This is a genomic window from Xanthomonas sp. LF06-19 (assembly GCF_034105425.1).
Lineage (GTDB): Bacteria > Pseudomonadota > Gammaproteobacteria > Xanthomonadales > Xanthomonadaceae > Xanthomonas_A > Xanthomonas_A sontii.
The window spans coordinates 173,015-403,700 of the sequence record NZ_JAXGGH010000003.1; the positions used below are offsets into that span (position 1 = coordinate 173,015).

The 230,686-nt window shown below is 69.5% G+C and carries 188 protein-coding genes, 1 tRNA gene, 1 other RNA gene and 1 riboswitch (2 of these 191 cut by a window edge); of the genes, 92 read left to right on the plus strand and 98 right to left on the minus strand.

The genetic code is table 11. From position 1 onward, the window contains the following. Nucleotides 1-636: the 3' portion of an L-histidine N(alpha)-methyltransferase gene (gene egtD, locus SLW55_RS07770; RefSeq protein ID WP_320744914.1), read on the plus strand. It extends 384 nt beyond the left edge of the window; 636 of the gene's 1,020 nt are visible here — the last part of the coding sequence; the start codon falls outside the window, past its left edge; its stop codon occupies nt 634-636. Between the two features lie 190 nt (nt 637-826). Here the strand turns inward: egtD and SLW55_RS07775 are convergent, their stop codons facing one another. From SLW55_RS07775 to sucC, 4 genes are all read right to left on the minus strand, one after another. Continuing rightward, nucleotides 827-2,464, minus strand: a complete 1,638-nt coding sequence (locus tag SLW55_RS07775) for an NAD+ synthase (protein WP_320744915.1) — start codon at nt 2,462-2,464, stop codon at nt 827-829. A gap of 458 nt (nt 2,465-2,922) precedes the next feature. Beyond that, nucleotides 2,923-4,980: a pyrroloquinoline quinone-dependent dehydrogenase gene (locus SLW55_RS07780; protein ID WP_320744916.1), complete on the minus strand. Its 2,058-nt coding sequence runs from the start codon at nt 4,978-4,980 to the stop codon at nt 2,923-2,925. Nucleotides 4,981-5,359: 379 nt separating this feature from the next. After that, a complete protein-coding gene (gene sucD / locus SLW55_RS07785; protein ID WP_026144653.1) occupies nt 5,360-6,235 on the minus strand; it encodes a succinate--CoA ligase subunit alpha in 876 nt (291 codons plus the stop codon). Nucleotides 6,236-6,257: 22 nt separating this feature from the next. Further along, nucleotides 6,258-7,427 (minus strand): ADP-forming succinate--CoA ligase subunit beta, encoded by a 1,170-nt coding sequence (gene sucC, locus SLW55_RS07790; RefSeq protein ID WP_010342227.1) that lies wholly within the window; start codon nt 7,425-7,427, stop codon nt 6,258-6,260. Between the two features lie 350 nt (nt 7,428-7,777). Here sucC and SLW55_RS07795 point away from each other — a divergent pair, with 350 nt between their 5' ends. Continuing rightward, on the plus strand, nt 7,778-9,391 hold the full coding sequence (locus SLW55_RS07795; protein WP_320744917.1) for an ATP-binding protein: 1,614 nt from the start codon (nt 7,778-7,780) through the stop codon (nt 9,389-9,391). An 82-nt stretch (nt 9,392-9,473) separates the two neighbouring features. Beyond that, the gene (locus SLW55_RS07800; RefSeq protein WP_017914870.1) at nt 9,474-10,862 is read left to right on the plus strand and encodes a sigma-54 dependent transcriptional regulator; all 1,389 of its coding nucleotides are present in this window, start codon (nt 9,474-9,476) and stop codon (nt 10,860-10,862) included. 230 nt (nt 10,863-11,092) lie between these two features. Here the strand turns inward: SLW55_RS07800 and pilB are convergent, their stop codons facing one another. Together pilB and SLW55_RS07810 are read right to left on the minus strand one after the other, a co-directional pair. Then, on the minus strand, nt 11,093-12,826 hold the full coding sequence (gene pilB, locus SLW55_RS07805; protein WP_267099899.1) for a type IV-A pilus assembly ATPase PilB: 1,734 nt from the start codon (nt 12,824-12,826) through the stop codon (nt 11,093-11,095). Nucleotides 12,827-13,037: 211 nt separating this feature from the next. Continuing rightward, nucleotides 13,038-13,469: a pilin gene (locus SLW55_RS07810; protein ID WP_267099900.1), complete on the minus strand. Its 432-nt coding sequence runs from the start codon at nt 13,467-13,469 to the stop codon at nt 13,038-13,040. Nucleotides 13,470-13,833: 364 nt separating this feature from the next. On the opposite strand from SLW55_RS07810, the gene SLW55_RS07815 reads away from it, so the two are divergent. The 3 genes from SLW55_RS07815 to coaE are packed head-to-tail and all read left to right on the plus strand — an operon-like array spanning nt 13,834 to nt 16,606. After that, entirely contained in the window at nt 13,834-15,093 is a 1,260-nt protein-coding gene (locus SLW55_RS07815) for a type II secretion system F family protein (protein ID WP_267099968.1), read from the plus strand. 6 nt (nt 15,094-15,099) lie between these two features. Then, nucleotides 15,100-15,963: an A24 family peptidase gene (locus SLW55_RS07820; RefSeq protein WP_017910397.1), complete on the plus strand. Its 864-nt coding sequence runs from the start codon at nt 15,100-15,102 to the stop codon at nt 15,961-15,963. Between the two features lie 13 nt (nt 15,964-15,976). Beyond that, complete coding sequence (gene coaE, locus SLW55_RS07825; protein ID WP_320744918.1) at nt 15,977-16,606, plus strand: dephospho-CoA kinase; 630 nt, start codon at nt 15,977-15,979, stop codon at nt 16,604-16,606. Nucleotides 16,607-16,716: 110 nt separating this feature from the next. Here coaE and SLW55_RS07830 read toward each other — a convergent pair whose 3' ends face one another. From SLW55_RS07830 to rimK, 4 genes are all read right to left on the minus strand, one after another. Continuing rightward, nucleotides 16,717-18,051 (minus strand): HAMP domain-containing sensor histidine kinase, encoded by a 1,335-nt coding sequence (locus SLW55_RS07830; protein ID WP_148828478.1) that lies wholly within the window; start codon nt 18,049-18,051, stop codon nt 16,717-16,719. Beyond that, nucleotides 18,044-18,721: a response regulator transcription factor gene (locus SLW55_RS07835; protein WP_145703507.1), complete on the minus strand. Its 678-nt coding sequence runs from the start codon at nt 18,719-18,721 to the stop codon at nt 18,044-18,046. The genes SLW55_RS07830 and SLW55_RS07835 overlap by 8 nt, the downstream gene beginning before the upstream one ends. Nucleotides 18,722-18,904: 183 nt before the next feature. Then, nucleotides 18,905-19,087 carry a hypothetical protein gene (locus tag SLW55_RS07840; RefSeq protein WP_267099902.1) on the minus strand — a complete coding sequence of 61 codons (183 nt, stop codon included), beginning with the start codon at nt 19,085-19,087 and terminating at the stop codon, nt 18,905-18,907. 300 nt (nt 19,088-19,387) lie between these two features. Next, the gene (gene rimK / locus SLW55_RS07845; protein WP_026143298.1) at nt 19,388-20,281 is read right to left on the minus strand and encodes a 30S ribosomal protein S6--L-glutamate ligase; all 894 of its coding nucleotides are present in this window, start codon (nt 20,279-20,281) and stop codon (nt 19,388-19,390) included. A 275-nt stretch (nt 20,282-20,556) separates the two neighbouring features. On the opposite strand from rimK, the gene SLW55_RS07850 reads away from it, so the two are divergent. Beyond that, entirely contained in the window at nt 20,557-22,866 is a 2,310-nt protein-coding gene (locus tag SLW55_RS07850; RefSeq protein WP_026143299.1) for a TonB-dependent receptor, read from the plus strand. A gap of 398 nt (nt 22,867-23,264) precedes the next feature. On the opposite strand, the gene SLW55_RS07855 is transcribed toward SLW55_RS07850, so the two are convergent. Further along, nucleotides 23,265-25,313, minus strand: coding sequence for a phospholipase C, phosphocholine-specific (locus tag SLW55_RS07855; protein WP_267099903.1), 2,049 nt, complete (start codon nt 25,311-25,313; stop codon nt 23,265-23,267). Nucleotides 25,314-25,646: 333 nt separating this feature from the next. Continuing rightward, nucleotides 25,647-29,135: an AAA domain-containing protein gene (locus SLW55_RS07860; RefSeq protein ID WP_320744919.1), complete on the minus strand. Its 3,489-nt coding sequence runs from the start codon at nt 29,133-29,135 to the stop codon at nt 25,647-25,649. 127 nt (nt 29,136-29,262) lie between these two features. On the opposite strand from SLW55_RS07860, the gene SLW55_RS07865 reads away from it, so the two are divergent. Further along, entirely contained in the window at nt 29,263-29,460 is a 198-nt protein-coding gene (locus SLW55_RS07865; RefSeq protein WP_267099905.1) for a hypothetical protein, read from the plus strand. Between the two features lie 61 nt (nt 29,461-29,521). Here the strand turns inward: SLW55_RS07865 and SLW55_RS07870 are convergent. Both SLW55_RS07870 and SLW55_RS07875 read right to left on the minus strand, forming a co-directional pair. Continuing rightward, nucleotides 29,522-29,595: transfer RNA gene (locus SLW55_RS07870), tRNA-Gly, on the minus strand. A 264-nt stretch (nt 29,596-29,859) separates the two neighbouring features. Beyond that, a complete protein-coding gene (locus SLW55_RS07875; RefSeq protein WP_017910408.1) occupies nt 29,860-31,680 on the minus strand; it encodes an autotransporter domain-containing esterase in 1,821 nt (606 codons plus the stop codon). A 172-nt stretch (nt 31,681-31,852) separates the two neighbouring features. On the opposite strand from SLW55_RS07875, the gene thiS reads away from it, so the two are divergent. The 4 genes from thiS to SLW55_RS07895 all read left to right on the plus strand — a co-directional run bounded on the left by thiS (nt 31,853) and on the right by SLW55_RS07895 (nt 35,658). Then, nucleotides 31,853-32,053: a sulfur carrier protein ThiS gene (thiS, locus tag SLW55_RS07880; RefSeq protein WP_017914741.1), complete on the plus strand. Its 201-nt coding sequence runs from the start codon at nt 31,853-31,855 to the stop codon at nt 32,051-32,053. Between the two features lie 56 nt (nt 32,054-32,109). Next, nucleotides 32,110-32,904: a thiazole synthase gene (locus tag SLW55_RS07885; RefSeq protein WP_017910410.1), complete on the plus strand. Its 795-nt coding sequence runs from the start codon at nt 32,110-32,112 to the stop codon at nt 32,902-32,904. 10 nt (nt 32,905-32,914) lie between these two features. After that, nucleotides 32,915-33,673, plus strand: coding sequence for a tRNA (guanosine(46)-N7)-methyltransferase TrmB (gene trmB / locus SLW55_RS07890; RefSeq protein ID WP_320744920.1), 759 nt, complete (start codon nt 32,915-32,917; stop codon nt 33,671-33,673). A 116-nt stretch (nt 33,674-33,789) separates the two neighbouring features. Then, a complete protein-coding gene (locus tag SLW55_RS07895) occupies nt 33,790-35,658 on the plus strand; it encodes an SLC13 family permease (protein WP_267099908.1) in 1,869 nt (622 codons plus the stop codon). A 33-nt stretch (nt 35,659-35,691) separates the two neighbouring features. Here SLW55_RS07895 and SLW55_RS07900 read toward each other — a convergent pair whose 3' ends face one another. Further along, nucleotides 35,692-36,030: a Rieske (2Fe-2S) protein gene (locus SLW55_RS07900; protein ID WP_267099909.1), complete on the minus strand. Its 339-nt coding sequence runs from the start codon at nt 36,028-36,030 to the stop codon at nt 35,692-35,694. A 202-nt stretch (nt 36,031-36,232) separates the two neighbouring features. Here SLW55_RS07900 and SLW55_RS07905 point away from each other — a divergent pair, with 202 nt between their 5' ends. From SLW55_RS07905 to SLW55_RS07925, 5 genes are all read left to right on the plus strand, one after another. Further along, on the plus strand, nt 36,233-36,505 hold the full coding sequence (locus SLW55_RS07905) for a hypothetical protein (protein ID WP_010341808.1): 273 nt from the start codon (nt 36,233-36,235) through the stop codon (nt 36,503-36,505). A 118-nt stretch (nt 36,506-36,623) separates the two neighbouring features. Further along, entirely contained in the window at nt 36,624-37,331 is a 708-nt protein-coding gene (locus SLW55_RS07910) for a fumarylacetoacetate hydrolase family protein (protein WP_267099910.1), read from the plus strand. Nucleotides 37,332-37,439: 108 nt separating this feature from the next. Next, nucleotides 37,440-37,859 carry a large-conductance mechanosensitive channel protein MscL gene (gene mscL / locus SLW55_RS07915; RefSeq protein WP_017910415.1) on the plus strand — a complete coding sequence of 140 codons (420 nt, stop codon included), beginning with the start codon at nt 37,440-37,442 and terminating at the stop codon, nt 37,857-37,859. 96 nt (nt 37,860-37,955) lie between these two features. Further along, complete coding sequence (locus SLW55_RS07920) at nt 37,956-39,371, plus strand: M28 family peptidase (protein ID WP_267099911.1); 1,416 nt, start codon at nt 37,956-37,958, stop codon at nt 39,369-39,371. Nucleotides 39,372-39,433: 62 nt separating this feature from the next. Then, entirely contained in the window at nt 39,434-40,486 is a 1,053-nt protein-coding gene (locus SLW55_RS07925) for a LacI family DNA-binding transcriptional regulator (protein ID WP_267099912.1), read from the plus strand. Between the two features lie 6 nt (nt 40,487-40,492). Here the strand turns inward: SLW55_RS07925 and SLW55_RS07930 are convergent, their stop codons facing one another. From SLW55_RS07930 to SLW55_RS07940, 3 genes are all read right to left on the minus strand, one after another. Then, entirely contained in the window at nt 40,493-41,566 is a 1,074-nt protein-coding gene (locus SLW55_RS07930) for a cytochrome P450 (protein ID WP_267099913.1), read from the minus strand. 88 nt (nt 41,567-41,654) lie between these two features. Further along, a complete protein-coding gene (locus tag SLW55_RS07935) occupies nt 41,655-41,744 on the minus strand; it encodes a tryptorubin family RiPP precursor (protein ID WP_017911958.1) in 90 nt (29 codons plus the stop codon). A gap of 197 nt (nt 41,745-41,941) precedes the next feature. Then, on the minus strand, nt 41,942-42,781 hold the full coding sequence (locus tag SLW55_RS07940; protein WP_267099914.1) for a TrmH family RNA methyltransferase: 840 nt from the start codon (nt 42,779-42,781) through the stop codon (nt 41,942-41,944). 486 nt (nt 42,782-43,267) lie between these two features. On the opposite strand from SLW55_RS07940, the gene SLW55_RS07945 reads away from it, so the two are divergent. Further along, the gene (locus tag SLW55_RS07945) at nt 43,268-44,329 is read left to right on the plus strand and encodes a hypothetical protein (RefSeq protein WP_267099915.1); all 1,062 of its coding nucleotides are present in this window, start codon (nt 43,268-43,270) and stop codon (nt 44,327-44,329) included. 42 nt (nt 44,330-44,371) lie between these two features. On the opposite strand, the gene SLW55_RS07950 is transcribed toward SLW55_RS07945, so the two are convergent. After that, nucleotides 44,372-44,929 (minus strand): GNAT family protein, encoded by a 558-nt coding sequence (locus SLW55_RS07950; protein ID WP_223875672.1) that lies wholly within the window; start codon nt 44,927-44,929, stop codon nt 44,372-44,374. 164 nt (nt 44,930-45,093) lie between these two features. On the opposite strand from SLW55_RS07950, the gene SLW55_RS07955 reads away from it, so the two are divergent. Together SLW55_RS07955 and SLW55_RS07960 are read left to right on the plus strand one after the other, a co-directional pair. After that, nucleotides 45,094-45,837, plus strand: coding sequence for a polysaccharide deacetylase family protein (locus SLW55_RS07955; RefSeq protein WP_267099916.1), 744 nt, complete (start codon nt 45,094-45,096; stop codon nt 45,835-45,837). Beyond that, a complete protein-coding gene (locus tag SLW55_RS07960) occupies nt 45,834-46,955 on the plus strand; it encodes a glycosyltransferase family 4 protein (protein WP_267099917.1) in 1,122 nt (373 codons plus the stop codon). Before SLW55_RS07955 ends, SLW55_RS07960 begins: the two co-directional genes overlap by 4 nt. A 24-nt stretch (nt 46,956-46,979) precedes the next feature. Here SLW55_RS07960 and SLW55_RS07965 read toward each other — a convergent pair whose 3' ends face one another. The 6 genes from SLW55_RS07965 to cysD form a co-directional block, all read right to left on the minus strand. Then, nucleotides 46,980-50,105, minus strand: coding sequence for an efflux RND transporter permease subunit (locus SLW55_RS07965; protein ID WP_320744921.1), 3,126 nt, complete (start codon nt 50,103-50,105; stop codon nt 46,980-46,982). After that, nucleotides 50,102-51,199, minus strand: coding sequence for an efflux RND transporter periplasmic adaptor subunit (locus tag SLW55_RS07970; protein WP_320744922.1), 1,098 nt, complete (start codon nt 51,197-51,199; stop codon nt 50,102-50,104). Before SLW55_RS07970 ends, SLW55_RS07965 begins: the two co-directional genes overlap by 4 nt. Before the next feature lie 148 nt (nt 51,200-51,347). Then, entirely contained in the window at nt 51,348-51,773 is a 426-nt protein-coding gene (locus SLW55_RS07975) for a hypothetical protein (protein ID WP_320744923.1), read from the minus strand. Nucleotides 51,774-51,892: 119 nt separating this feature from the next. Then, entirely contained in the window at nt 51,893-54,571 is a 2,679-nt protein-coding gene (locus tag SLW55_RS07980; protein ID WP_320744924.1) for a M1 family metallopeptidase, read from the minus strand. A 721-nt stretch (nt 54,572-55,292) separates the two neighbouring features. Then, entirely contained in the window at nt 55,293-57,287 is a 1,995-nt protein-coding gene (cysN, locus tag SLW55_RS07985) for a sulfate adenylyltransferase subunit CysN (RefSeq protein WP_320744925.1), read from the minus strand. Beyond that, nucleotides 57,287-58,195, minus strand: coding sequence for a sulfate adenylyltransferase subunit CysD (cysD, locus tag SLW55_RS07990; RefSeq protein WP_017910600.1), 909 nt, complete (start codon nt 58,193-58,195; stop codon nt 57,287-57,289). The genes cysN and cysD overlap by 1 nt, the downstream gene beginning before the upstream one ends. Nucleotides 58,196-58,390: 195 nt before the next feature. On the opposite strand from cysD, the gene SLW55_RS07995 reads away from it, so the two are divergent. From SLW55_RS07995 to SLW55_RS08005, 3 genes are all read left to right on the plus strand, one after another. Further along, nucleotides 58,391-60,268 carry an assimilatory sulfite reductase (NADPH) flavoprotein subunit gene (locus SLW55_RS07995; protein ID WP_320744926.1) on the plus strand — a complete coding sequence of 626 codons (1,878 nt, stop codon included), beginning with the start codon at nt 58,391-58,393 and terminating at the stop codon, nt 60,266-60,268. Nucleotides 60,269-60,386: 118 nt separating this feature from the next. Beyond that, nucleotides 60,387-62,111, plus strand: coding sequence for an assimilatory sulfite reductase (NADPH) hemoprotein subunit (gene cysI / locus SLW55_RS08000; protein WP_320744927.1), 1,725 nt, complete (start codon nt 60,387-60,389; stop codon nt 62,109-62,111). Beyond that, entirely contained in the window at nt 62,108-62,848 is a 741-nt protein-coding gene (locus SLW55_RS08005) for a phosphoadenylyl-sulfate reductase (RefSeq protein WP_010341781.1), read from the plus strand. The genes cysI and SLW55_RS08005 overlap by 4 nt, the downstream gene beginning before the upstream one ends. Before the next feature lie 292 nt (nt 62,849-63,140). Here SLW55_RS08005 and SLW55_RS08010 read toward each other — a convergent pair whose 3' ends face one another. The 3 genes from SLW55_RS08010 to SLW55_RS08020 all read right to left on the minus strand — a co-directional run bounded on the left by SLW55_RS08010 (nt 63,141) and on the right by SLW55_RS08020 (nt 67,119). Next, on the minus strand, nt 63,141-64,592 hold the full coding sequence (locus SLW55_RS08010) for a PepSY domain-containing protein (RefSeq protein WP_267083742.1): 1,452 nt from the start codon (nt 64,590-64,592) through the stop codon (nt 63,141-63,143). Further along, the gene (locus tag SLW55_RS08015) at nt 64,592-66,646 is read right to left on the minus strand and encodes a TonB-dependent receptor (protein WP_320744928.1); all 2,055 of its coding nucleotides are present in this window, start codon (nt 66,644-66,646) and stop codon (nt 64,592-64,594) included. The genes SLW55_RS08010 and SLW55_RS08015 overlap by 1 nt, the downstream gene beginning before the upstream one ends. A gap of 68 nt (nt 66,647-66,714) precedes the next feature. Beyond that, a complete protein-coding gene (locus SLW55_RS08020; RefSeq protein WP_267083744.1) occupies nt 66,715-67,119 on the minus strand; it encodes a DUF2946 family protein in 405 nt (134 codons plus the stop codon). A gap of 409 nt (nt 67,120-67,528) precedes the next feature. On the opposite strand from SLW55_RS08020, the gene arsC reads away from it, so the two are divergent. Then, on the plus strand, nt 67,529-67,954 hold the full coding sequence (arsC, locus tag SLW55_RS08025; RefSeq protein ID WP_267083745.1) for an arsenate reductase (glutaredoxin): 426 nt from the start codon (nt 67,529-67,531) through the stop codon (nt 67,952-67,954). A 133-nt stretch (nt 67,955-68,087) separates the two neighbouring features. Further along, on the plus strand, nt 68,088-69,290 hold the full coding sequence (locus SLW55_RS08030) for a GAF domain-containing sensor histidine kinase (RefSeq protein ID WP_267083746.1): 1,203 nt from the start codon (nt 68,088-68,090) through the stop codon (nt 69,288-69,290). A gap of 564 nt (nt 69,291-69,854) precedes the next feature. Here SLW55_RS08030 and SLW55_RS08035 read toward each other — a convergent pair. Both SLW55_RS08035 and SLW55_RS08040 read right to left on the minus strand, forming a co-directional pair. Continuing rightward, nucleotides 69,855-70,442: a phospholipid scramblase-related protein gene (locus SLW55_RS08035; RefSeq protein WP_017908488.1), complete on the minus strand. Its 588-nt coding sequence runs from the start codon at nt 70,440-70,442 to the stop codon at nt 69,855-69,857. A gap of 317 nt (nt 70,443-70,759) precedes the next feature. After that, nucleotides 70,760-71,743: a LysR family transcriptional regulator gene (locus SLW55_RS08040; protein ID WP_017916788.1), complete on the minus strand. Its 984-nt coding sequence runs from the start codon at nt 71,741-71,743 to the stop codon at nt 70,760-70,762. A 167-nt stretch (nt 71,744-71,910) separates the two neighbouring features. Between SLW55_RS08040 and cobA the strand changes: the two genes are divergently transcribed. Beyond that, nucleotides 71,911-73,101, plus strand: coding sequence for a uroporphyrinogen-III C-methyltransferase (cobA, locus tag SLW55_RS08045; protein WP_267083747.1), 1,191 nt, complete (start codon nt 71,911-71,913; stop codon nt 73,099-73,101). 29 nt (nt 73,102-73,130) lie between these two features. Next, a complete protein-coding gene (gene cysK / locus SLW55_RS08050) occupies nt 73,131-74,090 on the plus strand; it encodes a cysteine synthase A (RefSeq protein WP_017908608.1) in 960 nt (319 codons plus the stop codon). A 36-nt stretch (nt 74,091-74,126) separates the two neighbouring features. On the opposite strand, the gene SLW55_RS08055 is transcribed toward cysK, so the two are convergent. Beyond that, complete coding sequence (locus SLW55_RS08055; RefSeq protein ID WP_152239952.1) at nt 74,127-74,513, minus strand: tetratricopeptide repeat protein; 387 nt, start codon at nt 74,511-74,513, stop codon at nt 74,127-74,129. 119 nt (nt 74,514-74,632) lie between these two features. After that, nucleotides 74,633-75,733 (minus strand): nucleoside hydrolase, encoded by a 1,101-nt coding sequence (locus SLW55_RS08060; protein WP_320744929.1) that lies wholly within the window; start codon nt 75,731-75,733, stop codon nt 74,633-74,635. A 254-nt stretch (nt 75,734-75,987) separates the two neighbouring features. Here SLW55_RS08060 and SLW55_RS08065 point away from each other — a divergent pair, with 254 nt between their 5' ends. Then, entirely contained in the window at nt 75,988-76,503 is a 516-nt protein-coding gene (locus SLW55_RS08065) for an isoprenylcysteine carboxylmethyltransferase family protein (protein WP_267092709.1), read from the plus strand. Nucleotides 76,504-76,525: 22 nt separating this feature from the next. On the opposite strand, the gene SLW55_RS08070 is transcribed toward SLW55_RS08065, so the two are convergent. Continuing rightward, nucleotides 76,526-77,023 (minus strand): hypothetical protein, encoded by a 498-nt coding sequence (locus SLW55_RS08070; protein ID WP_320744930.1) that lies wholly within the window; start codon nt 77,021-77,023, stop codon nt 76,526-76,528. Between the two features lie 126 nt (nt 77,024-77,149). On the opposite strand from SLW55_RS08070, the gene SLW55_RS08075 reads away from it, so the two are divergent. The 3 genes from SLW55_RS08075 (at nt 77,150) to SLW55_RS08085 (ending at nt 85,600) form a co-directional block, all read left to right on the plus strand. Beyond that, entirely contained in the window at nt 77,150-77,692 is a 543-nt protein-coding gene (locus SLW55_RS08075; RefSeq protein WP_152181057.1) for an O-acetyl-ADP-ribose deacetylase, read from the plus strand. A 320-nt stretch (nt 77,693-78,012) separates the two neighbouring features. Then, nucleotides 78,013-79,662 carry a ShlB/FhaC/HecB family hemolysin secretion/activation protein gene (locus SLW55_RS08080; protein WP_320744931.1) on the plus strand — a complete coding sequence of 550 codons (1,650 nt, stop codon included), beginning with the start codon at nt 78,013-78,015 and terminating at the stop codon, nt 79,660-79,662. 13 nt (nt 79,663-79,675) lie between these two features. Continuing rightward, nucleotides 79,676-85,600, plus strand: coding sequence for an MBG domain-containing protein (locus SLW55_RS08085; RefSeq protein ID WP_320744932.1), 5,925 nt, complete (start codon nt 79,676-79,678; stop codon nt 85,598-85,600). A gap of 190 nt (nt 85,601-85,790) precedes the next feature. On the opposite strand, the gene SLW55_RS08090 is transcribed toward SLW55_RS08085, so the two are convergent. Continuing rightward, entirely contained in the window at nt 85,791-87,830 is a 2,040-nt protein-coding gene (locus tag SLW55_RS08090; RefSeq protein WP_320744933.1) for a sensor histidine kinase, read from the minus strand. Between the two features lie 94 nt (nt 87,831-87,924). On the opposite strand from SLW55_RS08090, the gene SLW55_RS08095 reads away from it, so the two are divergent. Then, a complete protein-coding gene (locus SLW55_RS08095) occupies nt 87,925-88,608 on the plus strand; it encodes a response regulator transcription factor (protein WP_267102948.1) in 684 nt (227 codons plus the stop codon). Between the two features lie 147 nt (nt 88,609-88,755). On the opposite strand, the gene SLW55_RS08100 is transcribed toward SLW55_RS08095, so the two are convergent. The 7 genes from SLW55_RS08100 to SLW55_RS08130 all read right to left on the minus strand — a co-directional run bounded on the left by SLW55_RS08100 (nt 88,756) and on the right by SLW55_RS08130 (nt 99,247). Continuing rightward, on the minus strand, nt 88,756-89,760 hold the full coding sequence (locus SLW55_RS08100; protein ID WP_010341500.1) for a class I fructose-bisphosphate aldolase: 1,005 nt from the start codon (nt 89,758-89,760) through the stop codon (nt 88,756-88,758). A gap of 118 nt (nt 89,761-89,878) precedes the next feature. Then, the gene (locus tag SLW55_RS08105) at nt 89,879-91,288 is read right to left on the minus strand and encodes an HD domain-containing phosphohydrolase (RefSeq protein WP_267083753.1); all 1,410 of its coding nucleotides are present in this window, start codon (nt 91,286-91,288) and stop codon (nt 89,879-89,881) included. 105 nt (nt 91,289-91,393) lie between these two features. Then, nucleotides 91,394-92,860 carry a pyruvate kinase gene (gene pyk, locus SLW55_RS08110; protein ID WP_010341498.1) on the minus strand — a complete coding sequence of 489 codons (1,467 nt, stop codon included), beginning with the start codon at nt 92,858-92,860 and terminating at the stop codon, nt 91,394-91,396. A 237-nt stretch (nt 92,861-93,097) separates the two neighbouring features. Beyond that, a complete protein-coding gene (locus SLW55_RS08115; RefSeq protein ID WP_320744934.1) occupies nt 93,098-93,748 on the minus strand; it encodes an HAD-IA family hydrolase in 651 nt (216 codons plus the stop codon). Next, nucleotides 93,745-94,920: a phosphoglycerate kinase gene (locus SLW55_RS08120; RefSeq protein WP_320744935.1), complete on the minus strand. Its 1,176-nt coding sequence runs from the start codon at nt 94,918-94,920 to the stop codon at nt 93,745-93,747. Before SLW55_RS08120 ends, SLW55_RS08115 begins: the two co-directional genes overlap by 4 nt. 218 nt (nt 94,921-95,138) lie before the next feature. Beyond that, a complete protein-coding gene (locus SLW55_RS08125) occupies nt 95,139-96,503 on the minus strand; it encodes a DUF3999 domain-containing protein (RefSeq protein ID WP_295914689.1) in 1,365 nt (454 codons plus the stop codon). Continuing rightward, the gene (locus SLW55_RS08130; RefSeq protein WP_320744936.1) at nt 96,500-99,247 is read right to left on the minus strand and encodes a DUF2339 domain-containing protein; all 2,748 of its coding nucleotides are present in this window, start codon (nt 99,245-99,247) and stop codon (nt 96,500-96,502) included. Before SLW55_RS08130 ends, SLW55_RS08125 begins: the two co-directional genes overlap by 4 nt. A 258-nt stretch (nt 99,248-99,505) precedes the next feature. On the opposite strand from SLW55_RS08130, the gene SLW55_RS08135 reads away from it, so the two are divergent. The 3 genes from SLW55_RS08135 (at nt 99,506) to SLW55_RS08145 (ending at nt 101,719) form a co-directional block, all read left to right on the plus strand. After that, nucleotides 99,506-100,582 carry a cache domain-containing protein gene (locus SLW55_RS08135; RefSeq protein ID WP_295935323.1) on the plus strand — a complete coding sequence of 359 codons (1,077 nt, stop codon included), beginning with the start codon at nt 99,506-99,508 and terminating at the stop codon, nt 100,580-100,582. 137 nt (nt 100,583-100,719) lie between these two features. Then, nucleotides 100,720-101,205, plus strand: coding sequence for a hypothetical protein (locus SLW55_RS08140; protein WP_152239963.1), 486 nt, complete (start codon nt 100,720-100,722; stop codon nt 101,203-101,205). Nucleotides 101,206-101,317: 112 nt separating this feature from the next. Further along, nucleotides 101,318-101,719 (plus strand): hypothetical protein, encoded by a 402-nt coding sequence (locus tag SLW55_RS08145; RefSeq protein WP_017917378.1) that lies wholly within the window; start codon nt 101,318-101,320, stop codon nt 101,717-101,719. A 94-nt stretch (nt 101,720-101,813) separates the two neighbouring features. On the opposite strand, the gene gap is transcribed toward SLW55_RS08145, so the two are convergent. Further along, nucleotides 101,814-102,815 carry a type I glyceraldehyde-3-phosphate dehydrogenase gene (gene gap / locus SLW55_RS08150; protein ID WP_017911669.1) on the minus strand — a complete coding sequence of 334 codons (1,002 nt, stop codon included), beginning with the start codon at nt 102,813-102,815 and terminating at the stop codon, nt 101,814-101,816. 160 nt (nt 102,816-102,975) lie between these two features. On the opposite strand from gap, the gene SLW55_RS08155 reads away from it, so the two are divergent. The 3 genes from SLW55_RS08155 to SLW55_RS08165 all read left to right on the plus strand — a co-directional run bounded on the left by SLW55_RS08155 (nt 102,976) and on the right by SLW55_RS08165 (nt 105,430). Beyond that, nucleotides 102,976-103,605, plus strand: a complete 630-nt coding sequence (locus SLW55_RS08155) for an OmpW family outer membrane protein (protein ID WP_267083760.1) — start codon at nt 102,976-102,978, stop codon at nt 103,603-103,605. Nucleotides 103,606-103,853: 248 nt separating this feature from the next. After that, nucleotides 103,854-104,474, plus strand: a complete 621-nt coding sequence (locus SLW55_RS08160) for an OmpW family outer membrane protein (RefSeq protein WP_267099937.1) — start codon at nt 103,854-103,856, stop codon at nt 104,472-104,474. A 143-nt stretch (nt 104,475-104,617) separates the two neighbouring features. Next, on the plus strand, nt 104,618-105,430 hold the full coding sequence (locus SLW55_RS08165; RefSeq protein WP_267099938.1) for a S1/P1 nuclease: 813 nt from the start codon (nt 104,618-104,620) through the stop codon (nt 105,428-105,430). Nucleotides 105,431-105,517: 87 nt separating this feature from the next. On the opposite strand, the gene trxC is transcribed toward SLW55_RS08165, so the two are convergent. After that, nucleotides 105,518-105,961, minus strand: coding sequence for a thioredoxin TrxC (gene trxC / locus SLW55_RS08170; protein WP_267099939.1), 444 nt, complete (start codon nt 105,959-105,961; stop codon nt 105,518-105,520). Then, entirely contained in the window at nt 105,958-106,437 is a 480-nt protein-coding gene (locus tag SLW55_RS08175; RefSeq protein WP_019801935.1) for an OsmC family protein, read from the minus strand. Before SLW55_RS08175 ends, trxC begins: the two co-directional genes overlap by 4 nt. 192 nt (nt 106,438-106,629) lie before the next feature. Between SLW55_RS08175 and SLW55_RS08180 the strand changes: the two genes are divergently transcribed. From SLW55_RS08180 to SLW55_RS08210, 7 genes are all read left to right on the plus strand, one after another. Next, nucleotides 106,630-107,001, plus strand: coding sequence for a rhodanese-like domain-containing protein (locus tag SLW55_RS08180; protein WP_267099940.1), 372 nt, complete (start codon nt 106,630-106,632; stop codon nt 106,999-107,001). Next, nucleotides 107,002-107,352 (plus strand): metalloregulator ArsR/SmtB family transcription factor, encoded by a 351-nt coding sequence (locus SLW55_RS08185; RefSeq protein WP_267099941.1) that lies wholly within the window; start codon nt 107,002-107,004, stop codon nt 107,350-107,352. Next, entirely contained in the window at nt 107,349-108,179 is an 831-nt protein-coding gene (locus SLW55_RS08190; RefSeq protein WP_267099942.1) for an MBL fold metallo-hydrolase, read from the plus strand. Before SLW55_RS08185 ends, SLW55_RS08190 begins: the two co-directional genes overlap by 4 nt. Before the next feature lie 116 nt (nt 108,180-108,295). Beyond that, the gene (gene modA / locus SLW55_RS08195; RefSeq protein ID WP_017917367.1) at nt 108,296-109,075 is read left to right on the plus strand and encodes a molybdate ABC transporter substrate-binding protein; all 780 of its coding nucleotides are present in this window, start codon (nt 108,296-108,298) and stop codon (nt 109,073-109,075) included. 9 nt (nt 109,076-109,084) lie between these two features. Then, nucleotides 109,085-109,780 (plus strand): molybdate ABC transporter permease subunit, encoded by a 696-nt coding sequence (modB, locus tag SLW55_RS08200; protein ID WP_295914656.1) that lies wholly within the window; start codon nt 109,085-109,087, stop codon nt 109,778-109,780. Between the two features lie 28 nt (nt 109,781-109,808). Beyond that, nucleotides 109,809-110,426, plus strand: a complete 618-nt coding sequence (locus SLW55_RS08205) for an ATP-binding cassette domain-containing protein (RefSeq protein WP_320744995.1) — start codon at nt 109,809-109,811, stop codon at nt 110,424-110,426. Nucleotides 110,427-110,486: 60 nt separating this feature from the next. Further along, nucleotides 110,487-111,044, plus strand: coding sequence for a flavin reductase family protein (locus tag SLW55_RS08210; protein WP_267082963.1), 558 nt, complete (start codon nt 110,487-110,489; stop codon nt 111,042-111,044). 45 nt (nt 111,045-111,089) lie between these two features. Here the strand turns inward: SLW55_RS08210 and SLW55_RS08215 are convergent, their stop codons facing one another. Genes SLW55_RS08215 through SLW55_RS08225 form a run of 3 tightly spaced genes read right to left on the minus strand, consistent with a single transcriptional unit; the run spans nt 111,090 to nt 113,474 of the window. Continuing rightward, nucleotides 111,090-111,686, minus strand: coding sequence for a hypothetical protein (locus SLW55_RS08215; RefSeq protein ID WP_320744937.1), 597 nt, complete (start codon nt 111,684-111,686; stop codon nt 111,090-111,092). Continuing rightward, nucleotides 111,683-113,116, minus strand: a complete 1,434-nt coding sequence (locus SLW55_RS08220) for a TonB family protein (RefSeq protein ID WP_267083770.1) — start codon at nt 113,114-113,116, stop codon at nt 111,683-111,685. The genes SLW55_RS08215 and SLW55_RS08220 overlap by 4 nt, the downstream gene beginning before the upstream one ends. Further along, on the minus strand, nt 113,106-113,474 hold the full coding sequence (locus SLW55_RS08225; RefSeq protein ID WP_010340889.1) for a BlaI/MecI/CopY family transcriptional regulator: 369 nt from the start codon (nt 113,472-113,474) through the stop codon (nt 113,106-113,108). The genes SLW55_RS08220 and SLW55_RS08225 overlap by 11 nt, the downstream gene beginning before the upstream one ends. Before the next feature lie 201 nt (nt 113,475-113,675). Here SLW55_RS08225 and SLW55_RS08230 point away from each other — a divergent pair, with 201 nt between their 5' ends. From SLW55_RS08230 to SLW55_RS08265, 8 genes are all read left to right on the plus strand, one after another. Beyond that, the gene (locus SLW55_RS08230; protein ID WP_320744938.1) at nt 113,676-115,631 is read left to right on the plus strand and encodes an acetyl-CoA hydrolase/transferase C-terminal domain-containing protein; all 1,956 of its coding nucleotides are present in this window, start codon (nt 113,676-113,678) and stop codon (nt 115,629-115,631) included. Between the two features lie 364 nt (nt 115,632-115,995). Beyond that, nucleotides 115,996-117,117 carry a phosphatidylinositol-specific phospholipase C1-like protein gene (locus SLW55_RS08235; RefSeq protein ID WP_152236138.1) on the plus strand — a complete coding sequence of 374 codons (1,122 nt, stop codon included), beginning with the start codon at nt 115,996-115,998 and terminating at the stop codon, nt 117,115-117,117. 133 nt (nt 117,118-117,250) lie between these two features. Next, on the plus strand, nt 117,251-119,980 hold the full coding sequence (locus tag SLW55_RS08240) for a TonB-dependent receptor (RefSeq protein ID WP_320744939.1): 2,730 nt from the start codon (nt 117,251-117,253) through the stop codon (nt 119,978-119,980). A 300-nt stretch (nt 119,981-120,280) separates the two neighbouring features. Continuing rightward, nucleotides 120,281-120,715 carry a hypothetical protein gene (locus SLW55_RS08245; RefSeq protein WP_320744940.1) on the plus strand — a complete coding sequence of 145 codons (435 nt, stop codon included), beginning with the start codon at nt 120,281-120,283 and terminating at the stop codon, nt 120,713-120,715. 126 nt (nt 120,716-120,841) lie between these two features. Beyond that, on the plus strand, nt 120,842-121,573 hold the full coding sequence (locus tag SLW55_RS08250) for a DUF3348 domain-containing protein (RefSeq protein ID WP_295958441.1): 732 nt from the start codon (nt 120,842-120,844) through the stop codon (nt 121,571-121,573). A 10-nt stretch (nt 121,574-121,583) separates the two neighbouring features. Beyond that, entirely contained in the window at nt 121,584-124,040 is a 2,457-nt protein-coding gene (locus SLW55_RS08255; RefSeq protein ID WP_320744941.1) for a DUF802 domain-containing protein, read from the plus strand. Further along, nucleotides 124,037-124,687, plus strand: a complete 651-nt coding sequence (locus tag SLW55_RS08260) for an OmpA family protein (RefSeq protein ID WP_320744942.1) — start codon at nt 124,037-124,039, stop codon at nt 124,685-124,687. Before SLW55_RS08255 ends, SLW55_RS08260 begins: the two co-directional genes overlap by 4 nt. Further along, on the plus strand, nt 124,677-125,414 hold the full coding sequence (locus tag SLW55_RS08265; RefSeq protein ID WP_320744943.1) for a DUF2894 domain-containing protein: 738 nt from the start codon (nt 124,677-124,679) through the stop codon (nt 125,412-125,414). Before SLW55_RS08260 ends, SLW55_RS08265 begins: the two co-directional genes overlap by 11 nt. A 214-nt stretch (nt 125,415-125,628) precedes the next feature. Here the strand turns inward: SLW55_RS08265 and tkt are convergent, their stop codons facing one another. The 14 genes from tkt to SLW55_RS08335 all read right to left on the minus strand — a co-directional run bounded on the left by tkt (nt 125,629) and on the right by SLW55_RS08335 (nt 142,553). Continuing rightward, on the minus strand, nt 125,629-127,629 hold the full coding sequence (tkt, locus tag SLW55_RS08270; RefSeq protein WP_267099954.1) for a transketolase: 2,001 nt from the start codon (nt 127,627-127,629) through the stop codon (nt 125,629-125,631). Nucleotides 127,630-127,839: 210 nt separating this feature from the next. Continuing rightward, nucleotides 127,840-129,150: a dicarboxylate/amino acid:cation symporter gene (locus tag SLW55_RS08275; protein ID WP_295967826.1), complete on the minus strand. Its 1,311-nt coding sequence runs from the start codon at nt 129,148-129,150 to the stop codon at nt 127,840-127,842. Nucleotides 129,151-129,410: 260 nt separating this feature from the next. Then, on the minus strand, nt 129,411-130,181 hold the full coding sequence (locus SLW55_RS08280; RefSeq protein ID WP_320744944.1) for a hypothetical protein: 771 nt from the start codon (nt 130,179-130,181) through the stop codon (nt 129,411-129,413). Nucleotides 130,182-130,326: 145 nt separating this feature from the next. Next, nucleotides 130,327-132,033: a BatD family protein gene (locus tag SLW55_RS08285; protein WP_320744996.1), complete on the minus strand. Its 1,707-nt coding sequence runs from the start codon at nt 132,031-132,033 to the stop codon at nt 130,327-130,329. Between the two features lie 47 nt (nt 132,034-132,080). Further along, nucleotides 132,081-133,928, minus strand: a complete 1,848-nt coding sequence (locus tag SLW55_RS08290; protein WP_295944025.1) for a tetratricopeptide repeat protein — start codon at nt 133,926-133,928, stop codon at nt 132,081-132,083. Continuing rightward, a complete protein-coding gene (locus SLW55_RS08295; RefSeq protein WP_017917350.1) occupies nt 133,925-134,947 on the minus strand; it encodes a VWA domain-containing protein in 1,023 nt (340 codons plus the stop codon). The genes SLW55_RS08290 and SLW55_RS08295 overlap by 4 nt, the downstream gene beginning before the upstream one ends. Continuing rightward, nucleotides 134,944-135,414 (minus strand): DUF4381 family protein, encoded by a 471-nt coding sequence (locus SLW55_RS08300; protein ID WP_320744945.1) that lies wholly within the window; start codon nt 135,412-135,414, stop codon nt 134,944-134,946. The genes SLW55_RS08295 and SLW55_RS08300 overlap by 4 nt, the downstream gene beginning before the upstream one ends. Continuing rightward, nucleotides 135,411-136,349 (minus strand): DUF58 domain-containing protein, encoded by a 939-nt coding sequence (locus SLW55_RS08305; protein WP_267098061.1) that lies wholly within the window; start codon nt 136,347-136,349, stop codon nt 135,411-135,413. Before SLW55_RS08305 ends, SLW55_RS08300 begins: the two co-directional genes overlap by 4 nt. Before the next feature lie 58 nt (nt 136,350-136,407). Further along, nucleotides 136,408-137,427, minus strand: coding sequence for a MoxR family ATPase (locus SLW55_RS08310; protein WP_017914104.1), 1,020 nt, complete (start codon nt 137,425-137,427; stop codon nt 136,408-136,410). A gap of 153 nt (nt 137,428-137,580) precedes the next feature. Beyond that, on the minus strand, nt 137,581-139,476 hold the full coding sequence (locus SLW55_RS08315; RefSeq protein WP_320744946.1) for a type IV pilus secretin PilQ family protein: 1,896 nt from the start codon (nt 139,474-139,476) through the stop codon (nt 137,581-137,583). Between the two features lie 20 nt (nt 139,477-139,496). Continuing rightward, the gene (locus SLW55_RS08320; protein WP_026143551.1) at nt 139,497-140,036 is read right to left on the minus strand and encodes a pilus assembly protein PilP; all 540 of its coding nucleotides are present in this window, start codon (nt 140,034-140,036) and stop codon (nt 139,497-139,499) included. Continuing rightward, the gene (locus SLW55_RS08325; protein WP_017914107.1) at nt 140,033-140,707 is read right to left on the minus strand and encodes a type 4a pilus biogenesis protein PilO; all 675 of its coding nucleotides are present in this window, start codon (nt 140,705-140,707) and stop codon (nt 140,033-140,035) included. The genes SLW55_RS08320 and SLW55_RS08325 overlap by 4 nt, the downstream gene beginning before the upstream one ends. After that, on the minus strand, nt 140,704-141,495 hold the full coding sequence (locus SLW55_RS08330; protein WP_148830005.1) for a PilN domain-containing protein: 792 nt from the start codon (nt 141,493-141,495) through the stop codon (nt 140,704-140,706). Before SLW55_RS08330 ends, SLW55_RS08325 begins: the two co-directional genes overlap by 4 nt. Further along, nucleotides 141,495-142,553 (minus strand): pilus assembly protein PilM, encoded by a 1,059-nt coding sequence (locus SLW55_RS08335; RefSeq protein WP_017908825.1) that lies wholly within the window; start codon nt 142,551-142,553, stop codon nt 141,495-141,497. The genes SLW55_RS08330 and SLW55_RS08335 overlap by 1 nt, the downstream gene beginning before the upstream one ends. Before the next feature lie 218 nt (nt 142,554-142,771). On the opposite strand from SLW55_RS08335, the gene SLW55_RS08340 reads away from it, so the two are divergent. Both SLW55_RS08340 and SLW55_RS08345 read left to right on the plus strand, forming a co-directional pair. Then, nucleotides 142,772-145,198: a penicillin-binding protein 1A gene (locus SLW55_RS08340; protein ID WP_148830004.1), complete on the plus strand. Its 2,427-nt coding sequence runs from the start codon at nt 142,772-142,774 to the stop codon at nt 145,196-145,198. A gap of 153 nt (nt 145,199-145,351) precedes the next feature. Then, entirely contained in the window at nt 145,352-145,996 is a 645-nt protein-coding gene (locus tag SLW55_RS08345; RefSeq protein WP_017909856.1) for a hypothetical protein, read from the plus strand. A gap of 173 nt (nt 145,997-146,169) precedes the next feature. Here the strand turns inward: SLW55_RS08345 and SLW55_RS08350 are convergent, their stop codons facing one another. The 9 genes from SLW55_RS08350 to SLW55_RS08390 all read right to left on the minus strand — a co-directional run bounded on the left by SLW55_RS08350 (nt 146,170) and on the right by SLW55_RS08390 (nt 156,441). Next, a complete protein-coding gene (locus SLW55_RS08350) occupies nt 146,170-147,459 on the minus strand; it encodes a citrate synthase (RefSeq protein ID WP_152236123.1) in 1,290 nt (429 codons plus the stop codon). A gap of 285 nt (nt 147,460-147,744) precedes the next feature. Continuing rightward, complete coding sequence (locus SLW55_RS08355) at nt 147,745-147,987, minus strand: type B 50S ribosomal protein L31 (RefSeq protein WP_010341537.1); 243 nt, start codon at nt 147,985-147,987, stop codon at nt 147,745-147,747. Nucleotides 147,988-148,138: 151 nt separating this feature from the next. Beyond that, entirely contained in the window at nt 148,139-149,077 is a 939-nt protein-coding gene (locus SLW55_RS08360; RefSeq protein ID WP_152236122.1) for a nucleoside hydrolase, read from the minus strand. A 223-nt stretch (nt 149,078-149,300) separates the two neighbouring features. Beyond that, on the minus strand, nt 149,301-151,451 hold the full coding sequence (gene recG / locus SLW55_RS08365; RefSeq protein ID WP_267099960.1) for an ATP-dependent DNA helicase RecG: 2,151 nt from the start codon (nt 151,449-151,451) through the stop codon (nt 149,301-149,303). Between the two features lie 9 nt (nt 151,452-151,460). Next, on the minus strand, nt 151,461-151,844 hold the full coding sequence (locus tag SLW55_RS08370) for a RidA family protein (RefSeq protein ID WP_010341827.1): 384 nt from the start codon (nt 151,842-151,844) through the stop codon (nt 151,461-151,463). Between the two features lie 315 nt (nt 151,845-152,159). After that, the gene (locus SLW55_RS08375) at nt 152,160-154,331 is read right to left on the minus strand and encodes a bifunctional (p)ppGpp synthetase/guanosine-3',5'-bis(diphosphate) 3'-pyrophosphohydrolase (protein ID WP_017909851.1); all 2,172 of its coding nucleotides are present in this window, start codon (nt 154,329-154,331) and stop codon (nt 152,160-152,162) included. 100 nt (nt 154,332-154,431) lie between these two features. Next, nucleotides 154,432-154,731 (minus strand): DNA-directed RNA polymerase subunit omega, encoded by a 300-nt coding sequence (rpoZ, locus tag SLW55_RS08380; protein ID WP_010343101.1) that lies wholly within the window; start codon nt 154,729-154,731, stop codon nt 154,432-154,434. Between the two features lie 112 nt (nt 154,732-154,843). Beyond that, on the minus strand, nt 154,844-155,470 hold the full coding sequence (gene gmk, locus SLW55_RS08385; RefSeq protein ID WP_017909850.1) for a guanylate kinase: 627 nt from the start codon (nt 155,468-155,470) through the stop codon (nt 154,844-154,846). 110 nt (nt 155,471-155,580) lie between these two features. Then, a complete protein-coding gene (locus SLW55_RS08390) occupies nt 155,581-156,441 on the minus strand; it encodes a YicC/YloC family endoribonuclease (protein ID WP_043094881.1) in 861 nt (286 codons plus the stop codon). Between the two features lie 107 nt (nt 156,442-156,548). Between SLW55_RS08390 and rph the strand changes: the two genes are divergently transcribed. From rph to pepQ, 7 genes are all read left to right on the plus strand, one after another. Further along, nucleotides 156,549-157,274 carry a ribonuclease PH gene (gene rph / locus SLW55_RS08395; protein ID WP_010343098.1) on the plus strand — a complete coding sequence of 242 codons (726 nt, stop codon included), beginning with the start codon at nt 156,549-156,551 and terminating at the stop codon, nt 157,272-157,274. Continuing rightward, nucleotides 157,271-157,660: a VOC family protein gene (locus SLW55_RS08400; protein ID WP_267092741.1), complete on the plus strand. Its 390-nt coding sequence runs from the start codon at nt 157,271-157,273 to the stop codon at nt 157,658-157,660. Before rph ends, SLW55_RS08400 begins: the two co-directional genes overlap by 4 nt. Then, complete coding sequence (gene rdgB, locus SLW55_RS08405; RefSeq protein ID WP_267099961.1) at nt 157,657-158,268, plus strand: RdgB/HAM1 family non-canonical purine NTP pyrophosphatase; 612 nt, start codon at nt 157,657-157,659, stop codon at nt 158,266-158,268. Before SLW55_RS08400 ends, rdgB begins: the two co-directional genes overlap by 4 nt. 132 nt (nt 158,269-158,400) lie before the next feature. Then, nucleotides 158,401-159,630, plus strand: a complete 1,230-nt coding sequence (gene hemW, locus SLW55_RS08410) for a radical SAM family heme chaperone HemW (protein WP_267099962.1) — start codon at nt 158,401-158,403, stop codon at nt 159,628-159,630. A gap of 75 nt (nt 159,631-159,705) precedes the next feature. After that, nucleotides 159,706-162,087, plus strand: a complete 2,382-nt coding sequence (locus SLW55_RS08415; RefSeq protein ID WP_320744947.1) for a DUF1631 domain-containing protein — start codon at nt 159,706-159,708, stop codon at nt 162,085-162,087. Then, a complete protein-coding gene (locus SLW55_RS08420; RefSeq protein WP_026143711.1) occupies nt 162,084-162,425 on the plus strand; it encodes a PilZ domain-containing protein in 342 nt (113 codons plus the stop codon). Before SLW55_RS08415 ends, SLW55_RS08420 begins: the two co-directional genes overlap by 4 nt. A gap of 288 nt (nt 162,426-162,713) precedes the next feature. Then, complete coding sequence (gene pepQ, locus SLW55_RS08425; protein WP_267099636.1) at nt 162,714-164,036, plus strand: Xaa-Pro dipeptidase; 1,323 nt, start codon at nt 162,714-162,716, stop codon at nt 164,034-164,036. A gap of 15 nt (nt 164,037-164,051) precedes the next feature. Here pepQ and SLW55_RS08430 read toward each other — a convergent pair whose 3' ends face one another. From SLW55_RS08430 to SLW55_RS08440, 3 genes are all read right to left on the minus strand, one after another. Further along, the gene (locus tag SLW55_RS08430; RefSeq protein WP_267099637.1) at nt 164,052-165,053 is read right to left on the minus strand and encodes a hypothetical protein; all 1,002 of its coding nucleotides are present in this window, start codon (nt 165,051-165,053) and stop codon (nt 164,052-164,054) included. Nucleotides 165,054-165,261: 208 nt separating this feature from the next. After that, on the minus strand, nt 165,262-166,593 hold the full coding sequence (locus SLW55_RS08435; protein ID WP_026143559.1) for an aminopeptidase P N-terminal domain-containing protein: 1,332 nt from the start codon (nt 166,591-166,593) through the stop codon (nt 165,262-165,264). Next, nucleotides 166,593-167,138 (minus strand): YecA family protein, encoded by a 546-nt coding sequence (locus tag SLW55_RS08440; protein ID WP_043094872.1) that lies wholly within the window; start codon nt 167,136-167,138, stop codon nt 166,593-166,595. The genes SLW55_RS08435 and SLW55_RS08440 overlap by 1 nt, the downstream gene beginning before the upstream one ends. 209 nt (nt 167,139-167,347) lie before the next feature. Between SLW55_RS08440 and SLW55_RS08445 the strand changes: the two genes are divergently transcribed. From SLW55_RS08445 to SLW55_RS08490, 10 genes are all read left to right on the plus strand, one after another. Beyond that, nucleotides 167,348-169,531: an EAL domain-containing protein gene (locus SLW55_RS08445; protein ID WP_320744948.1), complete on the plus strand. Its 2,184-nt coding sequence runs from the start codon at nt 167,348-167,350 to the stop codon at nt 169,529-169,531. Nucleotides 169,532-169,598: 67 nt separating this feature from the next. Then, nucleotides 169,599-169,820, plus strand: coding sequence for a TIGR02449 family protein (locus tag SLW55_RS08450; RefSeq protein ID WP_017910437.1), 222 nt, complete (start codon nt 169,599-169,601; stop codon nt 169,818-169,820). Next, nucleotides 169,817-170,110 carry a cell division protein ZapA gene (locus SLW55_RS08455; protein ID WP_152235826.1) on the plus strand — a complete coding sequence of 98 codons (294 nt, stop codon included), beginning with the start codon at nt 169,817-169,819 and terminating at the stop codon, nt 170,108-170,110. Before SLW55_RS08450 ends, SLW55_RS08455 begins: the two co-directional genes overlap by 4 nt. A 98-nt stretch (nt 170,111-170,208) precedes the next feature. Continuing rightward, a non-coding RNA gene (gene ssrS / locus SLW55_RS08460) (6S RNA) lies at nt 170,209-170,393 on the plus strand. A 159-nt stretch (nt 170,394-170,552) separates the two neighbouring features. Next, nucleotides 170,553-171,332 (plus strand): thioesterase family protein, encoded by a 780-nt coding sequence (locus tag SLW55_RS08465; RefSeq protein WP_320744949.1) that lies wholly within the window; start codon nt 170,553-170,555, stop codon nt 171,330-171,332. A gap of 79 nt (nt 171,333-171,411) precedes the next feature. Further along, on the plus strand, nt 171,412-172,005 hold the full coding sequence (locus SLW55_RS08470; RefSeq protein WP_320744950.1) for a 5-formyltetrahydrofolate cyclo-ligase: 594 nt from the start codon (nt 171,412-171,414) through the stop codon (nt 172,003-172,005). Next, nucleotides 172,002-172,472: an EVE domain-containing protein gene (locus SLW55_RS08475; protein WP_017910441.1), complete on the plus strand. Its 471-nt coding sequence runs from the start codon at nt 172,002-172,004 to the stop codon at nt 172,470-172,472. Before SLW55_RS08470 ends, SLW55_RS08475 begins: the two co-directional genes overlap by 4 nt. Before the next feature lie 100 nt (nt 172,473-172,572). Continuing rightward, nucleotides 172,573-173,220, plus strand: coding sequence for a ribose-5-phosphate isomerase RpiA (gene rpiA, locus SLW55_RS08480; protein ID WP_152240005.1), 648 nt, complete (start codon nt 172,573-172,575; stop codon nt 173,218-173,220). Nucleotides 173,221-173,385: 165 nt separating this feature from the next. Then, the gene (locus tag SLW55_RS08485) at nt 173,386-173,838 is read left to right on the plus strand and encodes a DUF192 domain-containing protein (RefSeq protein WP_152240006.1); all 453 of its coding nucleotides are present in this window, start codon (nt 173,386-173,388) and stop codon (nt 173,836-173,838) included. Nucleotides 173,839-173,956: 118 nt separating this feature from the next. Then, a complete protein-coding gene (locus SLW55_RS08490) occupies nt 173,957-174,802 on the plus strand; it encodes a SirB1 family protein (protein WP_152181006.1) in 846 nt (281 codons plus the stop codon). A 272-nt stretch (nt 174,803-175,074) separates the two neighbouring features. Here SLW55_RS08490 and SLW55_RS08495 read toward each other — a convergent pair whose 3' ends face one another. Continuing rightward, nucleotides 175,075-175,320, minus strand: coding sequence for a rubredoxin (locus tag SLW55_RS08495; protein WP_223875626.1), 246 nt, complete (start codon nt 175,318-175,320; stop codon nt 175,075-175,077). 14 nt (nt 175,321-175,334) lie between these two features. Between SLW55_RS08495 and thiE the strand changes: the two genes are divergently transcribed. Further along, nucleotides 175,335-175,958 (plus strand): thiamine phosphate synthase, encoded by a 624-nt coding sequence (gene thiE, locus SLW55_RS08500; protein ID WP_320744951.1) that lies wholly within the window; start codon nt 175,335-175,337, stop codon nt 175,956-175,958. 785 nt (nt 175,959-176,743) lie between these two features. Then, nucleotides 176,744-178,036: a glutamate-1-semialdehyde 2,1-aminomutase gene (gene hemL, locus SLW55_RS08505; RefSeq protein ID WP_320744952.1), complete on the plus strand. Its 1,293-nt coding sequence runs from the start codon at nt 176,744-176,746 to the stop codon at nt 178,034-178,036. A gap of 73 nt (nt 178,037-178,109) precedes the next feature. Here hemL and azu read toward each other — a convergent pair whose 3' ends face one another. Continuing rightward, complete coding sequence (gene azu / locus SLW55_RS08510) at nt 178,110-178,565, minus strand: azurin (protein ID WP_152246108.1); 456 nt, start codon at nt 178,563-178,565, stop codon at nt 178,110-178,112. Between the two features lie 227 nt (nt 178,566-178,792). Here azu and SLW55_RS08515 point away from each other — a divergent pair, with 227 nt between their 5' ends. Further along, complete coding sequence (locus SLW55_RS08515; RefSeq protein WP_267122516.1) at nt 178,793-179,410, plus strand: HAD-IA family hydrolase; 618 nt, start codon at nt 178,793-178,795, stop codon at nt 179,408-179,410. A gap of 9 nt (nt 179,411-179,419) precedes the next feature. Here SLW55_RS08515 and SLW55_RS08520 read toward each other — a convergent pair whose 3' ends face one another. Beyond that, on the minus strand, nt 179,420-180,652 hold the full coding sequence (locus SLW55_RS08520) for an acetylornithine transaminase (RefSeq protein ID WP_043094856.1): 1,233 nt from the start codon (nt 180,650-180,652) through the stop codon (nt 179,420-179,422). Between the two features lie 321 nt (nt 180,653-180,973). On the opposite strand from SLW55_RS08520, the gene SLW55_RS08525 reads away from it, so the two are divergent. Then, nucleotides 180,974-181,843 carry an ion transporter gene (locus SLW55_RS08525; protein WP_017913432.1) on the plus strand — a complete coding sequence of 290 codons (870 nt, stop codon included), beginning with the start codon at nt 180,974-180,976 and terminating at the stop codon, nt 181,841-181,843. 4 nt (nt 181,844-181,847) lie between these two features. On the opposite strand, the gene SLW55_RS08530 is transcribed toward SLW55_RS08525, so the two are convergent. From SLW55_RS08530 to SLW55_RS08545, 4 genes are all read right to left on the minus strand, one after another. Beyond that, nucleotides 181,848-182,270 (minus strand): VOC family protein, encoded by a 423-nt coding sequence (locus tag SLW55_RS08530; protein WP_017910492.1) that lies wholly within the window; start codon nt 182,268-182,270, stop codon nt 181,848-181,850. A gap of 117 nt (nt 182,271-182,387) precedes the next feature. Beyond that, a complete protein-coding gene (locus SLW55_RS08535; protein WP_193312543.1) occupies nt 182,388-183,548 on the minus strand; it encodes an ROK family transcriptional regulator in 1,161 nt (386 codons plus the stop codon). 199 nt (nt 183,549-183,747) lie between these two features. Next, nucleotides 183,748-184,563, minus strand: coding sequence for an NAD(P)-dependent oxidoreductase (locus tag SLW55_RS08540; protein ID WP_295910214.1), 816 nt, complete (start codon nt 184,561-184,563; stop codon nt 183,748-183,750). A gap of 133 nt (nt 184,564-184,696) precedes the next feature. After that, complete coding sequence (locus SLW55_RS08545) at nt 184,697-185,359, minus strand: serine/threonine-protein kinase (protein ID WP_017913428.1); 663 nt, start codon at nt 185,357-185,359, stop codon at nt 184,697-184,699. Between the two features lie 329 nt (nt 185,360-185,688). Between SLW55_RS08545 and SLW55_RS08550 the strand changes: the two genes are divergently transcribed. Then, nucleotides 185,689-187,701, plus strand: coding sequence for a bifunctional DedA family/phosphatase PAP2 family protein (locus SLW55_RS08550; protein ID WP_017910496.1), 2,013 nt, complete (start codon nt 185,689-185,691; stop codon nt 187,699-187,701). 94 nt (nt 187,702-187,795) lie between these two features. On the opposite strand, the gene SLW55_RS08555 is transcribed toward SLW55_RS08550, so the two are convergent. The 4 genes from SLW55_RS08555 to SLW55_RS08570 form a co-directional block, all read right to left on the minus strand. Next, complete coding sequence (locus tag SLW55_RS08555; RefSeq protein ID WP_295910212.1) at nt 187,796-188,272, minus strand: protease inhibitor I42 family protein; 477 nt, start codon at nt 188,270-188,272, stop codon at nt 187,796-187,798. Between the two features lie 277 nt (nt 188,273-188,549). Then, a complete protein-coding gene (locus SLW55_RS08560) occupies nt 188,550-189,131 on the minus strand; it encodes an LON peptidase substrate-binding domain-containing protein (protein WP_295910211.1) in 582 nt (193 codons plus the stop codon). Between the two features lie 28 nt (nt 189,132-189,159). After that, nucleotides 189,160-190,599 carry a UDP-N-acetylmuramate:L-alanyl-gamma-D-glutamyl-meso-diaminopimelate ligase gene (gene mpl / locus SLW55_RS08565; RefSeq protein ID WP_295910210.1) on the minus strand — a complete coding sequence of 480 codons (1,440 nt, stop codon included), beginning with the start codon at nt 190,597-190,599 and terminating at the stop codon, nt 189,160-189,162. Between the two features lie 547 nt (nt 190,600-191,146). Continuing rightward, nucleotides 191,147-191,710: an adenylate kinase gene (locus SLW55_RS08570; RefSeq protein WP_010343370.1), complete on the minus strand. Its 564-nt coding sequence runs from the start codon at nt 191,708-191,710 to the stop codon at nt 191,147-191,149. A 145-nt stretch (nt 191,711-191,855) separates the two neighbouring features. Here SLW55_RS08570 and SLW55_RS08575 point away from each other — a divergent pair, with 145 nt between their 5' ends. Both SLW55_RS08575 and SLW55_RS08580 read left to right on the plus strand, forming a co-directional pair. Further along, nucleotides 191,856-193,112, plus strand: a complete 1,257-nt coding sequence (locus tag SLW55_RS08575; protein ID WP_017917489.1) for a 6-phosphofructokinase — start codon at nt 191,856-191,858, stop codon at nt 193,110-193,112. A 191-nt stretch (nt 193,113-193,303) separates the two neighbouring features. Beyond that, nucleotides 193,304-193,567 (plus strand): DUF6434 domain-containing protein, encoded by a 264-nt coding sequence (locus SLW55_RS08580; RefSeq protein WP_267099646.1) that lies wholly within the window; start codon nt 193,304-193,306, stop codon nt 193,565-193,567. A gap of 242 nt (nt 193,568-193,809) precedes the next feature. Here the strand turns inward: SLW55_RS08580 and SLW55_RS08585 are convergent, their stop codons facing one another. After that, complete coding sequence (locus tag SLW55_RS08585) at nt 193,810-194,349, minus strand: hypothetical protein (protein ID WP_148829579.1); 540 nt, start codon at nt 194,347-194,349, stop codon at nt 193,810-193,812. 257 nt (nt 194,350-194,606) lie between these two features. Between SLW55_RS08585 and SLW55_RS08590 the strand changes: the two genes are divergently transcribed. Continuing rightward, nucleotides 194,607-196,634 (plus strand): sodium-translocating pyrophosphatase, encoded by a 2,028-nt coding sequence (locus SLW55_RS08590; RefSeq protein ID WP_017910504.1) that lies wholly within the window; start codon nt 194,607-194,609, stop codon nt 196,632-196,634. A 56-nt stretch (nt 196,635-196,690) separates the two neighbouring features. On the opposite strand, the gene SLW55_RS08595 is transcribed toward SLW55_RS08590, so the two are convergent. After that, on the minus strand, nt 196,691-197,179 hold the full coding sequence (locus tag SLW55_RS08595) for a hypothetical protein (protein ID WP_295841098.1): 489 nt from the start codon (nt 197,177-197,179) through the stop codon (nt 196,691-196,693). A gap of 198 nt (nt 197,180-197,377) precedes the next feature. On the opposite strand from SLW55_RS08595, the gene ppa reads away from it, so the two are divergent. Beyond that, nucleotides 197,378-197,911, plus strand: coding sequence for an inorganic diphosphatase (gene ppa / locus SLW55_RS08600; protein WP_017917485.1), 534 nt, complete (start codon nt 197,378-197,380; stop codon nt 197,909-197,911). Between the two features lie 158 nt (nt 197,912-198,069). Further along, nucleotides 198,070-199,185 carry an HDOD domain-containing protein gene (locus tag SLW55_RS08605; protein WP_017910507.1) on the plus strand — a complete coding sequence of 372 codons (1,116 nt, stop codon included), beginning with the start codon at nt 198,070-198,072 and terminating at the stop codon, nt 199,183-199,185. A gap of 511 nt (nt 199,186-199,696) precedes the next feature. Here SLW55_RS08605 and SLW55_RS08610 read toward each other — a convergent pair. From SLW55_RS08610 to SLW55_RS08635, 6 genes are all read right to left on the minus strand, one after another. After that, the gene (locus SLW55_RS08610) at nt 199,697-202,552 is read right to left on the minus strand and encodes a TonB-dependent receptor (protein ID WP_320744953.1); all 2,856 of its coding nucleotides are present in this window, start codon (nt 202,550-202,552) and stop codon (nt 199,697-199,699) included. 49 nt (nt 202,553-202,601) lie between these two features. After that, a complete protein-coding gene (locus SLW55_RS08615) occupies nt 202,602-203,498 on the minus strand; it encodes a helix-turn-helix transcriptional regulator (protein WP_026144680.1) in 897 nt (298 codons plus the stop codon). A gap of 120 nt (nt 203,499-203,618) precedes the next feature. After that, entirely contained in the window at nt 203,619-205,934 is a 2,316-nt protein-coding gene (locus tag SLW55_RS08620) for a winged helix-turn-helix domain-containing protein (protein ID WP_320744954.1), read from the minus strand. A 262-nt stretch (nt 205,935-206,196) separates the two neighbouring features. After that, nucleotides 206,197-206,862, minus strand: coding sequence for an ion channel (locus SLW55_RS08625; protein ID WP_017910513.1), 666 nt, complete (start codon nt 206,860-206,862; stop codon nt 206,197-206,199). A gap of 149 nt (nt 206,863-207,011) precedes the next feature. Further along, on the minus strand, nt 207,012-208,889 hold the full coding sequence (thiC, locus tag SLW55_RS08630; protein ID WP_320744955.1) for a phosphomethylpyrimidine synthase ThiC: 1,878 nt from the start codon (nt 208,887-208,889) through the stop codon (nt 207,012-207,014). A 111-nt stretch (nt 208,890-209,000) separates the two neighbouring features. Beyond that, nucleotides 209,001-209,101, minus strand: a riboswitch (TPP riboswitch). Nucleotides 209,102-209,313: 212 nt separating this feature from the next. Beyond that, a complete protein-coding gene (locus tag SLW55_RS08635) occupies nt 209,314-211,170 on the minus strand; it encodes a methyl-accepting chemotaxis protein (protein WP_320744997.1) in 1,857 nt (618 codons plus the stop codon). Between the two features lie 367 nt (nt 211,171-211,537). On the opposite strand from SLW55_RS08635, the gene SLW55_RS08640 reads away from it, so the two are divergent. Further along, entirely contained in the window at nt 211,538-213,109 is a 1,572-nt protein-coding gene (locus SLW55_RS08640) for a BCCT family transporter (protein ID WP_320744956.1), read from the plus strand. Between the two features lie 22 nt (nt 213,110-213,131). On the opposite strand, the gene ggt is transcribed toward SLW55_RS08640, so the two are convergent. Then, the gene (gene ggt, locus SLW55_RS08645) at nt 213,132-214,853 is read right to left on the minus strand and encodes a gamma-glutamyltransferase (RefSeq protein WP_017910517.1); all 1,722 of its coding nucleotides are present in this window, start codon (nt 214,851-214,853) and stop codon (nt 213,132-213,134) included. Between the two features lie 490 nt (nt 214,854-215,343). Here ggt and ilvC point away from each other — a divergent pair, with 490 nt between their 5' ends. The 9 genes from ilvC (at nt 215,344) to leuB (ending at nt 224,487) form a co-directional block, all read left to right on the plus strand. Next, nucleotides 215,344-216,351 carry a ketol-acid reductoisomerase gene (gene ilvC, locus SLW55_RS08650; RefSeq protein ID WP_010343386.1) on the plus strand — a complete coding sequence of 336 codons (1,008 nt, stop codon included), beginning with the start codon at nt 215,344-215,346 and terminating at the stop codon, nt 216,349-216,351. 43 nt (nt 216,352-216,394) lie between these two features. Continuing rightward, a complete protein-coding gene (gene ilvG / locus SLW55_RS08655; RefSeq protein WP_267122059.1) occupies nt 216,395-218,116 on the plus strand; it encodes an acetolactate synthase 2 catalytic subunit in 1,722 nt (573 codons plus the stop codon). Next, nucleotides 218,100-218,348: an ACT domain-containing protein gene (locus SLW55_RS08660; protein ID WP_017910519.1), complete on the plus strand. Its 249-nt coding sequence runs from the start codon at nt 218,100-218,102 to the stop codon at nt 218,346-218,348. Before ilvG ends, SLW55_RS08660 begins: the two co-directional genes overlap by 17 nt. Nucleotides 218,349-218,525: 177 nt before the next feature. Further along, on the plus strand, nt 218,526-219,626 hold the full coding sequence (locus SLW55_RS08665; RefSeq protein ID WP_017910520.1) for a threonine dehydratase: 1,101 nt from the start codon (nt 218,526-218,528) through the stop codon (nt 219,624-219,626). Further along, on the plus strand, nt 219,623-221,179 hold the full coding sequence (locus SLW55_RS08670; RefSeq protein WP_026144683.1) for a 2-isopropylmalate synthase: 1,557 nt from the start codon (nt 219,623-219,625) through the stop codon (nt 221,177-221,179). The genes SLW55_RS08665 and SLW55_RS08670 overlap by 4 nt, the downstream gene beginning before the upstream one ends. 84 nt (nt 221,180-221,263) lie before the next feature. Beyond that, entirely contained in the window at nt 221,264-222,679 is a 1,416-nt protein-coding gene (gene leuC, locus SLW55_RS08675; protein ID WP_320744957.1) for a 3-isopropylmalate dehydratase large subunit, read from the plus strand. Continuing rightward, on the plus strand, nt 222,679-222,858 hold the full coding sequence (locus SLW55_RS08680) for a hypothetical protein (RefSeq protein ID WP_043094828.1): 180 nt from the start codon (nt 222,679-222,681) through the stop codon (nt 222,856-222,858). Before leuC ends, SLW55_RS08680 begins: the two co-directional genes overlap by 1 nt. After that, nucleotides 222,858-223,436 (plus strand): 3-isopropylmalate dehydratase small subunit, encoded by a 579-nt coding sequence (gene leuD / locus SLW55_RS08685; RefSeq protein ID WP_152239328.1) that lies wholly within the window; start codon nt 222,858-222,860, stop codon nt 223,434-223,436. Before SLW55_RS08680 ends, leuD begins: the two co-directional genes overlap by 1 nt. After that, a complete protein-coding gene (gene leuB, locus SLW55_RS08690; protein ID WP_284468378.1) occupies nt 223,426-224,487 on the plus strand; it encodes a 3-isopropylmalate dehydrogenase in 1,062 nt (353 codons plus the stop codon). Before leuD ends, leuB begins: the two co-directional genes overlap by 11 nt. Before the next feature lie 178 nt (nt 224,488-224,665). On the opposite strand, the gene SLW55_RS08695 is transcribed toward leuB, so the two are convergent. The 5 genes from SLW55_RS08695 to SLW55_RS08715 form a co-directional block, all read right to left on the minus strand. Beyond that, entirely contained in the window at nt 224,666-227,671 is a 3,006-nt protein-coding gene (locus tag SLW55_RS08695; RefSeq protein ID WP_152180984.1) for a ligand-binding sensor domain-containing diguanylate cyclase, read from the minus strand. A gap of 114 nt (nt 227,672-227,785) precedes the next feature. After that, entirely contained in the window at nt 227,786-229,183 is a 1,398-nt protein-coding gene (locus tag SLW55_RS08700) for an ATP-binding protein (RefSeq protein ID WP_232764321.1), read from the minus strand. Next, the gene (locus SLW55_RS08705; RefSeq protein ID WP_010344484.1) at nt 229,180-229,857 is read right to left on the minus strand and encodes a response regulator transcription factor; all 678 of its coding nucleotides are present in this window, start codon (nt 229,855-229,857) and stop codon (nt 229,180-229,182) included. Before SLW55_RS08705 ends, SLW55_RS08700 begins: the two co-directional genes overlap by 4 nt. Before the next feature lie 21 nt (nt 229,858-229,878). Next, on the minus strand, nt 229,879-230,535 hold the full coding sequence (locus tag SLW55_RS08710) for a tetratricopeptide repeat protein (RefSeq protein ID WP_267122055.1): 657 nt from the start codon (nt 230,533-230,535) through the stop codon (nt 229,879-229,881). After that, on the minus strand, nt 230,532-230,686 hold the 3' end of the coding sequence (locus SLW55_RS08715) for an SDR family oxidoreductase (RefSeq protein WP_017917188.1). 664 nt of this gene lie beyond the right edge of the window; the window shows 155 of its 819 coding nt (coding positions 665-819); the start codon falls outside the window, past its right edge; it ends in the stop codon at nt 230,532-230,534. The genes SLW55_RS08710 and SLW55_RS08715 overlap by 4 nt, the downstream gene beginning before the upstream one ends.

A 230,686-nucleotide genomic window follows, 5' to 3' on the forward strand; every position in this document is an offset into this window, starting at 1 on the left:
CGGCTGGCCGAGCGCTTCCCGCACATCCAGATGCTGCCGGTGTGCGCCGACTTCACCGCGCCGGTGGCGCTGCCGGCACCGCAGCGCGGCGCGCGCCGCACCCTGGTGTTCTTCCCCGGCTCGACCCTGGGCAACTTCACCCGCGAGGACGGCATCGCCCTGCTGCGCTCGATGCGCCAGACCATGGGCGCGGACGGCTGCGCCCTGGTCGGCATCGACCTGGTGAAGGACACGGCACTGCTGGAGGCGGCCTACAACGACGCCGCCGGGGTCACGGCCGAATTCACCCTGAACCTGCTGCGCCGGCTCAACCGCGAGATCGGCAGCAACTTCGACCTGGCGCAGTTCCGCCATCATGCCGTTTATTCGGAAGCGCGCGAGCGCATCGAGACCTTCCTGGTCAGCCAGTGCGCGCAGCAGGTGACGGTGGCCGGGCGCCGCTTCGATTTTGCCGAAGGCGAAGCGATGCAGGTCGAGTACAGCCACAAGTACACCGACCAGAGCTTTGCGGCGATGGCCGCCGAGGCCGGCCTGCGCGTCAGCCACGGCTGGAATGCGCAGGACGATGCGTTTGGGTTGCGGTTGTTGCAGAGCGGGGACCCAGGGCCCGGGGGCCGGGACCCGGAAAAGCCGTAATCCTCCAAGATGCGGCACGCCATGATGGTGTCCGCGGCAAAATCGCTATCAAGCGATTTTTTGGGGGAGGGGCTTCAGCCCCGACAGGCTTTCCCGGTAAAGCCCGTCGGGACTGAAGTCCCTCACACGGTGCAATCGCAACCGCCTTGCACTCGCGGAAAAATCGCGGGTCCCGACTTTCCCGAGTCCATCAACCCTGGTAGCCATTGCTGATCGGATAGCGCCGCTCGCGCCCGAACGCGCGGCGCGACACCTTCGGTCCCGGTGCGGCCTGGTGGCGCTTCCATTCGCTGATGCGCACCAGCCGCACCACCCGGTCGACCACCTCGGCGGCATAGCCGGCGGCGACGATCTCGTCGCGCGATTCCTCCTGGTCGACATAGCGGTACAGGATGCCGTCGAGCACGTCGTACGGCGGCAGCGAATCCTGGTCGGTCTGGTTGGCGCGCAGTTCCGCCGAGGGCGGCCGCGCGATCACCGCCGGCGGGATCACCGGCGCACCGCCCACCGTGTTGCGCCACTTCGCCAGGCCGAACACCTCGGTCTTGTACAGGTCCTTCAGCGGCGCGTAGCCGCCGCACATGTCGCCGTAGATGGTGGCGTAGCCCACCGCGTACTCACTCTTGTTGCCGGTGGTCAGCAGCAGGCCGCCGAACTTGTTGGCCAGCGCCATCAGGATCACGCCGCGGCTGCGCGACTGCAGGTTCTCCTCGGTGACGTCGGGCTCGGTGCCGGCGAACAGCGGGCCGAGCGCGCTCAGCAGGCCCTCGAACGCCGGCTCGATCGCCACCGTCTCCAGCTTCACGCCCAAGGTGCGGCATTGATCCGCGGCCAGGTCGTTGGACAGGTCGGCGGTGTAGCGCGACGGCAGCCGCACCGCGGTGACGTTGTCCGCGCCAAGCGCGTCCACCGCCATCGCCAGCACCAGCGCCGAATCGATGCCGCCGGACAGGCCCAGCCACACCTTGGAAAAGCGATTCTTTGCGCAGTAGTCCCGCAGCCCGCGTACCACCGCGCGCCAGGCCAGCGCATCCATGCTTTCGTCGCCGTCGTCGGTCCAGCGCAGCGGCGCGAAGCGGCGCGCGGCGGTGTCGTACTCGACCACCAGCCACTGGTCGGTGAAGGCGGCCGCGGCCGGATGCACGGTGCCGTCGCCGTCGGCCACCACCGAGGCGCCGTCGAACACCAGCGCGTCCTGGCCGCCGACCACGTTGAGATAGGCCAGCGCCGCGCCGCTCTCGCGGCTGCGCTCGGCCAGCAGCGCGTCGCGCTGCGCATGCTTGCCGCGTTCGTAGGGCGAAGCATTGGGCACCAGCACCAGTTCCGCACCCGCCCGCACGGTCGCCGCCAGCGGCTCCGGGAACCACAGGTCCTCGCAGATCACCAGGCCGACCGGCGTGCCCTTGACCTCGAACACGCAGTTCTCGCCGTCCGGGTCGACATCGAAGTAGCGGCGCTCGTCGAACACCGCGTAGTTGGGCAGTTCGCGCTTGCGGTAGGTGCGCTCGATGCGGCCGCCGCGCAGCACGCTGGCGGCGTTGTAGACCACGCTGCCGGCGCTCTGCGGCCAGCCGACCACCGCGACGATGCCGTGCACCTGTGCGGCGATGCGCTGCACCGCGCGCTCGCAGTCGGCCAGGAAGCCCGGCCGCAATAGCAGGTCTTCCGGCGGATAGCCGCTGACCGCCAGTTCCGGGAACAGCACCACGTCGGCGCCGTACTCGTCGCGCGCCTCCTCGATCAACGCGATGATGCGGTCGGTGTTCTGGGCGACGGCACCAACCGGGAAGTCGAACTGGGCCATGGCGAGACGGAGGGAAGCGGACATAGGCGACCTTGCAGGAACGAATGGAAGACCGTCAGGCGCCACACGAGCGCATCGCACCTGCCGCGGCGCCGTTGCATCGCACGGCGCCATGCGCAGTGTAGCGCTGTGCCGGGTTGCGGCCGATGATGCGCGTGCCGCCACGTTGGAGTGTGAGCATGGAGTCCGTGCAGGCCGCATCTTGGTGCGCACATGGCGGCAGCCGCGGCGATGCCATAGGCCGCTCTCTCCGCTGCGCGCGCCCGAGAAAGGCGCTTGGCCAAGCACCCGCGTCGCGACTGAAGTCGCCCCCACAATCGAGCAACATGCACGACCAATAGAAATCGCTGGTGCATGCGCCGCGCGTCGCCGCCGAAGCCGCGCTCACTCCAGGGACAGCACGTGCCGAGGCGTCACTGTGGGAGGGACTTCAGTCCCGACTGCATCACCCCCGAAACGCCGACCAGCCACCGCGCTCCGCTTCAGCGTGCCCCACCACCAGCCCGCGCACGGCGCCGCCGGCGCCAACGCCGCAGCAACACCACCACTCCCGCACACGAACTCAGCGCAGCGAGGCCCAGTACCGCCATGCGCACGCCGACGCCGTGCTGGAACACCACGTCCTTGCCCTCGCCGTCGAGCGTGTAGGCGACCACGTAGTCGCCCATCGTGCCCATGCCTTCGCGCCCGCCGGCCGCGATCACCACGTACTGCTTGCCGCCCACCGCATAGACCGATGGCGTGGCCTGGCCGCCGGCCGGCAGCTTGGCCTCCCACAGGGTCCTGCCGGTGGCGCTGTCGAGCGCGCGCAGGCGTGCATCGGCCGCCGCGGCGATGAAGGTCAGGCCGCTGGCGGTGGTCACCGCGCCGCCGAGCAGCGGCGTGCCCACCTCCAGCGGCAGCCACGGCAGCTTCTCTTCCAGGGTGCCGAGCGGGCGCTCCCAGGCGATCTTGCGCGTGCGCAGATCCACTGCCACCAGTCGCCCCCACGGTGGCTTGACGCAGGGAATGCCGCCGGAGGAGCTCAGCATGCCGCGGCGCATGTAGTACGGCGTGCCTTCCATGTCGTTGAACTGCTGGTCCGGATGGCGCGCATGCTCGGCCTTGCTGAACTGCTCGCGCGGGATCAGCGCCACCTGCATCGGCAGGTCCGACACCGGCAGGATCGCCAGCTGGCGCTGTGGATCCACCGCGATGCCGCCCCAGTTCACGCCGCCGGCCCAACCCGGCAGCGCGATCGTGCCACGCACGCTGGGCGGGGTGAACAGGCCTTCCGAGCGCAGCCCGGCGATCAGCGCTGCGCATTCGCGGCGCGCGCCGGGCGTCGCCCCCCAGGCGTCGGCGGCAGTCAGCGGCGTGTGCCGCGCCAGGCGCAGCCCCGGTTCGGGCATCGGCTGGGTCGGCGAGGCGCGTTCGCCCGGCACGTCGGAAGCCGGCACCGGCACCTCGCTGATCGGGAACAGCGGCGTGCCGTCGCGGCGATCGAAGGCGAACAGGAAGCCGGTCTTGGTCGCCTGCAGCACCGCCGCGCGCGGTCCCTGCGCAGTCTGCACCGTGGTCAGCACCGGCTGCGAGGCCAGGTCGTAGTCCCACAGATCGTGATGCACCAGTTGCTGCGCCCACACCCGGCGCCCGCTGTGCAGGTCCAGCGCCACCAGCGAGTCGGTGTCGCGGTTGTCGCCCAGGCGCTCGCCGCCGTAATAGTCGGGGCTGGCCGAGCCGGTCGGTACGTAGACCAGACCCAGCGCCGGATCCACCGACAGCGGCGCCCAGGCATTGCCGCCGCCGACCGTGGCCGCCTGCTCCGGCCGCCAGCCGGCGGCGGTGGCCTTGGCCGGATCGCGCGGCACCGGATCCCAGCGCCACAGTTCGCGGCCGCTGCGCGCGTCGTAGCCACGCACCACGCCCTGCTCCAGCGCATGCCCGCGGTTGTCGCCGATTGAGCTGCCGACCACCAGCACGTCGCCGGCCACCACCGGCGGCGAGGTCACCGCATAGTTGGCCCAGGCATCGCTGGCGTTGTCGTGCACATCGATGCCGGCATGCAGGTCGATCGTGCCGTCCTTGCCGAACCCGGCGCAGGGCTTGCCGTCGGCGGCATCCAGCGCGATCAGCCGCGCATCCAGGGTGCCGTACACGATGCGCTCGCGGCACGCGCCGGCCGTCGCCTGGGTGTCGCGCCAGAAACTCACCCCGCGCGAGGCCGGGTCGCTGTAGTGCTTGTTGCGCGGCACCTTGGCATCGAAGGACCACCGTTCGCGGCCGCTCGCCGCATCCAGCGCGAAGGCGATGCCGGTCCCGGTGGTGAGGTACATGCGCCCACCCAGCACCAGCGGATTGGCCTCGAAGCGGCGCCGCTCCGGATCGGGCAGGCCCGCGCCGAGTTCGCCGGTGCGGAACGACCAGGCGATACGCAGCCGGCCGATGTTGTCCGGGGTGATCTGGGTCAGCGGCGAGTACTGCCCGCCGCCGGGCGCGCCGGCATAACTGGCCCAGTCGCCTGGCGCCGCCGCGCAGATACCACCGATACCCATCGCCATGCCCGCCCCGCATACCGCTGCCCGCCATCGCCTGATCACGCATCCGCTCCTGTCGCCGCCGAAGAAAGTGGCGCCAGTGTCGGCACAGTGCCGGACCGTGTCGGCAACGCAGGGACGGCACCACCCGGCCAAGGGACCAATGGCGGGGCCGCAGGGACGAATGGCGACCAAGGGGATGGCGCAACTGCTTGATTGCGCAGACGTTGGCGGGGCAGCAGTGCGTGCCCGCCCCATCCGCCTCGTCGCGCCAGGGACACTGCGGCAGTGCCGCGTACCGAATCCTCTAAACGGAAAAGGCCTCGCTCGCGCGAGGCCCTTGCGGACAGCGGCGGCGACAACGACGCACCCGAAGGCGGGTCGCTGCCGCAGCGCTGACGGCTTACTTCACCAGCGAGGCGATCGCCGCACCCAGGTCGCCCGGCGAGCGGACGGTCTTGACGCCTGCGGCTTCCATCGCCGCGAACTTGCCCTCGGCCGTGCCCTTGCCGCCCGAGGCGATCGCACCGGCGTGGCCCATGCGCTTGCCGGCCGGGGCCGAAGCACCGGCAATGAAGCCGACGACCGGCTTCTTGACGTGCTTGGCGATGTACTCGGCACCGGCTTCCTCGGCGTCGCCGCCGATTTCGCCGACCATGATGATGCCTTCGGTCTGCGGATCTTCGTTGAACAGCTTGAGGCAGTCGACGAAGTTCAGGCCGTTGATCGGGTCGCCGCCGATGCCGATGCAGGTGGACTGGCCCAGACCGACTTCGGTGGTCTGCTTGACCGCTTCATAGGTCAGCGTGCCCGAACGCGAGACGATGCCGATCTTGCCCGGCTTGTGGATGTGGCCCGGCATGATGCCGATCTTGCACTCGCCCGGGGTGATCACGCCGGGGCAGTTCGGCCCGATCAGCACGGTCTCCGGGAAGGAGCGGGTCAGCACGTTCTTGACGCGCAGCATGTCCAGCACCGGGATGCCTTCGGTGATGCAGACGATGACCTTGATGCCGGCCGCGGCCGCTTCCAGGATCGCGTCGGCCGCGAACGGCGGCGGCACGTAGATCACCGAAGCGTCGGCGCCGGTGCTCTGCACGGCATCGGCCACGGTGTTGAACACCGGCAGGTCGATGTGGGTGGTGCCGCCCTTGCCCGGCGTGACGCCGCCGACGACCTGGGTGCCGTACTCGATCATCTGAGTGGCGTGGAAGGTGCCCTGCTGGCCGGTGAAGCCCTGCACGATCACCTTGGTGTTCTTGTTGATCAAAACAGACATTGGAGTTCCTTGGTGTCGTGGATCAGGCAGCGTTCTTGACAGCTTCAACGACCTTCTTGGCGCCGTCGTTGATGTTGTCGGCCGGGATGATGGCCATGCCGCTGTCGCGCAGCAGTTGCTTGCCCTCTTCCACGTTGGTGCCTTCCAGGCGCACCACGACCGGAACCTTGACGCCCACTTCCTTGACCGCCGCGATGATGCCCTCGGCGATCATGTCGCAGCGGACGATGCCGCCGAAGATGTTGACGAAGATGCCTTCGACCTTGTCCGAGGACAGGATCAGCTTGAACGCCTCGATCACGCGCTGTTTGTTGGCGCCGCCGCCCACGTCCAGGAAGTTCGCCGGCTCGCCGCCGTTGAGCTTGATCACGTCCATGGTCGCCATGGCCAGACCGGCACCGTTGACCATGCAGCCGATGTTGCCGTCCATGGTGACGTAGTTGATGTCCAGCTCCGAAGCGGTCACTTCGGTCTCGTCTTCCTGGGACTTGTCGCGCATGGCGACCAGTTCCTTGTGGCGGAAGTTGGCGTTGTCGTCGCTGTTGAACTTGCCGTCCAGCGCGTAGAGGTTGCCGTCGTCGAGGATGGCCAGCGGATTGATCTCCACCAGCGCCAGATCCTTCTCGTTGAAGATGCGGTACAGGTTGACCATGATGCTGGCGAACTGGCCGGCCTGCTTGGCGGTCAGGCCCATCTTGAAGCCGATGTCGCGGCCGTGGTAACCCTGCACGCCCTCGACGAAGTCGACGTTGAGGGTGTGGATCTTGTCCGGGGTCTCGGCGGCGACCTGTTCGATCTCCATGCCGCCTTCGCTCGATGCGATGTAGCTGATGGTGCGGGTGCCGCGGTCGACCAGCACCGACAGGTACAGCTCCTTGACGATCTCACCAGCGGTGGTCACCAGCACCAGGTTGATCGGCAGCTCGACGCCGGCGGTCTGGTAGGTGGCCATCTTGGTGCCGAGCAGCTTCTCAGCAACGGCCTTCACATCGTCGGTGGTCTTGCAGAACTTGACGCCGCCGGCCTTGCCGCGGCCACCTGCGTGGATCTGCGCCTTGACCATCCAAGGGCCAGCGCCAAGCGACTTGGCGGCTTCAACCGCTTCTTCCGGAGTCGCCGCGACCTTGCCGGCCGGGACCGGGATGCCGTACTCGGCAAGCAGTTGTTTTGCCTGATATTCGTGGAAATTCATGCGTCACCGTGGGAAAAGGAACGGCCGTCCCGCAGCGATCCGGGCCCTGAGTGGCGGCCGGGAGCGGTACGGACGGGACGCCTATTGTCGCCGACCCAGGGCGGCGGCGCAAAAGCGCCGACGCTCCGACCCGGCCGAGGACGCCGGGGAGGTCCGCTGCGGCACCATCGGCTGGCGCAGGCACCGGGCCGTCCCCGCCCTGCCGCACTCACCCGTCCCTCCTCTTGCCCCGACCGGCACCGGACCACCACCGGCGAAGGCCCGGCGAGGCCGCCGCCGCCCTGGCCGCCATCCGCGCAGACGGCACCACCCCTATACTCGCGCCGTCCGCTGTCCGCCCGGAGTCCGGCTTGCCCACCAGCGCCTCGCTCATCGATCGCATCGAGTCCATTCCGCGCCGCGAGCTGTACTTCTTCGCGCTGTACCGGGTGCTGGTGGCCGGGCTGATCGCCGCCCTGGTGTTCAGCCCGCTCGGCGTGCTGGTGGGCGAACCGCGCTACCCGCAACTGGCCGCCACCTTGTCCACCGCCTACCTGGCGGTGGCGCTGGCGCTGCTGATGTGGGGGCGCAACGAGGCGCACCTGGCGCCGATCGTCGGTTTCAGCGCCTTGGCCGACATCGTCGCCGCGACCCTGGCCGCGCATGCCTTGCCCTCGGCCAGCGCCGGCATCGCGATGATGCTGCTGTTCAACGTCGCAGCCGCGGCAATGCTGCTGCGCCTGCGCGGCGGCATCGCCATCGCCCTGACCGCCTCGGCGGCGACGCTGGCCGAATACGTCTGGAGCGTGCTGGACGGCGCCGACAACACCCGCAGCCTGGCCGAACTGGCGATGTTCGCCACCAGCTACCTGGCGGTGGCCTACATCTGCAACCGCATCGGCCAGCGTGCGCGCACCAGCCAGCACCTGGCCGAGCGCCGTGGCGCCGAGGTGGCCAATCTCTACGAAATCAACGAACTGATCATCCGCCGCATGCGCACCGGGGTGCTGGTGGTGGACGCGCAGAACCGGGTGACGCTGGCCAACGAGGCCGCGTCGGCCCTGCTCGGCGATACCGACGGCAACAGCGGCAGCGGCCGGCTGGATCTGGCCAGCGCCGCGCCGGAACTGGCCCGACGCCTGCAGCGCTGGCGCAACGGCTGGAACCAGGACGAAAGCCCGCTGCAGCTGTCGCCGGACCAGCCGGAGGTGCAGCCGCGCTTCGCCCGGCTGCTGGCCGAAGGCGACCTGACCCTGGTGTTCCTCGACGACGCCACGGTGGTCTCGCGGCGCGCCGAATCGCTGACGCTGTCGGCGCTGGGCCGCTTCTCGGCGAGCCTGGCCCACGAGATCCGCAACCCGCTGGCCGCGATCAACTACGCCTCGCAGCTGCTGGAGGAATCGCCGGCGATCGGCGATGCCGACCGCCGCCTGCTGCAGATCATCCACCAGCAGTGCCAGCGCACCAACGGCATCGTCGAGAGCGTGCTCGGCCTGGCCCGGCGCGAGCGCTCCAATCCGGAGAACCTGGACCTGGGCGCGTTCGTGCGCCGCTTCGTCCTGGAGTACCGGCAGACCCTGTCGATCGAGACCGACAGCCTCGAAGCGATCCTCGCCCCGCAGCCGGTGCACGCGCTGGTCGACCCCAAACACCTGCACCAGATCCTCAGCGCGCTGGTGCACAACGCGCTCAAGTACGGGCGGGTGATGGAGGAGCCGGCGCGGGTGCGCCTGCGCGTGGCGCTGCAGGAGCGCAGCGCCATCGTCGACGTGATGGACCGCGGCCCCGGCATTCCCGAGGCGGTGGCGGCGCAGCTGTTCCGGCCGTTCTTCACCACCTCCGAGCACGGCACCGGGCTGGGCCTGTACATCGCCCGCGAGCTGTGCCGGGCCAACCAGGCGCGGCTGGAGTACGTGCCGGTACCGGCCGGCGGCGCCTGCTTCCGCGTCGCCCTGCCCGGCCCGCACGCCATGCTCAGCGGCTGACAGGTGAGAATCGCTCCGCCAGCGCGCGACCGGCGCCGGTAAATTGGCGCATGCCCCGGTTCCTACGCTATCTTCCCTGCACATGAACGAAACCCGAAGCGCCCTGGTCGTCGACGACGAGCGCGACATCCGCGAGTTGCTGGTCCTGACCCTGGGCCGGATGGGGCTGCGCATCAGCACCGCCGCCAACCTCGCCGAAGCGCGCGAACTGCTGGCGAGCAATCCCTACGATCTGTGCATCACCGACATGCGCCTGCCCGACGGCAACGGCATCGAGCTGGTCAGCGAGATCGCCAAGCACTACCCGCGCACGCCGGTGGCGATGATCACCGCCTTCGGCAGCATGGACCTGGCGGTGGAAGCGCTGAAGGCCGGCGCCTTCGACTTCGTCAGCAAGCCGGTGGACATCCAGGTGCTGCGCGGCCTGGTCAAGCATGCACTGGAACTCAACAGCGAGAGCCGCGCCGCGCCGCCACAGCCGGCCCCGGAACAGGCCAGCCGCCTGCTCGGCGCCTCGGCGGCGATGGACGCCCTGCGCAGCACCATCGCCAAGGTCGCGCGCAACCAGGCGCCGGTCTACATCCTCGGCGAATCCGGCGTGGGCAAGGAACTGGTCGCGCGCACCATCCACGAACAGGGCGCCCGCTCCGCCGGCCCCTTCGTTCCGGTGAACTGCGGCGCGATCCCGGCCGAACTGATGGAAAGCGAGTTCTTCGGCCACAAGAAGGGCAGCTTCACCGGCGCCCACGCCGACCAGGCCGGCCTGTTCCAGGCCGCGCACGGCGGCACCCTGTTCCTCGACGAGGTCGCCGAACTGCCGCTGCCGATGCAGGTCAAGCTGCTGCGCGCGATCCAGGAAAAATCGGTCCGCCCGGTCGGCGCCGCCACCGAGGTGCCGGTGGACGTGCGCATCCTCTCGGCCACCCACAAGGACCTGGCCGACCTGGTCGCCGAGGGCCGCTTCCGCCACGACCTGTACTACCGCATCAACGTGATCGAACTGCGCGTGCCGCCGCTGCGCGAGCGCGGCGGCGACCTGCCGCAACTGGCCGCAGCGATCCTGGCACGGCTGGCCAAGAGCCACGGCCGCCCCACCCCGCTGCTGTCGCCCTCCGCCCTGGACGCACTGAGCAGCTACGCCTTCCCCGGCAACGTGCGCGAACTGGAAAACATCCTCGAGCGCGCCCTGGCAATGGCCGAGGACGACCAGATCAGCGCCACCGACCTGCGCCTGCCGCAACCCGGCAACCACGCCCGCAGCGCCGCCGAAGCCGCCCCGGCCCTGCCGCGCGGCGTGGTCGACATCGACCCGAGCTCCTCCGCCCTGCCGTCCTACATCGAGCAACTCGAACGCGCCGCGATCCAGAAAGCGCTGGAAGAGAACCGCTGGAACAAGACCCGCACCGCCGCGCAGTTGGGCATCACCTTTCGCGCGCTGCGCTACAAGCTGAAGAAGCTGGGGATGGAGTAGTGAAGCCGGGAATGGGGAATCGGGATTGGGGAATGGGAAAAGCCGATCTCCCGGCTGCTCTTAGCCCTTCGCCCAATTGAGCGGGGTAATGCGGTTGGGCGCAGCCGGCATTGTCCGCCCGCGCCAAGCGTCGAGAAGCCCGGGAACAATGCTTGGACTACCGGGAGATCAACAGGGACGGAAAAGCCGCTTTTCCGATTCCCCACTCCCGATTCCCCATTCCCGGCTCTTCAATCCTTCGTCACCCGATTGATCTCGGCCAGGCTGGTGATGCCGTTGCGGGCCTTGAGCAGGGCCGACTGGCGCAGGTCCTTGACGCCGATCTTCTGCGCGGCACTGGCGATGTCCATAGCGTTACCGCCCTGCAGCACGATCGCCGCGATCTCGTCGTTCATCGGCATCACTTGGTAGATGCCGGTGCGGCCCTTGTAGCCCTCGGTGCACTCGTCGCAGCCGACCGCTTCGTACAGTTGGACGCCGGCGGCGATCTCCGCCTCGGTGAAGCCTTCGGCCAGCAAGGCCTTTTCCGGCAACTGGACCGGGCGCTTGCAGTTGTTGCACAGGCGCCGCGCCAGGCGCTGGGCGATGACCAGGGTCACCGAACTGGTGATGTTGTAGGGCGCGATGCCCATGTTCATCAGGCGCGCAATGGTCTGCGGCGCGTCGTTGGTGTGCAGGGTGGACAGCACCATGTGACCGGTCTGCGCGGCCTTGATCGCGATCTCGGCGGTCTCCAGGTCGCGGATTTCGCCGACCATGATGATGTCCGGATCCTGGCGCAGGAACGAGCGCAGCGCCGCCGCGAAGGTCATGCCGCGCTTGTTGTTCTGCTGCACCTGGTTGACCCCGGGCAGGCGGATTTCGACCGGATCCTCGGCGGTGGAGATGTTGCGGGTATCGTCGTTGAGGATGCCCAGCGCGGTGTACAGCGACACCGTCTTGCCCGAGCCGGTGGGGCCGGTGACCAGGACCATGCCGTACGGCTTGTGGATCGCGTCCAGGAACAGCTTTTGCTGCTCCGGCTCGTAGCCGAGCTTGTCGATACCCAGCTTGGCCGCGCTGCCGTCGAGGATACGCAGCACGATCTTCTCGCCGAACAGCGTGGGCAGGGTGCTGACGCGGAAATCGATCTGCTTGTTCTTGGACAGATTGAGCTTGATGCGGCCGTCCTGCGGGACCCGCTTCTCGGCGATGTCCAGCTGCGCCATCACCTTCAGGCGCGCGGCGATGCGCTGGTTGAGCTTGACCGGCGCCTTGGCCACGCTCTTGAGCAGGCCGTCGATGCGCAGGCGTACCCGGTAGTCGTCCTCGTAGGGCTCGAAGTGGATGTCGGACGCGCCGCGGCGGATCGCATCCACCAGCACCTTGTTCACGAACTTGACGACCGGGGTGTCCTCCCCTTTGGCATCGATGCCGGTGTCGCCACCGCCGCCCATGTCCTCGTCGCCGCCGCCGACATCGAGGTTGTCCATGCCCTCGTCGTCGCCCAGCGCGCTGCCGAGGGAATCGTTGCTGGCCTGCCACTGCTCCAGGGTCCGGCGGATCTGGTCCTCGTCGACCAGGATCGGCTCCACCGTCAGATTGGTGTGGAACTTGATGTCGTCCAGCGCCCGGGTCTGGGTCGGGTTGCTGATGCCGACGAACAGGCGGCCGCCGCGCTTGAACAGCGGCAGCACCTGGTACTTCTGCAGCAACTCCTCGCTGACCAGCTTCATCGCGTTCTGGCTGGCATCGAAGACCGAGACATCCATCAACGGCATGCCAAATTCCACCGCATTGGCGGCGGCCAGCTGCGCGGCGGTGACCAGCTTCTTCTCGGAGAACCACTGCGGCAGCGGCACCTTGGCCTCGCCCGCCTGGGCCATCGCGGCCCGCGCTGCGGCTTCCTCCAGCGCCCCGTCCTGGACGAGGCGGCGGGCGATGCCGGTGATGCCGACAAGGTTGACAGATATCGCTGTATTCATATCACCATCACCGAGGAAGCCAACAGAGGTAAGAATGCATTCAACCGTATCCTTTTGCTCATGGCTAGCAGCAGAAGCGGACTGCTCCTACACCTAACATCGCGCTCAATCATCTACCGAGCATCGATACTAAAATCGCTCAAGCTCCAATAGAAAAGGCCCCGCAAGCGGGGCCTCGATATAGCAAAAACAATCGCATTTGGAAAAATGCTTAGCCAGCAGTACAACCCTGAGGCAGGTACTTGGCATCTGCGTCACTAGTGCACTTCCAAGCCCCATTTGTATCACGGGTAAGAGTCACTTTCTTACCGTTGACTTTGGGGCTGCTATTGCCAATCGTGCAGGCAATAGACCCTTCTGCGCTAGTAGCAGAAAAAGTCGCCAGCGCGACGGTTGTGCAGCGAGGGGTCGGGCTCTGGACGCCAACGAAGCCCGCATTCGTCGGATCGAGACTCGGAGCAACCCCTCGATTGAGAGTCTCTTCGATTCCCGTCTTAGCGCCCGTGATGTCGGCCAGTGCGGTCGTTACCTGCGACTTAGCGACATAGTTCTGATATGCGGGAATCGCGATGGCGGCCAGGATGGCGATGATCGCGACCACGATCATCAGTTCGATCAGGGTAAAGCCCTGCTGCTTCTTCATTGTGAACCCCTAGAGATGGAATGAGGTGGTGGTAGGCACTCGCCCGCGGATCCTACTCCCCGAGCGCCGCGGCGAAGCGCCACGTGCGAGGTGATAGAAGCAGACGGCGTGCCAACTTCTCACACCGCCCGGCCCTATGCCTCGTGGCGCATCATGCCCTAGCAGGCAAGGCAGGAGGCAGATAGATCGGCAATTTGCGACGGAATGGGCCATCTGCCAAATTTCGGCAAAAAGTGACGCGGGAGGTCACGCCAATGGACAAGGGACCTTGCCGACGCGGCACCTACGGATGTCAGACGCCCAGGAAACCGATACCATGCTTGGCATGTCCGCCCGGGGATGGCCGGACGGGGGAGACGACCTGATGTCCGCAACTCGCAGCGCAGTCAAGAAAGAGCCGGTCTCGCGCAGTACCAGCCAGCAGGTGCCCTTTGTCTGGGAAGGAACAGACAAACGCGGCGTCAAGATGAAGGGCGAGCAAGTCGCCAAAAATGCCAACCTGCTGCGTGCCGAGTTGCGCCGCCAGGGCATCACCCCGTCAGTGGTCAAACCCAAGCCGAAGCCATTGTTCGGGGCGGCTGGAAGCAAAGTTACCCCCAAGGACATCGCCTTTTTCAGCCGCCAGATGGCGACCATGATGAAGTCCGGCGTCCCGATCGTGGGTTCGTTGGAGATCATCGCCAGCGGACACAAGAACCCGCGCATGAAGAAGATGGTGGATCAGATCCGCACCGATATCGAGGGCGGCTCATCCCTGTACGAGGCGATCAGCAAGCACCCGGTGCAGTTCGATGAACTGTACCGCAACTTGGTCAAAGCGGGCGAAGGCGCCGGCGTACTCGAAACCGTTCTGGAAACTGTAGCAACCTACAAGGAAAACATCGAGGCGCTCAAGGGCAAGATCAAAAAGGCCTTGTTCTATCCCGCGACAGTGATGGCGGTCGCACTGATAGTCAGCTCCATTCTCCTGGTCTGGGTAGTGCCGCAGTTCGAGGACGTATTCAAAAGCTTCGGCGCAGAGCTGCCCGCCTTCACCCAGATGATCGTGGCCGCATCTCGCTTCATGGTGGCGTACTGGTGGATGCTGCTGTTGTTGTTGATCGGCAGCATCGTTGGCTTCATCTTTGCCTACAAGCGATCTCCGTCCATGCAACACGGCATGGATCGGCTGATCCTGAAGGTGCCGATCATCGGTCAGATCATGCACAACAGCTCGGTGGCCCGTTTTTCCCGAACGCTGGCCGTGACCTTCCGCGCCGGCGTGCCACTGGTGGAGGCGCTGGACATCGTTGCCGGTGCCACCGGCAACAGCGTCTATGAAAAATCGGTGTTGCGCATGCGCGACGACGTTGCGGTCGGTTACCCGGTCAATGTGGCGATGAAGCAGACCAATCTGTTTCCGCACATGGTCATCCAGATGACCGCGATCGGCGAAGAGGCCGGCGCGCTGGATGCAATGCTGTTCAAGGTGGCCGAGTACTTCGAGCAGGAAGTCAACAACGCGGTCGATGCATTAAGCAGCTTGCTGGAACCGCTGATCATGGTGTTCATCGGCACCATCGTCGGCGGCATGGTCATCGGCATGTACCTGCCGATCTTCAAGCTGGCCTCCGTCGTTGGATAAGCATTAATGGCATTTCTCGATCAACACCCCGGCCTCGGCTTCCCGGCCGCGGCCGGGCTCGGCCTGCTGGTGGGCAGCTTCCTCAACGTGGTCATCCTGCGCATGCCCAGGCGCATGGAATGGCAGTGGAAGCGCGATTCGCGCGAGATCCTGGAGCTGCCGGACATCTACGATCCGCCGCCGCCCGGCATCGTGGTGGAGCCGTCGCACTGCCCGCACTGCAAGCACAAGCTGGCCTGGTTCGAAAACATCCCGCTGTTCAGCTGGCTGGCGCTGCGCGGCAAGTGCCGCTACTGCCATGCGCCGATCTCGCCGCAGTACCCGCTGGTGGAACTGCTCACCAGCCTGCTGGTGGTCGCCAGCGTGTGGCGCTTCGGCTTCGGCTGGCAGGGCTTCGGCGCGATCGTGTTCAGTTGTTTCCTGGTGGCATTGTCCGGCATCGACCTGCGCACCCGCCTGCTGCCGGACCAGTTGACCCTGCCGCTGATGTGGCTCGGCCTGATCGGCAGCATGGATAACCTGTACATGCCGGCCAAGCCCGCCCTGCTCGGCGCTGCGGTCGGCTACTTCTCGCTGTGGTCGGTGTGGTGGCTGTTCAAGCAGATCACCGGCAAGGAAGGCATGGGCCATGGCGATTTCAAGCTGCTGGCCGCGATCGGCGCCTGGTGCGGCTTGAAGGGCATCCTGCCGACCATCCTGATCTCCTCCCTGGTCGGTGCGATCCTGGGTTCGCTGTGGCTGGCGGCCAAGGGCCGCGACCGCGCCACGCCGATCCCGTTTGGCCCCTATCTGGCGATCGCCGGCTGGATCACCTTCTTCTGGGGCACGGAGATCGTGGAGACCTACATGCGCTGGTCGGGACTGCGCTGACGGAGCCCAAGGCTTGACTGATTTCGTCGTCGGCTTGACCGGAGGCGTGGCCTCCGGCAAGAGCGAACTGAGCCGCCGCTTCGAGGCCAAGGGCATCGCCGTCGCCGATGCCGACCTCGCCGCGCGTGCGGTGGTCGCGCCCGGCCACCCGGCCCTGGCACAGATCGTGGCCCGGTTCGGGCCGCAGATCCTGCAGGACGATGGGCAACTCGACCGCGCCGCCTTGCGCCAGCGGATCTTCGAGGACGCAACGGCACGCCGCGACCTGGAAGCGATCACCCATCCGGCCATTCGCCGGTTGCTGCAGGAACAGTGTCGCGCGGCCGCCGGACCATACGCGATCGCGGCCATCCCCTTGTTGACCGAGGTCGGTGCACGCACCGTCTATCCCTGGCTCGACCGGATCCTGGTGATCGACGCCCCGGAGGCGCTGCAGCACGCACGCCTGATGCAACGCGACGGCATCACCGCCGACCTGGCGCAGCGCATGCTGGCGGCCCAGGCCACCCGCGTCGCGCGTCTGGCCATTGCCGACGACTTGCTGGTCAACGACGGCGCCGCAACGGCACTGCAGGAAGCGGTGGAGAAGCTGGACGAGCAGTACCGTGCGCTGGCTGCGGCCAAGGCGTCAGCGTCTTTGTAGGTAGTCGCCCTTGTTCCCACTGGGATCAGCCGCGATCAATCCTTACCGGGGGAACGCCCGGTCGCGGCTGAAGCCGCTCCTACGCGATGGACGAAGCCTCGTCGTCAGCCTCAGGCCGGCTTGAACCACAGTGTCGCCACCACGCCCTTGGTGGCGCCCGGACGCACGTTGACCTGCCAACCATAGAGATCGCAGAGGCGACTGACGATCGATAGGCCGATGCCGCCGCCCTGCGAATGGCCGGCGTGGGTGCCGCGGTAGCCGCGCTGGAACAGCTTGGCCGCGTCCTCCTCGCTCAGACCCGGGCCGGAATCGATCACCTGCACCGCGTCGCTCAGCACGCGCACCACCACCTGCCCTTCCTGGGTGTACTTGACGGCATTGCCGATCAGATTGCCCAGCGCCACCGACAGCGCCGCTTCCGGTGCATCGATGGTGAGGTTGCGCTCGCCTTCCAGCAGCAACTGCAGCGGCTTGCCGCCCAGTTGCGCGCGATGCGACTCGATCAACTGCTCGGCCACCTTGGCGACGTTGCTGTGTCCCTGCCCGCGCTCGTTGCGCGACAGCAGCAGCAGCGACCCGATCAAGTCGCTGCACTGCTGTTCGGCGCGCTGGATGCGCTGCAGGCGCTGCAGCACTTTCTCGTCGAGATTGGGCCGGGTCAGCAGCAGCTCGGTGGCGCCGCGGATCACTGCCAGCGGCGTGCGCAGTTCATGGCTGACGTCGGCATTGAACTCGCGGTCGCGCTGCACCACTTCGGTCAGGCGCGCCGAATAGTCGTCCAGCGCCTCGGCCAGCTGGCCGACCTCGTCGTCGGGGAAGTGCGGCGCCAGCGGCTTGGGGTCGCTGCTGCCGCGATAGGCGCGCAGGCGTGCGGCCAGGTCCGACACCGGCCGCATCACCCGCGACGCCGACCACCAGCCGATCACCAGCGACAACGCGCTGAACACCAGCACCGACAGGATCAGGGTGCGCTTGAGCTGCACCTCGCCCTGCATGGTCTGGGTCATGTCATAGGCGAGGAAGAACCAGACGTTCGGGGTCTTGCGCACCGCCACCTTGTAGGAGAACGGCTTGCCGGTTTCGTCGCGACCGGACACGTTGTGGATGCCGTCGGAGAAGTTGTACCACTCCGGCTGCTCCCGCCGCAGCGCCTCGAAGCGGTCGCTCTTGACCACCCGGCCGACCATCTGCTGCACCGGCAGGTCCGGGTTCTTCGACGGATCGGAGAAGAACCGGTGCGAGTATTCGTCGATGTTGCGGTTCAGCACCACCTCGACCAGCTGGTTCTCCACGCGTGCACGCGCCCAGTTGGTGGCGAACGCGAACAGTGCGGTCAGGCCGAAGCCCAACAGCACGAACGAGAGGATGATGCGGCTGCGGAGGCGGCGGCGGTAGCGTCCGCGCCGCCGCACCACACGCGGCAACGCAGGCGCTTCAGGCATCGGGGGCGGCGATGCGGTAGCCGATGCCGTGGCGGGTCTGGATCATCGGCACGTCGAAGGGCTTGTCCACCACCGCGCGCAGGCCATGGATATGCACGCGCAGGGAATCGGAATCGGGCAGTTCCTCGCCCCAGACGCGGGTTTCCAGTTCCTGCCGGGTCACCACCGCCGGCGAGGCTTCCATCAGCGCCTGCAGGATCTTCAGCGCGGTGGGATTGAGCTGCAGCAGCTTGCCCTGGCGACGCACTTCCAGCGTATCCAGGTTGTATTCCAGATCGCCGGTCTCCAGCACCCGGGTGTGCACGCCCTTGCCGCGGCGCGACAGCGCGTTGAGCCGCACTTCCACTTCCTGCAGCGCGAACGGCTTGATCAGGTAGTCGTCGGCGCCGGAGTCGAAGCCGGCGAGCTTGTTGTCCAACGAATCGCGCGCCGTGAGCATCAGTACCGGCGTCTGCTTGCGCGCTTCGTTGCGCAGCTTGCGGCAGACCTCGATGCCGTCCATGCCGGGCAGATTGAGATCGAGCACGATCGCATCGAACTCATGCACCACCGCCAGGTGCAGACCGGTGACGCCATCGGCGGCGAAATCGACGGTATGACCGCGATCCTCGAGGTAGTCGCCGAGATTGGCAGCGATGTCGCTGTTGTCTTCGATCACTAGAATTCGCACCAACATGTACCCCGTCAGTCGTACTACGTATCAGTAGAGTGCGCCGCGGATGCCGCGCCTCCTCGTCGTCCACGGCGGCACGCCGCCATGGTATTTGCAATGCGTTCCGATGAATGCCCAGGCGAACTTTCGCCCTCGCGATCCACCTGACGATTCGCTGCCTTTGACAGCGCGTCGCCTCGATCAGTTCTCGCTCCAGCCGATCCGCTCGCGAGCTACGGCGCTCGCAAACGGCGCGGCCTGCCATTCGTTCTTCGGCAACGCCTGCGCCAAGTCAGGCTCGCTTCCTTCTTGAACACGTTCACCCGACTCAGATCGCTGCCGAATTGTACTGAGTTGCCGTGCGAACACTTTCTTCACGTTCATGGGCGCCTCACCTTGGCGCAATGACCGATCAGGGCTTCCTGCATTCCGCAGCCCCCCCATTCCTTCGCAATGTAGCCGCCGCGCAAACATGCCCGCAAGCGCGACCCCGGCGTCGGCCGGGGGCTGCGATCGCCAACAAATCGCCCAAGAAAAAGACCCAGGCAGCGGGGCTGCCTGGGCCGAAAGTTTTTCTATCCCGATTACCGTTCCTGCTGAGGAGGGCAGAGCTGCGGTCCGAGGAAGCTTACGCAGGGCGGAATTAAACCGGTGTTAAGCCAGAACGCACGGCCAGTAATGCGACTAAGCCCCTGATTTCTTTCGTTTCAGGCAAGCTTCGAGGTGCTCGATGACCTTGCCGGCGATATCCAGTCCGCAGACCGTCTCGATGCCTTCCAGGCCCGGGGTGGAGTTGACCTCCAGCACCAGCGGCCCGCGCTTGGAGCGAATCAGATCGACGCCGGCCACGCCCAGGCCCAGCGCCTTGGCCGAGCGTACTGCGACCTCCTGCTCGCCACGGCTGGCCGCGGTCTTCTCGGCGGTGCCGCCCAGATGCAGGTTGGAGCGGAAGTCGCCCTCCGGCGCGGTGCGGCGCATCGCCGCCACCACCTGGTTGCCGACCACGAAGCAGCGCAGGTCGGCGCCCTCGGCCTCGCCGATGAACTCCTGCACCAGGAAATTGGCATACAGCCCGCGCAGCGCCTCGACCACGCCGCGCGAGGCGCTGGCCTTCTCGGTCAGGATCACCCCGGTGCCCTGGGTGCCCTCGTTCAACTTCACCACGTGCGGCGGCGGGCCGAGCATGGACAGCAGATCGCCGGTGTCGTCCGGGTTGTCGCCGAACACGGTCATCGGCATGTCGATGCCCTTGGCCGCCAGCAGTTGGTGCGCGCGCAGCTTGTCGCGGGCGCGCAGGATCGCGTCGGACGGGTTGGGCGTGCAGACGCCCATCATCTCCAATTGCCGCAGCACCGCGGTGCCGTAGCGGGTCACCGAGTTGCCGATGCGCGGGATCACCGCGTCGTAGCCGGTGATCGGCTTGCCCTTGTAATGCATGGTGAAAGCGCCGGCGGCGATGCGCATGTAGCAGCGCAGCGGGTCGAGCACGCGCACCGTGTGCCCGCGTTCGCGGCCGGCCTCGACCAGGCGCCGGGTCGAGTACAGCTTGGTATTGCGGGACAGGATGGCGAGCTTCATCGAAGGCGGCGGCGGTGACTGGCCCGGCATCATACGTCGCGCCACCGGCGCCGCGATGCCGCGCGTCGCCGCCGCCAGCGCAGCAAGGCCGGGATCGGCGGTGATCGCCATCACCCACGTTCCGCGTGCTGTCCCACAGCCGACATCGGACCGCCCCGAAACGTTCACAAAACCGTTGCATCGTGGCGGGCGGGCCGCGTACCGGCCCGGTGCCGGCTGCCCGCGCCCCGCGCGGCAGGACCGGAACGTCTCCCCCTCTTGATTGGTGACTTTCGATGACCCCCACTTCCAGATCCTTGCGCCCGCACGCGCTGGTGCTCGCCATCGTGTCCGCCCTGCCGGCCTTCGCCGCGCTGGCCGAGACCGCGCCGGCCGCCGCCACCGCAACCGCCGATGCGGCGGCCAGTGCGAGCGGCAACGATGCCACCATGCTCGACGCGATCACCGTCGTGTCCAGCGGCACCACCCGCCAGGTGCAGCGCATCACCCGTGAGGACATCGGAATCGCCGCCCCCGGCACCAGCGCGCTGAAGGTCCTGGACAAGCTGCCCGGCGTGCAGTTCCAGTCGGCCGACCCGTTCGGCGCCTACGAATGGTCCACCGCGATCAGCCTGCACGGGTTCGACCAGAGCCGCCTCGGCTTCACCCTGGACGGCGTGCCGCTGGGCAACATGAGCTACGGCGTCACCGATGGCCTGCAGGTGACCCGCGCGATCATTTCCGAGAACGTGGCCTCGGTGGAGCTGGCGCAGGGCGCCGGCGGCCTGGGCACGCCGTCGAGCAGCAACCTCGGCGGCACCGTGCGCTACTACTCCGCCGATCCGGATGCCGACGCCGGCTTCCGCTTCAGCCAGACCCTCGGCTCCGACAGCACCCGCCGCACCTACCTGCGCGGCGACACCGGCGACATCCACGGCTTCTCGCTGTACACCTCGCTGGTGCACGGCGAAATGGACAAGTGGAAGGGCTACGGCAACAACGAGTACAACCAGGCCAACGCCAAGGCGCTATACCAGTGGGGCGATGGCAACCGGGTCAGCCTGTACCTGGACAGCTCGCACCGCAAGGAATACGACATCATGGACCTGTCGCTGACCTCGCAGCGGGTCCTCGGCTGGGATTGGGACTACCTGATGCCGGACTGGAACAGCGCGGTGCAGATCGCCAACGCGCTCAACGGCAAGGGCAGCTACCCGGCCAGCCTCAACGGCCTGCCGGCCGACTACGACAAGGCCGACGCGTCCTACTACTCCGGCGCCGGCCTGCGCCGCGACAACTTGGCCGCGCTCAGCGGCACGTTCAACCTCGGCGGCAGCGCCACGCTGAACCTGACCGGCTACTACCACGACAACAACGGCGAAGGCCAGTGGACCACGCCGTACGTCGCGTCCTCGCCCAGCGTGCCGCTGTCGATGCGCACCACCGACTACCGCCTCAACCGCCATGGCGTCACCGGCTCGCTGAACTTCACCGTGGCAGGCAACGAGATCGAGATCGGCGGCTGGTACCAGAACGCCAAGACCGTGCAGGAGCGCAACTACTTCCTGCTCGACGGCCCGTTCACCGATCTGTACTACTTCAACAAGAACGGCACCCTGTTCGCGCGCGGCTTCGCCCAGCACTACGATACCGACACGACCATGGTCTACGCGCAGGACACGCTGCGCCTGATGGACGAGCGCCTGACCCTGAACTTCGGCGCCAAGAAGTTGATCGTCGACACCACCGCGCAGTCGCAGGTGCCGTCCGCGTCCAATGCCGCCGGCGAGATCAAGGCCGACTCGGACCTGCTGCCGCAGGTCGGCATCAACTACAAGATCGACGATCACCAGGAGGTCTACGCCTCCTACAACAAGAACATGGCCGGCTTCGGCTTCACCCCGTTCCAGGAATCGCAGGCCGCGTTCAATGCGATCAAGGGCTCGCTGGAGCCGGAGACGGCCCAGACCTACGAACTGGGTTACCGCGTGCGCGGCGCCGGCGTGGAAGCGTCGCTGGCGCTGTACCACACCACCTTCGACGACCGCCTGCTGGTGACCTCGCCGTGCAGCGCGATCCAGACCTGCTCGGCCACCCTCAACAACGTCGGCTCGGTGCGCAGCCAGGGCGCCGACCTGGCGGTGATCTGGCGTCCGATCGAACAGCTGCGCTGGCTGAACTCGCTGTCCTACGACGACTCGACCTACCAGGACGACTACCTCAACGGCGGCGTGGTGGCGACCTCCGGCAAGCGCGTGGTCGGCATCCCCGAGTGGATGTTCTCCAGCAGCCTGGCCTACGAAAACGCCGGCTGGCACGCATCGCTGGACGGCAAGTACACCGGCCGCCGCTACATCAGCTACCTCAACGACTCGTCGGTGCCCAGCTACTGGCGCTTCGACCTCAGCGCCGGCTACGACTTCGGCCAGGTCGGCATGTTCCAGAACCTGGGCCTGAGCGCGAACGTCACCAACCTGTTCGACAAGCGCTACTTCGCCACCGTCGGCACCAACGGCTACGTCGTCTCCGACCCCAACGGCTACAACCAGACGCTGATGGCCGGTGCGCCGCGCCAGTTCTTCGTCACCTTCAGCGGCAAGTTCTGAGCCGACGCGACACTGCCAGGGAAGGCATCACGCGCCGCCGCTGCTCTTGCAGCGGCGGCGTTTGCGTTTTGGGCGAACATACAGGCGCGGGGATGGCCATGCAGCATTGGCCATCGTTTCAGAGTCGCATGCGCTCGAAAGGATCGCGACTGGATCTGCCGCCACCGCCGGCGCATCGCGAGGTGTCATGCGCAGCCGCTGGCGGCGACGTCGAAACCCATCCTCCTTGCGGGAGGGACTTCAATCCCGACTGCAGCAGGGTCAAAGCGCCAATGGCCTCGCTTAGTGAACCCGGATCACAGTGACTTCTACAGCGGCCACATTACCTATGGGACCTGCTCAAGCAGTGTCCGTGCTCAGCCAGAAACTGGCCACGCATCGGAGCGCCATTGCAGCCACTACGCGTCGACCGCGCGGCCGATCGCCGGATCGCTCATGCTCGGCCGGCCGGTCTCGATGTGCCCGGCCAGGCGCCGCCGCCACTGCGGCAAAGTCGCGCTGTCGATGGTCAGGTCATACCAGTGGTGCTGCGCCTGCAACGGCAGACGCAGGACGGTGCGATCACCGGCAGCCAGCGTGATCGCCTGCTCGCCACCATCGCCGCGATACCCGTCGCGCACGCGCAGCGCGCAGGGCTGCTCACCGGCATTGACCAGCGTCAGCAGCAAGCATTGCGCGGCAGCATCGTAGTCGGCCTCCGCCTGCAGCCCGGCATCGCCGATCCCGTCGCCATGGAACTCGCGCAGGAAACCGTTGGGGCCATGCACGCGAAGCGCGTAGCCGGCATCGGCGGCAGCGCCGCGCCAGGGGCGCGCATCCTGCAGCTCGCTGCCGGCGGCCAGCGTGTAGAACCAGGGCCCGGCCACACCCTCGTCGGCATAGGCATTGAGCGCAACGCCGGCCGTGCCGCGGTTGCGCATGCGCAACACGCGCGCATCCGCCTGCACCTCTAGCCGCACATCGAAATCGTAGGGCAGCGCGCGTGCCGGGCGCTGCCCGGGTTCCTGCACCGGCAGCGCCTGCTGGGCAGGGCGCTGTGGCGGCGGCAGCGTCGCGGTGGCATCGATGCGCGCGATGTAGTCGCGGGTGTCCGGCAAGGCCACCGGCGCCGGATCGTGGCCGACGAAGTCCAGCGTGGAGGTCAGATCGCCGGCAACCGCGCGGCGCCAGGGATTGATGTTCGGCTCCATCACGCCGAAACGCTGCTCCAGGAAGCGCAGCACCGAGGTGTGGTCGAACACCTGCGAGTTCACCCAGCCGCCGCGGCTCCACGGCGACACCACCAGCATCGGCACCCGCGGCCCCAGCCCGACCGGCACGCCGTGATAGTCCTCGCCATGCAGATCCACGTTGCTGGCGCCCAGCTCCGGCCGGATCGCCGGCAACGCCGGCGGCACGTGGTCGAAGAAGCCGTCGTTCTCGTCGTAGTTGATCAGGAACACCGTCTTCGACCAGACCTCCGGCGAAGCGGCCAGCACCTCCAGCAGCCGCGCGCTCAAGGATTCGCCATAGGCCGGGGTGGCCTCGGGATGCTCACTGAGCAGGTACGGCGCGACGATCCACGACACCTGCGGCAGCGTGCCGGCGCGCACGTCGCGCTCGAACGCGGCCACCAGGTGTTCGCCGCGCGAGGCCTTGGCGTTGTCGGCGGTGGAGCCAGGCACGATGGCGCGGCCGCGGCGGTACAACGGCGACGCGCGGTCCAGCTTGCGAAAGTTGGCGAAGTACGGATGGCTGTTGTCGCCGTAGTTGTCGAACTCCTGATAGACCTGCCAACTAATGCCGGCCTGCTGCAGGCGCTCGGAGTAGGTGCTCCAGGTGTAGCCGGGAAAGCGCGGATTGTCGCGCGCCATGTCCGCGGTCCAGTTGCCGTCGTCGCGGTTGTTCACCGCCTGCTCGCCGTCGTTGCCGACGCTCAGGCCGCTGGTGCCGGTGAACATGTACATGCGATTGGGATTGGTCGGGCCGAACAGCGAGGCGTGGTAGCCGTCGCAAAGGGTGAAGGCATCGGCCAGCGCGTAGTAGAACGGCAGGTCCTCGCGTTGGAAGTGGCCCATGCTCATCGCGCTCTTCTGCGCGATCCAGGCATCGTGGTGCTTCCAGGTCTCGTGCGAGCCCTTCCAGTCGTGGTTGAGATCCTTCATCCACTGCGCGCTGCTGGTCTGGCTGTTGAGCCGGAACGGCAATACATAGCGGTCGCTGCCCTTGCGCTCGGGCTGGTACCAGACCGGCTTGCCGCTGGGCAGCCGCAGCGGCCGCGGATCGCCATAGCCGCGCACCCCGCGCAGGCAGCCGAAGTAATGATCGAAGGAGCGGTTCTCCTGCATCAGGATCACCACATGCTGCACGTCCTGCAGCGTGCCGGTGACCCGCGCCGGCGGCACCGCCAGCGCACTGCGGATGACGCCCGGCAACAGCGGCATGGCCGCGCCGGCCCCGAGGACCATGGACGTGCGGGTGAGAAAACGACGACGGCTGTGATCGACCACGAGAAGCAACACCGGCAACGAGCGAACGCTCAGGCGTTTGCCAGCCTAGCGCTGGTCGATGAAGCGGGTTTGACAAAGGCTGCGGCGGGCACCGGCAATGGACCTCCAATCCTCCTACACTCGCAGGCGGGCGCACGCGGGGATAAGCAGCGGATGCAAGCGATGGATGGCGTACATGGGGCGCATCTCGGCAGATGCCTCATGTGACGCCGGTGTCGGCCCGCTCGCTTTTTGCCGACCGAAATATGCGCCTTCCAGCGTGCCGATACCTGGCATCGCCTGGCCAGCCAATCACTGTACCGCTAAGACGTCCGCAAGATCACGTAGCGATCTGGAGACCATTTCGAAGGCCTCGTTGCCGTCGTAACGCAGTGAGGACTCGTAACGAACCATTTGACTCTCCGCGCGTCGAACCGCGGACAACCAGTTGAAAGAGCCGACCACCAGCCACGATCGATCGACCAGCAGCATCTTGCTATGCACGCCCTTCGTAGTAGCCAGACGTACCTGAGCCCCTGCATCTTCCAAACGTAAGATGCAGCGCTCGAAGGCAACCTTATCCTTGTTCAAATGGGGATCGGAGATGATCCGAACCTTTACCCCGCGCCTTACCGCCGCACGAATCCCGGTCTCGATGGCATCGGCAGCGATAGCTGCTTCGGTCAGGAACGGCGACACGATCACCACATGCCGCTTCGCCGTCTCCAGCGCATCCCTCAAGACGGCGCGGTGATCTTCTAGGCTAGCAATCAGACGCCCAGGACCAATATCCGGCCCCGGCACCAGCAGAACGGGATCCACGCCGGATATCTCATTAGCACCATCATTGAACAGCATCCGGCCAATCACCGCGCAAGGGTGCTGGCCGACAGGCTGAAACAGGTGCATATTGCCGAAGATCAGGAATGCGTCTTTCGCCCTGGATATCGCCACGTTCAACATCGATCGATTGCGATCCAGGAAAGTATTGCCCGGCTCAGCTGCGAGGCCGTATGTCGGTGAAAAGATCACCACACGTCTCTCGGCACCCTGCAGTGCGTGCACAGTGCCGACGGTGATGCTATGACCTGCGCCGAGCGCGTCGTCCAGCGAGGACCTCACCCGTCGGCTCTGCGCAGCAAAAGGAGTGACTACGGCGACCAGCCGACCTATGCTTTCGCCAGGATATGCTGCCTCGATCTCTCCCCTCCGCAATGCAAGCCATCGGGCGATGGCGGTGGCCTCGGCAGGGTTGTCACGGCTGCCGCCTCTGGACCGGTCATTGCCAGGGATATGGACATAGCCGACGGAAGGAACGATCTTCCGCTCTCCGTTATCTTTCCGACAGGGCTGCAATCTCCCGCCGTAGACGAGCACATTGCACATGCGGATGATTTCCGGCCAGCACCTGCGATGCTCGGACAGGAACAAACCACGTCCCCGCTCCGGGTACTTGGCGTAGGGAGTTGCCCGCTGCGCCATGCGCATCAGGCTTCCATTGGATGCAGCAATGCCCGATTCGCGGAAGCCTTGCAACTGCTTTTCTCCATCCACTAGCCCGCTATGCAGGGCATTGGCGGCGTCGACGTGCCCCGGGATCGACCAGATTGGCTCGATCTGGTCTACGTCCCCCACCACCAGCCCGTGCTTAGCCAGAGCGAAGCTCGGCGCACCGATTTCGGGCGGAACCTGCCCCGCTTCATCGACAATCAACAAGTCGATCTCATTGAAAAGGGCGACCGACTCTGTTGGACTGGGATAAGCGATGAACTTATCCGGCAGCGTGTACAGGGTAGCCACAAAACACGGGTGAAGCTTGGCGAGCCTGCGGTACTGTCCCAGCAGACGGGTCGGCGACTTGCTGTCCTGCATCGCGTCCTTGTTGCGAAAATGCTCCTGCAACTGGAGCAGGTAGCGCGCTTCCCAGTAATGCGTCGCCAGTTTGAAAGCAGTGTAGCGATGCCCTACGTCCAGCGCCTGCTGTACCGATTCGACATTGAGAGCCTTACCGCCCAGCAACGTCTGCAGGGCATCCAATGCATTTTGAAGTTGGTCGATTTTCTTCTCGGTCTCTTGAGCGCGCCACCCCGCCTGTACGAGTGCTTCCTGCTCCGCGCTGACCAGAGTCCGCATCGCCCGGTCAATGTCCAAGCGTTGCGCCGATTCGATCAAGCTCTCCTCAAAGAACTGAGGGTGAGATAGAACCGCTTCGGCACAGAAAGCTCGATCACGACGAATCCGCGGACTTACCAGACCGACCGCCGCCAGCAGGGATAGCCACCAAGGCTCCGAACTTACATGCGACATCCAGTTGGCACGAAGCCACTGTTTCGCTTGAAGCCGGCGCTCTATAGTTTCCACATCGCATGCGCACCTGGTTCGGGCCTCGCCAAGTTCTTCCCGATACCTGCCGACCGCAGCATCCGACACCTCCCCGCTGCCGATAAGCACAACGAGCGTTTTGAGGGCATCGATCGCCTCCCTCGTACCCAGGACTTCTTCCCCGAGGCGCGCGTGCAAGAATCTCACCGCCTGGGCCAGGTCGACGTTGCTGTCAGTCTCGAATGCTTGCTTGAAGCGAGTCAGGAATTCTCCTCGGGCCTCATCGAGCGCGACCTTGTTCTCGAATCGCTGCGCATCGAATATGGCATCCCCTCCCATTCCCCGCATCTCATGCACGGGGAAACCGAAGATCTCCTTTTTTCGTGTTTTGGCAGGCAGGTACAAGCCATAGCTCTGCATACCTGACAACCATCGCCCAGACCACGACCCTTCGGCTTCTTTTACTTCTGCAAAAGCGCGCAGGATATTCGTCACCGCCTGGTTGTTGGTGGATGCCGCGACGATGATCGGAGGCTCGCCATCCTCCAGCGCATGTTTTACCCATGACGTGGCGATCACACTCAGCAGTAGCGTGGTTTTTCCGGTACCTGGAGGTCCATCCACCGCCATGACGGCAGGACAGGCCTGACCATCAAGGTGATGCGCCAGTGCCTCTCGCTGGGAGACCGAAAGGCCGTAGTCGCACTCCATCTGCCCCAAATGGCCCATGGATAGATCGAGCTGCCGTTGCGCATCAAGCAGATCCCAGCTATCGGCCTCGGCAAGCAAGGCTTCGAATAGTGGCGTGTCAGGCTGGCTCTTTGCGCGCAGCAGGTCGACGAGTCTCAGGATTGAATGCGTCGATGAGGAAATACCCGACACGAGGATGTAACCCGCATCGAGCCGCTCATAGCCTTCGATCCCGAACTCCTCGTGCGGCCTGCCACAGACTTGCTCGAGAATCCCGATGCCCCTGCGCATCAATTCCGACCAACTCTCTGCACGACCCTTCTGCTTCGCGTAGACGACATCCGCGTCTTCAGCGCTTCCAATGCTGACGTCAAGGCGATTGGGCTCAAGCAGGTCGCGCGGCAGGATCGCCTGACGATCGCCCGCATCCTCGGGCATCAGACTTCCGTCCTTGCCCAGCTTGGCGAACAGCATCAGCGGCACGACCTTCTCAGGCAGTCGCCTCGTGGGCTTTCCGCGCTCGGGGCGCAATCCGTAGACATCCGGCATGATGACCACATCAATCGGCCACAACCGCTCCTCGTCCTGCTTGCTCCCGGACCCGCGCGCTAGAGACCTCTTCGCCCATGCGAACAACTGCGTTCTTGCATGCTCGCCGACCACGCCTCGCTCCAGCTCGTCGCGCGTGACCTCCACAACGCTATCGCCTGCCAGTGAAGGCGTAAGACGAGCGGCATCAGCCAGCGACAGATGGATGTATCGCAGATACTTCGCGGACCACGCTTCCATACGCACCATTTGCTGACTTGAACGAACCGAATTCAAGCACATTCAAAACCCAAACCCCACGTCTTTCATCACGCAGCGAGCTTGGATCCATAAGCTGGGGATAACACGCGGTTTCGAGCGCAACGGAATGTCCACCATCATGGGCATGATTTTCAGCGCCGGCATCAGCCTGGCCGCCAGCGCTCCTTTGGCCCATGCGGAGTTTCGTACATCCGCGAGCGGGCGCTGGACGGCTGCTCGCATAGAACGCGACGTCGTCCTCGGAAGCCACGGTGGATCAACGCCGCGGCTTACGCTGACCCCGATGCGTCCGAACGATGCCTAATGGAAAGCCACGTCGTGGCACTAACTGCGAAGCAGCGGAACTTAAAGCGCATGCGACGGGATGGAGCGGGCGATGGGAATCGAACCCACGTCAGTAGCTTGGGAAGCTACAGCTCTACCATTGAGCTACGCCCGCGTTGCCGGTGCAGTCTATGCGCTGGGCCGGGGGTTGCGCAAGAAATCGGCGCGATGCGGCTGCAGCGCGCCATGTTCCCGAAGCGGCCGGCGATGATGGCCCGGCAAATGCGAAAGGGGCTTCAGTCCCGACGGCTCGCATTCCGAGGCGTCGGGGCTGAAGCCCCTCCCACAACTGGCATCCAATCCCATTGGTTTACGTCACCCCATCTGCCCCACCCTGCCCGGCACACAGCCGGGCAAGGCAGGCAACGTCGGGCAGTGCTTAGAAGCTGCCGCCGAAGTTCACAAACAGCGAGGTGTCGTGCGCGCGCGACTGGCCGGTGGTGGTGGCGAGGCCGACGTTGCTCTCGAAGCCCCACAGCTTGGTCCGCGCGCCCAGAACCACCGACGCGTAGTTGCGGTCGAAGTTGATGCCCGGCACCGCGTACTCGCCCAGGTCGGACATGGTCTGCAGCCACGCGGTGGCTTCCTGGTTCTTCTTGAACTCGTGGTCGTAGGTGGCCTGCAGGTACGGCTTCACCGTGCCGGCATCGATGCTGGCCTTCCAGCCGATGCGGCCGACCATCGACTCGACGTCGCGGTCGCTGTAGCCCAGCGCGCTGGAGTTCGGGTTGCTCTCGGTGTAGCCGTCGAGCTTGACCTTCTGCCAGATCGCCGCGGCCACCGGGCCGTGCTTGAAGCTGCCTTCGCCGAACTCGTAGCCGCCCTGCAGCGCCGCGGTCAGGTTGCTGCCGTCCGGCGAGCCCTTGTGCTCGATGGTGGCCGGGCCGAGGTTGACCTTGCGGGTGACGTCGTAGCTCAGCCAGGTGTAGCTGACCTGGGCGTTGACCCAGGCATGCTCGCCGTACCAGCCGGCGAAGCCGCCGAGGGTGCTGTCGTCCTGGGTGTAGTCGCCGCCGCGGTTGCCGAAGTCGGCATCGGTGCGACCGAAGCCGCCGAAGCCGCCGAACACCCACTCGCCACGCGACCAGTCCACGCCGAACAGACCGGCCGGGGCCATGCCGTCGTACAGGTCGCCGTGCTGGTAGCGCTGCATGTCGCCGCGCAGGTTGCCCCACCAGCGCACGCCATCCGCTTCCGGGCGGCCGTCGACGTGCCAGGCGACCTGGTCGGCGCGCGAGCGGCCGACCATCTGCGCCGAGTGCGTCAGGATCTGCTGGGTGCGCGGGCCTTCCAGGATCGACAGCGCGTACTGCGCCAGCAGTTCGTGGGTGCGGCCGGTCGGGTGCACGCCGTCGGCGAACACGTAGGTGTCGGCGGCATCGGCGCTGACGTAGCTGGTCGGGTTGCAGGTCAGCGACTGCGCGGTGATCTGCGGCTGGCAGGCGGTGCCGGTGACGTTGGTGAAGCCGTAGGCGCCCGGGTTGGCCACCACTTCCTGCAGCAGGTGGAAGGTATCGACCGGGATCACCCGCAGGCCAGCGCTCTTGAGGCCGGAGAACAGCGCGGTGTTGTAGGCGGTGGCGAGCGCGGTGCCCTGCGCCATCGCCGCGGCGCCGCCAGCGCGGAAGCGCGGGGTGATGCCGACGTCGGGCAGGTTGTTGACCATGACGTAGCGCGCACCGGCGTTCTGCAGGCTGGCGACGATGCCCACTTCAGCGGTCACGGCATTGCCGATGGTGGCCTGCACCGGCGCACCGCCGGCGATGGCGAACAGGTCGTTGGCACCGCCCCACACCGAGTACAGCGCATTCGGGTCGGCCTTGCCGCCGTTGGCAGCCAGGTAGTTGCTGGCCTGGGTCGCAAGCGACGGCGCCACGCCCAGCGCGCTCGGGTTGGCCACGCCGACACGGGCATTGCCGGCGGCATAGTCGTCGCCGATCTGGCCGTTGCCGTTGGCGGCGGCGTTGGTGCCGTAGTACTCGGCCACGTACTGCGCCCAGACGAAGTCGGGGTTGGTGGTGAACTGGCCGGTCACCGCACGCACCGAGGCCGGCAGCAGCGGACGGTAGTAGCCCGCGTCGGTCAGGCTGTCGCCGAAGAACACGGTGCGGCTGTAGGTGGACTGCGCGAACGCAGGCGCGGCGGCGAGCACGATCGCGGCGGCGAGCAGCGAACGGAGCGGACGGATGGACGAAGTCATGGAAGCCCTCCCGGGCAGAAATGGAACACGAGAAATGCAGCGAAACTGGGGAGCGGCCGCACCATACGTAGCCGCATGGCCGACATCATTCCACCTCTGCCGGACACGCTCACGTTGCACTGCCGCAAGATTGCGACTCGCACGCCCACGGCGCGCATTGCACAATGATGGCATGAACATCGAATTGAACGGCAGACAATGCACGCTGGCGCCGGCCACCACCGTGGCCGCGCTGCTGCAGGCCGAAGGGCTGGGCCAGCGGCGCGTGGCGGTCGAGGTCAACGGCGAGATCGTGCCGCGCGGCGCGCATGCCGAGCACGAACTGCACGCCGGCGACCGGGTCGAGATCGTGCACGCGCTGGGCGGCGGCTGAATCTCACCGCCGTGCGCGGGCTCGGCAGGGCCGGTGCGATGGGCGATAATCCGCCGATGAACGCTCCCGCCCCCCACGATGCGCTGGTGATCGCCGGCAAACCCTACCGTTCGCGCCTGCTCACCGGCACCGGCAAGTTCGCCGATCTCGAACAGACCCGCCTGGCCACCGAGGCCGCCGCCGCGCAGATCGTCACCGTGGCGATCCGCCGCAGCAACATCGGCCAGAATCCGGGCGAGCCCAACCTGCTCGACGTGCTGCCGCCGGAGCAGTACACCATCCTGCCCAACACCGCCGGCTGCTACACCGCCGAGGACGCGGTGCGCACCTGCCGGCTGGCGCGCGAACTGCTCGACGGCCACAACCTGACCAAGCTGGAAGTGCTGGGCGACCAGCGCACCCTGTTCCCGGACGTGGTGCAGACCCTCAAGGCCGCGGAAATCCTGGTCGCCGACGGCTTCGAGGTGATGGTCTATACCAGCGACGACCCGATCCTGGCCAAGCGCCTGGAAGAGATCGGCTGCGTGGCGGTGATGCCGCTGGCCGCGCCGATCGGCTCCGGCCTGGGCATCCAGAACCGCTACAACCTGCTGGAGATCATCGACAACGCCAAGGTGCCGATCATCGTCGACGCCGGCGTCGGCACCGCCTCGGACGCGGCGATCGCGATGGAGCTCGGCTGCGACGGCGTGCTGATGAATACCGCCATCGCCGGCGCGCGCAACCCCGTGCTGATGGCCAGCGCCATGCGCAAGGCGGTGGAGGCCGGCCGCGAGGCGTTCCTGGCCGGGCGCATCCCGCGCAAGCGCTACGCCAGCGCCTCCTCGCCGGTCGACGGACTGATCGGGTGAGGCCGCAGGCATGACCGATCCGTTCTCCAGTGCCGGCGCCAAGACCCCGCCGAAACCCTTCACCGTCGAGGAAGGCCATCGCCAGGTGCGCAGCTTCGTGCTGCGCCAGGGGCGCTTCACGCCGGCGCAGCAGCGCGCGTTCGACGCGCTGTGGCCGCGCTTCGGCCTGGACTACAGCGGCCAGCCGCGCGATCTGGACGCCACTTTCGGCCGCACCGCGCCCAAGGTGCTGGAGATCGGCTTCGGCAACGGCGCCGCGCTGCGCCATGCCGCGCAGCACGATCCGGGCCGCGACTACATCGGCATCGAGGTGCACGCGCCGGGCGTGGGCCGCCTGCTCAACGCCCTGGCCGAGGACGGCGCCGATCACGTGCGCCTGTACCACCACGATGCGGTGGAGGTGCTGCAGCACGAGATCGCCGACGGCAGCCTGGACGAAGTGCGCATCTACTTCCCCGACCCCTGGCACAAGAAGCGCCACAACAAGCGCCGCCTGCTGCAGCCGGCCTTCGCCGCGCTGCTGGTGCGCAAGCTGCGCGCCGGCGGCCGCCTGCACTGCGCCACCGACTGGACCGATTACGCCGAGCAGATGTGGGACGTGCTCGACGCCACCCCCGGCCTGGTCAACCGCGCCGGCCCGCGCGGCCACGTGCCGCGACCGGACTGGCGCCCGCAGACCCACTTCGAGACCCGCGGCCAGAATCTGGGGCATGGGGTGTGGGATTTGTTGTACGACAAGCCGGGATTGGGGAGTGGGGATTCGGGATGAAGAGCGAATCCCCCACGTTCCGGACACAATGCATCCGCGGCATGCCATTACCGCGGCCGGTGCCGGTTAGCGCCGTTAGCTAATCCCGAATCTCCAATCCCCAATCCCGGCCCCCAATGGATACCGCGCTGACGCTGACCACCGATATGAAGCTCGTGCTCGGGCTGGTCGGCTTCACCATGGCGATGTTCGTGTTCGAGCGGATCCGTGCCGACGTGGTGGCGCTGGTGGTGCTGGTGGTGCTCGGGGTGACCGGTCTGATCGCGCCGGAGGAGCTGTTCAGCGGCTTCTCCGGTAACGCGGTGATGAGCATCATCGCCACCACCATCCTCGGCGCCGGGCTGGAGCGCACCGGCGCGCTGAACCGGCTGGCGTCGTGGCTGCTGCGCCGCGCACGCGGGGTGGAGGAGCGGCTGATGCTGCTGACCACCGCCATCGCCGGGCTCAATTCCTCGTTCATGCAGAACCCCTCGGTGATGGCGCTGTACCTGCCGGTGGCCTCGCGCCTGGCCGGGCGCACCGGGCTGACCCTGCAGCGGCTGCTGCTGCCGATCGCCGCGGCCATCGTGATGGGCGGTGCGCTGACCATGGTCGGCAACTCGCCGCTGATCCTGCTCAACGACCTGCTGCAGTCGGCCAACAACAACCTGCCCTCGGGCATGGCCACCATCGAGCCGCTGCGCATGTTCGCGCCGCTGCCGATCGGCGTGGCGCTGCTGGCGGCCTCGCTGATCTACTTCCGCGTGCGCGGCGACAAGGCGCTGGCCGAAGAAGAGCGGCTGATCAACGACGGCGTCACCCCGGCGCGCACCGAGAGCTATTTCGCCCGCACCTACGGCATCGAAGGCGACGTGTTCGAGCTGATCGTCAGCGCCGACAGCCCACTGGTCGGCATGACCCTGGGCGAGGCCGAGACCGTGCACAACGCGCCGCTGCTGCTCGCCCTGAAGACCGGCAACGACACCCGCCTGGCGCCGCCGGCGGACATGCGCATCTGGGTCGGCAGCGTGCTCGGGGTGATGGGCGCGCGCCAGCAGGTCGCCGATTTCGCGCAGAACCAGTTCCTGCGCCTGTCCTCGCGCCTGCGCAATCTCGGCGATCTGTTCAACCCCAGCCGCGCCGGCATCTCCGAGGCGGTGATCCCGCCGACCTCGCGCTTCATCGGCAAGAGCGCGGCAGAACTGCGCCTGCGCAAGCAGGCCGGGATCAGCCTGCTGGCGATCAACCGCGACAAGCAGGTGATCCGCGAGGACGTGCGCAAGGTGCCGCTGCGCGCCGGCGACATGCTGGTGTTCCACAGCATCTGGCAGGACCTGGCGCAGGCCTCGGAAAGCCGCGACTTCGTGGTGGTCACCGACTACCCCAAGGGCGAGCACCGCCCGCACAAGTTCAAGATCGCGATGACGATCTTCGCCCTGACCATCCTGATCGCGCTGACCTCCAGGCTGCCGGTGGCGCTGACCTTGATGACCGGTGTGGCCGGCATGCTTCTGACCGGCGTGCTGCGCATGGACGAGGCCTACGCGGCGATCAACTGGAAGACCGTGTTCCTGATGGCCGGGCTGATCCCGCTGGGCTGGGCGATGGACAGCAGCGGCGCCGCCGCCTGGGTCGCCGGCCATACCATCGCGCGCTTGCCCGAGGGCATCCCGGTGTGGGCGCTGGAGATCGCGCTGGGCCTGCTGACCACCGCGTTCTCGCTGGTGATCAGCCATGTCGGCGCGACCATCGTGATGGTGCCGATCGCGGTCAACCTGGCGCTGGCGGCCGGCGGCAATCCCACCGCGTTCGCGCTGATCGTGGCGCTGTCGGCGTCCAACAACCTGATGACCGCGTCCAATCCGGTGATCTCGATGATCACCGGCCCGGCCAACTACCAGCCGCGCGAACTGTGGCGCGTCGGCGGCCCGCTGTCGCTGGTCTACACCCTGGTGGTGGTGCTGATGGTCAACCTGATGTCGATGGGCTGGTGGCACGCGCTGTAGCGTGGGTCGCACCGCAAGCGCGCGTGCTGCGCGCTAGACCAGCACCACCTGCCCTGCCCGCACCTCCACCGGCACCGCATGCAGGCTCTGGCCGCGGCAGGGGCCGGACACGCACTCGCCGCCCTGCAGTTCGAACGCGGCGCCATGCGCGGCGCACACCACGTGGCCCTCGCGGCTCTTCAGGAACTGGCCCGGCGCCCAGTCCAGGCGGCGCCCGGCATGCGGGCACACGTTCAACCACGCACGCACGCGATCGCCCTCGCGGTACAGCAGCAGCGATTCGGGCTCGCCGCCGATCAGCGCCTCGGCCTCGGCCAGCTCGCCGGAAACCAGGTCGTGCAGCGGCGCCAGCACGGCAGATGATTCGGTCATGAAACGCAGCGCGGGCAGCAAGGGGTGGTCATTCTGGCATGGGCGATCGGAACCCGTGACGCCGCACACCCTTCACCCGGCGAGCACATGCAAGCCCCTGACCGCAAAGTGTTAATTTTTCGCTTAACGAAGTTTTCACTCCGTCACATAAAACAGCGCCGATACTGCGCCCCTTCGGTTCAAACTGAAACAGAGTTCTGCCATGCGCGCTCGCCTCTTCAATTTCGACCAATTCCGGCACCTGTTCGCGCCGCGCAAGCCGCGCCATCCGCTGGTCAAGCTGGCCGTGGGCCTGCTCGGCCTGGCGATCCTGGCCGGGCTGGTGTTCGTCAGCGTGTTCGTGGGCGCGGCGATGATCCTGGGCGGCATCGCCATGAAGCTGCTGAGCCAGCGCGGCAAGCGCCCGGCCACCGCGCGCCGGCATGTGGTCGATGGCGAGTATCGGGTGGTGCGCAAGCCGGCCTTGCCGCTTTAGAGCTGGGAATGGGGAATCGGGATTGGGGAATCGCGAGAGCGACATCCGCTTCCCTGTTGGAATCGGGTTGAACCCGACCCGCTAAACTGCTGCATCCCCTCTCGTTGGATGCATGCTCATGAAAGATCTGTTCGCCGCTGCCGAGGCTCCGCGCGTTCCCGTGCGTGGGCAGGGCCTGTTTCCGGTGCATCGCATCTACTGCGTGGGCCGCAACTTCGCCGACCACGCGCGTGAGATGGGCGCCAGTGCGCCGACCTCGAAGGCCGAGCGCGGCCAGCCGACCTTCTTCATGAAACCGGCCGATGCGCTGGTGATCGGCGACGAGGCCATCCCCTACCCGTCCGCGACCCAGGACCTGCACCACGAGGTGGAACTGGTGGTGGCGCTGGGCCAGGACGCGCCGGCCGGCGTACTGCCGGTAGAAGGCGCCGAGGCGCTGATCGTGGCCTATGGCGTGGGCCTGGACCTGACCCGTCGCGACCTGCAGGCCACGGCCAAGGCCAAGGGCCTGCCGTGGGACATCGCCAAGGGCTTCGACGCCTCCGCGCCGATCAGCGAGCTGATCCCGGCCGGCGAGGTCGGGGCGCTGGAGGCCTTGAACCTCTCGCTGGAAGTCAACGGCGAGGTGCGTCAGCAGTCGCTGCTGGAGCAGATGATCTGGAACGTGCCGGAGATCCTGCACGAGCTGTCCAAGCTGTTCGCGCTGCGCGCCGGCGACCTGGTGTTCATGGGCACGCCGGCCGGCGTGGCCGCGCTGCGTCCGGGCGACCGCTTCAGCGCGCGCCTGGAGAACGTGGCCGAGCGGCACGGCCGCATCGTCGGCTGAGGACGCGCCTGTCGCGCGACATACGCGCGCCTGTGATTCGACCACCACGGCGACTGCGCTAGGCTAGCGCCGCGGCGACAGGCCCGCACTGACAAGAGAGGAGTCCCGATGAGCATGATCCGCGAATTCAAGGAATTCGCCATGCGCGGCAACGTGCTGGACCTGGCGGTCGGCGTGGTGCTCGGCGCCGCGTTCGGCAAGATCGTCACCGCGCTGGTCGAGAAGATCATCATGCCGCCGATCGGGCTGCTCGTCGGCGGCGTGGATTTTTCGCGCTGGGCATGGACGCTGAAGGCGGCGACGGTGGACGCCGCCGGCAAGCCGGTACCGGCCGTGGTGATCGGCATCGGCGATTTCCTCAACACCATCATCCAGTTCGTGATCGTGGCCTTCGCCATCTTCATGCTGGTCAAGGCGATCAACCGCATCGCCCGCAAGGAACCGCCGGCGCCGAAGGCCCCGACCGAGGAAGTGCTGCTGCTGCGCGAGATCCGCGATTCGCTCAAACACGAGCCGCGCCCGGAGTAAGCGCGACGGCACACGCGGCTTCCGCCATGGAGGCCGCGTCGTGCACGGCGGTGAGGCACTGCTAAGCTCGCGGTTCCTGTGTCCGCGGAGTTTTCCATGCGTCGTCTTGCCGTCGTCATCGCTGCTGTGCTGAGTCTGTCCTCTCCTGCGGTTGCCGCCGAGGCCACGCGCATCCCGGAGGCGGCACTCCGCGACGCGGCGGCCTTGCGCGAGCGGGCACTGGCCGACGACACCGGCTGGAAGGTGGTCGAGTCGCTGACCACCGAGATCGGCCCGCGGATGGCGGGCAGCGAGGCCGATGCACGCGCGGTGGCCTGGGCCACGGCGACATTCAAGGCACTGGGCTTCGACAAGGTGTGGACCGAGCCGGTGACGTTCCCGAAATGGGAGCGGCGCAGCGAACACGCGCAGGTGCTCGGCGCGCATGCGCAACCGCTCACTGTCACCGCGCTGGGCGGCAGCCCAGGCGGCACGGTCGAGGCCGAGGTGGTGCGCTTCGCCGACCTGGCCGCGTTGCAGGCGGCGCCGGCCGATGCGCTGCGCGGCAAGATCGCCTTCGTCGATTACCAGATGCTGCGCACCCGCGATGGCAAGGACTACGGCAACGGCGGCGCGGTGCGCAGCAAGGGGCCGTCCGAAGCGATCCGCAAGGGCGCGATCGGTTTCGTGATGCGCTCGGCCGGCACCGATTCGCACCGTGTGCCGCATACCGGCATCACCCGCTTCGACGAAGGACTGACGCCGGTGCCGGCGGCGGCGCTGTCGGTGCCCGACGCCAACCAGCTGGCGCGCCTGCTCGCGCGCGGCCCGGTACGCCTGCGCCTGGCGCTGGACTGCGGCTGGGACGGCACCGCCACCTCCTACAACGTGATCGGGCAGATCACCGGGCGCACGCTGCCGAACGAGGTAGTGCTGATCGGCGGGCACCTGGATTCCTGGGACCTGGGCACCGGCGCGATCGACGACGGCGCCGGCGTCGCCATCAGCATGGCCGCCGGGCATCTGATCGGCCAGCTCAAGCAGGCGCCCAAGCGCAGCATCCGCGTGGTCGCCTTCGCCAACGAGGAGCAGGGCCTGTACGGCGGCAAGGCCTATGCGCAGGCGCATGCCAAGGACGTGGCGCGGCACCAGATCGCTGCCGAGAGCGACTTCGGCGCCGGCCGCATCTATGCCTTCAACACCGGCTCCGGCGACGCCGCCGGCTCGCGCGCGGCGACCCGGCAGATCGCCGAGGCGCTGGCACCGCTCGGCATCGCCTATGCGCCGGACGCCGGCGGCCCCGGCCCGGACGTCGGGCCGCTCGCCGCCAAGGGCGGCGCCTGGGCCTGGCTGGCGCAGGACGGCAGCGATTACTTCGATCTGCATCACACCGCCGACGACACCCTGGACAAGATCGACCCGAAGGCGCTGGCGCAGAACGTCGCCGCGCATGCGGTGTTCGCATATCTGGCGGCGCAGGCCGACGGCGGTTTCGGCAGCCAGGCCAAGACAGTGGAACCGCCCAGGGAGTAAAGTAAACCGGACCTGCGCAGGACGCGCGCAGGGGCTTCCCCTCCGCAGCAGCGCCAGGACCTTTGATGGGCATACGGCAACGTCGCGCGGGCTCAGCGGTGACGTTGCTGGATGTAGCCCGCCATGCGGGCGTGTCGCCGATGACTGCTTCGCGCGTGATCAATCGCCACCCGCGCGTGAGCGCTACCATGCGCGAGCGCGTCGAAGCGTCGATCAAGGCGCTCGGCTACCGCCCCAACCTCGCCGGCCGCTCGCTGCGCACCGCAGGACTGGCGCGCATCGGCGTTCTCTACAGCAATCCCAGCGCGGCCTACCTCAACCAGTTCATGCTCGGCATGCTCGAGCAGAGCAGCCTGGAAGGCTGCCAGGTGCTGGTGGAAAAGAGCGACGACAGCGACAGCCAGCGCGCCGCCACCGAACGCCTGCTTGAGGCCGGTGCCGATGGCCTGATCCTGCCGCCGCCGCTGTGCGATGCGCGGCAGACCATCGCCGAACTGGATGCGCGCGGCATTCCGCTGGTGGCGGTCGCCACCGGCGCACCGATGCCCGGAGTCAGCTCGGTGCGCATCGACGACTACCAGGCGGCGTGCGCGCTCACCCGGCACCTGCTCGACCTGGGCCACCGCGACATCGGCTTCGTCAGCGGCGATCCCGGGCACACGCCCAGCGCGCTGCGCAGCCGCGCGTTCTTCGACACCATGGCCGGGGCCGGGCTGACGGTGGCGCCGGAGCGCGTGGCCGAAGGCCTGTTCACCTACCGCTCCGGCCTGCTCGCGGCCACTGCGTTGCTGCAGGTCACCCCGCGTCCCAGCGCGATCCTGTGCAGCAACGACGACATGGCCGCGGCAGCGCTGGCGATCGCGCATGGACTGCGCCTGCGCGTGCCCGAAGATCTGTCGATCGCCGGTTTCGACGACACGCCGGTGGCCACCACGATCTGGCCGGAGCTGACCACCATCCACCAGCCGGTCGCGGCGATGGGCAGGGCCGCGGTGACGCTGCTGCTCGGCGAAATTCGCCAACGCCGCGACGGACTGCCCAGCCGCGGTACCCATCAGGTGCTGGACTACACCCTGGTCACGCGCGGGTCCACCGCGCCGCCCGCACCGCGCTGAGCGCCGTCACCGCGTGCGGCAGGCAACGCCTCGAGCGCGCGTGTGCCGGATCACGTCGACCTGGGCCACACCGAGCAGCCCGGTCAACGGCACAGTGGCGCGACGCTGCTGCGGGTCCGCAACCAGGTTCTGACCGCGCAGCAGGTCCAGTAGCCGCTCCGCCAGCGGCATGACCATGTGCCGGCCCCAGCAGCGCTCGGAGGCATGGCCGAACGGCAGGTAGCCGGGCAACGCATCGGGATCCACGCCGTCCCAGCGCTCGGGCCGGAACGCCTCCGGCTCCTCCCACAGCGCCGGATCGCGATGGCTGAGCAAGGGCAGCACCAGCACGTCGTCGGCGGCGCCGATACGCGGATCCAGCGCACCGTACTCGGGCGAGGCATTGCGCAGGATGTTCCAGGACGGCGGCAGCAGGCGCAGGGTTTCGTAGAGGATGTTGCGGTTGCAGACGCGCGCGTCGAACGGCGCCCCCAGCCACAGCGCGTTGGCGACCAGCGTGGAAATGGTGAAGCACACCGGCGCGGCGGTGCGCCGGTACAGGCCCATCGCATCGCGGCGCGCGCGGTAGCCATCGGCCGCGGACAGCAGCGTGGCCAACGCCGAGGCCTCCGCGCCCGGCGCCAGCGATGCGAGCGCGCCGGCGGCGATCACCGCCCAGGTCAGGCGCGGCGTCAGTTCCAGGGTTCGGTCCATCAGCAGGCGCAGCCGCCACGGGTCGCCGCCGAGCAGCAGGTCGCGCAGATAGACATGGCCGATGTGCGGCCATGGACCGGACAGGTCGAGGGTGGGCGGCGGCGGACGCTTCAGCGCCTCGCGCACGTCGCGGCCGATCGCCTGCATCAGTTTCGCCGCTTCGCTGCGCGCGATCGAGCGGCCGTGCAACGGCTTGAAGGTCGGCCGTTCGTGTTCGGTGGCCGGCCGGGCCGCGAGCAGGCGGTCGCTCAGCGCGGCGCCGGCGACACCGACCGTGTCGGCATCCAGGCGGAACGCGTCCTGCCCCACATGCGCGCGCAGCAACGCCTGCAGACGCGGCGCGAAGACCGTGGCGCGCGCATCGCGGTCGACCATGGTGGCGGACATCGCCAGTCTCCTGGAGGAACGACGCCCGGCGCAGCGCATCCGCCGGGCACCGGCCGCACGGCATGCCGCGCGGCATCGCACACGGCGCTCAATACCAGATGTACCAGGCGTACGACTTCAGCGGCTTCTTCGACGACAGCAGGTGCTTGATGGAGAACAGCAGCTTCATGAGCGACATCTCCGCAGGAGTGACGATGGCCCTTTCGGGCGGGGGACTGCGCGGTTTCGCCGACGCCAGCGCGCGTGGCGCGATCGCATCGGCGAGGCGCGCCTGCACGCTACGCCGCCGGCAGGCCCCTCGCAAACCCGAAACCGGCCGGCGCGCACACTATTGCGTAGCCAAATGCAGCCGCATCTCAGCGCGTGACGCCGTGCTCAGCGCGCCGCACGCCCGTGCGGATGCCGGCTGCGCCAGGTGCCCAGCAACACCGCGGTGGCGGCGGCGACGTTGAGGCTTTCCACCGCGCCGCTGCCGGGGATGGACAGGCGCAGATCGCAGGCCTGCGCGAAGTCGCGGTCCATCCCGTCGCTCTCGGCGCCCATCACGTAGACCAGGCGCTGCGGCAAGGCAGTGGCGAACAGATCGTCGCCGCCGTCCACCAGCGTCGCCGCGAGGGCGAAGCCCGCGCCGCGCAATTGCGCCTGCGCCTGCATCGTGGGCGGCAGCCGCACCAGCGGCACCGCCTCGGCGCCGCCCTCGGCCACGCGCGCGGCAGCACCGGACAGCGCCAGTGCGGCCTGCTCCGGCAACAGGATCGCGCCCACGCCGAAGTGCGCCGCCGAGCGCAGGATCGCGCCGAAATTGTGCGGATTGCCCACGCCATCCAGCCACAGCGCCAGCGCCGGACCCGGCGCCAGCGCCTGCAGCCAGTCGGCCAGGGCCAGCGGCGCGACGCGCAGCACGTCGGCGACCACGCCCTCGTGGTGGCTGCTGGCGGCGAGCTTGTGCAGATCGGCCTCGTCCACCACGCGGTAGCCGACCCGGTTGGCCACGCACCACTTCAGCAGCGGCTGCAATGCCGGAATCCGCGCCTCGCTCAGGTACAGCTTGCGGATCGCCTCCGGCCGCCGCGCGTACACCGCGCGCACCGCGTTGAGGCCGTAGAGGCGCAGTTCGTTGCGGTTGGTCGCCGCCGCACCCTCACCCCCGGCCCCTCTCCCGGGGGGAGAGGGAGGATTCCCACCGCGCGGGCGGTTGCCCCAGGGCGAGGTCATCGGCGCACGCCCGCGGCGCAGGCGCACCGCGCCGACGCGGCACAGCGGGAACGAAGGGCATGACGCATGGGACTCTCCTGAAAAACGCACGGGGCGCGCGCCCGGGACGGCGCGCTGCGGGGATTTTCGCTCATCCGCGCCCCACTGGCTGCCCCGGCATGACGCAGCGCGGCCCCGAGACTTGTCTACGTCATGCGCCGCAAAGCGCAACTCGCATTCCGGCCGCACCGTGAAGTGGTTCGCTCCCGCCTTCCACCGTGCGGAATTCGCGGCAGCGCATGCGCAAATCCGACAAGCCTGGCGTGCGCATCGGGTCCATTGTCGCCGCTCCTTCCGCCGCCACACAGGCGCCATCGACCCACCATCACCGTGCCATTCGCTTCGCAGACGGGATACCTGCGATGGCCTGCGCCGCCGCATCGCGCAGCGCCGTGCTCCGCGGGCTCCCGAGAACGCACTCCGCATTCTCACGACAAGGCGATTCCCATGCACTCCGACATCCGTCCGTTTTCCTCGTCCGCACGCCGCTGCGTGCACGCCGCCCTGCTGCTGATGCTGCCCCTGCTCGGCCTGAGCGCCAGCGCACTGGCCCGGACCGCCGCGCCCGACGCCCGCCTGGCGCGGGTCGGTGCCCTGCCCGCCGCGCACAAGCCCACCAACGTCCCCGACGACTACATCCAGACGCCGTTCGGCTACTTCGCGCCGGCCTGCGTGCGCCAGGTCCATAGCAGCGACCGCGTGCTCGCCGACGGCGCCCTGCAGCATGCCGATGGCGCGCGCGAACAGGCGCAGGCCTGCACCCAGGACAACTTCACCCCCAACGGCACCCGCGTCCACCCCGACGGACGTGGCCTGGACGGCCAGCCGATCCGCGCTGGCGCGGCGCTGCGGGCAACACGCGCGCGCGGCGCGGTGCCGCCACCGATCACCCACGACTGGGTGCAGTCGGCCATCGACGTGACCGGCAACAAGATGGGGCGCATCGTGGCCAGCTGGACGGTGCCGCAGAACCCGACCAACGTGGCGCAGCAGACGGTGTACTTCTTCCCAGGGATGCAGAGCGACGATCCCACGATCCTGCAACCGGTGCTCGGCTACCGCGGCTACAACGACAGCTGGGACCTGAGCAGTTGGAACTGCTGCCAGGACGGCATGGTGTGGCACAGCGACTTCATCGCGGCCAGGGCCGGCGACCGGATCGTCGGCGACACCTACGCGACCTGCAACAACGGCCTGCCCTGCACGAACTGGAACGTGGACACGCGCAACGTCACCACCGGCCAGAGCGTGCGGCTCAGCACCACCTACGACATCAACTCCCGGACGCACCTGGTGGTGGGCGGCGCGCTGGAAGTCTATGCGGTGGACAGCTGCGACCAGTATCCGCCGGACGGGAGCATCACCTTCGATGCGATCGGCGTCTACGACTACCGCATGCAGAAGGTGGCGTCGCCGGCGTGGGTGTCGTACAGCGACAGCTCGGGCCTGGACGTGCAATGCAACTACGCGGTGGACACCACCGCGACCTCGGCCACCATTTCCTACTGAAGCGGTAACCCGCGCGCGTCGCTCGCACGGGCGACGCGCGACTCAGGCCGCCGCCCCGGTCCGCGCGAACAGGCGCAAATCGCGCGGCTGTCCATCGCGCAACGACAGTTCGCGGCGCGTGCCGATCTCAACGAAGCCGTTCTTCTGCAGCACGCGCGCCGAGCCATGGTTGTCTGGTAGCGTCAACGCCTCGATCCGCTGCAGGCGCAACGCCGGCACCGCCCAGTCCAGGTAGGCGGCGACGATGCGGGTCATCCGGCCCTGGCCCCAGTGCGCGCGGCCAAGCCAGTAGCCGAGCTCGGCCCGCTCCGGCGCCGGCTGCGCCGCTGCATGCAGGCCGATCCCGCCACAGGCCTCGCCGCCGATTTCGATCGCCAGCACCGGGTCGTTCAGGTCGATCACCTGCCCGCCCAGGAAGGCCTCGCCGTCGGCGCGCGTGTAGGGATGCGGAAAGCGCCGGCTGAGCCCGCGCGCCACCTGTGCGTCGTCGGCGTGGCGGACCAGCGCATCCAGGTCCTCGGCACGCCATCGCCGCAGCACGATGCCGTCCAGATGCAGTTGCAGATCGCGCCAGGGGGCGGCAGCGGCGGTCTCGGACATCGGCGGCTCCTGCGGCAACGGAAGCGCAGCATAGCCGCCGGCCGCGGCCTGCACGGCGGCGCGATCGTCTACGGCTGAGGGTTTTACCCGACAGACCAGCGAAAGCCAGGCCCGGTAGACTCTCGCGCCGCACCTCGCCCTTCCGTCCAAAGAGCCGTTCCCCGATGCCCTCCGACACCGCCACCACGGCCCGCATTCCGATTTTCATGTACCACAACGTGGCCGAGGCGCCGCGGCACCTGCAGGTGTACCGCAGCCTGTACGTGAGCCCGGGCCGCTTCGCCCGGCAGATGCGCCTGCTGCAGCGGCTGGGCTACCGCGGCGTGTCCATGTCCGATGCCATGCCGTACCTGCGCGGCGAACGCCAGGGCAAGGTCGCGGTGGTCACCCTGGACGACGGCTACCTGGACAACCTGCACGCGGCGCTGCCGGTGCTGCAGCGGCTGGGTTTCACCGCCACGGTGTACATGGTCAGCGGCTGCATCGGCCGCCACAACGTGTGGGATGCGCAGAAGCTGGGCATCGAGAAGCCGCTGATGAACCTCGCCGAGCTGCGCCAGTGGCGCGCCGGCGGCATGGAGATCGGCGCGCACACCCGCTCGCACCCGCACCTGACCGGCTGCAGCGATGCGGCGCTGCGCGAGGAGATCGGCGGCTGCAAGCGCGAGTTGGAGGACCTGCTCGGCGAGGCGGTGCCGCAGTTCTGCTACCCCTATGGCGATGTGGACGACCGTGTCGCCGACGTGGTGCGCGAGGCCGGCTACACCGCCGCCACCAGCACCCGCCGCGGCCGCGCCCCGGCCGGCTCGGACCCGATGCGCTACCCGCGCATCCAGGTCGCGCGCCACCACCTGCTGCCGCAGTTCGCGCTGCGCGCCTTCACCGCCTACGAGGACCGGCGCGGATGAAATTCCTGTTCGTCGGCACCAATCCCGAAAACACCGGCGCGGCCACCCATTTCGTGGCGCTGGCGCAGGCGCTGGCCGGCGTCGGTCATCAGGTCGAGGTCATCGCCTGCGAGGGCGGCCTGATCGCCGACGAATTGCGCCGCAGCGGCATCACCGTGCACGTCGGACACTTCCGCAACGTGCTGGACCCGGACGGCTACCGGCCGCTGCTGCGCGTGGCGCGGCGCAGCCGGCCGGATTGGCTGGTCGGCAACTTCGGCAAGGAATACTGGCCGCTGCTGCTGGCCGGACGCGTGCTGGGCATCCCGGTCACGCTGTTCCGCCACCGCACGCCGGCGATGAGTGCGCTGTCCGGCTATGCGATCCCGCGCCTGGCGGCGCGCTTCTTCGCGGTGTCGCACTACGCGCGCCAGGCCTACCTGGAGCGCGGCGTGCCGGAGGCGCTGGTGCAGGTGCTGTACAACCCGGTGACCATGGAGCGGCTGCGCCCGGATCCGGAGCGCGGCCGCGCCATCCGCGCCGCCCAGGGCCTGCCCGAGGATGCGATCGTGCTCGGCTACAGCGGGCGCATGCATGCCGGCAAGGGCATCTTCCCGCTGCTGGAAGCCGCTGGGGCGGCGATGGCGGAGGAGCCGCGGCTGCACTGCCTGTGGCTGGGCGACGGCCCGGACGCGGCGCAGTTGCAGGCGCAGGCTGCGGCCCAGCCGCACGGCCAGCGCCACCGCTTCGTCGGCTGGGTCAACGACACCACGCCCTACTACAACGCGATGTCGATGCTGGCGTTCCCGTCGCTGGCGCCGGAAACCTTCGGCCGGGTCTCGGTGGAGGCGCAGGCCAGCGGCGTGCCGGTGCTGGCCAGCCACGTCGGCGGTACCGCGGAGACGCTGGACCCCGGGGTCAGCGGCGAACTGCTCACGCCCGGCGACATCGATCGCTGGCGCGACGCGATCCTGCGCCTATGCGACGGCGAACGGCGCCAGCGCATGGGCCAGGCCGGGCGCGACTTCGTGCAGCGCCATTTCGGTGGCGCGGTGATCGCCGCGCAGTTCGTGCACCTGCTGCAGCAGCCGCGCTGCGCGCCGCAGCCGCTGGCGCCGTCGCGCGTCGATCCGGCCTGAGCGCGGCTGCCTGAGCGGCCCGGCTCAGGCGTGGCCGCCGACCGACGGCGTCTGCGCTTCCAGTTGCTGCAGGCGCTGCTGCACCGCGTCCGGCGAGCGCGTGTACGGCGCCAGCAGCGCATAGAAGGCCGGCACCACGAACAGCGACAGCAGCGTGGACACCGACACGCCGAAGATCACCACGATGCCGATGGTGGCGCGGCTGGCCGATCCGGGGCCGCCGGCGACCACCAGCGGGATCGCGCCGACCACGGTGGCCAGCGAGGTCATCAGGATCGGCCGCAGGCGCACCGCCGAGGCTTCTACAATCGCATCGCGCACGCTGCGCCCGGCATCGCGCAACTGGTTGGCGAACTCGACGATCAGGATGCCGTTCTTGGCCGCCAGCCCGACCAGCATCACGATGCCGATCTGACTGAACAGGTTGAGCGTACCGCCGCTGATCGCCAGGCCGATCAGCGCGCCGAGCACGCCCAGCGGTACGGTCAGCATGATCACCAGCGGGTGGATGAAGCTCTCGAACTGCGCCGCCAGCACCAGGTACACGATCAGCAAGGCCAGGGCGAAGGTCAGCAGCACCGCGCCGCCGGCCTTCTGGTACTCGCGCGATTCGCCCTTCCAGTCGAGCTGCGCGTAATCGGGCAGTTCCTCGCGCGCCACCTGCTGCGCCCAGGCGATCGCCTCGCCGAGCGGATAGCCCGGGGCCAGGCCGGCGTTGATGGTGATGGCACGCAGGCGATTGAAGCGGTGCAGGTTGCCCGGCTCGGCGACTTCGCGCAGGGTCACCAGGTTGGACAGCGGGATCAGCTGGCCGCTGTCGGCGCGTACCCGGATCGCCGCCAGGTCGGCCGGATCGGCGCGGCCGTCGCGACTGGCCTGCAGCATCACGTCGTACTCCTCGCCGTTGTCGACGAAGGTGGTGACCTGGCGCGCGCCCATCAGCGTCTCCAGCGCGCGGCCGATCTCGGTCACCGGCACGCCGAGGTCGGCTGCCCGCTGACGGTCGATCTCCACGCGCATCTGCGGCCGGGTTTCCTTGTAGTCCGAGTCCGCCCCGACCAGCCCGGGGTTGTCGGCGATGCGCGCGAGCAGGCGGTCGCGCCATTGCGCGATCTCGGCGTAGTCGGGGCCGCCGAGCACGATCTGGAACGGCTGCCCGCGGCTATTGACCAGGCCGCCGCCGACCTGGGTGCGCGCACGCACGCCGGGCAAGGCGCGCAGTTCCTCCTGCAGCGTCGCGGCGACGTCGGCGGTGGCCACGTCGCGCTCGCTCCAGTCGCGCAGGAACACGCTGACCCGGCCGGTGTGCATCTCCTCGCTGGCGCCGAAACTGCCGGGCACGCGCGGATTGGCGCGTGCGATCGGCTGGCCGTCGCCGCGGTGGCGGTCGAGGATGGTCTCGACCTGGTGCATCTGCCCCACCGTGTAGTCGAAGCCGGCGCCTTCCGGCGCATCGATCATCACCTGGAACGAGCCGCGGTCCTCGGCCGGCGCCAGCTCCGAGGGAATCACCCGCGCCAGCAGCGCGCTGGCCGCCAGCGCCGCCAGCATCAGCGCGCCGAACACCCAGGCGCGGCCGACGTGGCGCTCGAGCACGCGCCGGTAGCGCGCGCTCAGCCCCTGCAGCCGCGCCTCGACCCAGCCATGCACGCGGTTGGGCTGCTCGCGCGCGTGCGCCTTGAGCAGCTTGGACGACATCATCGGGGTCAGGGTCAGCGCGACGAAGGCGGAAATCGCCACCGCCGCGGCCAGCGCCACCGCCAGTTCGCGGAACAGGCGCCCGGTGTTGCCTTCGAGGAAGCCGACCGGCAGGAACACCGCCACCAGCACCGCGGTGGTGGCGATCACCGCGAAGGCGACCTGCGCGGTGCCGCGCCGCGCCGCCACCAGCGCCGGTTCGCCCAGGTCGACGCGACGCTGGATGTTCTCCACCACCACGATCGCATCGTCCACCACCAGGCCGATGCACAGCACCAGGGCGAGCAGGGTCAGCAGGTTGATCGAGAAGCCGAACGCATACAGCGCGATGAACGCGGCCACCAGGCACACCGGCACCGTCACCGCCGGGATCAGCGCCGCGCGCACGCTGCCCAGGAACAGCCAGATCACCACCAGCACCAGCACCACCGCCTCGATCAGGGTGTGGTAGACGCGTTCCACCGAGGCATCGATGAACACGGTGGAATCGAAGGCGACGAAGATCTGCGTGCCCTTGGGCAGGGTCTGCTGGATCTGCTCCGCGGCCGCGCGCGCGGCGCGGGCCACATCCAGGCTGTTGGCGGTGGAGGTCTTGACGATGCCCAGGCCGACGTTGGGCACGCCGTTGCTGCGGAAGTAGGCGCGGCGCTCGGCCGAGGCCAGTTCCACCTTGGCCACGTCGCCCAGCCGCACCACGTAGCCGTCGCGGCCCTTGCCGAGCGGGATCGTGGCGAAATCCGCCGGCGCGCGGTAGCTGCGCTCCACGCGCAGGGTGAAGTCGCGGTCGGCCGACTCCAGGCGGCCGGCCGGCAGTTCGACGTTCTCGCGGGCCAGCGCGTTCTCCACGTCGGCCACGGTGAGATCGCGCGCGGCCAACTGGTCGCGGTCCAGCCAGATCCGCATCGCATAGCGCTGGCGCCCGCCCAGGCGCACCTGGGCCACGCCTTCGATGCTGGACAGGCGATCCACCACGTAGCGTTCGGCGTAGTCGGACAGCTTCAGCGCATCCATCGTGCTGGAGCTCATGTTGAGCCACAGGATGGCGTCGGCATCGGCCTCGACCTTGGCGATCTCCGGCGCGTCGGCCTCGTCGGGCAGGCGGTCGAGCACGCGGCTGACCGCGTCGCGCACGTCGTTGGCGGCGGCCTCGATGTCGCGGGTGGCGCGGAACTCGATGCTGATGTCGGCCACGCCGTTGGAACTGCGCGCCTGGATCGTCTCGATGCCTTCGATGCCGGCCAGCGCGTCCTCCAGCACCTGGGTGATGCGGCTCTCCACCACCGCCGCCGAGGCGCCGGGGTAACGCACCTCCACCGACACGATCGGCGGATCGATCGCCGGCAACTCGCGCAGGGTCAGCCGGCTGTACGCCATCACCCCCAACACCACCAGCAACAGGCTCATCACCGCGGCGAACACCGGCCGGGTGATGGAGACGTCGGACAGCTTCATCGCGCCAGGTCCGCCGCGGCGCTGCCGCTGCGCGCGCCGCCGCCGTTCATGCCGGCGGCGGCATCGACCACGGCCACGCCCGGACGCAGCTTGCCGGTGCCCTCGACCACGATGCGCTGGCCGGACTGCAGGCCGTCGACGATCTCGACCAGGCCGTCGCGGCGCGCGCCGGTGCGCACGTCGGTGCGCGCCACGGTGGCGTCGACGCCGACGCGATAGACGAAAGCGTCACGCCCCACCTGCACCACCGCGATCTCCGGGATCACCAGCGCCTGCCGGGCGGGCCGATACAGGCGCACGTCCATCAGCATGCCCGGGCGCAGCGCGCGGTCGGCGTTGTCGAACGCGGCACGCACGGTGACCGCGCGGGTGGCGCTATCCACGCGCGCATCCACGGTGGCGACCTTGCCGTCGAAGGCGCGCCCCGGATAGGCCACGCTGCGGCCGCCGACGGCATCGCCCGCCTTCACCGTCGACAGCGCCGCCTCCGGCACCTGGAAATCCACGTAGACCTGGGCCACGTCGTCGAGCGTGGCGATGGTCGCGTCGGGCGTCAGCAGCGCGCCGGGGCTGACCTGGCGCAGGCCGAGCACGCCGGCGAACGGCGCGCGCACGCTGCGGTCGCCGATCTCCGCGCGCATCTGCAGCACCCGCGCCTGCGCGGCATCGCGCAGCGCGCGTTGCGTGTCCAGTTGCGCGCGCGACACCAGTTGCCGCCCGACAAGTTCGCTCTGCCGCCGATACAGTTGCTCGGCCTCGGTGTAGGTAGCCTCCGCCTCGCGCAACGCCGCCTGCTGGCCCTGCCCGCGCAGCGTCACCAGCGGCGCGCCGGCCGCCACTTCCTGGCCACTCTCGAAATGCACGCGCTCCACGATCTCGCTGACCTTGGCGGTCAGCGTCACCGACTCGCGGGCCTTGACCGTGCCCAGCGCGGCCAGGCTGTCGTTCCACTCACGGGGCTGCACCGTCTGCAGCGTCACCGGAATCGCGGCACTCGCTGCGGCCGGCGCCGGGGCCTTGCCGCAACCGGCGAGCGCGAGCGAGGACAACAGAAGGCACACCAGGCGGACGCCGGCGCGTGGTCGGTGCGGCATGGAGATCCCGGACGCGTGGAGTTCGACCCAGTCTAACGGCCTGGCGTGACGGGCGTTGACACGTCGCGACCATGACCGACGACCCTTGCCGGCCAACGCATGCGCTGCGCGATGAGACGCAGCGCACGCGTGGCACGGCTTGGGCCGCTCAATCAGTCTTGCCGGTACGACGCCGGGTGAAGTACGGATAGGCCACCACGAAGGCAAGCGCCGATGCAGTCCCAAGCAGCATGCGCACCGCCTGCCCCAGGCTGTGCGGCACATACAGGGCATGCGCCGACGCGTCATACCAGATCGCGTGCAGCATCATCAATCCGAACGAGGCCATCGGCAGTCCGAACACCAGCCAGCCGAAAAAGCGCAGCGCCGGCGACGTACGCCCCTCGGCTAATTTGCCGACGACCTCTGTGCTGGCCAGGTGGTACTGGAACGGATCGGAGGTGGCGTATCTGGGGGGCGGCGGCGGCGCTGGCTCGGGCTGCACCGGCTGATGCGTCACCTGTTCGGCGCACGCCGGTTGGACCAGTTCGGCCACATTGGTTCTGGTCAACACGTCATGCAGCTTCGGATCCATGCGTTCCCCCTGAACGTTGCCCGGCAGCGTCGTCCGCCACCGAATCCGCCATCCCTACGCCTGCCGCGCGAGTGCGCGCCGCATAGCATGCGGGCGGCGCAGGGGCCTGGCAACTGCGATCAGTGCGGCGGAAACGCGGCGCGCTGCCGCGCTTGCAGCGCACTGCACAGGCGAATCGTTTCGGCGGTCTGCGCAAGGCCGCGGTCGGCGCCGCTGAGTGCCTTCAGGCGCGGCGTGAAGAACGCCTCCAGCCGGTCCGCTTCGGCGGCATCGCAGCCACCGCTGGCCGCCAGCGCCGGCAAGCGACCGCCGTCGAAGGAACCGGAGCGCGCCACGATGCGATCGAAGTGCGCGGTGTACCAGGGCCACATCGAGGCGTGCGTGGCCGGCTCGGCATGCGCGCCCATCAGCAGGCTGTTCATCTCGCCGACCTTGATCGCATCGGTCAGGGCGAAATCGCGCACCTTCTGCACCTGCTGCGGATCCTGCACGGCGCCGAGCGCTTCGATCATCGCGTTGCGCTGGGCCGGTTCGCCGTGACCGCGCAGGGCCGCGATCAATGCGTCCACCGCGGGCGCGCCACGCGCCTGCACCGCCACCGTCAGCGCTGCGCCAAGCAGATCCGGGTTGGCGGCGGCGAAATCCAGCGCACCGCCCTTGCCGGCCAGCACCGCATCGCCCTGGGCCAGCAGCGCCTGCCGCACCGCCGGCACGCCCATGGTCACCCCGAGCAGTTCGGCCAGGGTGGAGCGCAGCGCCACGTCGTCATCGCTGTCGCCGGCGCGGCGCCGATCGCCCAGCGCCCGCAGGCGTGCGCCGAACGCGGCGTCGGTGGCCTGGCGCAGCATGGCGCGCTGCGCCTCGTCGCGCGCCAGCACCCGCCAGATCCAGGCGATGCGGTCGTTCATCGCGGTGGCCACCGCCGTGGCCTTGGCCGGCGCCAGTTGCTGCATCGCCGCGATCACGTCCGCGGTATCGGCCTCGCCGGTGCGGAACGCGCTGTCGATGGCATCGGCATAGGCCAGCTTCTCGGCATCGTCGAGCGCATCGAGATGGCGACCGAGCGCGGCCAGCTGCGGCTTGGGCAGGGCGAAGCGGTAGTAGCCGGTGCCGCCGGCATTCGGCATCACCCAGCTGTCGGCATCGGCACCAGCGAGCGCGAGGCGGCCGTCGCCGGAAGACAGCATCTGGCAGGCGCGGCGCACGCCCTGGCGCGTGCCGTACTTGACGCACACCGGCACGCCCCAGGTCTGTGCGGCGTTGCCGCGCGAGCCCAGCGGCAGGAAGCGCTGCTGGTGCAGTTGCAGCACCGCGCCGCCCGCCTCGGGCTGCAGCTGCGCTTGCAGATAGGGCACGCCGGGCTGGTCGAGGAAGCTGCGGAACGCGGCCTTGAACTCCTCATCCTTGCCGGCCGCGGCGGCGATGGCATCGACCAGGTCGTCGGCAGTGGCGTTGCCGAAGCGGTGCGCGCGAATGTAGCTGCGCATGCCGCTGCGGAAGGTATCCTCGCCGACGAACTGCTCGAACATGCCCAGCACCGCGGCGCCCTTGCGGTAGGTGATGCTGTCGAAGGCGGTCTCGATGTCGCCGTTGCCGGTGATCGGCTGGCGGATCTTGCGCGCGCTGACCAGGCTGTCGTTGTTCATCGCGTCATGCGCGGCACTGATGCGGTCCAGGTCGGCGCGGTACTGCGGCCGCAGGCGCATGGTGATCTTCTGCTGCATCCAGGTGGCGAAGGCCTCGTTGAGCCACAGGTCGTCCCACCAGGCCATGGTCACCGTGTCGCCGGTCCATTGGTGCGCCAGCTCGTGCGCGGTGACGTTGAACGAGCCCTCGACGTTGTGCCGCGGCGAATGGTCGTCCAGCAACAGCAGCCAGTCGCGGAAGGTGACGAAACCGGGATTCTCCATCGCGCCGGCAGAGAAGTCCGGCGCGGCCACCAGATCCAGCTTGTCGAACGGATAGCCGAAGTCGTAGTAGTCCTCCAGCGCGGTGATGATCTCCGGCGTCTGCTGCAGCGCGCGCCGGATGCGCGGGCCCTGTCCTTGTGCAGCGACGCCGCGCAAGGGGGTGGACTGCGGGCGCTGCGGCGTGGCCGGCAATGCCGGTCCGTCGACCACGTCCCACGGCCCGACCGCGTAAGCCACCAGGTAGGTCGGCAGCGGCACGGTCTCGGCGAAGCGCACGGTCTTCCAGCCCTTGCCCGCCGGCTCGGTGGACTCGGCGCGGGTATTGGCCAGCGCCTGCTCGCCCTCGGGCACGGTCAGACGCAGCGCGAACGGCGTCTTCAGCGCCGGCTCGTCGAAGCCGGGGAAGGCGTAGCGCGCACTGATCGGCTCCATCTGCGTCAAGGCGTAGGCATGCCCCTGCGCCTTGACCTGGTAGAGCCCCTGCAACTGCTGATTGAACGGCGCGCTGTAGACGATGGTCAGGGTCAGCTCCTGCGGCTGCAGGGTGCGCCCGAAAGCGATGCGGGCCACGCCGGCCTGCGCGTCGGCCTGGGTGTAGCGAACCGGGAACGACGCACCATCGGCGGTGCGCAGCGTGGCCTTGCTCACCCGCAACTCCTTGCCGTGCAGCCACAGATGGTCGGAGGCGCGCTCCAGGCGCACGCGCAGGGTGGCGGTGCCGTCGAAGTGGGTGCGCTCCGGATCGATCTTCAAGTCCAGCGCATAGTGCTCCGGCACCGCCCAATTCGGCAGGCGTCCGGTCGGCACCGCATCGGGGGCCTGCGCACAGGCCGCGCCGCAGCACAGCGCGAGGACGGAGAACAGCACGCGACGGGACAGAGCTGGCATGGACGGGCCTTCGCCGATGAGGAGGGCGACGACTTAAGCATGCGCGGCCGCGGCTGTCACGTGTTGACCGCCCGTGATTTAGCCCGCGGGCACCGCGGAGGCTCTTCACGTCCGGCCCCTACATCTCAAGCAACAGCCAGGGCTTTCGCCTTGCGGCGAGTCACTTTGATCAGCCTTCGGCTGTGGTCAAGCACACCCTGCCTTGCGCCCTCCGCGCTGACGCGCTCCGGGTCCGCGTCCATCCCGGGGATTCGCGGAAGGAGCATCCTGCCCCTGCCGCGAACGGCGCACATCCATGTGCGCCGCCCCTGCGGGGTTTTTCCCCGCGATGGCCGCCGCTGCGGAAGGGAACCCGTTCAATCAAAAGCCAGAGCAACATCAACAGCAAAGGCCGAAGCAACTGCGACTGCTGCGCACGCCTGGGTCATTGCCGTGTCCGCCAACAAATGCGCTGCGCGTGGTGGCGCTCATTGCCTGTCGATCCTGATGGACACACAACAACGCTGATTTCGGCAACAGCGAGCGCTATTCGCGTGTGACGGAACAGCTCCTGCCGAGCCTTACGACACGTTGGCTGGGTGCACTGTGGGAGGGACTTCAGTCCCGACGCCTCAAGGTCGGGTGCCTGGCGGGCGCCCTTCGGCGCGAGTGCATGACAGTGACTTCTACAGTGCGGCGGCATCGGGAAGGCGATCGAGCCTCGCAACGCCCCGCCCCCGCCTCAGTCCTGCAACCCCAGCGCCGCCAGCACCTGCGCGGCCAGCGCTTCGACGTTGTCGCCATCGGCGTGCAGGTGCAGTTCCGGCCGCTCCGGCGCCTCGTACGGGGAGTCGATGCCGGTGAAGTTGGGAATCAGGCCAGCGCGCGCCTTGGCGTACAGGCCCTTGACGTCGCGCGCCTCGACCACCGGCAACGGCACGTCGACGAACACTTCGAGGAACTCGCCCTCGCCGAAGCGCTCGCGCGCCAGTTGCCGCTCGGCGCGGAACGGCGAGATGAAGCTGACCAGCACGATCAGGCCGGCATCGGTCATCAGCCTGGCCACCTCGGCGACGCGGCGGATGTTCTCCACGCGATCCTCGTCGGTGAAGCCCAGATCGCGGTTCAGGCCATGGCGCACGTTGTCGCCATCGAGGATGAAGGTGTGGTAGCCCAGTGCGTGCAGGCGCTTGTCGACCAGGTTGGCGATGGTCGACTTGCCGGCGCCGGACAGGCCGGTGAACCACAGCACCTTCGGTGTCTGTCCCTTGATCCGCGCGCGCGCGGCCTTGTCCACGTCCAGGTGCTGCCAATGCACGTTGCCGGCGCGGCGCAGCGCGAAATCCAGGGTCCCGGCGGCGACGGTGGCGTTGCTGTGGCGGTCGATCAGGATGAAGCCGCCGAGCGCACGGTCCTGCGCGTACGGGGCGAAGGCGATCGGCTGGTCCAGCGCCAGGTTGCAGTAACCGACCTCGTTGAGTTCCAGGCGCTTGGCCGCCAGCCGCTCCTGCGTGTTGACGTCGATGCGGTGCTTGATCTCGGTGACACTGGCGGCCACGGTGCGCGCACCGATCTTCAGCCAGTACGGGCGACCCGGCAGCAGCGCGGCATCATCCATCCACAGCACGTGCGCGGCGAACTGGTCGGCCACCTCCGGCGGATCGCCGGCAGCGGCGATCACATCGCCACGGCTGACGTCGATCTCCTCGGTCAGGGTCAGGGTCACTGCCTGCCCGGCGACCGCGCGCGGCACCGGCTCGGCGCCGATCAGCACCTGCGCGACCTGCGCGCGCCGCGCCGACGGCAACACCACCACCGCATCGCCAGGCTGCACCGCGCCGGCCGCCACGGTGCCCGCGAAGCCGCGGAACTGCGCGTGCGGCCGGTTGACCCACTGCACCGGCAGGCGCAGGCCGCCGTCGCCGCCGCGCGCGTCCAGTTGCACGCCTTCCAGATGTTCGAGCAGTGCCGGGCCGGCATACCAGGGCATGCGCGCCGAACGCTGCGACAGGTTGTCGCCCTCCAGCGCCGACAGCGGAATGCACTGCACGTCGGCGATGCCCAACTGCGCGGCGAGCGCGCGGTACTCAGCGGCGATCGCGTCGAACGTCGCCTGCGCGAAGCCGACCAGGTCCATCTTGTTGACCGCCAGCACCACGTGACGGATGCCCAGCAGCGCGACGATGTAGCTGTGCCGGCGGGTCTGGGTCAGCACGCCCTTGGACGCATCGACCAGCACCACCGCCACATCGGCGGTGGAGGCGCCGGTGGCCATGTTGCGGGTGTACTGCGCATGCCCGGGGCAGTCGGCGACGATGAACTTGCGCCGGTCGGTATCGAAGTAACGGTAGGCCACGTCGATGGTGATGCCCTGCTCGCGCTCGGCGGCCAGGCCGTCCAGCAGCAGGGCATAGTCGATGGCTCCCCCGCGGGTGCCGTGGCGCTTGCTGTCGACACCGAGCGCAGCCAGTTGGTCGTCGAACAGCCGCTTGCTGTCGTACAGCAAGCGACCGATCAGCGTGCTCTTGCCGTCGTCGACGCTGCCGCAGGTGATGAAGCGCAGCAGCGGCTTGTGTTCGTGTTGCTGCAGGTAGGCGGCGACTGCGTCGCCGCCTACGGGAATAGGGAATGGGGAATGGGGAATGGAAACAGCGGTCTCCTGCGACGCGCCAGATGGCGGCGATGCTTGCTTTTGCACTTGCGATTCCCGATTCCCTGTTCCCGATTCCCGGCCCATCAGAAATACCCCTCCACCTTCTTCTGCTCCATCGAGGCGCCCGGATCCTGGTCGATGATCCGGCCCTGGCGTTCGGAGGTGGTGGCCTGCAGCATCTCGGCGATGATCTTCTCCAGGGTGTCGGCCTGCGACTCGATCGCGCCGGTCAACGGGTAGCAGCCGAGGGTGCGGAAGCGCACGCGGCGCAGTTGCGGGGTTTCGCCGGGACGCAACGGCAGGCGTGCGTCGTCGACCATGATCAGCGCGCCGTCGCGCTCCACCACCGGGCGCTCGGCGGCGAAGTACAGCGGCACCACCGGAATCGCTTCGCGGTAGATGTACAGCCAGATGTCCAGCTCGGTCCAGTTGGACAGCGGGAACACGCGCACGCTCTCGCCGGGATGGATGCGCGGGTTGTACAGATTCCACAACTCCGGACGCTGCTGCTTGGGATCCCAGCGGTGGTGCGCGTTGCGGAACGAGAACACGCGCTCCTTGGCGCGCGCCTTCTCCTCGTCGCGGCGCGCGCCGCCGATGGCGGCATCGAACTTCCACAGGTCCAGCGCCTGCTTGAGCGCCTGGGTCTTCATCACGTCGGTATGCACGCTGGCGCCGTGGCTGAACGGGCCGACGTCCTGGGCGACGCCGTCGGGATTGATGTGCACGCGCAGCTCCACGCCGGTCTCGGCGGCGCGGCGGTCGCGGAAGGCGATCATCTCGCGGAACTTCCAGCGCGTGTCCACGTGCAGCAGCGGGATCGGCGGCGGCGCCGGCGCGAACGCCTTGAGCAGCAGGTGCAGCAGAACCGAGCTGTCCTTGCCCACCGAATACAGCAGCACCGGGTTGCGGAACTCGGCAGCGACCTCGCGCAGGATGTGGATGCTCTCGGCCTCGAGGCGGTCGAGGTGGGACAGGGGGAACGCACTCATCGAGACGGCGGCGGCAGGCAGTAGGAGACCGGACCGAAGCGTAGCAGCGGTCGTGGCAGTCGGGGCGGCAGTGTGCGTCGCGCCGGCCGCCCGGCAGAAATAAGCCCCGGGCATGAGCCGATAACCCCTGTTCCTTTCTGCACCGCGCAACGCTTCCCTAACATCGGTCATCCCTTCCCAACACCCGGACCGGCCATGACCGCCGCCTCGCCCGCGTTGCCGCCCAGCCCCTTGCCCGAGGAGCGCAAGGCACTGCTGGCGCGGACCGTGGAGGGCCTGGACGCGGCCGGCCTGTGGTGGCTGTCCGGCTACGCCGCCGGCCTGGCCCAGGCGCAGGGGCCGACAACGCCGGCGCTGGCCGTGGTCGCCGGTGCCGCCGCGTCACCCTCGCCCGCGCCGCAGTTGAGCATCGTCTACGGCAGCCAGACCGGCAACGCGCGCCGCGCCGCCGAACAGGTGGCCGCCGAGGCCGAAGCCGCCGGGCTGGCGGTGCGCCTGCTGCGCGCCGACGTCTATCCCACCCGCGAACTGGGCAACGAACGCCTGCTGTACGTGGTCATCAGCACCCAGGGCGAGGGCGACCCGCCGGACGATGCGATCGGCTTCGTCGAGTTCCTGCAGAGCCGGCGCGCGCCAAAGCTGCCGCAGCTGCAGTACGCCGTGCTCGGCCTGGGCGATTCCAGCTACGCCGATTTCTGCGGCATCGCCCGGCGCCTGGATGCGCGCCTGGCCGAACTCGGCGCGCAGCGGCTGCTGCCGCTGGGCGAGGCCGACCTGGAGATCGAGACGGTCGCGGCGCCATGGCGCGTGCAGGCGCTGGCGCAGGCACGCGACGTACTGGGCCGCCACACGCCCGCGGCGCCGTCGGCCACGGTGACCCCGCTGCGCGGCACCGCGGCGACGGCTTGGAGCCGCACCCAGCCGTTCGCCGCCGAAGTGCTGGCCAACCAGCCGATCAGCGGCCGCGACTTCAAGGGCCCGCGCTACGCCGCGCACGGCCCGGCCGACAAGGACGTACGCCACCTGGAGCTGTCGCTGGCCGGCAGCGGCCTGCACTACGAACCCGGCGATGCCCTGGGCGTGCGCCATCGCAACCCGCCTGCGCTGGTCGAGGCGGTGTTGACCGCGACGCGACTGGACGGTCACGCCGAACTCACCGCCGATGGGCAGACACTGTCCCTGCACGAGTGGCTCAGCGGCCACCGCGAACTGACCCGGGCCTCGCGCCCGTTGCTCAGCGCGGTCGCCGAACGCGCCGGCGCGACCGCGCTGACCGAGCTGCTCGACCCCACCCAGACCGCCGGCCTGGCGGCGCTGCTCGCCGATCACCAAGTGATCGACGTGCTGCGCCGCTGGCCGGCGGATTGGGACCACGCCGCGCTGCTGCAGGCGCTGCGGCCGATGGTCCCGCGCTTGTACTCGATCGCCTCCAGCCGCAAGCGGGTCGGCGACGAAGCCCACCTCACCGTCGACGTGCTGGCCTACGACGCGCACGGCCATGCGCACGGTGGCGCCGCCAGCGGCTATTTGGCTGCCCTGGCCGAAGGCGACAGCGCGCCGGTGTACATCGAACCCAACGAACGCTTCCGGGTGCCGGCCGACGCCAGCCGCGACATCCTGATGATCGGCCCCGGCACCGGCGTGGCGCCGTTCCGCGGCTTCGTGCAGGAGCGCGCCGAGAGCGGCGCCAGCGGCCGCAACTGGCTGTTCTTCGGCGCCCGCCACTTCAACCACGACTTCCTCTACCAGGCCGAATGGCAGCAGGCGCTGCGCAGCGGCGAACTGCACCGGCTGGACCTGGCGTTCTCGCGCGACGTGCAACCGCTGCGCGGGAACACCGCTCCTTCCAAGGTCTACGTGCAGCAGCGCCTGCGCGAACACGGCCGTGCCGTCTACGACTGGCTGCAGAACGGCGCGCACCTGTACGTGTGCGGCGCCATCGCCATGGGCAAGGACGTGCACGCCACCCTGCTGGAGCTCGTCGCCGAACACGGCGCCCACAGCCCCGAGGACGCCGCCGCCTACCTCAGCCAACTGCAGCGAGAGGGGCGGTATGCGCGTGATGTCTATTGAGGCGGGGAATCGGGAAACGGGAATGGGGAATGGGCAACAGCCGGCCTCGACGGGCTTTCCGTAATCCGACGCACCCGCTCTTGCAATTCCCTATTCCCTATTCTCGATTCCCTGCCCAATGTCCCACTCCGTCGAAGACATCAAGCACCACAGCCAGCGCTTGCGCGGGTCGCTGCTGCAGAGCCTGGCCGATCCGGTCACCGGGGCGCTGCGCGAGGACGATCAGACCCTGATCAAGTATCACGGCAGCTACCAGCAGGACGACCGCGATCTGCGCGAGGAGCGGCGCCGGCAGAAGCTGGAGCCGGCCTACCAGTTCATGATCCGCACGCGCACCCCGGGCGGGGTGGTCGATCCGGCGCAGTGGCTCAAGCTCGACGCCATCGCCACCACCTACGGCAACCACTCGCTGCGCGTCACCACGCGCCAGGCGTTTCAGTTCCACGGGGTGATCAAGCGCGAACTGAAGGCGACCATGCAGGCGATCAACGCCGCGCTGATCGACACCCTGGCCGCCTGTGGCGACGTCAACCGCAACGTGCAGGTCGCCGCCAATCCGCTGGCCTCGCAGGCGCACGCCACGCTCTACGCCGACGCCGCGCGCGTGTCCGAACACCTGCTGCCCAATACCCGCGCCTACTACGAGATCTGGCTGGACGAGGAGCAGGTCGCCGGCAGCGGCCAGGAGGACGAGCCGATCTACGGCAACGCCTACCTGCCGCGCAAGTTCAAGATCGGTTTCGCGCTGCCCCCGATCAACGACGTGGACGTGTTCGCCAACGATCTGGGCTTCATCGGCGTGCTCGGCGCCGACGGCACGCTGGCCGGCTACAACGTCAGCCTCGGCGGCGGCATGGGCGCCAGCCATGGCGATGCGGAGACCTACCCGCGCGTGGCCAACGTGGTCGGCTTCATCGACCGCGCGCAGTTGCTCGACGTCGCCACCGCGGTGGTCACCACCCAGCGCGACCTGGGCAACCGCACCGTGCGCAAGCGCGCGCGCTTCAAGTACACCATCGACGACCACGGCCTGGACACGGTGCTGGCGGAGATCGAGCGGCGTGCCGGCGTGCGCCTGCAGCCCACGCGCGACTTCGCCTTCGAGCACAACGGCGACCGCGCCGGCTGGCAGACCGGCGAGGACGGCCGCTGGCACCTGACCCTGTCGCTGCCGGCCGGGCGCATCGCCGACCACGCCGACGGCGCACAGTACCTCAGCGGCCTGCGCGTGATCGCCGCGCAGCTGCGCAACACTGGCGACGGCGCGCACTTCCGCATGACCGCGAACCAGAACCTGGTGATCGCCGGCGTTCCCGCGGCGCAACGCGAGGCGATCGACGCGCTGGTGCGCGCGCATGCGCTGGACGCCGGCAACCGCGCGCCCACCGCGCTGGCACGCGCGGCCATGGCCTGCGTGGCCCTGCCCACCTGCGGCCTGGCGATGGCCGAGGCCGAGCGCTACCTGCCGGCCTTCGCCGCACAGCTGCAGCCGCTGCTGGCGCGCCACGGCCTGCAGGACGCGCCGATCCTGCTGCGCCTCTCCGGCTGCCCGAACGGCTGCTCGCGGCCCTACCTGGCCGAGATCGCCCTGGTCGGAAAGGCGCCGGGCCGCTACAACCTGATGCTCGGCGGCGACCACCGCGGCCAGCGCCTCAACACCCTGTACCGCGAGAACATCGCCGAGCCGGAGATCCTCGCCGCGCTGGAACCGCTGTTCGCGCGCTATGCCAACGAGCGGCATGAGGACGAGCGCTTCGGCGATTTCCTGCACCGCACTGGCGTGGTCGAGTTGCCCGCCTATCCCACCCACCGTCACCTGATTCCGTCGGAACTGCACGCATGAGCGCTCTGCCCGCCGCCTCCCAAGACGCCTCCGCCAACGCACCGGTGCCGGCCCTGGATCTCGATGCCGCCAATGCGCTGCTGGCGACGCTGTCCGCGCCCGAGCGCGTGGCCTGGGCGTTGCAGCACGGCCCGGCCGAAGCGGCGCTGTCGTCCAGCTTCGGCGCGCAATCGGCCGCCACCCTGCACCTGCTGACCCGGCAGCGCCCGGACATCCCGGTGATCCTGATCGACACCGGCTACCTGTTCGCCGAGACCTACCGCTTCGCCGACGCGCTGACCGAGCGGCTCAAGCTCAACCTCAAGATCTATCGCCCGCTGGTCAGCCGCGCCTGGATGGAAGCGCGCCACGGCCGCCTGTGGGAACAGGGCATGGTCGGCATCGAGCAGTACAACAACCTGCGCAAGGTCGAGCCGATGCGCCGCGCCCTGGACGAACTGAAGGTCGGTACCTGGTTCACCGGCCTGCGTCGCAGCCAGTCCGACAGCCGCGCGCAGACACCGTTCGTGCAGAAGCGCGGCGAGCGCTACAAGATCAACCCGATCGCCGACTGGAGCGACCGCGACCTGTGGCAATACATGCAGCAGCACGACCTGCCCTATCACCCGCTGTGGGAACAGGGCTACGTCTCCATCGGCGATTTCCACACCACCCGCCGCTGGGAACCGGGCATGCGCGAGGAAGACACCCGCTTCTTCGGCCTCAAGCGCGAATGCGGGATCCACGAGGATCTGTGAGACGTGCCAGCACACGTTCGGGCTCTTTGTAGGCGCGGCGTCAACTGCGACGGGCGTTACCGGCCACACCGCGTCTTTCCCTTAGGAGCGGCTTCAGCCGCGACCGGGTTTCATGGGAACGCCCGGCCGCGGCTGAAGCTGCTTCTACGGCTCATAATCCCGGTCTCCTGCGGGTGCTGACAGTACTGGCTGCGCCTTGTGGGAGGGACTTCAGTCCCGACTGCACAAGGTGGGATGCGCCGGTGGCGTCGCTTGTCGCAGCGGAATCACCGTAGCTTCCGACCTCGACCCGCTAAGCCCCCACCACCGGCTCCCGCCGCAGCACCAGCACCCAGTCCAGCCCCAGCATCAGCAGCAAGGACACACCCACCAGCGGAAACAGCATCCCGCCCAGCACCAGCAGCGCCACCACGCCGCGCAGCGTGCGCCGGTCCGCGGGCAGCGGCGGCACCCCGAGCCCGCCCTGTGGGCGCCGCTTCCACCACATCACCGCCGCGCTCACGCACAGCAGCACGATGCCCAGGCAGGCCACGATCAGCACGATCTGGTTGAGCGCACCGTACTCCTGGCCCAGATGCACGTTGATGCCCCACTCCAGCGTCTTGGCCAGCGGGCCGTAGTCTGCATAGCGCATATCCAGCAGCACCTGGCCGCTGTACTGGTCCAGATGGATCACCCGTTGCTGTGCCAGGTCCGGCGGATACACCGAGGCGGTATAGACCCCGCGCACGCCGCGCGGCAGCGCCACGCTGTAGCCCGGTGCGATGCCGCGCGACTGGAACCGCGCCACCGCCGCATCCAGGCCGATCGCGCCCGCCGCCGGCATGGCGTCCGGCATGTCGGCCATGCCGCCATGTTCGCCATGTTCGCCATGCTCCTCGTGTCCGCCATGCGCGCCGTGCGCCGCGTGCGGGTCCGCGGCCGGCGGCGACGACTGCGGCAGGCGCGCCTGGCGTAGCGACCACGCCGGCACCTCGCTGTCGCTCAGCCGCTGCGTCGACATCGGCAGGTCCACCCGCAGCCCGGACGGATAGCCGTAGTGATGACCATTGGCCAGGCGGTTGACCTGTGCGCCCCAGAACCACGACCACGGCATCCCGGTCAGCGCCAGGAACAGCAGCAGCACCCCGACCACGCTGCCGGTAAGCGCATGCAGATCGCGCCAGAACAGCCGCTGCGCCGGCCGCCCGCGCACCGTGGTCACGCCGCCGCGGCGCCCGCGCGGCCACCACAGGTACACGCCGGTGAACACCAGCAGGATCGCCCAGCCGGCCGCCACCTCGATCAGCGCGTTGGCGAACCAGCCGACATAGTCGAGGCTGTGCAGGCGGCGGATCGTCCAGGCCACGGTGCCGTGCTCGGGCAACTGCCCCAGCACCCGCGCCCGGTACGGGTCCACGTACACGACCTCGCGGCGGCCATCGGCGGTGGCGATGGTCACTTCCGCCGAGGCATCGCGCCGCGGCGGCGTGGTGTAGCGCAGTGCCTGGCCGGGTTGCGCGGCCAGCGCCGCGTCCAGCAGCCGCTGCGGCGCCAGTGCCTGCGCGTGGGCGGCTACCGGCACGGTCTTCAGCGCGCGGTGGAAGTAGCCGTCGATCGGCTGCTGATAGACGAAGGCCGCACCGGTCAGCGCCAGCCAGACCAGCAGCGGCAGTACCAGCAGGCCGGCATAGAAATGCCAGCGCCACACGGCGCGGTAGAAGCGTGCCGGCGCCACAGCGGACGCGGCAGAGTGCGTCGCCATCACCAGCCCCAGCTCAGCGTGGCGTACAGCGCGCGGCCGTCGCCGGGCGAGTAGCCGGAGGACCCGCTGTCGTACCAGGCGTAGACGTAGTGCCGGTCGGTCAGGTTCTTCAGTTGCAGCGACACCTCGCGCTGTGCACGCCAGCGCCAGGTCGCGCCGAGATTGGCCAGTGCGTAGCCGCCGTAGCGGCCGAGGGTGTTGCTGCGCTCCACGTAGTAATCGCCCTGTGCGTTGCCCCAGGCCGACAGTGTCAGCCGCGGCGTGGCCTGCCAGTCGATGCCGGCGTTGGCCAGGTAGTGCGGCACGCTCTCGATTTCCTTGCCGCGTGTGGCCGGCGCGCTCGGGTCGGGGGTGACGATGACCGCGCGCTGCCGCGAATACGCCAGCCACAGCGTCCAGCGCTCGTCCGGACGCAGGTTCAGTTGCGCATCCCAGCCGCGGCGCAGGGTCTTGCCGACGTTGCCGACCTCGCCGGTGCCGACGCTGCCGTTCACGCCCAGGATCGTGGCCACTTCGTCGGACGCACGCTGCTCCCAGTAAGCCACGCGTGCGTCCCAGCGCTGCTGCGCACCGGCGAACTTCAGGCCGGTCTCCCAGCCATCGTTGTAGGACGGTGCCAGGTTGCGCGCCTGGGTACGGTAGGCGCCGTTGCCGCTGCCGATCTGGAAGGTGCGGCCGATGTTGGCGTACAGGCTGGCCTGCGCGGTCAGCGCGTACACCGCGCTGAACTTGGGTTGGCGGATCGTGCCGTAGGCGTAGGCCGGATAGCGCGCGCCGCTGGCGAGGTCGCGGAACTGCCCGCCGACGCGATCCACCCGATAGCCCGGCACCAGTTGCAGGCGTTCGGTCGGGCGCAGCACCGCCTGCACGTAGGCGCCTTCGGTATGCAGATCGAAGTCCCAGTCGCGCAACGGCGCGGTGCGCACGCGTGCAACCGTGCGATAACGCTGCGAGAGGTTGTCCTGCCACTGCGCATCGACCCCACCCTCCAGCGCGAAAGCGTCGGCACGCGCCAGCGCCGGGCGCCAGCTGAACCTGGCCAGCATGCCGCGCTGGCGCTCGTCGGTGTCGCGTTCCTGCTGCGCGCCGGCCGCGGTGAAGCGCACCCAGCGCTGGTTGTCGTAGCGGTTCCAGTACGCCTTGGCGCTGCCCTGCACGGTCTCGGCCAGGCGCGCATCCAGGTGCAGCGACACCTGCGTGGTGTGGCGCTGGCTGCGGTCGTCGCGCGCGTAGTCGGGCGAACTGCGTGGCGCGCGCTGCGCGGTGGCGTAGTCCAGATACCCCGCCTCCAGCGCCGTGTTGCGGTAGTCGCGCGCGCTGAGTCCGGCACGCCAGCGCCCGTCCGGATCGGTGTAGAACCACTTGCCGGCGAACGCATGCTTGCGCGCGTCGGCATGGTCGCGGTAGCCGTCGCTGTCGCGCCAGGCGGCGAAATAGTTCTGGCTCCAGGCGCCGCGCTCGATGCCCTGCGTCGCCTGCACCTCGCGGGTGCCGAAGCTGCCGACGGTGACGCTGGCGCGGCCGTCGTTGCCGCCGCTGCGGGTCAGCACGTCGACGCTGCCGGCGATCGCGTTCAGGCCGTAGCGCGGGTCGTTGGTACCGCGCACGATCTCGATCGCGGCGATGTCCAGCGGGAACACCGCATCCAGGTACGGCATGGCGCCGGCATTGTCGTTGCTGGGCACGCCGTCGATCAGCAACTTGACCGCATTGATCCGGCCTTCGCCGTTGAAGCCGCGGAAGGAGAAGCGCCCGGCGTCGGTGCCCATCTTGAACTGGGTCACCTGCACGCCGGGCGCGCGCATCAGCAACTCCCAGCTGTAGTCCACATGCTGGTCCTGCAGCAGATCGCCGCCGAGGATGTCGACGGAACTGAACACGCTGCGCGCGCTGGAACCGGCGGCGAGCGGCGAGGTGGCCTGGACCTTGCCCAGGGTCAGCACGGAATCGCCGGCGGCGCCGGGCGGCGCGTCGGCGGCATGGGCGGGCGCGGCCGCGGCGAGACACACACAACAGCACGCCACCACCGGTGGCATGGCAGGAAAACGGAACATGGCGAAAACTCCATCGGCACGAGGGCGTGCCGCAGCGGCGCCGCGGCACGGGAACGGCAACCCGTGGATCAGGAGAACAGCGGTGGTCCGCGCGGCGGGTGTGCGCGGCGTGCGGCGGCCGTGACGACAAGGCTGTGCCGCGCCGCCACCGGCACTGGCGGGCAGCGCCAGGGCAGCAACGCCAGCAACAGGACTACCCAGGGCAGCAGCCGCGCGGCAAGCAGGCAGTAATCGCAGGCTGGCGCGTGCGCCAGGCCGGCATCGTCGTGGTGGCCGCCATGCGCCGCCGAGACGGCTCCCGCCAGCGCGGCCAGACGCAGGCCGCTACTGGTGCACAGCGCCTGGTCCTGCAACGCCGCCGCCTCGGCCTGCGCCTGCCGCCACTGGCTGATCGGCGGCGCCAGCAGCAGCAGGCCGAGCGCCAGCGCGGCGAGCGCGGCCCAACACGACGGCAGCTGACGGAGACGGACCATCGGCGCATTCTAGAGGGTGCGACGGCCATTGAAACGCGTGCGATGCCGTGTGCGGCGAAGTGACGCATGCACGTCGTGGCGGTGCCGGACCGGCAGCGTCCTCGGTCGGTAGACCGAAGCCCCGGCGGCCGCTACCGCCCCCGGAGCACGGCCGCATCGCCATCGTCCTGCCGCCGCCCAGGCGCCCGGCAAGGTGGTCCGTCCGTTGCCTGGCCGGACCATGCGCTCTCTGCAGATCGAGGACGGGCCGGCGTTTCCGACGCGGCGGCGACCATCGCGGGCGCCGCGCACCGCCGTGTCCGGCGAGCGCGGCGCTTGCATGGCGCCGCGATTGCGGCACCATCGGCCGCGGCCGCGTGCAGGATTCCGGCACGGCCGCCCCTGTTCCGTCCCACTCAGCGAGCCGCCCATGCCCACGATCACGATCTACCACAACCCCGCCTGCGGCACCTCGCGCAATGTGCTCGGGCTGATCCGCAACAGCGGCGTCGAGCCGACCGTGATCGAATACCTGAAGACCCCGCCCGACCGCGCCACCCTGCAGACGCTGGCGGCGGCCAGCGGGCTGCCGCTGCGCGACCTGATGCGGCAGAAGGGCACGCCCTATGCCGAGCTGGGGCTGGACGACCCGACGCTGGACGATGGCGCGCTGCTGGAGGCCATCCTGCAGCACCCGATCCTGCTGAACCGGCCGATCGTGGTCAGCCCGCTGGGCACGCGCCTGTGCCGGCCGTCGGAGACCGTGCTGGAGATCCTGCCGTCGCCGCAGCGCGGCGCCTTCGCCAAGGAGGACGGGACGCCGCTGGTCGATGCGCAGGGCCGCTGGGTGGGCTGACCAGGCGACACCGCCGGCGCGGCCGATTCGCTAAGCGCAGGTACAGCGCACGCGAGCACAATGTGAACGCCGCGTCGGCAAAAACCGTGACAGGTACCATAGACTGCGTGCCTTTCCGCCCGAGTCGCGCCGCATGTCTCCCGTCGAACCCGCCGCCGACCCGGTCTATTGCGCGGCCAAGCCCCGCAACGAAGCGCTGCGGCTGGACGCCTTGCACAGCTACGCGATCCTGGACACCCCGCGCGAGCCGGCGTTCGACGACATCACCCGGCTGGCCGGGCTGATCTGCCAGGCGCCGATCGCGGTGGTCAACCTGATCGACAGCGAGCGCCAGTGGTTCAAGAGCGAGATCGGGCTGGGCACGCGCGAAACGCCGCTGGCGACCTCGCTGTGCGCGCACGCCCTGCTCGAGGACGACCTGCTGCTGGTGCCGGATACCCGCGAGGACCCGCGCTTCGCCTGCAATCCGCTGGTCACCGGCGAGATGCGCCTGCACTTCTATGCCGGCGCGCTGCTGAAGACCTCCGACGGCCTGGCCCTGGGCACCGTCTGCGTGCTGGACCGGCGCCCGCGCCAGCTCAGCTACGAGCAGATCGAAGCGCTGCGCGCGCTGGCGCGGCAGGCGATGGGCCAACTGGAACTGCGCAAGGCGCTGCATCTGGCGCAGGAATCCAACCATTACCGCAGTCGCCTGATGGCCATCGCCGGCCACGACCTGAAGACCCCGCTGCGCACCGCGTCGTACGCGCTGAGCAAGCTGCAGCGCCAGCAGGACGCGGCGCAGGATGGTTCGCTGGAGACCGCACGTACCGCCTTGAACCAGGTCGCCAGCGGGCTCGACCAGCTCGCCACCAACGCCGCCGCCGGCGAGCTGCGCCTGCCGGCGCTGCAGACCCTGGCCCTGGCCGACGTGCTGGCACCGATCCTGGCCACCTGGCAGCCGCAGGCCGCGGCCAAGGGCGTGCAGCTGCGCAGCGTGCCGACGTCCTTGCGCGTGCGCAGCAGCGCGGCCTTGCTGTCCACGTTGCTCGGCAACCTGCTCGGTAACGCGGTCAAGTACACCGCGCAGGGCAAGGTACTGATCGGCTGCCGGCGCCGCGGCGACCAGGTGGCGGTGGAGATCATCGACCGCGGCATCGGCATGGACGAAGACGGCCTGCGCACGCTGTTCCAGGCCTTCCGCCAGGCCGACCCGCGCAGCGACGGCCTCGGCCTGGGCCTGTGGATCGTGCGCCGCGCCGCCGAGACCCTGGGCTGCACGGTGGAAGTGCGCAGCCAGCCGGGCCACGGTAGCCGCTTCACTGTGCTGCTGCCGGCGGCGAGCACGGACGCTTGACGCCCGAGCCACGCTGGCGCAGGTGTATTTGTGCTGGCACCAGTACCCTCATCCGCCCCTTCTGGGCACCTTCTCCCGGGGGGAGAAGGAAGATGTCAAGCGCAGCCGCGCAGCGTTGAGTGACCAGGGCTCGGCAGGGACCAGTGAGGTACCAAGGTCTTCCGGCAGCCTGCAGTCGGGACTGAAGTCCCTCCCACAATGGCCACGGCCGCTCAGTGTGAGACGCCTGAACTGCGCTGCGCTGCGCTGCGCTGGGCTGAGCGCGGGTACTGGCACTGGCGCCCGTACCCTCATCCGCCCCTTCGGGGCACCTTCTCCCGGGGGAGAAGGAAGATGTCAAGCGCAGCCGCGCAGCGTTGAGTCGCTAAGGCTTGGCAGGGAACAGTGAGGTACTGAGGTCTTCCGGCAGCCTGCAGTCGGGACTGAAGTCCCTCCCACAATGGCCACGGCCGCTCAGTGTGAGGGGCCGGGGAGCCGCCGCCGCGGGAATCCCGCTTTTGCGATTCCCCACTCCCGATTCCCCATTCCCGGCTTCACCGCGATTCCCCAATCCCGGCTTCAAAGTCACTCCTTCAACACCATATCGATGCACAGCACCGCCGCCATGATCAGGATCCGCCGCGGATCCTCGGCCGGCAGGCTCTCGGCGATCGACAGCATGTAGTTGTCGGCGCTGGTGAACAGTTCCTTGCCCAGCCCGGCCCACTTCTTCGAGACCTGGGCCAGTTCGCGCTCGCCCTGCACGAAGCGGAAATCCCAGCTGGTCCACTTGCCGCGCAGGGTGCACACCGGCGCGCCCTGGGCATCGAGCACGTCGAACTTGCCGCCGATGGAGAAGAACTTCTGGCTGAAGGAACCGACCAGCCGATCGCGCTCGTCCAGCACCTCGACCTTGGACAGGAACAGCGAGAAGCCGCGCTTGACCGTCAGCACCTTCTGCCCATCCGGAGTACGCACTTCCACCTGGAACGGGGTCATGCGCTTGTAGTCGGTGAACCGGAAGATCTTGGTGAACACGCCCAGGTTCGGCTCGCGGCATTCCAGCAGCTTGCGGTTGCTGTGCGGATCGAACACGTCGTAGTTGTTGGCGGCCTTGAACATGCCGACCTGTTCCTTGACGAAGAACAGGTTGTGCTGAAGAACAGGATGCATCGGGCGTCCTTGCGTTGGGAAAGTCGACGCGCCCTGGGCGGCGGCCGCACAGCGGCGGCGTGGTACCGACAGCCGCCGGCACGCCCAGGGTCGCGGTCTGCCGGGTGGCAGAAGGGGCCGCATGATAGGCGGCGGCTCGCGCTGCGGCAACGCGCACGGCAGGCAGCCACGCCGGTGCGGGGTCTTCATTCCAGTGCAGGCCGCGACGCCGTTGCCCTTACTTCTTTTGCCCAGACGTCTGTCCGAAGCCAATCGCCGTATCGATCAAAGGACGCCGCTGTCGCGATTCCCCAGTCCCGATTCCCCATTCCCGGCTTCTAGCTGGTAATGGTCTGAGTCAGATCTTCCCAGCTCGGCGGCGCCGGCCAATCCGGCTGCTGGTTGCCTTCCATCACCCGGCGCAGGTCGCGGGTGTCGATCTGCGGCGCCAGCACGTGCACCAGCTCCAGCGCGTAGTCGCGCAGCACGCGGTCGCGCGGCAGCACCGCCCAGGCGATGCAGTCGGGAATCTCCGGCGGCGCCGGCCACGCGCGCAGATCGGTGTCGTTGGCGCTCACCGCCATCTCCGCCAGCAACCCCACACCGAGACCGGTGCGCACGTAGGTCTTGATCAGGTCCGCGTCGAGCGCGGTCAACGCGATCCGCGGCTCCAGTCCGAGCCGGCCGAAGGCGCGCTGCAGCGAAGAGCCGGCGCGGGTCGAGGATTCGTAGCTGATCAGCGGCTGCGCCGCCAACGCGGCCATGTCCGGCACCCGCCTGGGCACGTCCAACGCATGCCCGCGCGGCACCAGCACCAGCCGCCGCCAGCGGTACAGCGGTACCGCGATGCCCGCCGCCGGCGCGCTACCGGCGGTGCTGACGATGGCGATGTCGGCGTCGCCCTGGCTGAGCAGGTCCAGCGCCGCGCTCTCGGCGGCCTGCTGCAGATGCACGCTGACCTGCGGATAGGCCTGTTTGATCTGCGCCACCGCCGGCGGCAGCACGAAGCGCGCCTGGGTGTGGGTGGTGGTGAGGGTCAGCTGGCCCTGGCTCTCGCGGCGCTGGTTGGCGGCGTAGGTGCGGATGTTGTTGGCCTCGGCCAGCACCGCGCGCGCGCGCTCGATCACCTCGCGCCCGGCCGGAGTCACCGTCTCCAGACTGCGGCCCTTGCGAACGAACAACAGGAAGCCCAGTTCGTCCTCCAGTTGCTTGAGCTGCTTGGACAGCCCCGGCTGGGTGGCGTGCACGCGCGCCGCCGCCAGGGTGATGTTCAGATCGGCATCGGCAATGGCGACGAGGTAGCGGAGTTGGGTCAGCGTCATCGGGACGAGGGCGAGGCGCCGCCAGGCGGGACGCTCGACTGTAGTGGAATTCGGCCTTTCACCTTATAACCGAAAGCTATCTGCCTTGGGCATGAAGTCATTTCCTGGGGCTATGAGCCGGCGCTACGGTCGTCGCTCCCGCCTGCCATGCGTTGCGAGCCGTCCCTGTGAGCCCTGCCCCGATTGCCCTGTATCCGGACCTGCGCGACCGGGCCGTGCTGGTGATCGGCGGCGGCGCGGCCGCCGAGCGCCAGCTGCAGGCACTGCTCGCCGCCGGCGCCCTGCCACGGGTGGCCGCGCCGACCCTGACCCCGGGCTTGCATGCGCTGGCCGCGCAGGGACGGCTGGTCTGGCTGCAAGGCGCCTTCGACAGCGCCTGGCTGAACAGCGTCTGGTACCTGATCGCCGCAAGCGAGGACACCATGGCCAACCGCCAGGCGCTGCAGGCCGCGGCCGCACGGCGGGTGCTGGCGCAAGCCGTGCCGGCCGAGCCGGCATCCGCGGCCAATGCCGCTGCCGCCGAGACCGCCGCACAGCAGACGCTGCCGCTGCGCCCGGGCAGCGTGACCCTGGTCGGCGCCGGGCCCGGCGATCCCGGCCTGCTCACCGGCCACGCGCTGCACGCCCTGCGCCAGGCCGACGTGGTCCTGCACGACCGCCTGGTCAGCGCCGCGATCCTGCAGCTCGTGCCGGCCGGCACCGAGCGCATCGCCGTCGGCAAATCGGCCGACGGCCATAGCGTGGCGCAGGAGCAGATCCATGCCTTGCTGCTGGAACACGCGCGGCGCGGACGCCGGGTGGTGCGGCTGAAGGGCGGCGACCCGTTCGTGTTCGGCCGCGGTGGCGAGGAACTGGAATACCTGCGCGCGCACGGCGTGGACTACGCGGTGGTGCCCGGCATCACCGCCGCGCTGGCCTGCGCCGCCTATGCCGGCATCCCGCTGACCCATCGCGACCACGCACAATCGCTGCGCCTGGTCACCGCACACTGCAAGGCCTCGCTGGACACCCTGGACTGGGCCGCGCTGGCGCAGGAGCGGCAGACCCTGGCGGTGTACATGGGCGTGGCCGGCCTGGACACGGTGCGCACGCGCCTGCTCGCCGCCGGCCGCGCCGCCGGCACGCCGTTTGCGCTGGTGGAAAACGGCTCGCGTGCCGAGCAGCGGGTGGTGCGCGGCACCCTCGCCGACCTGCCCGATACCGCCCGCGCGCATGCGGTGCGTGCGCCGGCGCTGCTGATCCTCGGCGAGGTGGCAGCGCTGGCCGACACCCTGCACTGGTTCGGCGCCGCACCGCTGCACGCGCTGCCCTCACCTTCCCCGAAGCAGGCGGCGCCTACCCTGGCCCACGCCGCCTGACCCGCCCCCCATTCCCGGAGACCTTGCCCATGGCCATCTACGACAACATCCTCGACACCATCGGCCACACCCCGATCGTCAAGCTGCAGCGGCTGGCGCCGGCGCACGTGGACCTGTACGTCAAGGTCGAAGCCTTCAATCCCGGCGGCTCGGTCAAGGACCGCCTGGCCCTGGCGATCGTGCTCGACGCCGAGGCGCGCGGCCTGCTCAAGCCCGGCGACACCATCGTCGAAGCGACCTCCGGCAATACCGGCGTGGCCCTGGCGATGGTCGCCGCCGCGCGCGGCTACAAGTTCGTGGCGACAATGGTGGAGACCTTCTCGATCGAGCGCCGCAAGCTGATGCGCGCCTACGGCGCCAAGGTGATCCTGACCCCCGCCGCCGAGCGCGGCAGCGGCATGGTGCGCAAGGCCGAGGAACTGGCCAGGCAGCACGGCTGGTTCCTGGCCCGGCAGTTCGCCAACCCGGCCAATCCGGCCTACCACCGCAGCACCACCGCCGCGGAAATCCTGCGCGACTTCGCAGGCCGCCGGCTCGACCATTTCGTCAGCGGCTGGGGCACTGGCGGCACCCTCACCGGCGTCGGCGAAGTGCTGCGGCTCGCGCGTCCGGAAGTACACATCACCGCCACCGAACCGGCCGGCGCGGCCCTGCTGCAGGGCCAGGAGTGGAAGCCGCACAAGATCCAGGGCTGGACGCCGGATTTCGTGCCCGAGGTCCTCAACCGCGAGGTCTACGACGAGGTGCTGAGCGTGGAAGACACCGACGCCATCACGGTGTCGCGCCGCCTCGCCGCCGAGGAAGGCATCTTCACCGGCATCTCCGGCGGTGGCACGGTGGCCACCGCGCTGCGCGTGGCCGAGACCGCGGCGCCCGGCGCGGTGATCCTGGCGATGCTGCCGGATACCGGCGAGCGCTACTTCTCCACGCCGCTGTTCGCCGACATCAACGAAGGCAGCGACGACGACTGGCTGGCCGGCCTGCCGTAAGCGCGCAGCTGGCAATGCCGCACCGGCGCGGCATCGCTATTGTGCGTGCGGATCGAAGTACGCCGTCCACGATATCGGCGCGGCGCGCAGGCTGGCCGCGTGCCGGAACGCGGCCATGGCTTCGGCCTGCTGGCCCACGTTGAGCAAGGCCACGCCCAGATTGAAGTAGGTACTGCGATCGTCGGACTGCAAGCGCACGGCGCGGCGCAGTGCCGCCGCTGCCCGCCGGTAGTGCCCGCGATCGCACAGCACCGCGCCCAGACAGGTGAGTGGGCGTGGATCGGCGGGTGCCGCTCTGGCCGCGGCGCGCACAAGTGTCTCGGCCTCGGCCAGCAGCGCATCGGCACGCTGCGGCTCCCGGAACGCTGCCATGACCAAGGCCTTCGCCTGCGCGAGGCGGTCGTCGGGCACGGATGCGCTCATGCCGGCACACCGCAGGCCGGCGTCCCGCCTGCCCCGCACGCGAGCGGCAGGACGACGAGCCCGCTGCGCACCAGGACGACGTGGCGTGCAGCGGACTGCAGGTCCGCGTGCGCCATGCCTCAACCCGGCAGCGGCGCGCCCAGCGCCGGCGGCTGCGGCGCGGTCAGGCGCTCCACCAGCAACTGCTCGATGGCGGCCACGTCGACCTCGCGCACCACCTGCTGCGCCTGCTCGCCCAGGCCCGGCTGATAGCCCGGCGCCCACGACAGGATGTCGCCATAGCCGGCGCCGAACTCGGTGTTGGTGTCCACGTACAGCGTCTCGCTGACGGTGGCCAGTTCCGGGCGCAGCCACACCGCGGTGGCCAGTTCGTCCCACATCGGGAAGCCCGGCTCGCGCCGGCGCAGCGCATGGCCGATCGGCGTGTCGGCGGCGCCCATCCGCGCCAGCAGCTGCGGGGTCAGTTCGGTGGCGGTGGACGGATCCACCGGCACCATCACCATGCGCCGCCACGGCGCGCGCATCACGATGCTGGCCGCCTCCGGATCCCAACGGATGTTGAATTCGCGCCGCGGCGAATTGACGAACTCGCGCGCGAACTGCGCCGCCGAGACGCTGTCGCGGCGCTGCCGCGGATTGAGGCTGCCGCCCATGTACACCAGTTCCTTGGCCAGGCTTGCGAATTCGGGGTCCAGCCGCTGCGCCAGGGCCAGGTTGGTCAACGGCCCGGTGGCGACGATGCTGACCTCGCCGGGGAACTCGCGCACCTTGCGGATCATGAACAGCGCCGCCGGCTCGCTGGCCGCCTGCACCACGGTGGGATTGCCCAGCGGCAGGTCCGGGACCACGTCGTGCGCGTGGTAGCGCGGCGCGCTCTGCACGGTGTCGTGCTCGACCCACTGCCGGGTCCAGGCGCCCTTCCACAGCAACTTGCCGTACAGCGCTTCCCAGCGTTCGGTGGCGACCTCGCTGTTGAGCAGCGGGAACACCGGGCCGGGCAGCACCGGCACTTCGCCACGCCCGGCGATCTCGAGCAGGCGCCGGGTATGCGCCAGCGCTTCGTCGCGCCAGATGTTGCCGCTGACCACCGAGATGCCCAGCACCTCCACCTCGGGCGATTGCAGCAGCAACAGCTGCGCAGGAGTGAAGCCGTCGATGTCGTCTTCGAGGATGACCCGGCGGCGCGGGGCGGCGGTGCTGCTGGCGGAAGCGATTGGCATGAGGCGGGACAATGGTGGCGGAAGGGGAACGACCGGCGCGTCGGGTGCGATCGACGCGGAACGACGCGACACGTCGAACGCAAGCGTCTGCGACGTGCCGCACGGGCGCTAGGGTAATCGGGTTTGCGCGCACTGCCACGCACGACGAGGCACTGCCGGGTCGCGCCCGTGCCCATTCGTGACGCGTGCGCGCGCGGACGCCGTGGGCAGCCGCGTAAACTTGCGCGGCCGCAACCGAACCAGGGAAGGACTGCATGCACGACCGAACCGACCGCACCGATCCACCGCCCGCACGTGCGCAGGTGCGCGTGCCGTTGCTGGTGCGCACGACCTCGCCGGTGCATTTCCTGCTGGCGCTGCTGCTCGGCGCCAGCCTGCAGCACGCGCTGCCGTTGCCGTTGCCGCAGGGCGCTGCACTGGCCTGGCTGCAACTGGGCGGCGGCGCCGTCGCGCTCGCCGGCCTGCTGCTGGCGTGCTGGTGCTTCGTGCTGTTCGCGCGCGACCGCACCACCCTACTGCCCGAGCGCGCGCCCTCGCACCTGGTCTGCCACGGGCCCTACCGGCTGACCCGCAACCCGATGTACGTCAGCCTGACCCTGAGTTACCTCGGCCTGAGCGTGCAGATCGGCTGGCCGTGGTCGGCGCTGTTGCTGCCCTTGCCGCTGCTGGCCTTGCAGTGGGTGGTGATCCCCTACGAGGAAGCGCGCCTGCGCGAGCGCTTCGGCAGCGCCTATGCGCGCTACTGCGCGCAGGTCGCGCGCTGGCTGTAGCCACTGGCCGCGTCGGCATGCCTCAGCGCGCCAGCCACCAGGCCGCCGCCGCAGCCAGCAACAGCGCCAGCAGCACCCAACGCCAGGTCCCGCCACGGTCGCCGGCGGCCACGGTCGAGGCAGCCCCCAGCGTCGGCGCCAAGCGCAGATGCCGCTGCACCATCTCCAGCGCCTCGCGCAGCGACATGTCCGGATAGTGCTCGAACACCAGCTTGGCGGCCGTGCGCCGCTCGCCGCGACGCAGCGCCAGTTCCGCCGCCGGCGGCAGGCGCCGTTCCTCGGTCGCTACCGGCGCCTGCGCCCCGGTCGCCGACGTCGCCCCCGCTGCCGCACCGGAGGCGTGGCGGTCGAGCATCTCCGTCACCGTGCGCGCCGCGCCGGCCAGCAGCCAGGCATCGACCTGCTCCTTCGCACTGCGCAGGTCCATGCCACTGTGCGCGCGCAGCAGCTTGATCGCCTTGATGATCTGGCCCTGCGCGAGGGCATCGGCGACCTGTGGCGGCGGCGGGTTCGGGTTCATGTCGCAGGTGCTGAGATGGGGGCGCGTCAGTCTTGCCGCTGGCCGGTTAAGCGGCCGTGGCAGCGCGCGGCGGCGGGTGGCGACACCCTCACGCATCCATCATTCGGCTCCCCTAAAGATCGGCGCATGAAGATCGAAATCTGGCAAGGCGACATCACCCAGCTCGACGTGGACGCGATCGTCAACGCCGCCAACGAGTCCCTGCTCGGTGGTGGCGGCGTGGACGGCGCCATCCACCGTGCCGCCGGCCCGGAATTGCTGGAAGAATGCCGGCGCCTGCCGGAACTCAAGCCGGGCGTACGCTGCCCGGTCGGCGAGGTGCGCGCCACTGCGGGCCACCAGCTCAAGGCGCGGCATGTGCTGCATACCGTCGGTCCGGTGTGGCGCGACGGCGCCCACAACGAACCGGCCCTGCTGGCCAACTGCTACTGGCGCGCCCTGCGCATGGCCGAACAGATGGGCCTGCACTCGGTGGCGTTCCCGGCGATCAGCTGCGGCGTCTACGGCTACCCGCTGCACCAGGCCGCGCGTATCGCGGTGGCCGAGACCGACGCATGGCAGCGCGCGCATGCGGTGCCCAAGCGGATCATCCTGGTGGCCTACAACGACGCCACCGCCAAGGCGTACCGGCAGGCACTGCGCGACGCGCAGTGCGCCACTGCAGCCTGAGCGGCCGACCCGGACGCTGGCAGCCCCGGCGGATATACCCGCGACGAATCACCACAGGGCCTACGCTCCACCCGGGCGCAGGCACGCCCTGATTCACTGAGATGGCGGCCGCCCAGCGCCCGGCGCTGGCACAGCGTGCTGTGGGGATTATCCCGACACCGTGTCAGGGGACCGCGCAAAGAGTGATCGCGCGCTCAGATTCGCTCAGATTGATCGGCGGTGGGAAGGCTACATTGCGCGAGCCTCAACCCTAACGCCACCTTAACATCATGACGATTTCTTGCCGTCCGCGTCCGAGTACGCTGGCGAATGCTCTGTTCGTGCTTCCGTGGGCCGCCGGCCTGGCCTTGACGCTGACCTGCGCGACGGCACTGGCCCAGGAGGCCGCCCCGGCCACCGGCACCGGCACCACCGACGCCGCGGCGCCGATCGAGGTACAGGCGATCCGCGTCACCGGGGTCGGCGACCATCCGCGCGAGCAGATCGATCCGGCGCGCCTGCAGGCGCTGGCCGACGCGCGCCTGCGCGCACTCGGCGGCGGCACGCTGCCGGCCCAGCTCAGCTTCGCGCAACTGCAGCAGATCGCCGACACGCTGACCCAGGCCTACCGCCAGGCCGGCTTCCTGGTCGCCCGGGCATATCTGCCGGTGCAGACCCTGGGGCTGGACCAGGTGGTCGAGATCCGCGTGGTCGAAGGCCGGGTCGGCAAGATCACCGTCGAGGGCACGCGCCGCTACGACGACCGCCTGATCGCCAGCCCTGCCCTGGCCCTGCAGGGCCAGATCCTGCGCCAGCAGGATCTGCAGTCGGCGCTGCTGTACACCCGCGACCTGCCGGGCGTGTCCGCCACCTCCGTGCTCAAGCCCGGCGCCAACCCCGGCGAGACCGACGTGGTGATCCAGGCCAGCGAGGAGCGCCCGCTGCAGGTCAGCGTCGGCGCCAGCAACTACGGCACCCCGAGCATCGGCCGCTACCGCGCGCAGCTCGGCGTGGACTGGAACAACCCGCTCGGTCTGGGCGACCACCTGTCGGCCAGCTATGCCTATGCGCTGGATCCGGCCAATACCTGGCAGGGCAGCCTCGCCTACCAGGTGCCGATCGCCGGCGTCGACGGCCTCAGCGCCAGCGCGTCCTACACGCGCAGCGTGGTCAACCTCGACAACGGCGCGTTCGCCGCGCTCGATATCCAGGGCCCGACCCAGCAGAGCGCGCTGGGCCTGGACTGGAAGTTCGTCAATTCCGATGCCTGGCGCGTGCAGAGCTGGCTGCACCTGGTCAAGGAAAGCTCGCGCCTGCAGGGCCTGGGCGTGCTGCTGTCCAAGCAGAAATTCGACGTGGCCGAACTCGGCACCAGCGTGCGCCACGACGACCGCCGGCTCCACGCCATCGACCTGCTGCAGCTCAGCGTGCGCGGCGCGCTCGACGACGATTCGCCGCAGACCGATTACCTGTACGCCCGCCACGACCGCCACTTCACCGTCGCGCGCCTGAGCTACACCCGGCTGCAGGGGCTGACCGCCACGCAGCGCCTGCAGTTGCGGGTCAACGGCCAGTACAGCGACGACACCCTGACCCCGCTGGAGCAGTTCTCGCTGGGCGGACCGACCAGCGTGCGCGCCTTCCCGCTCGGCGCCGCGCTCGGCGACCGCGGCTTCGACTCCGGCCTGGAGTACCAGGTGGACGCACCAGGCTTCGCCAGCGCCGCCTCGCCGTTCGGCGGCCGCGCCTGGGGTCAGCTGCTGACCGCCAGCGTGTTCTACGACTACGGCCGGGTCTACCCGAACGGCGCCAACCGCGCGGTGTACGACAGCGTCACCACCTTCGAGGGCGCCGGCGTCGGCCTCAGCTTCCGGCTGCCCGACTGGCACGGACTCTCGTTCGATCTGGCCGCGGCCAAGCCCACCGGCACCACCAAGCCGGGCGACGGCAAGGATGTGCGCTACTGGGCGCGCTTCGGCCTGACCTTCTGACCTGGGGATCTCCATGAACCGCATCTACCGCCTCGTCTTCAACCGCCACCTCGGCGTGCTCCAGGTCGCCTCCGAAGTCGCCACCGGCCACGCCGGCGCCACCGGCACCGGCGCGGCGCGCCTGGCCGCGCCGCTGCTGCCCTTCGCCCTGGCCTGTGCGTTGGCCGCGCCGGCCCACGCCAGCGGCGTGCCGTCGCTGTCCAGCGCCACCGGCGCCACCGTGTCGCAGAACGGCGGCACGCTGCAGATCGACCAGAACGCGGCCAAGGCGGTGCTGAACTGGAACAGCTTCAATGTCGGCAAGGACGCCAGCGTGGTGTTCGTGCAGCCGTCCAGCTCGGCGGTGGCGCTCAACCTGATCGACGCCAGCCGCGGCGCCAGCGTCATCGACGGCAGCCTGCGCGCCAACGGCAATGTGTTCCTGATCAACTCCGCCGGCATCCTGTTCGGCAACCACGCGCAGGTGAACGTCGGCGGCCTGGTCGCCAGTTCGCTGGGCATGGCCGGCGACGACGACAACGGCTACCTGCTCGCGCGGGGCGACCATGGCGCCGCCAGCGTGGTCAACCAGGGCAGCATCCGCGCCGGCAACGGCGGCTCGGTCAATCTCGTCGGCAACCATGTCGCCAACCGCGGCAGCATCAGCGCCGACGGCGGCGCCATCCGCCTGCTCTCCGCCGATCAGGTCAAGGTGACCATGGACGCGGCCGGCGCGATCGGCATGCAGATGGTCGCGGCGGCCAGCCAGTCGATGGACGGCGCGGCGGCGGCGGTGGAGAACAGCGGCACGCTGCGCGCCAATGGCGGGCAGATCCTGCTGCAGGCCGGCAGCACCGGGCTGTCGCAGTTGCTGGTCAACAACACCGGCGCGCTCGAAGCCACCGGCATCGACACCTCCGGCGGCAGCGTGCGCCTGGTCGGCAGCGGCGGCGACGTGGCCAGCAGCGGCCGCATCGATGTCTCCGGCACCCACGGCGGCAGCGTGCAGCTGCTGTCCGATGGCGCGGTGAACGTCGCTGGCCGCATCGACGCCAGCGGCACCGCGGCCGGCGGCAGCGTGCGCATCGGCGGCGGCTACCAGGGCGGCGAACAGTTGCAACACGCCAGTGCGGCCACGGTCGCCGACGGCGCGCTGCTCGATGCCAGCGCGACCGGCCAGGGCAACGGCGGCTCCATCGTGGTCTGGTCCGACGGCCACACCGCGGTGCATGGCGCGCTGCGCGCCAACGCGGCCGGCAGCGGCAGCGGCGGCCTGCTCGAAACCAGCGGCCACACCGTCGACTTCTCCGGCATCACGGTCGGCGCCAAGGGCGCCGGCCCCGGCAGCGCCGGCACCTGGCTGGTCGACCCGGAAGACCTGACCGTGGACAGCGCGGCCGCCAGCACCATCAGCGGCGCGTTGAACGGCGGCACCAACGTCACCCTGCTCACCTCCAGCACCAACGCCAGCGGCCCGGGCACCGTGAGCAACGGCAGCGGCGACATCAACGTCAATGCGGCGATCGGCTGGAGCGGCAACTCCACGCTGACCCTGGACGCCTACCACAGCATCTATCTCAATGCCGCCGTCACCGCCACCGGCAACACGGCCGGCCTGGTGCTGAACTACGGCGGCTACACCGACAACGGCACCGTCGGCGGCACGGGCGACTACTACGTCAACACCCCCGTCTCGCTCGGCGGCGCGCACGCCAGCCTGGCGATCAACGGGCAGGCGTACACGCTGATCCACTCGCTGGCCGACGCGGCCACCTATTTCAACAGCCCCGGCGCCTATGCGTTGGCCCAGGACATCGACCTGGCCGGCGTCACCCGCAGCAGCGCCCTGGTCTCCTCCTTCCAGAGCAAGCTGGCCGGCCTGGGCCACAGCATCAACAACCTGACCATCTCCGGCGCCAGCGGCTACGTCGGCCTGTTCGGCACCACCAGCAGCAACAGCCTCATCCGCGATGTGCATCTGGGCAACGTCTCCATCTCCGGCGGCTATTACGTCGGTGGCCTGGTCGGCTACGGCCAGGGCGCGATCAAGAACGTCACCGTCGACGGCAGTGTGACCGGGAGCTCCGGCGGCGTCGGCGGATTGGCCGGCTACAACCTGGGCTTGATCGACAACAGCGCGTTCGCCGGCAGCGTCAACGGGCAGAGCGCCGTCGGCGGCGTGGCGGGCAACAACGTCAGCGGCACGATCCGCAACACCCACAGCACCGGCAGCGTGACCGGCAGTTCCTCCAACACCGGCGGCCTGGTCGGCTACAACGACGGCGGCAGCCTGACCAACACGTATTCCACCAGCAACGTGAGCGGCACCGACTATGTCGGCGGCCTGGTCGGAACCAACCAGAACGCCGGCTCGATCAAGAACAGCTACGCCAGCGGCAGCGTGATCGGCACCAGCTCCACGGTCGGCGGGCTGGTCGGCATGAACTACCAGAGCACCATCGCCAACACCTACGCCACCGGCAGCGTCACCGCAACGGCCTCGGTGGGCGGGCTCGTGGGCGTCAATAACGCGGGTGGTGCCAGCGTCAGCTCCAGCAGCGTCAGCAACAGCTACGCCACGGGTGCCGTCATCAGCACCAACAACAACAACGTGGGCGGACTGATCGGCGCCAATTCGGGCAGCGTCAGCAATGCGTCGTGGGACGTCGACAGCACCGGCCAGGCCAATGCCATCAGCAGCGGGGGCGGCGGCAGCGCCACCAATCTGACCAGCTTCGGCAGCAACAACCGTTACAGCCACAGCACCTACGGCAATCTCGGTACCTGGGCGTTGCTCGCCGGCACCAGCAACGTCTACGTCGCCAGCGATGGCGTCGGCAGTCCGGCCTGGATCATGATCGAGGGGCAGACGCGCCCGTTCCTGGCCAGCGAGTACAGCACCACCATCGGCAACGCACACCAGTTGCAACTGATGGCGTACAACCTGGCGGCCAACTACAGCCTGTCGGCCGACATCGACGCCAGCCAGACCGCCGGCAGCAACGCCAGCGGCATGTGGAGCAGCGCCGGCTTCAGCCCGGTCGGCGACAGCAACAACGCCTTCACCGGCAGCCTCGACGGCGCGAGCCGCGCGATCTCCGGGCTGACCATCGCCCGCGGCGGCACGTCCTACGTCGGCCTGTTCGGCAACACCGGCGCTGCCAGCCGGATCGTCAACCTCGCCCTGACCGGCGCCACCGTCACCGGCACTGCCTACGTGGGCGGCGTCGCCGGCTTCAATGCCGGCACGCTCAGCGGCATCCGCGTCACCGGCACCATGAACGGCACCGGCAACTTCATCGGCGGCCTCACCGGCTACAACAACGCCGGGACGATCACCGGCGCGCAGACCAGCGGCAGCGTGGTCGGCAGCGGCGGCCCCTACAGCGGCAACTACGTCGGCGGACTGATCGGCAGCAACGCTGGCGGCACGATCAACGCGTCGTCCTCGTCGAGCACGGTCTCCGGCGGCAGCAGTGTCGGCGGCCTGGTCGGCAACGACTACCAGGGCAACTACAGCAACGTGCAGGCCAGCGGCAGCGCGACCAGCACCAGCACCGCCAGCGGCGACCATGTCGGCGGGCTGATCGGCAACGCCAATCAGAGCCAGATCCAGAACGCCTCGGCCAGCGGCAACGTCACCGCGACCACCACGCATGCGGGCGGTCTGCTAGGCCAGGCGTCCACCGCTACCCTCACCAATGTGCAGGCCAGCGGGAGCGTCTCCGGCTCGAACTACGTCGGCGGGCTGATCGGAGTGGCGAACAGGGGGACCATCACGAACGCGCACGCGACCGGTGGCGCATCGGGAGTCAACTATGTCGGCGGACTGGTCGGTAACCTCTTCAGCACAAGCCTCAGCGACGCTTACGCCGTCGGCGATGTTTCCGGCACGTCGTACATCGGCGGGCTGGTCGGGTACAACTCACGAGGCAGCCTGGCCCGTGTCTATGCCACTGGTTTCATCGCCGCCACCGAGTATGCGGGCGGCCTGGTCGGTTACAACCTGACCGGCACCATCAACGCGGCCTATGCCGGCGGCCGTGGCGTGATCGGCACCGAGTATCTCGGCGGTCTGGTCGGCTATAACGATGGCGGCATCATCAACGCCAGCTACGCCATCGGCGACATAGGCGGCAGCAACGCCGTCGGCGGCCTGGTCGGCACCAACAGTGGCACGATCAACGCCAGCTTCTTCGCCACCGACATCGGCGGTAATCCGATCAACGCCGGCCTGCGCTTGGCGGGCAGCAACACCGGCAGCATCGATGCGATCAGCGGCGGCAGGTCCTGGAGCGCGTTGAACACGCTGTCCACCTTCACCGATGCCGGCTGGGCGATCGACAACCGCGGCGGCACCGGCCAGACCTGGCGCCTGTACGAACACATGGGCACGCCGCTGCTGCGCAGCTTCCTGACCCCGTTGACGATCAGCACCAGCCTCTCCGGGCTCGACAAGACCTACGACGGCAACGGTGTCAGCGGCACGATCTCGTCCTACACGGCCGGCGGCGCCTTCAACCCCAGCCTGCTGTTCGGATCGTCGCTGCGCTACGCGACCGCAGGCAATGGCGTCGGCAGCTACACCACCGGCAACGGCATGCTGCAGATCGGTGGCCTGGCGTCCTCGCAGCAGGGCTACGACATCGGCTACATGGTCTCCGGCGGCATCGCCATCACCCCGGCGACGCTGACGGTGACGGCGACCTCGGGCTCCAAGACCTACGGCAGCACCCTCAACCTCAGCGGCTACCGCGTTTCCGGTCTGATCGGCAGCGACAGCGTCTCCGCGGTCGCGCTGAGCAGCGCGGGCGCCGGTAGCGGCGCCGCAGTGGGCAACTATGCCGTCACCGCCTCCGGGGCGACCGGCGCCGGGCTGTCCAACTACGTCGTCAACTACGTCGACGGCAGCCTGCGCGTCGATCCGGCGACGCTGCGCATCGTCGCCAACGACGCCAACAAGACCTACGGCGGCACCGTCAACCTCAGCGGCTACAGCGTTTCGGGCCTGCTCAACGGCGACACCGTCTCCGGCGTCGCCCTGGGCAGCGCCGGCGCCGGTGCCGGCGCCGCGGTCGGCAACTACGCCATCACCGCCTCCGGCGCGACCGGCGCCGGGCTGTCCAATTACGTCGTGACCTATGTCGATGGCAGCCTCCGCGTCGATCCGGCCACCCTGCGCATCGTCGCCAACGACGCCAACAAGATCTATGGCGGCACCGTCAACCTCAGCGGCTACAGCGTTTCGGGCCTGCTCAACGGCGACACCGTCTCCGGCGTCGCCCTGGGTAGCGCCGGCGCCGGTGCCGGCGCCGCGGTCGGCAACTACGCCATCACCGCCTCCGGCGCGACCGGCGCAGGGCTGTCCAATTACGTCGTCAACTACGTCGACGGCAGCCTGCGCGTCGATCCGGCCACCTTGCGCATCGTCGCCAGCGATGCCAGCAAGACCGTCGGCAGCACCGCCACCCTCACCGGCTACCGTGTCTCCGGCCTGCTCAACCGCGACACCGTCTCCGGCGTCGCCCTGAACAGTGCCGGTGCAGGCAGCGGCGCTGCGGTCGGCAACTACGCCATCACCGCATCCGGCGCCACCGGCGCAGGGCTGTCCAACTACACCATCAGCTACGTCGATGGCCTGTTGAACGTGGTCGCCGGCAGCGGCGATGGCGGCGGCGCCGCTGTCCAGTTGCCCACCACCACCGTGCAGGCGATCAACACCTCGGTCGCCGCCGCCACGGTGACCAGCGATGCCGGCAGCACGACAGAGACCAGTCCGCAAAAGGCCGACGAGACGGCCAGGCAACTGGCGGCCGCGGCACACGGCGGCAGCAGCGGCACCGTGACGGCCGCCACCGACTCGATCCTGATCGTCGACGGCGGCATCCGCGCCCCGGCGGTCGCCTGCAGCCCGGGCGCGTCCAACGCCTCCGCGGACAGCTGCATCATCCGGCAGTAGCCGGGAATGACCTGACGACACCGCGCGGCGGTGTCGTCGGGTCATGGCACCGCTTTCGTCACGGCCCTCGCCGGCACACGAATCGGCACCGGGCTCTCTGCACGAACGCGCGGCGATCGGTCGCCGCCGCGCCCGATTGTTTTTGCTGTTGGCGCAGAGCGTGCGTCGGGATACGCACAGCCGCCTGCGATCAGGCCTCCGTCGCCGGCGGCACGCGCGACACTGCGAGCTGTGCATCCGGGCGGCGCGGCAGCAGCAATACGAAGCAGACCGACTCGTCGGGTGCCTGCCTGGCCAGGCCGACCCATCCCCCGAGACGCTCGGCGATGCGCCGGACCAAGTACAGACCGAGCCCCGCGCCCGGCGCATGCCGCGCGCTTTCGCCGCGGTAGTACTTCTGGAACAGCCGCTCGCGTTCGGCAGGCGCGATGCGTTCGCCCGGATTGGCGACCTCCAGCCGCAGCCCTCCGGCACTGCCGCGGACCCGCACGCGGATGGCCATGCCCGCCGGGCAATGGCGGTCGGCATTGGCGAGCAGGTTGCGCACGGCCACCCGCAGCAGTCCGGTGTCGGTGAGCAGACCGTCGTCGTCGGTGAGAACCTCGCAGACCACGCGCTGCGGCGGGAAGTCACCGCACAGGTCGTCGAGCAGGACGCGCAGGGCGCACGGCTGCAGCCGCAGTTCCGAGGCCGCCTCGCCCATGCGGTCGTCGGCGAGATACTCGTCCACCAGCGCCAGCAGCCGTTGCGCCGCGTCGCGGATGTTGCCGCAGCGCACGCGATTGCGTTCCGGTGGCGCATCCAGCTTGCGCGCCAGCTGTTGCGCCGAGGTCATGATGACGGCCAGCGGCGTGCGGAACTCGTGCGACACCATCGCCACGAAATCGCGTTGCTCCTGCATGACCTTGCGCTCGGTCTGCAGCAAGCCGCGCAGGTCGTTCTCCAGCGCCTGCCGCCTGCCGATTTCGTTGCGCAGCTCTGCGGTGCGCAAGGCCACGTCACGCTCCAGCGCCAGACCGTGCCTGCGCGCGAGTGCCACCGCGGCCTCGGCATGCCGCCGTTCGCGCAATCGGCGCTGCCGCTCGTAACGACCGATGAGGAACACGCTCAGCAGCGTCATGTGCAGCATGGTGCCGAACGTGGTGGCGTACTGGGTCCACGCATTGACCGGGACGAATCCGAGATTGCGCAGGAAGCCCAGCATCACCCCCAGATAGAACGGAAAGAACGCGAGCACGAAGAACAGCGCCGGCCGATAGCGGCGCCACAGCAGGTGCAGCCCCAGCCCCGCCAGCAGCAGGATCTCCAGCAGACCCAGCGACTGCACCGGCTGCATGCCCCAGGCGTAGTGGCCGGCGAGCACGAACACGGCGCACCCCAACGCGACCGCCCACAGCAGACGTGTGCCCCAGCGCACCAGCCGCGGATGAAAGGCGCGCAGGTTCAGTTGCCGGCTGGCGACCTGGAATCCCACCGGCAGACTGCAGGCGATGCTGATGCCCAACAGCGTGTCGCTCCACGCCATCGGCATGCCGGTGACCTGCTGCACCAGGCCGATGGACATCGCTTCGTTGAACACGCAGCCGCCGAGATAGGCCACGAACAGGCCACTCATGCGCGCGCGCGTGGCGAGCCAGAACAGCACGTGCAGGCACAGCAGCAACAGGTAGAAGCCGAAATACAGGCCGAACTGCAGCCCCTCGCGCCGCGAGTGGTTATCGAAGGGCAGCCGTTGCCAGACGTCCAGACGGGTGACCATCGCGTTCTTGCTGCGCAACCGCAGCAGCACCTCGTAATCGCCCGCATGCGTTGGCGCGAACTGGAAGACCGGGCTGCGGTAGTCCACCGGCCAATCGCGCCGCGGCACGCGCTCGCCGCTGTCCCCCAGCGCGCGCCAGGCACCGCCCTCGGGCCGCACGTAGGCCTGCACGTCGTCGAGCAAGGCATTGCTCAATCGCACCATCCAGCCGCCGGGCGGTACACTCTGGACATGAACAGGCAGGCGCAGCCACACGGCACCGTCGGCGAATCCCGCGTTGAGGCCGTCGGGCAGCCGGGTCCAGCCGGTCGCGGCGGCGGCCTGCACCACGTCCAGTCGGCCGTGCGGATCGTCCAGGCGCTGCAGATACCCGCTCGCATCCTGGTGCGCGCTGGTCAGCGGCAGCGCCGCGACCGCGGATGGCGCCGCGTCGGCGGCCACGGCCACGCCCACCACGAGCCATGCGCCCACCAGCCAGCGCCACCATTGCGCCATCATTCGCCATACCGCACCCTTGCCAGCCGATGACGTTACAGCAAACCGCACTGCGCGAGGACGCGACTCCATGTCCGAGGTGATCCTGCTCGAGGACGAGCCGGTGCTGTGCGAGGAACTCGGCGAGTTCCTGCAGGATCTGGGCTACGTCGTCCTCTGCGTGGACAGCATCGCCGGCTTCCGGACGCGGTTCGATCCGGCGCGCCACACCATGGCCGTGATCGACGTCGGTCTTCCCGACGGCAGCGGCCTGGAACTGGTCAGTGAACTGCGGCGTGCCGGCCATCGGCTGGGCATCGTGGTGTTCAGCGCGCGCAACACCGCCAGCGACCGCATCGCGGGACTGGAACTCGGCGCGGACCACTACCTGGGCAAGGGCGTCGATCTGGACGAACTCGCTGCCACCCTGGCGTCGCTGGGCCGGCGCCTGGCCCTGCCGCCACCGGCGGCGCGCTGGGTCCTGGAACTGGCCGCCGCACGCCTGAACGTTCCCAACGCGCCGCCGGTGCCGCTGTCGCGCCAGGATCTGCTGGTGCTGGCCTGCCTGATGCGCCATGCCGGCGAGAGCGTGGGCCACCGCGAGATCGCCGAGGCGCTGGGGGTGAACTTCCTCGAGTACGACCGGCGGCGGCTGGACACGCAGATGTACCGCCTGCGGCGCCGCGTGGAGGAGATCAGCGGACGCCCGCTGCCGGTGAAGACCTTGCGCAACAGCGGCTATCGCTTCCACGCGCCAGCGGCGATCGCCCCCTGAGCGCCGCGGCGTGCCTCGCCGACGCGCCCTGCGGCCTGGCCACCAGTGCGCAAGCTCCGCTGCCGGCTCCCGCAACACGATGGCCCCGAAACGAAAAACGCCGGCGATGCCGGCGTTTTTCTTTCCTCGCAGGCATTGCGGGGCCGATCAGCCCTGCCACTTGCCCAGCGCGGCCAGGCCGTTTTCCTTGGCGCGCTCGTACACCACCTGCTGCGCCTTGGCGAAATTGCCCTTCATGTCCTGCGCCCACAGCTTCAGCGCGGCCTGCTGCATGGCGCGGCCGTAGGAGAAGCTCAGCGGCCACGGCAGGTTGCCGAGCTGGTTCATCGCGTTGAGGTGCGCGGTGGACTGCTCGTCGGTCTGACCGCCGGACAGGAACACGATGCCCGGCAGGATCGCCGGCACAGTGCTCTTGAGGCACATCACGGTGGACTCGGCCACTTCCTCGACACTGGCCTGCTCGTCGCAGTCCTTGCCGGCAATGACCATCGAGGCCTTGAGGATGGTGCCTTCCAGGACCACGTTCTGCTCGTACAGCGCGCCGAACAGCGAACGCAACGTGGCTTCGGTGACCTCGTAGCAGGTCTCGATGTCGTGGTCGCCGTCCATCAGCACTTCCGGCTCCACCATCGGCACCAGGCCCTGCTCCTGGCACAGCGCGGCATAACGGGCCAGCGCATGCGCATTGGTCTCGATGCACACGCCCGACGGGATGTCCTCGCCGATGGTGATGACCGCACGCCACTTGGCGAAGCGCGCGCCGAGCTTGTAGTACTCCTCCAGGCGCGCGCGCAGACCGTCCAGGCCTTCGGTGATCAGCTCGCCCGGCATGCCGGCCAGCGGATGCGTGCCCTTGTCGACCTTGATGCCGGGGATGATGCCGTGCTCGGCCATGTACTTGGCGAACGGCACGCCGTCCTTGGTCTTCTGGCGGATCGTCTCGTCGTACAGGATCGCGCCGGAGATGTGGTCGCTCAGCTTGGGCGTGGTCAGCAGCAGCTCGCGGTAGGCACGGCGATTCTCTTCGACATTCTCGATGCCCACGCCGGCGAAGCGCTTGGCGATGGTGCTGGTGGATTCGTCGATCGCGATGATGCCCTTGCCCGGGGCGACCATTGCCTGTGCGGTTTCGGCAAGCTGTTCGATGCTCATACGGTTCCTGATGGCTGCAGCGGGGGAACGCCCATTATACCGGGCCGGCCTGCATGCATTCCGTTACCGCGGGGATTGCAAGCGGTTACAGGCGTAGACCGTGCATGTTCCCGGCACTTCAGCCAAATGCATCCGTCATTGCGTCACACTGCGCCTCTTGTTCGGCCTGCGCGGTCTGCAGCGGCGCAGTGTCCAGGGCCGGCACCGGCGCAGGCGCGCCCTGCGCTGTCGGCAAGGCGATGTCGAGCGCATCGAGCAAGGGCTGCCAGTCGTCGGCACTGCGCGCGCGGCGGTGCGCCAGCAACGCGGCGTGGTGGCGCAGCCCCGGCAGCTGCCAGCGCAGTTCGCAGCAGACGCGATCGACTTCCTCGGCCGCTTCCGGCGCGGCGATCAGCCACGGCAGTTGCTCGACCATCTTGCCGGCGCCGGAATCGTGGATGGCCATGATGTAGCCCACGATCAACAGCAGCAGATGCTGCAAGGCCGCGCGCTCGTCCTCGCGCAGGTCGCCGCCGCGCTGCAGCCGCAACGCCTCGTCGCGCGCCCGCTCCAGGCCGTCGAGCAAGGCCGCCACCACCTCGCGCAGGTGCTGCGGATCGTGCGCCGGCGCCTGTTCCAGCGCGCAGTCGCGCAGGCGCTCGGTCAGCAGGTCGACCACGTCGCGCGGGAACTGTCCGGGCACCACGCGCAGCGCGATGCGCATCCGCGCCAGCGCCTGCGCATGGCCCTGCTCGCGTTCGAACAACCCATCCAGCGCTTCGGCACAGGAGATCAACCGGCCCAGCGGCGACAGCGCCGACGCGCCGACCGGATAGCCGGAGCCGTCGATGCGTTCGTGGTGCTCGCGTGCGGCCGCGGCCTGCTGCGCCGAGTACACGCCGGATTCGCCCAGCAGCGCGGCGCTGATCACCGGGTGCACGCAGCGCATGCGCCACTGCGCGAAGTCCTGCTGCGCCTCGGGAATCTCCAGCACCACCGGATCCACGTACATCTCGCCGAGATCGTGCAGCAGGCCGACTTCCGCGGCCTCGCGCATCGCCGCATCCGAGCGCGACAGCAGCGCCGCCAGCCAGGACACCAGCATCGCCACCCGCACCGCGTGCGAGAACGCGGCCGGCCGGGTCTGGCCGAGGGTGGTCAGCAAGGTGCCCGGCGCGCCCAGCGTGCGGGCGCGGGCCAGCATGGCCATCACCGGCTGCGCCTGCTCGCCCAGCAACTGCCGCAGGTGCGGGTGTTCGTCCAGTTCGCGCTGCGCGGCCAGCTGCACTTCGCTCGGGCGCAGTTCCTCGCAGAACGCCAGCGAGGATTCCAGCGGACGCAGCAGGCGCCGCGCGATCAGGCGCTCGCGCAGGCCGGCGTTGATGCGCTGGCCCTTGGCGACGAGCAGGATGCCGCGGCGGTCGCGGATATCCTCGGTGACCACCAGCTCGCGCGTGGCCGAGGCCTGGATCAGGTGTTCAAGGCAATGCGTGCCGGGGCGCTCGGGCAGGTCCAGCCCGAGTTCGGCGTGCGCGCTTGGGGACGTCATGGGGGTGTCGCACGATCAGGGAACGGGAGGGCGCCGCGCCGTTCCATGCGCGATCGAACAGGTATTGCCGACGGCGCGGCGGCCGGAGCCGCCGCGCCGCGTCCTTCAGAGTTCGCCCAGGCCGCTGGCACGGCCGTCCGGGCCGACCTCGAGCAGGCGCAGGGTGTTGGTCGCGCCGTGGGTTTCCATGTGCTCGCCGCTGGTGAACACCACGCGGTCGCCCGGCGCCAGCAGGCCGGCTTCGACCAGCACGCGGATCGCGCCGCGCGCGGCCTCGCGCGGGGTCAGGCCGCGACTGTCGAAGTTGATCGGGAACACGTCGCGCATCATCGCCATGTGCCGGCGCGCGCCGTCGTGGCGGGTCACCGCGAAGATCGGCGCCTTGGCGCGGAAGCGCGACAGGTAACGCGGGGTGCCGCCGGATTCGGTCATCGCCACGATCGCGCGCACGCCCACATGCTGGGACAGGAACATCGTGGCCATGGCGATGGCCTGGTCGGCGCGCTCGAGGTTGCGCGGGGCCATGCCGAAGTCGGTCTCGGTCTCGAACTGGCGCTCGGCGCCCAGGCAGATGCGCGCCATCGCCTCGACCGCGCGGATCGGATAGGCGCCGGCGGCGCTCTCGGCCGACAGCATCACCGCGTCGGTGCCGTCGATCACCGAGTTGGCCACGTCCAGCACTTCGGCGCGGGTCGGGATCGGGCTTTCCACCATCGACTGCAGCATCTGCGTGGCGGTGATCACCACTTTGTTCTGCGCCAGCGATTCCTTGATGATCTTCTTCTGCAGGCCCGGCAGCTCGGCGTCGCCGATCTCCACGCCCAGGTCGCCGCGCGCGACCATCACCACGTCCGAGGCCTCGACGATCTCGCTCAGGTTCTCGATCGCCTCGGTGCGCTCGATCTTGGACACCAGCGCCGCGTCGCAGCCGTGCGCGCGGGCGATGCGCCGCGCCTCGTTCATGTCCTCGGCGTTGCGGCAGAACGACACCGCGATGAAGTCCACGCCGATCTTGGCGACGATGCCGATCAGTTCCTTGTCGCGCTCGGTCAGTGCGCCCAGCGACAGGCCGCCACCCTGCTTGTTGAGTCCCTTGCGGTCGGACAGCACGCCATCGTTGAGCACGCTGGTGACGATGCGCTCGCCCTGCACCTCGACCACCTTCAGCTGCATCAGGCCATCGTCCAGCAGCAGCACGTCGCCCGGGGCCACGTCCTGCGGCAGGCCCAGGTAGCTGACGCCGACCTGGCTGGCGTCGCCCGGCGCGGCATTGGGGTCGGCGATGAGGTCGAAGCGGTCGCCGAGCTTGAGCGAGACCTTGCCCTGGGCGAAGCGCTCGATGCGGATCTTCGGACCGGGCAGGTCGGCGAGGATGCCGATCTCGGCGCCGACGCGGGCCGCGGCGGCGCGCACTTCGGCGGCGCGCTTGGCCTGGCCGGACGGATCGCCGTGGCTGAAGTTCAACCGCACCACGTTGACGCCGGCGCGGAACAGATCCTCGAGCACGCCGGGCGGGTCGGTGGCCGGACCGAGGGTGGCGAGAATCTTGGTGCGGCGCTGGCGTTCGATCATGATGGCATCCTTGGAAAAAGCGCTCAAAGCTAGCACACGCGCCCATCACACAGCATGGCATTTCGGCATAGACGCACGCGCGGCCCGGCATAGCGAGCGGACAATGCGGGACAGTATGTGGTCATGCCACGCCAACAGCCGCCGGCCCGCAGACACCGCGCGGGCAGGCTCACGCCAGGCGACGCAGCATGCGCAGCCAGCGCCCTGTGCGCCGGACGCACCGGCGCACGTGCCCATTCAGGCCGCGACGAGCGCCGGCAACTGCGCCGGCGACTGCGCCAGCACATCGGCGCCGGCCTGGCGCAGTTCCTCGGCATCGCCGAAGCCCCACAGCACGCCGATGCTGCGCATGCCGTGATGGCGCGCGCCGTCGATGTCCATGCGCCGGTCGCCGATCATGCGGCACTGCGCCGGCACGACAGAGAGCCGGCGCAGCGCCTCGGCGATCAGGTCCGGCTTGGCCCGCCGCGCGCCATCGTCGCTGGCACCGACGATCTCCTCGAAGCGAGCGCCGAACGGCAACTGCTCGACGATGCGCCGCGCGAAACGTTCGTTCTTCGAGGTCACCACCGCCAAGCGGTGACCGGCCGCAGCCACCGCTTCCACCGCCGCGCCGATGTCCGGAAACACCGTGTGCTCGCGCCAGCCGTGGCTGCCGTAGCGGCTGCGGTACAGCGTCAAGGCCTGCTCCACCAACGCCGCATCGCCGCCGAAGTGCTGCTGGAAGCTGTCGCGCAGCGGCGGGCCGATCCAGGCGCGCAACTGCGCCGGGGTCGGCAGCGGCTGGCCCAGTTCGGCGAAGGCATGACGCAGGCTGCCGACGATGCCGGCCTCCGAATCGACCAGGGTGCCGTCCAAGTCGAAGAACAGGACGTCGGCGGCGCTCACTCGCCGCGCGCCTGCAGTGCGGCCACCGCCGGCAGGGTCTTGCCTTCCAGGAACTCCAGGAACGCGCCGCCGCCGGTGGAGATGTAGCTGACCTGCTCGGCGATGCCGTACTTGTCGACCGCGGCCAGGGTGTCGCCGCCGCCGGCGATGGAGAACGCCGACGAGGCGGCGATCGCCCGCGCCAGGGTCTCGGTGCCCTTGCCGAAGGCGTCGAACTCGAACACGCCGACCGGGCCGTTCCAGACCACGGTGCCGGCCTTGGCGATCAGCTCGGCGTAGTGCGCGGCGGTCTGCGGCCCGATGTCCAGGATCAGGTCGTCGTCGGCGACATCGGTGACCGCCTTTACCGTGGCCTCGGCGTCGGGCATGAACTGCTTGGCCACCACCACGTCGCTGGGCAGCGGGATCGCCGCGCCGCGCGCATTGGCGTCGGCCACGATCTTGCGCGCGGTGTCGAGCAGGTCCGGCTCGCACAACGACTTGCCGACCGCATGCCCGGCCGCGGCGATGAAGGTGTTGGCGATGCCGCCGCCGACGATCAGCTGATCGACCTTGTCCACCAGGTTGGACAGCAACTCCAGCTTGGTCGAGACCTTGCTGCCGGCGACGATCGCCAGCAGCGGCTTGGCCGGTTGCTCCAGCGCCTTGGCCAGCGCATCCAGCTCCGCCATCAGCAGCGGGCCGCCGGCGGCGACCGGGGCGAACCTGATCACGCCATGGGTGGACGCCTGCGCACGGTGCGCGGTACCGAACGCGTCCATCACGAACACGTCGCACAGCGCCGCATACTTCTTCGCCAGGGCCTCGTCGTCCTTGCCCTCGCCGACGTTCATGCGGCAGTTCTCCAGCAGCACGATCTGCCCGGGCTGCACGTCCACGCCATCGACCCAGTCGCGGATCAGCGGCACGTCGACGCCGAGCAGCGCAGCCAGGCGGATGGCCACCGGCTCCAGCGAATCCTCCTGGGTCCACACGCCTTCCTTGGGCCGGCCCAGATGCGAGGTCACCATCACCGCCGCGCCCTGTTCCAGCGCGTGCTTGAGCGTCGGCACCGAGGCCAGGATGCGCTGCTCGGAGGTGATCAGGCCATTGTCGATCGGCACATTCAGATCTTGCCGGATCAGCACGCGCTTGCCGGACAGGTCGAGATCGGTCATTCGCAGGATGGACATGTGATTGCTCGCTTTCGTGGGGTTGCAAAGGGAAAACCGCGCCATCGGTGCAGTATCGGCGTCGGCATCGGAACGTCGGGTGCACGCCGTTCGGCCGATCGCCGCGCAGCGGCGAAACCACCATTGTCCGGCGTCGGCCGCACAGCGGCAAATCGGTGGGTGACGGTGCGCTGCCCCGCGCGCGCGGCGCGGCGTGCGCGCCGCCGCCGCGGGATCGATCAGCCCGTGCCCTCGCCGGCGCCGGGTTTGCGCAGCAGGCTGAGCGCGAAACCGACCACCAGCAGCGCACCGCCGACCAGCAGCGCCCACAGCAGCCAGGTCTTCCAGTCGCGCGGCGGCGGTGGCGCCTGCAGCGCCGCGGCACCGGCCAGTGGCTGCGCCGCGCCGAGGCTGGCAGTGGCCGGCGCCCATTGCGGCCCACGCTGGGTGTGCAAGGCCTGCAACGCCGCGGCCAGCGGCGCCTGCGCACGCTGGGTGCGCGCACTGCCGGCGGCCAGCGCATAAGGCGGCGCGCCCTGCGCGAGGAACACCAGCGTCTCCGGCTGGTAGCCCAGGCGCAGCGCCGGCCGCTGGCGGCCCGGGTCCTGCGCCGCCAGCAACCGCCAGTAGCGGTCGCGCACCGGCGCGGTCAGCGCCTGCGGCGGCGAGCGGCTGCCGCCGCCCACCTGGTAGGCCAGCCATGGACCGGCGCGGTCCTGCCACGGCGCCTCGGCGCTGTCGCGGCTCTGCACGCGCCATTCGATGGCGTTGTTGCCGGGCAAGGCGATGTCGACGCGCGTCACCGGGTAGCGCCCCGGCGACACGAAGGCATAGCCGTGCTGCGCGGGATCGGTGCTCGCCGCGTCCAGTTGTTGCCAATGCCAATCGGCGACGACCGGCGTCGGTGCCAGTTCGGCCTCCACCCCGGTCAGCGGCGGCGCGCCGGCACCGGCCAGCGGCAGCAGGCGCAGATAGCGCACTTCGCGGCCGATGGGGATGCGCAGTTGCTGCAGCCGGTGCCCCTGGTTGCTGAGGTCGACCAGGGTCGCATCGGCCACCAGCACCTCCCAGTCGCGCAGATCGTCGCTGCCCTCGACACGGTAGCGCGCCTGCTGTGGCTGCGCAGCGGCGGCCCATTGCAGCGACAGTGCGCGCAGCGGCGCATGCAGCGCACTGGCATCGACCAGCCAGCCGGCAGCGCCCGCGTCGGAGCCAGCGCCGGCCACGCGGGTCTGGATGCGGCGCACACTGCCGTCGCTGTCGCGCTCGGCGATCAGCTCCAGATCCGGGGTCCGCCCGTCGGGCGCCGCCGGCAGCGGAAACCACGGCAACGGCTGCCGGCGCGGCGCCGTCTCGGCCTGTTCGGCGGCGAACAGGGCCGCCGGCAGCGGGTCGCCCGCCGCGTTGAACACCTCCACGTCGCCCAGCGAGGCGCGCTGCGCGCTGCGGTAGACCGCATCGTCGAGCTGCACGCGATAGGCGCCGGCATCGGCGTCCTGCAGGGTCAGCGGCCACTGCTGGGCGTAATCGTCGCGCTGGCTGGCGGCGAACGCGCACAGCGGCAACCCGGCCAGCAACAACGGAAACAGCGCACGTCGGATCATGGGGTGGCCTCCTCGGCCGGTTCGGCAGCGCGCGGCGGCGCCGGCGCCAGATAGCCGACCACCGTACACAACAACCCGTACGCGATGAACGAGGCGATGCCGGCGACGTTGCCGAGGTTGCCGCGGTCCACCAGCAGCAGCTTGCCCAGCACCACCGCCATCAATACCGCGCCGGCCAGCCACAGGCCGCGCTGGCCGCGCCGCGAGCCCAGCACCCAGCCAAGCACGCCCAGCACGCTCCAGACCACGGTCAGGCTGGTCTGCGCCACGCCATTGCCGAGCACGCCGGGCCACGACACCGCCGCCCAGTAATGCACCGCATGCAGGGTGACGCTGGTGATCCACAGGAAGCCGGCACCGGCCAACAGCTGGGTGCGCCAGGGCCGCAGCAGCGCCGGCAGCTCCGCGGTGCGGGTCCAGCGCACGCCCAGGACCAGCAGCGCCAGCTGGGTCAGTTCCAGCGGATTGAGCACCGGCACCCAGGGCAGCGGCGCGCTGCTGCCGGGCAGGCTCAGGCTGTACAGCCAGGCCACCGCCAGCAGACCGAAGTAGGTGCTCTGCAGCGCGCTGCGGCACGGCGCGAATGCCGCACCCAGCGGAGCCGCCAGCCAGTTCCAGCGCCACAGCGACAGCGCCGTCGCCAGCAACCAGGGCGCCAGCAACAGCATCCAGCGCCAGCCGGCGGCGAGCTCGCTGTGCAGCGCGATCCAGGTGCACAGCAGCCCGACCACGCTGGGCCACACCAGCCACCACACGAACTGCGCCGCACGCGCGACGCCGCCACCGCTGTCGCGCAGGCACAGCAGGCTGCGCACGCCGAGCACCGCGAACAGCGCCCAGGCCCAGGCGCCATGCCCGGCGAACGGCTGCCCGTGCACATCGGCCTGCCAGACCGCCAGCGGCAAGGCCAGGGCCAGGCCACCCAGCGTGGTCGCGGCCAGCGCCAGTGCCGGCCAGCGCCGCTGCGCCTCGGCGGCGAGCCAGCCGCTGACCGCGACCCAGGCGAGCAGCACGTCGGCACGCGCGTCGGCGTCGACGAATCGCACGATCTCGGTGACGCCGATCCCGCACCACCAGAACAGCCCCCACACGTAGTAGCCCAGGGCCGGCACGGCGGCCCGCCCACGGCGGTAGCACCAGGCGCTGGCGAAGCCGGCCAGCGCCAGCAGCAGCCCACTCATGAAGGTGGCGTTGGCCACCGCCTGGGTGTCCTGGGCGATGTCCTCCACGCCCACCAGGAAACCGAACGACGCCGCCAGTTGCAGGCCGGCGCCGCTGAACTGCGGCAGCCAGCGCCGCTGGCGCAGGCCCAGCCACGCCAACGCCGCACCCTCCAGTGCGAACACGCTGGCGGTCGCGCGCGCGGACAGCGCCAGCGGCACCGCCAACGTGGCGAACCCCACCGCCAGCACCGCATACGCCTGCCCCAGCACCGCGAAGCTCGCGCGCCGGATCAGCGCCGCCGCCAGCAGGGCATAGATCGCCGCCAGTCCCAGCGCACACAGCGCCAACGGCAGGCCGTCGCCGCGCAGCAGCCCCGCCTGCAGCGAAAACGCGATCAGCGGCGTGCCGAACACCAGGCTGCCGTCGATCAGCGTGCTGCGCGCTGCCTGGCGCCGCGCGTACAGAATCGGGATCACCAGATAGAAGGCGAAGAACAGCAGCAGGAACGGCTCGGTGCTGGCGAACTTCTCGGGCCGGTACTGCAACACGCCCCACAGCGTGCCGATGCCGAAGGTGAAGCCGAACCCGAGCAGGTTCAGCACCCGCCACGGCCGGTACCAGGCGATCGCGAACACCGCCGCATTGAGCAGCGCGTAGTAGGAGAACAACGCGACGTGGTTGCCGCTGCCGGTGGACAGCCATAGCGGCGCGAGGAAGCCAGCCAGCGTGCCCAGCACCGCCAGCGTGCGCGATTCCTGCGCCACCGCCAGCACGCACATGCCCGCGACCAGGGCGACGCTCAGCGCCAGCGCCGCGCCGGCGGGGATCAGCCCGGACAGCTTGAAGGCGGCGAACACGGTCAGCAGCAGCACACCGATCGCCCCGCCCTGCAGCGCCAGCGCAAAGCTGCGCTTGCGCGTGCGTTGGCGCCAACCGAAGGCCAGGCCGGCCAGCGACGCGGCGGCGATGCCGGCGTAACGCAGCTCGATCGGCATGCGCAGCCAGCCCTGGTCGCCGGCGTACTTCAGCAGCGCGGCGACGCCGGCCAGCAGCACCAGCATGCCGATCTTGACCGGGACATTGCCCTCGGTGAACCAGCGTTTGATCCCGCCCAACAGCCGTTCGATCGGATCCGGCCCACGCGGCGCGGCGGGCTGGGCCGTCGCGGCGGTACGCGCCTGGGCTTGCTGCTGCTCGGCGCGTTCGACCGCGGCGGCCAGCGTCGCGAAATCCTCGCCCCTGGGAGGCACCGGCAAGGGCGGCGGCAGCGGCGGCGGCGCCGCGGCGCGCTCGGCGAACGGGTCTGGACGCGGAAGGTCGAGGCCTGCAGCGAACGGCATGTCCTCCGCCTCGACCTCGGACTCGGCGACGGCGGCCTGGCCCTCTGCGACAGCGGCCGCGGAATCGGCGCGATCCGTTGCGGCGGCAGGCGTGGCGGCGGCCATCCGCGCCACCTGCGCCTCCAGTGCGGCGAGCCGCTGGCGCAGGCGCGACTGCCCGACCAAGGCCACGATCGACAGCAGTGGCAGCGCCAGCACCACCAGCGCCGCAAACACCACCAGCACGACCAACTTGTCCATTCGTCTCACATCTCCAAAGGCGGTGGTGCGGCGCCCGTGGCGCGCACCGGGAGCCCGGCGGCGCCGGACCTGGCGCAGATGGTAGACGAGTTCGGCGCCGACATCGGCCCACGGACGGGGCCGCAGCCCAGTCAGCGCAAGGCCCGGCGTTCCGACAAACGGTCTTCACACCGCCCTCAAGTCCCGTGCACCGGCGGCCGCTACACCCCTTATCGCGTCGTCCGTCTGCTGTTTTCTCCCACCCCACCGGCAGCATGAATGAACCTACCCGCCCACCCCGCCGACGCGGGGATCGATGACCATATTCGCGCCGTCGTCGGCTTGTCCGACCAGTTGCTCGGCCAGTTGCGCCGCTCGCTGCAGGGGATCGATGCGATCAACCGCACCACCCACATGATCTCCATGAACGCGCGCATCGAGTCGGCGCGGATCGGCGCCGCCGGACGCGGCTTCAGCGTGATCGCGCAGGAAATGGACGGGCTGTCGCGACGCGTGGCCGAGGCCACCCAGGACCTGGACAAGGTCGCCGCGCGCACCAGCGCGGAGATGCGGCAGACACTGGGCCGCCTGCAGGACGACGTGCGTCGCACGCGGCTCAGCGAGCTGGCCCTGAGCAACATCGACCTGATCGACCGCAACCTCTACGAGCGCAGTTGCGACGTGCGCTGGTGGGCCACCGACGCGGCGGTGGTCGCCGCGTCGCGTGCCGACAGCGATGCCGAGGCGCTGGCCTACGCCTCGCGGCGCATGGGCCAGATCCTGGATTCGTACACGGTCTACTTCGACCTGATCCTGGCCGGAAGCGATGGCCGCATCCGCGCCAACGGCCGGCCGCGGCAGTTCGGCTCGGTCGGCAGCGACGTCTCCGCGCAGCCATGGTTCGAACACGCGATGCGCACGCGCAGCGGCGAGGAATTCGGCTTTCAGGACGTGCATGCCAGTGCGCTGGCCGACGGCGAGCGCGTGCTGGTGTACGCATGCACGGTGCGCGACGGCGGTCGCGTCGATGGCCGCGTGCTGGGCGTGCTGGGCATCGTGTTCCGCTGGGACGCGCTGGCGCAGACGATCGTGCAGCGCACGCCGCTGTCCGAATCCGAATGGGGCCGCAGCCGCGTCTGCATCGTCGATGCGCAGGGCCGGGTGCTGGCCGACTCGGCCGGGCGCATGCTGCAGGACCGGATCGACTTCGACGGCCGCGACGCCTTGTTCAAGCAGCCGCGCGGCGCCGTGCTGATCGATCTCGACGGCCGGCCGCACTGCATCGCGCACGCCGCCTCTCCCGGCTACGAAACCTACCGCACCGGCTGGCACTCGCTGATCCTGCAGGCGCTGTAGGAAATATTATTGGAAGGTCAGCCAAGGAAGCATCCAAGGGCGCTTGTCGGCGTCACCTGAGCGTGATAGAAATCGCGCAATCGCGCTCGATACGCTCGTCCATGGATCCAGCACCACTAGAGCAAGGATGTACCGCAATGCACAGGTTTCGTCGCTCCTGCGTTATGCGCTTGCTGTGCGCTTTTGCGTTATTAGGCGTGTCGCCACTCTCTTCTGCCGACATGTTCGGCAAACCCGAAGATATCGCCCGCAGCTGGGTCGGTCACGACGCCGGCGAATTGATGATGCAGTGGCCGGTAGACCGTGGCCTGTACACCTCTGAAAACCCCGAGACTCACGAAACCGCCTATACATACAACTTCGGTGTCGATGCGCACTACCGCACCGACTACTGGACCACGCAGGGCGCAGTCGTCGGCATGACCCCGGGCGGCGGGGGCATGGCGCCCACACCGATCTTCGAACAGAACGAGCACAGCCAGCAGGTGTATGTGCCGGCCGAACATCACTGCGAAGTCACCTTCATCGCAAATGCCGAGGGCATCATCACCCGCTACGACTTCGCCGGCAGCAAGTGCGATCCTTACTTCCGAAGCTGGGGCCGGCCAAAGAAAAGCAAGTAAGCACAGCGCAGGTAAGCCAGCGCTTCATCATACCTACAGGGGCAGATCAATGACCGCAAAGAAACCGCTCGTCCGCTTCGCTTGGTCGGCTATCGCATTGACACTACTGGCGATGGCCGCATCCGCGATGGCCTCAGAAGTACGGCACGGCGAGATCGTGGCGCTGGAGCCGATCGAGAACAAGAATACGGACGTGCCTGAGCGCACTAAGAAGATCACGGATGTCGCGTCCAAGCTCGGCGGCATGGCTGGCAGCATTTTGGGTTTGAAAGCCAGCAATGCCAACGTCGGCGCAACGGCAGTGGCCGCTGGCGCCGGCGAAGCCGCAGGCAAGACCGTCGGCGCCAAGATCGCCGGCAATGGCCCGGCGGCGCACTATATGGTTAAAGTCCGCTTCGACAACAAGACGCAAGTGGTGGTCTCCAAGCCCAGTGCCGAGGTGTCCGGGCTGGCGGTCGGCAGCCGGGTCAAAGTGACCGGTAGCGGAGAGGACATGCGCATCGAAGCCGAGTAAGCGCAGCGCCAACGGCAGCCGGTTCACAACGGCGATAGGACAGACACAAAAAAAGCGCCGCAAGGCGCTTTCTTTGTGGACGACGCCAGGCGGCTTACTTCGCCACCACCTTGACCATTTCCAGGCACTTGTTGGAGTAGCCCCACTCGTTGTCGTACCAGGACACCAGCTTGACGAAGGTGCCGTCCAGGGCGATGCCGGCATCGGCATCGAAGATCGAGGTGCGCGCGTCGCCGCGGAAATCGGTGGCCACCACCTTGTCCTCGGTGTAGCCGAGGATGCCCTTCAGCGCGCCTTCGCTCTGCGCCTTCACCTCGGCGCAGATCTCGGCGTAGGTGGCCGGCTTTTCCAGTTCCACGGTCAGGTCGACCACCGACACGTCCGAGGTCGGCACGCGGAAGCTCATGCCGGTGAGCTTCTTGTTCAACTCCGGGATCACCACGCCGACCGCCTTGGCCGCACCGGTGCTGGACGGAATGATGTTCTCCAGGATGCCGCGGCCGCCGCGCCAATCCTTGTTGCTCGGGCCGTCCACGGTCTTCTGGGTGGCGGTGGCCGCGTGCACGGTGGTCATCAGGCCGCGCTTGATGCCCCACTTGTCGTTGATCACCTTGGCCAGCGGCGCCAGGCAGTTGGTGGTGCAGCTGGCGTTGGAGACGATGGCCTGGCCGGCGTAGGTGCTGTCGTTGACGCCATACACGAACATCGGCGTGTCGTCCTTCGACGGCGCCGACAGGATCACCTTCTTGGCGCCGGCGTCCAGGTGCTTCTGCGCGGTTTCCTTGGTCAGGAACAGGCCGGTGGACTCGATCACCACGTCCACGCCGACCTCGCCCCACTTCAGCGCCGCCGGATCGCGTTCCTGAGTCAGGCGGATCTTCTTGCCGTTGACCAGCAGATGATTGCCGTCGACCGACACCTCCGCCTGGAAGCGGCCGTGCACGGAGTCGTACTGCAGCATGTAAGCCAGATAATCCGGCTCGAGCAGGTCGTTGATGGCGACGATCTCGATGTCGCTGCCGAAATTCTGCACCGCCGAGCGCAGCACGTTGCGCCCGATGCGACCGAAACCGTTGATGCCGACCTTGATTGCCATTTCAGTAGCTCCTGCGGCCGCGCCTGGCGCGGCGGATGGAAGGGGAAATCCCATTCTAGCAGGCCGGCCGCGCCACGCCGGACACGCCGGTTTGATCAGGATCAAGGCGGCATGGGGCGGCGCGCCGGACACTGCGTCCACACCCAACCGAGACTCCACCATGCGCACCACCTCCCCCCTCCTGCTCGCCGGCCTGGCCGCCGCCCTGACCCTGTGCGCCCTGCCGGCGCTGGCGCAGTCGCAAGGCGACTGGACCATCGGCATCGGCGCCCACCAGGTCAACCCGAAGTCCGACAACGGCACGCTCGCCGGCGGCACCCTGCCGCTGCGCATCGACAGCAACATCCGGCCGACGGTGACCTTCGAGTACTTCGTGCACCAGAACCTGGGCGTGGAAGTGCTGGCTGCGCTGCCGTTCGAGCACGACATCAGCGTCAAGGGCGTGGGCAAGGTCGGCAGCACCAAGCACCTGCCGCCGGTCGTGTCGCTGCAGTACCACTTCAACAGCGCCGGCAAGGTCTCGCCGTTCGTCGGCGCCGGCCTCAACTACACCACCTTCTTCAGCGAGAAGACCACCGGCGCGCTGGCCGGCAGCAAGCTCAAGCTGGACGACTCCTGGGGCCTGGCCGCGCATGCCGGCGTGGACATCGCGCTCACCGACAAGTCGGCGCTGCGCGTGGACATGCGCTGGATCGACATTGACAGCAAGGTCAAGGTCAACGGCAGCGACCTGGGCACCGCGCACATCGATCCGCTGGTGTACGGCCTGGCCTACGTGATGAAGTTCTGAGACGGGCGCCGGCGCCGCTGCGACCTGCGGCGCCGGCGGCAACAGGATCGGCGCCGCTCGCGGCAGCGGCGCCATTCCGGAGCATGGCCGTACCGGATCGACGCGCGGGCCGCACACACGGCCTCGCCGGAGCGCAGCGCGTCCGCCCCGCTTCTCTGGCAGACTACGCGCCACACGGATGTGGATCGGTGCCCGCCGGGCCGACACGGGGTTCGCATCCGCCCACTCGTCGTCCACCGGGGTCTCCCATGCCGCCACGCCTGTTCCGTCGCCTTGCCGTCGCCGCCCTCGCCAGCATCGCCCTGCCCGCCGCGGCGCAGTCGGCCGGCCACTTCACCACCAGCTACGGCCTGCACGGCATGGTGCCGGGGTCGTCCAACGGCACGCTGCGCGGCAGCGATCAGCGCTTCGACGCCGACGTCGCGCCGGCCGTGTCGTTCACCTACGAATACTTCTTCCGCGGCAACTTGGGCGTGGAGATCCAGGGCCTGGTCGGCCAGCAGAAGATCGGCGTGGACCGCGGCGGCGACATCGGCAGCGCCTGGATGCTGTCGCCGACCATCTCGCTGCAGTACCACTTCAACGGCAACGGCGACATCTCCCCGTTCGTCGGCGCCGGCCTCAACTACACTGCCTTCCTCGGCAGCGACGGCAAGGGCGCGTTCGCGTCCAACGACGTGAAGTTCAAGGACAGCATTGGCCCGGCGCTGCATGCCGGCGTGGATTTCGCGGTCGGCGAACGCAGCGCGATCCGCGTGGATGCGCGCTGGACCGGCATGCGCAGCGACGTGAAAGTGGACGGCAGCACGCTCGGCAAGGCCAAGCTCGATCCGGTCACCTACGGCGTCGCGTACCTGATGTATTTCTGAGCCTGCAGCCGGGTCGTGTCCTCGGACGCGGCTCGGCGCGGTCGGCGACGCCGTCTGGCACCGGCGTCCGCCGTGCTGAGCGGCAACGCAACAGACCTGACGCGCGTCATGGCCGCGTCGTCGGCGCCGGCTAGAATCGGCGCATGAAAATCTCTCCCTTCGTTTGCACCGCGCTCGCCGCGGCCCTCGCCGCCGCACCGTCCGCCGCCTTCGCCTGGGGCCCGCTGGGTCACCGCCTGGTCGCCGATCTCGCCGACACCCAGCTCACCCCGCAAGCCCGCGCGCAGGTCCGCACTCTGCTGCAGGGCGAACCCGACCCGACCCTGGCCGGCGTCGCCAACTGGGCCGACCAGCTCCGCGAACACGATCCCGACTTGGGCAAGCGCAGCGCGCGCTGGCACTACGTCAACCTGGCCGAGAACGACTGCCACTACGAGCAGACCCGCGACTGTCCGGACGGCAACTGCGCGGTCGAGGCACTGCGCCGCCAGGCCGCGATCCTCGCCGACCGCAGCCAGCCGCAGGCCGCGCGCGCGCAGGCGCTGAAGTTCGTCGTGCATTTCGCCGGCGACGTGCAGCAGCCGCTGCATGCCGGCTACGCCCGCGACAAGGGCGCCAACACCGTGCAGATCCAGTTCGAGGGCAAGGGCAGCAATCTGCATTCGCTGTGGGACAGCGGCCTGCTGCGCAGCCGCGGGCTGGACGAGCAGGCCTACCTGGCCGAGCTGGAAAAGCAGCCGTTGCCGGCGCCCTCGCCGGCGGGCAGCGCGCTGCCGCCACCGGCCGCGGCGTGGGCCGAGGCCTCCTGCAGGATCATGCTGCGTCCGGGCTTCTATCCGCCCGGCGCCACGCTGCCGGCCGATTACGTGACGACCTGGCGCCCGGTCGCCGAGGCGCAACTGCGCCAGGCCGGTGCGGATCTGGCGGCCACGTTGAACGCAGCGCTGGGCAAGTAAGCCCGGCGCACCGTATAGGAGCGGCTTCAGCCGCGATGGGCTTGCCTGGGCAAACCCATCGCGGCTGAAGCCGCTGCTACGAGAGCGTTACGCAGAATTCAACTGTGCAAGCGTCCAGCGCACGATCTCGGCGGTGCCGATGGCGCCGCTGTGTCGGCCGAGCTCGCGGCCCTGGCGCAGCAGGAGCAGCGTCGGGATGCTGCGGATGCCGAAGCGCCGGGCCAACGCCGGCTGCGCGTCGCTGTCCAGCTTGCCCAGGCGCAGCCGCGGCTCGAGCTGCGCGGCCGCGGCCGCGAAGTGCGGGGCCATGGTCCGGCACGGGCCGCACCACGGCGCCCACACGTCCACCAGCAACGGCAGCTCGCTGCGCTCGGCGTGCGCGGCAAACGTCTCGGCGGTCAGTGTGACCGGTGTGGCGTCGAACAAGCCGCGATGGCAGCGTCCGCATTGCGGCGCGTCCGCCAGTTTCGCCTCCGGCACCCGGTTGAGCGCGGCGCAGTGCGGGCAGGCGACATGCAGCGGCGTGGTCATGCGCCGGCCTCGATGCTCTTGTCGCCCAGCAGCACGGTGCCTTGCGCATCCTTGACCGTGACCTGCACGTCGATGCCCTGGCGCACGCTCTGGGTGACCACGCAGAACTGCTCGAACTGCGCCAGGATCCGTTCCAGCTGCGCATAGTCCTGGTTGGCGCCGGGCAGTTGCAGTTCCACCGACGCCTGCGGAATGCGCCAGAACCCTTCCGGATTGCGCATCGGCGTGGCGGTGATGTGCGCGACCACCCCGGCCGGATCGTTCTTGTACTTGCGCATCGCGAACAGCAGGCTGGCGGCCAGGCAATTGGCGATGCCGGCCAGCAGGATGCGCGTGGGATTGGGGCCGCGCTCCTGGCCTAGTGGCGCGGTTTCGTCGCTCAGCCAGGGCTCCAGCGCGGTTTCGTCGAAGCGAATGCGGAACGCGAAGTCCGTGTCCTGCTCCAGGGTGACGCGGATCGGATCGCCGATGGGCATCGTGTACTCCATTCCAGTGACTCCGCCGACTCTACGCCCGCGCCAGCAACGCCATGTCGACACAGCGACTGCGTCACACGCACCTAGCGCAGGCCGAACGTGACGCGGCGCTGTCCGGGCCATGCATGCGGCTGCGCGCATATTAGCGTCGGCTGATATGATGCACCGCACCATTTCCCTTCGAGCGCTTCCATGCCCGGCTCCTCCGCCCACGCCCTGGTCGATCGCGCGCGCGCGCAGATCCACGAAACCCCTGTCCACACCGATGCCGCCGCCAAGCCGCTGCCCGGCGAATGGATCATCGACGTGCGCGAACCCGGCGAGTTCGCCATGGGCCATCTGCCCAACGCCATCAACATTCCGCGCGGCATCCTCGAGTTCCGCCTCGATGCCGATCAGGCGCTGACCCGGCGCGATCAGCCGATCCTGCTGTACTGCGCCAGCGGCGGCCGTTCCACCCTTGCGGCGCTGAGCCTGCAGCACCTCGGTTACACCGCGGTACGTTCGCTGACCGGCGGTTTCCTCGGCTGGGCCGCGTCCGGTGGCCCGGTCGATTTCGACTAGATGTTGCGCCCCATCGCGTACGCGCCGGATGCCGCCGCCGTCGGCGCGCACGCCGGCGACGCCGCGCGCCTGCTGAAGCGGCTCGGCAACGAGAAACGACTGCTGCTGTTGTGCCTGCTCACCGAGCGCGAACACTCGGTCGGCGAACTCAACGCGCGCGTGGCGCTGAGCCAGTCGGCGCTGTCGCAACACCTGGCGCTGCTGCGCGAGGATGGACTGGTGCAGACCCGCCGCGAGGGTCAGACCATCTATTATTCGCTGGTGCCCGGCCCGGTGCAGCGCATCCTCGAGGTGTTGCACGGCATCTACTGCAGCGCCGCGCCACCTGCCGCCACCCGGAGCGATCGATGAGCCAGCATCCGCACGTCCACGCCTTCCACCATGCTGGTTCCGGCACCTGGAGCTACGTGGTCGAGGATGGCCACGACGCCGCGGTGATCGACCCGGTGGTGGGCTACGACCCGCAGACCGGCGCACTGGACGACGCGCCGGCGCAGGCGTTGGCCGCGTGCCTGGACGCGCGCGGACTGCACCTGCGCTGGATCCTCGAGACCCACGCCCACGCCGATCATGTCTCCGCCGCGCAGTGGTTCAAGCAGCGATGGCCGCAGGCGACGCTGGCGATCGGCGACGGCATCCGCGAGGTGCGCGCCCGTTTCGCGCCGCAGTTCGGCCTGGACGCGGACGCGCAGGCGCGCTGCGGCTTCGATCACCTGCTCGCCGATGGCGAGCGCTTCGCGATCGGTGATGTGCAGGCGCAGGTGATCGCCGTGCCAGGCCACACCGGCGACAGCGTCGCCTACCTGATCGGCGATGCGCTGTTCCCGGGCGATTCGCTGTTCATGCCCGACAGCGGCACCGCGCGCTGCGATTTCCCCGGCGGCGACGCGGCCACGCTGTACCGTTCGATCCAGCGGCTGTACGCGCTGCCGGAGGCGACGCGCGTGTTCGTGTGCCACGACTATGGCGCCGGCGGCCGCGCGGTGGCCTGCCAGACCAGCATCGGCGAACAGCGCCGCAGCAACATCCATGTGCGCGATGGCATCGACGAAGCGGCCTTCGTGGCCTTGCGCCAGGCGCGCGATGCGACGCTGGCCGAGCCGCGGCTGATGCAGCCGTCGGTGCGCGCCAACATCCAGGCCGGCCGCACCGACGACCTGGCGCCGCCGGCGGCGTGAGCAGGCAGCGCGCCGCCGGCGCGCTAGGATGCGGAGTTGCGACAGCGCTGCGCGACCGTACGCGCGCGCCGCCGCGCCCTGCCGCATCGCCTACCTGCCCGCCGCTGGAGTGACCCATGACCCGACCGCTGCGCCGCCTGCTGTGCCTGTGCACCTTGATCGTCGCCACCGCGATCGCGCCGGTCTCGGCGCAGACGCCGCTGACCGTGTTCGCCGCCGCCAGCCTCAAGGAATCGCTGGACGAGGCCGCCAGCGCCTACCAGCGCGCCAGCGGCACCCCCGTGCAGGTGTCCTACGCCGCCAGCTCCACGCTGGCCCGGCAGGTGGAACAGGGCGCGCCGGCGGACGTGTTCGTCTCCGCCGACCAGGAGTGGATGGACTACCTGCAGCAGCGCAAGTTGATCGATCCGGCACTGCGCCGCGACCTGCTCGGCAACACCCTGGTGCTGGTGGCGCCGGCCGCCAGCAAGGCCCAGGTCGACCTGCGCAAACCCGGCGCGCTGCTCGCCGCGCTCGGCGCGCAGGGGCGCCTGGCGGTCGGCCAGACCGCCAGTGTGCCGGCCGGCAAGTACGCGCGCGCCGCACTGCAGGCGCTGGGTCAGTGGGACAGCGTGCAGCCGCGCCTGGCCGAGAGCGAGAGCGTGCGCAGCGCGCTGATGCTGGTGGCGCGCGGCGAAGCGCCGCTGGGCATCGTCTACGGGTCCGACGCCCAGGCCGAGCCCAAGGTGCGGGTGGTGGCGACCTTCCCCGCCGACAGCCACGCGCCGATCGTGTATCCGGTGGCGCCGCTGCGTGCGAGCCCGCAAGCCAAGGCCGCCGCCGAGTTCGTGCGCTGGCTGGGCACGCCACCGGCACAGGCGATCTTCCGTCGCCACGGTTTCTCGCTCGCCCGTTGAGGCCTGGCGTTGTTCGATTTCACCGCGCAGGAACTGACCGCGATCGCGCTGAGCGTCAAGGTCGCGCTGGTCGCGGCGCTGGCCAGCCTGCCGTTCGCCGTGGCCTGCGGCTGGTTGCTGGCGCGGCGCCGCTTCTTCGGCAAATCGTTGCTGGACGCGCTGCTGCACCTGCCGCTGGTGATGCCGCCGATCGTCACCGGCTACGCGCTGCTACAACTGTTCGGCCTGCAGGGGCCGATCGGCGGCTGGCTGTTCGAGCACCTGGGCGTGCAGTTCGCGTTCCGCTGGACCGGCGCGGCGCTGGCCAGCGCGGTGATGGGCTTTCCGCTGATGGTGCGGGCGATCCGCCTGGCAGTGGAGTCCACCGACCGTCGCCTGGAAGCGGCGGCCGCCACGCTGGGCGCCGGCCCATGGCGGGTGTTCTTCACCATCACCCTGCCCCTGGCATGGCCCGGCGTGGTCGCCGGCGGCGTACTCGGCTTCGCCAAGGCGCTGGGCGAGTTCGGCGCCACCATCACCTTCGTCTCCAATATCCCCGGACAGACCCAGACCCTGGCCTCGGCGATCTACAGCCTGCTGCAGGTGCCCGGCGCCGAAGCCGGCATCTGGCGGCTGGCGGCGGTGGCGCTGGCGATCTCGCTGGGCGCCTTGCTGGCCTCCGAATGGCTGGTCCGGCGCCAGCGCGGCGCGGAGGCGGATGCATGAGCCGCGCATGCACTCGGAGCCTGCACCGATGCTGAGCATCGACCTGCAGTTGCAGCGCGGCCGTTTCGCCCGCCACGTGCGCATCGAGGAACAGGCGCGCGTGGTCGCGCTGGTCGGTCCGTCCGGTGCGGGCAAGACCAGCCTGCTCAACGCCATCGCCGGCGTGCTGCCGCCGCGCAGCGGGCGCATCGCCATCGATGGCCGGGTGCTGTACGACAGCGCTGCCGGCATCGACCTGCCGGCGCATCGCCGCGGCATCGGCTACGTGTTCCAGGACGCGCGCCTGTTCCCGCACATGGACGTGCGCCGCAACCTCGGCTATGGCCGCCACGGCCGCGGCCGGCCGGCGCGCTTCGCACTGGATGCGGTGGTCGACCTGCTCGGTATCGGCGCCCTGCTCGGGCGGCGCCCCGACACGCTCTCCGGCGGCGAAGCGCAACGCGTGGCGATCGGCCGCGCACTGCTGTCGCAGCCGTCGCTGCTGCTGTTCGACGAACCGCTGTCGGCGCTGGACGCCGACCGCCGCAGCGAACTGATCCCCTACCTGCAGCGCGTGCGCGACGACGTGCGCCTGCCGATGCTCTACGTCAGCCACCAGGCCGAGGAAGTAGCGCGCATCGCCGACGCGGTGCATCGGCTGGACTGACGCAGACGTCGCGTTCACCCGGGCCGGCGAGACTGAAGGCCCCGCCACGGCAGACTGCGCATGCGCCGCTACCGCAAGCTCGACTTCCCCACGCAGGACGTGCGCCGCTTCCTCGAGCCGGGCCCGGTGGTGCTGGTCAGTTCGGCCTGGAAGCAGCAGCGCGACGTGATGACCCTGGGCTGGCACATGGTGCTGGAGTTCTCGCCCTCGCTGCTCGCCTGCTGCATCTCCAGCGCCAACCACAGCTTCGCGCTGCTCCGGCGCAGCAAGCAATGCGTGATCAACCTTCCCACCGCCGACCTGGTCGACACTGTGGTCGGCATCGGCAATACCAGTGGTGCGGACCTGGACAAGTTCGCGCACTTCGGCCTCACCGCGGTGCCCGCCACGCACGTGGCGGCGCCGCTGATCGCCGAGTGCTACGCCAGCTTCGAATGCCGCCTGCACGACGGCAGCCAGATCGGCAAACATGGCCTGTTCGTATGGGAGGTGGTCAAGGCGCACGTCGCCGCCTCGCCCAAGCGGCCGCGCACCCTGCACTACCGGGGCGACGGCCGCTTCATGCTGTCAGGCGCGGAGATCTCGCGGCGGCGCCTGTTCAAGCCGGAGATGCTGTAGTTCCCGGCAACGGGCAAGGCAGACCGCACGCGGCGATCGCGGCGCTCAGCGCGCGCCGCCGACGCGCCCCGACTGCACGCTGGCCTTGCCCTGTCGGACCTCGAAGGTGAACGCGTAGGCCAGCGTCACCGGCACCTCCTGCACCGACTGCGCATCGTCGCAGCGTCCCTCCTGCGCCGGCCGCTGCACCGGATCGGCATAGGTACAGATCGCCGCCGGCACGAAGCGCCACTGCGCGACCGTCTCCTGCACCACCTGCAGCAGATCGGCCATCTCCGGCTGCGCACCCGCGCTGCAGTCCGGGCGATCGTTCAACAGGGCGCTGCGCTCCACCGTGCCTTGCGCGGACAGGATCACCCGCACGCAGACCGCGGTCGGGGCCAGCGTGCGGCGCGGCGACTCGCTCGGCAACTGCGGCGTCGGCGCCTGCAGCGGTTGCGGCATGCGGAACACTTCCTGCGGCTGCATCCGATACGACTGCACCGCCGCCGCACCGGGCGCCGCGCCGAATCCTGTTTCCAGCATGCGCTGATCCACCGAGTCGATGCGCTGGGTCGGTTGCGGCGCGTCTTTCGGCACGTGGCTGGCGCAGCCGGAAAGGACCAGAGCCAGCAGCATGCCGGCCCGCAAGTGCGCACTCATCGCACGGTCCGCGCCATGCCGCACAGCGGCGCGGCGCCGCTGGTACCCGCGAACGTCTTGTCGCACAGGCTCGCCACCGCATCGCCGGCGCCCTCGTCCAGGCGGTACCAACGGTAGTCCGCAGCCTCGGCGACGCCCGCCGGTGCCGCCACGGGATCCATTTCCACGTCGAACGCCACCGGTATCTTCATGCGGCTGGGCACCGGCCGGCCGTGTTCGGTCGCCGGAGAGAAGCGCCACTTCCAGGCGGCGGACACCGCCGCCGCATCCAATACCGCACTACCGCTGCCATGGTCGAGCACGCGCACATCGCTCGGCCTCCCGTGTGCGTCAAGTTCGACCAGCAGCATCACCTTCCCTGAGATGCCAGCACGCACTGCCTCCTCTGGATACTTCGGCGGGGTCAGGTCGATCATCTTGGCCGGCCGCGTCGCCCGCGCGTTGGCAGCTCCGCGCTGCGGCGCGGGCGCACTCTCCATCTCGCTCGCCACCAAGTCGCGCGCCATCCCGCCGACCGGCGCAGCGGTTGGCAGCGCCAAGACCACCGCACTCCCGCTCAACGCGGCCAGCGTCACCGCCGCGAGGCCCAGACGACGCCGCCAACCACGCACCGCCGGGCGCCGCAGCAAGGCAATGCGCTGGCACAGAACGCTGCCCGCCTGCCAATGGCACCCCACCGGCAAGGCAAGCGCGTCCAACTGGGTCTGCAGCATCGCCTCGGCGTAATGCCGGCGCGTGCCGGGATGGCGAACCAGCACCGCGGCATCGCAAGCCAGTTCCTGATCCAGGCGGAAGCGCGTGGCCGCCCAGTGCAGCAGCGGATTGAACCAGTACACGCAGCGCAGCACGGCGAGCAGCAGATTGCTGCGGGTGTCGCCGCGGGCGATATGCATGCGTTCGTGCGCCAGCACCAGTTGCGCCTGCGGCGGCGGATAGCGCGCGGCGAAGTCCATCGGCACCACCACCTGCGGCCGCCACGCGCCCAGCACCAGCGGCCCATGCAGCGCATGCTCGGCGACCAGCACGCCATCCTCGCCAGGCTGCAAGCGACCCAGGCTGCGCCGGTAGCGGCGCTGCTGCCGCCACAGCACGGCCGCCGAGGCCAGCGCACCCGCCAGCCACAACGACAACAACCAGACCGTGGCCTGTCCGCTCGCCGACACGCCGTCGCCTACCGACATCTGCGCCCGTGTCACGCCGACCAGCACCGCCGGCATGTCCAGCGCCAAGCCCGCCGGCAACGCTGGACGCCAACCGCTCGGCAACAGTGCCGCCAGCAGCGCCAATGGCACCGCGATCCATAGCGCGTAGGCGATGCCGGCGCCGAACGCGCGCCGCATCGGCACGCGCAATGCCAGCACCGCCGCGATGGCCACGCTGACGACCAGCGCGGTACTCTCGAGGTCCCTCACGATCCCGTCAATGCTCATCGTCCAGCTCCTGGATCAGTCGTTTGAGTTCGGCGATATCGGCATCGCTGAGCTTGCCGCGTTCGCTGAAGTGCGCCACCAACGGCGCGATACGGCCGCCGAACAGGCGGTCGAGCAGGCCTTCGCTCTGTTGCTGCACCCACTGCGCGCGCTGCAGCAGGGGCGTGTACAGATAGCGGCGGCCTTGTTTGTCGGCGCGGATCGCGCCCTTGTTGAGCAAGCGGTTGAGCAGGGTCTTGACCGTGGGTTCGGCCCAGCCGCCATGCCCGGACAAGGCGGCGAACACCTCTTCGGCGCTGAGCGGGTGCCGCTCCCACAGCACCTCCATGACCACGGCTTCCGCGTCGCTGATCGACATTGCGTTTACGCCCGTAAATTTTTATTGATTACGCGCGTAAACAAAACGCATGTCAAGCGCTTTTTTGCGCAGCGTCGGATGTCCTGGTGATCGGCATGCCACCACGCCCGGGGGTCGTCGCTGCCAATCGCGTACGCCGCGGCACCCCGCGCATCGCGCGCGCACCACGATCCACGCAATCGCCGGCGCACCCTCTAAGCTATGCCGATGACCGATCACCTCGACGACCTCGACGCCGCTGCCGACCTGATCCTGCAGCGCATCGCCGGCCCGCTGCGCGTGGGCGCACCGCTGGGCCTGGGCAAGCCGCATCGCCTGCTCAACGCGCTGTACGAGCGCATCGAACACGATCCGACGCGGCCGCTGCAGATCTACACCGCACTCTCGCTCAATCCGCCGGCGCCCGGCGGCGGGCTGCAGGGCCGTTTCGCGCGGCCGTTCGTGCAGCGCCACTTCGGCGAGGACTTCCCGCGCCTGCGTTACGTGCAGGCGATGCAGCGCGATGCGCTGCCGGCGCACATCCAGGTCGAAGAGTTCTACATGCAGTCCGGCGCGCTGCTGCGCTCGACCCAGGCGCAGCGCAGCTACACCAGCCTCAACTACACGCATGCCGCCGACGCGGTGGCGCAGCGCGCGCCGAACCTGATCGTGCAGAAGGTGGCGCGCGAACCCGACGGCACCCGGCTGTCGTTCTCGTGCAACAACGACATCACCCAGGACACCCTGGCCGCGGTGCAGCGGCGCGGCCTGCCGCGGCCGCTGCTGGTGGCCGAAGTCGATCCGCAGTTGCCGTGGATCGGCGGCTGCGCGGCGGTGGAGCCGAGCTTCTTCGACGTGGTGGTGACGCCGCCGGGGCCGTATCCGCGCCTGTTCGGGCTGCCGCGGCAGCCGGTCGCCGACGCCGATTACGCCATCGGCCTGTACGCCAGCACGCTGGTGCGCGACGGCGGCACCCTGCAGATCGGCATCGGCACCCTGGCCGATGCGCTGTGCCATGCGCTGGTGCTGCGGCATACCGACAACGCGCGCTACCGGCAGGTGCTGGCGGCGCTGGATCCGGAACTGGAGCGGCATCCGGCGGTACGCGAATGCGGCGGCCTGGAGCCGTTCGCGGTCGGCCTGTTCGGCTGCAGCGAGATGCTCAACGAGGGCTTCCGGCAACTGGTCCAGTGCGGGGTAATCCGGCGCAAGGTGCTCGACGACGCGCCGCTGCTGCAGCGCGTGGCCGACGGCACTGCCGATGCGCAGGACCTGCAGCGTCTGGAGCGCGAGGGCGAATACCTGCAAGGCGCGTTCTACCTGGGTTCGCCGGAGTTCTACGCCTGGCTGCGCGACATGGATCCGCAGGCGCGCGCGGCGATCGGCATGCGCCGCATCAGCGAGATCAACCAGCTCTACGGCGGCGAGGCGCTGCGCCGGGTACAGCGGCGCGAGGCGCGCTTCTTCAACTCGTGCATGATGGCCACCGCGCTAGGCGCGGCGGTGTCCGATGCATTGGACGATGGCCGCGTGGTGTCCGGCGTCGGCGGCCAGTACAACTTCGTGTCCATGGCGCACGCGCTGGACGACGCGCGCAGCGTGCTGATGTTCCGCGCCGTCCGCAGCGATGCCGGCGCAACGCAGTCGAACGTGCGCTGGAACTACGGCCACACCACCATCCCGCGGCACCTGCGCGACCTCTACGTCAACGAGTACGGTATCGCCGACCTGCGCGGTCTGACCGACGAGGACTGCATCGCGGCGATGGTCGGGATCGCCGACGTGCAGGCGCAACTTGCGTTGCTGGAGACGGCGAAGGCCAACGGCAAGCTGGCCGCCGACTTCGCAGCACCCACGCACTGGCAACGCAATCAGGCTGCGCGCGTGCGCGACGCGCTGGCGCCGTTCCGCCGCGACGGCACCCTGCCCGACTATCCGCTGGGCAGCGATTTCACCGAGGTCGAGCAGCGCCTGCTGCGCGCCCTGTCCTGGCTTCAGCAGCACACTGCCAGCACCGGCGCCAAGCTGAAGACGGTGGCCAGCGCGGTGCTGGCGCGTCCCGCGGCGGATGCCGCCTGCATGCAGCGCATGGGGCTGGACGCGCCGCGCAGCCTCGGCGAACGGCTGGACGCGACGTTGCTGGCATTCGCCCTGCAGCGCACGCGCACGCCGCAATGACGCACGCACAGCAATGGCAGGGAGCCACCCGGCGACGCAGGGTTTACGTGTAGAAGCAGCTCGACGTGACCTGGGCCTACAGCCGCAACGCGCGCGATCGGGAATGCCGGTCGCGGCCAAGTCGCTCTCGCAACAACGACAACACTTCGCACTGAGTTGCGGCAAAAGCGCATCGCCGGCGGTGCTTGTCCAAACCAGCCGCGACAACGTGACGACGGTCATGCGTGCATAGGACACCGCACACGATCGTGGCACAGCGCGGACCATGACACGATTTGGCAACACCCGCGTCAACTCCACTCGGGATGCTGTCGAGATATCGTTACCAAGCGTGGCCACGATGCTCCCCCAACGTTCTGTCCCGATGTCGTCGAAACTCCGCAACGCGCCAGCTGCGCTGCGCGCCCTGCTGGCGGTGTTGGCGCTGTTGCCATCTGCGCTGTGCGCCGCACCCAGGCTTAGCGACCTGCAGTACATCGGCAGCCACAACAGCTACCACGCCGGCTTCGCGCCCAGCGAAGCGGCGCTGTGGAAACGCCTGGATCCAGCGACGTTCGCGGTGCTGGACTACCGGCATCCGCCATTGACGCAGCAACTGGACGACGGCGTGCGCCAGATCGAACTGGACATCTACGCCGACGCCAAGGGCGGACGCTACGCGCACCCAGCGATGATCGACCAGCTCGCCAAGGCCGGGCTGCCGTCGGCTCCGCCGACCGCCGCGCCGGGCGTGATGCAGCGGCCGGGCTTCAAGGTCATGCACATCCAGGACCTCGACCAGCGCAGCACCTGCCAGCCGCTGCTGGCCTGCCTGCGAGAGGTCCGGGCGTGGTCGCAACGGCACCCCGGGCATCTGCCGATCTTCATCCTGCTGGAAACCAAGCAATCCACCGTGCCGGCGGCCTTTCCCACGGTGCAGCCGGAGCCGTTCGACGGCAAGGCGCTGGACGCGCTGGACGCCGAACTGCGCTCGGTGTTCGCCGCGAACGACTACATCAGCCCCGACCAGGTACGCGGCAGCGCGGCCACGCTCAACGCCGCCGTGCTCGCGCAGGGCTGGCCTGCGCTCTCCGCGGCGCGCGGCAAGGTGGTGTTCCTGCTCGACCAGCGTTCGATCGGCCCGGCCTACCTGGCCGGCCATCCGTCCTTGCGCGGCCGCGTGTGCTTCACCAATGCCGATCCCGGCACAGACGACGCCGCCTTCGTCGAACGCAACGACGGCAGCGCCGACGAGATCGCGACGCTGGTGAAGGCCGGCTACCTGGTGCGCACCCGCACCGACGCGGACCTCAAGGAAGCCCTGCGCAACGACACTGCGCGACGCGACGCCATGCTCGCCAGCGGCGCGCAACTGCTCAGCACCGACTTTCCCGATCACGAGCCTGCCGCCTCCGGCTACGTGGTGCGCTTCCCCGGCGACGCCGTCGCCCGCTGCAATCCGCAGCGTCCGCAGGCCGACTGCCACGGCGTCGACCTGCGCCACTGAACGCCATTGGCCGCGCGACGTCGCGGCCACGCCCCACACGTACGCAATGGAAGGCCTGGGCGATCCGCGCGCCGGCATCGGCGTGTCCGGACTTCGGATCGCAACCGCTGTTTCCCCCCAACGAGCCACCCCCATGCTCCCGTTCCATCGCCCCTGCCCCCTGTGCTGTGCCATCGCCCTCGCGCTTGCGCTCTCGCCAACCGCCCGCGCCAACGACCCCGCTGACGCCAGCGCGCGCACCACCACCCTGGATTCGGTGAACGTCCAGGCCACGCAGGCCACCGCTCCGGGTTCGCTGGACGAACAGCGCCTGTCCAACGGCGTCAACAGCGTGATGAGCAAGCAGCAGATCGACGCGATTCCCTCGGCCGGCATCGCCGACGTGGTCGCGCACCTGCCCGGCCTGTCGGCCTACAGCGACATGCACCTGGGCCAGGCCACCACCGGCGAAAATGCCTACGTCAGCATCCGCGGCCTGGATGCCAGCTACAACAGCTACCGTCTCAACGGCTTCGGCATGCCCGAGACCGATTCGTCCACGCGTGCGATCTCGCTGAACATGCTCGCGCCGTTCGGCATCCAGTCGGTCAAGGTCTCCAAGTCGCCGACCCCGGACCTGCCGGGCGACGCGATCGGCGGCGCGATCGACATGCGCACGCCCAGCGCGTTCGACTTCGACGGCGACTTCTACGGCAAGACCACCACGCAAGGCGAATTCAACGCGCTCGCTTCCGACCTCGGCGGCAAGCACACCGGCGGCACGGTGCAACAGGAGCTGGCCTGGAAGTTCGGCGACGACCACGCGTTCGGCGTCTATGCCTCGGCCTACTACGGCAAGAACAACAACATGGCGCAGGCGCCGGCGCCCAACAGCGCGTACTTCCCGGCGGATCCGGCGCAGGCCAAGGCAGTGGATCTGCGCGATGTCGGCCCGCTGCTCAGCGCCCGCTACAAGTACAGCGTCTACACCAGCCAGATCGAGCGCTACGGCGGCAACCTCGCCTTCGACTGGCAGGGCGAGCACACCACCCTTTTCGCGCGCGCCATCTACGGCAGCTACAACGTCATCGGCCAGCAGGACCAATCCAGCGCACGCCTGGAAACCGTCAACAGTCAGCCGACCGCGGTGCGTGGCGGCTACTTCAACACCCACGACATCAAGGAAACCCTGGCCACGCTGCAACTGGGCGGGCAGACCACGCTGGATCGTCTGCGCTTCGATTACGGCAGTTCCTTCGGACGCGGCACGCGCAGCCGTCCGGACTACGTCGCCGCAAGCCTGTACGGCTTCACCCCTGGCAGCTTCGCGTTCGACCTGAGCGACCCGACCTATCCGAGCATCGGCCCGAGCTCGCCGGCCCTGAAGAATTTCTTCTACAGCCTGGATTCGGCGCTGTTCTGGAAGACCCAGGGCCACGATGCCGGCAGCCACGACAACCGCGCCAGCGCGCATGCCGACATCAGCTACCGCGTGGACGGCGACGTGCTCGACGAGGTCAAGACCGGCCTGTCGCTCGACCACGCCGACCGCGGCTCCTACGATCATCCGTTCTTCCACAAGGACGGCAATTTCGTCTACAACGGCCCGTATTTCGGCGGCAGCAACTACGTGTTCCCCAACGCCGGCGGCCCGCCGCTGAGCGCCCTGCCCGGCCGCCTCACCTATGCGGCCTTCGATGGCCATTACGCCGGCCCGTTCAAGATCCTCGACCGCGACTGGGTGCGCGCGCAGGCGTTGCCGTACAAGTACGTCAACGATCCCAACGGGGCTGGCGTCTACACCGCCAACGACTACAACGCCAACACCACCTCCAGTACCGAGGCGATCTACGCCGGCTACGCGATGGCCACGCTGCATGTCGGCGCGGTCACCGTGCTGCCCGGGGTGCGCTACGAACTGACCCGCTACTCCGCCGATGCCTGGCAATCGAACGGCGACGGCATCAACGGCCGTTTCGTCGGCAGCGGCCGCACCTATGGCGAAGTATTGCCGGGCATCAGCCTCAACTACCGCCCGGACGAGCTGACCGTCTACCGCGCCTCGCTGCGGCGCAGCTTCAGCCGCCCGGCGTTCGGGCTGATCTCCGGCGAGACCGTGTACACGGTCGACCCCACCCAGAAGGTCATCGGCATCTCCAAACCCAATCCCGACCTGCAGCCGAGCAAGGCCGACAACGCCGACCTGTCCGCGGAGTTCTACGACCGCAACGGCGGCGTGCTCAGCGCCTCGACCTACTACAAGCGCATCACCGGCTTCATCTACACCTCGCAGTCGGCGACCAGCAACGACAACACGCTCGGCGGCCTGGTCCCGACCGGCACCACCTTCGAGGACGGCGTGCCGGTGACCATGCCGCAGAACGGCGGCACCGCGACGCTGTACGGCGTGGAACTGGCCGGCAGCAAGCGCCTGCAGGATCTGCCTGGGTTCTGGAGCAACTTCGGTATCGCCGCCAACCTGACCCTGCAACACAGTTCCGCCGACAGCAAGCGCGCCGACCAGCCCGAAAAGACCTGGCTGCCGCGTGCGCCCGAGCGCATCTACAACCTGGACCTGTTCTACGACGACAGCCGCCTGCGCGCCGACCTGAGCTACAACTACACCGGCCTGCAACTGCTCGGCCTGACCAGCGACCGGCTCAACTACTACCTGCAGCCGGTCAAGTCGCTGGACTTCACCGCCACCTACCACCTGCCGCACGGCATCGACGTCGGCATCGCTGCCAAGAACCTGCTGAATTCGGCCACGTTCTACGAGACCCAGGGCAAGTCCACCCGCTACATGGCCTACGACCCCGGTGCCGACGGCGCCTACGTGGAAACCGGGCGCGTGTACATGCTCACGCTGAGCTATACCTACTGACGCTGCCCTGCCTCCGCCGCTGCGGCGAGTGCCTTGCGTGCAAACTGCACGCTAGGCACTGGGCAGGATGCACCAGCGCCGCGACCCGCCCTCAGAAGCCACTCCTGGCGCCGAAGCATCGAGGGGTGCGGCAATCCTCCGCAAGCTGCATCGCGCTTCCTCGGGCTGAAGGCCCGGGCATCTAGGGACATTTCCCGATCCCGCACATATCGGCACGCAGCGACAGTGGCTGCGCGACGACCATGTCTGCATGGCGCGCAAGCCAACCATCCATCCCATTGCGACCAAGGATTCCCTTCGATGAACATGCGCCCATCGTTCCGCGCTCTTCTGCTCGTGCTGTCGACACTCCTGCCCTTTGCTGCGCTGGCCGCTCCGCCCGCCACCGTCGCCAGTTGCGCGGGCATCGCCGCTGCCTATCCGACGGACCTCGGTCCGCGTTGCAACAGCAACTACGCGAAGATCAATCACCAACCGCAAGACGCCGCACAGCGCCTGCAGACCTACTATGCGCGCGTTGAAGTACTGAAGATCTTCAGGAAAGCCCTGCTGTGCAATGGCCTGTATGGCGCCAAGGCTTCGGAACAGCAGCGTTTCGGCAGCGGCGAAGACGGCCATCTGCAGGCACTGGCCAATCTCTACCAGAACATGCAGAACGACCCGAACCGCCCCGCGGCGCCGTATACCGCTGCCGATCTGAAAGACATCAAGATGAACAAGCCGCAGTGCAAATGAGGCAACGCATTCGCACCGAACGCCAGGCGCGCTGAGGTCGCTGGCGTCCCCTTGCGGGTCGGCATCGGCCGCCTCCGGGCAGCCGATGTCATTCGCGTGTAAAATTGCGGGTTTTTGACCACTCACATGGCGAAAGCCCCTCCACGGGCGCCCGTCCCGGGCCCGGCCTTCATTCGCCTGCTGGCGCGCCTGAGCGATGCGTCGATGCCCGCGTCCAGCCCTGCGCTGGCCGACCGGCTCGGCCAATGGATCGACTGGAACCGCGCGGTGGCGGTGTCGCGGGCGCTGGACGGCAAACTGCCCGAGCCTGCCGAGGACGCCCCCGAGGCGCCGGAACCGTCGGCCCTGGAGGCCGAATGCGGCCGCGTGCGCGCTGCACTGGAAGAGAGCATCGCCCTGGACATCGCCAAGGAAACCGGCAAGCCCGTGGGCAAGCGCCAGCACGACCCCGACGCACCGATCGACTACGCGCCGTTCCGCCAGCGCTACCAGGCGCTGCAGCGCGCGATGCTGACCGCGACCGGGCGCCTGCGCGGCCTGCTGCGCGATGCCCTGGTCCCGCTCTCGCCGGAGATGGCGCGGCTGGCCGAGGTCGATGCGGTGATGGAACTGACCCTGAGCCCGCGCGAGCAGACCCTGCTGGCGACGGTGCCCAACCTGCTGGAAGCGCATTTCCAGCGCCTGCGCGCGGCCGCCGCGCCCGCCCCCGATCCATCCCTCACCGACGTTCCGCCGGCGCCTGCCGACACGGCCTGGCTGGACCTGTTCCGCCAGGACCTGCACAGCGTGTTGCGCGCCGAGCTGGACGTCCGTTTCCATCCCATCGAAGCGCTGCTCGCCGCGCTTCGCAGCCGTTGATTCGACCCTCATGCCCAAGACCCTGCTCCATTCCGTCCTGTTCCTTGCCGGCCTCGCCGTGGTCTGCTGGATCGGCGTCGGCTATCTCGGCTCCAACCCGCTGGGCGCCAGCTTCGCCGCGCTGATCGGCCTGTGCTACCTGGCCGGCATCGCCGAGCTGTACCGCTATCGCCAAGCCACGGCGACGTTGCAGACCGCGCTGATCGAGGCCGAGTCCGCGCGCGACGACCTGGGCGGCTGGCTGCAACGGCTGCACCCGAGCCTGCGCAACGCGGTGCGCCTGCGCATCGAAGGCGAGCGCGCGGCCCTGCCGGTGCCGGCGCTGACCCCGTACCTGGTCGGCCTGCTGGTGCTGCTGGGCATGCTCGGCACCTTCCTGGGCATGATGGCCACCCTGCGCGGCACCGGCCTGGCACTGGACAGCGCCACCGATCTGAATGCCATCCGCGCCTCGCTGGCGGCGCCGCTGAAGGGCCTGGGCTTCGCCTTCGGCACCTCCATCGCCGGCGTCGCCGCCTCGGCGATGCTCGGCCTGCTCGCCGCGCTGTGCCGGCGCGAGCGCCTGCAGGCGGTGCAGCACCTGGACCTGCACGCCGCGACCGCGCTGCGCACGCATTCGCTGGCCTACCAGCGCAACGAGGCCTTCAAGCTGCTGCAGACCCAGGCCACGCTGATGCCCGGCCTGATCGAGCGCATGCAGACGATGATGGCGGCGCTGGAACAGCACAGCGCGGTCAGCGGCGAACGCCTGGCCAGCAGCCAGGACGCCTTCCACAGCCGCACCGAGGCCGCCTACACGCGCCTGGCCGGCGCGGTCGAACACGCCCTGCAGGCCGGCGTGGCCGCGCATGCGCGGGCGTTCGGCGACGCGCTGGAACCGGTGGTGCAACGCACGCTCGACGGCGTGGCGCGCGAGACCGCCGCGCTGCAGGACAGCGTCGGCCAGGCGGTGCAGCGGCAACTGGACGGCCTGGCCAGCGGCTTCGCCCAGGCCGCCGAGCAGGCCACGCAGCGCTGGGACAGCGCGCTGGCCGAGCAGCAACGCGTCAATGGCGCGCTGCTGCAGGAACTGGGCGGCGCGCTGCAACGCGCCGGCGACGGTCTGGAGCAACGTGCCACCACGCTGGTCGAAGCGACAGCGGCACGCCTGCAAGCCGCCAGCGACGACGCCAGGCAGGCTTGGACCGAGGCGATGGCGCAGCAACGCGAAGCGAACGACGGCCTCGCCGCGCGCCAGGCACAGGCACTGGACGCAGTGGCCAGCCGCCTGGATGCCACCGCCGAAGCTGCCCAGCAAGCCTGGAGCACGGCACTGGAACAGCAGCGCGAGGCCAACGCGGCACTGGTCGCACGCAACGCGCAGGCACTGGACACCGTGGCGACGCGCCTGGACGCCACCGCCGAGGCCGCACAGCAGGGCTGGGACGCTGCGATGGCACAGCAGCGCGCGATCAACGACACCCTCGCCACGCACACGACGCAGGCGCTGGAGACCGTGGCGACCCGCCTGGACGCCACCGTCGAGGCCGTGCAACAGGCATGGAGCGCGGCGCTGGCGCAGCAACGCGAGGTCAACGAGGCCCTGGCCACGCGCAACGCGCAAGCGTTGGACACCGCCGCGGCCAGCCTGGAACAGCGCGCCGCCGCCCTCGCCGAAACGCTGCAGCAGGCCCATGCCGACCTGCAGGAGGCACTGGAAGCGCGCGACCAGGCGCGTCTGCGTGCCTGGACCGACAGCTTCGCCAGCATGGCCGCGACCCTCGGCGGACAGTGGGAGCACCATGGCGAGCGCATCGCACAGCGCCAGCAGGATATCTGCAGCACCCTGCAGGAGACCGCCGCGGCCATGTCGGAACAGAGCCAGGCGCAGGCGCGCGACACCATCGCCGAGATCGAACGGCTGGTGCAGGTGGCCTCGGAAGCGCCGAAGGCCGCGGCCGACGTGGTCGCGGAATTGCGCCAGAAGCTTTCCGACAGCATGGTCCGCGACACTGCCATGCTCGACGAGCGCAATCGCCTGCTGGCCACGCTGCAGACCCTGCTGGAGGCGGTCAACCACGCGTCCACCGAACAGCGCAGCGCGGTGGACGCCCTGGTCGCGACGTCGGCCGATCTGCTGGAGCGCGTCGGCAGCCGCTTCACTGAGCAGATCGACGCGCAGACCGGCAAGCTCGACGACGCTGCCGCGCAGGTCGTCGCCGGCGCCACCGAGGTAGCCAGCCTGGGCGACGCGTTCTCCGGCGCGGTGCAGGCCTTCGGCGAATCCAACGCCGCCCTGCTGGAACGCCTGCAGGGCATCGAGCAGGTGCTGGACAAGTCGCTGGCGCGCAGCGACGAACAACTGGCCTACTACGTGGCGCAGGCGCGTGAGGTGATCGACCTGAGCATGCTCTCGCAGCAGCAGATCACCGAGGAGCTGCGCCAGCTCGCCGCGCGCCAGGCGCCCGACCAGGCCGACGCACCATGAGCGACGAACTGGAACTGGACGCCGACAGCGGCGCGCCGGTCTGGGCGGTGTTCGGCGACCTGATGTCGGTACTGCTCGGCGCCTTCGTGCTGATCCTGATCGGGGTGATCGGCGTGCAACTGCAGCTGTCGAATAAGCTGGATGCGGAGATGCGCCAGCGCCAGCTTGAAGCGCAGCAGCGCAAGACCCTGGAACAGGCGCTGGCGGCACCGCTGGCAGCCGGCCGGGTGACCCTGGTCGACGGCCGCATCGGTATCCGCGGCAACGTGCTGTTCGCGCTGAACTCCGACCAATTGCAGCCGGAAGGCCGCGACCTGCTGAAGAGCCTGGCCGCGCCGCTGGCCGGCTACCTCAAGGCGCGCGACGAGATCCTGATGGTCAGCGGCTTCACCGACGATCGCCAGGTACGCGAGAGCAATCGCCAGTTCGCCGACAACTGGGAACTGTCGGCCGAACGCGCGTTGACCGTGACCCGCGCGCTGATCGAGGCCGGCGTACCGGCCGATGCGGTCTTCGCCGCCGCCTTCGGCGCGCAGCAACCGGTGGCGCCGAACAGCGACGAGGCCGGGCGCGCCAGCAACCGCCGCGTGGAGATGGCGCCGCTGCCGCGCATGCGCAAGAGTGCCGCGTCACCGCATGCGCCCTGATCGGATCGCCGCCACCGATCGCCTCGCCGCCTGGCGTGCTGAGCATGCCGAGCGGCTGGACCCGCTGCGCTTCCGCTTCCTCGAAGCGCTGGCGCGCCGCACCGAGGCGCAGCAGGGCAAGGCGCGGGAACTGCTGGAGCAGAAGCTGTCCGCGTTGCTCGACGCGTACGCCGCGGCGCTGGCCGCGGCACCGCAAAGCGCTGGCGATGCCGAGGCCGCAGTGCGGGCGATGCAACCCGGCCCGCTCGGCGCCTTGCTGGCGCAGTCCCGCCACGCGGCCGTTGCGATCCGCGCCGGCAACGACCACGGCGCCAACCTGGAGGCCAACGGCGAAGCCTCCACGGCGACCGATGCCATCGACACGGAACTCCCCGCACCATCGCCCTTGCCCACCGCAGCGGCGCGACTCACCGCACCGCAACTGCCCGCGGTCGAAGACGCGCGCCGGCTGTGGACAGAACTGCGCAGCCGCAGCCAATTGCGGCAGTCGCTGCAACCGGCCCCCGCCGACGCCGGCCCGCTCAACTCCGGCGTGCTGGTGCATCGCGCATTGGCGCTGATGCGCACGCTCTCGCCCGGCTACCTGCAGCACTTCCTGTCCTACGTCGATGCACTGTCCTGGCTGCAGCAACTGCACGACGGCGGCGCACTGGCGAAGCCGCAGCACCCCGGCAGCGCCGCAGGCAAACCGACGACATCCCGCAGCAAGCCGCGCAAGCGCGGTTGATCGCATCGCCAATGCACGTGACGCCGACACCGTCGTTGTAGGAGCGGCTCTTGTCCCCTTTTCGGGGATCAGCCGCGAATGGCGTTACACGGAACCTCGGTCGCGGCTGAAGCCGCTCCTCCGAGATGCGCGTTCTCTCATACGGCACACGCCATCCAGGCAAGAAAAAGGCCGGCATGCGCCGGCCTTTTTCGTCACCATCGTGGCTCTCGGCTTACAGCGCCTTCGCCGCCGCCACCACGTGCTCGGCGGTGATCTGGAAGTGCTTGTACAGCACGTTCGCCGGCGCCGAGGCGCCGAAGCTGTCGATGCCGACCACGGCGCCATCCAGGCCCACGTAGGCGCGCCAGAACGCGGTGACCCCGGCTTCCACCGCCACGCGCTTGCGCACCGCCGACGGCAGCACCGACTCGCGGTAGGCGGCGTCCTGGCGATCGAACACGTCGGTGCAGGGCATCGACACCACGCGGGTCTTCAGGCCCGCGGCATCCAGCGCCTGCTTGGCTTCCACCGCCAGGCCCACCTCCGAACCGGTGCCGATCAGGATCACGTCGGGCGTGCCGCCCTCGGCATCGGCCAGCACGTAACCGCCGCGCTCGATCAGCTTGATCTGCGCCTCAGTGCGAGCCTGGAACGGCAGGTTCTGGCGGCTGAACACCAGGCAGCTCGGGCCGTCCTTGCGGGTGATCGCGGCCTTCCAGCTCACCGCCGACTCCACCGTGTCGCAGGGGCGCCACACGTCGTTGTTGGGGATGTAGCGCAGCGACGCCAGATGCTCCACCGGCTGATGGGTCGGGCCGTCCTCGCCCAGGCCGATCGAGTCGTGGGTGTAGACGTGGATCGCATGCGCCGGGATCAGCGCGCTCATGCGCACGCCGTTGCGCGCATAGTCGCTGAACACCAGGAAGGTGGCGTCGAACGGAATGAAGCCGCCATGCAGCGCCAGACCGTTGGCGATGGCGGTCATGCCGAACTCGCGCACGCCGTAGTACACGTAGTTGGCGTTCGGGTCGTCGCTAGCGACCGACTTGCTGGCCTTCCACAGGGTCAGGTTGGAATGCGCCAGGTCGGCCGACCCGCCGACCAGTTCCGGCAGCAGCGGCGCGAACGCCTCGATCGCCATCTGCGAGGCCTTGCGCGAGGCGATGGTCTGGCCTTCGGCGGCCTGCTTGGCGATGTAAGCGTCGGCCTGGGCGAGGAAGTCTTCCGGCAGCTCGCCATGCGAGCGGCGGGTCAGTTCCGCGGCTTCGGCCGGGTACTGCTTGGCGTACTTGTCGAAGGCCTGCTCCCACTCGGCCTGGCGCAGCGTGCCGGCACCACCGGCGCGCCAGCCGTCGTAGATCGCCTGCGGGATCTCGAACGGCGCGTACGGCCAGTTCAGCGCCTTGCGCGCGCCTTCCAGCTCTTCCTTGCCCAGCGCGGCGCCATGCGAGGATTCCTTGCCGGCCTTGGTCGGCGCACCGAAGCCGATGGTGGTGCGGCAGCAGATCAGGGTCGGCTTCTCGCTCTCGGCGATCGCCGCCTCGATCGCGGCCTTGACCGCATCGGCATCCTGGCCGTCGACATCGCGGATCACGTGCCAGTGATAGGCCTCGAACCGGGCGGGGGTGTTGTCGCTGAACCAGCCGGCGGTGTTGCCGTCGATGGAGATATGGTTGTTGTCCCAGAACGCCACCAGCTTGCCCAGGCCCCAGGTGCCGGCCAGCGACGCGGCTTCGTGGGACACGCCTTCCATCATGCAGCCGTCGCCCATGAACACCCAGGTACGGTGGTCGACGATCTGGTGCTCGGGGCGGTTGTAGCGCTGCGCCAGCAGCTTTTCGGCCAGTGCGAAACCGACCGCGTTGGCGAAGCCTTGGCCGAGCGGACCGGTGGTGGTCTCCACCCCGGGGGTCTCGCTGCGCTCCGGGTGGCCGGCGGTCTTGCTGTGCAGCTGACGAAAGCGCTTGAGCTCCTCGATCGGCAGGTCGTAGCCGGACAGGTGCAGCAGCGCGTACTGCAGCATCGAACCATGGCCATTGGACAGCACGAAGCGGTCGCGGTTGAACCAGTGCGGGTTGTTCGGGTTGTGGCTGAGGAAGTCGTTCCACAGCACTTCGGCGATGTCGGCCATGCCCATCGGCATGCCGGGATGGCCGGAATTGGCGGCCTCGACCGCGTCGGCGGCAAGGAAACGGATCGCGTTGGCGAGTTCGCGGCGGGTAGGCGTCGTCATGAGGGATCTGTCGGAAGCGGGCGCGTGGCGTCGGGCCCACTATTGTCCCACAGGCGGGGATTGGGGATTGGGGATTGGTAGCGTCACCGGCTGGACGCCTGAGATGGCGCAGGAGCGGCTTCAGCCGCGACTGGCGTTCACCGCAAGGCCCATCGCGGCTGAGGCCGCTCTCACGCGCGGCCGGTTCAGGCCGCGACGCTGCCACCTTCATCAATCCCGAATCCCGACTCCCGAATCCCCGCCATCCTCCCCCTTGGCCACCATTGTGGTCAGGGCCAGGTCGCCGGTCACGTTCAGCGCGGTACGGCACATGTCCAGGAAATGGTTGACGCCCAGGATCATGCCGATGCCGACCGGGTCCACCCCGACCATCGCGCAGATCAGCGCCACCACCGGCAGCGAGCCGGACGGGACGCCCGCGGTGCCGATGCCGCCGAGAATACAGACCAGCATCACCATGCACTGCTGCGCGATGCTCAGCTCCACGCCGAAGAACTGGGCCAGGAAGATCACCGTCACGCCCTCGAACAGCGCGGTGCCGTTCTGGTTGGCGGTGGCGCCGACGGTGAGCACGAAACGCGAGACCTTGTGCGGCAGCCCCATCTGGTCGGCCACGCGCAGCGCGGTCGGCAGGGTGGCGTTGCTGGACGCGGTGGAAAACGCCATCACCGTCGCCTCGCGGGTGGCGCGGAAGAACCACAGCGGCGAGCGCCCGGCCAGGCGCACCGCCACGCCGTAACTCACCACCATGTGCAGGCCCAGCGCCAGCACCACCACGCCCACGTAGGCGCCCAGCCGCACCAGCAGCTCGAAGCCGAACAATGCCGCCAGGTTGAACATGAAGCAGGCCACCGCATACGGCGCCAGGCGGATCACCAGCCCGATCAGGGTCATCGAGATCTCGAACACGCCCTCGATGCCGCGGCGCAGCGTCGCCACCTTGGCGTCTTCGCTGAGCACCATGCCCACGCCGAACATCACCGCGAAGAACATCAGCGACAGGATCGCGCCATTGCTGGACGCGGCTTCGACCACGTTGTCGGGCACGATCGACAGCAGCATGTCCATGCCGTGCGGCTGGTGCTTGCTCTGGTCGACGATCTGCGCGGTGCGCTCCACGTTCTGCTGCAGCAGTTGCTGCGCCAGCTCGCGATCCACGCCGATGCCCGGCTTGAGCACGTTCACCAGCACCAGACCCAGCAGCACCGCCACACCCGACAGCACCACCGTGTAGCCCAGCGTCTTCCAGCCGATCCGGCCGAGCGCGCGGATGTCGCCCATCTCCGAAATGCCCATCACCAGCGCCGAGAACAGCAGCGGCACGATCAGCATGAAGATCAGGTTGAGGAACAGCTTGGAGAACGGCGTGGTGAGGTACTTGGTCAGCGCCTGCACCCAGGCCGCATCGCCGCCTACGCTCATGTGCACCACCAGCCCCAGCACCAGCCCCAGGACGAAGCCGATCGCCATTTTCCAATGCAACGGCATGCCGGTTTCGGCCTTCACGGGGGTATGGGTCATGGTGTGCGCCTTGCAAGGAGGAACTCCCAGCTTAACAAACCATGAGCAAGCATCGAACAAACGGGCCTAGTGCGATTGCATGGCAAGGCCGCCTTCTATCGGCGCCGTCGCGACAACAGGCTTAGCAACCACGCTCCGCCAGCCACAGCTGCGCTCGCACACAAACGCAGGTAGTTGCGAAGCGGCTCCCCACGCTCACTGAAGACGCGAATGGCGCGAAGCTGGGTCACGCCATTCGCATCATTCACGTTATCGAGGCCTTACTGGGACTGTGCCTGCATCAATGCATCCCTACCTGCCGAGGTCAGCGTACTTCCATAGCCCACGACCGCCCGCCCCGTATTTGAGCAGGTGAAAGTGACCTCAAAGATGACGCCATTGAGGCGGATCGAACCAGATGTCGTGCGGCATACGCGCTTGACTGATGCCGCCAACTCGGCGAAGCCCCTGGCATTTTGGGCCGCTTCCGTTGAAGTAGATCCAATGCCACTGATCGTATCCGACCTTCCCAACCCACCACCCGTATTCGGGTAAGCACACGAGAAATCGGTAATGAACCCACCATTCAACAGCTGGATTTGCGCGGACGAACATTGGTAGCCCGATGAGGCCGCATACAACTTCGCAAAGTCCAGCACGTTATTCCCAGCGTCGGTTGCCGTGGTACCGATACCAGTAATCTGCCCCGATCTCCCGAGCCCTCCACCGGCATTTTTCAGGGAACAGTTGAAGTTGGTATTGAATGCACCTGGAGTGGCCTGAAAACTCCCGTATGAACAACTCAATCCTTGATCCAGCAACTTCGAGAACTCATTAACATTGCTTACGGCGTCGTCCAGCGTCGTCCCGAAGCCGCTTATGTTCGAACCATCACATGTGCGATTGACAACGTACCCACCTGCGAACACTTGGCTGCTAATTCCTCCGCACGTTGCCAGGGGACCGATCGAAGAGTTGGCGGCCCTTACCTCCGACGGCGCGGCACCTAAACAGCAGGCAGTCAATACAGCCAATGTGAAAACCCTTTTCATGTTGCGATCCTCCTAAGTGGCGCTGCTTCCGGCAGCGCCACCAAATCTATCGCGCTTCACTGGACCAGGCACGACAGCGATCACACCACGACGTTTTCGTCACACTGCATCGCTGCAAGTGCTCGCAGAAGGCACAACGATGGATTCAGGCGTCGCGCGGATACAGCGGCGGCAGCTCGTCCTTGTCTTGCTTGCGCGACGTAGCGCGCCAGCGCGGTCCGGCCCAGAACGCCTGACGCAACGCGGCGCGCGCACCGGTCACATCGCCGCCACCGCCCCAGCGTGCGTGCTGCATGCGCAGCACCGCATCGCGCTGCGCCGGATCGTCCAGACGCTGCACCACCGTATCCAGGTCGGCGACGCCGGCCTGCGCGCACAGGATCGCCGCGACCTCGTCCAGACCGCCGCTGTCCAGGGCCTTGCGCAATTCCGGCAATGCGGCGCGCGCCGTCGCGGGTGCCGATGTCGCACCCGGCGCAGCGTTGGCTGCCGAGCCCGGCAGCGCTGCAACGCCGCGTGCACGGCGCAAGCGGCGCCAGGCCCAGACCAGGGTCGCCAGCCACAGCACCGCGAAGCCCGCGGCAAGCGCCATCCACAGCGGCGACGACGCGAGCCACCCGCGCAGGGTATGCGTCGGCGCCACCGCGGTGTCAGCGGGAACCACGCTCAGCGTCGGCGCCGCGGGGGTGACCGGGGCGGGGGCCGGCGCGGGCACGCCCTGTCCGGGCTGCACCTGCAGGGTCAGGTCCGGCAGGCTGGCCTCGCGCGCGGCGCCGGCGCCCACGTCCCACCACGGCATGCGCACGCCGCGCACCAGCAACGGGCCGGCCGCCTGCGGCACGATCGAGTAGCGACGGGTGACGGTCACCTGCGGCCCGCCATCGACGAAGCGTTCCTGCACCTGCGGCGGCTCGGCGAACACCTGCGCGCCATCGACACTGGGCGTGGGCAGTTCGGGGAACTGCGCCTGGGTCGCGCCGCGTGCCGTGGCCTCGACCACGATGTCGGCAGCCTCGCCGGCCTTGGCACGCTGCGGCGTGGCGGTGTAGCGCAGGCGCAGTTCGTGCAGCGGCAGCCACGGCTGCGGCGCATTGGCCGGCTGCGCGCGCACCTGCAGGGTCTGCGCGGTACCGCGCGCATTGAGTTCGCCGCCGCGGCCGAAGTAGTCGTCGAAGAAGCCGGTGGGGCCGCGGCCGCTGAAGCGCGCGCCCGGCAACAGCAGCGAGCCGCTGCGCTCGGGCACCAGCAGGTAGTGCCGCTCGACCACCGTGTACATGCGCCCGTCCATCTGACGGCGGTTCTGGATGTCGTCGCCGACGCGCTGCAGCGACGCGCCGGCCGGCGCGTCCAGGTCCAGTTCGCCCGAGCTCAGCGGCACGCCGAGATACAGCCGCACCACCACGCCCACGCTCTGCTGCACGTAGGGCCGCGCGTCGTCGACGACGGTCTGCACGAATACGTCGGCGTTGCCCACCTGCGCGGGCACGTCGGCATTGGCGGTGGCCGGCACCGCGGCGCTGGCCGCGGCCACCTCCAGCCGCAAGGGCGCGGTGCGTTCGTTGCCGACCTGCAGCGACGGAATCTCCAGCGTGCCGGTGCTGCGCGGCGTCAGCATCACCCCGAACAAGGACTTCGACGAGACCGCGCCGTTGACGATCTGCATCTGCCGGCTCTTGACCTCGTTGCTGAGCGCGAAATCCGCGCGCAGCGGCGCGTAGTCCGGCGTGGCCGCCGCCTGGTCGGTCTCGATGTTGAGGGTCACGCCCTCGCCGGCGCCGACGTTGTCGCGATCCAGCCACGCGCGCGTGGCGGCAGCCGCCGGCAGCGCCAGCAGCAGCGCGGCCAACACCATCAGCACCGCGCAGGCGCGGGCCCCCTGGCCGAGTCGCTTGAAGTGGATCATGGTTCTTGTTCCCGCTGCCTGCGTTCGTGTTCCAGCCTGAATTTGGCGCGCAGCAGATTGCCCGGATCGTCCGGCACCCGCCGTAGCCACGCCTCGACCGCCTGACGCTGCTCGCGTTGCTGCGGCGTCTCGTTCGCGGCGGCAGCGGCGCGCTCGGCGGCCTGTTTGTCGGTGCCGCCCTGCTGTGCCATCGCCTGCTGCATCTGCTGGCGCTGCGCCGCATCGGCCTGCTGTTGCGCCTGTGCATCGCCCGGCTTCGGCGGCGCCTGCCGCGCGTCCTTGGCGCCATCGCGTCCCTGCTGGCCGTCGCGCTGCTGGCCGTTTTGCTGCTGGTTCTTCTGCTGCGGGTTCTGCTGGGCGCCGTTCTGCTGCTGACCCGCCTGCTGTTGACCGTTTTGCTGTTGACCGTTCTGTTGCTGGCCGTTCTGCGACTGCCCGCTCTTCTGCTGCTTGCCGTCCTTGCCCTGCTGGCCGGACTTGGAGTCCTGCGACGACTGGCGCTTGCGCGCGGCCTCCACCGCGGCGCGGTTGGCGATCGCATCGGCCATCTGCGGATGCAGTTTCAGCGCCTTGTCGTAGGCGTCGATCGCCTCGTCGTAACGGCCCTGCCGTGCCAGCGCATTGCCGAGGTTGTACCAGCCGGCGTCGCTGTCGATGCCTTCGAACTGCTGTTGCGCGGCGGCGAAATCGCCCTTGCGGTAGGCCTGCACGCCTGCATCGAGCCGTTGCTGGCGGACCTGGTCGGCACGTTCCCACCACCCGCCTGCGACAGGACCGAGTGTCGGCGTCTGTGCTGGCGCTGGCGCCTGAGCCTGCGCATGCACCGGTAGCGGCATCGCCAGCGGCGCCAACACCAGCAACAGCACCGCGGCGCCACCGCGACGGCGGAACGCGAGCAAGGCCAGCAGCATCAGCGGCGGCAGCAACCAATAGCCTTGATCGAGCCACACGCGGCCATGGCTTTCGTCGGCCGCCGTGGCGTCCGCTTCCTGCGGCCGCAGCACGCCCAGCGCGCGCAGATCCGTATCGTCTGGCGTCAACGCCGCGTAGCGGCCCGCGCCCGCTTCCGCCAGCGCGCGCAGCGCCCCCGCATCCAGTTGCGCGTGCGACAGCCGGCCCTGGTCGTCGCGGTAGGCGGCGCCCTGCGCCGTGCCCAGCCCCAGCGCGGACACGTGATAGCCCTGCCTGGCCGCGCGCGCCGCGGCCTGCTGCGCCTGCGCGTCGGCCTGGTCGCTGAGCACCAGGATGTCGCCGCGGGAGAAGCCGGCCTGGCGCAGCAACTGCGCCGCCCAATCGATCGCCAGGTCGGTGCGCTGCCCCGCCACCGGCATCACCTGCGGCGACAGCGCGTCGAGGAACAGGCCCACGTTCGCCGCATCGTCGGTCAGCGGCGCCACCGTGTACGGCTCGCCAGCGTAGGCCACCAGCGCCACTTCGCCGCCGGCGCGTTCGTGCAGCAGCCGCGCCAGCTTGGCCCGCGCCTGCAGCAGCCGCGACGGCGGCAGGTCGCGCGCGTCGATCTGCGCGGACAGGTCCAGCGCGATCACCAACGGCGTGCGCGCCTGCCACAGCGGCTGCTGTTCCTGGCGCCAGCTCGGTCCAGCCAGCGCCAGCACCGCCAGCGCATAGCCCAGCGCGCCCAGCAACAGGCCAGCACTGCCCTTGGCATCGCCACGCGCGAGCAGATGCGGCAACAGATGCGGGTCCACCGTGCGCCGCCAGATGTCATGGCGCCGCCGTCGGCGCCACCAGCTCCAGCCGAGCAACGGCAGCAACAGCAGCGCCCACAGCCATTCGGGGCGCAACAGGTGCAATGCCTGGAGGAACTCCATCGCGCGGGTCATTGCCGCCTCCAGGGCCAGATGAAGGACAGCAACGCCAGCGCCAGCGCCGCCGCCAGCGGCCAGGCGTAGCGCTCGATCCGCGGCCGCACCGCAGGACCGGCCGAACGCACCGGCTCGAGCCGGTCCAGTTCGGCGTAGATCGACGCCAGCTCGGCGGTATCACGGGCGCGGAAGAAGCGCCCACCGGTGTCCTGCGCGATCTTGCGCAGCGTGTCCTCGTCGACCTGGTCGTCGCCGCCGCTGCCGGGGATCGGCAGACCGAACAGCGACATGCCGCCATCGCCACCGAAGGCGATGGTGTACACGCGCACGTGTTCGGCCTTGGCCAGTTCGGCGGCCTTCAGCGGGTCGAGCACGCCGGCGGTGTTGACGCCGTCGGTGAGCACGATCAGCACCCGCTCGCCCTGCTTCTGCTCGCGCAGGCGCTTGACCGCCAGCGCGATCGCGTCGCCCAGCGCGGTCTCGCGCCCGGCCAGGCCGACCACGCTGTCGCGCAACTGGTCGCGCACCGTGGCCAGATCCGCAGTCAACGGAGTCAGCGCATACGCCTGCTGGCCGAACACCAGCAGGCCGATGCGGTCGCCATCGCGGCGATCGAGAAAGTCGGCCAGCACCGCCTTGGCCGCGGTCAGACGATCGACCACGCGCCCTCCCAGGGTCATGTCGGGCTCGCTCATGCTGCCGGACAGATCCACCGCCAGCATCAGCTGCCGCGCCTGCTGCGGTGGCGCGATGGGTTCGCCCAGTTGCAGCGGCCGCGCCGCCGCCGCGCACAGGCAGAACCAGGCCAGCCACGCCAGCCACACGCTGGCGCGCCACAGCCCGCCGCGTGCCGGCGCGGCGGCCACGGCCTGCAGGCGCTCGCCATAGGGCACGCGCAAGGCCGGCGCATTGCCGCGCCGTGCCGGCAGCAGCAGATTGGCCAGCAGGGGCAGCGGCATCGCCAGCCACATCCACGGCCAGGCGAAGCCGGCCAGCAGGTCGCTGAGGCTCTGCCACGACGACGACAGCAGGCTCATCGCCGTCCTCCACGCCGCGCCGCCGCCATCAGCGCCAGGAACCGGCGCCGCGCCAGCGGCAGCAATGTCTGCACCTGCGCCGGGTCGAGGCTGGGGCGGTAGCCACCGTCGAGCAACACGCGGCCGGGGCCGGCGGAGAACGCCTGGTGTTTGTCGCCGCCATCAAGGAACCGCAACCAGTCTTCGCCCTGCAGCGCCGCAGCGGCCGGATCGCGACGTTGTGCCGCGCGCCGGAGCAGCTCCGAGACCGCGGCCACCTGCGCCGGCGGTTCGCCCGTACGCGTCGCCGCATCGAACTGACGCTGCCAGCGCTGCTCGCGCCGGCGCCGGCGCATCCATACCAACAGTGCCACGCCGAGCGTCAGCAGCAGCACTGCCGCCAGCATCCACCAGCCCGGTGCGGGCGGCCACCAAGCCGGTGCCGGCGGCAGATGCACATCGCGCAGGGGCAATTGCTGCGGGCTCATGCCGACGCCCCCCGTTGCACCGGCAGCAACCACGACTCGCTGGGTGCGTCGCTCAGCAACACCCGCACCTGCACGCCGCGGCCCGGCAGTTCCGCCGCCAGGGTTTCCAAAGGCTGCACGAATTGCGCACGCCAGCGCTGTTGCGCGGTGCTCGCCAGCAGATCCACCTCCACGCGGCGGCCGCTTGCCCAGAACGGCAGGGCGGCACGTGGCGGATGCACTTCCAGCGGATCGGCGAGCAGCAGCAACTCCACTTCGTTGTGCAGCGCCAGCCCGGCCCAGCGCGCGGCGGGCACGGCCTGCGCACTGGCCGGATCGGCCAGCACGGTCAGGCGCGATCCCGGGCGCAGCAGCTTGGCCGCGTGATCCAGCGCCATGCTCAGGCCGGCATCGTCCTGCGGCGGCTGCGCATACCAGCGCGCCAGCGCATCGAGCACGCGCAGCACGCCGCGCGGCCCGGCGGCGGGCGGCACCGGCGCTTCGCTGCGGCTGCCGCGCAAGGCGGCCAGGCGATCGCCCTGGCGCTGCGCCGCCCACGCTGCCACCGCCCCGGCACGCGCCGCCTGCACCGACTTGAAGCGCACGCGCGTGCCGAAGTACAGCGACGGCGCGGTGTCGGCGACGATCAGACTGAGCCGTTCGCGCTCGGCCTGGAACAATTTGGTGTGGGTGCGGCCGCTGCGCGCAGTGAGCCGCCAGTCGATGTGCCGCACGTCGTCGCCGGCCACGTACTCGCGCGACTCGGCGTACTCCATGCCGCGCCCGCGCATCGGCGACGGGGCGGCGCCACTGAGGCCATGGCGGCCTCGGCGCGGCGGCGGCATGCGTGCGACGGCGGCGCGCAGGGCGACCAGCTCGGCCAGGCTGGGACGGATCCCCGCCTCGGCCGGCGCGGCGGCCTGCGGCATGCCCGGCGCAGTCGGCTGCGGTGCCATCGTCGTTACTCCGCGCGGAGGCGGGCGGCGGGCAACAGCCGTACCTGGCGGCGTCCGGTCACGGCGGCGGCACCTTGTCCAGCAGGGCGGCGACCAGACGATCGCCGTCCCAGCCTTCGGCGGTCGCTTCGTAGCTGGGCAGCACGCGGTGGCGCAGTACATCGGCGGCGACCGCGCGCACGTCGTCGGGCGTGACGAAGTCGCGTCCGGCCAGCCAGGCGCGGGCGCGGGCGCACCGCTCCAATGCGATCGAACCGCGCGGACTCGCTCCCCAGGCGATGCGCCGCGCCAATGCGGCGTCGTAGCCGCTGGCATCGCGCGAGGCCAGCACCAGTTCGATCAGATAGCGCTCCAGCGGCGGTGCCATGTGCAGCGCCAGCACCGCGCGGCGCGCCGCGAACACGTCTTCCAGCGGCATGCGCGGCGGCGGCGCCTCGCCGGCCTCCAGCGTCTCGCGGGCGCGCTCGCGCGCCAGGCGCAGGATCTCCGCTTCCGCAGCCGCCTCCGGATAGCCGATCCGCACATGCATCAGAAAGCGGTCCAACTGCGCCTCCGGCAGCGGGAAGGTGCCTTCCTGCTCGATCGGATTCTGCGTCGCCATCACCAGGAACAGCTTCGGCAGCGCATAGGTGTGCCGGCCGACGGTGACCTGGCGCTCGCCCATCGCCTCGAGCAGGGCCGATTGAACCTTGGCCGGCGCACGGTTGATTTCGTCGGCGAGCAGGATCGGATGGAAGATCGGCCCAGGCAGGAACTCGAAGCGACTCTCCTGCGGGCGCCACACCTCGGTGCCGGTAAGGTCGGCCGGGAGCAGGTCGGGGGTGAACTGGACGCGGGCGAAATCCGCTTCCAGGCGCGAGGCCAGGGCGCGGATCGCGGTGGTCTTGGCCAGGCCGGGCGCGCCTTCGACCAGCAGATGGCCATCGGCGAGCAGCGCGATCAGCAGGCGCTCCACCAGCGCCGACTGGCCGACGATGGTCTGGGACAGGCCGTCGCGCAGGGCGACGAACGCGGCGTGCAGGCGCTGCTGCTCGGGCGCGGCCGGCGGGGAATCGAGGGTCGGGGATGGAGTGTTCATTTGTGCAGTCTGACCGATCGCCGGTGAAAATGGTTCCGCGCACGGCGGACGCCGCGTGCTGCGAATTCAGGATTTCCTCATTGATGGGCATAAACGCCGACGGGAGAGGCTTGCGCCTCTCCCGTCGAAGGTTTCCCGCCTTGCCCGCGGCATTTAGGCCGGCGGACGCTTGGCCACGTGCATCACCTTCGGGGTCACGAAAATCAGCAATTCGGCCTTGGTCTTGTTGCGGCCACGCTTCTTGAACAGATTGCCCAGGAACGGCACGTCGCCCAGGAACGGCACCTTGGAGATGCTGCTGCGGTCGTTGAACTCGTAGACACCGCCGATCACCACCGTCTGCCCATCGTCGACCAGCACCGCGGTATTGATCTCGCGGCGGTTGATTTCCGGTACGGTGCCGTAGTTCTGCAAGACCACGTAGCGTTCGACTTCGTCCTTCTTGACGTTCATGTTCAAGAACACACGATTATCGTCGGTGATTGTCGGGGTGACCTTCAGCTCCAGCAGCACTTCCTTGAACTGTACGTTGGGCGTCGCCGCAGTTCCGGCGGTTCCACCGGTAATGGTGACATAGCCGATTTCCTTACCTTGCCGAATCACGGCCTCGCGCTGGTTGGAGGTCACGATGCGCGGATTGGAAATGACTTCGCCCCGCCCTTCTTCCTGCAATGCCGACAGCTGCAGATCCAGATTGAAGTTCTTGCCGAGCAGGGTGTAGGCAAGACTGGGCAGGGTCTGCGCGCTGGTGAAGGTCGGACCGCTCAGATCGACGTTGAGACCACGCGTATTGACGCCGCCGCCAGCCGCGTTGCTTCCGACCGTAGCGACATTGTCCCCATAGGTGCGCGTCGCGCCGACACCGAACTTGGCACCCAGATCGCGTGCGAAGGTATCGGTGGCGATGACGATGCGGCCCTCGATCAGCACCTGGTCGACCGGGCGGTCGATCACGTTGATCAGCTCGCGCATCTGCGCGACCTTCTTCGGGATGTCGCTGATCATCAGCGTGTTGGTGCGCTCGTCGGCGACGAGGCGCCCGCGCGGCGACAGGAAGCCATTGTCGTTCTGGCTGTTGCCGCTGCCACCACCACTTCCGCCGCCACCACCACCGCTGCCGCCGATGCCCTTGGCCTCGGTCAGCGCCTTGAAGATCGCCGTGGCGCTGTGATAGTTGATCTGCACGTAGTCGGTAATCAGGTCCTCGCGGTTCTCGATCGCTATGCGCGCGTCTTCCTTGTCCTGCTCGAACTTGGCCAGTTCCTGCTGCGGCGCGACCCAGATCACCTTGCCGTCGCGGCGCTTGTCCAGACCCTTGGCGCGCAGCACGATGTCCAGTGCCTGGTCCCACGGCACATTGACCAGGCGCAGGGTGACGCTGCCCTGCACGGTATCGGAGGCGACGATATTGAGATTGGACTCCTCGGCGATCAACTGCAGCACCGTGCGCACCGGCACGTCCTGGAAGTTGAAGGTCACCGGCTTGCCGCTGTAGCCGCGGGCCGCCACCTGCGCGGCGGCCTGGCTGACCGTGGTCGCGGTGACCGCGCCCACCGCCGGCGCGGCTGCGCGCGGGGTGATCTCGACCACGTACTCGTTGCCGGACTGGTAGGCCAGCGATTCGAACGCGCCATTGGTGTTCAGCACCAGCTCGGCGCCGCCCGCATAGGGCTTGGCATCGATGCGCTGCACCGGCGTGGCGAAGTCGGTGACGTTGAGCGGGCGCTGCAACTCCGGCGGCAGCGTGGCGTTGCCGACATCGACCACCACGCTGTTGCCCTGGGTGCGCAGGTCCGGGCTGGCGCCGGTGCCGTTGAAGGACAGGATCAGCCGCCCCGCACCGCCGTCGCCGCGCTTGAAGTCGATCTTCGACACCGTGAGCTTGGCCGGCGCCGTCGCGGATGCGGCAGGCACGACAGCAGGCGCGGCGGCCGGTGCCGCGCTGGCGACGACCGCGTTCCCGAGCAGTGCCGCCAACCCCAACGCGCATAGCCGCATCGTCGCGTGGCGCCGGATGGGGCGCAGGCTCAGGGCTTTGGAAAAAGTCATCGTGCTATCCCCATAATCAATCATTGATCGTCCAGCGCGACGGAGGCGGGACGTTCCAGCCAGCCGCCGGCGCCATCCGGCACCAGTTCAATCAAATCGATGCGATCCTCGTGCACCCCGGTCACGCGGCCATCGCTCTGCCCCATGTACACGCCCGGACGCACGCGGTAGGTCACCTTGTCCGGCGCCATCACCAGCGCCACCTGGCCCGCGCCGCTGCCCAGCGTGCCGACCATGTTGAGGCTGTCCAGCGGGAACTGTTCCAGCGGTTCCTTGCGGCGGTTCGGATCCGGGCGCAGGCCGCTGCTGCCGTCGGGACTGGCCCAGGCATCGCTGAACGGATCGCGCAGGCCCTGCGCCGCATACTCGAAGGTTTCGAACTGCTGCATCACCGGCAACGGCTCCAGCGGCTGCGCCGGTCGCGCGCGCACTTCCTTCACCCAGTTCTCCAGATTCGGCGCATCGCCCGGCGTGCTGGTGATGGTGCGGCCGCAAGCGCCAAGCACCAGCGCCAGCGCGCCCGCAACGAGAATCCTGACCACCCGATGCTGCCGGCTCATGCGCCACCGCCTTGCTTGCCGGCCTTCTTCGCGGCCGCCGCGGCCTGTTCCTGGTCGGCCATTTCCTTGTCGTCCAGGTAGCGATAGGTCTTGACCGTACCGGACAGCTCCAGCTCGCCGCGCGCGGTGATGCCGTTGCTCTTGTCGCGCGGCTTCAGGTTGATGTCGTGCATGGTCAGGATCACCACCCGCGGCAGCGAGGCCACGCCACTGACGAAGGCGCCGAACTGGTGGTAGCTGCCGACCATGCGCAGGGCGATCGGCTTCTCCGCGTAGAACTCCTTCGGCGACTCCGGGCCCGGCTGGAACAACTCGTTGGTCAGGCCGCTGGACAGCGCGGTCTGCGAGATGTCGATGATCAGATCGGGCATCTCGGTCTTGCTCGGCAGCTGCCGCAGCATCTGCTGCAGCACCTGCTCCATCTGCACCAGTTGCTGCTTCAGCGGCTGCAGGTTCACCGCACGGCTCTGCTCCTTCTCGAAGGAGGCGCGCAGTTCGGTTTCCTTCTGCTCCAGCGCCTGCAACTCGTCGCTCTTGCTGCTGATCAGCAGGAACCAGGACAGGGTTAGGATGAACAGGGTCACCAGCACGCAGAACACGATCTTGGCCTGCTGTGGCCAATTGCCGATGTTGTTGAAATCCAGCTCTTTGATGTTGAATTTCTTGCTCATGACGCCGGTCCCTGTTTCGCTGGCGTGGCGGCGGGTGCCGGCGCGGTGGCCGGCGCCGGTGCGGCAGGGCTGCCCGCGGCAGGTGCAGGCGCAGGAGCGCCCGGAGCCTGCGCAGGCGGCGTGCCAGGCGCGCCGCCCGCGGGCGCTGCGCCAGGTGTTCCGGGCGCAGCGGAACCCGCAGGTGCCGTCCCGGCGGCGGCCGGATCGGTGCTCTCGCCCGGCACCGGCAGCTTGACCCGCAGCGTGAACACGTACGGCAGCGCCTTGGTATCGACGATCGGACCCTTGGCTTCCTTCTCCTGGGCCTTGGCCTCGATCACCGTCAGCTCCGGATTGGTCATCCAGCCCGAGCCCTCGAGGTTGCGCATGTAGGTACTGACCCGCGCGTTGGACTGCGAGCGGCCCTCCAGGGTCAGCATGTCGCCTTCCTGCTTCACCGAGGTCAGCACCACGCCGTCGGGAATGGTCCGCACCAGCGAGTCGAACAGGTGCACCATCTGCGAACGCTTGGCCTGCAGTTCCTCGATCACCTGCTTGCGCGCCAGCAGGCGGCGCTTCTTCTCGTCGAGGGTGTCGATTTCCTTGTTCTGCGCCTGGACCTTCTCGATCTCGGCCTGCAGATACGCGTTGCGTTCGTTCTGGCCGCTGATCTGCAGGTCGTAGTAGAACCAGATCAGTCCCGCCAGCAGCACCCCGGCGAACGCGGCCAGGCCAAGCATCGAATAGAACTCGCGTTCGCGCTGCTTGCGCCGTTCCGCCCGCCAGGGCAGCAGATTGATCTTCGCCATCAGTCGAAGCTCCTCAGCGCCAGGCCGGTGGCGATCATCAGCGCCGGCGCGTCCTGGGCCAGCGCATGCGCCTGCACCTTCGGCCCCAGGGTCATCTGCGCCAACGGGTTGGCGACCACCGTGGCCACGCCCAGTTGCTCCTCCACCATCTCCGGCAATCCGGCCAGGGCGGCGCAGCCGCCGGCCAGCACGATATGGTCGACGCGGTTGAATTCGCTGCCGGCATAGAAGAACTGCAGCAGGCGGCTGATCTGCTGCACCGTGGCTTCCTTGAACGGCTCCAGCACCTCGACCTCGTAGCTTTCCGGCAGCCCGCCCTGGCGCTTGGCCATGCCGGCTTCCTCGTAGGTCAGGCCGTAGCGGCGCATCACTTCGTCGGTCAGCTGCTTGCCGCCGAACACCTGCTCGCGGCTGTACAGGCTGCGCCCGCCACGCAGGACATTGAGGGTGGTCATGGTGGCGCCGATGTCAACCAGGGCGACGATGCCGTCGGCGGCCACCGGCAGCTCGCTGGCCACCAGCGCGAAGGCGTTCTCGACCGCGAAGGCCTCCACGTCCATCACCTTGGCCACCAGCCCGCCCAGCTCCAGGGCCGACTGGCGCAGTTCCACGTTCTCCGAGCGCGAGGCGGCCAGCAGTACCTGCACCATCTCGGGGTTGTTGGGGATGACGCCCAGCACCTCGAAATCCAGGTTCACTTCGTCGATCGGGTACGGGATGTAGTTCACCGCTTCCAGCTCGACCTGGGCTTCCAGCTCGCTCTCGTCCAGCTCGGCCGGCATCGGGATCACCTTGGTGATCACCGCCGAACCGGCCACGGCGGCCGCGGCATGCTTGGCGCGGGTACCGGACCGGGTCACGGCGCGGCGGATCGCCTCGCCCACCGCCTCGACCTCGACGATGTTCTTTTCGACCACGGCATTGGGCGGCAAGGGTTCGACGGCGTAATGCTCGACCCGGAACCGGTTGCCGTTACGCGAAAGCTGCAGCAGCTTGACCGCGGTCGAGCTGATGTCGATGCCGATCAGCGGCTGCTGACTCTTTGGGATAAGCCCCACGGATTTTCCCCTGCCGGCGGGCACTTGGACGCCAATGTTGCGCCAGCGCATTAATAACAAATTTTTTGCAATTGGCAACCGCCCGGTTGCATGTCGCGATCCGTGTCACGGCATGACCTGCGGCAGCAAACCCGTCGCATCCCCGGAACCGGCCCCAGCCGTTCCCCGGCGTACTCTATACTCTGCGCCCAAGAAATCTGCAATCGGAATCTCTCGCGATGCCCCGTTTTCGTCGTTGGCTGCGCTGGGCGCTGGTCTTGTTCGTCCTCCTTGGCCTGGTCGGCGCCGCCGTGGCAGGCGGGCTGTACTACGTCGTCTCCTCCAAGCTCCCGGACGTGCAGACCCTGCGCAAGGTCGAACTGCAGGAGCCGATGTACGTCTACTCCAGCGACGGCAAGCTGATGGCGCTGTTCGGCGAGACCCGGCGCTACCCCATCACCATGAAGGACGTGCCGGAGCGGCTGAAGCAGGCCTTCCTGGCCACCGAGGACGCCCGGTTCTACGAGCATGGCGGGGTCGACTACAAGGGCATCGCCCGCGCGGTGTGGCTGCTGGCCACCACCAACGACAAGCGCGTGCCGGGCGGCTCCACCATCACCCAGCAGGTGGCCCGCCAGTTCTTCCTGAGCTCGGAATACAGCTATACCCGCAAGCTGGCGGAGATCCTTCTGGCGCGCAAGATCGAGGCCGAACTGACCAAGGACGAGATCTTCGAGCTGTATCTCAACAAGAGCTTCTTCGGCAACCGCGCCTACGGCGTCGCCGCCGCCGCCGAGTACTACTACGGCAAGAAGCTCAACGAGCTGAGCCTGGACGAGATGGCCTCGCTGGCCGGCATCCCCAAGTTCCCCTCCAGCGGCAACCCGATCAGCAACCCCGAGCGCGCCAAGCAGCGCCGCGACAACTATGTGCTCAGCCGCATGGCCGCGCTGGGCTTCATCACCCCGGCCGAGGCCGAGGCGGCCAAGGCGGTGCCGATGCACGCCGCGCCGCACGAGCGCCCGGTCGAGGTCGAGGCCCCCTACGTGGCCGAGCTGGTGCGCCAGGAGATGATCGCGCGCTTCGGCGGCGACGTGCTGGACAAGGGCTACCACGTCTACACCAGCATCGATGCGACCCTGCAGGCCGCCGCCAACCATGCGGTGCGCCAGGGCCTGGTCGTCTACGATCGTCGCCATGGCTGGCATGGCGTCGAGAAGCACTTCGACGTCCCCGCCACTGCCGATGCGGCGGCGCTGGCCAGCCATCTGAGCGGCGTATACGCGCAGGGCGGGATGCTGCCCAGCATCGTCGCCGGCACCGGCAGCGACGGCAGCGCCACCGTGGTGCTCGCCAACAAGACCGAGCTGGTGCTGCCGGTGGCCGCCAGCCGCTGGACCGGGCGCAGCCCCGCCACCCTGCTCAAGCGCGGCGACCTGGTGCGCATCCAGGAAGGCGACAAGCCGGGCGAATGGGAGATCACCCAGATCCCGCGCGGCCAGGCCGCGCTGGTGTCGCTGGACGCCAACAACGGCGCGCTGCGCGCCATGGTCGGCGGCTTCAGCTATGCCGGCAACAAGTTCAACCGCGCCACCCAGGCGCGCCGCCAGCCCGGCTCCAGCTTCAAGCCGTTCCTGTACGCGGCCTCGTTCGAGAAGGGCTTCAACCCGGCCTCGATCGTGCTCGACGCACCGGTGGTGTTCCGCGACCGCCGCGGCAAGACCTGGTCGCCGCAGAACGACGGCGGCGGCTTCCGCGGCCCGATGCGCCTGCGCGAGGCGCTGGTGCAGTCGCGCAACCTGGTCTCGGTGCGCCTGCTAGACGCCATCGGCGTGGACTTCGCGCGCAAGTACATCAGCCAGTTCGGCTTCCAGGAAGCCGAGTTGCCGCCGAACCTGTCGATGTCGCTGGGCACCGCCTCGCTGACCCCGCTGTCGGTGGCGCGCGGGTACACCGTGTTCGCCAACGGCGGCTCGCTGGTCAACACCTGGATCATCGACAAGGTCACCGACCGCGACGGCAATGTCCTGTTCCAGGAGCATCCGCTGACCGCCTGCCGCAGCTGCGGCAGCGTCGGCGGCAACGCCGCGCCGGTCAGCCAGGTGGTGGACGGCTTCAACTTCGGCGCGGCCACGCCGCCGCCGGCGGCCAAGCCGGCAGAGCCCGCGGCCACGGCGGCTGCAGCCGAGAAGCCCGCCGACCCCGAAGCCAAGGTGGCGCCGCGCGCGATCGACGAGCGCACCGCCTATCAATTGGTGTCGATGATGCGCGACGTGGTCCAGCGCGGCACCGGCACCGCGGCCAAGGTGCTCGGCCGCGAGGACGTGGGCGGCAAGACCGGCTCGACCAACGACCATCGCGACGCCTGGTTCTCCGGCTTCGGCGGCCCGTACGTGACCACGGTGTGGGTCGGTCGCGACGACTACCGCTCGCTCGGCTACCGCGAATACGGCGGCAAGGCGGCGCTGCCGATCTGGATCGACTACATGCGGGTCGCGCTGAAGGATCAGCCGATCGCCCGCAACGATCCGCCGGGCGGTATGGTCCAGGTCAGCCTCAACGGCGCCACGGAATGGGTCAAGACCGAGGACATGGACCGCATCCAGCAGTTCGACGAAAGCCTGCAGGACCAGAAGACCGACGACGCGGCATTCGACATCTTCTGATCGCGTCGCGTTCCCCCGCCCCGACGCTCGCCGGGGCAGCTCCCGCCGGGCGTGCCTCGCCCGGCGGACGCCGCCTCAGGCAGGGAGGGCTGCTACACCCGAATTTCGCAAGGCTGCGGTACAGTCGGGGCAGGCTTTGAGGGGAGGCGCACCATGCACCACGCTCGGCAACACGCCCGGACCCGCACGCACGAACGCCGCCGCCGGCTGGCGCACGAAGCCGCCCGGCTGATGGCCGAAGGCGGCATCCGCGATTTCCACCAGGCCAAACTCAAGGCCGCCGACCGGCTCGGCATCCACGACGACGCCTCGCTGCCGCGCAACAGCGAGATCGAGGACGCCCTGCGCGAATACCAGCGGCTGTTCGCCGGCCCCGACCATGCCGGCGAACTGCGCCGGCGCCGCGAGGCGGCGCTGCGCGCGATGGACTTCCTGCACGCCTTCGCGCCACGCCTGGCCGGACCGGTGCACGACGGTACCGCCGACGCCAACAGTCCGGTGCAACTGCACCTGCACAGCGACGACACCGAGGCGGTGGCACGTTTTCTCGAAGAACACCGGATCCCGGCCGAACTGCGCAGCCGCCGCCTGCGCCTGGACCGCGAGCGCAGCGAGGACTTCCCGGTGTGGCTGTTCACCGCCGAGGAGCTGACCTTCGACCTGACCGTGCTGCCCTACGACGCGCTGCGCCAGGCGCCGCTGTCGCAGGTGGACGAAAAGCCGATGCGGCGCGCCTCGATGCCGCAACTGCGGCAACTGCTGACCGAGCAGGACATCGCCGACTACCAGTCCGGCTGAGCGGACCACCGCGTCAGGATGCCGCGGGCGCCGCACAGCTGGCTGGCGCCCCGTGTCGCGGCCTGCAGTGGCGCGACAGGCTACTACCAATCGTCCTCCCCGCTTCGGCCCCCGCCACAAACGAAAAACGCCCCGCGAGGCGGGGCGTTCCGGACAGCCTTTACGGCGATCGATCAGCGCTTGTCGGCGCTGGTGTAGTCGCGCTTGTCGTAGCCGGTGTAGATCTGGCGCGGACGGCCGATCTTCATTTCCGGGTCGACCTGCTGCTCCAGCCAATGCGAGACCCAGCCGGCGGTACGGGCAATGGCGAACATCACGGTGAACATCTCCACCGGAATGTTCAGCGCCTTGTAGATGATGCCCGAGTAGAAGTCGACGTTCGGGTACAGCTTGCGCTGCACGAAGTAGTCGTCCTTCAGCGCGGCCTCTTCCAGCTTCAGCGCCACTTCCAGCAGCGGGTCGTTGACGCCCAGCTCGCCCAGCACCTTGTGGGTCATCTCGCGGATGATCTTCGCGCGCGGGTCGAAGTTCTTGTACACGCGGTGGCCGAAGCCCATCAGGCGGAAGCTCGAGTTCTTGTCCTTGGCCTTGGCCACGGCGCTCTCGACATTGTCGGCGGTGCCGATCTCTTCCAGCATCTTCAGCACGGCTTCGTTGGCGCCGCCATGCGCCGGGCCCCACAGCGCGGTGATGCCGGCGGCGACCGAGGCGTACGGGTTGGCGCCGGTGGAACCGACCAGACGCACGGTCGAGGTCGAGGCGTTCTGCTCGTGGTCGGCGTGCAGGATGAACAGCAGGTCCAGGGCCTTGGCCACGACCGGATTCATCTGCAGTTGCTCGCTCGGCACCTCGAACATCATGTGCAGGAAGCGCTCGACGTAGCCGAGGTTGTTGCGCGGGTAACGGATCGGCCAACCGATGGAGTAGCGGTAGGCGGCGGCGGCGATGGTCGGCACCTTGGCGATCAGACGGATCGCGGCCAGGCGGCGCTGCTCCGGATCGTTGAGGTCGAGGGTGTCGTGGTAGAACGCCGACAGCGAGGCCACGCTACCGGCCAGCATCGCCATCGGGTGCGCGTCGTGGCGGAAGCCGCCGAGGAAGTTCTTCAGCGACTCGTGCATCATCGTGTGATGCGTCACTTCGTGGTCGAACTTCTTGAATTCGTCGGCGGTGGGCAGCTCGCCGTTCATCAGCAGATAGGCCACTTCGAGGAAGTTGGACTTCTCGGCCAACTGCTCGATCGGGTAGCCGCGATACAGCAGCACGCCGTTGTCGCCGTCGATGTAGGTGATCGCCGACTTGCAGCTGGCGGTCGCGGTGAAGCCCGAGTCGTAGGTGAAGAGACCGGTCTCCTTGGTCAACTTGGAGATGTCGACGCAATCGTTGCCCAGGGTGGGCTTGAGTACCGGAAGAACGACCGACTTGTCGCCGGCGTTCAACGTGACCTGATCAAGATCGGACACAGTGTGCGCTCCTCGATGGAAGGCGCCTGTCCGATTACGTTGCGAACAGACGCGTGAAGGAAGTCCACGGCAATCGCCACGGATCGCGCCATTATCGCACAGCAGCATTTGCGTCGTCGCTCACCACCCACGTTGCACGATGGCGGCAGGAAAGCGACACAGCGTTGCATCCTCGCCGCACTTTCACGGAAGGATGACACCGGCGCGTCAACGCCGGGAGAGGAAAGCAGATAGCAGAACGGCCGCGCAAGCGGCCGTCGCTTTACATCCGTTCGACGGTTCCGATCAGCGCGCGTAGCGCTTCTGGAACTTGTCGATGCGGCCGCTGGTGTCGATGACCTTGTGCTTGCCCGTGTAGAACGGGTGCGAAGCCGAGGAGATTTCGACCTTGATCAGCGGATACTCTTCGCCGTCCTCCCACTTGACCGTCTCTTTCGAGGACATGGTCGAACGGGTCAGGATCTTGAAATCGGAGGTGACATCGTGGAACACGACGTCGCGGTACTGGGGATGGATGTCGGCCTTCATGGGCTCGCACCGTAGGTGGCTGCTGGACAAGAGGGAAACTATAACAGCCCTGCCGCCCTGCACGCAACGTTTACGTGATGGCAAGTGAGGTGACGGCTCGCGGCTGTTCTACCACTGGGGTCCCGCCCGGAACCGGGCGGGACCGCCAGGCTCAGCCGGCGCCGACCGCCGCGCGGGCCAGGCCCAGGAAGCGGGCGTGGTCGTAGCGGATGAGCATGGTCGCGTTGTCCGGCAGGCCCAGCTGGCGGTTCCAGTCGACCAGGGTGGCGCCGCGGGTGTGCACCCCGGACAGCTCGATCTGCATCGGCCGCGACTGCACCTCCTGGGCGCCGTCGGGCTGCAGCGCCCAGGCCATCGCCAGCGCGTCGGCGGCATACCAGTGCTCGCCGCGGGCGTCTTCCGACCACAGCCGGGTCTTGCGCGAGATCAGTTCGTAGAAGCGCGCCTTGGGCGCATCCACCGCCAGCCACTGCTCGACCTCGCGGTGCGGCAGGCCGTGCGCAACGGTCGCCTCCCAATCCGCCACTTCGATGTGCGGGAACGCCTTGAACACGATGTGCGCGGCTTCCGGGTCGAAGGCGATGTTGAACTCGGCGGCCGGGGTGATGTTGCCGTGGCAGGTGATCGCCCCGCCCATCACCAGGAAGCGGCCGACGCGCTGCGGCAGGGTCGGGTCCAGCTTCAGCGCCAGCGCGATGTTGGTCAGCGGCCCCAGCGCGACCAGCAGCAGGCGCCCGGCGTACTGGTGCGACAGGCGCAGGATCGCCAGCGCGGCATGCTCGGCCTCGGCGCCGCGCGCGGCCGGCGGCAGGTCGACGTCGCCGAAACCGTCCTGACCGTGCACGTGCCCGGCGTCCACCGACGGGTGCAGCAGCGGATCGGCGCAGCCGGCGAACACCGGCACATCCTCGCGCCCGGCCACTTCGCACAGCTTCAGCGCATTGCGCACGGTGTGGCGCAGCCCGACGTTGCCGGCGGCGATGGTCAGCCCGACCACCTCGTGGCGCGGATCGGCGAACGCCATCAGCAGCGCCAGCGCGTCGTCCACGCCGGGGTCGGTATCGATCAACAGGGGAATCTTGTCGCTCATGCGTCGCTTCGCTCGTCCATTCGGCCGCCGAGTCTGGCACTGCGGCGCAGGCATGGGAAGAAGACGGGATTGGGGAGTCGGGATGACCAGCCATTCGGCTGTTGAAAGCAGGGATTCGCAAAAGCAACGCCACCGCTGTTTGTCGTAGGGGCGGCCGCTTTTTACGAATCCCCGCTTTCAACAGCCGAATGGCTGGTCATCCCCAATGCCGAATCCCAGCCTCTCACGCCCCGGCGAACCGCACCGCCCCACCGACCCAGCGCGCGACGATGCGGTCGGCCAGGACCGGCGCTTCCTCCAGCAGCCGGTCGGCCAGCGCGTGCACGCGCGGCAGCAGGCCGGCGTCGCGGGCCAGGTCGGCCACGCGGAACGCGGCCAGGCCGGTCTGGCGGGTGCCGAGCAGTTCGCCGGGACCGCGCAGTTCCAGATCCTTCTCGGCGATGACGAAGCCGTCGTTGGTCTGGCGCATGGTTTCCAGGCGCTGCCGCGCCATCGCCGACAGCGGCGCCTGGTACATCAGCACGCAGCTCGACGCCGCCGCGCCGCGCCCGACCCGCCCGCGCAACTGGTGCAGCTGCGCCAGGCCCAGGCGTTCGGCATTCTCGATGATCATCAGCGAGGCGTTGGGCACGTCCACGCCGACCTCGATGACCGTGGTGGCGACCAGCAGGTCGATCTCGCCCTGCTTGAACGCGCGCATCGCCGCCTGCTTCTCCGCCGGCTTCATGCGTCCGTGGACCAGGCCCACGCGCAGTTCCGGCAACTGCGCCGACAACGCTTCGAAGGTGGCCTGCGCGGCGCTGGCCTCGAGCCGGTTGCCGGCACCGCCACCCTGCGCGGATTTCTCGTTGTCCTCGGCCTCTTCGATCAGGGTGCAGACCCAGTAGGCCTGGCGACCTTCGGCGCAGGCCACGCGGATGCGCTGCACCAGCTCGGGACGGCGCTCGGCGTTGAGCACGATGGTCTGCACCGGGGTGCGCCCCGGCGGCAGTTCGTCGATCGAGGAGACGTCCAGATCGGCATAGGCGGCCATCGCCAGGGTGCGCGGGATCGGCGTGGCGGTCATCACCAGTTGATGCGGCACGCCCGCGCCGGAAGCGCCCTTGTCGCGCAACGCCAGGCGCTGGTGCACGCCGAAGCGGTGCTGCTCGTCGACGATGGCCAGGGCCAGGTCGTGGAAGCGCACCGCCTCCTGCATCAGCGCGTGCGTGCCGACCACCACCTGCGCCTCGCCCGAGGCGATCTGCGCCAGGGTCGCGCTGCGCGCCTTGCCGGTGACCTTGCCGGCCAGCCAGGCCACGCGCACGCCCAGCGGCTCCAGCCAACCGCGCAGGTTGGCCAGATGCTGTTCGGCGAGCAGTTCCGTGGGCGCGGCCAGCGCCGCCTGCTTGCGCTTGTCCACCGCCAGCATCGCCGCCAGCGCGGCGACCACGGTCTTGCCGCTGCCGACGTCGCCCTGCACCAGCCGCAGCATCGGCGCCGGCCGCTCCAGGTCGGCGCGGATCTGCGCGAACACACGCTGCTGCGCACCGGTCAGTTGGAACGGCAGCGACTGCTGCAGGCGCTTGGCCAGCAGCCCGCGGCCGCGCAGCGACGGCGCCGGCTGGCACTGCATGGCGATGCGCTGGCGGCGCAGGCTCAGGTGATGCGCGAGCAGTTCCTCCAGCGCCAGGCGCTGCTGCGCCGGATGCAGGCCGGCGGCGAGCGCGGCCAGGTCGGCCTGCGGCGGCGGCCGGTGCGCGACCAGCAACGCACTGCGCAGCGACGGCAGGCCGAGTTCGGCCAGCAGCGACGCCGGCAGCAGTTCCAGTGTCGCCTCCTCCGGCAGCCGATCCAGCGCCTGGCCGATCAACCGGCGCACGGTCGCCGGACCGACGCCCTCCACCGCCGGGTACACCGGATCCAGGCGATCGCCCAGCGCCGCATCGTCGCCCTCGCCGAGGATCTGGTAGCTGGGATGCACGAACTCCAGCCCGTGCTGGCCCGGCTTGGGCGTGCCGAAGGCGCGCAAGCGCGCGCCGACCGCGAACTGCGCCGCCTGCGCGCCACGGAACTGGAAGAAGCGCAGCACCAGGGTGCCGCGCGACTCGTCGGCGACCGCCACGCGCAGCATCGGCCGGTAGCGGAAGCCGCGATCCACCGCCTGCACCCGCCCCTCGATCTGGGCGGGCACGCCCGGCTGCAGCGCCGCCACCGTGGTCAGGCGGGTGCGGTCCTCATAGCGCAGCGGCAGGTGCAACCACAGGTCCTGCAGGGTGGACAGGCCGCGCGCGGCGAATTTCTCCGCCAGCTTGGGACCGACGCCGGGCAGCGTGGTCAGCGGCGCCTCGCCTGCCGCCGACAGCGCCGGCGCCGGAACCTGCACGCGCGGCACGGCGGGGGATCAGTCCAGCACCATCACCGCGTCCACTTCGAAGCCCGCGCCCTTGGGCAGCGCCGAGACTTCGATGGTGGAGCGCGCGGGGAACGGCGCCTGGAAGTAGTCCTGCATCACCGCATTGACCTGCGCGAACTGCGCCAGATCGGTGAGGTACAGCCCCAGGCGCACGATGCGGTCCAGCGAGCCGCCGGCCGCCTCGGCCACCGCCTGCAGGTTGTCGAACGCGCGGCGCGCCTGCGCGGCGATGTCGCCGGCGACGATCTCGCCGGTGGCCGGATCCAGCGGGATCTGCCCGGAGAAGTAAACAGTGTTGCCGGCGCGCACGGCCTGCGAATACGGGCCGATCGCGGCCGGTGCACGGTCGGTATGGATGATCTGGCGGGACATGGCGACTCCGTTGGAAGAATGTCCGCCTAGTTTAGCTGGCGTGCGCGGCTGGGGATTGGGGATTGGGGATTGGGGAGCATGACCGTGACAGGATCGCGACCAAGCGTTCTTTCGCAGGCGTCGACCGTCATGCAGCCGCGTTGGCAGGCGGCGCGGACGATGCCCGATCACGTGCACTGGCACGAAGCCCCAGTCCATTCCTTGTGGGAGCGGCTTCAGCCACGACGAGTGAAGCAGAAAGCCGCCTGACACCATCACGCGTCGGGACTGAAGTCCCTCCCACAAGAACTCCCGACCCATTCCGCCCAGCACCGCCTACTGGCGGCGCACGCTCTGCACCGCATTCAAGCGCCGCAGCCGGCGCATCACTTCGGCCAGGTGGTTACGGTCGCGCACCTGGATGTTGAAGCGCAGCACCGCGGCGTTGAAGTCGCGGTCCAGGTAGTCGACGCGCTCGATGTTGGACTGGCTCTGCGCGATCGCCGCGGCCAGCTGCGCCAGCACGCCGGTGCGGTTCTCCACGTCCACCACCAGCGCGGTGTCGTAGTCGCCGATGACGCTGGTATCCCAGCCGATCGGCACCCAGCGCTCGGGCGACTTGCGCAGTTCGGCCAGGTTCGGACAGTCCAGGCGATGCACCACGATGCCCTTGCCGGCGGTGTGGTAGCCCATGATCTCGTCGCCGGGAATCGGCTGGCAGCAATTGGCGAAGCTGACCACGCCGCGCTCGGTGCCGTTGATCAGGATCTTTTCCTGCGAGTGCTTGGAATGCCCGCCGCCGCGCAGTTCGGCATACGCCATCAGCGCCTGCGCGGCCTGGTTGGGCATCCAGTTGCCCAGCGCCACGTCGGCCAGCAACGCCTCCAGGCGCGGGTAGCGGTGCTCGCTGAGGAACGAATCCAGGCGCCCCTTGGGCAGCCGCTCCAGCGAGCTGTCCATCGCCTCCAGTGCGCGATCGAGCATGCGATGACCGAGCTGCACCGCGTCCTCGTGTTCGAGCTGCTTGAGCTGGTGGCGGATCGCGGTGCGCGCCTTGCTGCTGACCACGAACTCCAGCCACTGCGGCTTGGGCGTGGCCGAGCGCGCGGTGATCACTTCCACCGTCTGTCCGCTGACCAGCTTGGTGCGCAGCGGCACCAGCTTCTTGTCCACGCGCGAGGCCACCGCGCGGTTGCCGACGTCGGTGTGCACCGCATAGGCGAAGTCCAGCGCGGTGGAATTGCGCGGCAGCGCCAGGATCTTGCCCTTGGGCGTGAACAGGTAGACCTCGTCCGGGAACAGGTCGACCTTGACGTTGTCCAGGAACTCCAGCGACGAGCCGGCGGCGCGCTGCGATTCGATCAGTTCGACGATCCACGCATGCGCGCGGCTCTGCGCGCTGTTAGGCGAATCGCCGCCGAACTTGTAGGTCCAATGCGCGGCGACGCCGCGTTCGGCGATCAGGTCCATTTCCTCGGTGCGGATCTGCACCTCGATCGGCGAGCCGTAGGGCCCGAACAGCACCGTGTGCAGCGACTGGTAGCCGTTGGCCTTGGGAATGGCGATGAAGTCGCGGAAGCGCGCGTCCAGCGGCTTGAAGGTGGCGTGCACCGCGCCGAGGGCGTGGTAGCAGTCGGGCACGCCGCGCACCACCAGACGGAAGCCGAACACATCCATCACCTGGTCGAAGGATTTGTTCTCGTCGCGCATCTTGTTGTAGATGCTCCACGGCGTCTTGATCCGGCTCACCAGCCGGTGCTCCAGTCCTTCCTTGGCCAGACGCTGCGACAACTGCACTTCCACCTGCGCCATCGACTCGCGGCGCACCACCGGCTGGCTGCGGATGTGTTTTTCGATGATCGCGTGCCGCCACGGATGCAGCGCGCGGAAGCCGAGGTTCTGCAGCTCGGACTTCATCAGGCTCATGCCCAGGCGCTGGGCGATCGGCGCGTAGATCTCCAGGGTCTCGCGGGCGATGCGGCTGCGCGCCTCGGCGCTCTGCGCGCCCAGCGTGCGCATGTTGTGCAGGCGGTCGGCGAGCTTGATCATGATCACGCGCAGGTCGCGCGACATCGCCAGCAGCATCTTGCGGAAGCTCTCGGCGGCCGCTTCCTGACGGTCGCGGAACTTGAGCTTGTCCAGCTTGGTGACGCCGTCGACCAGTTCCGCCACCGCCTCGCCGAACTCGGCGGCCAGCTCGGCGCGGGTCAGCGGCGTGTCTTCGATGGTGTCGTGCAGGATCGCGGCGATCAGTGCCTCCACGTCCAGGCCCAGTTCGGCCAGCACCCCGGCCACCGCCACCGGATGGGTGATGTAGGGCTCGCCGGACTTGCGGGTCTGCCCCGCGTGCGCGGCCGCACCGACCTCCCAGGCGCGGCGCAGCAGCGGGATCTGCTCGGGCGGCAGATAGCTGGCGCTGCGTTCGAGCTGCAGGACGTAGTCGGGGACCGCCTCGTCGGCCGACGATGGCGCGGCGTGGGCGACCTGGGCAGAAGGGCCTGGGTTCATGCGGAAAGACTATGCCAGCGGCGCGTGGACGGCAAACCCGCAAAACGAAACAGCCCGCGGATGCGGGCTGTTCGCAGGACGATCGCGACGCGGGACGCGATCAGTCGTCGTTCTTGGACATGTCCTCGTCGGCCACCACTTCGGCCGCGGCCCATTCCAGGGCTTCGCGCTCGGCGCGCTCGCGCTCGGCCTTCTCGACCTCGTCGATCAGCGCGTTGTCGATCTTGCGCGCAGCGATCTCGCGCAGCGCCAGCACGGTCGGCTTGTCGGCGGACTCGGTGTTGTCGAGGGTAGCCTGCACGCCGTTGGCGAGCTGGCGGGCGCGCTTGGACGCCATCATGACCAGTTCGAAACGGTTGTTAACGACTTCCAGGCAATCTTCTACGGTGATGCGGGCCATGCGGGCTCCCGGCGGGCCGGCGGCGGCCACGCGTTCGAATGAGGGAAAGGGCGGGGATTGTAGGGCGGCAGCCGCCCGAGATCAACCCCACCCCATTCAGTTCCCTTTGGAATCAGCCAGTTGGCTGTTCCTGCAGGAGGGTGTCGATCAACGCGGCATGGCGCTGCTGCTGCTGCGGCCGGCGCAGGCGGCTGGCGACGAAGATCGCGCACATCTCGTCCACCGCGGTGTCGAAATGCTCGTTGACGATCACGTAGTCGAAGTCGGCGTAGTGCGACATCTCCTCGCGCGCGGCGGCCAGCCGCTGCGCGATCACCGCCTCGCTGTCCTGGCCGCGCTTGCGCATGCGCTGTTCCAGGGCCTCGCGCGACGGCGGCAGGATGAACACGCTGACCGCATCCGGCACCTTGGCCCGCACCTGGCGCGCGCCCTGCCAGTCGATCTCCAGCAGCACGTCGTGGCCGGCGGCCAGCTGCGGCTCCACCGACTGCCGCGCGGTGCCTTTCCAGTCGCCGTGCACGCGGGCGTACTCGAAGAAGTCGCCGGCATCGATCATCCGCTGGAACTCGTCGGCGGAGACGAAATGGTAGTGCTCCGCATGGCGTTCGCCCGGCCGCGGCGCGCGCGAGGTGAACGAGATCGACAGCGCGATCTGCGGATCGCGCGCCAAGGTGGCGTTGACGATGCTGCTCTTGCCGGCGCCGGAAGGGGCCGCCACGATGTAGAGAGTGCCGCGCATGTTCTTGGGAATGGGGAGTCGGGAATGGGGAATGGGAACAGCGCCGAGCCGGGCTGGGGGTGAATCGTACCCGCTTTGACGATTCCCCATTCCCGATCGCCCATTCCCGGCTACTCGAGGTTCTGCACCTGCTCGCGGATCTGGTCGATCAGCACCTTCAGCTCCACCGCGGCGTTGGAGGTGCGGCTGTCCACCGACTTCGAGCCCAGGGTGTTGGCCTCGCGGTTGAACTCCTGCAGCAGGAAGTCCAGGCGCCGGCCGGCCGGTTCCGGCTGGCGCAGGACGCGGCGCAGTTCCTTGATGTGGCTGCCGAGCCGGTCCAGTTCCTCGTCCACATCGAGCTTCTGCAGCCACAGCACCAGTTCCTGCTCGGCACGGCCGGGATCGACCGGATGCGGCAGGTCGGCCAGGCGCGCCGCCAGCTTGGCGCGCTGGCCGTCGCGGATGGCCGGGATCAGCGTGCGCACCTCGCCGGCGATGCGTTCCACCGCATCGACGCGCTCGACGATGGCCGCGGCCAGCTTGCCGCCCTCGCGCTCGCGCGCGGCGACGAACTCGGCCAGCACCTCGTCCAGCAATTCCAGCGCCTGCGCCTGCAGCGCCGCCGGATCGGCCGTCTGCCCCTGCAGCACGCCGGGCAGCTGCAGCAGGTCGACGAACTGCACCTGCATCTGCGGGAAACGCACTCCCAGCCGTTGCGCAAGCACACCCAGTTGCTCGACCAGGGCCTCGTTCACCGCCAGGGTCTGCGCTGCCTCCGGCGCGCGCAGGCGCAGCATCAGGTCGAGCTTGCCGCGACTGATCCGCGCGGCCACGCGCTCGCGCAGTTGCGGCTCCAGCGCGCGCAGTTCTTCCGGCAGGCGGACGCCGACTTCCAGGAAACGGTGGTTGACCGAGCGCAGCTCGCATCCCAGCGTGCCCCAGGGAGTGATGCGCTCGGCGCCGGCATAGGCGGTCATGCTGCGGATCATGCGGTGTTCCGGTGCGGACAGGGGGCGAATGTTAACCTAGCGCCCTTTCCTGCCTCACCGACGCGGTCACAGGCCGCGCACGGCCCCGCCCTTCCCGGAACCCCTGCATGTCCTTCTCCCGTCCCAGCGGCCGCACGGCCGATCAGTTGCGCCCGGTCCGCATCGAACGCGCCTTCACCCGCCATGCCGAAGGTTCGGTCCTGGTCAGCTTCGGCGACACCCGCGTGCTGTGCAACGCCAGCGTCGAGAACCGCGTGCCGGGCTTTTTGCGCGGCAAGGGCGAAGGCTGGGTCACCGCCGAATACGGCATGCTGCCGCGCGCCACCCACTCGCGTTCCGATCGCGAAGCCGCGCGCGGCAAGCAGGGCGGACGCACGCTGGAGATCCAGCGTCTGATCGGCCGCGCGCTGCGCGCCTGCGTCGACCGCACGGCGCTGGGCGAGCGCACCATCACCCTGGACTGCGACGTGCTGCAGGCGGACGGCGGTACCCGCACCGCCGCCATCACCGGCGCCTACGTGGCCCTGGTGGATGCGGTGAACTGGCTGCAGAAGCGCGGCGACCTGAAGAAGCCGGTGGTGCTGGGCGCGGTCGCCGCGGTCTCGGTCGGCGTCTACCGCGGCGTGCCGGTGCTGGACCTGGACTACGCCGAGGACAGCGACTGCGATACCGACATGAACGTGGTGATGAACGATGGCGGCGGCTTCATCGAGCTGCAGGGCACCGCCGAGGGCCACGCCTTCCGCCGCGACGAACTGGACGCGCTGCTCGGCCTGGCCGAGCGCGGCATCGGCGAACTGCTGGCGGCACAGCGCGCCGCTCTGGCGCAATGAACCGGCACCTGGCCCTGGTCACCCTGGTAGTGGCCGACTACGACGAGGCCATCGCCTGGTACACCGGCAAGCTGGGCTTCCAGGTGCTGGAGGACGTGGACCAGGGCCACAAGCGCTGGGTCGTGGTCGGGCCCGGCGATGCGCGCGGCGCGGCGCTGCTGCTGGCGCGCGCCAGCGACGACGCGCAGCGCAGCCGCATCGGCGACCAGACCGGCGGCCGCGTCGGCTTCTTCCTGCACACCGACGACTTCCAGCGCGACCATGCGGCGATGCTGGCCGCCGGTGTGGAATTCCTGGAAGCCCCTCGCCACGAACCCTACGCCACTGTCGCGGTGTTCCGCGATCTGTACGGCAACACCTGGGATCTGCTGGAGCCCATCGCATGAAACTGGTCCTGGCCAGCAGCAACGCCGGCAAGCTCGAAGAACTGAACGCCTTGCTCGACGACGTGGGGGTCGAGTTGATCGCGCAATCCACGCTCGGCGTCAGCGATGCCGACGAGACCGGCCTGACCTTCGTCGAGAACGCGCTGCTCAAGGCGCGCCACGCCGCCCGCGTCACCGGCCTGCCGGCGCTGGCCGACGACTCCGGCATCTGCGTGGACGCACTGCACGGCGCGCCGGGGTTGTACTCGGCGCGCTACGCCGGCGAACACGGCAATGCGCAGGCCAACATCGACAAGCTGCTGGACGCGCTGCGCGATGTCCCCGATGCGCAGCGCGGCGCGCATTTCTACTGCGTGCTGGTGCTGCTGCGGCATGCCGAGGATCCGCAGCCGCTGCTGGTGGAAGGCCGCTGGCGCGGCCGCATCGCGCATGCGCGTGCCGGCACCGGCGGGCATGGCTACGACCCGGTGTTCCTGGATCCGGACCACGGCCAGACCGCCGCCGAGATGCCGCTGGCGCTGAAGAACCGCATCAGCCACCGCGCCCTCGCCCTGCAACAGCTCAAGCAGCGCCTGGCGGACCATCTTGCGGCGCATCCCGCCGAGTGACCGCACCGCGCGCAGGCACCGGGCCAGTCAGGACACCGCGGCGCGCGCAGACTGCCCTGCGCCGCTGCGCCAAGCCCTGAACCCTCCGGCGCCCGCACCGCCCGCATCTCCGTTTCCAGATTCCCGCCCGCCATGCCGCACGCCCACGACCATTGCCAGCATCCGCCCGGCACCGCCTGCCCGGATCCGTCCGCGCACGCCGACACCCCGACGCTGGTGCCGCCACCGCTGTCGCTCTACGTGCACCTGCCCTGGTGCGTGCGCAAATGCCCGTACTGCGATTTCAATTCGCACGCGGCCAAGGGCGCGCTGCCGTTCGACGCCTACGTGGATGCGCTGATCCGCGACCTGGACCAGGACCTGCCGCTGGTCTGGGGCCGCGTGGTCAACAGCGTGTTCTTCGGCGGCGGCACGCCCAGCCTGTTCCCGCCCGAGGCGATCGATCGTTTCCTGCAGGCGGCCAGCGCCCGGCTGCGCTTCGCGCCCGGCCTGGAGATCACCCTGGAGACCAACCCCGGCACCGCCGAGCATGGCCGCTTCGATCGCTACCTGGCGGCCGGGGTCAATCGCCTCAGCTTCGGCATCCAGAGCTTCGACGACGCTGCCCTGCAGCGGCTGGGCCGCATCCACGACGGCGCCGAGGCCGAGCGTGCGGTGAAGCTGGCGCAGGACGCCGGCTATATCAATTTCAACCTGGACCTGATGTACGCGCTGCCGCAACAGACCCTGGCCGAGGCCGAGCGCGACATCGCGCGGGCGCTGGCGCTGCAGCCGACCCACATGAGCCACTACCAGCTCACCCTGGAGCCGAACACCGTGTTCGCCGCGCGGCCGCCGCAGGGCATGCCCGAGGACGACGACGCCTGGGACATGCAGGAGCGCTGCCAGGCGCTGCTGGCCGAGGCCGGCTTCGCACAGTACGAAGTCAGCGCCTACGCCCGCGCCGGTTACCGCTGCGCGCACAACCTCAACTACTGGACCTTCGGCGACTATCTCGGCATCGGTGCCGGCGCGCACGGCAAGATCAGTTCCGGCGCCGAACAGAACATCCTGCGGCGCTGGAAGCACAAGCATCCGCAGGCGTTCCTGGACGCGGCGGGGACGCCGTCGGCGATCGGCGGCGACGAGTGGATCGCGCCGGAGCGGCGCCCGTTCGAGTACATGCTCAACGCCCTGCGCCTCAACGACGGCTTCGCGCTGCGCGACTTCAGCGCCCGCACCGGCCTGCCGCTGCAGGCGATCGCCTCGGCCCTGGCCACCGCGCAGGCCCGCGACTGGTTGCGGGTGGACGCCGGCCACGCCGTCCCGACCGAGCTGGGACGGCGGTTCACCAACGACGTGATCGCCCTGTTCCTGCCCTGAGCCGCGCCGCCCGCCTTGGTTGCGGCGGCGGATCGTGCTACATACCGCGCAGAAAAGTATAACGGCGATCACAGGATGCCCCTGTCTGCGACCATGTCGGCCCCGCCAGCGACGCTTGCCAGCGCCGCCCTGCCGGCGCGCGTGCGCGACATCCTGCAGGCCTTGAACAGCCTGCTGTGGCAGGCCCTGGAACTGCCGCTGCAGGCGACCCTGAACGAGCTGGAGCAGGACCTGCTCGAGCAGGCCGGGCGCGCCCGCAATGGCCAGGTGCAACAGGACCTGTTCCAGGAGGCGCAACGCGTGCGCGCGCAGCGCGGGCGCCTGGCGCCGTTCTACCAGGCGCAGCTGGAAGCCGGGCTGGCCGGAATCCGCAGCCCCTTGGCAACGGCCGCTGCGCCGCGAGTAGCCAAGGCAGGTGCCGGGCAGATGCTGACCCTGGTCGCCGATGTGGATATCGACCGCGACATCGTGCTGCACGAGATCGCCCGCCGCGAGGCGATCCGCTGCAATATCCCGCTGCAGTTGCTCGGCCAGCGCTTCGGCGTGCTGGCGGCGCGGCCCGCCTTCGAGATCGAGCAACTGCCGCTGGGACCGCACGCGCTGTGCCGGCTGCTGCGCACCGCCGGCGAAGCGTTGGGCCTTGGCCTGGACACGCAATTGGCGCTGTATCGCGCCTTCGAACGGCAGGTGCTGGCGCGCTACGGCGAGATGGTGGAACGGGCCAATGTCCTGCTGACCCACGCCGGGGTGCTGCCCGGCCTGATCTATCTGCCCTACGTGGCGCGCAGCACCAATGTCGACCCGGGCACGCGGCGCGCGGCGCGCATGCCCGGCGCCGCGGCGCCGCCCGCTGCCGGCAGCGGCCCCCGCGGGAACGCCAGCGCTCCTGGTCAAGCCGCACCCGCCATGGGCGTGCCGCCGGGGCCGGCCGCGACGGCACCGCTGCCGCCAGCGGGCGCGGCAGCCGGCGCCGCGGAATCGGCCGCCAACGGCCCGGACCTGGCCACCCTGCGCCAGTTGCTGACCGCGGCGCGCGCCAAGGCCGTGCCCGCCGCGGCGGCGCCCACGACTGAGACCGCCGGTGCCGCCGCGCTCCCGGCGCGGCCGGCGAGCGCCGCCGGTGCGGCCCCGGTGCCGACCGCCAGCCTGTTGGAGGCCCTGGGCGAACTGCAGGCGCAACCGCCGGCCCACAGCACCCTGGGCGGGCTGCGCGGACGCCGCCACCTGCGCGACGTGCAGACCGCCTTGTTGCAGGCGCTGCGCGCCACCCACGGCGCGCAGGCGACCCTGGCAGCGCAGCAGGCCGACACCTTCGACCTGCTCGGCCTGCTGTACGGCGAGATCGAGCGCGAGGTACGCCCCGACGCGCCGGCCGCGGCGCTGCTGGAACGCCTGCAGGTGCCGCTGGTGCGCGCCGCGCTGCAGGATCCGGCGTTCTTCGCGCGCAGCCGGCACCCGGCGCGGGAACTGCTCAATGCCGTCGCCGAATCCGGCGCCACCTGGCTGGGCGAAGAGGACAGCGATCCGACGCTGCTGCTCAAGCTCAACCAGGCCGTGGACCGCGTGATCGAGGAGTACGAAGGCGACGAGACCGTCTTCGAGCAGGCCCACCAGGAGATCCAGGCGCAGCAGCGCAGCCTGGCGCACAAGGCCGAGATCGCCGAGCGCCGGCACGTCGAGGCCGCGCGCGGCAAGGAACGGCTGGAGCTGGCCAAGCAGACCGCGACCGCCACCCTGGAGGCGCTGTGCAGCGCCCGGCAACCGCCGGGTTTCGTGCAGACCCTGCTGCAGCAGGCCTGGTCCGACGTGCTGGTGCTGACCCTGCTGCGTCAGGGCGAGGACTCGGAGACCTGGCGCGAGCGCATCGGCCTGGCCGAGCGCATCGCCGAGGTCACCTGCCGCAGCGAGGGCGCCTCCGATGCCGCCCTGGCCGAGCGCGTGGGCCAGGCGCTGCTGCAGGTGGGCTACCACCAGCAGGAAGCCGAGGCCATCGCTCGTCGCCTGTCCACGCCCGGCGGCACCGACGCCACCACCTCGCGCACCGAACTCAGCGTGCGGCTGAAGGCGCGCACCCGCCTCGGCGAGCAGGGCGAGGACGGCGAGCGCCCCTCGCTGCCGCCGCGCAACGAGGCCGAACAGGCCGCGTATGCGCGGTTGCGCACGCTGCCGTTCGGCACCTGGTTCGAATTCGTCGTCAACCAACAAGGCGACCTGAAGCGGCAACGCCTGTCCTGGTACAGCCCGATCACCGAGCGTGCGTTGTTCGTCAACCAGCGCGGGCAGAAGGCCGCCGAACACACGCTCGACGGATTGGCGCGGCTGCTGGCGCAGGCACAGGCGCGCATCGTCAGCGAGGACCGCGCCCGCCTGATCGACCGCGCCTGGCAGGCCGCGGTGCGCGCGCTGCGCACCCTGGCCGGCGTTCCAGCCGCCGACGACGCCATGGAGGGCGCATGAGCGCAGACGCTCGCCGATCGCCGCGCCTCCAGGTTCCGGACATGGTGCCGGTGCTGGACCTGATGGAAGACGCCGTGGTCGGCCGCCTCGGCAACGTCTCCGAACACGGCATGCTGCTGCTCGCCTCGGCACCGCTGCACGAGGACGCGCTGTACCAGTTGCGCTTCGCGATACCGCACGCCGACCGCGACGTGCAGATCGATATCGGCGCGCACCTGTTGTGGAGCGAACCCTCGCACGCACCGGGCCAGGCCTGGGCCGGCTTCCGCTTCCTGACCATTTCCCCCGCGCATCGCGACCTGCTGCGGCAGTGGATCAACGCTGCGACCGGCGGCTAGCGGCATCAACCTCGCAGGTGCGGCTACTGATCCCTGTGACCGGATCAGCCGCGACCGGCATTCCCGGGAACGCCTCGGTCGCGGCCGAAGCCGCTCCTGCGGCGGCCATCCGCGACCGTTGCGCGATCGGCCGCAAAGAGTCTCCGGCAGATCGACAAAGCCCCGCATCGCCGGCGTAGCTTCGGCATCGCATGCCATGCATAGGCCGTCCGTGCGCGTCCACACGCCTGCACCGTTTCCGGCACACTTGGCGCCCCCGTTTCCGCATCGCCGAACGAGTCCGCCGCCATGCCCCAGCACGATCCAAGCGCCCTGTATCCCGACCACCTGCGCACCCTGACCCGACGCGCCGACGAAGCGCTGGCGCGCGGTGGCTTCGACCACCTGGTGGTCCCGAGCGGCACCCTGCACTACCAGGTGTTCGACGATCGCGACTATCCGTTCGCGGTGAACCCGCAGTTCAAGGCCTGGCTGCCGCTGACGCGGGTGCCGCACAGTTGGCTGGTGTACACGCCGGGGCGCCGCCCGCAGGTGATCTTCCACCAGCCGCGCGACTACTGGCACGTGGTGCCGGATGCGCCCAGCGGCTGGTGGGTGGAGCACTGCGACATCCATCTGATCCGCACCCCGGACGAAGCGCTGGCGCTGCTGCCGGATGCCGCGCGCAGCGCGATCCTCGGCGAGCCGCAGAGCGCGCTGCGCGCCTACGTGCCGAACAACCCGCCGGCGGTGCTGGACTACCTGGAATACCACCGCGCCTACAAGACGCCGTACGAGCTGGCACTGATGCGCCAGGCGCAGCACTCGGCGGTGCGCGGCCATCGCGCCGCCGAGGCCGCGTTCCGCGACGGCCGCAGCGAGTTCGAGATCCACATGGCCTACTGCGCCGCGGTCGGCCAGGACGCGAACGAACTGCCGTACGGCAACATCGTGGCATTGAACGAACACGGCGCCGTGCTGCACTACACCGAACTGCAGCGGCAGGCGCCGACGCCGCTGCGCAGCTTCCTGATCGACGCCGGCGCCTCGGCACACGGCTACGCCAGCGACATCACCCGCACCTACGCCGCCGATCGCGACAGCGAGTTCCAGGCGCTGATCGACGCGGTGGACGCCGCGCAGCAGCGCATGGGCCAGCACGTGCGCGCCGGCGTCGACTACCGGCAACTGCACCTGGACGCGCACCTGGCGTTGATGGGCGTGCTGAAGGACGCCGGCGTGCTCACCGTGTCGCCGGAAACCGCGGTGGCCACCGGCGTCAGCGCCGCATTCTTCCCGCACGGCCTGGGCCACCCGATCGGCCTGCAGGTGCACGACGTCGCCGGTTTCGCCGCCAGCGACCGCGGCGGCCGCATCGAACGCCCCGACGGCCATCCCTACCTGCGCATGACCCGCACCCTGGAACCTGGCATGGTGGTGACGATCGAGCCGGGCCTGTACTTCATCGACATGCTGCTCGACGACCTCAAGCAGGCCGGCCATGGCGGCAGCGTCGACTGGGCGCGGGTGGCGCAGTTCAAGCCCTACGGCGGCATCCGCATCGAGGACGAAGTGGCGTGCACCGAGGACGCACCCGAGAACCTGACGCGGCCGGTGTTTGCGGCGGCCTGATGGCCGCCGCCACGGTCACTTGCCGGTCAGCGCGTACGGGCCGCGATTGAAGCTCATCGGGATCAGGTCGTAGCGGCGCTGCCCGGCGGCGGCCGGATACGGCGCGGTCTTGAAATCGCGTGCCAGCGCTTCGAGTCCACGTGCCGCGTTCGGCGAAGGCAGCGCCTCCAGCACCAGGGCGGACTCGGGGCGTCCGCCCTGCGGATCGCCGCGCATCAGGAACAGGCTCAACGCCGGCGTGACCGGCAGGTCCATCGGGCTGTCCAGCACGGTCTTGCGCCGTTGATTCTCGGCACGCGCAGTCAGCCCGCCAGCCTCCTCGCCATCCTGCGCCTGCAGCGCATCGAGCTGCGCGAACAGCATCCGGTCCAGGACACGGCCCCACTGCACGCGGAACGCGTTGAACCAGGCCAGGCCGATCGCGTCGCGGTCGCCGCTCGGCATCGCCGCATAGCAGCGCTCCAGGAGGTAGGCATGGTAGGCGGTATCGCGATTGCGCTGACTGGGCCGCACACGGCGGCCTTCGATCTCGCGCGCCCGCGTGGTGAACTCGCGATCCAGCGCCACCCAGCCCTGCGCCCATTGCAGCGCCGGCTTGGCATTGCCGGCGGACAACTCCAGCTCGGCCAGCGACGCCAACGCGAGCAGCGGGCAGCGCGGCATGCCCAGGCAGCGCTCCAGCCAGTAGCGGGCCGTGTCCAGATCGCGCGGCACCAGATGCGCCGGATGCGCCTCGCCATTGCGGTAGAGCACGCCCAACACGTACGCCGAGGCGCCATCGCCCTTACCCGCCAGCGCGACGACCTGCGCCAGCATCTGCGCGCGGGCCTCCGGCGCAGCGCGCAGCGACAGCAACGTCTCTAGATCGTCCAGCGCCAGCGTGGGCACCGCAGCAGGCACAGGCGCCTGCGTCGCCGCGGGCGCAGCATCGGCTGGCGCCGCCGGCGTGGCCGCCTGCTGCGCGCGCGCCTGCGCTGCGACGGCCACGCACAGTCCTGCCACCAGCAGGCATCGCATCCACATCTTCATGAATCCCCCTTGTTCAGCCTGTCACTGTGCGCAACCGGCCGCAGGCACGCAAGGGGGCGGCGTCAGTCTGCCGCGGCGGCCTGACGGCCGCCGCCGGGATTGGGGAATCGGGATTGGGGATTCGCAACGGCAAACGCGCCAGGTCTGCTAGCTGACCTTTCCGCGCGCGGCGACCGCTTTTCCCATTCCCGTTTCCCTATTCCCCATTCCCAGCCATCCACGCCTCGATCTCCTCGGCGCTGCGCGCCAGGGCATCGGTGAGCACGCGATGGCCGTCGTCGGTGATCAGCACGTCGTCCTCGGTGCGGATGCCGATGCCCCGCCACTTCGGGTCGACGTCCTTGTCGTCCGGCGACACGTACAGGCCGGGTTCGATGGTGAACACCATGCCCGGCTCGAGCAGGCGCGATTCGCCGGCCAGCCGGTAGTCGCCGACATCGTGCACGTCCAGGCCCAGCCAGTGCCCGGTCTTGTGCCGGTAGAAGCGCCGGTAGTCGCCGCTGGCCAGGTTCTGCTCGACGCTGCCCTTGAGCAGGCCCAGCCGCAGCAGGCCTTCGGTCAGGGTCTGCACCGCGGCCAGGTGTCCGGCCTCGTAGGCCACGCCCGGGCGCGCCTGCGCCAGCGCGGCAGCATGCGCGGCACCGACCAGGTCGTGCAGCGCGCGTTGTTCGGCGCTGAAGCGGCCGTTGGCCGGGAAGGTGCGGGTGATGTCGGCGGCATAACCGCGGTATTCGGCGCCCGCATCGACCAGCACCAGGTCGCCGTCGCGCAGGCGCGCGGCGTTGGCGCGGTAATGCAGCACGCAGGCGTTGTGGCCGCTGCCGACGATGCTGCCGTAGGCCGGCCAGGCGTCACCGGCGCGGAATTCGCGCTCGATCTCGGCCTGCAGTTGGTATTCGTGCACGCCCGGCCGCGCCAGCCGCATCGCCGCGCGGTGCCCGGCCACGCTGAGGTCGGCGGCCACCTGCATCAGCGCGATCTCGTCGCGCGACTTGAACAGGCGCTGCTCGTGCAGCAGATGGCCGAGCTCCAGGAATTCGTGCGGCGGCTGCGCGCCGTGCCGCACCTGCTCGCGCACGCGCTTGACCCAGCCGATCAGCTTCAGGTCGAAATCGACGTCGCGGCCGAAGTGGTAATACACCCGCGAGCGGCCTTCCAGCAGCCCGGGCAGGATCTCGTCGAGGTCGTCGATCGGATAGGCATCGTCCATGCCATAGCGCTCGACAGCGCCTTCCTGGCCCGCCCGCGGGCCGTCCCAGGCTTCGCGCTCGGGGTCGCGTTCGCGACAGAACAACAGCGCCTCGCCATGGCGGCGACCGGGCACCAGCACCAGCACCGCGTCCGGCTCGGCGAACCCGCACAGATACCAGAAGTCCGAATCCTGCCGGTACGGGTAGTGCGTGTCGTGGCTGCGCACCCGCTCCGGTGCGCTGGGCAGCACCAGGATGGCCTGCTCGCCGGCCATGTCCATCAAATGACGGCGCCGGCGCACGTACTCGCCGGAGGAAATCCCGGTGAGGCGCTTCATCAGTTCAGGCGCTGCCGGTGGCGCGGGCCGAGCACGCAGTCGCTGTGCAGCAGCAGCACCGCCACGCGCACGAACTCCTCGATCTCGGCCAGCGCGTCCTCGTCCTCGTCGCCGCTGTCGAAATCGTCGGCGCTGGCCTGGGCCAGGCGCGCCACGTCCTGCAGCGCCTCCTGCCCTTCCTCGGACAGTGGCGGCGCAGCCCCTGCGGCCAGGCCGAAGCCGCCGAGGAAGCCGCGGCACCAGTCGAACAGCGCGTCGGCGCGCTCGGGCAGCGGCGCGCCGGCATCGGCCAGCACCAGGTCGAAGCCGAAATCGCGGTCGTTCAGTTGCGCAGTCGTGGCCTCGCGCAGGCGGTCCAGCGCATCGCCGGGGCGCGGCGCGGCGAGGCTGGCGTCGGCGAGCACGGCCGCCGGCCATGCCGGCAATTCGGCGCCGCCGCCGGCCAGCCAGCCGCACAGGCCGCCGTGCAGTTCGGCTGCCGACGCAGCCAGGCCAAGCGTCCGGCTGGCATCGGCGATCTGGTCGGCAGTGGGAAGTTCGGTCATGGAGCAAGCCTGTCGGGCGCTGGCCGCGGGCCTGTCGAGGCCTGCGGCGGAATCGGGACTGCGCAGTGTAGCAACCGCGTGTGCGCCGCCGCTTGTGGTGGCTTCCGGCACGCGCCTACACTCCACCACCCGTTCTTTGACAGAAGTCACTTTCCGCCATGCCATTGGAGCACGTTGCTGCAGGAGCTGCGGAAAGAACCGGCCTCGCCTTGTTCGGCGAGACCTTGCTGACCGCATGGCCGCTGGTCGCGCTCGCCGCGCTGGCGGCCGGCGGGGTGGCGGCGCTGTTCGCGCTGCGTTCGCGTCGGCGCCTGCGCGAGCAACTGCAACGGCACGCGCAACTGCAACAGCGCGACCAGCACCTGAAGCTGGCGCTGTGGGCCTCGGGCGAACACTTCTGGGATTACGACCTGCAACAGCGCAGGTTGCGGCTGATGCGCGCCGACGAGGCCACGCCGCACGCGCAGGACATCGGCCTGGTGATCCGCGAGAACGAGCCGCTGCGAATCCATCCCGACGACGTGCAGCAGGCGCGGCAGGTGCTGCAGGAACACCTGCAGGGCCTGACCGCGATCTACACCGCCGAGTACCGGGTGGACCTGGCCGGCGACGGGGTCTGGCACTGGGCGCGGGTGCGCGGCCGCGTGGTCGACTACGACGCCAGCGGCGCGCCGCGCCGCCTCGCCGGCACCGCACGCGACATCACCTCGCACCGCCAGGCCGACCTGGAACGGCGCATCGCCGCCGAAGTGCTGCGCAGCATGGGCGAGGCGGTCGCCGTGCTCGACGAGGACCGCCGCTTCATCTCGGTCAACCCGGCCTTCACCCGCATCACCGGCTACAGCGAGCGCGAGGTACTAGGCCAGCCGATGGCGCTGATCGACCACGCGCCGGAAACGCCGGCGGCCCCGGTGGCCGACCACGGCCGGCACTGGCGCGGCGAGGCCTGGAAGCGGCGCAAGGACGGCCAGGAGATCCTCTGCCACCTGCGCCGCAATACCGTGGTCGACGCCGACGGCCGCCAGAGCTTCCAGGTGGTGGTACTGGAAGACATCACCGAGCAGAAGCGCGCCGAGCAGGAACTGCGCTATCTGGCCAACTACGACACGCTGACCAGCCTGCCCAACCGTGCGCTGCTGTCCGAACGCCTGGCGCGGGCGATCGTGCGGGCGCGGCGCCAGGCCGGCTCGGTCGCGGTGCTGTTCCTGGATCTGGACCGCTTCAAGGACATCAACGATTCGCTCGGCCACGCGGTCGGCGATCGCGTGCTGCGCGCAGTGGCCGAACGCCTGCAGCAGGCGGTGGGACCGCAGCACACGGTGGCGCGCCTGGCCGGCGACGAATTCACCGTGGTGGTCGAGGACATCGTCAGCCAGGGCGAGGCCGAGGCGGTGGCCGCCCGCGTGCTGGCCGCGTTCGAGGCGCCGCTGCGGCTGGACGAACGCCGCGAGGTCGCGGTCTCCACCTCCATCGGCATCTCCCTGTTCCCGCAGCACGCGCTGCTGCCGAGCGAGTTGCTCAAGCACGCCGATACCGCGATGTACCAGGCCAAGGCCGCCGGGCGCCGCAACGCGCAGGTGTACTCGGCGCGCATGGACGAGGCCACCCGTCACCGCGCCACCCTGGCCAGCACGCTGCGCAAGATCCCGCTGGATCAGGAACTGAAGCTGGTCTACCAACCGCGCTACTCGCTGCGCACGCAGCGGGTGGTCGGCGTGGAAGCGCTGCTGCGCTGGCACAGCGCCGATTTCGGGCCGGTCTCGCCCAGCCAGTTCATCCCGCTGGCCGAGGAGACCGGGTTGATCCTGGAGATCGGCGAGTGGGTGCTGCGCCAGGCCTGCGGCGCGTTGCGCGACTGGCGGCGGATGGGGCTGACCGATCTGTGCATGTCGGTGAACGTCTCGGCGATCCAGCTCGAGCGCGGCAACCTGCCGGAACTGATGGCCGGGATCCTCGCCGAAACCGGCGTGCCGGCGGCCAACATCGAACTGGAACTGACCGAGAGCGTGGTGATGTCGCAGGTCGGCAAGAACGCCGCGCTGCTGCGCGCCTGCCGCGAGCTGGGGCTGACCCTGGCCATCGACGACTTCGGCACCGGCTATTCGTCGCTGGCCTATCTGAAGCGGCTGCCGATCAACACCCTGAAGATCGACCAGGAATTCATCGGCGACCTCACCCGCGACCCGGACGACGAGGCGATCACCAGCACCATCATCGCGATGGGCCACTCGCTGGCGCTGAAGGTGGTGGCCGAGGGCGTCGAGGACGCCGGGCAGCTGGCGTTCCTGCGCGCGCACGGCTGCGACGAGATCCAGGGCCACCTGGTGGCGCCGGCGCTGGAGCCGGACGCCTGCCTGCGCCTGCTGCAGCAACCGCTGCGGCTGCCTGCCTGAGCGCCGGCCATGGCGCCGCCGCGCGGCGTCTTGACCGCCCCTCGGGCGCATGCCTATCGTGAGCGCCATGGACAGCCCTGACGCCCTCGCCGAGCTTCGCGCCCTTGCCGCACGCGTGGAAACGCTGGTCGAGCGCTGCCAGCGCCTGTCCGACGAGAACCGCAGCCTGCGCCAGCAGCAGGAACACCTGATCGGCGAGCGCTCGCAGTTGCTGACCAAGAACGAACAGGCGCGTTCGCGCGTGGAAGCGATGATCGCCCGGCTGAAGTCCCTGGAGCAGCACACGTGAGCGAGCCGGTCAGCGTCCGCATCCTCGACCGCGAATACACCGTCGGCGTCGAGGCCGAAGAACGCGACGGCCTGCTCGCCGCCGCACGCCTGCTCGACGCGAAGATGCGCGAGGTGCGCGGCAGCAACCGCATGGCCGCGGTGGACCGCGTCGCCGTCCTCGCGGCACTGAACTTGGCGCACGAGTTGCAGCAACTGCGCGACGAACAGGTCAAGCACGAACGCGAGATGGCGCGCACACTCGCCGATCTCAATCGGCGCCTGGACAGCGTGGTCGATACGACGCGCTGATCCGCACGTGGCGCTGCGATCATCAACGTGAATTGCAACGTACCGAACGACCGACGAACGGACTAGCCAAGCGCGATCACGGCGCTATACTCCACTTGCGTTCTCTGCTGTGAACGACAGCGTGTGCAAACATTCGCCTTGTCCCTTAATGACGACCACGGGGTGGCGACGGAATCGGGAGTGCAGGTCCGCCTCGTAGCGGGAAGCCCGATGATTCTCCAGCCATCCCACTTGAACCCCGGGTTCAAGGTCGTTTCGCACGCATCGTCACGGCGGAGAATGCAATTTTTCCAGGGAGCGGCGCCGCAAGGCGCCGTTTCCTTTTGTGCGTCCCCAACGTGCGCCTTCACCACGCCGTCGCCGCCGGCGCATTGCAGGTGCCACGCGTTCTCGCACCGACCGAAACCCGGGATACTGGTCTCCCCATCACGGAGATCCCGGATTGCCGACGCTCGCCCAGATCCTCGACCGCTTCGACCCCGCCGCGGGATTCGACGTCCCCGCCAGTTGGAGACAAGGCCGCACCGCCTTCGGCGGCCTGTCCGCGGCGCTGGCGCTGCAGGCCGCGCTGCGCACGGCGCCGTCCGCGTTGCCGCCGCTGAAGTCGGCGCACATCGGCTTCGTCGGTCCGGCCGACGGCAGCCTGCGCTTCGATGCGCAGGTGCTGCGCCAGGGCAAGTCCGCCACCTCCGTGGGCGTCGATTGTCTGGCCGACGGGCAGGTCGCCCTGCGCGCGGCCTTGCTGTTCGCGCAGCCGCGCGCCAGCCGCATCGCCCACGACTTCCTGCCGGCACGGCCGGCGGTGGTCGGTCCCGACGAAGCGACGCCGATCGCCGACAGCGCGGCGACGCCGGCCTTCGTCGCCAACTTCGACATGCGCCTGGCCGGCGGCGCGCTGCCGCTGTCCGCCGCGGCCGATCCGGAGTTGCTGGTCTGGGCGCGCCATCGCGACGCCGCCGGCGTGGACCCAAGCGTGGCTCTGGTCGCGCTGGGCGACTGCCTGCCGCCGGCCGCGATGACCTGCTTCACCGCACCCGCACCGGTCAGCTCGATGACCTGGACCCTGGACTTCCCGCAGCCGGCCAGCGCCGGCGACTGGTTCCTGCTGCGCTCGGCCAGCCTGCATGCCGAGGACGGCTACTCGCTGCAGGACATGCAGATCTGGGACAGCGCCGGGCGGCTGGTGCTGTGGGGCCGGCAGACGGTGGCGCTCTACGCGTGATCGCGGCAGCGGCGCGCGCCTGCTGGTCAGTGCGCGCGCCGACGCCGACAATAGCGCCCTCTCTCGCCACCGCTGCCAGATGACCGCCGACGACCGCGACTCCCTGCGCCAGGACCTGCGCGCGCGCCGCCGCGCGCTCACCGCGCCCGTGCGCCTGGCCGCCGCCGATGCCTTGGCACAGCGACTGCTGGACCTGCCGTTCGCGCCGCAGCACGGCCATGTCGGCGGCTACTGGGCGATGGACGGGGAGATCGCCCTGCACCGCTGGCAACTGTCGCTGCCGGAGGCGGTGCAGTACTGCCTGCCTATGCTCAGCGGCGACACCCTGCGCTTCGCGCCGTGGCGCCCCGGGCAACCGCTGCGCGCCAACCGCTACGGCATTCCCGAGCCCGACGTCGACCCGACCACGACCCTGGCGCCGGCGCAGATGGCGCTGGTGGTGACGCCACTGGTCGGCTTCGACACTGCCGGCGGCCGCCTGGGCATGGGAGGCGGCTGGTATGATCGCAGCTTCGCTTTCCGCCAGCGGCAGGCTCCGCCGCCCTGGCTGGTCGGGGCCGCCTTCGACGCGCAACAGGTCGCGGCTTTGCCGCTGGCGGCCTGGGACGTGGCGCTGGACGCGGTCTGCACCGAATCCCTCACCCTGTCGACCGCGCCCGATTCCCCCGCATGACCGCACGCACCCGCTATTGGCTGATGAAGTCCGAACCGGACGCCTTCTCGATCGACGACCTGCAGCGGGTCGGCACCGAACCCTGGAACGGCGTGCGCAACTACCAGGCGCGCAACTTCATGCGCGACGGCATGAAGGTCGGCGACGGCATCCTGTTCTACCACTCCAACTGCAAGGTGCCGGGCATCGTCGGCGTGGCGCGCGTGGCCAGCCAGGCCTATCCCGACGCCACCCAGTTCGACCCGTCCTCCGACTACCACGACCCCAAGGCCACCCAGGAGCAGCCGCGCTGGTACCTGGTGGACGTGGCGTTCGAACGCAAGCTGGCGCGCACCATCGCCCTGGACGAGATCAAGCAGCACGCCGATGCGCTGGGCGAGGGCTTCCCGCTGGTCGCCCGCGGCAACCGCCTGTCGGTGTTCCCGGTCAGCGCCGCGCAGTGGAAGCTGCTGCTTTCGCTCGAATAGCCGGGATTCGGGAGTGGGGATTGGGGATTCGCCCGGCCCCATCCGCCGACCCGCTTTTCACGAATCCCCAATCCCGAATCCCCACTCCCGAGCTCTCCAAATGTCAGAAGCCAAGCGTCTTGCCGCCGAGAAAGCCATCGACTACGTCCAGGACGGGATGATCGTCGGCGTCGGCACCGGTTCCACCGTCGCCTATTTCATCGACGCGCTCGGCCGCATCGGCCACCGCATCAAGGGCGCGGTGTCCAGTTCCGAGCAGAGCACCGCGCGCCTGCGCCAGCACGGCATCGAGGTGCTGGAGCTGAACCACACCGGCAACCTGTCGCTGTACGTGGACGGTGCCGACGAGTGCGATCCGAACAAGTGTCTGATCAAGGGCGGCGGCGCCGCGCTGACCCGCGAGAAGATCATCGCCGAGGCCAGCGAGCGCTTCATCTGCATCATCGACCCGAGCAAGCAGGTGCAGACCCTGGGCGCGTTCCCGCTGCCGATCGAAGTGATCCCGATGGCGCGCAGCCTGGTCGCCCGCGAGATCCTGGCGCGCACCGGCGGCCAGCCGGTCTGGCGCGACGGCGTGATCACCGACAACGGCAACGTGGTGCTGGACGTGCACCACCTGTCGATCACCGACCCGGTGGCGCTGGAGCGCGAACTGAACCAGATCCCGGGCGTGGTCTGCGTCGGCCTGTTCGCACGCCGCCCGGCCGACGTGGTGATCGTCGGTGGCGAGCCGCCGCGCGTCTTTTGACGCGCGCTGGCGCGCGCGCGGGATTGGGGATTCGTGATTGGGGATTCGTAAAAGCGAGAATCCTGGCTCTTGCGAATCCCCAATCCCGAATCCCCAATCCCCGCTCTTGACGCCACACGCACCATGCAACAAGGTGCGCGCTGTCCTCCCTGCCCTGGTCCGCCCATGTCCCTCTTCCGCGCGCTCTGCGTCCTTCTCCTGCTTGCCCTCAGCGGTTGCGCCAGCGCCGGTGGCGACCATTGGGTGGAACTGGGCGGACATCGCTACGAAGTGGAACTGGCGCAGAACGATGCGACGCGCGCGCGCGGGCTGATGTTCCGCGACCAGATGGAAGCCGACCACGGCATGCTGTTCATCCACGACCGCGAGGAACCGCAGGCGTACTGGATGAAGAACACCAAGATCCCGCTGGACATCCTGTACTTCGACAACCAGCGCAAGCTGGTGGCGCAGCAGCGCGACGTGCCGCCGTGCTCGGCCGGCGACGCCTGCCCGCCCTACCCGAGCAACGCGCCGGCGCGCTACGTGCTCGAACTCAACGCCGGCCAGGCCGAGCAGTTGAAGCTGCAGGACGGCACCGAACTGCGTTTCGGCCCGGGAATTCCGCAGGGCCACTGATCCGTCAACGGTGCCGGCGGCGTCGGGAAAAGGCCCCGCGACCACGGCGCTGAACCCGACACCGCTGTCGGGAACGGCCGGACTTGATCGGACCCGGCTTTGCCGCCAGTCTTGGGCCATGGCCGCCCCATTGACATTGCCGAGCTGGAATACCCTGGCCGCACTAGATGACGATGCCCTGCCGCTGCTGGCGACCGCCCTGCTGATCGCCCGCGACGAGTATCCGGAGCTGGACGCCACCCATTACGACACCCTGGCGCAGAGTCATGCCGACCACCTGCGGCACGAGGTGGCGATGATCGAGCAGTGGCCGCTGAAGATGGCGGCGATCAATCGCCACCTGTTCGAAGAACTGGGCTATAGCGGCAACCACGACGAGTATTACGACCCGCGCAACAGCTACATGAACCAGGTGTTCGAGCGGCGCCTGGGCAACCCGATCTCGCTGGCGCTGGTGCAGATGGACGTGGCGCGGCGCCTGGACATCCCGCTCGACGGCGTGTCCTTCCCGGGGCATTTCCTGGTGCGCCTGCCGGTGGACGACGGCCTGCTGGTGATGGACCCGTTCAACGGCGGGCGTCCGCTGGCGGTGGAGGAACTGCGCGAGCGCGCGCGGCCGCACATGGGCGGCGAAAGCCCGGACGACCGCGCGCTGCTGCAGATCCTGGACCCGGCGCCGCACCGCGCGATCCTCGCCCGGGTCCTGCGCAACCTGCATGGCCTATACGCCGAACGCGACGAGTGGGACCGCGCCGCACGCAGCGCCGACCGCGTGCTCAAGCTGATGCCGGACCAGCCCGAAGCCCTGCGCGACCGCGGCATGGCCTACCTGCAGATGGATTACGTCCCCGGCGCGCGCCGCGACTTGGGCCGCTATCTGCAATTGAACCCCGAAGCCTCCGACGCCTTGCCGATCCGCGAGCGCCTGGTGGAACTGAGCGCGCGCGCGCAGCGGATGCATTGACGCTGGGAATGGGGAGAGGGGAATCGGGAATGGGAAAAGCGCATGCCCTGAGGCTCAGAGGTTGCTGACCTGATCAAGCCGTCATGGATAACCGACCGAATCGATCATCGAACGTCGGCGGACATGCGGCTCTCCCGAGTATCGGCCTTGCGATCCGACAACCCGGCCTCGCGATGTCTGCCTGCCAGCCCTGAAACTGGCCGCCGCGTGAAGCCTACAAGGCACGGGAGTCGCTGTCCCACTCCCGATTCCCCATTCTCCAATCCCAGCCGTCAATCCATCTCCACCATCTCGAAATCGTCCTTGGTCACGCCGCAGTCCGGGCAGGTCCAGGTGTCGGGCACGTCGTCCCAGCGGGTGCCGGGGGCGATGCCTTCTTCCGGCAGGCCGTCGGCCTCGTTGTAGATGAACCCGCAGACGACGCACATCCAGGTGCGATAGGTGGTGGCGCTGGCGTCGCTCATTGGATAATCGCAGGTCACAGTCGGAACGGCATTGTCCCATCGCCGCCGACGCATCGGAAGGCTTGGCCATGAACGCATCCCCGGCGCCGCGCGGCGTGTACCTGATCACCCCCGACGAGGCCGACGGCGCGCATCTGCTGGCACGGGTGGCGCCGCTGCTGGACCAGGGCGTGACCTGGCTGCAATACCGCAACAAGCGCGCCGACGCGGCGCAACGGCGCGAGCAGGCCGCGGCGCTGCAAACGCTGTGCGCACAGGCCGGCGTGCCGCTGATCGTCAACGACGACGTCGCGCTGGCGCAGGCGGTGGGCGCGGCCGGCGTGCACCTGGGCGAGGACGACGGCGATCTGGCCGCCGCGCGCGCCGCGCTCGGGCCGCAGGCATTGATCGGCGCCTCCTGTTACGACGATCTGACCCTGGCCCGCAACGCCGCGGCGGCTGGCGCCAGCTATGTCGCCTTCGGCGCCTTCTTCCCCACCCGCAGCAAGGTCACCACGCGCCGCGCCACGCCCGACCTGCTGCGCGGTGCGGCAGCGCTGGGCCTGCCGCGCGTGGCGATCGGCGGCCTCACGCCGGACAACGCGCGGCCGCTGGTGGCGGCCGGCGCCGATCTGCTGGCGGTGATCAGCGGCGTGTTCGATGCGCCCGATCCGCGCGCGGCACTGGCCGCGTACCGCGCCTGTTTCGACTGAGGCAAGCGCTTCACCCCAACCCCTCTCCCTGTGGGAGAGGGGCTTAACGCTGTTCCTTCTCCCTGCGGGAGAAGGTGCCCCGAAGGGGCGGATGAGGGTACGAGCGCAGCCTCATGCACCCAAACACCGCGCGTCGCTCCGCGCCGGACCCTCACCCCAACCCCTCTCTCGACGGGAGAGGGGCTAGCGTTGTTCCTTATCCCTGTGGGAGAAGGTGCCCCGAAGGGGCGGATGAGGGTGCGAGCGCAGCCTCGTACACCCAAACATCGCGCGTCGCTCCGCGCCGGACCCTCACCCCAACCCCTCTCCCGGTGGGAGAGGGGCTTTGGCCTCTTCCTTCTTCCTCCGGGACCATGGCCCCCTTTTCGGGGGAAGGTGCCCCGCAGGAGCGGATGAGGGTACGTGCGCAGCCTCATGCACCCAAACATCGCGCGTCGCTGCGCGCCGGACCCTCACCCCAACCCCTCTCCCGATGGGAGAGGGGCTTTGGCCTCTTCCTTCTCCCTCCGGGACCATGGCCCCCTTTTCGGGGGAAGGTGCCCCGCAGGGGCGGCTGAGGGTACGGGCGCAGCCTCGTGCACCCAAAACATCGCGCGTCGCTGCGCGCCGGCCCCTCACCCCAACCCCTCTCCCGGTGGGAGAGGGGCTTGAAGCAAATCCACGGCGTGGCGCCGGCTGCGGCAGGATCGACGACATGGCGTACACCGGCGGCAGCCGCGACAATAGACGGCCTCGCTCCGCGCCCGGCCGGTCGGCCTGGCCAGCATCGCCAAGGATTTCCGCTCATGACCCATTCCCGCTCGCACGCCCTGTTCGCCCAAGCGCAGTCGCTGATTCCCGGCGGCGTCAATTCGCCGGTGCGCGCCTTCAAGTCGGTGGGCGGCGAGCCGTTCTTCGTGCAGCGCGCCGATGGCCCGTACCTGTACGACGTCGACGGCAACCACTACATCGACTACGTGGGCTCGTGGGGGCCGATGATCGCCGGGCACAACCATCCGGCGGTGCGTGAGGCGGTGCAGCGTGCGATCGGCGATGGGCTGTCGTTCGGCGCGCCATGCCCGGCCGAGGTGACGATGGCGCAGACCATCACCCGGCTGGTGCCGTCCTGCGAGATGGTGCGCATGGTCAACTCCGGCACCGAAGCCACGCTGTCGGCGGTGCGCCTGGCGCGCGGCGCCACCGGGCGCAACCGCATCGTCAAGTTCGAAGGCTGCTACCACGGCCACGGCGATTCGTTCCTGGTCAAGGCCGGCAGCGGCATGCTGACCCTGGGCGTGCCGACCTCGCCGGGCGTGCCGGCCGGCCTGAGCGAACTCACCGCCACCCTGGCCTACAACGACGCCGAGGGCGCCACTGCGCTGTTCGAGGAGATCGGCCACGAGATCGCCGCGGTCATCATCGAGCCCGTGGTCGGCAACGCCAACTGCATCCCGCCGCGTCCGGGCTATCTGCAGCACCTGCGCGACCTGTGCACGCAGCACGGCGCGCTGCTGATCTTCGACGAGGTGATGACCGGGTTCCGCGTCGCCCTGGGCGGCGCGCAGGCGCACTACGGAGTCACGCCGGACCTGACCACCTTCGGCAAGATCATCGGTGGCGGCATGCCGGTGGGCGCCTATGGCGGGCGCGCCGACCTGATGCGGCAGGTGGCGCCGTCCGGGCCGATCTACCAGGCCGGCACGCTCAGCGGCAATCCGGTGGCGATGGCCGCCGGGCTGGCGATGCTGGAACTGATCCAGGAACCGGGCTTCCACCAGCGCCTGGACGCGGCCACCGCGCAGCTGTGCGCCGGCCTGGAAGCCGCTGCGGCGGCGGCCGGCGTGGCGGTCACCACCAACCAGGTCGGCGCGATGTTCGGGCTGTTCTTCACCACCGAGAAGGTGGAGACCTATGCGCAGGCCACTGCCTGCGACACCGCCGCGTTCAACCGCTTCTTCCACGCGATGCTGGAGCGCGGTGTGTTCCTGGCACCGTCGGCCTACGAGGCCGGCTTCGTCTCCAGTGCGCACGACCAGGACGTGCTGGAGGCCACCCTGGCCGCGGCGCGCGAGGCGTTCGCGGTGGTCGCCGCCGGCTGAGATGCCGGTGCCACGACCCTGGCATGACGACAACGCGCGGCGCCGATGGCCGGCGCCGCGCCGCTGCGCTGGATCAGCCGAACACGAACTTGCCCTTCATCACCGCCCAGTGTCCCGGGAACGAGCAGAAGAAGGTGTAGTCCCCGCCCTTGCTGAGCTTGGCGGTGGAGAACTTGACCGTGTCCGACTGCCCGGCGCCGATCACCTTGGTGTGGGCGATGATCCGCGGATCGTTCTTGGGCAGGTAGTTGTCGGCCAGGCTGGAACTGGTGCCGGCATTGGCCACCGCCTGGAAATCCGGGGTCTTGGTCAGCACCCAGTTGTGGCCCATCACCGCGGCGGCGAGCTTGCCGCTGTGCTTGAGCGTCACCGCCACCTCGGTGCAATCGGCCGCGACCTTGATCTGGGTCTGGTCGTAGGACATCTGGTCGGTGCCGGTGATGGTCACCGCGCAGGTCTTGGCCCAGGCGGCAGGCGCGAACGCGAGGCCGGCAAGGACGAGCAGCAGGGATGGAAGCTTGGTGTTCAAGGCGGGTTCCTCGGCAAGAAAGACAACACTGCGCCACGGCAGGTCGCGCGCGTGGCGGCGTGCCCCGACTGTCCGCCGGCCCGCGATGGCTTGTCAACGACAAGCGATGGCGCATTGCATCATCGGCACGCGCGGCGGCACGCGGCGGCGACCCCGCAGAGCGGCGTGAGCTTCGCTGCTCCCGCGCCACGCCAGCCGCCACTCACCCAGGTCTCCTCATGTCCGCAATGACCCGCGCGCGGCCGGCGTTGCTGCTGCTCGATTTCGACGGCGTGCTGGCGCGCTACACGCGTGCCGACCGCATCGCCGCGCTGGCCGCGCACTGCCGCTGCGAGGCCGCACAGGTGCGCGAGGTCCTGTTCGGTTCCGGATTGGAGACCGCCTACGACGGCGGCGAACTCGACACCGCCGCCTACCTGCAGCGATTGAGCGCGGGCCTGGGCGCCGCCGTGGACGCGGATGCGTGGATCGCCGCGCGGGTGGCGGCCAGCCGCGCCGACGCCGGTGTGGTCGCGCAGGTGCTGGCACTGGCCGAGCGCGTGGCCATCGGCGTGCTGACCAACAACGGTGCGCTGATGGCGCAGGCGATGCCGCAGATCGTGCCCGCGCTGTTCCCGCTGCTGCACGGGCGCGTGCTGTGCAGCGGCCGCCTGGGCGGGCGCAAGCCGGAGGCAACGGTATATCGGCACGCGCTGGCGCACTTCGATGTCGCCCCGCGGCAGGCGCTGTTCATCGACGACCTGTTCGTCAACGTGCGCGGCGCCCGCGCGATCGGCATGGCCGCGGAAACCGCCAGCGGCGCGCGCGCCCTGCGCCGCGCGCTGGCGCGGCACGGCCTGGGCTGAGTCGCCGACTCAGCGCGCGGCGAGGTAGGCGCGCAGCGCGCTGCGCAACCGCGCCAGGCCTTCGCCCAGTTCGGCATCGGTGAGGTTGAGCGCAGGCACGAAGCGCAGCACGTCCGGGCCCGCCTGCAGGGTCAGCAAACCGTGCGCGGCGGCGTGGTCGAGGATGGCGCCGGCCTGTCCGGCATGCGCCGGCGCCAGCACCGCACCCAGCATCAGCCCGCGGCCGCGAACCTGCGAGAACAACGCGAACTCGTCGTTGAGCGCCGCCAGGCCGGCACGCAGCGCCGCCGATTGCCGCGACACGTTGGCGGCGATCGCCGTCGAGGCCAGCTTGCGCAGCGCCACCCGCGCCACCGCCGCGGCCAGCGGGTTGCCGCCGAAGGTGGTGCCGTGCGCGCCGAACTGCATGGTCTCGGCGACCTTCGGCCCGGCCAGCAGCGCGCCGATCGGGAAGCCGCCGCCCAGCGCCTTGGCCAGGGTCACGATGTCGGGGACGACCTGGTCCTGCCAGTGCGCGAACAGGGTACCGGTGCGGCCCATGCCGCACTGGATCTCGTCCAGCACCAGCAGCGCGCCGTGGTGGTCGCACAGGGCCCGCACCTGCGCCAGGAAGCCCGGCGCCGCCGGCATCACCCCGCCCTCGCCCTGCACCGGCTCCAGCATCACCGCGGCCACGTCGCCGGCGGCCATCGCCGTTTCCAGCTGCACGATGTCGTTGAAGTCGACGTAGCGGAAACCGCCGGGCAGCGGCTCGTAGCCTTCCTGGTACTTGGGCTGCGCGGTGGCGGTCACCGCGGCCAGGGTGCGGCCATGGAAGCTGCCGCGGAAGGTGACGATCACCCGCCGCTGCGGCGGACGGCCCTGGGCGGTGGCCCACTTGCGCACCAGCTTGATCGCCGCCTCGTTGGCCTCGGCGCCGGAATTGCACAGGTAGGCCTTCTCCGCGAAGCGCGAGGCCACCACCAGTTCCTCGACCAGGCGCAGCGGCGGCTCGCTGTAGAACACGTTGCTGGTGTGCCACAGCTTGCCGGCCTGTTCGAGGAGCGCCGCCTGCAGGTCCGGATCGTTGTGGCCGAGCCCGCACACGGCGATGCCGGCGGACAGGTCGATGTAGTCGCGCCCCTCGCTGTCCCACACCCGCGCGCCCTGGCCGCGCTCCAGCACCAGTTGGCGCGGACGGTAGATCGGCAGCGCGTAGCGTTGGCCGAGGGCGATCAGCTCCGCGGCGGAAGAAGCGGTCATCGAGGCAGTCCTGCGGGGAAAACGCCGATTATAAGACCGCCGGCAGCGCACGGCCGGGGACTGCCGGCCGCCGCCTGGACCGACGGGGCGGCAGGCTGCTGTGCCACACCGCCGCCGCCCGCGCGCGTGCCGCAGCAACCCCACCACGCCGTTGCTCGACATGTGGGAGGGATTTCAGTCCCGACGCGTCAGCGCTACGGCGTCGGGGCGGAAGCCCCTCCCACAGGGGGCTCTCCAGCAGCCGCGTCGCATCCGATCAGGACGCCGCCTGCCGCGGCGCGCGCGCCCGCGACCGCAAGGCGGCTCGGGTAGCATGGGCGCATGCGATTTTTCCTCGATTCCCCGCTCGCCCCGGCGACCGAGCACGGCTGGCGGCGCCGCTGGTTCGACATCATCTATCGGCACGACACCACGCCTTCGCGCAACTTCGACCTGTTGCTGGTCGCGGCGATCCTGGCCAGCGTCGCGGTGATCCTGGTCGACAGCGTGCCGGCGCTGCACAGCCGTTACGCCGGCGCGCTGTACGTGCTGGAGTGGGGCTTCACCGTGCTGTTCACCGCCGAGTACGCCTTGCGCCTGGCCACGGTGCAGCGGCCGCTGCGCTATGCGCTGAGCTTCTGGGGCGTGATCGACCTGTTGTCGATCCTGCCCACCTACATCTCGTTTCTGCTGCCCGGCGCGCAGACGCTACTGGTGGTGCGCGTGCTGCGGGTGCTGCGGCTGTTCCGCATCCTCAAGCTGACCCGCTACGTCGAGGAAAGCAGCCTGCTGGTCGATGCGTTGTGGCGCAGCCGGCGCAAGGTGTTCGTGTTCCTGTTCACGGTGATCACACTGGTAGTGATCTTCGGCGCGTTGATGTACGTGGTCGAAGGCCCGGCCAACGGCTTCACCAGCATCCCCACCGCGATGTACTGGGCGGTGGTGACGATGGCCACGGTCGGCTTCGGCGACATCGCCCCGCTCACCCCGCTGGGCCGCGCCATCACCTCGGTGCTGATCCTGATCGGCTACAGCATCATCGCCGTGCCCACCGGCATCTACACCGCGGAACTGGCCAACAGCCTGCGCGATGCCGACCGCAGCCGCGCGCCGGATCGGCGCACCTGCGCGCACTGCGGCCTGCACGGCCACGACCGCAACGCCGGCTATTGCCGGGGCTGCGGCCAGGCGTTGCCCGAGACGGTGCCCTGAGCCCTTACCAGACGCCCGTGTTCGGCATCGACGCCCACGGCTCGGCCGGCGCCAGCGCCTCGCCCTTCTGCAGCAGCTCGATCGAGATCAGGTCCGGGCTGCGCACGAAGGCCATGCGCCCGTCGCGAGGCGGACGGTTGATGGTCACGCCGAGCGACTGCAGGTGCGCGCAGAGGGCGTAGATGTCGTCGACCTCGAAGGCCAGGTGGCCGAAGTTGCGGGCGCTGCCGTAGTCCTCGTCCGAGCCCCAGTTGTAGGTCAGTTCGACCTCGGCTTCCGGGTTCTCCGGCGCGCCGAAATACACCAGGGTGAACTTGCCGGCTTCGTTCTCGATGCGGCGGGTTTCGTGCAGGCCCAGACCTTCGGTGAAGAACGTGCTGGTCTTCTCCAGGTCGTGGACGCGGATCATGGCGTGCAGGTATTTCATCGTGACAACTCCGAGGGTGGGGGATGGGACGCGCGCCGTACCGCAATGGCGCGCGGAAAGGGCGCATAGGGTAGCGCCGGCGGCGTGCAGGCATGGCGACGCCGCAGCGGGACCGGTTCAGCGGAAATAGCAGGCCTTCAACGGCAGCGCCGCCGCGCCCACCGCGCTGGCATCGGCGGTGGCGGCGGCCGGCAGCAGCCGCGGCAACGGCCGCGCCTGGCCGCGGCGCGGCTGGTTGTCGATGCGCACGTGCGGAATCAGCCGCGTCGCCAGCTCGCGCGGCATGCGCCCGCCGAACACCACCGCCTGCGGATCGAAGATCGCCACGATCGCCGACACGATCAGCGACAGGCCCGGCGCCACCCGCGCGATCCAGCGCTCGATCGCGGGCCACGCCGGATCGTAGGCGGCCAGCAGCGCGCGGATGTCGGGCAGCGCGATGCCGTCCTCGGCCAGCAGTTGCCGCAACAGTTCCAGCGTGCCGCGCTCCAGCCCCTGCTGCGGCAGCATGCCGGCGAATTCGCCGGCGTTGCCGTGCGCGCCGCGCAGGCAGGTGCCGTCGATCACCACGCCACCGCCCAGGCCGTAATTGAAGTGCAGATAGGCGAAGTCGCGGTATTGGCGGCCGATGCCGAGCAGGCTCTCGCCCGCCGCCGCCACCGTGCCGTCGTTGTCCACCCACACCGGCAGGCCCAGCGCCTCGGCCAGCCAGTCGCCGATCGACAGCTCGCCCAGCGCGCGCAGCGGCTCGGGCGGATTCATGTGCACACCGTCCTCGACGAAGAAGCCGGTCATCGCCACCCCCGCGCCCAGGCGCGGACCCAGCCCGGCGCCGGCCGCCGCGGTCAGCGCCGCATCGGCCTCGCGCAGTTGCGCCAGCAGTGCGGCCGGCTCGGTCGAGCGCAGCGCATGTTCGGCGGTGCCGCGGATCTGCCCGCTGAAATCCAGCAATGCCAGCGACAGCGCATCCGTCGCGATCGCATAGCCGACGGTATGGCCGTAGCCGGGATTGAGCGCGATGCCCGCGCCCGGCTTGCCGCGGCCCGCGTGCGCCAGCGAGGCACCGATCGCGACTAGGCCGCGCTCGGCCAGCGCGTCGACCAGGCGCACCGCCGACTGCACGGTCAGCCCGGTGCTGCGGCTGAGATCGGCGCGGGTGGCGGTGCCGGCCAGGCGCAGGCGATCGAGCATGTGCCGCTCGTTGTCGCTGAGATCGGCGTGGATGGCGTGGCGGGACTCGGGAAGACGCGGCAGGGCGACGGCGACTGGAGCGGGCATGGGCGGCGGTGGCATCAAGACCCGGGCAGCATAGCCGCGCCGCGCGTGGTCATCGCGGCAGCGAACGCGATCGGATGGAACAGAGCGTTTTTGCAACGCGTCGCCGCGCGTAGCGATCATGGCCTCGCAACGCCCGCAACGCCCGCAACGCCCGCAACGCGCGGCCGCGGCACACCCGGCACCACGGCCACGCCGGGTCTCAGTCTAGGAACAGATCCGGCAGCATCGGCTGCGACGGATCCAGCGCGTAGCCGGACAGGTCGTGCACGCCCGCCTCGGCCAGCACCGCGTCGTCGATCAGGAACTGGCCATAGAAACCGGCCGCCGGCCGGGTCAGCACGGCGTGCGCGGCGTCGGCCATGATCTCCGGGCGGCGGCCGTTGCCGGCCTCGACGCCAGGGATCATGTTCAGCGCCTCGGTGGCGATCAACGTGCGCGGCCACAGCGCATTGACGGCAACGCCCTGCGGGCCGAACTCGCCGGCCAGGCCGAGGGTGACGAAGCTCATGCCCATCTTCGCCAGCGTGTAGCCGGTATGCGGCGCCCACCACTTCGGGTCCAGCGACGGCGGCGGCGCCAGGGTCAGGATGTGCGGGTTGGCGCTGCGCAGCAGGTGCGGCAGGCAGGCCTGCGCGCACAGGAAACTGCCGCGCGCGTTGACCTGCTGCATCAGGTCGAAGCGCTTCATCGGCGTCTCCAGCACACCGCGCAGCCAGATCGCGCTGGCGTTGTTGACCAGGATGTCGATGCCGCCGAAGGCCTCCACCGTCGCCGCCACCGTCGCACGCACCTGCTCCTCCTCGCGGATGTCGCACTTCAGCGCCAGCGCGCGCCCACCGGCCGCCTCCACCGCCGCCGCGGCGGTGTGGATGGTGCCGGGCAGCTTGGGATTGGGCACCGCCGATTTCGCCGCGATCGCCACATTGGCGCCATCGCGCGCCGCCCGCAGCGCGATCGCCAGCCCGATGCCGCGCGAGGCGCCGGTGATTAGGAGGGTTTTGCCTTTCAGGGTCATTTGAGTGGGAATGGGGAATAGAGAATCGGGAATGGGAAAAGCTTAGCGCCTTATCGCCGCGTGCCCGTCAGACCAGACGCACGCGGATTCCGTTTTTTCCATTCCCCATTCTCCATTCCCCAATCCCGGCCCCTCAGGGCTTCGGCCCCTGCCCCTCGTTGTCTTCCCACTTGAGCAGGCGCCGGGTGACGAAGCGGTACACCGGCTTGCCGCTGGCGAACCACAGTTCGCGCACCCAGGAATGGCGCTTGAGCAGGCGCCGCTCGACCGGGGTCAGCGCGTGCGCGCAGTACATGCGCTTGTGCTTGAGCAGATGGCGCAGGTCTTCACGCGCCAGCAGGCGCATCCAGCGCGAACGCGGCGCGCCGCGCACGGCCAGCTGGAAGTCGATCAGCGCCGGGCTGCCGTCGGCCAGCACCAGCCAGTTGGCCTCCTTGGCCAGGTCGTTGTGCGCCACCCCGCGCCGGTGCACCTGCTGCAGCAGGCGCCGCGCAGCGCGGAAATAGGCCAGGTCGCCGCGCGGCGGCCGCTGGTACATCGCCGCGCCGTCCAGATAACTGCGATCCAGGAAGGTGCCGTCCCAGCCGCGCAGCTGCGGCGTCGCCGCCATGCCGTTCAGCTGCCGCAAGGCGAGCGCCTCGCGCCGCGCCAGCCACCATGCGGGCAGCCGCAGCCACCACGGCGAGGCGGTGAGGTCGCGGCGGACGAAGCGCGCCTCGCCCTCGCCCAGCAGCAGGATGCGGCCGAAGCTGTCGGCCTTGAGGATCTGGACGGTGCGGGAAGCGGGGGCAGGCATCCGGCCAGTGTAGAGCGTGCGACGCGGTTTGACGGGTCTGCACGGTCGCCCGTCACTCCAGGCAGGCACCTGGTCCGGTGCTGCTCACCTGGGCGTCGTGCCAGGCGCCAGCGCACGCCGCGCGTGCGTGACGCCGCCGCCCTGCGAAGCGACGGCGTCACGCACCGGCCCCGGCGCGGCGGCGCTGCCATCCCCGGCACGGGACGGCGACAACGACGCGCCCGACGGCGGACCAGGTCTGCCGGGCGGCCCGGTTGCGCAAGGCCGGTCGCCCGACACGGCACCCCGGCGCTAACGGACCGTCATCGTGCTCCCTCTATACTTGCCCGATGAATGCCTCATGGACCGATGCCACGCTGGAGTGGATCGCAGCACACCCCATCCTGGCCGGCGCGGTCATCTTCGCCATCGCGTTCTGCGATGCGGTCATCATCCTCGGCACCCTGGTGCCGGCGCTGCCGCTGCTGTTCGCGATCGGCGTGCTGATCGGCCTGGGCCAGATCTCCGGCCCGTACGCGGTGGTCAGCGCCGCGCTCGGCGCGCTGATCGGCGATGCGCTCAGCTACTGGGTCGGCTATCGCTGGGGCCATCAGCTGCGCAACTACTGGCCGTTCAAGCGCTATCCGCAGTTGCTCGACCGCGGCGAGGCGATGTTCCGCCGCAATGCCTTCAAGAGCATCCTGGTGGCGCGCTATGTCGGTGCCATCCGTCCGTTCGTGCCGGCAGTGGCGGGCATGATGAAGATGCCGCTGCGGCGCTATCTGCTCCCAAGCAGCGTGGCCGCGGTGACCTGGTCGCTGCTGTTCCTGGGACCGGGCTGGCTGCTGGGCCAGGCCTACGACGCGGTGGCCGCGGTCGCCGGGCGCCTGTTCCTGGTGCTGGGCCTGCTGGCGCTGGCGCTAGGCCTGGTGTGGGCCATCGTGCTGTACGGCTACCGCTGGTCGGCCGGGCACATGGACGCACTGCTGGCGCGTGGCCTGGACTGGTCGCGCCGGCACCCGGTGCTGGGCCGCTACTCGATCGCGGTGTTCGACCCGCAGCGCCGCGAATCGGTGCCGCTGGCGATGCTGGCGGTGATGCTGCTGGCGCTGGGCTGGGGCTGGTTCGCGCTGCTGATGGTGGTGGTGGCGCACGGCGAGCCGCTGCGCCTGGACCTGGCCGTGCACGACCTGATGCTGGCCCTGCGCAACCCGCTGGCCGACTATCCGATGACCGCACTGGCCTCGCTCGGCGACTGGCAGGTGCTGCTGCCGCCGACCGCGCTGGGCCTGCTCTACCTGGCCTGGCGCCGACGCTGGATGGCCGCGGCGCACTGGCTGGCGGCGCTGGCGTTCGGCCTGGCCCTGACCAAGCTGCTCGGCACCACCGTGCACGTGGTACGGCCGCCGGCGGCCAGCAGCGGTTTCGGCTTCCCTTCGGTGGCGGTGACCATGGCCACCATCAGCTTCGGCTTCTTCGCGGTGCTGATCGCGCGCGAGTTGCCCGGGCGCTCGCGGGTGTGGCCGTACCTGCTGTCTGGCGCGGTGGTGACCCTGATCGGCTTCGCCCGCCTGTACCTGGGCGCGCACTGGCTCAGCGACGTGGTCGGCGGCATGCTGTTCGGCATCTTCTGGCTGCTGGTGCTGGGCATCGCCTACCGCCGCCGCTTCAACCGCGGGTTCTGGATGAAGCCGCTGGCCTGGCTGTTCTACGGCGGCTTCGCGATCGCCGCGCTGTGGTACGCGCCGCGCCAGCTGGAACGCAAGCTGGCCAAGTTCGAACCGCCGCCGCCGCAGGTCACGCAACTGGCGGACGCGGCCTGGTGGCAGCACGACTGGCGCACCCTGCCGTCGCGGCGCAACGAGTTCGACGACGACCAACGCTGGCCGTTGGACATCCAGGTGGCCGGGCCGCTGGCGCCGCTGCAGCGCCAGCTCGAAGCGGCAGGCTGGCGCGTGCAGCCGCAGGCCGGCTGGCAGCAGGCGCTGCAGTTGCTCGACTACAAGGCCACGCCGGCGCAGGTGCCGGTGCTGCCGGCGACGCTGGACACGCGGGTCGAATCGCTGCTGATGCTGCGCCCCGGTCCGAATCCGGACGAGCTGTACGCGCTGCGCCTGTGGCCGGCGCCGGCGCGCCTGCAGCCGGGCAACGTGCCGCTGTGGCTGGGCAGCGCGCAGAGCCTGCGCTACGAGCGCCACTTCAACCTGATCGGCCTGTGGCGACCGCTGCGCGGCGCAGATCCGGCGCTCAACGCCGTGACCGAGGCGCTGCACGCGCTGCCCACGCGCAAGGACATGCACCGCCGCAGCGAAATCCCGGTGCTGCTGGTACGCAGCGAAGGCGAAGCGCCGCCGTCGCCCTGAGCGGCGGCGGCGTTACGCCTCAACCCCTCTCGAACCGATCGGTGCCACACCGGCGCTGCGCTGCTCTGCAGGCGCCGGCGGCGGGCGATGGCGGCTACTTCACCTCGACCCGGATCGAACGCGAGTCGGTGGCACGGCCCTCCCAATGCCGCGAGTAGACGAGTTCGATCGCGCCGCTGCCGTGATCGGTGGCCTTGAAGGTGTAGGTAACAGTGCTGGGGCAACCCATGCGACCGGTGGCGCAGGCCGTGCCGGGTGCATGCTCGATGTCGAGCAGCGCCAGCGGCGCGGGCAAGCTGCGCAAGGCCCAGGCGCTGCCGGTCGACCCGTTTTCGGAGAGGGTGACCGCGAACAGTTGCCCGCGCTGCAGCGCGAACGGCTTCATCGACGGCGCCAGGCAGGTCTTGGGCGACACCTGATCGGCATTGCCGGTGACCAGGGCGATGGAACCGCGCGGGCAGTCGGCCTGGCCGGCTGCGGCTGCGGGCGCGGGGACCGTCTCGGCGGCGATGGCGGGCAGGCTCGGACCGCCGCCGGCGGACAGCAACAACAGCAGGAAGGAACGCCTCATACGAAGTCCTCGATCGTGCGTGGATAGGACGTCAGGCCGCCAGGGCGGGATGCCGTTGCCGGCGGCCGGGCGCGGCCGCCGATCGCTGCCAAGCGTGGCCCGCGCCTGCTAGCGGCGCGCTGAATGCCGGCTGCGGCGCGCACGTGGCCCGCCTGTGGCATGACCCATCGAGAACAACGCGCGGCGATCGTGGCGATGATGGCGCAGCGCCGCACGGATGCCGGCCGCCGCGCTCCACGTCAGGCCAGGACGGCGACACCGCCCTCGTCTGCCTCGCTCAGGGAATCCAGGCCAGCAACTGGTCCAGCCGCGCGTGCGGGTCGTCTTCCTGCAGCAGCGACAGGCGCTGGCGCTCGTCCAGCGGCAGCAGTTCGGCCATGCGCCAGCCGACCCAGGCGGCCTGGTCGAGTTGGCGCGGGCCGGCCAGCGGATACACCGCGGCGGCCTGGTCGAGGATGCTGTCGAGCACGGTCGCCAACAGCGCATGCTGCGGACGCAGCTCGTCGTCGCCATCGGCCTCGCGCCATTCCACGTCGCCGACCACCAGGCCGTTGTCGCGGACCCGGCTGCGCAGCACATGGAAGCGCCGCGCGCCGCGCAGGCTCAGCACCAGCACGCCATCGGCGCCGACATCGAAATCGACGATGCGCGCCTCGGTGCCGAACGCCGCCGGCACCGCCGGGGCGCCGGTCTCGCTGCCGTCCAGGATCAGGCAGACGCCGAAGCCGCTGTCGGTACGCCCGCATTCGCGGACCAGATCCAGGTAGCGGCGCTCGAACACCCGCAGCTTGATCGAGGCGCCGGGCAGCAGCACCGCGTGCAGCGGGAACAGCGGCAGCGTGCTCCGCTGCGGACTCACGCGCCGGCTCCGCCGTGCCCGGCAGCGCTCATTGCAGCGCGGCCAGGAAGCGGCGCGGTGCGCCGTCGAAGCCGCCGTTGGACATGAACACCACATGGTCGCCGGCGCGCGCCTGCGCCTGCAGCGCGGCCAGCAGGGCATCCACGTCGGCCGCCGCGCAGGCATCGCCGCGCACCGCGGCGATCACCTTGCCCGCGTCCCAGGCCAGTTCCGGCCGCTGCAGGAACACCACCGCGTCGGCGGCCTCCAGCGACGGCGCCAGCGCCTCGGCATGCGCGCCCAGCCGCATCGAATTGCTGCGCGGCTCCATCGCCACCACGATGCGCGCGGCGCCGACCTTGGCGCGCAGGCCTTCGAGCGTGGTGCGGATGGCGGTGGGATGGTGGGCGAAGTCGTCGTACACGGTGATGCCCTGCGCCTGGCCGAGCACTTCCAGGCGCCGCTTGACGCTGCGGAAGCGCGCCAGCGCCGGCATCACCTGCGCCGGCGCCACGCCCACCGCATGGGCGGCGGCCAGCGCGGCCAGCGCGTTCATCACGTTGTGGCGGCCGAGCAGCGGCCATTCCACCTCGCCCAGTTCGCGGCCCTGGTGCAGCACCGCGAAGCGGCTGCCGTCGGCGGCGATCAGGCGCGCGCTCCAGTCGAAGCCGGGATCGAAGCCGAAGCGCTCGACCGGGGTCCAGCAGCCCATCGCCAGCACCTCGCGCAGGTGCGCGTCCTCGCCGTTGACGATCAGCCGGCCGCGGCGCGGCACGGTCCGCACCAGATGGTGGAACTGGCGCTGGATCGCGGCGACGTCGGGGAAGATGTCGGCGTGGTCGTACTCGAGGTTGTTGAGGATCGCCACCAGCGGCCGGTAGTGCACGAACTTGCTGCGCTTGTCGAAGAACGCGGTGTCGTACTCATCGGCCTCGACGACGAACAGCGGCCGCTCCGCCAGCTCGGCCCCCTGCTCCCCTTCTCCCCCCGGGAGACACTGGCGCGCAGCGCCGGATGAGGGTTGGGCGACCGGCAACCCCAGCCGCGCGGACACGCCGAAATCCTCGGCCACCCCGCCAATCAGGAAGCCCGGTTCGCGCCCCGCCGCCTGCAGCAGCCAGGTCAGGATGCTGGTGGTGGTGGTCTTGCCGTGGGTGCCGGCCACCGCCAGGGTGTCGCGTCCCGGCAGCACCTGCTCGCTCAACCATTGCGCACCCGAGGTGTAGGCGCGCCCGGCGTCGAGCACCGCCTCCACCGCCGCGTTGCCGCGCGACAGCGCGTTGCCGACGATCACCTGGTCGCAGTCCGCGGCGATGTGCTCGGGCAGGTAGCCCTGCTTCAGCGCGATGCCCAGGTGTTCCAGTTGTGTGGACATCGGCGGGTAGATCGCCTGGTCGCTGCCTTCGACCGCATGGCCGAGTTCGCGCGCCAGCGCGGCGACACCGCCCATGAACGTACCGGCGATGCCGAGAATATGGATCTTGCTCATGGCCCGATTGTCGCCGATCCCCCGGCGCACGCAAACCGGCGCAGGTGCGGCCGTTGGCCGTGGCAGGCAGGCCGTGGGACCGATCCGGGGCAATCGTGGCGCGGCGCCGTCAAGTAGGGAATCCCCCACATCCGCTGAGGAAAGTCCCCGATAGGCAAGTCGGGAGCCGACGCCGAGAATGAACGGGCCAGCCTCGACACCCTGTGGTTCTACTCCCCAAGAGACCATCCCCAAGGGAGCTCATGTCGTGGGGCTCTGAGCAAGCCCGTTCGCTGGCACCTTCTTTCCCCGATCCCTGCCCTCCATTGGCAGGCGGGATGCGCGCCCACGGTGGCCACTCGCTGTGCGCAGCGCAGCAGGACATGTCCTTACGTCGCTTTACCGCCGCAGGAGCGGTTTCAGCCGCGGCGTGCCTTACCGGGTATGCGTGTCGGGAAACCGCTCGTACGGGCGGGCGTTGCGCGTGGTGACGGGAGGCGCACCGCCACCGGTACGGCGCCGTCTGCACGACCGGCACCCGCGGCGGGCGCCGGCGTGCCGTGCCGCCTCAGCGGCCGATCGCCGCCAGGATGCGGGCGAGCACCTCGTCCAGCGAGCCGACGCCATCGACCCGCGCCAGCGTGCCGCGCTTGTCGTAGAAGCCGATCACCGGCGCGGTCGAATCGGTGTAGACCTGCAGGCGCTTGCGCACCGACTCGGGATTGTCGTCCTCGCGGCCTTCGGCCTTGGCGCGGCCGGCGATGCGCTCGACCAGCAGTTCGTTGGCCACGTCCAGCTGCACCACCGCGTCCAGCGGCTGGCCGAGCTTGGCCAGCAGTTCGTCCAGCGCGCCGGCCTGGGCCAGGTTGCGCGGGTAGCCGTCGAGGATGAAGCCGTTGCGCACGTCGTCGCGGCCGAGGCGCGATTCGAGCATGCCGAGCAGGATGTCGTCGGAGACCAGGTCGCCGCGCGCCATCACTTCCTTGGCCTGCACGCCCAGCGGGGTGCCGGCGGCGACTTCGGCGCGCAGCAGATCGCCGGTGGAAATGTGCGGGATCTGCAGCTTGTCCTTTAGGCGGGCCGCCTGCGTGCCCTTGCCCGATCCGGGCGGTCCCAACAGAACCAATCGCATCAACCTGACTCCTCGAGGAAAGTACCGTGCGCGGCCGGCGGCGTTAGACTCGGGGGCCACGCCTGCGCTGCACCGCTAGAGCCCCAGCTTACCGCATCCAGGCAATGTCCCGGCAATGTCCCCACCCCAGGAGCGAACCCCGACCATGGCCCAAGGCACCCTGCTGTACGCCCAGTCCGGCGGCGTCACCGCCGTCATCAACGCCAGCGCCGCCGCCGTCATCGGCGAAGCGCGGGCGCGCAAGGTCAAGGTGCTGGCCGCGCGCAACGGCATCCTCGGCGCGCTGCGCGAGGACCTGATCGACACCTCCAAGGAGTCGGCGGCGGCGATCGCCGCGCTGGCCCATACGCCCGGCGGCGCGTTCGGCTCGTGCCGCTACAAGCTCAAGTCGCTGGAAGCCGACCGCGCCAAGTACGAGCGCCTGCTGCAGGTACTGCAGGCGCACGACGTGCGCTACTTCCTCTACAACGGCGGCAACGATTCGGCCGACACCGCGTGGAAGGTGTCGCAGCTGGCGCAGGCGTTCGGCTACCCGCTGCACTGCATCGGCGTGCCCAAGACCATCGACAACGACCTGGCGGTCACCGACACCTGCCCGGGCTTCGGCTCGGCGGCCAAGTACACCGCGGTGTCGGTGCGCGAGGCGGCGCTGGACGTGGCGGCGATGGCGGAGACCTCGACCAAGGTATTTGTCTACGAGGCCATGGGCCGCCATGCCGGCTGGCTGGCCGCCGCGGCCGGACTGGCCGCGCAATCGCCGGACGACGCGCCGCAGATCATCCTGTTCCCCGAACGCGCCTACGACGAGGCCGCCTTCCTGGCGCAGGTGCGCAAGGTGGTGGACAAGGTCGGCTGGTGCGTGGTGGTGGCCAGCGAAGGCATCCAGACCGCCGACGGCCGCTTCGTCGCCGATGCCGGCGGCGGCACCGATGCGTTCGGACACAGCCAGCTCGGCGGCGTGGCGTCCTACCTGGCCGGCAAGGTCAAGGCCGAACTCGGCTACAAGGTGCACTGGACCCTGCCCGACTACCTGCAGCGTTCGGCCCGCCACCTCGCCTCGCGCACCGACTGGGAGCAGGCGCAGGCGGTCGGCAAGGCCGCGGTGCAGTTCGCGCTGAAGGGCATGAACGCGGTGATGCCGGCGATCGTGCGCAGCAGCGATGCGCCGTACCGCTGGAAGATCGAGGCGGCACCACTGCACAAGGTCGCCAACCACGAGAAGAAGATGCCCGCCGGTTTCCTGCGCAAGGACGGCTTCGGCATCACCGACAAGGCGCGCCGCTACCTGCAGCCGCTGATCCGCGGCGAGGCGCCGCTGCCCTACGGCACGGACGGCCTGCCCAAGTACGTGGCGCTGAAGAACGTGGCGGTGAAGAAGAAGCTGCCGGCCTGGGAGGGCTGACAGCGCGGGCGCACGATCGGCATGACGTCATCGGTGCATGCCGTAGCGCGCGGGATGTCGCCGTTGGCGCCAGCCTCTGCAGGCGCTGCGCCGGACCGATCGGGGGACGCGACAGGACGCTGCAGGGGTCCTGGCGCATCCACCACGGATGTCGGATTGCCTGCAGCTTGAGAGAAGACGAAGCCACCAGGATGCGCGACACGCACGAAGACCCAAGCAGCGCGTGCGGCCACGTGCGCTTCGATTGGCACAGCGACCCCATCACGCGTGCGACGCCGGTGGACGAGCACTATCGCAACACGCAGAACATGCGCCGCTTCCTCGTGACCATGTGCGGCGACGGCTTCGCGTTCGACCGGGCGTTCATGGCCTGGATCAGGAATGGCGTCGCCAAGACCATGGGCGACGTCGCCGACGAATGGCGGCGACGGCACACCAGCAACGTGCCGACCTGAGGCTCCGCGCGCCGCATGCGACGGATCGGCGACGGTCAAGAAGTGCGACAGCAACGCAAAGCGCAAAGCCGCCAAGCCTGTCCTGGATCCTGCTTTACGCAGGCATCGAGGGATCGCATGCGCCGTGCCTGTGCGGCCTCACGACAGCCACGTTACCGTGGCGCATACGCAGCGCCGGTCGCGGCCGCCCTGCCTGCGCGATGCAGGGCGTGACGGCCGAGGCGGCTCGGCAATCCTCCCGCTCAGCGGCAGGCCTTGCCTTCCACCGTCATCTGCGCGGTGAACTGCGGCACCTGCGGGACCTTGCCGGCGGCCGCCTGCTGCTTGGCCTCTTCCAGATAGATCCGCGACTGGCCCTGACCATCGCGCTCGGTGTTCAGCGCCACCGGCTTGCGCCACACCCGCACCACCGCCTGCTGCGACGGACAGGCGGCGCTGGGCACGCGGATCAGATCGTTGAACTTCCAACCGGTGGCCTCGCTGGGCTTGGCCTGGTCGAACTCGACCAACCTGGCGCGCGGCTGGCAGGTCGGGCTGCTGCGCACCGCGGAGAAGCGGTAGGGCTGCGCCGCATCGCCGGTGTACTCGCCCTCGAAGCGCACGCAGGCCTCGGGGATCTGGCGGATGGTATGCACCACGCCCACCGCCTGCGGCGCGCTGGCCGGGCGCTGCAGTTCCGGGGTCGGGTCGGCGGCTGCAGCGGCCAGCGGCGCCAGCGCACACAGGCCGAGGGCCAGGATCGAGGCGCGTGCGCGCAGCCTTGGGGAAATCGTCGATTGCATCGGAGGGCTCCTGGGAAGCGATGCGCCACGCTGCCACGCACAGACTGAACCGCACGCCAAAAGTGAGACGCCCTGCCTGGTCGCTGGCGGCATCACGGAGGCAGGCGCATACTCGCCCACGTTCAGGCCAGATGACATTGCGATACGCACCAGCGGCGCGCGTTGTGGCCGCGGAGTCGTTGCATGCTTCAGCTCCTACGGTGTGATCCCCCGGTATGTCCAGCGCTTGGGCGCCATCCACATCCTTGGGAGGGGTCATGCTGGAACGATATGCGGTCACCGTGGCACTGGCGTGCGCGGCTCTGGCGGTGCTCTACGGCATCGTCTCCACGCGCTGGATCCTGGCGCAGCCCGCCGGCAACGAACGCATGCGGCAGATCGCCGATGCGATCCAGGAAGGCGCCCGCGCCTACCTCAACCGACAGTACTTGACCATCGCCATCGCCGGCGCGGTCCTGCTGGTGCTGGTCGGGGTGTTCCTGAGCTGGTACACCGCCGGCGGCTTCGCGATCGGCGCGGTGCTGTCCGGGGTCGCCGGCTACATCGGCATGAACCTGTCGGTGCGCGCCAACGTGCGTACCGCCGAAGCGGCGCGGCGCGGGCTGGCGCCGGCGATGGCGGTCGCGTTCCGCGGCGGCGCGATCACCGGGATGCTGGTGGTCGGGCTGGGCCTGATCGGCGTGGCCGGCTACTACGGCCTGCTGCAATGGCTGGGACACAGCGTGGGCGACAGCCTGCATGCGCTGGTCGGCCTGGCCTTCGGCAGTTCGCTGATCTCGATCTTCGCGCGCCTGGGCGGTGGCATCTTCACCAAGGGTGCCGACGTCGGCGCGGACCTGGTCGGCAAGGTCGAGGCCGGCATTCCCGAGGACGACCCGCGCAACCCGGCGGTGATCGCCGACAACGTCGGCGACAACGTCGGCGACTGCGCCGGCATGGCCGCCGACCTGTTCGAGACCTACGCGGTCACGGTGATCGCGACGATGCTGCTGGGCGGGTTGATGGCCGCCGAGGCCGGACGCAACGCGGTGCTGTATCCGCTGGTGCTGGGCGGGGTGTCGATCGTCGCCTCGATCGTCGGCACCTTCTTCGTGCGCGTGCGCCCGGGCGGCTCGATCATGGGCGCGCTGTACAAGGGCGTGGTGGTCTCGGCGGTGCTGGCGGCGCTGGCGTTCTGGCCGGTGACCCAGCAACTGATGGGCGACACCGCCGCCGGTGCCGGCAAGCTCTACGGCTGCGCGCTGATCGGCCTGGCGCTGACCGGGCTGATCGTGTGGATCACCGAGTACTACACCGGCACCCAGTACAAGCCGGTGCAGCACGTGGCGCAGGCCTCGACCACCGGCCATGGCACCAACATCATCGCCGGCCTCGGCATCTCGATGAAGTCCACTGCGCTGCCGGTGATCGCGGTGTGCGCCGCGATCTGGGGCGCGTTCGCGCTGTCGGGCCTGTACGGCATCGCCATCGCCGCCACCGCGATGCTGTCGATGGCCGGCATGATCGTGGCGCTGGATGCGTACGGTCCGATCACCGACAACGCCGGCGGCATCGCCGAGATGGCGGAACTGCCGCCGGAGGTACGCGCGGTCACCGACCCGCTGGACGCGGTCGGCAACACCACCAAGGCCGTGACCAAGGGTTATGCGATCGGCTCGGCGGCGCTGGCGGCGCTGGTGCTGTTCGCCGACTACACCCACAACCTGCGCGCCGCGCACCCCACCGAAACCTTCGCCTTCGACCTGTCCGACCACACGGTGATCATCGGCCTGCTGATCGGCGGCCTGATTCCCTACCTGTTCGGCGCGATGGCGATGGAAGCGGTGGGCCGCGCCGCCGGTGCGGTGGTGGAGGAAGTGCGGCGGCAGTTCCGCGAGATCGCCGGCATCATGCAGGGCACCGGCAAGCCGCAGTACGACCGCGCGGTGGACATGCTGACCCGCTCGGCGATCCGCGAAATGATCGTGCCCTCGTTGCTGCCGGTGGCGGTGCCGATCGTGGTCGGCCTGTTGCTGGGCCCGCGCGCGCTCGGCGGCCTGCTGATCGGCACCATCGTCACCGGGCTGTTCGTGGCCATCTCCATGACCACCGGCGGCGGCGCCTGGGACAACGCCAAGAAGTACATCGAGGACGGCCATTTCGGCGGCAAGGGCAGCGAGGCGCACAAGGCCGCGGTCACCGGCGACACCGTCGGCGACCCGTACAAGGACACCGCCGGCCCGGCGATCAATCCGCTGATCAAGATCATCAACATCGTGGCGTTGCTGCTGGTGCCGCTGCTGTAGCCACACGCGCAGCGGGCATCGGCGACATGCCGGTGCCTGCTGCGCGTCCTTTGCCGCTACAGGCAGTCGATCAGACCGTCGTTGATGCTGTGCTCGCTGTGCGGCAGCGGCGCGAACAGCGGCCGCTCGCCCGACAGCGCCGCATACAGCGCGTGCAGCCGGGTCTGCGGCTGCAGCGGGGTCCGGCAGTGCCACAGCCGCGCATCGACCACGACCCGGCCGGTGTCCGCATCGATACTGGCCTCGCTGGCGCCGAAGCTCCAGATACACTCCCCGATCACCCCGTCGCGCTGGCGCACCGAGCAGCGATAGCGCAGCGGCCGGTAGTCGCTGTAGTCGCCTTCGCAGAAGGTGTCGCCGCAGAGCTGGTCGAAGTCGTGCGCCAACCGTTGCTCCAGGTCGGAGAACGCCTCCCAGCCCTCGCCCGGGGCGGGATAGTCCATCGCATCCACGTAGGCCGGTTGCGCCTGCTGCGCCTGCGCACCGCCGCAGGCCAGGACCAGCACCGCCAGCAGCGGCAGCATCGATTGCCGGATTCCGTTCATCGTCTTGCTCCTTGGGTGGGGACAGTGGCCACAGGATCGCCGCCACCCGATTCCGGCACCATCGGAATGCGCCCCATGCGGGCCGGTATGGAGTCCGAAACCGCTGTAGGAATCCTCCGAACCGCCGTGCGCTGCATTGCAACAGCCAACCGACTAGAATGCCTGCCTCTTTAGAAGCCACTCCACTGGAGCTAGCGCATGGGTCTGGAACTGGTCACCTCCGGCAAGAACCTGCCGGAAGAAATCAACGTCGTCATCGAAATCCCGAAGGATTCCGAGCCGGTCAAGTACGAAGTGGACAAGGCCAGCGGCGCCATCTTCGTCGACCGCATCCTCTCCACCCCGATGCGCTACCCGTGCAACTACGGCTACGTGCCCAACACCCTGTGCGGCGACGGCGACCCGGCCGACGTGCTGGTGGTGCTGCCGCTGCCGCTGGTGCCCGGCTGCGTGGTGCGCTGCCGCCCGGTCGGCGTGCTGAAGATGAGCGACGAGGCCGGCAGCGACGAGAAGATCCTGGCGGTGCCGGTGGCCAAGGTGTTCCAGGGCTATGCGCACATCGAGGACATCACCCAGGTGTCCGGCCACTGGATGGAGCGCATCGGCCACTTCTTCGAGCACTACAAGGACCTGGAGAAGGGCAAGTGGGTCAAGCTCGACGGCTGGGGCAACGCCGAGGAAGCCAAGCGCATCCTGCGCGAGTCCGTGACCCGCTTCGAAGCCGGCGCCTGAGCCGCCGCCACGGCGGGGCGCCGCCGCCCCGCCGTGGCTGATCCGTTTCACGTTTTGCCGTTGCCGGGGCGCCGCCCTTCGGGGTTTGCGGTACATTGCGCCATGGCATCACCGAGCCCGGTCCGTCCGCGATCCGGCTCTTCTTAGGGGACAGTCTCTTGCGCATCCTGTTCGTCGGCGACGAAGCCAGCCTTCCGTCCGAAGTCACTGAATACATTCGCGATCTTGGCGACGACTGGCAGGTCCAGAGCGTTGCCGACGGCAATGCCGCGATCGCCGCGGCGGCCACGGTGCGCCTGGATGCGGTGATCGCCGCGCCGACGCTGCCGGACCTGACCACCGCCACCCTGCTCGGCCAGATCCGCACGCTGAGCCCGGAAACCATCCGCATCGCGCTGATCGAGGCCGAACAGAGCAATCGCGCGCCGCCGGCGCGGATCATCGGCGTGGCCCACCGGTTCCTGCCGCTGCCGCTGTCCCCGGAAATGCTGCTGGAAGCGGTCACCAGCCTGGAGGAACTGCAGGAACTGCTGGGCAACCCGCGCCTGCGTTCCAGCATCGGCCGCATCGAGAAGCTGCCCTCGCCGCCGCATCTGTACCTGAGCCTGATGCACGCGCTGGAGCAGGACGAGGGCAGCAACGCCGCCGACCTGGCCAAGCTGGTCTCGGCCGACCCGGCGATCGCGGCCAAGGTGCTGCAGCTGTGCAATTCGGCGTTCTTCTCCAACGGCCGCACCATTTCCGACCTGCGCACCGCGGTGACCCGGCTCGGCACCGCCACCCTGCGTGATCTGGTCCTGGCCAGCGAAGTGTTCTCGGTGCAGGCGCTGTCCAACGCCGAGCGCAACGCGCTGCAGCAGCGCTCGCTGCTGGCGTCCAAGCTGGCCGCGAAGATGCTGCCGGCCTCCAGCGTCGAACTCGGTTCGACCGCGGCGCTGCTGGCCGACATCGGCCTGCTGCTGCCGGGCGTGCGCGACGAGCGCGAGCCGCCCACCGATGCCAACGACACCCGGCCGGGCCACGCCGAAGCCGGCGCCTACCTGCTGGGCCTGTGGGGCCTGCCGATGCCGATCATCGAGGCGGTGGCCTTCCATCGCCAGCCGCAGCGTTCCAGCACCCGCAGCTTCTGGGTCACCGGCGCGGTGCACGTGGCGATGGCGCTGGCCAGCGGCTCGGAGGTCGACGAGGAGTACCTCTCCAAGACCGGCATGCTCAACAAGCTGCCGAGCTGGCGCGAGCATGCCGAGAACCTGATGGGGCTGACCTCGGCCTGAGCCCGACCGTGGCGCGCGCGGCCTGCCGCCGCGTGAGCCGGATGGTGCCTTCTGCACTTCGCCGGCGTCCTCGCTGCCGTTGGCACACGTCTTTCGGCGCCTCTCGCGCCGCCATCGCGGCTCGCCAGCCGCCCAATCCGCACGACGGTCCGCCGCGCGCCCCTGCAGTGGTGCAACGCCTGCGCCATCCCGCGTCACGGTGAGAGCCGCTTCCCCGCGAGCGCGCAGTGGCCACGAGAGGAACCGCGTCACGACGCGAAGCTCGCTGTCGCAGGAGCGGCTGCGTTCGGCCACAGCGAGTTCATGGCGCCGACACGCGATGCCAAGTCGCTTTGCGTCGCATCGCCACCGGTCGCCGGACCACTGGCAGCGGGAAGCACCGGCCATCATGCGCCACGCCCCAGCTCGCCAACCACCTGTCCGCTGCCCGACACGCCACGTCACACACGCCGCGCAGGCACAAAAAAAGACGGGCCTTGCGGCCCGTCTTCGTGTCACGCAAACAGCTCGATCAGAAGCGCTGGGTGTACTTCATGTACACGTAGCGACCGATGTCGAAGCCGCCGTAGTAGGCGAAGCTGCTGTCCGGGGCCGAGTACATCAGCGGACCGCGGTGGTCGAACACGTTGTTCGCACCAATGGCGATCGTCGCGTCCCACGGCGCCCTCCAGTTGACCTGCAGGTCGTGGAAGGTGTTGGCACCGGTGTGACGCAGCGGATCGGCTTCGCCATTGGCAAAGTGGTCCGGCGCATCGCAGTAGTCAGCGGCGCGCGAGATGCACTTTTCCTTCATGCCGGAGTAGTAGCGCAGGGTGTAGTTCACACCGAAGTCGCCCATCGTCCAGTTCACGCCCAGGTTGGAACGCACGCGGAAGATGCCCGGAGTACCGACACTGCCGATGGTGATGTTGTCGCCCGCGGCGTTCTGGCCGGCTTCGTCGTACTTGCTGACGTAGCTGGTCTGCCAGTCGATCATGATCTTGCCGAACGCCATTTCCGGCAGACGGTAGCGGATGCCCAGATCGTAGCCTTCGGTCTCCATCTGGCCGAGGTTGGCCACACCGTAGGTCATTGCCGAGATGTGGCCGTCGGCGGCGCGGGTCACGCCGGCGCAGCGCTCGGCATTGCCCAGCACGTAGCAGTCGCGCAGGATGCGGTCGACGCTATCGGCGATGATCATGTCCTTGATCTCGTAGCGGTACCAATCCAGCGAGATGTCCAGGCCCTGCACCCAGCGCGGGCTCCACACCAGACCGGCGGTCTTGCTGGTGGAGGTCTCCGGACGCAGGTTCGGGTTGGAGCCGCTGATGAACTCGTCCGGGGTCTGGCAAGGAAGGGTCGAACACGGCACGTAGCCCTGGCCCAGCTGGGTGTAGCCGACCGGCACGCCGGCCGCGCTGCACGCCGCATTGCCGTTGACGCTGTTCGGCGCACCCACGCCGCACGGATCGATGTACGACTCGAAGCTGCTGTTCAGGCCGCCGTACAGATCGCTGATCGTCGGGGCGCGGAAGCCCTCGGCGTAGGTGCCGCGGACCAGCAACTCGTCGATCGGCTTCCAGGTGAAGCCGAACTTGGAGTTCACCGTGTCGCCGAAGTTGCTGTAGTCGGAGTAGCGGCTGGCCAGGTTCAGGGTCAGCTGCTTGGCGAACGCCATGTCGGCCAGGATCGGCACGTTCAACTCGAGGTAGAACTCGTCCAGATCGTAGTTGCCGGAGGTGGTCTTGGCGCCCAGGCCGGTGCTCTCACCCGACTGCGCGAAGGCGTCCGGCGAGAAGCGGCCTTCTTCCTTGCGGTGCTCGTAGCCGACCGCGATGCCGAGGTCGCCCGCCGGCAGCGTCGCCAGCGTGCCGCTCAGGTTGGCGGTGTAGCTGGTGGTCTTGGTCAGGCCGGTATCGGTGAAGTACGGGAACAGGAAGGCCTGGGTGTCCGCATCGGCCAGCGAACCCGGGCCAGCCACGCCGTACGGCAGCAGCGGGTTCCACGGGCGGCAGGCGCTCAGCGGGACCGGCGCGGCGGCGGTACCGCACTGGGCGACGCCATTGGCGTTGATGAAGGACGAACCCAGCGCCTGGCGCGAGGCGATCAGGCTCATGTCGCCGTGACCGGTCTTGGTGCTCTCGTTGCGGTTCCACAGCGCACCGACGTCCCAGTCCCAGGTCTTGTCGGCGAACTCGAAGGAGCCGCTGATGGTCGGCGCGAAGCGCGTGGTCTTCAGCTTGCTCTCGGTGGTGCGCGGCACTTCCCACAGGCGGCGGCGGAAATCGATGTCCTGGCCGATCGGGTTGAACGCGCTGTCGGCGGCCAGCGGGGTGCCGAACGCGGCGGACTGGTACGGATAGCCGGCGATCTGCTGATCGGTGGTGCGCTCGTTGTAGAGAATGTCGGCGTTGAAGACGATGGAGTCGGTCAGGTCGTAGTTGGCGTTGGCGAACACCGACTTACGCTCGATGCCGGTCTGCACCATCATCTGCTGGTTGGAGTTGGCACGCTCGGCCGCCGTCAGCGGGTGGTAGTCGGCCGGATTGTTCGGGTTGCCGCCCTGGTTCAGCGTCTGCCACACAGCGACTTCCGGATCCGAGCAATCCACGGTCAGCGGGTTGCACCAGCTGCCGTTCTGGCTGATCGGACTCCAGCCGCTCGGCGTCGAGTTCGGGCCACGGCTGCCGTCGCGGCTGAACCAACGGTTCTTGGCGAACACCGGATCCTGCTTGGAATACTCGGCGGTCAGCGCCACGCCACCGCGCTCGCCCTGGGTGCCGATGGTGAAGGAGTACTGCGAGGTCTTGCCGTCGCCTTCGCCGAACTGGCCGAACTCGGCCGAGACTTCGGCGCCGTCGAAGCGCTTGCGGGTGATGACGTTGACCACGCCGGCAATGGCGTCGGAGCCGTAGATCGACGAGGCGCCGTCCTTCAGCACTTCGATGCGCTCGATCGCCGCCATCGGGACCTGGCTCAGGTCCTGCAGGCCGGAGGTGGTCGCGCCCAGGCGCTTGCCGTTCAGCAGCACCAGGGTGCGCGCGGCACCGAGGTTGCGCAGGTCGACGTAGTAGCCGCCGACGTTTTCGCCGGAGGCCAGCGCATCGGCGCGCGAGATCGCCGGGGAACCGGCCGAGGTCAGGTTCTGCAGCACGTCGGCGACCGAGGTGTAGCCCTGGCGCTCCAGCGCCTGGCGGTCCAGGGTCAGGATCGGCTGCTGGGTTTCGACGTCGGCGCTACGGATGCGCGAACCGGTGATTTCGATCCGGTCCAGCGTGGTGGTGGACGAGGCGGCGGCTTCTTGCGCGCCGGCAATCGCCGGCGTCAACGCGATCGCGATGCTGGCGGGCAGCAAGCCCAGCCGCACTGCGGGAGTGCGAAGGTTCATCAATCTCTCCAGGGTAACGTTAGGGGCGTGTTAAGACGCCCTCGGCACGTTACGTTCCGGTGAGCGCGGCTGCTTTGCCGCTGTCGCCTGCAGACTTTGCCGATTCTGGCGGCACGGTGCTGCCATGGCGATATTGCGAGGCGGAGACACCGAAGCGTGCGCGGAACGCCCGCGCGAAGCTGCAGCAGTTGTCGAATCCGCTGGCGGCGGCCACCTCGCCGATCATCATGGTGGTGTCGCGCAACAGGTCCGCCGCGCGCTCCAGGCGCAGGCGCGCCGACAACGCCTGCGGGCTTTCCTCGTACAGGCTCTGGAACGTCTTGGACAGGTACCAGCCGGAGAAGTTGGTCAGCTCGGCCAGTTCGCTGATCCGCACCACGCGGTCGCGATGGCCGTCCAGATACAGCCGCGCACGCTGCATGCGCCCGAACACCTGGCGCTTGCGCATCCGCGAGCGCCCGGGACAACGCTGCACGCGGCGCGACAACTCGCCCTGCATGGAGGCCAGATGCAGCAGCACCGGCCGCATCGCCAACGCATCGCCGGGCCGCGCCGCCGCCTGTCGCCACAGGCGCAAGGCGGTCCGCGTCTCGCGCAGCGACAACTCGCCGCGCCCCGCATACAAGGTCTCGTCGGCCATCCGGCCCAAGGCCTTCAGCGCCTCGCCATCCAGGCTCAGACCGATGCACAGGCCGTCGCGGTCGGTCTGCAGCATCGGCCGCGAGTCGCGTTCGAAGGCCAGCCACTGGCCGCGGCGCAGGGCGAAACGCCCCTCCTTGGCCTCGATCCAGGCGCTGCCACGCAACTGCAGCCAGACCGTGAAGGCATTCGCCGAGGCCTGCACGCTGGCCAGGCGCGCCGCGCCCAGGCAGGCCGGACCCGCCGGCGCGTCGTCGGCGTCCAGCACCAGTTGTTGTCCATGATCGACCAGGAAAGATTGCCGCATCCGAGCACCTGCTTGACGTAAACCGGTGCGCAGTCTTTGCCGAATGTGGCGGCAGGTCAGGACGTCTTGGCGATAGTTGTCCGAAATCGCCACGACGCCCTTACGAACAACTTACGAAGCCTATTTTTCCTTCCGGATCAGCCAGTTGTGCGAGATGGTCGAGAACCATTCCGGCTGCTCGTGCAGGCGCATGAAGCCGATCTCGCTGCCATCCTCGACCGCCAGTGCCACATAGGCGTCGCCACTGCGCGGATCGATGCTGAAGCCGTTGACCGCACTGAAGTGGTCGCGGTCCAGGCACACGCTTGCAGCGAGGCCACCGTCGATCCGTGCCATGCGGCTGGCGCATTCGCCGGTCTGGAACAGGTAATGCACCGCACCCTCGGGGCCCAGCGCCCAGCTGCGGTAGCGCCACAGCGACGGCAGACTGTCGTCCACGACACGCACGCTGGCCAGGTCCAGGCTGGCATCGACACGCCACAGGCCGCTGCGCGCGAGCCGGGTGAACAGGATCTCCCCAGTGGCAGGATCGGCACGGACCTGGGAAACATCCGGCAAGGTCGCCAAGGGCCGCCAGGGCACCGCGCGCCGGTCGTACAACTGCAGGCGGGTGCGGCCGTTCTCGCCCAGCAGGACCAGCAGTTGACCGGGTTCGGCGGTGTACAACGCCTGCAGCGGCTCGCCGGCCGGCACCGGCAAGGCCGCCACACTGCCGGATTGCGGCCGGATCTCATAGATCGCCGAATGCCCCTGCGCATCGCGGCCGCTGACCAGCAACGCCTGGCTGTCGGCCGACCACGCCAGCGGCTGCCGGGTCTCCGGCCGCACGCCCTCGATCAGCCGCAACGAGGTCGGCTGGCGCACATCGCCCCACCACAGCGCGTAGCTGCCGTCGCGATCGGAGGTGAAGGCGAGTTGGCGCCCGTCGGGCGCGATGCTCGGCTGGCCGTCACGGCCGGTGGACGCGAACAGCCGCTGGCGCTCGCGCGGCACATCCGCCGCTCCCGACCGGATGCGGTACACGGCGAACTGCGGACGCCGGTGCACGAACGCCAGGCTGCCGCCGTCGCGCGCCAGCCGCGGCGCCTGCGCATCGCTCAGGCCCAGGTCGCGCAGGCGCCGGGTCTGCGTGTCCAGCCGGTACAGCCGGGTCTCGCCATCGACGCGGCGCCCGAACACGATGCCCTGCCCGTCGCGCGCCCAGTCCCAGCCGCGGATCTCGGCGAATTCGTGGGTCAACGGCTCGGCGGTGCCGCCGGCCGCCGGCATCCGCCACAGCCCGCCCATCTGCGGATTACGCACGAAGGCGATCCATTTGCCGTCCGGCGAGTAACGCGGCGCGTAATCGAAATCGCCGGCGGCGACCGGATAATCCAGCGCCGTCCAGCGCCCGCTGCCCAGATCCAGCACGCGGATGCCGCGCGCCGGCTGACGCCCGTTCATGCTGCCGAACACCAGGCCGCGGCCATCCGGCGTCCAGTCGAAGCTGAGCAATTCGCTGTCGTCGCAGCGCGCGACCTCGCGCGCGGGCGTGCGCCCGTCGGCCTGCACCAGCATCACCCGGCACTGGCGGTCGGCACCGAGTCGGGCGAAGGCGATGTGCGCGCCGTCGGGCGACCAGGCGGGCAGGCGGTCGGAGGCGCCGCGGGCCGGGACGCCCAGCGAGCGCGGGGGCGTACTGCCGGCGGCACCGCTGGTCGGCTGGATGAGCAGTTGGGTGCCATCGCTGCCGGTGGCGCGTGCGGCATAGGCCACCTGCGCGCCATCCGGAGACAGCGCCGGCTCCAGCTTGAACCCGGACATGGCGGTGATCAGCCGGTACGGCCGCTTGGGGCTGCCCAGCACGCGTTCCTGCTCGGCGCTGTCGGCGGGCACGGCCTCGGGGCGCGCGAACCACCACCAGCAGGCCAGCGCCAGCACCAGCATCGACGCCGCACCGGCGGCAGCGGCGAGCCATGACGGCGCGCGCCGCCGCGCCGCAGGGGCGATGGCGGGAACACGCGCCGCAGCCGTCTCCGTGGCGGCGTCCGTGTCCAGCGATGGAGCCGCCGCCGCGCCCGCCTCGGCCTCGACATCCGGCAAGGCCTGTACCGGTGCCACCAGGCGGTAGCCGGTCTTGGCCAGGGTCTCGATGTACACCGGCGCCTCGCCGCGCACGCCGGCCGCGAACGCCTTGCGCAATTGGGTGATGGCCTGCGTCACCACATCGTTGGTCGGTTGCGTGTCCGGCCAGACCTGCGCCAACAGCGCCTCGCGCTCCACCACCTGACCCGGTTGCGCCAGCAACACCCGCAGCACACCCATCGCCTTGGGCGTGAGCCGTTGCGGCCGGCGCGCGCGCGGGGCGTGCACCTCGCGCAAGGACAGCAGCACCAGGCAATCGCCCACCTGCATCCGTTGCGGAAGCGTCGGTGTGGAGAACGATGAGGAAACCATGTTGGACAACGAAGAACGCCGTGAGGGAGGTGCCGCGAATGCGGCGGCTGCGCGACCACGCGTGGCCCCGTGACAGAGGCCAACGAGCAAACTCGGCAAAACGAGGCAGCGGATGCCGCCAAGCGCGGCTTGTCACTCAATTCTACTCTAGTCATCGCCGCCGCCAACCGCGACGACGCATTCAGGCTCTCTCTCCGCCGACGAAATTCACATAATCGCTCCATGACTGCGCGCCCCTGGGCGCGCTTTTTTTACGCCACGTTCACGTCTTCATGTGGCGTGTGACGCTGAGCCCAATCAGTCGCGACACCACCAAGGCGATGTACATCACGCCGGCGAACTGTTCGATCATCACCAGCGCGCGGGCGAACGGCTGCACTGGCACGACATCGCTCAGGCCCACGCCCGAGAGCACGCTGAAGCTCAGATACAGCAATTCCATCCAGGTCCGCGGCGAGGCCGCGTCCACGGCCGCGGTGAAGCTGCCCGGCAGCCATTGCTGGCACACCGCGAAGACGAACGCGAAGGCCCAGGCCAGCAGCGTGAAGGTGGCGCCGGCCGCATAGAGCTCGTCGCGAGTGACCACGTGGTCCTGCAGCATGTAGGCGATCAGGCTGCCGGCGGTATAGAAGTACAGCAGGCTTTCCAGCAATTGCGCCCAGGCGGTCATCGCCGGATTGCCGAGCAGCGCCGCGGCGATCGACAGCGCCACCGACGGCAGCGCCAGGCAACAGGCGATCCACAGCGCCGAGGGTCCGCGGTTGACCACCCACAACGCCAGCGCCAGCACCACGATGCCGAAGGCGCCGAACAGCGCGCGCCCGGCCGCGGTGTCCTCCATCCAGGGATACAGCAGCACGCCCAGCAGTTGCACCGCGAGCAACAGCGCGGACGGATGGCGACGCAGCGCGAACGCATAGCGCAGCATGGGACATTCCCTGTGGCGACCAGCGCGCATCATAGACGCGCGCGATCATGACGCCGTCGTCATGATCGCGGCGCACGCCGCACACCCACGCACGGCCAGGTTCATGTCGGCAGTGGCGGCGGCGCCCTGCGGCGCCGACCGCCGTGCGCTCACTCGGCGCGGTACACCTGCGCGCCAGCCGCCAGGAACTGCGCCGACTTTTCGGCCATGCCGGCCTGCAGCGCCGCTTCCGCGTCGACCCCGTGCTCGGCGGCGTAGTCGCGCACGTCCTGAGTGATCTTCATCGAACAGAAGTGCGGTCCGCACATCGAACAGAAATGCGCCAGCTTGTGCGCGTCCTTGGGCAGGGTCTCGTCGTGGAACTCGCGCGCCTTCTCCGGATCCAGGCCGAGATGGAACTGGTCGTCCCAGCGGAACTCGAAGCGCGCCTTGGACAAGGCGTTGTCGCGCACCTGCGCGCCGGGGTGGCCCTTGGCCAGGTCCGCGGCGTGCGCGGCGATCTTGTAGGCCATGATGCCGTCGCGCACGTCGGCGCGGTTGGGCAGGCCCAGATGCTCCTTCGGCGTGACGTAGCACAGCATCGCGGTGCCGAACCAGCCGATCATCGCCGCGCCGATCGCCGAGGTGATGTGGTCGTAGCCGGGCGCGATGTCGGTGGTCAGCGGCCCCAGCGTGTAGAACGGCGCCTCGCCGCACTCGCGCAGTTGCTTGTCCATGTTCTCCTTGATCAATTGCATCGGCACATGGCCGGGGCCCTCGATCATGGTCTGCACGTCGTGCTTCCAGGCGAGCCTGGTCAGTTCGCCCAGCGTTTCCAGTTCGCCGAACTGGGCGGCGTCGTTGGCGTCGGCGATGCAACCCGGGCGCAAGCCGTCGCCGAGCGAAAAGGCCACGTCGTAGGCCTTCATGATCTCGCAGATGTCCTCGAAGTGGGTGTAGAGGAAGTTCTCGCGATGATGCGCCAGGCACCACTTGGCCAGGATCGAGCCGCCGCGCGAGACGATGCCGGTGACGCGCTTGGCGGTCAGCGGGACGTAGCGCAGCAGCACGCCGGCATGGATGGTGAAGTAGTCCACGCCCTGTTCGGCCTGCTCGATCAGGGTGTCGCGGAAGATTTCCCAGGTCAGTTCCTCGGCGCGGCCATCCACCTTCTCCAGCGCCTGGTAGATCGGCACGGTGCCGATCGGCACCGGCGAGTTGCGCACGATCCATTCGCGGGTCTCGTGGATGTGCTTGCCGGTGGACAGGTCCATCACCGTGTCCCCGCCCCATCGGATCGCCCACACCAGTTTCTCCACTTCCTCGGCGATGCCGGAACTGACCGCGCTGTTGCCGATGTTGGCGTTGATCTTGGTCAGGAAGTTGCGGCCGATGATCATCGGCTCGCTTTCCGGATGGTTGATGTTGCACGGCAGGATGGCGCGGCCGCGGGCGATCTCGTCGCGCACGAACTCGGGCGTGATCTGCCGCGGGATGGCGGCGCCGAACGCTTCGCCGGGATGCTGCGCGCGCAGTTGCGCATCGCGCAGGTCCTGCAGGCGCTGGTTCTCGCGGATCGCCACGAACTCCATTTCCGGGGTGACGATGCCGCGCCGTGCGTAATGCATCTGGGTGACGTTGGCGCCGTCGCGGGCGCGTCGCGGCAGACGCCGTGCCGGGAAGCGCACCGCCTGCAGGCGCGCATCGTCCTCGCGCGCGCGCCCGAACTGCGAACTGAGCCCGGCCAGCGCCACGCTGTCGCCGCGCTCGGCGATCCAGGCGGCGCGCAGCGGCGCCAGGCCGGTGCCGAGATCGATCCGCGCCTGCGGGTCGGTGTACGGCCCGGACGTGTCGTAGACGGTGATCGGGGCATTTTCCTCGCCGCCGAACACGGTGGGCGTGCGGGTCAGCGCGATCTCGCGCATCGGCACCTGCAGATCGGCGCGCGAGCCCGGCACGAAGATCTTGCGCGAACCGGGGATCGGGCGGGTCACCGCCGCGGACAAGGTGTCGGTCTGCTGCTGCAGCGGATTGGGTACGGCGTTCATCGGCGTTCGTCCTGGTTCAAGTGACCCGCAGGGGAAGCGGGACGGGTGCGAGCGGACTCGCATCTCGGACGAAGCGGCGGCGCGGGCCTGCCCCGGACGCGCACGCGCCCGCAGCGGACTTGCGAAGCTTCCCTACGCCGGTATCAACCGGATCAGGTTCGAAGGGACTGTCTCAACCGCGGCCTGCGCCGGCGGTACCCCCGCTTCTGCGGCTATTAGACCCGTTTCCGCCGCTCGCCGCCAACCGATGCGGCTGAACGCCGGCACAGCCGCCGCGCGCATGTGTCAGCACCGCCACACGCGGCGGCGCCGGCGACAAACCGCGGCCACGTGGCCGGCCTAGCCTGCGCGCACAAGAATCAGAGCTCTCTCTCATCGCCGCCGGCACTGCCGGCGGCTTTTTTTTGCCAACGCGCGCGCCGGCTCAGTCCAGCATGTAGGCCATGCGCAAGCCGCCCCAGTGGCGCCCGCGGACATGCACCGGCACCGACAGGTCGAACAGGATCTGCCCGGTATCGCGCCGATACACCTGCAGCAGATAGGGCTCGGTGTGGCGGCCGACATTGCGGCCGACCCGGTCGGCGAAGATGCGCTTGCTGCGGTTGCCGACCAGGTCGCGCGCGCGGTCGCCACTGAGCGGCTGGCTGAAGCGCAGATTGTGGGTCGGCACGTAGCCGTCGACGTTCGCGCAGATCGCGAACACGATCCACGGATGCGCGGCCAGCAGCGGCTCCTGCAGCGGCGGCAACAGCTCGTCGCACAACGCATCGAACGCGGTGCGGTACTTGGGCGGGTCGATGCCGGGGATCGGCGCGTACTCGGTGGAGAACAGCGCCTCCTCGCCGATGCGCCCGCGCATCAGCGCTGCCTCCAAGGCCAGGCCGACGCTGACCGCAGCGGCCTGGGCCAGATCGCGCACGCGCGCATGCCGTGGCTGGCGCATCGGATCGGCGGGCAGCCGGAACAGATTTACGCAGTCGTGCAGGGTGTCGCTGCCCGCGGCCAGGTCGGCGCTGCGCTGCACCACCTGCGCGGCGTGCTGCAGATTGCTGCGGCTGAGTCCGACCACGTGCTCGATGGCACGGTCGATGCCGCCGATCTCTCCGCTCTGCGTGGCGATGCGGCCGGCCACCGCCTCCATCGCCGCACTGGCGCGGCCGAGCAACGCGCCGATGCCGCCCAGCACCTGCTCGGTGCGCTGCGCCGAGGCCGCACTGTCCTGCAGGGCGGTGCCGGTCTCGCCGATGATGCTGCGCACGTCGCGTGCCGCGGTGGCAGCGCGTTCGGCGAGTTGCCGGATTTCGGTGGCGACCACCGCGAAACCGCGCCCGGCCGGGCCGGCATGCACTGCTTCGATGCTGGCGTTGATCGAGAGGATGTTGGTCTGGAACGCGACCGCATCGATCACCTCGATGACCTGGTTGGCGCGCGCCGAACGCCGCGCCACCTCCTGCATCGCCTGGCCGAGGATGCGCGCCGCCTCCACACCCTGGCGGGCGCTGTCGTCTGCGCTGGCCGCCACCGCGATCACCGCGCGCAGTTCGCGATCCATCTCGTGCAGGCTCTGCAGCAATTGCCGGGTGGTGGCGAGCACCGTCTGCAGCGCATCGAGCTGGGTCTGCGATTGCCGCGCCAGTTCGTCGTTCTCGGCGACCACGTGCGGCACGTCGGCGGCGATCTGCAGCGATAGCGCCACCGCCTGGCGGATCGCCTCGGCCAGGTTGCCGAAACCGGCCGACAGGCGCCGCCCCGGCATCGCCTCGGCCTCCTGCGCCGACAGCGGCGTGTGCAGCCCCAGATCCAGATCGCAGCCGGTCAGCCGCTCGCCGACCCGATCGAGCAGCGCCTGCGCCGTCACGCCCTCCTGGATCCGCTGCGCCACCGCCTGCAGCGCCGGGCTGGTCGCACCCTGCGGCTGGCCCTCGGCGAGCAGCGCGACGTCGCGCAACAGTGCCGCGGTTTCCGGATGCGGCAGCGACAGCAGCCAGCCTTGACCGCCACGATCGCGGTCGCGCTGGTAGCGCACGCGGCGCGCGGGATCGCCCCCCGGCGCCTGCCAACTGCCTTCGCTGTCGACCAGGGCGGACAGCGGCAAGCCCCAGACCGCCTCGCTGGCGGCGCCGAGCAGCGTTTCGGCCGAGACGCCCAGCAGGTCCAGGGCGGCACGGTTGGCGGCACTCACGCGACCGTCGGGCTCCAGCCGCAACAGCGCGATCGGGGCATCCGGCAAACCGGCAATGGGCGCGGCGTCGGCATCGGGACTGCGTGAGAACAAGGCCATCGGCGTCTTCCTCAGTGCTGCGGCCATGGTATCGGCTCCTGCCGCGCCCTCGCAGCGACACACGCTCCAACCGGGATCACCATCATGCAAGGGATGCGCATCGGCAGACCTGCCGACGACACGACCATGACGTCGTCTTCGCGAACATGGGGCCATCGCAACGCCCGACCGCTCCTGGATTTGGCGCCAAACGTTCGATGTGGCGCGACCGTGCAGTGCACCGGCACTGCGATGCGGCAGGCCACACGCCATGGGCGCGACGCGACGCCGGTGCAGACCCGCTGCGTCGTCTCCCCGCCCGTTTGCCGTGGGTCGGTCTGACGGCCGTAGCGCCTCTCATCCGTTCCACGACTGGAGACACGCCCCCATGGTGTTTCGCATTTCCATCGCCTTGGTGGCGCTGCTGGTCCTGATCGCCGGCGTTGCCCCCGGCCCCTTCAATGACGTGGTGCAGACCGCGCTGACGGACGTGATCCGCAGTGCCGGCTGGCTGTACCTGCTGATCGTGTTCCTGACCCTGAGCTTCCTGCTGTACCTGGCGTTCGGTCGCTTCGGCAACCTGCGCATCGGCGGCGAAGACGCCGAGCCGGATTTCTCGCGCGGGAGCTGGCTGTCGATGTTGTTCGCCGCCGGCATGGGCATCGGCCTGGTGTTCTGGGGTGCGGCCGAGCCGATCTCGCATTTCCTCAAACCGCCGGAGGGGCTGGCGCCGGAGAGCATGCAGGCGGCACGCGCGTCGATGCGCTACGCCTTCTTCCACTGGGGCCTGCATCCCTGGGCGGTGTATGCGCTGATCGGCCTGGCGATGGCCTGGTTCCAGTACAACCGCAACGGCCGCGGGCTGATCAGCGACATCCTGCAGCCGGTCATCGGCCGCCATCACCGCGGCTGGATCGGGCAGTGCGTGAACATCGCCGCGGTGGTGGCCACCGCGGTCGGCGTGGCGACCACCCTGGGCTTCGGCACCATCCAGATCGCCGCCGGCGTGCAGCGCGTGTTCGGCGTGCACGCCGGGGTGCCGTTGCAGTTGACGGTGATCGGCGTGGCCTTCGTGCTGTACATGCTGTCCACCAGCACCGGTGTGGAACGCGGCATCAAGTGGCTGTCCAACATCAACCTGGCGCTGGCGGCACTGCTGCTGGCCGCGGTGCTGGTGCTCGGCCCCACCGGCTTCATCTTCGACACCTTCACCACCACGCTGGGCGCCTACCTCAATCAACTGGTGACGATGAGCCTGCGCATGTCGCCGTTCTCCGGCGACCGCTGGGTGGCCGACTGGACCATCTTCTACTGGGCCTGGTGGATCGCCTGGGCGCCGTTCGTCGGCGCGTTCATCGCCCGCGTCTCGCGCGGCCGCAGCGTGCGCGAATTCGTCGTCGGCGTGGTGCTGGCGCCGACCCTGCTCGGCTTCCTGTGGTTCTCGGTGTTCGGCGGCACCGCGCTGTGGTCGCAGCTGTTCGGCCACGTGGACATGCTGCAGGCGCTGCACAACGGCTACGAGACGGTGCTGTTCACCCTGTTCGACAGCCTGCCGGGGTCGCTGCTGCTGTCGAGCGTGGCGTTGTTGCTGCTGATGATCTTCTTCGTCAGTTCCGCCGATTCGGCGGTGCTGGTGCTGGCCAGCATGTCCACCGACGAGGCCGGCGACCCGCCGCTGGCGCGCAAGCTGGTGTGGGGCGTGGCGGTGGCGCTGATCGCCGCGGTGCTGTTGCTGGCCGGCGGCCTGGATGCGCTGCAGGGCGTGATCACCATCGCGGCGCTGCCGTTCGCCTTGCTGATGGTGCTGGTGATCGTGTCGCTGTACCGCGTGCTCGATGCCGAGTCCAACCGCCAACGCCGCCAGGCGCAACGCGCCAGGCACATGATCGAGGCCTGGATCGCGCGCGAACAGGCGGCGCGGGACGAGGCAGACGCGGCGGCGCCCCGCGCACAGGAATGAACGCCGCCGCGCGCGGCATCCCTCAATAACCGGCAGCCTGCCCGTCCTTGCGGCTTTCCGACGCGCCGTAGTACACGCCGCTGTCCGGGTCGCGCGCGATGGCCTGGTAACCGCCGTATGGCCCGTCGGCGAAGATCACCCGATGGCCCTTGCGCATCAGTTCGCGGATGGTGTCGTAGGCGAAGCCGGTTTCCAGGTTCAGCTCGCCGCCGTCGCGCATCGCCGTGGCCTGCCCGGTCGGCTCGGTGGAGCCATCGTGCTGGATCCGCGGCGCGTCGCCGGCCTCCTGCAGGTTCATGTGGAAATCGATCAGGTTCATCAGGATCTGCACGTGGCCCTGCGGCTGCATCGCCCCGCCCATCACCCCGAAGCTCAGCCACGGCTTGCCGTCCTTGGTCACGAACGCGGGGATGATGGTCTGGAACGGACGCTTGCCCGGCGCGTAGCCGTTGGGATGGTCCTTCTGCAGCACGAACATCTCGCCGCGGTCCTGCAGGATGAAGCCCAGCCCCGGCGGCGCCATGCCGCTGCCCATGCCGCGGTAGTTGGACTGGATCAGCGACACCATCATGCCGTCGGCATCGGCGACGGTCAGGTAGATGGTGTCGCCCTCTTCCAACTGCTTCGGCGTGCCCGGCTGCACTTCCTTCAGCGCGCGGTCCATCGAGATCAGCGCGCGCCGCTGCGCGGCGTAGTCCTTGGAGATCAGCCGCGCCAGCGGCGCCGGCTGGAACGCCGGGTCGGCGTAGAAGCGCGCACGATCGGCGAAAGCCAGCTTCTTCGCTTCGGTGAACAGGTGCACGTGCTCGGCCGAGCCGAACGGGATCTTGGAGAAGTCGTAGCCCTCCAGGATGTTGAGCATCTGCAGCGCGGCGATGCCCTGGCTGTTGGGCGGCAGTTCCCACACGTCGTAGCCGCGGTAGTTGGTGGACACCGGCTCGACCCATTCGCCGTGGTGGCTGGCCAGATCCTCGTAGCGCAGGAAGCCGCCGTTGGCCTTGAAGTAGGCATCGATGGTGCGCGCGATCGGGCCCTTGTAGAACGCATCGCGGCCGCCGTCGGCGATCTGCTGCAGGGTGTTGGCCAGGTTCGGGTTCTTCCACAGCTCGCCCTTGCGCGGGGCGTGGCCGTCGATGGTGAACTGCTCCTTGAAGCCTGGGTACTGCGACAGCCGCGGCACCGAGCGATCCCAGTAGTAGGCGATGGTCTCGGCCACCGGATGGCCGTCGCGGGCGTAGCGGATCGCCGGCGCCAGGTTCTGCGCCATCGTCCTGCGCCCGAAACGTTCGTGCAGCGCGAACCAGCCGTCGACCGCACCGGGCACCGAGACCGGCAGCGGACCGGTGGCCGGGATCTCCTTCAACCCGCGGCGCTGGAACTCGGCCAGGGTCAGCGCCTTCGGCGAACGGCCGGAGCCGTTGTAGCCGTACAGCTTCTGCGTCTTCGGATCCCAGACGATGGCGAACAGGTCGCCACCGACGCCGTTGCCGGTCGGCTCCATCAGCCCCAGCGCGGCATTGGCGGCGATCGCCGCATCCACCGCCGAGCCGCCCTCACGCATGGTCTCCAGTGCGATCTGCGTGGCCAGCGGCTGCGAGGTGGCGGCCATGGCGTGCGGGGCGATCACTTCCGAGCGCGTGGCGAACGGCTGGCCGGTGATGCGGTCGGCGGCCTGCGCCGGCACCGACGTCGCCAGTGCCAGCGCGAGCGCCAGGCGCGCCAGGGAAGGAAGCGAAACGGACATGCGCGGCTCTCCGGAGAACAGGGGACGCCCACCGTACCCGAGTGCGGCGGGTGCCGCCGCGCAGGCGCTCACATCGCGCCATCGCAAAGGCCGGATTTCCGCGCAATTGGCGCCATTCGTCGCCTGCCCCACCTCCGTTTCATGCGTAACCATGCAGTGCTGGCGCGGCTTTTGGCACATTCGCCCGCGGAGGCCCGCAACACAGTTGACAGTCGCGCAAAGCCCATGGTTATCTCGCTGCATGTTGCAGCGCCACACCCGCCCGAAGTCGACCCGCCAGCCCGCCGCGTTGCGCGCGGACGCTGCTGCGTCGCTCCTCGTACTCGTGCTTATTACCTCGCCCACAAGTGCGGGACGAACCGGCGTGTAAGCGACAAGCAGCCAGGATTCGATCAGACCCCGCACCGGCAACGGCGCGGGGTTTTTCGTTTCAGTGACCACGAATGCAAGACCCCTCTCCACTCCAACACCGTTCAAGGACATCCGCACAATGACCAGTTCCGCCCAGCCCACCACCAAGATCGCCATCGTCGGTTACGGCAGCCAGGGCCGCGCGCACGCGCTGAACCTGCGCGAGTCCGGCTTTGACGTCACCATCGGCCTGCGTGCCGGCGGCCCGACCGAAGCCAAGGCGCAGGCCGACGGCTTCGTGGTGAAGAGCCCCGCCGAGGCGGTCAAGGACGCCGACCTGGTCGCGGTGCTGACCCCGGACATGGTGCAGAAGAAGCTGTACGAAGAAGTGCTGGCGCCGAACATGAAGCAGGGCGCCTGCCTGCTGTTCGCGCACGGCCTGAACGTGCACTTCGACATGATCAAGCCGCGCGCCGACCTGGACGTGGTGCTGGTCGCGCCGAAGGGCCCGGGCGCGCTGGTGCGGCGCGAGTACGAGATCGGCCGCGGCGTGCCGTGCATCTGGGCGGTGTACCAGGACAAGAGCGGCAAGGCCGAGCAATTCGCGCTGGAGTACGCCGCCGGCCTGGGCGGCGCGCGCGCCAACCTGATCAAGACCACCTTCAAGGAAGAGACCGAGACCGATCTGTTCGGCGAGCAGGCGGTGCTGTGCGGCGGCGCCTCGTCGCTGGTGCAGGCCGGCTTCGAAGTGCTGGTGGAAGCCGGCTACCAGCCGGAAATCGCCTACTACGAAGTGCTGCACGAACTGAAGCTGATCGTCGACCTGTTCTACGAAGGCGGCATCACCCGCATGCTCGAGTTCGTCTCCGAGACCGCGCAGTACGGCGACTACGTCAGCGGCCCGCGGGTGATCGACGCGGCGACCAAGGAGCGCATGCGCGACGTGCTGACCGACATCCAGAACGGCACCTTCACCAAGAACTGGGTGGCCGAATACGACGCCGGCCTGCCGAACTACAAGAAGTTCAAGCAGGCCGATCTGGACCACCCCATCGAAACGGTCGGCAAGCAGCTGCGCGCCAAGATGGTGTGGCTCAACGGCGACGCCGCTGCCGCACCGGCCGCCGGCGGCACCAAGGCCGCGTAATCCGCGGCTCCCCCACCCGCTTCCACCGAAAGGTCGCCACCGTATGAACTCCTCCGCTCACGGCACGCCCCGCAACGGCGCGCGCTGGCTGACGCAGGCCCTGGAAGCCGAAGGCGTGGACACGCTGTTCGGCTATCCGGGCGGCACCATCATGCCGTTCTACGACGCGCTGGTAGACAGCCAGCTCAAGCACATCCTGGTCCGCCACGAACAGGGCGCGGCGCTGGCCGCCAACGGCTACGCCCGCGCCAGCGGACGGGTCGGCGTGTGCGTCGCCACATCCGGCCCGGGCGCATCCAACCTGGTCACCGGCATCGCCGATGCGATGCTCGACTCGGTGCCGATGATCTGCCTGACCGGGCAGGTCGCCACGCCGCTGCTGGGCACCGACGCGTTCCAGGAGCTGGACGTGTTCGGCCTAACCCTGCCGATCGTCAAGCACAGCTTCCTGGTGCGGCACGTGGACGACCTGCCGCAGGTGCTGCGCGACGCGTTCCGCATCGCCCGCGAAGGGCGGCCGGGGCCGGTGCTGATCGACCTGCCCAAGGACGTGCAGCTGGCCGATGCCACGCATCTGCCCGCGCACGTGCCGGCGGCGGTGCCGACCCCGCCGGCGCCGCAGGACGCGGTGCTGGCCGAGGCGCTGGCGGCGATCGCCGGCGCCGAGAAGCCGGTGATCTACGGCGGCGGCGGCATTGCCCTGGGCGATGCGGTGGACGCGTTCCGCGCGTTCGTCGACGCCACCCGCATCCCCACCGTGCTGACCCTGCGCGGCCTGGGCGCATTGCCGCACGCGCACCCGCATTACCTGGGCATGCTCGGCATGCACGGCACCCGCGCCGCCAACATGGCGGTGCAGGAGTCGGATCTGCTGATCGTGGTCGGCGCGCGCTTCGACGACCGTGCCACCGGCAAGCTGGCCGAGTTCGCGCCGTTCGCGCGGGTCATCCACCTGGACGCCGACGCCTGCGAGATCTCCAAGCTGCGCCAGGCCGACATCGCCGTGCCCGGCGACGTGGCGCAGGCGCTGCGTGCGCTGTCCGCGGCGACCAGCACCTGCGAGGCCTGGCACGCCCGCTGCGTCGGCCATCGCGAGAAGTTCGGCGCGCGCTACGACGCGCCCGGGCAGGACATCTATGCGCCCGGCCTGCTGAAGCGGCTGAGCGAACTGGCCCCGGCCGACACCGTGATCGCCTGCGACGTCGGCCAGCACCAGATGTGGGTCGCCCAGCACTGCCGCTTCAACCACCCGCGCAACCACCTGACCAGCGGCGCGCTGGGCACGATGGGCTTCGGCCTGCCGGCGGCGATGGGCGCGCAGTTCGCCTGCCCCGACCGCACCGTGGTGCTGGTCAGCGGCGACGGCAGCTTCATGATGAACGTGCAGGAGCTGGTCACCATCGCCCGCTGCAAGCTGCCGGTGAAGATCGTGCTGCTGGACAACAGCTCGCTGGGCATGGTGCGGCAGTGGCAGGAACTGTTCTTCGCCGAGCGCTACAGCGAGATCGACCTGTCCGACAACCCGGATTTCGCCGCGCTGGCGCAGGTGTTCGGCATCCCGGCCAAGCGCATCACCGCGCGCGGCCAGGTCGACGACGCGCTGGCCGAGCTGCTGGCGCAGCCGGGCCCGGCGCTGCTGCACGTGGCCATCGACGCGCGCGCCAACGTGTGGCCACTGGTGCCGCCGAATACCGCCAACAGCACCATGCTGGAAAGCAATCCCGCTGCCCAGCGCCAGGAGACGACACATGCGTTACCAGCTTGACCTGGTGCTGAAACCGATCGACGGCGCCCTGCTGCGCGCGATCGGCATGGCCGAACGCCGCGGCTTCGCGCCGATCTCGATCAGCGGCGCACCGGTGGCCGAGGACGCCGGCCGCTGGCACCTGCAACTGGTGGTGGACGGCAACCGCCCCGGCGAGACCCTGCGCCTGCAGATGGAGAAGGTGTACGACTGCGAATCGGTGCGCGTGACCGCGCTGGATGGGGTGGTATGAGGCGGTCGGGACCCGGGGCCCGGGACTCGGGACCGGTGGCGGTCGCCGCGGGCGTCGGGCGCAGCGCGAGACGCGCGAAAGCCAGGACTGCGCGGAGGTGTCTTCTTCCATGGAGGTCGCTTCTCCGGGAACCCGCTTTTCCCGGGTCCCGGGTCCCGGGCCGCGGGTCCCGAGCGCATGTCTAACATTCCCGCCCCGCAGGAGCCGGACGTAGGCCACGTCGCCGTCAGCGTGGCCGACGTATTGGCCGCGCAGGCGCGGCTGCGCCGCTATCTGCCGCCGACGCCGGTGCATTACGCCGAGCGCTTCGGCGTCTGGCTGAAACTGGAAAACCTGCAGCGCACCGGTTCCTACAAGGTCCGCGGCGCGCTCAATGCGCTGCTGGCCGGGCTGGAACGCGGCGACGAGCGCGCGGTGATCTGCGCCTCCGCCGGCAACCACGCGCAGGGCGTGGCCTGGGCCGCGCACCGCCTGGGCGTGCAGGCGATCACGGTGATGCCGCATGGCGCGCCGCAGACCAAGATCGCCGGCGTCGCGCACTGGGGCGCCACCGTGCGCCAGCACGGCAACAGCTACGACGAGGCCTTCGCCTTCGCCCGCGAACTGGCCGAGCAGAACGGCTACCGCTTCCTGTCCGCCTTCGACGACCCGGACGTGATCGCCGGCCAGGGCACGGTCGGCATCGAGCTGGCCGCGCACGCGCCGGACGTGGTGATCGTGCCGATCGGCGGCGGCGGCCTGGCCTCCGGCGTGGCGCTGGCGCTGCGCTCGCAGGGCGTGCGCGTGGTCGGCGCGCAGGTCGAGGGTGTGGACTCGATGGCGCGGGCGATCCGCGGCGACGTCCGCGCCGTGGATCCGGTGCCCACCCTGGCCGACGGCGTCAAGGTTAAAATCCCCGGGTTCATCACCCGCCGGCTGTGCGCCAGCCTGCTCGACGACGTGGTGATCGTGCGCGAGGCGGAACTGCGCGAAACGCTGGTCCGCCTGGCGCTGGAGGAGCACGTCATCGCCGAGGGCGCCGGCGCGCTGGCCCTGGCGGCCGGGCGCCGCGTCGCCGGCAAGCGCAAATGCGCGGTGGTGTCCGGCGGCAACATCGACGCCGGCGTGCTGGCGACGCTGCTGTCGGAGGTGCGCCCGCGCCCGCCGCGCAAGCCGCGCCGCCGCAGCGCCGAGCGACTTCGTAGCCAACGTCCCGCCCCGCCCGCTCCTGCCCGCATCGCCGCGTCCCCGCATCCCCATCCGCAAGCCACCGCCGCCGTAGAGGAACCCATCTGGTGAACACTTCCGTTTCTTCCCAGACCCCCCGCATCCGCATTTTCGACACCACCCTGCGCGACGGCGAGCAATCCCCCGGCTGCAGCATGACCCCGCCGCAGAAGCTGGTGATGGCGCGCGCCCTGGCCGAGCTGGGCGTGGACATCATCGAGACCGGCTTCCCGGCCAGCTCGCAGTCCGACCGCGAGGCGATGGCGCTGATCGGCCGCGAAGTGCGCGGCCCGACCCTGGCGGTGCTGTCGCGCTGCCTGGCCGCCGACATCGAGACCTCGGCGCGGGCGCTGGAAGCGGCGGCCAATCCGCGCCTGCACGTGTTCCTGTCGACCAGCCCGCTGCACCGCGAGCACAAGCTGCGCATGACCCGCGAGCAGGTGCTGGAGTCGGTGCGCAAGCACGTCGCGCTGGCGCGCCAGTACGTGGACGACGTGGAGTTCTCGGCCGAGGACGCCACCCGCACCGAGGAGGATTTCCTGGCCGAGGTCGCCAGCGTAGCAATCGCCGCCGGCGCCACCACCATCAACCTGCCCGACACGGTCGGCTTCACCACCCCGGAAGAGATCCGCGGCATGTTCGCGCGGATCATCGCCAGCGTCCCCGGCGCCGACCGCGTGGTGTTCAGCGCGCACTGCCACAACGACCTGGGCCTGGCCGTGGCCAACTCGCTGGCCGCGGTGGAAGGCGGCGCGCGGCAGGTGGAATGCGCCATCAACGGCATCGGCGAGCGCGCCGGCAACTGCGCGCTGGAAGAGATCGCGATGGCGCTGAAGGTGCGCAACGCATTCTACGAACTGGACACCGCGATCCACACCCCGCGCATCGTCGCCACCTCGCAGTTGCTGCAGCGCCTGGTCGGCATGCCGGTGCAGCGCAACAAGGCGATCGTCGGCGGCAACGCCTTCGCCCACGAGTCGGGCATCCACCAGCACGGCATGCTGCGCCACCGCGGCACCTACGAGATCATGCGCCCGGAAGACGTGGGCTGGGAGTCCTCGCAGATGGTGCTGGGCCGCCACAGCGGCCGCGCCGCGGTCGAGCAGCGCCTGCGTGCGCTCGGCTACGTGCTGGACGAGGCCGAACTGAACATCGCCTTCGACGCGTTCAAGGCGCTGTGCGAACAGCAGCGCGTGGTCAACGACGCCGACCTGCAGGCGATGATGCAGGACGCGCCGGAAAGCCAGGGCTACCGCCTGTCGTCGATGACCGTCAGCGACCGCGGCCAGCGCGCCAGCGCGCAGGTCGAGCTGTCCGATCCGGACGGCCAGCGGGTCAGCGAGCGCGCCGAGGGCGACGGCCCGGTGGACGCCCTGTTCGCCGCACTGTCTGCCGCTACCGGCGTGCAGCTGGTGCTGGACAGCTACCAGGTACACAGCGTCGGCATCGGCGCCGACGCGCGCGGCGAGGCCAATCTCAGCGTGCGCCACGGCGAGGTCGAGTACGACGGCACCGGCACCAGCCGCGACATCATCGAGGCCAGCGCGCTGGCCTGGCTGGACGTGGCCAACCGCGTGCTGCGCCAGCGCCAGGGCGCGCCGGCCGCGGCCGACGCGCTGGCCTGAGCGGCCACAGCGCGGTCATCGTCCTCGTGCACGCTCGCCTTCGTTCCCCTTCCCCGCCCAGCTTTCCTGCCAGGTAGTTCCGCAATGTCCGCCACTCCCCGCACCCTGTACGACAAGCTGTGGGACGCGCACGTCGTCGTCCCCGAAAGCGCCGCCGCCCCGGCGGTGCTGTACATCGACCTGCACCTGATCCACGAAGTGACCTCGCCGCAGGCCTTCACCGAACTGAAGACGCGCGGCCTGGCGCCGCGCCGGCCCGACCGCACCAAGGCGACGATGGACCATTCCACGCCGACCCTGCCGCGCGGCGCCGACGGCAAGCTGCCGTACTACACCCCGGCCTCCGAGGCGCAGGTGGACATGCTCGCGCGGAACTGCGCCGACTACGGCATCGAACTGTTCGACATGGGCTCGGACAACCGCGGCATCGTCCACGTGATCGCGCCGGAACAGGGCTTCACCCAGCCCGGCATGACCATCGTCTGCGGCGACAGCCACACCTCCACGCACGGCGCATTCGGCGCGCTGGCGTTCGGCATCGGCACCAGCGAGGTCGGCCACGTGCTGGCCACCCAGTGCCTGCTGCAGCGCAAGGCCAGGACCATGGCGATCACCGTCGACGGGCCGCTGGCGCCGGGCGTGGGCGCCAAGGACGTGATCCTGCACATCATCGGCGTGATCGGGGTCAACGGCGGCACCGGCCACGTGCTGGAATACCGCGGCTCCACCATCGAAGCGATGGACATGGAGCAGCGCATGACCCTGTGCAACATGTCGATCGAGGCCGGCGCGCGCGCCGGCATGGTCGCGCCGGACCAGGTCACCTTCGACTGGGTCGCCAGCACCCCGCGCGGCCCCAAGGGCGCCGACTTCGACGCCGCCGTGCAGCGCTGGTCGCAGCTGCGCAGCGATCCCGGCGCGCGCTTCGACGCCGAAGTGCGCATCGACGCGCGCGACATCCGCCCGACCCTGACCTGGGGCACCCACCCCGGCACCGCGATCGCGGTGGACATGCCGATCCCGGCCGCGCAGGATCCGGCGGCGCAGAAGGGCCTGCACTACATGCACCTGGAAGCCGGGCACGCGCTGATCGGCACGCCGGTGGACGTGGTGTTCGTCGGTTCCTGCACCAACGGCCGGCTCAGCGACATGCGCGAAGTGGCGCAGGTGCTGCGCGGCCGCAAGGTGGCGCCGCACGTGCGCATGCTGGTGGTGCCGGGCTCGGAGATCGTCAAGCGCCAGGCCGAGGCCGAGGGCATCCACGAGGTGGTGCGCGCGGCCGGTGCGGAATGGCGCGAATCCGGCTGCTCGATGTGTATCGCCATGAACGGCGACCTGGTGGCGCCAGGGCAACTGGCGGTGAGCACCAGCAACCGCAATTTCGAGGGCCGCCAGGGCCCGGGTTCGCGCACCCTGCTGGCCTCGCCGCTGACCGCGGCCTGGGCCGCGGTGAACGGCCAGGTCAGCGATCCGCGCGCGCTGTTCGCGGAGGTCGCGTGATGGCGCCGCACATCGCCGCGTTCGCGGCCACGCTGACCTTCGTCGCCACCACCACCCGCGCCTTCGCGCACCGCCACCAGCCGCTGCTGCCGCCGCACGTGCCGCCCGCGGCGCTGCCGCCGGTGGCCGACACCGCGGCGCCCGCCCCCGACTCCGTCGCTTCCCAGGAGACCCCGTGATGGCCGGCTTCGCCACCCTCACCTCGCGCAGCGTGGTGCTGCGCCAGACCAACATCGACACCGACCAGATCATCCCGGCGCGGTTCCTGTCCACCACCGAACGCGCCGGCCTCGGCCGCCACGCCTTCAACGACTGGCGCTGGCAGGCCGACGGCACGCCGAACCCGGAGTTCGCCTTCAACCAAGCGCACAACGCCGGCCGCCAGATCCTGCTGGCCGGGCGCAACTTCGGCTGCGGCTCCTCGCGCGAGCATGCGCCGTGGGCGCTGACCGACCTGGGCCTGCGCGCCATCGTCAGCAGCGAGATCGCCGACATCTTCCGCAACAACAGCCTCAAGAACGGCCTGCTGCCGATCGTGCTGGCCGAGGACGACGTGCAGACGCTGATGCAGCGCCCGGACGACGAACTGACCGTGGACGTGGCCGCGCGCGAACTGCGCACGCCCGACGGCCGCGTCTACAGCTTCCCGCTCGACGCGTTCTCGCAGACCTGCCTGCTCGAAGGCGTGGACGAGATGGGTTACCTGTTGCTACGCCAACCCGACATCGAACGCTACGAGGCCACCCATGCACGCTGACATCGTCGTCCTGCCCGGCGACGGCATCGGTCCGGAAGTCGCCGCCGCCGCGGTCGCGGTGCTGCGCGCCGTCGCCGCACGCCACGGCCACGACTTCCAGTTCCACGAACACGACATCGGCGGCATCGCCATCGACCGCCACAGCGAGCCGCTGCCGGCGGCGACGCTGACCGCCTGCCAGGGCGCCGACGCGGTGCTGCTGGGCGCGGTCGGCGGACCGAAGTGGTCCGACCCCAACGCCAAGGTGCGCCCCGAACAGGGCCTGCTGGCGATCCGCCGCGGCCTGGGCCTGTTCGCCAACCTGCGCCCGGTCAAGCCGCACAAGGCGGCGCTGGACGCCTCGCCGATCAAGCCGCACCTGCTGCAGGGCGTGGACATCGTGGTGGTGCGCGAACTGACCGGCGGCATCTACTTCGGCGACAAGACCCGCAGCGCCAGCGACGCCAGCGACCTGTGCCGCTACACCGTCGCGGAAATCGAACGGGTGTTGCGCAGCGCGTTCCGCCTGGCCCGGCAGCGCCGCAACCACGTGGTCTCGGTGGACAAGGCCAACGTGCTGGAAACCTCGCGGCTGTGGCGCGACGTCGCCGCACGCATCGGCCGCGAGGAATTCCCGGACGTGCGCCTGGAACACCAGTTGGTCGATTCGATGGCCATGCACCTGCTGGCCAAGCCGCGCGAGTACGACGTGATCGTCACCGAGAACATGTTCGGCGACATCCTCACCGACGAAGCCTCGATGCTGGCCGGCTCGCTGGGCCTGCTGCCGTCGGCCTCGCTGGGCGACGGCCGCATCGGCCTGTACGAGCCGATCCACGGGTCGGCGCCGGACATCGCCGGCAAGGGCATCGCCAACCCCTACGCGACCATCCTCAGCGCGGCGCTGCTGCTGCGCCACTCGCTGGGCCTGGAAGCCGAGGCGGCGGCGATCGAGCAGGCGGTGGATGCCGCGCTCGACGCGCAGGCGTTCACCGCCGATCTCGCCGCACCCGGCCAGGGCATCTCCACCGAAGCCGCCACGCAAGCGGTGCTGCAGCGCCTGCAGGCCTGATCCGCGGCGGCGCACCCGCGCCGGCCGTCTCCCGCCCGCCGCAGCGATGCGGCGGTGCGCAACGCCCCACTGCCACGCCCCACGCTCTTCGCGGCGCCTGCCTGGCGCCTGCGCGCGCTTCCCACGCAACGTTCGTCGCCGCGCCACCGACGCGCTGCGTCCGGGTTGCGGCAGCGGCCTAGCCGACCACCCGATCGCGGCCTTCGCGCTTGGCCTGGTACAGGTGCTTGTCGGCCTTCACCAGCAGGTCGCGGCGGGTGCGCAGGGCCGGCGACAGGCAGGCGAAGCCGATGCTGGCGGTGAAGCGCACCGCGCGACCGTCGTCGGCGTACAGCACCAGGTCGGCCACGCGCAGGCGCAGCGCGTCCAGGCGCGCGCGCGCCGCCTCCTGGTCCAGGCCGGGCAGCACCAGCAGGAATTCCTCGCCGCCATGGCGCGCGGCGAACGCCTGCTCGCCGAGGCTGTCGCGCAGCGCCTCGCCGACCCGGCGCAGCACCTCGTCGCCGATCTCGTGGCCGTAGGCGTCGTTGATCTTCTTGAAGTGGTCGATGTCCAGCAGCGCCACGCACAACGGCGTGCGCGCGCTCAGCGCCCGCTCCAGCGCCGTGTTGAGATAGGGATCGCCGGTGCGCCGGTTGGGCAGGCCGGTCAGCGCATCGTGCCCGGCCTGGTAGGCGAGCTTGCGCACCAGGTCCTCGCGTTCGAGATTGGCCAGCTTCAACGCCAGGTTCTTGGCCTTCAGCTCGTGGGTGCGCTCGGCGATGATGGTGTTGAGCCGGCGCTGGCGGCGCCGGTAGCGACGGCTGCGGCCGCGGTACCACCACAGGATCAGACCGGTCGCGCACAGCGCCGCCAGCACCACGAACGGCCAGCGCTCCCAGAACGGCGGCACCAGTTGCAGTTGCAGCGAGGCGCTGCCGATGCGTTCGCTGCGCGACCAGTCCAGCGGACTGGTCATCGCCTGCACGTCCAGGCGATAGCTGCCCGACGGCAGGTTGGTGTAGACGGCTTCCTCGTTGCTGCCGGCATCGACCCACTGCCGGTCGAATCCCTGCAGGCGGTAGCGGTAGCGCACCTTGTCCGGCGAGCGGAAGCTCAGCCCGGCATAGCCGACCGCGAGCCGGGCGACACCGCCATGCAGGCGGTACTCGCCACGCAGCGGCTGCGCCACGCCATCCACCTGTACATGCGAGATCACCAGCGGCGGCGCACGCACGTTGCGCCGGCTCGGCAGGGCCGGATCGATCAGCGCCAGCCCGGCCGAGGTCGGGATCAGCAGCACACCGTCGCGGCTGCGCCAGCCGGCCGGTGCGCTGCTGCCGTTGCCCTGCCCGCCGGGCATGCCGTCGCTGCGGTCGACCACGTCCACCGCCAGGGTGCTGCGCTGGCCAGCGTCCAGCTCCGCCAGCCGCGCACGCGCGATGCGCAGCACGCCGCGGTTGCTGTTCGCCCACAGGTTGCCGTTGCCGTCGTCGAGCAGCCGGAACAGCTTGTCGCGCGGCAGACCGACGCTATGGTCGTAGATGCGCCACTGCCCGCCGCGCAGCCGCAGCAGGCCACGGTCGCTGGCGACCCACAGGGTGCCGTCGGCATCTTCGAGGAAGTCGAAGGCGTTCTGCGCCGGGAAGCCCTGCCCGCTTGGCCGCGCCTGCAGCGTGCCGTTGCCCGCGAGCGTGGCGACGCCCTGATTGGTGCCGATCCACAGCACGCCGGCGCGGTCGCGGTACAGCGCCTGCACCTGTCGCCCGGGCAGGCCGTCGGCGCTGCCGTAGGCCCGCGTGCGATCGCCCTTGCGGTACAGCAGCCCCTCGTTGCCGCCGATCCACAGGCCGCCGTCGGCATCGGCCAGCAGCGCGCGCACCATGGTCCGCGGCACGCCCGCGGCCACGCCCAGGCGTTGCCGGATCGTGCCGTCGGCCGACAGCAGCAGCACGCCCTGGTCGTAAGTACCCACCCACATGCCGCCGTCGCGGGCAGCGGCCAGCGCCAGCACCGATGGATCGCGGCCCGGCCGCTCGCTCAGCCGTACCGCGCGGATGCGGCCGCCCTCCCAGCGGTCCACGCCGGCGGCATGGCCGATCCAGATCGTGCCATCGGCGTTCTGCTCGACCACGCGCACGTAGTCGCTGCCGAGCCCGTCCTGGCGGGTCAGGCCGCCGGCGTCGCCCTTGGCGACACGGAACAGCCCGTCGGTGCTGCCGGCCCACACCAGGCCCTCGTGGTCCTCGATCAACGCGGGGCTGACCACGCCGGAGATCGACAGGACTTCGTCGCTGGCGCCGTTGGCGGTGCGCCGCAACAGTTGCCCGCTGGACAGGCTCATCCATAGCTGGCCGTCCTGGTCCTGCAGCGCGGCATCGACGCGCTGGCCGCGCCGCAGCCATTGCAGCTCGCCGTTGCCGCCGAGCCAGAACACGCCCTCGTCGCTGGCCACCAGCAGGCCGCCGTGACGGTCGGGGGTTAGCCGCCGGATCGAGGCGGTGCGCATCGCCGCCGTGCCCCAGCGTTGCGCCTGCGTGTCGTGCGCGGTCAGGCGGAACAGCCCCTGCGAGGTGCCCACCAGCACCGCATCGCGGTAGCGCAGCAGCGCAGCGATGCGGGTCCGGCGCAGCCCCGCGGCGGTGCCGACATCGACCAGGCGGCCGTCGGCCTCGATCCGGAACAGGCCGTCCTCGCTGCCCACCCACAGCGCGCCGTCGGCATCGCGCAGCATCGCGGTGACCCGCAGGCGCTGCGCGCGCGCATCGCCCAGATGCTCCCAGCGCCCGGCGGCGTAGCGGAACACGCCGTCGTAGGCGGTGCCGACCAGCATGCCGCCATCGGTTTCGGCGAGCAGTGCGAACACGCCCGACAACTCCATGCCCGGGGTGTTCTGGCGATCGAAGACGGTGAAGGCGCGGCCGTCGAAGCGGGCCACGCCTTCCCAGGTTCCCACCCAGATCATGCCGTCGCGGTCCTGGGCCAGCGCGTGCACCAGGTTGTGCGGCAGCCCCTCTTCCATGGTCCAGCGCGCGATCACCGGACGGTCGAGCACGGCGCGCTCGGTCAGCGGAGCGGCCGGTTCGGCGCGCGCGGCGGCACTGGCGCAGCACAGCGCCAGCAGCAGGCATATCACCACGCCCAGGCGGCGACACAGCGCGTGCGCGCCGTCGCGACTATCGTGACGCCGATCCCCCTGTTCCATCCCTTTCCGAATCACACCTGCAACGGCGCGCGGGTACCCCCTGTGGGCAGATGGCTAATCTATCACCGCCTGTTCGGCGCCGATGTCAGGGTGTTCCTGACGCCCAGGCCTGGCTCACGGGGGCAGCGGCAGGGTCACGCAGACGCGCAGGCCGCCCAGGGTCGGCGAGGCGTCCAGGGTCACCTCGCCGCCGTGCGCGGTCACCACCTCGCGCACGATCGCCAGGCCCAGGCCGCTGCCTTCCACGCCACTGCCCAGCTCGCGGTGGAAGCGCGCGAACACCCGCTCGCGCGCCTCGGCCGGGATGCCGGGGCCGGAATCCTCGACGCTGAAGCAGACACCGTCACGGCCGGCGCACAGCGCCACCTCGACCTGGCCCTGCGGCGGCGCATAGCGCAGCGCGTTGTCGATCAGGTTGCGCACCAGCGCCGACAGCGCCGCCTCGTTGGCCGGCAGCCGTGCCGGGTCGTTGCGGCGCAGGTGCAGGTGCTGGCCGCGGCGCGCGGCCTGATCGCGCGCCTCCTCCACCTGCAACGCCACCAGCGCGTCCAGCGCCAGCGGCGACAGCGCCGCGGCGGCAGCGCCCGGCTCGACCCGGCTCAGGGTCAGCAACTGTGCGACCAGTCGCTCCACCCGGCGCACGCTGGCGTCCAGGTGCCGCTGCGATTCGCTGCGCTCGTCGGCGTCGCGGGCCTGGCGCAGGTTGTCGGCGTGCACCTTCAGCGCGGCGATGGGAGTACGCAGTTCGTGCGCGGCATCGGCGATGAAGCGGCGTTCGCGCTCCAGCGCGGTCTGCAGGCGCCGCATCAGTCCGTTGACCGCGGCGACCAGGCCGAGGATCTCGCGCGGCACGCCCTGCAGCGGCAGCGGTTCCAGCCGCTGCGGGTCGCGCTCGCCGATCGCCTGCGAGACCCGGCTCAGGGCGCCGCTGGCCCAGCTCACCACCAGCCACACCAGCACCACCAGCACCGGCAGGGCCAGCAGCAACGGCAGGGCCGTGCCCAGCGCGATGTCCTCGGCCAGTTCCTCGCGGATATCGGCCTGTTCGCCGGTCTGGAACCAGCGCCCGCCCGGCGAGCGCAGGCTGAAGGTGCGCCAGCGGTCGCCATCCAGGGTGACGTCGGCGAAGCCGGCGCGCAGCGGCGCCAGCTGCCGGGTCGGCCCGCTGTCCGAGCGCAGCAGCAGATGGCCATTGCGGTCGCGCACCTGGAACGCGAGTTTGCTTTCGTAGGCGTGCCCGGTGCGGAACGCCAGCGCCTCGCCCACGCCCTGCGCCTGGCCATGCCAGCCGCGGATCACGATGGCGTCGCCGGCCGGGCCCAGCCGCGACAGATCGTCCAGCGGCTCGTCGACCAGGCTCAGCAACACGCGCGAGGACTGCACCAGCTTGGCATCGAACATCTCGCCGGCCTCCTGCAGCCCGGCGCGGTAGCTCAGCAGCGCGGTCAGCGCGAACACCGGCACCACCACGCCGAGCAGGCCGCCCAGCAAGCGTCGCCGCATCGAACTCATGGCGCCGCCGTCGCGGCCTGGGTGTCGAGCGCGTAGCCGACCCCGCGCACGGTGCGGATCAGCGCCGGATCGAGCTTGCGCCGCAACTGGTGCACGTGCACGTCCACCGCGTTGCTGGCCACATCCTCGTCCCAGCCGTACAGCCGCTGCTGGATCGAATCGCGGGCGATGGCGCGGCCGTGGCGCTCGGCCAGCAGCCACAGCAGGGCGAACTCGCGCCGGGTCAGGTCCAGCGCACGGCCGCGCCAGCGCACCGCCAGGCGCTCCGGGTCCAGGTGCAGCGCGCCGATCTCCAGCTGCGGCGTGGCGCGGCCGGCGCTGCGCCGCAGCAGCGCACGCGTGCGCGCCAGCAGTTCGGTGGTGTCGAAGGGCTTGCCCAGGTAATCGTCGGCGCCCACGTCCAGGCCCAGCGCACGGTCGGCCGGCCGCTCACGCGCGCTGAGCACCAGGATCGGCACGTCGGCACCGAGCTGGCGGGTGCGCCGGATCACCTCCAGCCCGTCCATCCGCGGCAGCCCCAGGTCCAGCAGCACCAGGTCGATCTCGCCATCGCCGATCGCGGCCAGCGCGGCGGCACCGTCCTGCACCCAGTCCACCGAATAGGCGGCGCGGCGCAGGGCGGTGCGGATGCCCTCTCCCAGCGACAGATCGTCTTCCACCAGCAGGATGCGCATGACCGCAGTGTGGGCGGCCGCTCAGCGGCTGGCAAGATGCGTTTCGACCTCGTGCAGCGCCGCCTGGATCTGCTGGCGGCGGCCGTGGTCGGCCACCTCGCGGCCGGGCCGCGGCGGCGCCGCCAGGGCCTTGCGCAGCGCCGCCGCGGCGCCGCTCCAGTCCTTCTGCGCGCGCAGGAAATCGCCGTAGAAGTAATTGGCGTCGATGCCGTCCGGGTCGTACTGCAGGCCCTGCTGCAGCAGCGCGCGCGCCTTGGCGTCGTCGCCGAAGCCCACCGGCCAGCCCGGCACCTGGTAGTACAGCGCGCCCAGGCTGGTGCAGCCGGCGCCGTTCAGGGCGGCCGGGTCCAGCGCCAGCGCCTGCTCGAAATCGCTGCGGGCGCGCTTGACCAAGCCCAGCGCACCGAGGCCGCCGCGCTCGCCGGCTTCGCTGGACAGCACGATGCCCTCCCAGATCAGCGCCGCCGGATCGCGCGGCGCCGCCTGGCGGGCGGCGGCCGCCTGCGCGGCCAGGCTGGCATAGGCCTGCAGGCGCTGCGGCTTCGGCGTCTGGTAGGCGACCTGGGCCCACTGGTCGCGCACCGCGACCACCGCCGGCGTCATCGGCGCGGCGGCGACGGCCGCCCCCAGCGGCGACAGCGCAAGTAACAACGACAGCGCACGCAGACGGACGTTCATCGGGCATCTCCAAATCGGGAAGGAGCGCGCGCGGCATGCCGGCGCACCACGGGCAACTGCGCTTTCAAACTGCGGTCCACCAGCCCCGGCAAGGCGCCGTTGAGGCGGGCGAAGAGTTTTTCCGGCCAGCCGATCTGCAGGCGCCGATCGC

Bases quoted from the DNA above. Each gene is read 5' to 3' on its own strand.
- SLW55_RS07775 (WP_320744915.1), bottom strand. From the start codon at position 2,464: ATGTCCGCTTCCCTCCGTCTCGCCATGGCCCAGTTCGACTTCCCGGTT.
- SLW55_RS07780 (WP_320744916.1), bottom strand. From the start codon at position 4,980: ATGGCGATGGGTATCGGTGGTATCTGCGCGGCGGCGCCAGGCGACTGG.
- sucD (WP_026144653.1), bottom strand. From the start codon at position 6,235: ATGTCTGTTTTGATCAACAAGAACACCAAGGTGATCGTGCAGGGCTTC.
- sucC (WP_010342227.1), bottom strand. From the start codon at position 7,427: ATGAATTTCCACGAATATCAGGCAAAACAACTGCTTGCCGAGTACGGC.
- SLW55_RS07800 (WP_017914870.1), top strand. From the start codon at position 9,474: ATGAACGAAACCCGAAGCGCCCTGGTCGTCGACGACGAGCGCGACATC.
- pilB (WP_267099899.1), bottom strand. From the start codon at position 12,826: ATGAATACAGCGATATCTGTCAACCTTGTCGGCATCACCGGCATCGCC.
- SLW55_RS07810 (WP_267099900.1), bottom strand. From the start codon at position 13,469: ATGAAGAAGCAGCAGGGCTTTACCCTGATCGAACTGATGATCGTGGTC.
- SLW55_RS07815 (WP_267099968.1), top strand. From the start codon at position 13,834: ATGTCCGCAACTCGCAGCGCAGTCAAGAAAGAGCCGGTCTCGCGCAGT.
- SLW55_RS07820 (WP_017910397.1), top strand. From the start codon at position 15,100: ATGGCATTTCTCGATCAACACCCCGGCCTCGGCTTCCCGGCCGCGGCC.
- SLW55_RS07830 (WP_148828478.1), bottom strand. From the start codon at position 18,051: ATGCCTGAAGCGCCTGCGTTGCCGCGTGTGGTGCGGCGGCGCGGACGC.
- SLW55_RS07840 (WP_267099902.1), bottom strand. From the start codon at position 19,087: ATGAACGTGAAGAAAGTGTTCGCACGGCAACTCAGTACAATTCGGCAG.
- rimK (WP_026143298.1), bottom strand. From the start codon at position 20,281: ATGAAGCTCGCCATCCTGTCCCGCAATACCAAGCTGTACTCGACCCGG.
- SLW55_RS07850 (WP_026143299.1), top strand. From the start codon at position 20,557: ATGACCCCCACTTCCAGATCCTTGCGCCCGCACGCGCTGGTGCTCGCC.
- SLW55_RS07855 (WP_267099903.1), bottom strand. From the start codon at position 25,313: ATGGTCCTCGGGGCCGGCGCGGCCATGCCGCTGTTGCCGGGCGTCATC.
- SLW55_RS07860 (WP_320744919.1), bottom strand. From the start codon at position 29,135: ATGGAAGCGTGGTCCGCGAAGTATCTGCGATACATCCATCTGTCGCTG.
- SLW55_RS07865 (WP_267099905.1), top strand. From the start codon at position 29,263: ATGTCCACCATCATGGGCATGATTTTCAGCGCCGGCATCAGCCTGGCC.
- SLW55_RS07875 (WP_017910408.1), bottom strand. From the start codon at position 31,680: ATGACTTCGTCCATCCGTCCGCTCCGTTCGCTGCTCGCCGCCGCGATC.
- thiS (WP_017914741.1), top strand. From the start codon at position 31,853: ATGAACATCGAATTGAACGGCAGACAATGCACGCTGGCGCCGGCCACC.
- SLW55_RS07885 (WP_017910410.1), top strand. From the start codon at position 32,110: ATGAACGCTCCCGCCCCCCACGATGCGCTGGTGATCGCCGGCAAACCC.
- trmB (WP_320744920.1), top strand. From the start codon at position 32,915: ATGACCGATCCGTTCTCCAGTGCCGGCGCCAAGACCCCGCCGAAACCC.
- SLW55_RS07895 (WP_267099908.1), top strand. From the start codon at position 33,790: ATGGATACCGCGCTGACGCTGACCACCGATATGAAGCTCGTGCTCGGG.
- SLW55_RS07900 (WP_267099909.1), bottom strand. From the start codon at position 36,030: ATGACCGAATCATCTGCCGTGCTGGCGCCGCTGCACGACCTGGTTTCC.
- SLW55_RS07905 (WP_010341808.1), top strand. From the start codon at position 36,233: ATGCGCGCTCGCCTCTTCAATTTCGACCAATTCCGGCACCTGTTCGCG.
- SLW55_RS07910 (WP_267099910.1), top strand. From the start codon at position 36,624: ATGAAAGATCTGTTCGCCGCTGCCGAGGCTCCGCGCGTTCCCGTGCGT.
- mscL (WP_017910415.1), top strand. From the start codon at position 37,440: ATGAGCATGATCCGCGAATTCAAGGAATTCGCCATGCGCGGCAACGTG.
- SLW55_RS07920 (WP_267099911.1), top strand. From the start codon at position 37,956: ATGCGTCGTCTTGCCGTCGTCATCGCTGCTGTGCTGAGTCTGTCCTCT.
- SLW55_RS07930 (WP_267099913.1), bottom strand. From the start codon at position 41,566: ATGTCCGCCACCATGGTCGACCGCGATGCGCGCGCCACGGTCTTCGCG.
- SLW55_RS07935 (WP_017911958.1), bottom strand. From the start codon at position 41,744: ATGTCGCTCATGAAGCTGCTGTTCTCCATCAAGCACCTGCTGTCGTCG.
- SLW55_RS07940 (WP_267099914.1), bottom strand. From the start codon at position 42,781: ATGACCTCGCCCTGGGGCAACCGCCCGCGCGGTGGGAATCCTCCCTCT.
- SLW55_RS07945 (WP_267099915.1), top strand. From the start codon at position 43,268: ATGCACTCCGACATCCGTCCGTTTTCCTCGTCCGCACGCCGCTGCGTG.
- SLW55_RS07950 (WP_223875672.1), bottom strand. From the start codon at position 44,929: ATGTCCGAGACCGCCGCTGCCGCCCCCTGGCGCGATCTGCAACTGCAT.
- SLW55_RS07955 (WP_267099916.1), top strand. From the start codon at position 45,094: ATGCCCTCCGACACCGCCACCACGGCCCGCATTCCGATTTTCATGTAC.
- SLW55_RS07960 (WP_267099917.1), top strand. From the start codon at position 45,834: ATGAAATTCCTGTTCGTCGGCACCAATCCCGAAAACACCGGCGCGGCC.
- SLW55_RS07965 (WP_320744921.1), bottom strand. From the start codon at position 50,105: ATGAAGCTGTCCGACGTCTCCATCACCCGGCCGGTGTTCGCCGCGGTG.
- SLW55_RS07970 (WP_320744922.1), bottom strand. From the start codon at position 51,199: ATGCCGCACCGACCACGCGCCGGCGTCCGCCTGGTGTGCCTTCTGTTG.
- SLW55_RS07975 (WP_320744923.1), bottom strand. From the start codon at position 51,773: ATGGATCCGAAGCTGCATGACGTGTTGACCAGAACCAATGTGGCCGAA.
- SLW55_RS07980 (WP_320744924.1), bottom strand. From the start codon at position 54,571: ATGCCAGCTCTGTCCCGTCGCGTGCTGTTCTCCGTCCTCGCGCTGTGC.
- cysN (WP_320744925.1), bottom strand. From the start codon at position 57,287: ATGGGCCGGGAATCGGGAACAGGGAATCGGGAATCGCAAGTGCAAAAG.
- cysD (WP_017910600.1), bottom strand. From the start codon at position 58,195: ATGAGTGCGTTCCCCCTGTCCCACCTCGACCGCCTCGAGGCCGAGAGC.
- SLW55_RS07995 (WP_320744926.1), top strand. From the start codon at position 58,391: ATGACCGCCGCCTCGCCCGCGTTGCCGCCCAGCCCCTTGCCCGAGGAG.
- cysI (WP_320744927.1), top strand. From the start codon at position 60,387: ATGTCCCACTCCGTCGAAGACATCAAGCACCACAGCCAGCGCTTGCGC.
- SLW55_RS08005 (WP_010341781.1), top strand. From the start codon at position 62,108: ATGAGCGCTCTGCCCGCCGCCTCCCAAGACGCCTCCGCCAACGCACCG.
- SLW55_RS08010 (WP_267083742.1), bottom strand. From the start codon at position 64,592: ATGGCGACGCACTCTGCCGCGTCCGCTGTGGCGCCGGCACGCTTCTAC.
- SLW55_RS08015 (WP_320744928.1), bottom strand. From the start codon at position 66,646: ATGTTCCGTTTTCCTGCCATGCCACCGGTGGTGGCGTGCTGTTGTGTG.
- SLW55_RS08020 (WP_267083744.1), bottom strand. From the start codon at position 67,119: ATGGTCCGTCTCCGTCAGCTGCCGTCGTGTTGGGCCGCGCTCGCCGCG.
- arsC (WP_267083745.1), top strand. From the start codon at position 67,529: ATGCCCACGATCACGATCTACCACAACCCCGCCTGCGGCACCTCGCGC.
- SLW55_RS08030 (WP_267083746.1), top strand. From the start codon at position 68,088: ATGTCTCCCGTCGAACCCGCCGCCGACCCGGTCTATTGCGCGGCCAAG.
- SLW55_RS08035 (WP_017908488.1), bottom strand. From the start codon at position 70,442: ATGCATCCTGTTCTTCAGCACAACCTGTTCTTCGTCAAGGAACAGGTC.
- SLW55_RS08040 (WP_017916788.1), bottom strand. From the start codon at position 71,743: ATGACGCTGACCCAACTCCGCTACCTCGTCGCCATTGCCGATGCCGAT.
- cysK (WP_017908608.1), top strand. From the start codon at position 73,131: ATGGCCATCTACGACAACATCCTCGACACCATCGGCCACACCCCGATC.
- SLW55_RS08055 (WP_152239952.1), bottom strand. From the start codon at position 74,513: ATGAGCGCATCCGTGCCCGACGACCGCCTCGCGCAGGCGAAGGCCTTG.
- SLW55_RS08060 (WP_320744929.1), bottom strand. From the start codon at position 75,733: ATGCCAATCGCTTCCGCCAGCAGCACCGCCGCCCCGCGCCGCCGGGTC.
- SLW55_RS08065 (WP_267092709.1), top strand. From the start codon at position 75,988: ATGCACGACCGAACCGACCGCACCGATCCACCGCCCGCACGTGCGCAG.
- SLW55_RS08070 (WP_320744930.1), bottom strand. From the start codon at position 77,023: ATGAACCCGAACCCGCCGCCGCCACAGGTCGCCGATGCCCTCGCGCAG.
- SLW55_RS08075 (WP_152181057.1), top strand. From the start codon at position 77,150: ATGAAGATCGAAATCTGGCAAGGCGACATCACCCAGCTCGACGTGGAC.
- SLW55_RS08085 (WP_320744932.1), top strand. From the start codon at position 79,676: ATGAACCGCATCTACCGCCTCGTCTTCAACCGCCACCTCGGCGTGCTC.
- SLW55_RS08095 (WP_267102948.1), top strand. From the start codon at position 87,925: ATGTCCGAGGTGATCCTGCTCGAGGACGAGCCGGTGCTGTGCGAGGAA.
- SLW55_RS08100 (WP_010341500.1), bottom strand. From the start codon at position 89,760: ATGAGCATCGAACAGCTTGCCGAAACCGCACAGGCAATGGTCGCCCCG.
- SLW55_RS08105 (WP_267083753.1), bottom strand. From the start codon at position 91,288: ATGACGTCCCCAAGCGCGCACGCCGAACTCGGGCTGGACCTGCCCGAG.
- pyk (WP_010341498.1), bottom strand. From the start codon at position 92,860: ATGATCGAACGCCAGCGCCGCACCAAGATTCTCGCCACCCTCGGTCCG.
- SLW55_RS08120 (WP_320744935.1), bottom strand. From the start codon at position 94,920: ATGTCCATCCTGCGAATGACCGATCTCGACCTGTCCGGCAAGCGCGTG.
- SLW55_RS08125 (WP_295914689.1), bottom strand. From the start codon at position 96,503: ATGATCCGACGTGCGCTGTTTCCGTTGTTGCTGGCCGGGTTGCCGCTG.
- SLW55_RS08130 (WP_320744936.1), bottom strand. From the start codon at position 99,247: ATGGACAAGTTGGTCGTGCTGGTGGTGTTTGCGGCGCTGGTGGTGCTG.
- SLW55_RS08135 (WP_295935323.1), top strand. From the start codon at position 99,506: ATGAACCTACCCGCCCACCCCGCCGACGCGGGGATCGATGACCATATT.
- SLW55_RS08140 (WP_152239963.1), top strand. From the start codon at position 100,720: ATGCACAGGTTTCGTCGCTCCTGCGTTATGCGCTTGCTGTGCGCTTTT.
- SLW55_RS08145 (WP_017917378.1), top strand. From the start codon at position 101,318: ATGGCCGCATCCGCGATGGCCTCAGAAGTACGGCACGGCGAGATCGTG.
- gap (WP_017911669.1), bottom strand. From the start codon at position 102,815: ATGGCAATCAAGGTCGGCATCAACGGTTTCGGTCGCATCGGGCGCAAC.
- SLW55_RS08155 (WP_267083760.1), top strand. From the start codon at position 102,976: ATGCGCACCACCTCCCCCCTCCTGCTCGCCGGCCTGGCCGCCGCCCTG.
- SLW55_RS08160 (WP_267099937.1), top strand. From the start codon at position 103,854: ATGCCGCCACGCCTGTTCCGTCGCCTTGCCGTCGCCGCCCTCGCCAGC.
- SLW55_RS08165 (WP_267099938.1), top strand. From the start codon at position 104,618: ATGAAAATCTCTCCCTTCGTTTGCACCGCGCTCGCCGCGGCCCTCGCC.
- trxC (WP_267099939.1), bottom strand. From the start codon at position 105,961: ATGACCACGCCGCTGCATGTCGCCTGCCCGCACTGCGCCGCGCTCAAC.
- SLW55_RS08175 (WP_019801935.1), bottom strand. From the start codon at position 106,437: ATGCCCATCGGCGATCCGATCCGCGTCACCCTGGAGCAGGACACGGAC.
- SLW55_RS08180 (WP_267099940.1), top strand. From the start codon at position 106,630: ATGCCCGGCTCCTCCGCCCACGCCCTGGTCGATCGCGCGCGCGCGCAG.
- SLW55_RS08185 (WP_267099941.1), top strand. From the start codon at position 107,002: ATGTTGCGCCCCATCGCGTACGCGCCGGATGCCGCCGCCGTCGGCGCG.
- SLW55_RS08190 (WP_267099942.1), top strand. From the start codon at position 107,349: ATGAGCCAGCATCCGCACGTCCACGCCTTCCACCATGCTGGTTCCGGC.
- modA (WP_017917367.1), top strand. From the start codon at position 108,296: ATGACCCGACCGCTGCGCCGCCTGCTGTGCCTGTGCACCTTGATCGTC.
- SLW55_RS08205 (WP_320744995.1), top strand. From the start codon at position 109,809: ATGCTGAGCATCGACCTGCAGTTGCAGCGCGGCCGTTTCGCCCGCCAC.
- SLW55_RS08210 (WP_267082963.1), top strand. From the start codon at position 110,487: ATGCGCCGCTACCGCAAGCTCGACTTCCCCACGCAGGACGTGCGCCGC.
- SLW55_RS08215 (WP_320744937.1), bottom strand. From the start codon at position 111,686: ATGAGTGCGCACTTGCGGGCCGGCATGCTGCTGGCTCTGGTCCTTTCC.
- SLW55_RS08220 (WP_267083770.1), bottom strand. From the start codon at position 113,116: ATGAGCATTGACGGGATCGTGAGGGACCTCGAGAGTACCGCGCTGGTC.
- SLW55_RS08225 (WP_010340889.1), bottom strand. From the start codon at position 113,474: ATGTCGATCAGCGACGCGGAAGCCGTGGTCATGGAGGTGCTGTGGGAG.
- SLW55_RS08230 (WP_320744938.1), top strand. From the start codon at position 113,676: ATGCCGATGACCGATCACCTCGACGACCTCGACGCCGCTGCCGACCTG.
- SLW55_RS08235 (WP_152236138.1), top strand. From the start codon at position 115,996: ATGTCGTCGAAACTCCGCAACGCGCCAGCTGCGCTGCGCGCCCTGCTG.
- SLW55_RS08240 (WP_320744939.1), top strand. From the start codon at position 117,251: ATGCTCCCGTTCCATCGCCCCTGCCCCCTGTGCTGTGCCATCGCCCTC.
- SLW55_RS08245 (WP_320744940.1), top strand. From the start codon at position 120,281: ATGAACATGCGCCCATCGTTCCGCGCTCTTCTGCTCGTGCTGTCGACA.
- SLW55_RS08250 (WP_295958441.1), top strand. From the start codon at position 120,842: ATGGCGAAAGCCCCTCCACGGGCGCCCGTCCCGGGCCCGGCCTTCATT.
- SLW55_RS08255 (WP_320744941.1), top strand. From the start codon at position 121,584: ATGCCCAAGACCCTGCTCCATTCCGTCCTGTTCCTTGCCGGCCTCGCC.
- SLW55_RS08260 (WP_320744942.1), top strand. From the start codon at position 124,037: ATGAGCGACGAACTGGAACTGGACGCCGACAGCGGCGCGCCGGTCTGG.
- SLW55_RS08265 (WP_320744943.1), top strand. From the start codon at position 124,677: ATGCGCCCTGATCGGATCGCCGCCACCGATCGCCTCGCCGCCTGGCGT.
- tkt (WP_267099954.1), bottom strand. From the start codon at position 127,629: ATGACGACGCCTACCCGCCGCGAACTCGCCAACGCGATCCGTTTCCTT.
- SLW55_RS08275 (WP_295967826.1), bottom strand. From the start codon at position 129,150: ATGACCCATACCCCCGTGAAGGCCGAAACCGGCATGCCGTTGCATTGG.
- SLW55_RS08280 (WP_320744944.1), bottom strand. From the start codon at position 130,181: ATGAAAAGGGTTTTCACATTGGCTGTATTGACTGCCTGCTGTTTAGGT.
- SLW55_RS08285 (WP_320744996.1), bottom strand. From the start codon at position 132,033: ATGGTGTTGGCCGCGCTGCTGCTGGCGCTGCCGGCGGCTGCCGCCACG.
- SLW55_RS08290 (WP_295944025.1), bottom strand. From the start codon at position 133,928: ATGACCCGCGCGATGGAGTTCCTCCAGGCATTGCACCTGTTGCGCCCC.
- SLW55_RS08295 (WP_017917350.1), bottom strand. From the start codon at position 134,947: ATGAGCCTGCTGTCGTCGTCGTGGCAGAGCCTCAGCGACCTGCTGGCC.
- SLW55_RS08300 (WP_320744945.1), bottom strand. From the start codon at position 135,414: ATGAGCCCGCAGCAATTGCCCCTGCGCGATGTGCATCTGCCGCCGGCA.
- SLW55_RS08305 (WP_267098061.1), bottom strand. From the start codon at position 136,349: ATGGCACCGCAGCCGACTGCGCCGGGCATGCCGCAGGCCGCCGCGCCG.
- SLW55_RS08310 (WP_017914104.1), bottom strand. From the start codon at position 137,427: ATGAACACTCCATCCCCGACCCTCGATTCCCCGCCGGCCGCGCCCGAG.
- SLW55_RS08315 (WP_320744946.1), bottom strand. From the start codon at position 139,476: ATGACTTTTTCCAAAGCCCTGAGCCTGCGCCCCATCCGGCGCCACGCG.
- SLW55_RS08320 (WP_026143551.1), bottom strand. From the start codon at position 140,036: ATGAGCCGGCAGCATCGGGTGGTCAGGATTCTCGTTGCGGGCGCGCTG.
- SLW55_RS08325 (WP_017914107.1), bottom strand. From the start codon at position 140,707: ATGAGCAAGAAATTCAACATCAAAGAGCTGGATTTCAACAACATCGGC.
- SLW55_RS08330 (WP_148830005.1), bottom strand. From the start codon at position 141,495: ATGGCGAAGATCAATCTGCTGCCCTGGCGGGCGGAACGGCGCAAGCAG.
- SLW55_RS08340 (WP_148830004.1), top strand. From the start codon at position 142,772: ATGCCCCGTTTTCGTCGTTGGCTGCGCTGGGCGCTGGTCTTGTTCGTC.
- SLW55_RS08345 (WP_017909856.1), top strand. From the start codon at position 145,352: ATGCACCACGCTCGGCAACACGCCCGGACCCGCACGCACGAACGCCGC.
- SLW55_RS08355 (WP_010341537.1), bottom strand. From the start codon at position 147,987: ATGAAGGCCGACATCCATCCCCAGTACCGCGACGTCGTGTTCCACGAT.
- SLW55_RS08360 (WP_152236122.1), bottom strand. From the start codon at position 149,077: ATGAGCGACAAGATTCCCCTGTTGATCGATACCGACCCCGGCGTGGAC.
- SLW55_RS08370 (WP_010341827.1), bottom strand. From the start codon at position 151,844: ATGTCCCGCCAGATCATCCATACCGACCGTGCACCGGCCGCGATCGGC.
- SLW55_RS08375 (WP_017909851.1), bottom strand. From the start codon at position 154,331: ATGAACCCAGGCCCTTCTGCCCAGGTCGCCCACGCCGCGCCATCGTCG.
- rpoZ (WP_010343101.1), bottom strand. From the start codon at position 154,731: ATGGCCCGCATCACCGTAGAAGATTGCCTGGAAGTCGTTAACAACCGT.
- gmk (WP_017909850.1), bottom strand. From the start codon at position 155,470: ATGCGCGGCACTCTCTACATCGTGGCGGCCCCTTCCGGCGCCGGCAAG.
- SLW55_RS08390 (WP_043094881.1), bottom strand. From the start codon at position 156,441: ATGATCCGCAGCATGACCGCCTATGCCGGCGCCGAGCGCATCACTCCC.
- rph (WP_010343098.1), top strand. From the start codon at position 156,549: ATGTCCTTCTCCCGTCCCAGCGGCCGCACGGCCGATCAGTTGCGCCCG.
- SLW55_RS08400 (WP_267092741.1), top strand. From the start codon at position 157,271: ATGAACCGGCACCTGGCCCTGGTCACCCTGGTAGTGGCCGACTACGAC.
- rdgB (WP_267099961.1), top strand. From the start codon at position 157,657: ATGAAACTGGTCCTGGCCAGCAGCAACGCCGGCAAGCTCGAAGAACTG.
- hemW (WP_267099962.1), top strand. From the start codon at position 158,401: ATGCCGCACGCCCACGACCATTGCCAGCATCCGCCCGGCACCGCCTGC.
- SLW55_RS08415 (WP_320744947.1), top strand. From the start codon at position 159,706: ATGCCCCTGTCTGCGACCATGTCGGCCCCGCCAGCGACGCTTGCCAGC.
- SLW55_RS08420 (WP_026143711.1), top strand. From the start codon at position 162,084: ATGAGCGCAGACGCTCGCCGATCGCCGCGCCTCCAGGTTCCGGACATG.
- pepQ (WP_267099636.1), top strand. From the start codon at position 162,714: ATGCCCCAGCACGATCCAAGCGCCCTGTATCCCGACCACCTGCGCACC.
- SLW55_RS08430 (WP_267099637.1), bottom strand. From the start codon at position 165,053: ATGCGATGCCTGCTGGTGGCAGGACTGTGCGTGGCCGTCGCAGCGCAG.
- SLW55_RS08435 (WP_026143559.1), bottom strand. From the start codon at position 166,593: ATGAAGCGCCTCACCGGGATTTCCTCCGGCGAGTACGTGCGCCGGCGC.
- SLW55_RS08440 (WP_043094872.1), bottom strand. From the start codon at position 167,138: ATGACCGAACTTCCCACTGCCGACCAGATCGCCGATGCCAGCCGGACG.
- SLW55_RS08450 (WP_017910437.1), top strand. From the start codon at position 169,599: ATGGACAGCCCTGACGCCCTCGCCGAGCTTCGCGCCCTTGCCGCACGC.
- SLW55_RS08470 (WP_320744950.1), top strand. From the start codon at position 171,412: ATGACCGCCGACGACCGCGACTCCCTGCGCCAGGACCTGCGCGCGCGC.
- SLW55_RS08475 (WP_017910441.1), top strand. From the start codon at position 172,002: ATGACCGCACGCACCCGCTATTGGCTGATGAAGTCCGAACCGGACGCC.
- rpiA (WP_152240005.1), top strand. From the start codon at position 172,573: ATGTCAGAAGCCAAGCGTCTTGCCGCCGAGAAAGCCATCGACTACGTC.
- SLW55_RS08485 (WP_152240006.1), top strand. From the start codon at position 173,386: ATGTCCCTCTTCCGCGCGCTCTGCGTCCTTCTCCTGCTTGCCCTCAGC.
- SLW55_RS08490 (WP_152181006.1), top strand. From the start codon at position 173,957: ATGGCCGCCCCATTGACATTGCCGAGCTGGAATACCCTGGCCGCACTA.
- SLW55_RS08495 (WP_223875626.1), bottom strand. From the start codon at position 175,320: ATGCGTCGGCGGCGATGGGACAATGCCGTTCCGACTGTGACCTGCGAT.
- thiE (WP_320744951.1), top strand. From the start codon at position 175,335: ATGAACGCATCCCCGGCGCCGCGCGGCGTGTACCTGATCACCCCCGAC.
- hemL (WP_320744952.1), top strand. From the start codon at position 176,744: ATGACCCATTCCCGCTCGCACGCCCTGTTCGCCCAAGCGCAGTCGCTG.
- SLW55_RS08515 (WP_267122516.1), top strand. From the start codon at position 178,793: ATGACCCGCGCGCGGCCGGCGTTGCTGCTGCTCGATTTCGACGGCGTG.
- SLW55_RS08520 (WP_043094856.1), bottom strand. From the start codon at position 180,652: ATGACCGCTTCTTCCGCCGCGGAGCTGATCGCCCTCGGCCAACGCTAC.
- SLW55_RS08525 (WP_017913432.1), top strand. From the start codon at position 180,974: ATGCGATTTTTCCTCGATTCCCCGCTCGCCCCGGCGACCGAGCACGGC.
- SLW55_RS08530 (WP_017910492.1), bottom strand. From the start codon at position 182,270: ATGAAATACCTGCACGCCATGATCCGCGTCCACGACCTGGAGAAGACC.
- SLW55_RS08535 (WP_193312543.1), bottom strand. From the start codon at position 183,548: ATGCCCGCTCCAGTCGCCGTCGCCCTGCCGCGTCTTCCCGAGTCCCGC.
- SLW55_RS08540 (WP_295910214.1), bottom strand. From the start codon at position 184,563: ATGACCCTGAAAGGCAAAACCCTCCTAATCACCGGCGCCTCGCGCGGC.
- SLW55_RS08545 (WP_017913428.1), bottom strand. From the start codon at position 185,359: ATGCCTGCCCCCGCTTCCCGCACCGTCCAGATCCTCAAGGCCGACAGC.
- SLW55_RS08550 (WP_017910496.1), top strand. From the start codon at position 185,689: ATGAATGCCTCATGGACCGATGCCACGCTGGAGTGGATCGCAGCACAC.
- SLW55_RS08555 (WP_295910212.1), bottom strand. From the start codon at position 188,272: ATGAGGCGTTCCTTCCTGCTGTTGTTGCTGTCCGCCGGCGGCGGTCCG.
- mpl (WP_295910210.1), bottom strand. From the start codon at position 190,599: ATGAGCAAGATCCATATTCTCGGCATCGCCGGTACGTTCATGGGCGGT.
- SLW55_RS08570 (WP_010343370.1), bottom strand. From the start codon at position 191,710: ATGCGATTGGTTCTGTTGGGACCGCCCGGATCGGGCAAGGGCACGCAG.
- SLW55_RS08575 (WP_017917489.1), top strand. From the start codon at position 191,856: ATGGCCCAAGGCACCCTGCTGTACGCCCAGTCCGGCGGCGTCACCGCC.
- SLW55_RS08580 (WP_267099646.1), top strand. From the start codon at position 193,304: ATGCGCGACACGCACGAAGACCCAAGCAGCGCGTGCGGCCACGTGCGC.
- SLW55_RS08585 (WP_148829579.1), bottom strand. From the start codon at position 194,349: ATGCAATCGACGATTTCCCCAAGGCTGCGCGCACGCGCCTCGATCCTG.
- SLW55_RS08590 (WP_017910504.1), top strand. From the start codon at position 194,607: ATGCTGGAACGATATGCGGTCACCGTGGCACTGGCGTGCGCGGCTCTG.
- SLW55_RS08595 (WP_295841098.1), bottom strand. From the start codon at position 197,179: ATGAACGGAATCCGGCAATCGATGCTGCCGCTGCTGGCGGTGCTGGTC.
- ppa (WP_017917485.1), top strand. From the start codon at position 197,378: ATGGGTCTGGAACTGGTCACCTCCGGCAAGAACCTGCCGGAAGAAATC.
- SLW55_RS08610 (WP_320744953.1), bottom strand. From the start codon at position 202,552: ATGAACCTTCGCACTCCCGCAGTGCGGCTGGGCTTGCTGCCCGCCAGC.
- SLW55_RS08615 (WP_026144680.1), bottom strand. From the start codon at position 203,498: ATGCGGCAATCTTTCCTGGTCGATCATGGACAACAACTGGTGCTGGAC.
- SLW55_RS08620 (WP_320744954.1), bottom strand. From the start codon at position 205,934: ATGGTTTCCTCATCGTTCTCCACACCGACGCTTCCGCAACGGATGCAG.
- SLW55_RS08625 (WP_017910513.1), bottom strand. From the start codon at position 206,862: ATGCTGCGCTATGCGTTCGCGCTGCGTCGCCATCCGTCCGCGCTGTTG.
- thiC (WP_320744955.1), bottom strand. From the start codon at position 208,889: ATGAACGCCGTACCCAATCCGCTGCAGCAGCAGACCGACACCTTGTCC.
- SLW55_RS08635 (WP_320744997.1), bottom strand. From the start codon at position 211,170: ATGGCCTTGTTCTCACGCAGTCCCGATGCCGACGCCGCGCCCATTGCC.
- SLW55_RS08640 (WP_320744956.1), top strand. From the start codon at position 211,538: ATGGTGTTTCGCATTTCCATCGCCTTGGTGGCGCTGCTGGTCCTGATC.
- ggt (WP_017910517.1), bottom strand. From the start codon at position 214,853: ATGTCCGTTTCGCTTCCTTCCCTGGCGCGCCTGGCGCTCGCGCTGGCA.
- ilvC (WP_010343386.1), top strand. From the start codon at position 215,344: ATGACCAGTTCCGCCCAGCCCACCACCAAGATCGCCATCGTCGGTTAC.
- ilvG (WP_267122059.1), top strand. From the start codon at position 216,395: ATGAACTCCTCCGCTCACGGCACGCCCCGCAACGGCGCGCGCTGGCTG.
- SLW55_RS08660 (WP_017910519.1), top strand. From the start codon at position 218,100: ATGCGTTACCAGCTTGACCTGGTGCTGAAACCGATCGACGGCGCCCTG.
- SLW55_RS08665 (WP_017910520.1), top strand. From the start codon at position 218,526: ATGTCTAACATTCCCGCCCCGCAGGAGCCGGACGTAGGCCACGTCGCC.
- leuC (WP_320744957.1), top strand. From the start codon at position 221,264: ATGTCCGCCACTCCCCGCACCCTGTACGACAAGCTGTGGGACGCGCAC.
- SLW55_RS08680 (WP_043094828.1), top strand. From the start codon at position 222,679: ATGGCGCCGCACATCGCCGCGTTCGCGGCCACGCTGACCTTCGTCGCC.
- leuD (WP_152239328.1), top strand. From the start codon at position 222,858: ATGGCCGGCTTCGCCACCCTCACCTCGCGCAGCGTGGTGCTGCGCCAG.
- leuB (WP_284468378.1), top strand. From the start codon at position 223,426: ATGCACGCTGACATCGTCGTCCTGCCCGGCGACGGCATCGGTCCGGAA.
- SLW55_RS08695 (WP_152180984.1), bottom strand. From the start codon at position 227,671: ATGGAACAGGGGGATCGGCGTCACGATAGTCGCGACGGCGCGCACGCG.
- SLW55_RS08700 (WP_232764321.1), bottom strand. From the start codon at position 229,183: ATGAGTTCGATGCGGCGACGCTTGCTGGGCGGCCTGCTCGGCGTGGTG.
- SLW55_RS08705 (WP_010344484.1), bottom strand. From the start codon at position 229,857: ATGCGCATCCTGCTGGTGGAAGACGATCTGTCGCTGGGAGAGGGCATC.
- SLW55_RS08710 (WP_267122055.1), bottom strand. From the start codon at position 230,535: ATGAACGTCCGTCTGCGTGCGCTGTCGTTGTTACTTGCGCTGTCGCCG.